The organism is Microbacterium sp. Leaf151 (assembly GCF_001424225.1).
GTDB lineage: Bacteria > Actinomycetota > Actinomycetes > Actinomycetales > Microbacteriaceae > Microbacterium.
In genome coordinates this window covers 1-230686 of sequence record NZ_LMOR01000001.1, presented here as the reverse complement: position 1 = coordinate 230686, position 230686 = coordinate 1, and the positions used below count along the sequence as shown (strand labels likewise).

191 protein-coding genes, 2 tRNA genes and 3 rRNA genes (1 of these 196 cut by a window edge) are annotated in these 230686 nt (G+C 69.0%); 109 read left to right on the top strand and 87 right to left on the bottom strand.

The window, feature by feature from the left end:
* On the top strand, nt 1-3650 hold the 3' portion of the coding sequence (locus ASF76_RS00925) for an aldehyde dehydrogenase family protein (protein ID WP_055951606.1). Its footprint begins 181 nt before the window's first position; 3650 of the gene's 3831 nt are visible here — the last part of the coding sequence; its start codon lies off the left edge, out of view; its stop codon occupies nt 3648-3650.
* A gap of 124 nt (nt 3651-3774) precedes the next feature.
* On the opposite strand, the gene ASF76_RS00920 is transcribed toward ASF76_RS00925, so the two are convergent.
* The 10 genes from ASF76_RS00920 to ASF76_RS00875 form a co-directional block, all read right to left on the bottom strand.
* A complete protein-coding gene (locus tag ASF76_RS00920; protein WP_055951602.1) occupies nt 3775-4695 on the bottom strand; it encodes a hypothetical protein in 921 nt (306 codons plus the stop codon).
* Between the two features lie 265 nt (nt 4696-4960).
* Nucleotides 4961-5542: a 1,2-dihydroxy-3-keto-5-methylthiopentene dioxygenase gene (locus tag ASF76_RS00915; protein ID WP_055951600.1), complete on the bottom strand. Its 582-nt coding sequence runs from the start codon at nt 5540-5542 to the stop codon at nt 4961-4963.
* Between the two features lie 44 nt (nt 5543-5586).
* On the bottom strand, nt 5587-6222 hold the full coding sequence (gene mtnB / locus ASF76_RS00910; protein ID WP_055951597.1) for a methylthioribulose 1-phosphate dehydratase: 636 nt from the start codon (nt 6220-6222) through the stop codon (nt 5587-5589).
* Nucleotides 6219-6923 carry an acireductone synthase gene (mtnC, locus tag ASF76_RS00905; protein WP_055951593.1) on the bottom strand — a complete coding sequence of 235 codons (705 nt, stop codon included), beginning with the start codon at nt 6921-6923 and terminating at the stop codon, nt 6219-6221. Before mtnC ends, mtnB begins: the two co-directional genes overlap by 4 nt.
* Nucleotides 6920-7888, bottom strand: coding sequence for an NAD(P)-dependent oxidoreductase (locus ASF76_RS00900; protein ID WP_055951591.1), 969 nt, complete (start codon nt 7886-7888; stop codon nt 6920-6922). The genes mtnC and ASF76_RS00900 overlap by 4 nt, the downstream gene beginning before the upstream one ends.
* Nucleotides 7885-9540, bottom strand: a complete 1656-nt coding sequence (locus ASF76_RS00895) for an FGGY-family carbohydrate kinase (RefSeq protein ID WP_055951588.1) — start codon at nt 9538-9540, stop codon at nt 7885-7887. The genes ASF76_RS00900 and ASF76_RS00895 overlap by 4 nt, the downstream gene beginning before the upstream one ends.
* Nucleotides 9537-10586: an ABC transporter permease gene (locus ASF76_RS00890; RefSeq protein ID WP_055951585.1), complete on the bottom strand. Its 1050-nt coding sequence runs from the start codon at nt 10584-10586 to the stop codon at nt 9537-9539. The genes ASF76_RS00895 and ASF76_RS00890 overlap by 4 nt, the downstream gene beginning before the upstream one ends.
* Nucleotides 10583-11584, bottom strand: a complete 1002-nt coding sequence (locus ASF76_RS00885; protein WP_055951582.1) for an ABC transporter permease — start codon at nt 11582-11584, stop codon at nt 10583-10585. Before ASF76_RS00885 ends, ASF76_RS00890 begins: the two co-directional genes overlap by 4 nt.
* On the bottom strand, nt 11581-13152 hold the full coding sequence (locus ASF76_RS00880; protein WP_200936062.1) for a sugar ABC transporter ATP-binding protein: 1572 nt from the start codon (nt 13150-13152) through the stop codon (nt 11581-11583). Before ASF76_RS00880 ends, ASF76_RS00885 begins: the two co-directional genes overlap by 4 nt.
* A complete protein-coding gene (locus ASF76_RS00875; protein WP_200936061.1) occupies nt 13149-14162 on the bottom strand; it encodes a sugar ABC transporter substrate-binding protein in 1014 nt (337 codons plus the stop codon). The genes ASF76_RS00880 and ASF76_RS00875 overlap by 4 nt, the downstream gene beginning before the upstream one ends.
* 269 nt (nt 14163-14431) lie before the next feature.
* Here ASF76_RS00875 and ASF76_RS00870 point away from each other — a divergent pair, with 269 nt between their 5' ends.
* From ASF76_RS00870 to rocD, 3 genes are all read left to right on the top strand, one after another.
* A complete protein-coding gene (locus ASF76_RS00870; RefSeq protein WP_055951579.1) occupies nt 14432-15391 on the top strand; it encodes a carbohydrate kinase family protein in 960 nt (319 codons plus the stop codon).
* Between the two features lie 324 nt (nt 15392-15715).
* Nucleotides 15716-16600, top strand: a complete 885-nt coding sequence (gene ddaH / locus ASF76_RS00865; protein ID WP_055951574.1) for a dimethylargininase — start codon at nt 15716-15718, stop codon at nt 16598-16600.
* Nucleotides 16597-17814: an ornithine--oxo-acid transaminase gene (gene rocD, locus ASF76_RS00860; protein WP_055951572.1), complete on the top strand. Its 1218-nt coding sequence runs from the start codon at nt 16597-16599 to the stop codon at nt 17812-17814. The genes ddaH and rocD overlap by 4 nt, the downstream gene beginning before the upstream one ends.
* A gap of 82 nt (nt 17815-17896) precedes the next feature.
* On the opposite strand, the gene ASF76_RS00855 is transcribed toward rocD, so the two are convergent.
* Nucleotides 17897-19438 (bottom strand): molybdopterin-dependent oxidoreductase, encoded by a 1542-nt coding sequence (locus ASF76_RS00855; protein WP_082484774.1) that lies wholly within the window; start codon nt 19436-19438, stop codon nt 17897-17899.
* A gap of 114 nt (nt 19439-19552) precedes the next feature.
* Between ASF76_RS00855 and ASF76_RS00850 the strand changes: the two genes are divergently transcribed.
* Nucleotides 19553-20836 (top strand): alpha/beta fold hydrolase, encoded by a 1284-nt coding sequence (locus ASF76_RS00850; RefSeq protein ID WP_082484773.1) that lies wholly within the window; start codon nt 19553-19555, stop codon nt 20834-20836.
* Nucleotides 20837-20901: 65 nt separating this feature from the next.
* On the opposite strand, the gene ASF76_RS00845 is transcribed toward ASF76_RS00850, so the two are convergent.
* Nucleotides 20902-21261 (bottom strand): hypothetical protein, encoded by a 360-nt coding sequence (locus tag ASF76_RS00845; RefSeq protein ID WP_156459074.1) that lies wholly within the window; start codon nt 21259-21261, stop codon nt 20902-20904.
* Nucleotides 21262-21511: 250 nt separating this feature from the next.
* Between ASF76_RS00845 and ASF76_RS00840 the strand changes: the two genes are divergently transcribed.
* The 4 genes from ASF76_RS00840 to ASF76_RS00825 all read left to right on the top strand — a co-directional run bounded on the left by ASF76_RS00840 (nt 21512) and on the right by ASF76_RS00825 (nt 25995).
* Nucleotides 21512-22558: an acyl-CoA dehydrogenase gene (locus ASF76_RS00840; RefSeq protein ID WP_156459073.1), complete on the top strand. Its 1047-nt coding sequence runs from the start codon at nt 21512-21514 to the stop codon at nt 22556-22558.
* Nucleotides 22552-24012, top strand: a complete 1461-nt coding sequence (locus tag ASF76_RS00835) for a bifunctional PIG-L family deacetylase/class I SAM-dependent methyltransferase (RefSeq protein ID WP_082484772.1) — start codon at nt 22552-22554, stop codon at nt 24010-24012. Before ASF76_RS00840 ends, ASF76_RS00835 begins: the two co-directional genes overlap by 7 nt.
* Nucleotides 24009-24728: a glycosyltransferase gene (locus ASF76_RS00830; protein WP_055951567.1), complete on the top strand. Its 720-nt coding sequence runs from the start codon at nt 24009-24011 to the stop codon at nt 24726-24728. Before ASF76_RS00835 ends, ASF76_RS00830 begins: the two co-directional genes overlap by 4 nt.
* Before the next feature lie 85 nt (nt 24729-24813).
* Nucleotides 24814-25995 carry a zinc-dependent alcohol dehydrogenase gene (locus ASF76_RS00825; protein ID WP_055951565.1) on the top strand — a complete coding sequence of 394 codons (1182 nt, stop codon included), beginning with the start codon at nt 24814-24816 and terminating at the stop codon, nt 25993-25995.
* 133 nt (nt 25996-26128) lie between these two features.
* Here the strand turns inward: ASF76_RS00825 and ASF76_RS00820 are convergent, their stop codons facing one another.
* Nucleotides 26129-27352 (bottom strand): carbamoyl phosphate synthase large subunit, encoded by a 1224-nt coding sequence (locus ASF76_RS00820; RefSeq protein WP_055951562.1) that lies wholly within the window; start codon nt 27350-27352, stop codon nt 26129-26131.
* A 117-nt stretch (nt 27353-27469) separates the two neighbouring features.
* Here ASF76_RS00820 and ASF76_RS00815 point away from each other — a divergent pair, with 117 nt between their 5' ends.
* From ASF76_RS00815 to ASF76_RS00805, 3 genes are read left to right on the top strand one after another with little or no spacing between them, the layout of a single operon-like run.
* On the top strand, nt 27470-29251 hold the full coding sequence (locus ASF76_RS00815) for a circularly permuted type 2 ATP-grasp protein (RefSeq protein ID WP_055951560.1): 1782 nt from the start codon (nt 27470-27472) through the stop codon (nt 29249-29251).
* Nucleotides 29245-30177 (top strand): alpha-E domain-containing protein, encoded by a 933-nt coding sequence (locus ASF76_RS00810; protein ID WP_055951557.1) that lies wholly within the window; start codon nt 29245-29247, stop codon nt 30175-30177. The genes ASF76_RS00815 and ASF76_RS00810 overlap by 7 nt, the downstream gene beginning before the upstream one ends.
* Nucleotides 30174-31019 (top strand): transglutaminase family protein, encoded by an 846-nt coding sequence (locus ASF76_RS00805; RefSeq protein WP_055951554.1) that lies wholly within the window; start codon nt 30174-30176, stop codon nt 31017-31019. The genes ASF76_RS00810 and ASF76_RS00805 overlap by 4 nt, the downstream gene beginning before the upstream one ends.
* 7 nt (nt 31020-31026) lie before the next feature.
* Here the strand turns inward: ASF76_RS00805 and ASF76_RS00800 are convergent, their stop codons facing one another.
* Nucleotides 31027-31647 carry a TetR/AcrR family transcriptional regulator gene (locus ASF76_RS00800; protein ID WP_055951550.1) on the bottom strand — a complete coding sequence of 207 codons (621 nt, stop codon included), beginning with the start codon at nt 31645-31647 and terminating at the stop codon, nt 31027-31029.
* An 83-nt stretch (nt 31648-31730) separates the two neighbouring features.
* On the opposite strand from ASF76_RS00800, the gene ASF76_RS00795 reads away from it, so the two are divergent.
* Entirely contained in the window at nt 31731-33203 is a 1473-nt protein-coding gene (locus tag ASF76_RS00795) for an MDR family MFS transporter (RefSeq protein ID WP_055951548.1), read from the top strand.
* Between the two features lie 70 nt (nt 33204-33273).
* Here the strand turns inward: ASF76_RS00795 and ASF76_RS00790 are convergent, their stop codons facing one another.
* Entirely contained in the window at nt 33274-34272 is a 999-nt protein-coding gene (locus ASF76_RS00790) for a LacI family DNA-binding transcriptional regulator (RefSeq protein ID WP_055951547.1), read from the bottom strand.
* An 83-nt stretch (nt 34273-34355) separates the two neighbouring features.
* Between ASF76_RS00790 and ASF76_RS00785 the strand changes: the two genes are divergently transcribed.
* The 5 genes from ASF76_RS00785 (at nt 34356) to ASF76_RS00765 (ending at nt 40777) form a co-directional block, all read left to right on the top strand.
* Nucleotides 34356-34802, top strand: a complete 447-nt coding sequence (locus ASF76_RS00785) for an L-rhamnose mutarotase (protein ID WP_055951545.1) — start codon at nt 34356-34358, stop codon at nt 34800-34802.
* Nucleotides 34799-35965 carry an L-rhamnose isomerase gene (gene rhaI, locus ASF76_RS00780; RefSeq protein ID WP_055951544.1) on the top strand — a complete coding sequence of 389 codons (1167 nt, stop codon included), beginning with the start codon at nt 34799-34801 and terminating at the stop codon, nt 35963-35965. The genes ASF76_RS00785 and rhaI overlap by 4 nt, the downstream gene beginning before the upstream one ends.
* 25 nt (nt 35966-35990) lie before the next feature.
* Complete coding sequence (locus ASF76_RS00775) at nt 35991-38027, top strand: bifunctional rhamnulose-1-phosphate aldolase/short-chain dehydrogenase (protein WP_055951541.1); 2037 nt, start codon at nt 35991-35993, stop codon at nt 38025-38027.
* Complete coding sequence (locus tag ASF76_RS00770) at nt 38024-39457, top strand: rhamnulokinase (protein WP_055951537.1); 1434 nt, start codon at nt 38024-38026, stop codon at nt 39455-39457. The genes ASF76_RS00775 and ASF76_RS00770 overlap by 4 nt, the downstream gene beginning before the upstream one ends.
* Before the next feature lie 66 nt (nt 39458-39523).
* Complete coding sequence (locus ASF76_RS00765) at nt 39524-40777, top strand: alpha-hydroxy acid oxidase (protein WP_055951534.1); 1254 nt, start codon at nt 39524-39526, stop codon at nt 40775-40777.
* 100 nt (nt 40778-40877) lie between these two features.
* On the opposite strand, the gene ASF76_RS00760 is transcribed toward ASF76_RS00765, so the two are convergent.
* The 3 genes from ASF76_RS00760 to ASF76_RS00750 form a co-directional block, all read right to left on the bottom strand.
* Nucleotides 40878-42488 carry a DHA2 family efflux MFS transporter permease subunit gene (locus ASF76_RS00760; RefSeq protein WP_055951531.1) on the bottom strand — a complete coding sequence of 537 codons (1611 nt, stop codon included), beginning with the start codon at nt 42486-42488 and terminating at the stop codon, nt 40878-40880.
* Nucleotides 42489-42722: 234 nt separating this feature from the next.
* Nucleotides 42723-44084 carry an MFS transporter gene (locus ASF76_RS00755; protein ID WP_055953256.1) on the bottom strand — a complete coding sequence of 454 codons (1362 nt, stop codon included), beginning with the start codon at nt 44082-44084 and terminating at the stop codon, nt 42723-42725.
* Nucleotides 44085-44092: 8 nt separating this feature from the next.
* Entirely contained in the window at nt 44093-44554 is a 462-nt protein-coding gene (locus tag ASF76_RS00750; protein WP_055951529.1) for a MarR family winged helix-turn-helix transcriptional regulator, read from the bottom strand.
* Between the two features lie 156 nt (nt 44555-44710).
* Between ASF76_RS00750 and ASF76_RS00745 the strand changes: the two genes are divergently transcribed.
* A complete protein-coding gene (locus ASF76_RS00745) occupies nt 44711-45586 on the top strand; it encodes an alpha/beta fold hydrolase (protein WP_055951526.1) in 876 nt (291 codons plus the stop codon).
* Nucleotides 45587-45760: 174 nt separating this feature from the next.
* Here the strand turns inward: ASF76_RS00745 and ASF76_RS00740 are convergent, their stop codons facing one another.
* Nucleotides 45761-49972 carry a hypothetical protein gene (locus tag ASF76_RS00740; protein ID WP_055951523.1) on the bottom strand — a complete coding sequence of 1404 codons (4212 nt, stop codon included), beginning with the start codon at nt 49970-49972 and terminating at the stop codon, nt 45761-45763.
* 380 nt (nt 49973-50352) lie between these two features.
* Here ASF76_RS00740 and ASF76_RS00735 point away from each other — a divergent pair, with 380 nt between their 5' ends.
* Genes ASF76_RS00735 through ASF76_RS00710 form a run of 6 tightly spaced genes read left to right on the top strand, consistent with a single transcriptional unit; the run spans nt 50353 to nt 57699 of the window.
* Nucleotides 50353-51552: an inositol-3-phosphate synthase gene (locus ASF76_RS00735; RefSeq protein WP_055951519.1), complete on the top strand. Its 1200-nt coding sequence runs from the start codon at nt 50353-50355 to the stop codon at nt 51550-51552.
* The gene (locus ASF76_RS00730) at nt 51549-52415 is read left to right on the top strand and encodes an SCO3242 family prenyltransferase (RefSeq protein WP_055953253.1); all 867 of its coding nucleotides are present in this window, start codon (nt 51549-51551) and stop codon (nt 52413-52415) included. Before ASF76_RS00735 ends, ASF76_RS00730 begins: the two co-directional genes overlap by 4 nt.
* A complete protein-coding gene (locus ASF76_RS17265) occupies nt 52412-54148 on the top strand; it encodes an EboA domain-containing protein (RefSeq protein ID WP_200936060.1) in 1737 nt (578 codons plus the stop codon). The genes ASF76_RS00730 and ASF76_RS17265 overlap by 4 nt, the downstream gene beginning before the upstream one ends.
* A 1-nt stretch (nt 54149) precedes the next feature.
* A complete protein-coding gene (locus tag ASF76_RS00720; protein WP_055951518.1) occupies nt 54150-55034 on the top strand; it encodes a TatD family hydrolase in 885 nt (294 codons plus the stop codon).
* A complete protein-coding gene (gene eboE, locus ASF76_RS00715) occupies nt 55034-56320 on the top strand; it encodes a metabolite traffic protein EboE (RefSeq protein WP_156459072.1) in 1287 nt (428 codons plus the stop codon). Before ASF76_RS00720 ends, eboE begins: the two co-directional genes overlap by 1 nt.
* On the top strand, nt 56317-57699 hold the full coding sequence (locus tag ASF76_RS00710) for a nucleotide pyrophosphatase/phosphodiesterase family protein (protein WP_055951515.1): 1383 nt from the start codon (nt 56317-56319) through the stop codon (nt 57697-57699). Before eboE ends, ASF76_RS00710 begins: the two co-directional genes overlap by 4 nt.
* A 232-nt stretch (nt 57700-57931) precedes the next feature.
* Here the strand turns inward: ASF76_RS00710 and ASF76_RS00705 are convergent, their stop codons facing one another.
* The 3 genes from ASF76_RS00705 to ASF76_RS00695 all read right to left on the bottom strand — a co-directional run bounded on the left by ASF76_RS00705 (nt 57932) and on the right by ASF76_RS00695 (nt 61305).
* Nucleotides 57932-58936 (bottom strand): sugar phosphate isomerase/epimerase family protein, encoded by a 1005-nt coding sequence (locus tag ASF76_RS00705; protein WP_055951512.1) that lies wholly within the window; start codon nt 58934-58936, stop codon nt 57932-57934.
* Nucleotides 58937-58975: 39 nt separating this feature from the next.
* On the bottom strand, nt 58976-60163 hold the full coding sequence (locus ASF76_RS00700) for a Gfo/Idh/MocA family protein (protein ID WP_055953249.1): 1188 nt from the start codon (nt 60161-60163) through the stop codon (nt 58976-58978).
* Nucleotides 60164-60255: 92 nt separating this feature from the next.
* Complete coding sequence (locus ASF76_RS00695; RefSeq protein ID WP_055951510.1) at nt 60256-61305, bottom strand: substrate-binding domain-containing protein; 1050 nt, start codon at nt 61303-61305, stop codon at nt 60256-60258.
* Between the two features lie 266 nt (nt 61306-61571).
* Between ASF76_RS00695 and ASF76_RS00690 the strand changes: the two genes are divergently transcribed.
* From ASF76_RS00690 to ASF76_RS00680, 3 genes are all read left to right on the top strand, one after another.
* Nucleotides 61572-63092, top strand: a complete 1521-nt coding sequence (locus ASF76_RS00690; RefSeq protein ID WP_055951507.1) for a sugar ABC transporter ATP-binding protein — start codon at nt 61572-61574, stop codon at nt 63090-63092.
* Nucleotides 63093-63142: 50 nt separating this feature from the next.
* Nucleotides 63143-64141: an ABC transporter permease gene (locus ASF76_RS00685; RefSeq protein WP_235561228.1), complete on the top strand. Its 999-nt coding sequence runs from the start codon at nt 63143-63145 to the stop codon at nt 64139-64141.
* A 100-nt stretch (nt 64142-64241) separates the two neighbouring features.
* Nucleotides 64242-65423, top strand: coding sequence for an ROK family transcriptional regulator (locus tag ASF76_RS00680; RefSeq protein ID WP_055951501.1), 1182 nt, complete (start codon nt 64242-64244; stop codon nt 65421-65423).
* A gap of 189 nt (nt 65424-65612) precedes the next feature.
* Here ASF76_RS00680 and ASF76_RS00675 read toward each other — a convergent pair whose 3' ends face one another.
* The 8 genes from ASF76_RS00675 to ASF76_RS00640 all read right to left on the bottom strand — a co-directional run bounded on the left by ASF76_RS00675 (nt 65613) and on the right by ASF76_RS00640 (nt 77737).
* Entirely contained in the window at nt 65613-66317 is a 705-nt protein-coding gene (locus ASF76_RS00675) for a FadR/GntR family transcriptional regulator (RefSeq protein WP_055951498.1), read from the bottom strand.
* A gap of 76 nt (nt 66318-66393) precedes the next feature.
* Nucleotides 66394-67827 (bottom strand): GntP family transporter, encoded by a 1434-nt coding sequence (locus tag ASF76_RS00670; RefSeq protein WP_055951494.1) that lies wholly within the window; start codon nt 67825-67827, stop codon nt 66394-66396.
* A 35-nt stretch (nt 67828-67862) separates the two neighbouring features.
* Nucleotides 67863-68762 (bottom strand): NAD(P)-dependent oxidoreductase, encoded by a 900-nt coding sequence (locus ASF76_RS00665; protein WP_055951491.1) that lies wholly within the window; start codon nt 68760-68762, stop codon nt 67863-67865.
* Between the two features lie 46 nt (nt 68763-68808).
* Nucleotides 68809-70242, bottom strand: coding sequence for a four-carbon acid sugar kinase family protein (locus ASF76_RS00660; protein WP_055951488.1), 1434 nt, complete (start codon nt 70240-70242; stop codon nt 68809-68811).
* 295 nt (nt 70243-70537) lie between these two features.
* A complete protein-coding gene (locus tag ASF76_RS00655) occupies nt 70538-71713 on the bottom strand; it encodes a hypothetical protein (protein ID WP_055951485.1) in 1176 nt (391 codons plus the stop codon).
* Between the two features lie 73 nt (nt 71714-71786).
* Nucleotides 71787-73058, bottom strand: a complete 1272-nt coding sequence (locus tag ASF76_RS00650) for a hypothetical protein (RefSeq protein ID WP_055951482.1) — start codon at nt 73056-73058, stop codon at nt 71787-71789.
* A 17-nt stretch (nt 73059-73075) separates the two neighbouring features.
* Nucleotides 73076-74104 carry a sugar phosphate isomerase/epimerase family protein gene (locus ASF76_RS00645; RefSeq protein WP_235561200.1) on the bottom strand — a complete coding sequence of 343 codons (1029 nt, stop codon included), beginning with the start codon at nt 74102-74104 and terminating at the stop codon, nt 73076-73078.
* An 87-nt stretch (nt 74105-74191) separates the two neighbouring features.
* Complete coding sequence (locus tag ASF76_RS00640) at nt 74192-77737, bottom strand: PQQ-dependent sugar dehydrogenase (protein ID WP_082484770.1); 3546 nt, start codon at nt 77735-77737, stop codon at nt 74192-74194.
* Between the two features lie 421 nt (nt 77738-78158).
* Between ASF76_RS00640 and tatA the strand changes: the two genes are divergently transcribed.
* The 3 genes from tatA to ASF76_RS00625 are packed head-to-tail and all read left to right on the top strand — an operon-like array spanning nt 78159 to nt 80622.
* Entirely contained in the window at nt 78159-78398 is a 240-nt protein-coding gene (gene tatA / locus ASF76_RS00635; protein WP_055951479.1) for a twin-arginine translocase TatA/TatE family subunit, read from the top strand.
* A 48-nt stretch (nt 78399-78446) separates the two neighbouring features.
* Entirely contained in the window at nt 78447-79007 is a 561-nt protein-coding gene (locus ASF76_RS00630; protein ID WP_082484769.1) for a twin-arginine translocase TatA/TatE family subunit, read from the top strand.
* Between the two features lie 58 nt (nt 79008-79065).
* Complete coding sequence (locus ASF76_RS00625) at nt 79066-80622, top strand: DUF2079 domain-containing protein (protein WP_055951476.1); 1557 nt, start codon at nt 79066-79068, stop codon at nt 80620-80622.
* A gap of 195 nt (nt 80623-80817) precedes the next feature.
* Here ASF76_RS00625 and ASF76_RS00620 read toward each other — a convergent pair whose 3' ends face one another.
* The gene (locus tag ASF76_RS00620; RefSeq protein ID WP_055951473.1) at nt 80818-81720 is read right to left on the bottom strand and encodes a LysR family transcriptional regulator; all 903 of its coding nucleotides are present in this window, start codon (nt 81718-81720) and stop codon (nt 80818-80820) included.
* A gap of 71 nt (nt 81721-81791) precedes the next feature.
* Between ASF76_RS00620 and ASF76_RS00615 the strand changes: the two genes are divergently transcribed.
* A complete protein-coding gene (locus tag ASF76_RS00615; RefSeq protein WP_235561199.1) occupies nt 81792-82754 on the top strand; it encodes a DMT family transporter in 963 nt (320 codons plus the stop codon).
* A 171-nt stretch (nt 82755-82925) separates the two neighbouring features.
* Here ASF76_RS00615 and ASF76_RS00610 read toward each other — a convergent pair whose 3' ends face one another.
* Nucleotides 82926-83546: a hypothetical protein gene (locus ASF76_RS00610; protein WP_055951470.1), complete on the bottom strand. Its 621-nt coding sequence runs from the start codon at nt 83544-83546 to the stop codon at nt 82926-82928.
* A 467-nt stretch (nt 83547-84013) separates the two neighbouring features.
* Here ASF76_RS00610 and ASF76_RS00605 point away from each other — a divergent pair, with 467 nt between their 5' ends.
* From ASF76_RS00605 to ASF76_RS00590, 4 genes are all read left to right on the top strand, one after another.
* On the top strand, nt 84014-87361 hold the full coding sequence (locus ASF76_RS00605) for a family 16 glycoside hydrolase (RefSeq protein ID WP_082484768.1): 3348 nt from the start codon (nt 84014-84016) through the stop codon (nt 87359-87361).
* A 55-nt stretch (nt 87362-87416) separates the two neighbouring features.
* Nucleotides 87417-89648, top strand: a complete 2232-nt coding sequence (locus tag ASF76_RS00600) for an MMPL family transporter (RefSeq protein WP_082484767.1) — start codon at nt 87417-87419, stop codon at nt 89646-89648.
* Nucleotides 89649-89765: 117 nt separating this feature from the next.
* Complete coding sequence (locus tag ASF76_RS00595) at nt 89766-90815, top strand: lipoate--protein ligase family protein (RefSeq protein ID WP_055951464.1); 1050 nt, start codon at nt 89766-89768, stop codon at nt 90813-90815.
* On the top strand, nt 90812-91792 hold the full coding sequence (locus tag ASF76_RS00590; protein ID WP_055953243.1) for a DNA-methyltransferase: 981 nt from the start codon (nt 90812-90814) through the stop codon (nt 91790-91792). Before ASF76_RS00595 ends, ASF76_RS00590 begins: the two co-directional genes overlap by 4 nt.
* 353 nt (nt 91793-92145) lie before the next feature.
* On the opposite strand, the gene ASF76_RS00585 is transcribed toward ASF76_RS00590, so the two are convergent.
* Nucleotides 92146-92454 (bottom strand): DUF2470 domain-containing protein, encoded by a 309-nt coding sequence (locus ASF76_RS00585; protein WP_055951461.1) that lies wholly within the window; start codon nt 92452-92454, stop codon nt 92146-92148.
* Between the two features lie 50 nt (nt 92455-92504).
* On the opposite strand from ASF76_RS00585, the gene ASF76_RS00580 reads away from it, so the two are divergent.
* The gene (locus tag ASF76_RS00580) at nt 92505-93158 is read left to right on the top strand and encodes a biliverdin-producing heme oxygenase (protein ID WP_055953240.1); all 654 of its coding nucleotides are present in this window, start codon (nt 92505-92507) and stop codon (nt 93156-93158) included.
* A 70-nt stretch (nt 93159-93228) separates the two neighbouring features.
* Here ASF76_RS00580 and ASF76_RS00575 read toward each other — a convergent pair whose 3' ends face one another.
* A complete protein-coding gene (locus tag ASF76_RS00575) occupies nt 93229-94206 on the bottom strand; it encodes a hypothetical protein (protein WP_055951458.1) in 978 nt (325 codons plus the stop codon).
* A gap of 64 nt (nt 94207-94270) precedes the next feature.
* Nucleotides 94271-96052, bottom strand: a complete 1782-nt coding sequence (locus ASF76_RS00570; protein ID WP_055951455.1) for a hypothetical protein — start codon at nt 96050-96052, stop codon at nt 94271-94273.
* Nucleotides 96053-96238: 186 nt separating this feature from the next.
* Between ASF76_RS00570 and ASF76_RS00565 the strand changes: the two genes are divergently transcribed.
* The 6 genes from ASF76_RS00565 (at nt 96239) to ASF76_RS00540 (ending at nt 103005) form a co-directional block, all read left to right on the top strand.
* Entirely contained in the window at nt 96239-97336 is a 1098-nt protein-coding gene (locus ASF76_RS00565; protein WP_055951452.1) for a heme/hemin ABC transporter substrate-binding protein, read from the top strand.
* Entirely contained in the window at nt 97333-98454 is a 1122-nt protein-coding gene (locus ASF76_RS00560; RefSeq protein WP_055951450.1) for a FecCD family ABC transporter permease, read from the top strand. The genes ASF76_RS00565 and ASF76_RS00560 overlap by 4 nt, the downstream gene beginning before the upstream one ends.
* Nucleotides 98451-99254, top strand: coding sequence for a heme ABC transporter ATP-binding protein (locus tag ASF76_RS00555; protein WP_055951447.1), 804 nt, complete (start codon nt 98451-98453; stop codon nt 99252-99254). The genes ASF76_RS00560 and ASF76_RS00555 overlap by 4 nt, the downstream gene beginning before the upstream one ends.
* Entirely contained in the window at nt 99251-100573 is a 1323-nt protein-coding gene (locus ASF76_RS00550; RefSeq protein ID WP_055951444.1) for a hypothetical protein, read from the top strand. Before ASF76_RS00555 ends, ASF76_RS00550 begins: the two co-directional genes overlap by 4 nt.
* A gap of 11 nt (nt 100574-100584) precedes the next feature.
* Nucleotides 100585-101784, top strand: a complete 1200-nt coding sequence (locus ASF76_RS00545; RefSeq protein ID WP_055951441.1) for a hypothetical protein — start codon at nt 100585-100587, stop codon at nt 101782-101784.
* 237 nt (nt 101785-102021) lie between these two features.
* Nucleotides 102022-103005 carry an LLM class F420-dependent oxidoreductase gene (locus ASF76_RS00540; protein ID WP_055951438.1) on the top strand — a complete coding sequence of 328 codons (984 nt, stop codon included), beginning with the start codon at nt 102022-102024 and terminating at the stop codon, nt 103003-103005.
* Nucleotides 103006-103051: 46 nt separating this feature from the next.
* Here ASF76_RS00540 and ASF76_RS00535 read toward each other — a convergent pair whose 3' ends face one another.
* The 3 genes from ASF76_RS00535 to galT form a co-directional block, all read right to left on the bottom strand.
* Nucleotides 103052-104008: a hypothetical protein gene (locus ASF76_RS00535; RefSeq protein ID WP_055951435.1), complete on the bottom strand. Its 957-nt coding sequence runs from the start codon at nt 104006-104008 to the stop codon at nt 103052-103054.
* A gap of 507 nt (nt 104009-104515) precedes the next feature.
* A complete protein-coding gene (gene galK, locus ASF76_RS00530; protein ID WP_055951432.1) occupies nt 104516-105679 on the bottom strand; it encodes a galactokinase in 1164 nt (387 codons plus the stop codon).
* Nucleotides 105676-106851: a galactose-1-phosphate uridylyltransferase gene (gene galT, locus ASF76_RS00525; protein WP_055951429.1), complete on the bottom strand. Its 1176-nt coding sequence runs from the start codon at nt 106849-106851 to the stop codon at nt 105676-105678. Before galT ends, galK begins: the two co-directional genes overlap by 4 nt.
* A gap of 41 nt (nt 106852-106892) precedes the next feature.
* On the opposite strand from galT, the gene ASF76_RS00520 reads away from it, so the two are divergent.
* Nucleotides 106893-107867: a LacI family DNA-binding transcriptional regulator gene (locus tag ASF76_RS00520; RefSeq protein ID WP_055951426.1), complete on the top strand. Its 975-nt coding sequence runs from the start codon at nt 106893-106895 to the stop codon at nt 107865-107867.
* A gap of 22 nt (nt 107868-107889) precedes the next feature.
* Here ASF76_RS00520 and ASF76_RS00515 read toward each other — a convergent pair whose 3' ends face one another.
* Nucleotides 107890-108306: a VOC family protein gene (locus tag ASF76_RS00515; RefSeq protein ID WP_055951422.1), complete on the bottom strand. Its 417-nt coding sequence runs from the start codon at nt 108304-108306 to the stop codon at nt 107890-107892.
* Between the two features lie 95 nt (nt 108307-108401).
* Here ASF76_RS00515 and ASF76_RS00510 point away from each other — a divergent pair, with 95 nt between their 5' ends.
* Nucleotides 108402-109367, top strand: a complete 966-nt coding sequence (locus ASF76_RS00510; RefSeq protein WP_082484838.1) for a helix-turn-helix transcriptional regulator — start codon at nt 108402-108404, stop codon at nt 109365-109367.
* Nucleotides 109368-109496: 129 nt separating this feature from the next.
* Here the strand turns inward: ASF76_RS00510 and ASF76_RS00505 are convergent, their stop codons facing one another.
* Nucleotides 109497-110081 (bottom strand): TetR/AcrR family transcriptional regulator, encoded by a 585-nt coding sequence (locus ASF76_RS00505; RefSeq protein ID WP_055951416.1) that lies wholly within the window; start codon nt 110079-110081, stop codon nt 109497-109499.
* A gap of 68 nt (nt 110082-110149) precedes the next feature.
* Between ASF76_RS00505 and ASF76_RS00500 the strand changes: the two genes are divergently transcribed.
* Complete coding sequence (locus tag ASF76_RS00500; protein ID WP_235561198.1) at nt 110150-111421, top strand: MFS transporter; 1272 nt, start codon at nt 110150-110152, stop codon at nt 111419-111421.
* A gap of 202 nt (nt 111422-111623) precedes the next feature.
* Here the strand turns inward: ASF76_RS00500 and ASF76_RS00495 are convergent, their stop codons facing one another.
* The 5 genes from ASF76_RS00495 to ASF76_RS00475 form a co-directional block, all read right to left on the bottom strand.
* Nucleotides 111624-113345, bottom strand: a complete 1722-nt coding sequence (locus ASF76_RS00495) for a glycoside hydrolase family 35 protein (protein WP_055951409.1) — start codon at nt 113343-113345, stop codon at nt 111624-111626.
* A gap of 15 nt (nt 113346-113360) precedes the next feature.
* Nucleotides 113361-114794, bottom strand: a complete 1434-nt coding sequence (locus ASF76_RS00490; RefSeq protein ID WP_082484766.1) for an alpha-N-arabinofuranosidase — start codon at nt 114792-114794, stop codon at nt 113361-113363.
* Between the two features lie 129 nt (nt 114795-114923).
* On the bottom strand, nt 114924-116276 hold the full coding sequence (locus tag ASF76_RS00485) for an ABC transporter substrate-binding protein (RefSeq protein ID WP_156459071.1): 1353 nt from the start codon (nt 116274-116276) through the stop codon (nt 114924-114926).
* 135 nt (nt 116277-116411) lie between these two features.
* A complete protein-coding gene (locus ASF76_RS00480) occupies nt 116412-117221 on the bottom strand; it encodes a carbohydrate ABC transporter permease (RefSeq protein ID WP_055953234.1) in 810 nt (269 codons plus the stop codon).
* A gap of 122 nt (nt 117222-117343) precedes the next feature.
* Nucleotides 117344-118267: a carbohydrate ABC transporter permease gene (locus ASF76_RS00475; protein ID WP_055951403.1), complete on the bottom strand. Its 924-nt coding sequence runs from the start codon at nt 118265-118267 to the stop codon at nt 117344-117346.
* A 110-nt stretch (nt 118268-118377) separates the two neighbouring features.
* On the opposite strand from ASF76_RS00475, the gene ASF76_RS00470 reads away from it, so the two are divergent.
* The 3 genes from ASF76_RS00470 (at nt 118378) to ASF76_RS00460 (ending at nt 124389) form a co-directional block, all read left to right on the top strand.
* Nucleotides 118378-119421, top strand: coding sequence for a LacI family DNA-binding transcriptional regulator (locus ASF76_RS00470; RefSeq protein ID WP_055951400.1), 1044 nt, complete (start codon nt 118378-118380; stop codon nt 119419-119421).
* A 212-nt stretch (nt 119422-119633) separates the two neighbouring features.
* Nucleotides 119634-123221 carry an RICIN domain-containing protein gene (locus ASF76_RS00465; RefSeq protein WP_082484837.1) on the top strand — a complete coding sequence of 1196 codons (3588 nt, stop codon included), beginning with the start codon at nt 119634-119636 and terminating at the stop codon, nt 123219-123221.
* A 121-nt stretch (nt 123222-123342) separates the two neighbouring features.
* Nucleotides 123343-124389 (top strand): NAD(P)-dependent alcohol dehydrogenase, encoded by a 1047-nt coding sequence (locus ASF76_RS00460; RefSeq protein ID WP_055951394.1) that lies wholly within the window; start codon nt 123343-123345, stop codon nt 124387-124389.
* A gap of 632 nt (nt 124390-125021) precedes the next feature.
* Here ASF76_RS00460 and pgm read toward each other — a convergent pair.
* Nucleotides 125022-126668 carry a phosphoglucomutase (alpha-D-glucose-1,6-bisphosphate-dependent) gene (gene pgm / locus ASF76_RS00455; RefSeq protein WP_055951391.1) on the bottom strand — a complete coding sequence of 549 codons (1647 nt, stop codon included), beginning with the start codon at nt 126666-126668 and terminating at the stop codon, nt 125022-125024.
* Between the two features lie 226 nt (nt 126669-126894).
* Here pgm and ASF76_RS16905 point away from each other — a divergent pair, with 226 nt between their 5' ends.
* The gene (locus ASF76_RS16905) at nt 126895-128304 is read left to right on the top strand and encodes a lipocalin-like domain-containing protein (RefSeq protein WP_162240794.1); all 1410 of its coding nucleotides are present in this window, start codon (nt 126895-126897) and stop codon (nt 128302-128304) included.
* A 63-nt stretch (nt 128305-128367) separates the two neighbouring features.
* Nucleotides 128368-129330, top strand: a complete 963-nt coding sequence (gene pheA, locus ASF76_RS00445; RefSeq protein ID WP_055951385.1) for a prephenate dehydratase — start codon at nt 128368-128370, stop codon at nt 129328-129330.
* A gap of 88 nt (nt 129331-129418) precedes the next feature.
* Here pheA and ASF76_RS00440 read toward each other — a convergent pair whose 3' ends face one another.
* Nucleotides 129419-130468: an LLM class flavin-dependent oxidoreductase gene (locus ASF76_RS00440; protein ID WP_055953231.1), complete on the bottom strand. Its 1050-nt coding sequence runs from the start codon at nt 130466-130468 to the stop codon at nt 129419-129421.
* A gap of 173 nt (nt 130469-130641) precedes the next feature.
* Here ASF76_RS00440 and ASF76_RS00435 point away from each other — a divergent pair, with 173 nt between their 5' ends.
* A complete protein-coding gene (locus ASF76_RS00435; RefSeq protein ID WP_055951382.1) occupies nt 130642-131070 on the top strand; it encodes an Asp23/Gls24 family envelope stress response protein in 429 nt (142 codons plus the stop codon).
* Between the two features lie 164 nt (nt 131071-131234).
* Here ASF76_RS00435 and ASF76_RS00430 read toward each other — a convergent pair whose 3' ends face one another.
* Nucleotides 131235-132605, bottom strand: coding sequence for a cryptochrome/photolyase family protein (locus tag ASF76_RS00430; RefSeq protein WP_055951379.1), 1371 nt, complete (start codon nt 132603-132605; stop codon nt 131235-131237).
* Nucleotides 132606-132823: 218 nt separating this feature from the next.
* A complete protein-coding gene (locus tag ASF76_RS00425) occupies nt 132824-134113 on the bottom strand; it encodes a diacylglycerol kinase family protein (protein WP_082484762.1) in 1290 nt (429 codons plus the stop codon).
* A gap of 175 nt (nt 134114-134288) precedes the next feature.
* Between ASF76_RS00425 and serS the strand changes: the two genes are divergently transcribed.
* Together serS and ASF76_RS00415 are read left to right on the top strand one after the other, a co-directional pair.
* The gene (gene serS / locus ASF76_RS00420; protein ID WP_055951377.1) at nt 134289-135557 is read left to right on the top strand and encodes a serine--tRNA ligase; all 1269 of its coding nucleotides are present in this window, start codon (nt 134289-134291) and stop codon (nt 135555-135557) included.
* Nucleotides 135554-136453, top strand: coding sequence for an HAD family hydrolase (locus ASF76_RS00415; RefSeq protein ID WP_200936059.1), 900 nt, complete (start codon nt 135554-135556; stop codon nt 136451-136453). The genes serS and ASF76_RS00415 overlap by 4 nt, the downstream gene beginning before the upstream one ends.
* A gap of 30 nt (nt 136454-136483) precedes the next feature.
* Here ASF76_RS00415 and ASF76_RS00410 read toward each other — a convergent pair whose 3' ends face one another.
* On the bottom strand, nt 136484-136870 hold the full coding sequence (locus ASF76_RS00410; RefSeq protein ID WP_055951373.1) for a DUF2254 family protein: 387 nt from the start codon (nt 136868-136870) through the stop codon (nt 136484-136486).
* A gap of 209 nt (nt 136871-137079) precedes the next feature.
* Here ASF76_RS00410 and ASF76_RS00405 point away from each other — a divergent pair, with 209 nt between their 5' ends.
* The 5 genes from ASF76_RS00405 (at nt 137080) to ASF76_RS00385 (ending at nt 142318) form a co-directional block, all read left to right on the top strand.
* Nucleotides 137080-137883 (top strand): cohesin domain-containing protein, encoded by an 804-nt coding sequence (locus tag ASF76_RS00405; protein WP_156459069.1) that lies wholly within the window; start codon nt 137080-137082, stop codon nt 137881-137883.
* 41 nt (nt 137884-137924) lie between these two features.
* Nucleotides 137925-139742, top strand: coding sequence for an amidase family protein (locus ASF76_RS00400; protein ID WP_055951368.1), 1818 nt, complete (start codon nt 137925-137927; stop codon nt 139740-139742).
* 115 nt (nt 139743-139857) lie between these two features.
* Nucleotides 139858-139942, top strand: a tRNA-Ser gene (locus ASF76_RS00395).
* A gap of 152 nt (nt 139943-140094) precedes the next feature.
* Nucleotides 140095-141600 (top strand): tyrosine-type recombinase/integrase, encoded by a 1506-nt coding sequence (locus tag ASF76_RS00390; protein ID WP_162240793.1) that lies wholly within the window; start codon nt 140095-140097, stop codon nt 141598-141600.
* A 52-nt stretch (nt 141601-141652) separates the two neighbouring features.
* Nucleotides 141653-142318, top strand: coding sequence for a hypothetical protein (locus ASF76_RS00385; protein ID WP_055951362.1), 666 nt, complete (start codon nt 141653-141655; stop codon nt 142316-142318).
* A 79-nt stretch (nt 142319-142397) separates the two neighbouring features.
* On the opposite strand, the gene ASF76_RS00380 is transcribed toward ASF76_RS00385, so the two are convergent.
* The 6 genes from ASF76_RS00380 to ASF76_RS16895 form a co-directional block, all read right to left on the bottom strand.
* Nucleotides 142398-142595: a hypothetical protein gene (locus ASF76_RS00380; protein WP_055951359.1), complete on the bottom strand. Its 198-nt coding sequence runs from the start codon at nt 142593-142595 to the stop codon at nt 142398-142400.
* Nucleotides 142596-142801: 206 nt separating this feature from the next.
* Nucleotides 142802-143143, bottom strand: coding sequence for a hypothetical protein (locus ASF76_RS16900; protein WP_156459068.1), 342 nt, complete (start codon nt 143141-143143; stop codon nt 142802-142804).
* Nucleotides 143144-143758: 615 nt separating this feature from the next.
* Nucleotides 143759-144256 carry a hypothetical protein gene (locus tag ASF76_RS00375; protein ID WP_055951356.1) on the bottom strand — a complete coding sequence of 166 codons (498 nt, stop codon included), beginning with the start codon at nt 144254-144256 and terminating at the stop codon, nt 143759-143761.
* Nucleotides 144249-145670, bottom strand: a complete 1422-nt coding sequence (locus ASF76_RS00370; RefSeq protein WP_156459067.1) for a hypothetical protein — start codon at nt 145668-145670, stop codon at nt 144249-144251. The genes ASF76_RS00375 and ASF76_RS00370 overlap by 8 nt, the downstream gene beginning before the upstream one ends.
* A 698-nt stretch (nt 145671-146368) precedes the next feature.
* A complete protein-coding gene (locus ASF76_RS00365) occupies nt 146369-146515 on the bottom strand; it encodes a hypothetical protein (RefSeq protein ID WP_235561197.1) in 147 nt (48 codons plus the stop codon).
* A gap of 96 nt (nt 146516-146611) precedes the next feature.
* Nucleotides 146612-146764, bottom strand: a complete 153-nt coding sequence (locus ASF76_RS16895) for a hypothetical protein (RefSeq protein ID WP_156459066.1) — start codon at nt 146762-146764, stop codon at nt 146612-146614.
* Between the two features lie 104 nt (nt 146765-146868).
* Between ASF76_RS16895 and ASF76_RS00360 the strand changes: the two genes are divergently transcribed.
* The 3 genes from ASF76_RS00360 to ASF76_RS16890 all read left to right on the top strand — a co-directional run bounded on the left by ASF76_RS00360 (nt 146869) and on the right by ASF76_RS16890 (nt 148717).
* Entirely contained in the window at nt 146869-147810 is a 942-nt protein-coding gene (locus ASF76_RS00360; RefSeq protein WP_156459065.1) for a hypothetical protein, read from the top strand.
* 49 nt (nt 147811-147859) lie between these two features.
* On the top strand, nt 147860-148126 hold the full coding sequence (locus tag ASF76_RS00355) for a hypothetical protein (RefSeq protein ID WP_156459064.1): 267 nt from the start codon (nt 147860-147862) through the stop codon (nt 148124-148126).
* Between the two features lie 180 nt (nt 148127-148306).
* Nucleotides 148307-148717, top strand: a complete 411-nt coding sequence (locus ASF76_RS16890) for a hypothetical protein (protein ID WP_156459063.1) — start codon at nt 148307-148309, stop codon at nt 148715-148717.
* An 85-nt stretch (nt 148718-148802) separates the two neighbouring features.
* Here ASF76_RS16890 and ASF76_RS00350 read toward each other — a convergent pair whose 3' ends face one another.
* The 3 genes from ASF76_RS00350 to ASF76_RS00340 form a co-directional block, all read right to left on the bottom strand.
* Complete coding sequence (locus ASF76_RS00350) at nt 148803-149150, bottom strand: hypothetical protein (RefSeq protein WP_055951339.1); 348 nt, start codon at nt 149148-149150, stop codon at nt 148803-148805.
* A gap of 254 nt (nt 149151-149404) precedes the next feature.
* Nucleotides 149405-149977 carry a hypothetical protein gene (locus tag ASF76_RS00345; protein WP_055951336.1) on the bottom strand — a complete coding sequence of 191 codons (573 nt, stop codon included), beginning with the start codon at nt 149975-149977 and terminating at the stop codon, nt 149405-149407.
* A 137-nt stretch (nt 149978-150114) separates the two neighbouring features.
* Nucleotides 150115-150342: an LPXTG cell wall anchor domain-containing protein gene (locus ASF76_RS00340; RefSeq protein WP_055951332.1), complete on the bottom strand. Its 228-nt coding sequence runs from the start codon at nt 150340-150342 to the stop codon at nt 150115-150117.
* Between the two features lie 104 nt (nt 150343-150446).
* Here ASF76_RS00340 and ASF76_RS00335 point away from each other — a divergent pair, with 104 nt between their 5' ends.
* From ASF76_RS00335 to ASF76_RS00320, 5 genes are all read left to right on the top strand, one after another.
* A complete protein-coding gene (locus tag ASF76_RS00335) occupies nt 150447-150746 on the top strand; it encodes a hypothetical protein (protein ID WP_156459061.1) in 300 nt (99 codons plus the stop codon).
* A gap of 25 nt (nt 150747-150771) precedes the next feature.
* On the top strand, nt 150772-150972 hold the full coding sequence (locus ASF76_RS16885) for a hypothetical protein (RefSeq protein WP_156459060.1): 201 nt from the start codon (nt 150772-150774) through the stop codon (nt 150970-150972).
* A gap of 896 nt (nt 150973-151868) precedes the next feature.
* Nucleotides 151869-154544, top strand: a complete 2676-nt coding sequence (locus ASF76_RS00330; RefSeq protein WP_055951323.1) for a bifunctional DNA primase/polymerase — start codon at nt 151869-151871, stop codon at nt 154542-154544.
* Between the two features lie 28 nt (nt 154545-154572).
* Entirely contained in the window at nt 154573-155052 is a 480-nt protein-coding gene (locus ASF76_RS00325; RefSeq protein ID WP_055951320.1) for a hypothetical protein, read from the top strand.
* A 38-nt stretch (nt 155053-155090) separates the two neighbouring features.
* A complete protein-coding gene (locus tag ASF76_RS00320) occupies nt 155091-155297 on the top strand; it encodes a hypothetical protein (protein ID WP_055951317.1) in 207 nt (68 codons plus the stop codon).
* A gap of 194 nt (nt 155298-155491) precedes the next feature.
* On the opposite strand, the gene ASF76_RS00315 is transcribed toward ASF76_RS00320, so the two are convergent.
* Nucleotides 155492-155989, bottom strand: a complete 498-nt coding sequence (locus tag ASF76_RS00315; protein WP_055951314.1) for a DUF1643 domain-containing protein — start codon at nt 155987-155989, stop codon at nt 155492-155494.
* 146 nt (nt 155990-156135) lie between these two features.
* Here ASF76_RS00315 and ASF76_RS00310 point away from each other — a divergent pair, with 146 nt between their 5' ends.
* Nucleotides 156136-156522, top strand: a complete 387-nt coding sequence (locus ASF76_RS00310; RefSeq protein ID WP_055951311.1) for a histone-like nucleoid-structuring protein Lsr2 — start codon at nt 156136-156138, stop codon at nt 156520-156522.
* Between the two features lie 154 nt (nt 156523-156676).
* Here ASF76_RS00310 and ASF76_RS16880 read toward each other — a convergent pair whose 3' ends face one another.
* On the bottom strand, nt 156677-156967 hold the full coding sequence (locus ASF76_RS16880; protein ID WP_156459059.1) for a hypothetical protein: 291 nt from the start codon (nt 156965-156967) through the stop codon (nt 156677-156679).
* A gap of 469 nt (nt 156968-157436) precedes the next feature.
* Here ASF76_RS16880 and ASF76_RS16875 point away from each other — a divergent pair, with 469 nt between their 5' ends.
* On the top strand, nt 157437-158378 hold the full coding sequence (locus tag ASF76_RS16875; RefSeq protein WP_156459058.1) for a hypothetical protein: 942 nt from the start codon (nt 157437-157439) through the stop codon (nt 158376-158378).
* On the opposite strand, the gene ASF76_RS00305 is transcribed toward ASF76_RS16875, so the two are convergent.
* The 3 genes from ASF76_RS00305 to ASF76_RS00300 all read right to left on the bottom strand — a co-directional run bounded on the left by ASF76_RS00305 (nt 158350) and on the right by ASF76_RS00300 (nt 162242).
* A complete protein-coding gene (locus ASF76_RS00305; protein ID WP_082484759.1) occupies nt 158350-159141 on the bottom strand; it encodes a J domain-containing protein in 792 nt (263 codons plus the stop codon). The genes ASF76_RS16875 and ASF76_RS00305 overlap by 29 nt on opposite strands.
* 222 nt (nt 159142-159363) lie before the next feature.
* Nucleotides 159364-160371: a restriction endonuclease subunit S gene (locus tag ASF76_RS16540; RefSeq protein ID WP_156459057.1), complete on the bottom strand. Its 1008-nt coding sequence runs from the start codon at nt 160369-160371 to the stop codon at nt 159364-159366.
* Nucleotides 160368-162242, bottom strand: a complete 1875-nt coding sequence (locus ASF76_RS00300) for an HsdM family class I SAM-dependent methyltransferase (RefSeq protein ID WP_055951305.1) — start codon at nt 162240-162242, stop codon at nt 160368-160370. The genes ASF76_RS16540 and ASF76_RS00300 overlap by 4 nt, the downstream gene beginning before the upstream one ends.
* Nucleotides 162243-162639: 397 nt before the next feature.
* On the opposite strand from ASF76_RS00300, the gene ASF76_RS00295 reads away from it, so the two are divergent.
* From ASF76_RS00295 to ASF76_RS17580, 6 genes are all read left to right on the top strand, one after another.
* On the top strand, nt 162640-163320 hold the full coding sequence (locus ASF76_RS00295; protein WP_055951302.1) for a recombinase family protein: 681 nt from the start codon (nt 162640-162642) through the stop codon (nt 163318-163320).
* A 151-nt stretch (nt 163321-163471) separates the two neighbouring features.
* Nucleotides 163472-163834, top strand: coding sequence for a hypothetical protein (locus tag ASF76_RS00290; protein ID WP_055951300.1), 363 nt, complete (start codon nt 163472-163474; stop codon nt 163832-163834).
* Nucleotides 163827-164009, top strand: a complete 183-nt coding sequence (locus ASF76_RS16870) for a hypothetical protein (RefSeq protein ID WP_156459056.1) — start codon at nt 163827-163829, stop codon at nt 164007-164009. Before ASF76_RS00290 ends, ASF76_RS16870 begins: the two co-directional genes overlap by 8 nt.
* Nucleotides 164010-164230: 221 nt before the next feature.
* A complete protein-coding gene (locus ASF76_RS16865; protein ID WP_156459055.1) occupies nt 164231-164827 on the top strand; it encodes a hypothetical protein in 597 nt (198 codons plus the stop codon).
* 199 nt (nt 164828-165026) lie between these two features.
* Nucleotides 165027-165338, top strand: a complete 312-nt coding sequence (locus tag ASF76_RS00285; protein ID WP_156459054.1) for a hypothetical protein — start codon at nt 165027-165029, stop codon at nt 165336-165338.
* Between the two features lie 55 nt (nt 165339-165393).
* Nucleotides 165394-165522 carry a hypothetical protein gene (locus ASF76_RS17580; RefSeq protein WP_268773965.1) on the top strand — a complete coding sequence of 43 codons (129 nt, stop codon included), beginning with the start codon at nt 165394-165396 and terminating at the stop codon, nt 165520-165522.
* 55 nt (nt 165523-165577) lie between these two features.
* Here ASF76_RS17580 and ASF76_RS17575 read toward each other — a convergent pair whose 3' ends face one another.
* Nucleotides 165578-165706, bottom strand: a complete 129-nt coding sequence (locus tag ASF76_RS17575) for a hypothetical protein (protein WP_268773963.1) — start codon at nt 165704-165706, stop codon at nt 165578-165580.
* Between the two features lie 116 nt (nt 165707-165822).
* Entirely contained in the window at nt 165823-166140 is a 318-nt protein-coding gene (locus tag ASF76_RS00275) for a histone-like nucleoid-structuring protein Lsr2 (protein ID WP_055951291.1), read from the bottom strand.
* A gap of 140 nt (nt 166141-166280) precedes the next feature.
* Between ASF76_RS00275 and ASF76_RS00270 the strand changes: the two genes are divergently transcribed.
* The 5 genes from ASF76_RS00270 (at nt 166281) to ASF76_RS00255 (ending at nt 168602) form a co-directional block, all read left to right on the top strand.
* Nucleotides 166281-166811, top strand: a complete 531-nt coding sequence (locus ASF76_RS00270) for a hypothetical protein (RefSeq protein WP_055951288.1) — start codon at nt 166281-166283, stop codon at nt 166809-166811.
* A gap of 220 nt (nt 166812-167031) precedes the next feature.
* On the top strand, nt 167032-167484 hold the full coding sequence (locus ASF76_RS16535; protein ID WP_082484758.1) for a type II secretion system protein: 453 nt from the start codon (nt 167032-167034) through the stop codon (nt 167482-167484).
* A gap of 159 nt (nt 167485-167643) precedes the next feature.
* Nucleotides 167644-167829 (top strand): helix-turn-helix domain-containing protein, encoded by a 186-nt coding sequence (locus tag ASF76_RS00265; RefSeq protein WP_055951285.1) that lies wholly within the window; start codon nt 167644-167646, stop codon nt 167827-167829.
* Nucleotides 167826-168080, top strand: a complete 255-nt coding sequence (locus tag ASF76_RS00260; protein ID WP_055951282.1) for a hypothetical protein — start codon at nt 167826-167828, stop codon at nt 168078-168080. Before ASF76_RS00265 ends, ASF76_RS00260 begins: the two co-directional genes overlap by 4 nt.
* Before the next feature lie 54 nt (nt 168081-168134).
* Nucleotides 168135-168602 (top strand): type II secretion system protein, encoded by a 468-nt coding sequence (locus ASF76_RS00255; RefSeq protein ID WP_055951280.1) that lies wholly within the window; start codon nt 168135-168137, stop codon nt 168600-168602.
* 216 nt (nt 168603-168818) lie between these two features.
* Here ASF76_RS00255 and ASF76_RS00250 read toward each other — a convergent pair whose 3' ends face one another.
* The 3 genes from ASF76_RS00250 to ASF76_RS00240 form a co-directional block, all read right to left on the bottom strand.
* On the bottom strand, nt 168819-169304 hold the full coding sequence (locus ASF76_RS00250; RefSeq protein ID WP_055951277.1) for a hypothetical protein: 486 nt from the start codon (nt 169302-169304) through the stop codon (nt 168819-168821).
* A 598-nt stretch (nt 169305-169902) separates the two neighbouring features.
* Nucleotides 169903-170352: a hypothetical protein gene (locus ASF76_RS00245; RefSeq protein WP_055951274.1), complete on the bottom strand. Its 450-nt coding sequence runs from the start codon at nt 170350-170352 to the stop codon at nt 169903-169905.
* A gap of 12 nt (nt 170353-170364) precedes the next feature.
* Nucleotides 170365-171729 carry a ParB N-terminal domain-containing protein gene (locus tag ASF76_RS00240; RefSeq protein WP_082484757.1) on the bottom strand — a complete coding sequence of 455 codons (1365 nt, stop codon included), beginning with the start codon at nt 171727-171729 and terminating at the stop codon, nt 170365-170367.
* Between the two features lie 92 nt (nt 171730-171821).
* Here ASF76_RS00240 and ASF76_RS00235 point away from each other — a divergent pair, with 92 nt between their 5' ends.
* The gene (locus ASF76_RS00235) at nt 171822-173006 is read left to right on the top strand and encodes a hypothetical protein (RefSeq protein WP_055951268.1); all 1185 of its coding nucleotides are present in this window, start codon (nt 171822-171824) and stop codon (nt 173004-173006) included.
* A 438-nt stretch (nt 173007-173444) separates the two neighbouring features.
* On the opposite strand, the gene ASF76_RS00230 is transcribed toward ASF76_RS00235, so the two are convergent.
* Nucleotides 173445-174557, bottom strand: a complete 1113-nt coding sequence (locus ASF76_RS00230) for a substrate-binding domain-containing protein (RefSeq protein ID WP_055951265.1) — start codon at nt 174555-174557, stop codon at nt 173445-173447.
* The gene (locus ASF76_RS00225) at nt 174554-176515 is read right to left on the bottom strand and encodes a heparinase II/III domain-containing protein (RefSeq protein WP_055951262.1); all 1962 of its coding nucleotides are present in this window, start codon (nt 176513-176515) and stop codon (nt 174554-174556) included. The genes ASF76_RS00230 and ASF76_RS00225 overlap by 4 nt, the downstream gene beginning before the upstream one ends.
* A 120-nt stretch (nt 176516-176635) precedes the next feature.
* On the opposite strand from ASF76_RS00225, the gene ASF76_RS00220 reads away from it, so the two are divergent.
* The 12 genes from ASF76_RS00220 (at nt 176636) to ASF76_RS00165 (ending at nt 189615) form a co-directional block, all read left to right on the top strand.
* Nucleotides 176636-178630 carry a DUF2264 domain-containing protein gene (locus ASF76_RS00220; RefSeq protein WP_055951260.1) on the top strand — a complete coding sequence of 665 codons (1995 nt, stop codon included), beginning with the start codon at nt 176636-176638 and terminating at the stop codon, nt 178628-178630.
* A 53-nt stretch (nt 178631-178683) separates the two neighbouring features.
* On the top strand, nt 178684-179985 hold the full coding sequence (locus tag ASF76_RS00215; protein ID WP_055951257.1) for an ABC transporter substrate-binding protein: 1302 nt from the start codon (nt 178684-178686) through the stop codon (nt 179983-179985).
* Between the two features lie 68 nt (nt 179986-180053).
* Nucleotides 180054-180998 (top strand): carbohydrate ABC transporter permease, encoded by a 945-nt coding sequence (locus ASF76_RS00210; RefSeq protein ID WP_055951256.1) that lies wholly within the window; start codon nt 180054-180056, stop codon nt 180996-180998.
* Nucleotides 180998-181951 (top strand): carbohydrate ABC transporter permease, encoded by a 954-nt coding sequence (locus tag ASF76_RS00205; protein WP_082484756.1) that lies wholly within the window; start codon nt 180998-181000, stop codon nt 181949-181951. The genes ASF76_RS00210 and ASF76_RS00205 overlap by 1 nt, the downstream gene beginning before the upstream one ends.
* A gap of 2 nt (nt 181952-181953) precedes the next feature.
* Nucleotides 181954-182628, top strand: coding sequence for a hypothetical protein (locus ASF76_RS00200; RefSeq protein WP_055951252.1), 675 nt, complete (start codon nt 181954-181956; stop codon nt 182626-182628).
* Nucleotides 182629-182653: 25 nt separating this feature from the next.
* Nucleotides 182654-183841, top strand: a complete 1188-nt coding sequence (locus tag ASF76_RS00195; protein WP_055951249.1) for a glycoside hydrolase family 88 protein — start codon at nt 182654-182656, stop codon at nt 183839-183841.
* The gene (locus ASF76_RS00190; protein WP_055951246.1) at nt 183838-184746 is read left to right on the top strand and encodes a fumarylacetoacetate hydrolase family protein; all 909 of its coding nucleotides are present in this window, start codon (nt 183838-183840) and stop codon (nt 184744-184746) included. The genes ASF76_RS00195 and ASF76_RS00190 overlap by 4 nt, the downstream gene beginning before the upstream one ends.
* Complete coding sequence (gene kduD, locus ASF76_RS00185; protein ID WP_055951243.1) at nt 184743-185507, top strand: 2-dehydro-3-deoxy-D-gluconate 5-dehydrogenase KduD; 765 nt, start codon at nt 184743-184745, stop codon at nt 185505-185507. Before ASF76_RS00190 ends, kduD begins: the two co-directional genes overlap by 4 nt.
* 30 nt (nt 185508-185537) lie before the next feature.
* Nucleotides 185538-186386 (top strand): 5-dehydro-4-deoxy-D-glucuronate isomerase, encoded by an 849-nt coding sequence (kduI, locus tag ASF76_RS00180; protein WP_082484755.1) that lies wholly within the window; start codon nt 185538-185540, stop codon nt 186384-186386.
* A complete protein-coding gene (locus ASF76_RS00175; RefSeq protein WP_055951240.1) occupies nt 186383-187282 on the top strand; it encodes a sugar kinase in 900 nt (299 codons plus the stop codon). Before kduI ends, ASF76_RS00175 begins: the two co-directional genes overlap by 4 nt.
* Nucleotides 187279-187908 (top strand): bifunctional 4-hydroxy-2-oxoglutarate aldolase/2-dehydro-3-deoxy-phosphogluconate aldolase, encoded by a 630-nt coding sequence (locus ASF76_RS00170; RefSeq protein ID WP_055951237.1) that lies wholly within the window; start codon nt 187279-187281, stop codon nt 187906-187908. The genes ASF76_RS00175 and ASF76_RS00170 overlap by 4 nt, the downstream gene beginning before the upstream one ends.
* A gap of 30 nt (nt 187909-187938) precedes the next feature.
* Nucleotides 187939-189615, top strand: a complete 1677-nt coding sequence (locus ASF76_RS00165; RefSeq protein WP_055951235.1) for an acyltransferase — start codon at nt 187939-187941, stop codon at nt 189613-189615.
* Nucleotides 189616-189622: 7 nt separating this feature from the next.
* Here ASF76_RS00165 and ASF76_RS00160 read toward each other — a convergent pair whose 3' ends face one another.
* Nucleotides 189623-190765 (bottom strand): substrate-binding domain-containing protein, encoded by a 1143-nt coding sequence (locus ASF76_RS00160; RefSeq protein WP_055951232.1) that lies wholly within the window; start codon nt 190763-190765, stop codon nt 189623-189625.
* A 152-nt stretch (nt 190766-190917) separates the two neighbouring features.
* Entirely contained in the window at nt 190918-195765 is a 4848-nt protein-coding gene (locus tag ASF76_RS00155) for a family 16 glycoside hydrolase (protein ID WP_055951230.1), read from the bottom strand.
* A gap of 296 nt (nt 195766-196061) precedes the next feature.
* Between ASF76_RS00155 and ASF76_RS00150 the strand changes: the two genes are divergently transcribed.
* The 3 genes from ASF76_RS00150 (at nt 196062) to ASF76_RS00140 (ending at nt 199031) form a co-directional block, all read left to right on the top strand.
* A complete protein-coding gene (locus ASF76_RS00150; RefSeq protein WP_055951228.1) occupies nt 196062-197351 on the top strand; it encodes an LCP family protein in 1290 nt (429 codons plus the stop codon).
* Nucleotides 197352-197452: 101 nt separating this feature from the next.
* A tRNA-Ser gene (locus ASF76_RS00145) sits at nt 197453-197541 on the top strand.
* Between the two features lie 107 nt (nt 197542-197648).
* Nucleotides 197649-199031 carry a hypothetical protein gene (locus tag ASF76_RS00140; protein ID WP_235561196.1) on the top strand — a complete coding sequence of 461 codons (1383 nt, stop codon included), beginning with the start codon at nt 197649-197651 and terminating at the stop codon, nt 199029-199031.
* A gap of 386 nt (nt 199032-199417) precedes the next feature.
* Here the strand turns inward: ASF76_RS00140 and ASF76_RS00135 are convergent, their stop codons facing one another.
* The 5 genes from ASF76_RS00135 to ASF76_RS00115 are packed head-to-tail and all read right to left on the bottom strand — an operon-like array spanning nt 199418 to nt 202330.
* Nucleotides 199418-199963 (bottom strand): hypothetical protein, encoded by a 546-nt coding sequence (locus tag ASF76_RS00135; RefSeq protein ID WP_055951225.1) that lies wholly within the window; start codon nt 199961-199963, stop codon nt 199418-199420.
* Nucleotides 199960-200718 carry a hypothetical protein gene (locus tag ASF76_RS17260; RefSeq protein WP_200936058.1) on the bottom strand — a complete coding sequence of 253 codons (759 nt, stop codon included), beginning with the start codon at nt 200716-200718 and terminating at the stop codon, nt 199960-199962. Before ASF76_RS17260 ends, ASF76_RS00135 begins: the two co-directional genes overlap by 4 nt.
* Before the next feature lie 33 nt (nt 200719-200751).
* A complete protein-coding gene (locus tag ASF76_RS00125; RefSeq protein WP_055951222.1) occupies nt 200752-201012 on the bottom strand; it encodes a DUF6510 family protein in 261 nt (86 codons plus the stop codon).
* On the bottom strand, nt 201012-201743 hold the full coding sequence (locus ASF76_RS00120; RefSeq protein WP_055951219.1) for an FAD-binding oxidoreductase: 732 nt from the start codon (nt 201741-201743) through the stop codon (nt 201012-201014). The genes ASF76_RS00125 and ASF76_RS00120 overlap by 1 nt, the downstream gene beginning before the upstream one ends.
* Entirely contained in the window at nt 201740-202330 is a 591-nt protein-coding gene (locus ASF76_RS00115) for a molybdopterin-dependent oxidoreductase (protein ID WP_055951216.1), read from the bottom strand. The genes ASF76_RS00120 and ASF76_RS00115 overlap by 4 nt, the downstream gene beginning before the upstream one ends.
* Before the next feature lie 241 nt (nt 202331-202571).
* Here ASF76_RS00115 and ASF76_RS00110 point away from each other — a divergent pair, with 241 nt between their 5' ends.
* Nucleotides 202572-203459: a DUF808 domain-containing protein gene (locus tag ASF76_RS00110; RefSeq protein WP_055951213.1), complete on the top strand. Its 888-nt coding sequence runs from the start codon at nt 202572-202574 to the stop codon at nt 203457-203459.
* 87 nt (nt 203460-203546) lie between these two features.
* Here the strand turns inward: ASF76_RS00110 and ASF76_RS00105 are convergent, their stop codons facing one another.
* The 3 genes from ASF76_RS00105 to ASF76_RS00095 form a co-directional block, all read right to left on the bottom strand.
* Nucleotides 203547-204107 (bottom strand): flavin reductase family protein, encoded by a 561-nt coding sequence (locus ASF76_RS00105; protein WP_055951210.1) that lies wholly within the window; start codon nt 204105-204107, stop codon nt 203547-203549.
* A gap of 121 nt (nt 204108-204228) precedes the next feature.
* Entirely contained in the window at nt 204229-205320 is a 1092-nt protein-coding gene (locus tag ASF76_RS00100; RefSeq protein ID WP_055951207.1) for an acyltransferase family protein, read from the bottom strand.
* A gap of 112 nt (nt 205321-205432) precedes the next feature.
* Entirely contained in the window at nt 205433-206959 is a 1527-nt protein-coding gene (locus tag ASF76_RS00095; RefSeq protein ID WP_055951204.1) for a CitMHS family transporter, read from the bottom strand.
* A 168-nt stretch (nt 206960-207127) separates the two neighbouring features.
* On the opposite strand from ASF76_RS00095, the gene ASF76_RS00090 reads away from it, so the two are divergent.
* Entirely contained in the window at nt 207128-208771 is a 1644-nt protein-coding gene (locus tag ASF76_RS00090; protein WP_200936057.1) for a sensor histidine kinase, read from the top strand.
* Nucleotides 208768-209418: a response regulator gene (locus ASF76_RS00085; RefSeq protein ID WP_055951201.1), complete on the top strand. Its 651-nt coding sequence runs from the start codon at nt 208768-208770 to the stop codon at nt 209416-209418. Before ASF76_RS00090 ends, ASF76_RS00085 begins: the two co-directional genes overlap by 4 nt.
* Nucleotides 209419-209458: 40 nt before the next feature.
* Here ASF76_RS00085 and ASF76_RS00080 read toward each other — a convergent pair whose 3' ends face one another.
* Entirely contained in the window at nt 209459-210742 is a 1284-nt protein-coding gene (locus ASF76_RS00080; RefSeq protein WP_055951199.1) for an alpha-amylase family glycosyl hydrolase, read from the bottom strand.
* A gap of 139 nt (nt 210743-210881) precedes the next feature.
* On the bottom strand, nt 210882-212108 hold the full coding sequence (locus ASF76_RS00075; RefSeq protein WP_055951196.1) for an ROK family protein: 1227 nt from the start codon (nt 212106-212108) through the stop codon (nt 210882-210884).
* A gap of 114 nt (nt 212109-212222) precedes the next feature.
* On the opposite strand from ASF76_RS00075, the gene ASF76_RS00070 reads away from it, so the two are divergent.
* The 4 genes from ASF76_RS00070 to ASF76_RS00055 all read left to right on the top strand — a co-directional run bounded on the left by ASF76_RS00070 (nt 212223) and on the right by ASF76_RS00055 (nt 217095).
* Entirely contained in the window at nt 212223-213536 is a 1314-nt protein-coding gene (locus ASF76_RS00070) for an ABC transporter substrate-binding protein (RefSeq protein WP_055951193.1), read from the top strand.
* A complete protein-coding gene (locus tag ASF76_RS00065; RefSeq protein ID WP_055951190.1) occupies nt 213533-214447 on the top strand; it encodes a carbohydrate ABC transporter permease in 915 nt (304 codons plus the stop codon). The genes ASF76_RS00070 and ASF76_RS00065 overlap by 4 nt, the downstream gene beginning before the upstream one ends.
* Nucleotides 214448-214563: 116 nt before the next feature.
* Nucleotides 214564-215385, top strand: coding sequence for a carbohydrate ABC transporter permease (locus tag ASF76_RS00060; protein ID WP_055953213.1), 822 nt, complete (start codon nt 214564-214566; stop codon nt 215383-215385).
* A gap of 27 nt (nt 215386-215412) precedes the next feature.
* Nucleotides 215413-217095, top strand: a complete 1683-nt coding sequence (locus ASF76_RS00055) for a glycoside hydrolase family 13 protein (protein WP_055951187.1) — start codon at nt 215413-215415, stop codon at nt 217093-217095.
* Nucleotides 217096-217256: 161 nt separating this feature from the next.
* Here the strand turns inward: ASF76_RS00055 and ASF76_RS00050 are convergent, their stop codons facing one another.
* From ASF76_RS00050 to ASF76_RS00035, 4 genes are read right to left on the bottom strand one after another with little or no spacing between them, the layout of a single operon-like run.
* A complete protein-coding gene (locus ASF76_RS00050) occupies nt 217257-218069 on the bottom strand; it encodes a glycosyltransferase family 2 protein (protein WP_055951184.1) in 813 nt (270 codons plus the stop codon).
* Nucleotides 218066-219070, bottom strand: coding sequence for a hypothetical protein (locus ASF76_RS00045; RefSeq protein ID WP_156459053.1), 1005 nt, complete (start codon nt 219068-219070; stop codon nt 218066-218068). Before ASF76_RS00045 ends, ASF76_RS00050 begins: the two co-directional genes overlap by 4 nt.
* The gene (locus tag ASF76_RS16860; protein WP_055951179.1) at nt 219067-220203 is read right to left on the bottom strand and encodes a glycosyltransferase; all 1137 of its coding nucleotides are present in this window, start codon (nt 220201-220203) and stop codon (nt 219067-219069) included. Before ASF76_RS16860 ends, ASF76_RS00045 begins: the two co-directional genes overlap by 4 nt.
* On the bottom strand, nt 220200-221360 hold the full coding sequence (locus ASF76_RS00035; protein ID WP_162240791.1) for a glycosyltransferase: 1161 nt from the start codon (nt 221358-221360) through the stop codon (nt 220200-220202). Before ASF76_RS00035 ends, ASF76_RS16860 begins: the two co-directional genes overlap by 4 nt.
* Between ASF76_RS00035 and ASF76_RS00030 the strand changes: the two genes are divergently transcribed.
* From ASF76_RS00030 to rrf, 6 genes are all read left to right on the top strand, one after another.
* Complete coding sequence (locus ASF76_RS00030) at nt 221360-222352, top strand: WcbI family polysaccharide biosynthesis putative acetyltransferase (protein WP_156459051.1); 993 nt, start codon at nt 221360-221362, stop codon at nt 222350-222352. The genes ASF76_RS00035 and ASF76_RS00030 overlap by 1 nt on opposite strands.
* Nucleotides 222352-223344 carry a hypothetical protein gene (locus tag ASF76_RS00025; protein WP_156459050.1) on the top strand — a complete coding sequence of 331 codons (993 nt, stop codon included), beginning with the start codon at nt 222352-222354 and terminating at the stop codon, nt 223342-223344. The genes ASF76_RS00030 and ASF76_RS00025 overlap by 1 nt, the downstream gene beginning before the upstream one ends.
* Nucleotides 223341-224678: a glycosyltransferase family 2 protein gene (locus tag ASF76_RS00020; RefSeq protein WP_235561195.1), complete on the top strand. Its 1338-nt coding sequence runs from the start codon at nt 223341-223343 to the stop codon at nt 224676-224678. Before ASF76_RS00025 ends, ASF76_RS00020 begins: the two co-directional genes overlap by 4 nt.
* A 688-nt stretch (nt 224679-225366) precedes the next feature.
* A 16S ribosomal RNA gene (locus tag ASF76_RS00015) occupies nt 225367-226888 on the top strand.
* A gap of 420 nt (nt 226889-227308) precedes the next feature.
* Nucleotides 227309-230418 (top strand): 23S ribosomal RNA (locus tag ASF76_RS00010).
* Between the two features lie 101 nt (nt 230419-230519).
* Nucleotides 230520-230636, top strand: a 5S ribosomal RNA gene (gene rrf, locus ASF76_RS00005).
* The 16S, 23S and 5S rRNA genes sit together here, the layout of an rRNA operon.
* Nucleotides 230637-230686 lie beyond the last annotated feature (50 nt).

Below are 230686 nucleotides of genomic sequence, written 5' to 3'. Positions count from 1 at the left end.
TGCGGCCGGAGAGCGTGACGGCTGCGGCGGCGGCCCTGCACCGCCTCGCGGCCGAGATCCCCTCGACCCTGCCCTGGTTCGTGCGCGGCGCGTTGCAGATCGGGGCGGCCGTCGCCCCGGTGCTTCCCACGCCGGCGGTGCCGATCGCCCGCCGCGCGCTGCGCGAGATGCTCGGGCAGCTCGCCCTCGATGCGCGTCCCGAGCGGTTCGGGGAAGAGCTCGCGGCGGCCGCCGAGAGCGGAAGCATATTCGACGTGCGCCTGGCCGGGCCGGCGGTACTCGGTGAGACGGGCGCGCGGCGTCGTCTCGACGGCATCCGTTCCCTCGTCTCGCGTGAGGACGTCGATCGCGTGTCGTTCGCCCTGTCCGACGTATCGGCGCGGCGGGCTCCCTGGGCGTTCGCCGCCGACGTGGAGCACCTCGCCGAGCGGGTGCTGCCGGTGTTCCTGGCCGCCGAGGCCGCCGGAACGCACATCACCCTCGTGGCCACCGGTCGCGATGACCTGGATGCCACGATGGCCGTGCTGACCCGCGTGCTCGAGGAGCCGCGGCTCGAGGGGCTCCGCGCCGGCATCGCGCTGCCGGTCGCCGTGGCCGAGACGCTCGACGCCGTTCGCGAGCTCGCCGCGTGGGCCCGGGTGCGCGTGGCGCAGGGCGGTGCGCGTGTGACGCTGCGCCTCGGCGACGAGGCCATCGACACCGCCGACGTCGTGAACGCCGCGCGCCACGGGTGGGCGCCCCCGGCGCCCTCCGGCCGCGACGATGTCGATGCAGGGCTCGTGCGGACCGTGCGCACGGCCGTCGCCCCACGAGGGATCGAGGGGCTGACGCTCGAGATCGCCACGGCCGACCCCGAGCGCGCGGCCCTCGCCCTCGCCGTCGCCGCGGAGGCGAATGCCGCGGTGCGCCTCGTGCTCCCGCGGGCGACGCCGTGGACCCCCGGCGACGAGCATGTGATCGTCGTCGCCGCCGTGCACCCCGATGACCTGGATGCCGTGGCCGGCCGCCTCGCCACGGACTACGCCGAGGCGGTCGCCGCGGCCCCCGCCCTGCCCCTCGCCGTCCCCCCGGGCACCGTCGCCGAGGGCGCCGACACCGAGGGCACCGATACCGAGGGCACCGACACCGAGGGCGCCGACACCAGGGGCGCCGACACCGAGGGCGCCGGCACCAGGGGCGCAGAAGCCGAGCGCAGAGACGCCTCGGGCGACGACGGCGACGCGGCCGACATCCCCGAGCCCGAGACCTCGGCCGTGTCCGCGCGGGCGCGTCGGGCCCTCGCCGCCGCTGACGAGCCGGCTCCGATCGCCCGCGGCCCGCAGCGCGGGGGCGAGGACGACCCCGCGATCCTCCGCGAGCGCGCGGCCGACGATGCAGCCGAGCCCGGGCTCACGCAGGCGGTGCTCGGCATCGCGCGCGAGGCGGCGGCATCCGGTGACACGTCGTCGCTCGGTCCCGACGTGCAGCAGATGCTCTTCGGCGGTCAGGCCTTCGTCGACACCGCGGTGTTCTCGGCGCGCGAGAGCGCCGAGCTCGCCGGCGGCGCGCCCGGTTTCCGGAGCGTCGCCGACACGGATCCGACGGTCGCGGACGATCGCGCGTGGGCGGCCGATGTGCTCGCGCGTGTCGCCGCATCGACCGCGGGGGATGCGACGGCCGCGGCCGGACGCATCGACGACGAAGAAGGGCTCGACGCCGCCGTGCGGCGCGTGCGCGCGGCCGCCGAGCCCTGGGGCGCGCTGGCGGCGGTCGAACGCGCGGCCGTGCTGCAGAGCGCGGCCCGGACCCTCGCCGCGCGCCGCGCCGAGCTCATGGAGGTGCTCGCCGCCGAGGGCGGGGCACTGCTGGCCGAGGCCGACGCCGAGGTGAGCCAGGCGGTGGATGCCGCCGCCTACTACGCCGCGACCGCGAAGGAGCTCGACCGGGTGCCGGGAGCGGTGTTCGTCCCCGACGGGGTGAGCGTCGTCGCCCCGCGGTGGAACGCCCCGGTGGGCCTGTGCGCCGCCGAGACCCTCGCCGCCCTCGCTGCGGGGTCGGGCGTGCTGCTCACGCCGTCGCCCCGCGCCCGGCGCGCCGGAGCGGTCGTCGCCGAGGCGCTGTGGGCGGCGGGGGTCCCGCGCGACCTGCTCGTCTACGTCGACCTGAACGAGGAGGCGTCGGGGCGCGCGCTGATCGTGCATCCCGGCGTCGACCGCGTGCTGCTCGCGGGGGCTCGGGCGACCGCCGAACGCTTCGCCGCCTGGCGCCCGGCCGCGAAGATGCAGGCGCTCACCGCCGGCCGGAACGCCGCCATCGTCGCGCCGTCCGCCGACCTCGACGCCGCCGTGTCCGACATCGTGGAGGGAGCCTTCGCGCGGGCGGGGCAGGCGGCGACCGCCGTGTCGCTGGTCATCCTGGTGGGAGCGGTCGGCCGGTCGACGCCGTTCCTCGAGCAACTCGCCGACACCGTCTCGTCACTGCGGGTCGGACCCGCCGATGATCCGCTGTCCGACATCGGTCCGCTCGGGGAGGAGCCCACCGGCGAGGTCCGCCGGGCGCTGACGGTGCTGGGAGAAGGCGAGCGCTGGCTCGTCGAACCGCGCGAGCTCGACCTCGGTGCCGAGACGGCCGGACGGTTCTGGTCACCGGGCGTGCGCACGGGGGTCACCGCCGGTTCGCACCTCACCCGGGCGGCCGTCGCCGCTCCCGTGCTCGGCATCCTGCACGCGCCCACCGTGACGCGGGCGATCGAGTTGCAGAACGCCATCGGCTCCGGTTTCGTGGCGGGACTGCATACGCGCGACATCGGCGACCTCGAGCTGTGGCTCGACACCGCCGAGGCCGCGGTGCTGCGCGTCAACCGTCCCTCGACGGGCGGGGTCGTGCAACGGGAGCCGCTCGGCGGCTGGGGCGAGGCCTCGGCGGGCACCGGCGCGATGTCGGGCGGGCCGAACCGCCTGGTCACCCTCGGCTCGTGGCGGCCGTCGTCGGGAGGCGCGGCGTCGTCGACGCTGCACCTGCGTGGGCTCGACAGTCGCATCACGGGGCTCATCGAGGCCGCGCAACCGACCCTGTCGTACGAGGCGTTCGAGTGGCTGCGCCGCGGCGCACTGTCGGACGCCGTGGCGTGGGACCGCGAGTTCGGCCGGGTCATCGACGTCTCGCACCTGCGGGTCGAGCGCAATCTGCGGCGGTACCGTCCGACCGGCGTCGCGGTGCGCGCCACCGGCGATGCGGCCTGGCAGGCGGTGCTGCGCGTGCTCGTCGCGGCGGTGCGCTCGGGCTCGACGTTCACGCTCAGCACGCCCGTGGGTCTCCCCGCGGCCGTGCGCCACCTGCTCGGCGAGGCGAGCGTCGCGGTCTCGGTGGAGACCGACGCGGAGTGGTTGCAGCGCCTGGCGGGCGGCATCCCGGATGCCGACGCGGCCGACGCCGTCATCACGCCGGGGCGGCCACAGCGGATCCGTCTGGTGGGCCCGGCCGACACGGTCGTCGCCCTCCGCACGGCGGTCGCCGAGACCGTGGGGGCCGACCTTTCGCTGACGGTGTACGCCGACGAGGTCACCACCGCCGGTCGCCTGGAGCTGCTGCCCTTCCTGCGCGAGCAGGCGGTGTCGATCGCCGCACACCGCCACGGCCGCCCCGACCCCTGGTCGGCCGCCGTCATCTGACGCGTCGCGTCGCCCGCCCTGCGTCGGAGCGCCCGCGCCGCTCCCCAGCTCCCGAACGCGCCGCGCCGGAGCGCTCGAACGCACCGCACCGGAGCGCCCGAACGCCCCGCAGCGCCTGCCCCGCTCAGCGCTCGACCGCGGTCTGCGTGAGGAGGGCGATCTCCTCCTCGGTCCACCCGTGGTCGATGCGCAGGGTGTCCTTGAGCGCCGTCGCCGCTCCGATCCGCGACAGCCCCGCACCGCCGAAGACCGCCACCGCACCGGAATCGATGGCTGCGGCGGCCTCGCGCACGTCTTCGACGAGCTCGCGGAAGCGCGGCAATCGGCCGGTGTCGCCGAGCCGTCGGCCGGGCACGATCACGAGGACGACCGACGACCCCGCGGCCGCCAGGAGATTCTCCCGACGATCGGCGAGCCAGAACGCCGAGATCGCACCGGTGACCAGCAGGATGACGACGACTCCCACCGCGATGGCGCCCGTGTCGGAGAAGACCCCGCCGGGGACGCTCTCGTCGTCCCGGACGACGGCCACGGCGATGGCGATCCCCCGGGTCGCGCAGTAGAGCGCGTAGGCGCACAGCGTTCCGGCGAGCACGCGGATCGACGTGCGGTGCGCTTCCCGGGAGCCGAGGGCCGCCGCCGCGCCGCACACGCCGACGATCGCGAAGGTGAACGCCTGCGCGACGACGGCCTCGCGCACCGGGAGCAGGAACGAGGTCGCTGCGACCACGACCACGCCGGCCGCGGCGACCAGGGTGGACCAGAGGGTCACCCTGGTAGGGCCGAGCGAGTGGAAGGCCAGGGGGATCATCACCGGTCCGAGGACCATCAGGGCGTTGGCGACGGCGAACGCCGTGGACCCGCCAACGTTGACCCAGACGAGGTAGATCGCCGATGCGCTGACCTCGGCGACGCCGGCGAGCGCGGCGTACTGCAGTGACGTGCCGGTCGAGCCGTCGCGGCCGACGAGCAGCAGCCCCACGAGCAGCAGGGTGCCGGTCGCGATGAGACACGTCACCGACAGCGCCATCACGGATGCCACCATGTGCCGACCCCCTCACCGCGTGTGCGGACGACACGACGGTATTGCGGCGTACGAAGCCGCCGCAAGCCTCGGAACGCACCGCGGCCGCGCTGCGGGATGCCCGGGGCTCCGATCGGACGGCACGCCCCTCGGCCGCGTGCGGCCCCCCTGCCTCGCGGGCTCTCCTGCCTCGGAACCGCCGGCGCACCCTCCGTCCACGCGGAACGCCCGCCCCCACGGCATCCGGAGGGATGCGACCGGGACGGGCGTTCGGGGAGAAGCGGGATCAGGCGAGCTGCGCGCGACGCTCCGCCAGCTGGTCGAACGAGGCGAAGGACTCCGCGATCGGGCTGCCGGTGAAGTGACCGACCCAGCCGTCGTCGTCGTGGAAGAATCGCACGCTGACATAGTGGGGCGAGGTGCCCATGTCGAACCAGTGCGTGGTGTTCGCCGGCACCGAGATGAGGTCGCCCGCCTCGCAGTACACCGCGTGCACCTTCTCGTTCGCGTGCAGGTAGAACACACCGGCACCCTTGGCGAAGTAGCGGTCCTCATCGTCGTCGTGAGCGTGCTCCGACAGGAACTTCTCGCGGAACGGCGTCTTCACCTCGTTGTAATCGGCCTGCGCGGGGTCGAGCGCGACGACGTCGACGAGGGTGTAGCCCTCGCGGTCCTTCACCTCGCCGATCTCCGCGGCGTACAGCGCGAGCACCTCGTCCTGCGAGGCGCCCGTGGCGACGTCCTTGACCTCCCAGCGCGAGAAGCGGGCGCCGAGTTCGGCGAGGGCCTCGCGGATCTCGCTCTCTTCGGTGGTCTCGAGCACGGGCGTGCCCGGGTCGGATTCTTTCCAGACGGTCAGCAGGGTCATGGCCGCTCCTTTCGTTGGGGGTGGGGAGGATGGATGCCGGCGTCTCAGCGCGTCGCGACGGCGAAGCGCAGCAGCCACTCGGTGATCTCGAGGTGACGACGGGCAGCGGCCACGTCGCTGCCCCAGGCGTACATGCCGTGGTTCGCCACGATCAGGGCGGGGACTTCGGGCACCTCGGAGGTGGCGGGACGGTAGACCTCGTCGAACCAGCCGGCTTCGACGGTCATGTCCTGGTGATTGCGGATGACGGGAACGGTCACCGTCTCATCGTCGGCGAGGTGGCCGATGCCCTTGAGCATCTCCATGTCGCGGATCTCGACGCCGTTCGGCCACCGGTGCCCCGCGACGACGGCGTCGAAGGCGTGCACGTGGAACACGGCGTTCGCGCCCGTGCGCGCGGCGATGTGGGCGTGCAGACCCGACTCCGCCGACGGGGGGCGCTGGTCGTCGGGGTCGATGGCCTCGCCGTTCGCGTCGATGAGCACGACGTCGGCTTCGGTGAGCAGCGACTTGTCGAGGCCCGACGCGGTGACGGCGAGCACGAGCGGGTCGCGCTCGACGACGACCGAGAGGTTGCCCGAGGTTCCCCGCATCCAGCCGTACCCCGAGAAGCGCGAGGCCTCGGCGGCGAGGGCGGCGCCGGCGGCCCGCACGCGGTCGCGGGAGGGGAGGACGGTCATCGGGTCACCTCGATCTCGTCGAAGGATGCCACGGCGGGGGCGGCGAAGTCCGCACCGGCCCACGGTTCGCCGGCGCGGTCGAGGGCGACCACCTGCCAGCCGGCCGCGAGGGCCGCCGTCACCTCGTCGGGGTGGTCGGTGAGGAACAGCGCGCGCCCGGGCGCGACGTCGAGGGCGGAGGCGATCGCGTCGAACGACGCGCGTTCCTTCTTCGGCCCCGCCTTGACCGTGTCGAAGAAGTCCTCGACGAGAGGGGTCAGGTCGCCCTGGGGCGCGTGACGGAACCACGGCACCTGCGAGGCGACCGAACCCGAGGAATAAACGGCGAGACGGATGCCGTCCTCGTGCCAGGCGTGCAGGCGCTGTGGCACGTCGTCGAAGAACTGCGAGTGGATCTCACCCGCGGCGAAGCCCTCGGCCCAGATGATCCCCTGCAGCGTCTTCAGCGGGGTGGACTTCACGTCGTTCGCCATCAGACCGCGCAGCGCCTCGGCGATCTCGGCATCGGAGGCGTCGGCATCCAGGCCCGTCTCGGCGATCGCGTCGACGCGGGCGGTGCGAACGGTGTCGTCGTCGCGCCCGAGTACCTCGTCGAGACGCGGGCGGGCGTAGTCGTACAGGTCGCCGAGGATGAACCCGGCGGCGGACGTGGTGCCCTCGATGTCGAGCACGACCACGTCGGCGGTGGCGGAGACGGTCATGATTTCTCTTTCGTGTCGATGAAGGATGCCACGGCGGCGGCCGCGAGGCGGGAATGCTCGACGACCACGTCGTCCGACGCCCCGGCGATGTGCGGGGTGAGTGTGACGTTCGGCAGCCGCAGCAGTTCGTCGCCCGGGGTGAGCGGCTCGTCGTGGAACACGTCGAAGCCGGCGCCGGCGATGCGCCCGTCGCGCAGCACCGGGATGAGCGCGTCGCGGTCGACGAGAGCGGCGCGGCCGGCGTTGATCAGATACGCGTCGGGGCGCAGCAGTGCGAGTTCGCGCGCACCGATCAGACCGGTGGTCTCGGGGGTGAGCGGCACGTGCAGGGTGACGATGTCGCTCCCGGCGAGCAGCTCGTCGAGGTCGAGGTGCGCGACGTCGTCGCCCAGGGCGCCGGGGGCGAGGAAGGGGTCGTAGACGGCGACGCGCATGCCGAACCCCTGGGCGCGGCGCACGACGCGTCGACCGACTGCGCCGCCACCGACGACGCCGAGCTGCCGGCCCGTGAGGCCGATGCCGCGGAAGCGCGCGTACGGCTCGAAGACGTCGTCGGTGCTCCACCTGCCCTCACGCAGCCACGCCGACGCCGCGGGCACGTGGCGCACGGTGGCGAGCAGGAGGGCGAGGGTGAAGTCGGCGGTCACGTCGGCGTTGCGGCCCGGTGTCGTGCGCACCTCGACGCCGCGCGCGGCGCACGCGGCGAGATCGACGTTCGCGGGGTTCGCGCGGCAGGCGACGACCAACGACAGGCGAGGCGCGGCCGCGAGCGCGTCGTCGTCGATGCGGTCGAGCTCTGCGATCACGACGTCGGCGCCGGCCAGAGCCTCGGCGAACACGGGGTCGGCGGCGGCGCGCGCACCGAGGGACTGGCCGGTCTCGACCTCGGATGCCGTGAAGACCTCGCCCGGGAGCGCGGCCGCGATGCGCGGGTCGAAGGGGGCGGTGACGACGATGCGGGTCACGCGGGGGTCCTCTCGGGGGTGGGGACGTCGGGAGCCGGCTCGTCGAGGTGGGCGGCAGGGGCGCCGGCGGCGGTGCGTTCCGCCTCGGCGCGTTCATCGCTCGGGGCCGCACCGCGGGACGCGGCGTCCGGGCGGGCGCCGGCGGCATCCGGTGTGAGCCGACCGAGCGCGCGCAGCGCCGGCCACTCCGGCCGCAGCGCCGCACGCACGCGCGCGAACACCTCTCGCGCCGACGACAGTGCGGGGGAGGGGCGCGGAGTGAACTCGACGGCGTCGGCGGGGAAGACCCGCACCGCGGCCTCCAGGTCGACGGCGAGCCCCGCGGCCACGAGGGCGACGGTCGCTGCGCCCCGCGCTCCGACCTCGGGGTCGGTCGTGCGCACGATCGTGCGACCCGACACGTCGGCCAGCAGCTGGCACAGCAGGTCGCTGCGCGCGCCACCGCCGCACACGGGTACGCGCTCGGCGGCATCCAGAAGATCGAGGCACTCGGCGACCGAGAACGCGAGGCCCTCGAAGACGCTGCGCAGCAGCTGCGCCGGAGCCGTCGTGACGTTCATTCCGACCCAGGAGGCCGAGGCGGCGGCGTCCACGAACGGGGCGCGCTCGCCGCTGGGGGAGCCGTAGGGCAGGTAGATCACGCCGCCGCTGCCGGCCGGCGCGGTGCGCGCGAGGCGTTCGAGCTCGCTCCAGCCGCGGTCGGCGAGACCCAGGGTGTCGCGCACCCAGTCGAGGTTGGGCGTGCCGACCATCGACGACAGGGCCTCGAGCACCTGGGTCCCGCGGCCCGTGGGGATGAGGATGCCGATCCCGCTGTCGGCGGCGGCGCGGTCGACGCGGTTGACGGCCACGGTGGCGGTCGTGCCGAGCACGACCCACCCGTCCTGATCGTCGAGGGCACCGAGCCCCACGGGGCAGGCCGCCGAGTCGACGAGCCCGACGGCGACGGGCACGCCGGCCCGGAGGCCCAGCTCGGCGGCGGCGGCATCGGTGAGGGTGCCGGCGCTCTCGTGCGGAGCGCGCACGGGGGCGAGGAGGTGTGCGAAGCGACGGTGTCCGAGCGCGTCGATCATCTCGTCGGAGTAGGCGAGGGTCGCCGGATCCAAATACGTGCGCGACGCCTCGGAAGGGTCGGTGGCGACCTCGCCGGTGAGGCGGTGACGCACCGCGTCCTTGCAGTTGAGGTGGTGGGCCGCGCGGGCGAGGGCCTCGGGTTCGGACTCGGCGAAGCCGTCGAGCAGCACGGGGAGCGTCCCCGGGAAGCTGGCCGAGCCGGTGGCGGCGATCACCGCGGCATCCCGCCCGTCGCGCTGCCACGCGGTCACGCGGTCGGCGCCGCGTCCGTCGAGCCACAGGGCTGCGGGGCGCACCGGGCGACCGTCGGCATCGACGAGCCACGCCCCGTCGCCCTGGCCGGTGACACCGATCGCGACGACGTCGGGCCCGGCGCTACGGGCCTGCGACAGGGCCTGACGGACGGCGCCGACGACGGCCTCCCACACCAGGTCGATGTCGCTCTCGGCCGCCCCGTCGGGCGTGCGGACGACCGTGACCGCGCGGTGACCGGCGGCGAGCGTCTCACCCTCGAGCGAGTAGAGCACGGCCTTGACCGCGGTGGTCCCCGCATCGATGCCCAGGACGGCGGGGGTCACGGGGTGCCGCCCGGGGTGGTGTCGGGGGTCTTCGCCGCGGGCTTGCGCTCCGCCGCCGCCCGCGCGCGCTGCGCGACGGTGTAGGCCAGCACGAGGGCGACCAGCAGCACGACCCCCTGCACCGCGGCCTTGACGTTGAAGTCGAGACCCAGCAGATCGAGGCCGTTCGCCAGCACGCCCAGGAAGAGCACTCCCACGACGGTGCCGGGCACGTTCGGCCGCGAGCGCGGGTGCATCGACGCGCCGATGAACACCGCGGCGATGGCGTCCAGCAGGTAGCTGAAGCCCGCGAGAGGCGTGTACAGCCGCAGCGAGGCGCTGAGCAGCACGCCGCCCGCCGCGCACAGCACGCCCGCGCCGATGTAGACGAGCACGCGGATGCGGCGGGTGCGAAGCCCCGCGACGACCGCCGCGCGATCCTGCAGGCCCATCGCCTGGATGCGGACGCCCGCGGGGGTGCGGTGCAGCAGGATGCCGACGCCCACGGCCGCGACCGCGGCGATGATCACCGGGATGCCGACGCCCAGCACGTCGCCTGAGCCGAGGAAGGTGAAGCCCTCGGGGGCGGCGCGGAAGCTGACGCTCGCCCCGCCGTTCGTGCCGATCTGCTGGGCGCTGCGGCCGATGAAGAAGGTGCCGAGGGTCGCGAGGAAGGGCGTCACGCCGAGCCCCACGATGAGGAAGGCGTTCAGCGCCCCGATGAGCGCGCCGCCGACGAGTCCGAGCAGGACGGCGACGGGCCACGGCATCCCGAACGACATCATCGACACGATCGCGAACCACGCGCCGAAGTCGACCGCGACCGCGGCCGACAGGTCGATGCCGCCGGACGACACCACCACGGTCAGGGCGAGGGCGACGAGCAGCAGGATCGCGACCCCGTCGAGCACGTTCAGCAGGTTGCTCGGGCGCAGGAACGCATCGCTGGCGAACGAGAAGAACACGACCAGCAGCGCGAAGGCGGCGACGAAGCCGTAGCGGGTGACGGTCGCGGCGGCGGAACCGGCGACCCCCGACCAGCGGGTGCGGGTGGCGGTGGTGCTCACGCGCGGGCCTCCTCGTTCTTGCGTGCCGCGGCCGCGGCGACGACGAGCAGGATCAGCACACCCTTGAACCCGTCGACCCACGCGTTGGCCACGCGCGAGAGGATCAGGCCGTTCGACAGCAGCGCCACGAACACCGCGCCCAGGACGGAGCCGAAGATCGTGACCGTGCCGCGGCGGGTGAAGGCCGCCCCCAGGAAGGTCGCCAGAACCATGTCGACCATGAGGCGCTCGTCGATCCCCGGGCTGCTGCCCGAGCCGCGCGCGACCAGCAGCAGCGCGCTGAGGCCCGCGACCACACCCGCGATGACGAACGTCGACATGATGTAGCGCCGGGTCGGGATGCCGGCGAAGGTCGCGGCATCCCGGTTGCCGCCGACGGCTTGCAGACGTCGGCCGTACGGGGTGCGCGCCATGACGAAGACGAGCACCGCCGCGACGACGAGCATGAGCACGGCGGCGAGCGGGATGCCGGCGATCCGCGTGTCGCGGACGGCGATGATGAGCGGATCCGTCACGTCGATGCGGCGATTGCCGCTGACCACGCGCGTGATGCCGACGACGGCGACGTACACGGCGAGTGTGGCGAGGATCGACGACAGCCCGACCCAGCCGACGAGGACCGCGTTGAGCAGACCGAACACGGTGGTGACCAGGATGCCGAGGGCGAACGCGACGGCGAACGGGGTGCCGTAGGTGGTGAGCTGATCGCTCACGATGGCGGTGGCGAGCGCCGCGGTCGCGGGGATCGACAGGTCGATGCCGCCGACGACCACGTCGTCGCCGCCGCCGATCACGACGATGGCGAGGCCCATCGCGACCAACGCGACGGGCGCCGCCTGGGTGAGGCTCGCGGTGACGTTGGCGACGCCGAGGAAGCCCCTCGCCGTGACGGCGAGGTACACGGTCATCGCGAGCACGACCAGTAGTGGCCCGCGTCGCGCCAGCAGGCTGCGCAGACGCGGGACGAGCGCCGCGCGCTCCACGGTCAGGGCGCTCATGCGGCATCCCCTTCGGTTCGTTCGGGGGCGGCGGCGTCGGCGGTGGACCCGCCGGCGCTCCCGGTCACCAACGCGCTCAGGTGCTCGAGGGTCAGACCGTCGGTCGTCACCTCGTGCGCGACGCGTCCGCGTTCGAGCACGACGACGCGGTCGCTGAGCCCGAGCACCTCGGCGGGGTCGGTCGAGACGATCACGACCGCGGTCCCGGATGCCGCGAGTTCCGCCAGCAGGCGGTAGATCTCCTGCTTCGCGCCGATGTCGACACCCACCGTGGGCTCATCCAGCACGATGACCCGGGCGCCGGCGGCCAGGCTCCGGCCGAGCACCACCTTCTGCTGGTTTCCTCCGCTGAGCAGGCGGGTCTGCACGCTCGTGTCGCGCGGACGGATGTCGAGGCGCTCGGCGAGGCCCTCGGCGCGCGTCCGCGACGCGGCGTCGTCGAGGAGGCCCGCGCGAGTGCCCTCGGCGAGGGTCGAGAGGGTGAGGTTGCGCTGGGTCGAGAAGTCGAGCACGACGCCGTCGTGGCGGCGGTCGCGGGGCACGAGCACGACGCCGGCCTCGAGGGCGGCGGCCGGGCTCGACGGCCGGAACCGGCGGCCCAGGAGCGACAGATCGCCCGCGTGGCGGTGGAGCCCCACCAGGGCCTCGGCGAGTTCGGACGCCCCGGAGCCGAGCAGGCCGGTGAGCCCCAGGATCTCGCCCGGGCGCACGTCGAGGTCGACGCCGTGCACGACAGCGCCGACGCGGAGGCCCCGGGCACGCAGCACCGGCTCGGTCGTGGCGACGGAACGACGCGGGGGGTAGAGGTCGTCGATCTCGCGCCCGATCATCAGGCGGACCATCTCCCGACCGCTGTCGGGCCCGACCCCCTCGATGCGGCCCACGTCGACACCGCCGCGCAGGATGGTCACGCGGTCGCAGATGCGCGTGACCTCGCCGAGGTAGTGCGAGATGTAGAGGCTGGAGATGCCGCGTTCGCGCAGGCGCCCGATGATGCCGAGCAGCTGCTCGGCCTCGGCGCTGGCGAGAGGGGCCGTGGGCTCGTCGAAGACGATCAGGCGCGTGTCGTCGTCGACCAGTGCGCGGGCCACCTGCACGAGCTTGCGCTCGGCGGGCCCGAGGTCGCGGACGAGCCGGGTGGGGGAGAGCCGGATGCCGAGCACGTCGTGCAGCACCTCGGTCACGCGGGCCTTCATGGCGCGGCCGCGGAGCACCCCGCCCGCGCTCTGCTCGTTGCCGAGCCAGACGTTCTCGGCCACGGTCATGTCGGGTACGAGCTGCAGTTCCTGATGCACGAACCGGATGCCGGCCGCATGGGCGTCCGCGGGAGTGAGTCGCCCGGCATCCGTCCCGCCGATGACGACCGTGCCGCCGTCGCGCTCGTAGATACCGGCGAGGATCTTGATGAGCGTGGACTTGCCCGCGCCGTTCTCGCCGACGAGGCCGTGCACCTCGCCCGGGCGCACGTCGATCGAGGCGCCCCGGAGAGCCGGGACGCCCGCGAACGCCTTCGTGACGCCGGTCATGCGAAGCACCGGCGTCACGAGGGGGGAAGAACCGATCGTCACTGGGTGTAGCCCAGCTCCTTCGCGACCGCGGTCGCCTCATCGGGACCGGCGACCGGGATCGTGTCGACGTAGCTGACCTTCTCGACCTCTTCGCCGAGGAAGTACTTGCCCACGTTGTCAGCCGAGATCGTGGCGATCTTGCGCGGCAGCTGGGCGATGTTGCCGACGAACGGGCTGTTCGGCTCGCTCATGATCTCGAGCGTGTCGGGGCCGGCGTCGAAGGCGGTGACCTTCACGTCGGTGCGACCGGAGTCTTCGATCGCCTGCACCACGCCGATGGCCGGCTGGTCCCAGCACGCCACGTGGATGCCCTGGATGGTGCCGGCGGGGTACTTCTCCAGCAGCGCGAGCGTCTGCTGACGCGCGTCGTCGGGGGCGTTGGCGAACTGCTCGGCCAGCTCGGGCTCGATGAGCTTGACGCCCGGGTAGTCCGTCGCGAGTTCGTTCTTCCACGCGTCGTAGCGCTCGCCGCAGAACGACAGGCTCGTCCCGAAGGCGTTGAAGACGGCCACGTTGCCCGTGCCGCCGAGGGCGTCGCCGGTGATCTTGCCGAGGGCCGTGCCGCCCACCTCGTTGTCGGACTGGGCGTTGTTGACCGCCCACTCCGAGGCGTGGTCGACGCCGAAGACGGGGATGCCGGCGTCGTGCAGCTGCTGCAGCTTCGGGTCGACCGACGCGTCGCCGAGGATCGTGATGACGGCATCGACGTTCTGGGCGAGGAAGATGTCGTGGTTCTGCGCGTGCAGGGTGTTGTCGCGGTTGCCGTCGGTGGTGAGCGGCGTGCCGCCGAGCCGGGTGACCTCGTCGACCGCGCCCTGGAAGGCCTCGCGGTCCCAGAAGTGCTGCGTGCCGACGACGGCGATGCCGATGGTCTTACCCGCGAGCGGCTGGGCGGCGTCGACGCCGTCGCCGTTCGGGGCGGCCGCGTCGGACGAGACGGTGCTGCAGCCGGCGAGGGCGAGGGACGCTGCGACGACGATCGCCGGGAGGGCGAAGAGGGACTTTCTCACGGTGGGCTCCTGGGGGGCCGATGGGCGCTCGCGTCGGTGCGCGCGTCGCCGCGGATGCTGTGTGGGATGACGCCGGAAAGCGGTCTCTCGAATCGTAGGGAGGGGGCGGACGACGTTCGACTCGAGCGTCACACGGTGAAATGAAGCCATCACGGGTGAGCCGCTCAGTATGCTTCGCCCGTCCCCGCAGCGGCCCGTCCGGTGCCGACCGGACACCGCCCCCTCGTGACGCCGGTTTCGCATCGGCCCTACCCCACCGCAGGAGATCCATGTCCTACCCCGCCCGTCGCGTCGTCACCGTCGGTCTCCACGTCGCCGACGTGCTCGGTCGCCACGTCGACGCCATTCCGCCCGGGCAGGGCCTCGCGCTGCTGGACGAGATCCGCCTGACCGTGGCCGGCACCGCTGCCGCGACCGCCGTCGACCTCGCGCGACTCGGCGTTCCCGTGGCGACGGTGGGCGCCGTGGGCGACGACGCGCTGGGTGTCTTCCTGCGCTCCACGATGGCCGACGAGGGGGTCGACGTCACCGGCCTCGCCGTGCGCCCCGAGCGGCCCACCTCCGCGACGATGCTGCCGATCCGCCGCGACGGGAGCCGGCCCGCGCTGCACGTCATCGGGTCGAACGCGGCGATCGCGCCCGAGGATCTGGCATCCATCGATCTGAGCGATGTCGCGGTGCTCCACCTCGGCGGCACGTGCCTGCTGCCGCGCGTCGACGGCGCGGCCAGCGTCGACCTGCTGCGCCGCGCCCGCGACGCCGGGGTCGTGACGACGATGGACTTCATCCCCACCGGGGGCGCCGGCGATCGCGATGCCGTGCTGCCGTGCCTGCCGTTCGTCGACTACCTCTTCCCGAGCGAGGAGGATGCACTGTCGTTCGCGGGCGCGTCGAGCCTCGACGAGGCCATCGCCTTCTACCTGGATGCCGGCGTCTCGACGCTCGTGATCACCCGCGGCGCGGCGGGGGTCAGCATCAGCACGCGAGCCTTACGCGACATGCGGCTGCCGGCATATGCCGTCGACGTCGTGGACACGACGGGCTGCGGCGACGCGTTCAGCGCCGGTTTCATCGGGGGTCTGATGGACGGCGCCGACGTCACCGAGGCCGCGGAGCGCGGCCTCGCGTGCGGCAGCCTCGTGGCCACGGGCCTCGGCTCCGACGCCGGCCTGCACTCCGCGGCCGACGTGGCGCGGCTGCGGGCGGAGGGCGTGCGCGGAGCCGTGTGACGCGGCATCCGGTGCCGGCGCGCAGGGTCGGTTTGCGCAACCTGCGCGCATCGCTGAGGTTGTGCGGCGCGGGTCCGCCCGCCTGCCGCCGTGCAGAAAATCAGTGATGCGCGCAACCTCCGTCGGCTCGGCGCGGATGCCGCTGAGTTTGTGCGCATCGCGGAGGGTGCGCGCCGCTGTTCGCGCCCGCGCGCACACGCGTGCGAGAATGGCCACGGCGTGCTCGGACCGACCTTTCCCCGCACGGCGCCACGGCGCCGCCGGGTTCGAAGGGCCACCGGGCCCCAGGACAGCGTCCGCCGCACCTTTCTCCGAGGAGCACAGATGTCCGCCACCCCTATCGCCAGCACCGCCGAGGCCACCTCCACCGAGCGTGTGCAGCAGCACCGTCGGTACCTGATGTGCCGACCCGCGCACTTCACGGTGAGCTACAGCATCAACCCGTGGATGGAGCCCTCGCGCCCCACCGACACGACTCTCGCCCTGCAGCAGTGGCAGTCGCTGTACGACACCTACACTTCGCTCGGGCATGAGATCGAGCTGATCGACCCGGTCGAGGGTCTGCCCGACATGGTCTACACCGCCAACGGCGGCTTCGTCATCGACGGTGTCGCGTACGCTCCGAAGTTCCGCTTCCGCGAGCGCGCGGCCGAGGCGCCGGCGTTCATCGACTGGTTCGCAGCGAACGGCTTCGAGGTCGCCGAACCGGTCGAGGTCAACGAGGGCGAGGGCGACTTCCTGCTCGTGGGCGACACCATCCTCGCCGGCACGGGCTTCCGCTCGACCGGAGACAGCCACCGCGAAGTGGGCGAGGTGTTCTCCCGCGAGGTCGTCTCGCTGACCCTCACCGACCCGCGGTTCTACCACCTCGACACCGCGATCGCCGTGCTCGACCCCGTCGAGGGGCCCGGCGGTGTCGAGAAGGCCAACATCGCCTACCTGCCCACCGCGTTCGACGAGCGCAGCCAGGCGATCCTGCGCGAGCGCTACCCGGATGCCATCCGGGTGTCCGACAGCGACGGAGCGGTCTTCGGACTCAACTCCGCCAGCGACGGCAAGAACGTCATCATCTCCCCGCGGGCCGTGGGCTTCGAGGCGCAGCTGCGCGAGCGCGGCTACACCCCGGTGATGGTCGACCTCTCAGAACTGCTGCTCGGCGGCGGCGGCATCAAGTGCTGCACGCTGGAGCTGCGCGGCGGTGCCCGATGAGCACCACGATCGACGCGCTCGGCGAGCGTCTCGTCACCGAGGAGGGCGCCCACCTCGCCCACAACTACCACCCGTTGCCGGTCGTCGTCTCGCGCGCCGAGGGCGTGTGGGTCACCGACGTCGAGGGCAAGCGCTACCTCGACCTGCTGTCGGCCTATTCGGCGTTGAACTTCGGCCACGGTCACCCCGCGATCCTCGCCGCCGCCCGCGAGCAGCTCGATCGCCTCACGCTGACCAGCCGGGCGTACCACAACGACCGCCTCGGCCCGTTCGCCACGGCGCTGTCGCAGCTGTGCGGCAAAGACCTCGTCCTGCCGATGAACACCGGTGCCGAGGCCGTCGAGACCGGCATCAAGGTCGCACGCGCGTGGGGCTACCGCACGAAGGGCATCGCCGCCGATGCGGCGACGATCATCGTCGCGAACGGCAACTTCCACGGCCGCACCACCACGATCGTCGGCTTCAGCGACGACCCGGTCGCCCACGACGACTTCGGTCCCTACGCGCCCGGCTTCGTGCACGTGCCCTACGGCGACGCGGATGCCATCGCAGCGGCCATCGACGAGAACACCGCCGCCGTACTGCTCGAGCCCATCCAGGGCGAGGCGGGCGTCGTCCTGCCGCCCGAGGGGTTCCTGCAGCGGGTGCGCGAGATCTGCACGCAGAACAACGTGCTCTTCATCGCCGACGAGATCCAGTCGGGCCTCGGCCGCGTGGGCGAGACGTTCGCGTGCGATCGCGAGGGTGTCGTACCCGACGTGTACCTCCTCGGGAAGGCGCTCGGCGGCGGCATCCTGCCCCTGTCCGCCGTCGTCGCCGACGAGGACGTTCTGGGCGTCATCCGTGCGGGCGAGCACGGTTCGACCTTCGGGGGCAACCCGTTGGCCGCGGCCGTAGGCCTGCGCGTGGTCGAGATGCTGGCATCGGGTGAGTTCCAGACCCGCGCGAAGGCGCTGGGAGCGCACCTCGAGCCCGCGCTGCGGGCGCTCATCGGCCACGGCGTGACCGCGGTGCGCATCGCGGGCCTGTGGGCCGGCGTCGACATCGACCCCGCCTACGGCACCGGCCGCGAGGTCGCCGAGAAGCTGCTGACGCGCGGGGTGCTCGTGAAGGACACGCACGGCCAGACGATCCGCATCGCCCCTCCGCTGACGATCCGGGCGACCGAACTGGACTGGGCGGTCGAACAGCTCCGGCACGTGTTGTCGGCCTGAGCCGCGTGAGGGGTCAGAATCTGTCGCCTTCGTCCACGCTCGGCGACAGAATCCGACCCCTCACGCCTCGGCACGGCGACGGTCAGGCCACCGTCACCGTGAGTTCGTCCCACCCCGTCGCGCCGTCGGGGGCGGGCGGCGCCGGCACGTCGGTCTGCGTCTGACCGTCGGCCGAGATCGCGCGGGCGCGTACGGTGTGCGAGCCGCTCGTCGCTTCCCACGCCACGCTCCACTGCACCCAGGTGTCGGCCGAGATCGCCGACGCGAGGGTCGCCGGTAGCCACGGCCCGTCGTCGATCTGCACCTCGACCCCGGACACGCCCACGTGGGTCTGCCAGGCGACGCCCGCGATGACGGCGGTGCCCGCCTCGACGCGGGCGCCGGCTCGCGGGACGTCGATGCGCGACTGGAGTTTCACAGGGCCGCGCTCCGACCAGCCGCGCGAGGTCCAGTACCCCTCGGCCCGGTCGTAGCGGGTGACCTCGAGCTCGGTGACCCACTTGGTGGCCGAGACGTAGCCGTACAGGCCCGGCACGACCATGCGCACCGGGAAGCCGTGCTCGATCGGCAGGGGCTCGCCGTTCATGCCGATGGCCAGGAGCGCGTCGCGGTCGTCGGTGAGTGCTTCGAGCGGACTGGATGCCGTGAACCCGTCGATCGAGCGCGACAGCACCATGTCGGCCTCGGCGGTCGGACGTGCGCGGGCCAGAACCTCCCGCAGCGGCACGCCGAGCCAGCGGGCGGTGCCGATGAGCGATCCGCCGACCTCGTTCGACACGCACACGAGGGTGGCGACCGTCTCCTTCGGCGACATCGCGATCAGGTCGTCCCAGCGCAGCACGACCTCCTGTTCGACGAGTCCGTGCACGCGCAGGGTCCAGTCGGCGGGGTCGACCTGGGGCACGACGAGGGCGGTGTCGATGCGGTAGAAGTCGGCCGAGGGGGTGATGACCGGCGAGAGGCCCTCGATGCCCAGCTCGGCGCCCGCGGGAACGGCCGTCGTCGTCGTCGGTGTCGGCAGGCGCAGGGCCGCGCGCACGGCGCTCACCGCGCGCGCGCCGGAGCTCAGCGCGAACGAGCCGGCGGCGGCGAGCGCCCCGGCCGCCACCGCGATGCCCGAGAGGGCGAGCACGCTCCGGCGGGTCAGGCCCTCGTCGGCCGCGAGCCCGGACCGCGGCCCTCGGCGCAGGCGCCCGATGAGCCACGCCGTCGCCGCCGAGGCCGCGCCGGCCGCGACGATCGAGGGGACGGGCGACAGCATGCCCGCGTCGGAGCGGGTCAGCGCCACGATCGCCCCCACGACACCCAGCGCGCCGATGACCACGCGGCCCCACGGGGGCCGGTGCCACTCGAGCACTCCGGCCGCACCCGCGACCCCGAGCAGCAGCACCGCGATGCCGACGAGCAGCGCCGCCTTGTCGCCGGTGCCGAAGAGGCTGATGGCGAGGTTCTTCGCCCACGCGGGGGCGATGTCGATCATGCCGCCGCCGATCACCGCGAAAGGGCTCGCGGTGGGGGCGACGATGGCTGCGACGAGTTCGCCGAGCCCGGCGCCGAGGGCGGTCGCGCCGATCGCGGCGACGGCGGCAGGCAGGTCGCGGGTTCGAACGGAGGCGGAGGGCACGAACGGAGCCTATGGATGCCGGGCCCCACCGGGGCCGTCCGCGTCCGAACTCACAGCCAACCGGAACCCCGTGCCTCGCGCCCTCGCCAGCCTGCACGCGAGTAGCGTGCTGGCATGCCCGAGAGCCTGCGGTCGATCCGCCGCCCCGCGGCCGGAGGGGCGCCGGCGTTCGACCTGGGGTACGTGCGCACAGGTCCGCGGGAGGCGACGCCCGTGCTGGTCATCCCGGGCGGCCCGGGGCTGGCGTCGGTGCTGCCGTACCGGGGGCTCCGGCGGTGGGCGGCGAGCGGCGGGCTCGATCTCGTGATGATCGAGCACCGCGGTGTCGGCCGCTCGCGTCACGACCTCGACGGCCGACCCCTGCCGCCTGAGGCGATGCGCATCACCGCGGTGCTCGACGACATCGTGGCCGTCCTCGACGCCGAGGGCATCGACCGCGCGGTGATCGTCGGCTCCTCGTACGGCAGCTACCTGGCCATGGCGTTCGGCGCGCGGCATCCGGAGCGGGTGGCGTCCATGCTGCTCGACTCCGCGCTGCAGTCCACCCGCGATGTCGGTGTCGAGCGGGCGCGCCTGCGGGAGTTGTTCTGGGATGCCGATGACGACATGGCCCGCGGTGTGAGGCGCCTCATCGCGGGGGGTGTCACTCCACGCGTCGTGCTCGACATCGTGCGCGCGGCGTACGAGCTGGGCGGGGCCGACCTGGTTCACCCGCTGCTGCGGCACCGTCCCGGCCTCACCTGGCGCGCGCTGGGCGCCTACGCCACGCGCGACGGCGGGCTCCCTCGGATCCCGGGCATCTACGAGTTCGACCTCGTCGGCACGATCGCGTTCCGCGAGCTGGGGTACGCCGGCACGCCCGATGGCCACCCGCTCGACCCGGCGCTGACGTATCTGCCGCTGGCACCCGGCTTCCCGGCGTTCGAGCGCGAGCCGTACGACCTCGTGGCAGCGGTGGGCGCCTTCACCTTCCCGCTCGTGGTGCTCTCGGGTGACCGGGATCTGCGCACCCCTCCGGCGATCGCCGAGCGGGTGGCGGCGTCGGCCCCGGATGCCACCCTGGTCCGCATCCGCAATGGCCACAGCGCCCTCGACACCCACCCGCTGGCGCTGCTGAACGCCATCCGGCGGCTCGTGCGGGGGCAGCAGACGCGTCTCCCCGCAGACGAGGCGGCGCTCGACCGGTTGCCGCGGAAGGGACTGTCGGCGTCGTTCCCCGGGCTGCTCCTGCACGTCGCGCATCTCGACGCCCTGCTGCGCCGCCGCGTGCTGCCGCGTCGAGCCCGCTCGGGCGACGGGGTCGCTGACGCGTCACCCGGGCGTCGAGGCGCGACCGGCGGTCAGGCTGAGGGGAAGGTCGTCGCACCTCGAAGCCGACCTCGCGGCGGCAGGACATGATGGCCGCGAGCGCGCAGGCTGAGCGGGTCCTCGGCATCGCGGCTGAAGATGCCTCCGCCGCCTGATCAGGGCGCGGCGTCCGCCTCGCGGAGCCTCACCAGGTGCTCCACCGACTTGGCCTGCAGGAACGCGCACAGGTCTGCGACGTTCCGGAGTTCGCGGCACAGGTCGTAGACCTCCTCCGGGGACAACTCCGTGACCTCGGGCTGAGCCTCGATCGTGACGCGCCAGTCCGGCTGCCCCACGGCGACGGCCTGCAGGTAGACGGATGTCGTCGCGTTGCGGAGCGGGTAGACCACGAGTCCGCTGTCGCGGCCGTCGACGGCCTCCTGGTCGGCGACATACGCCACCCCGCCGCCGTCGGCGCCACCGGCGGCGTGCTCATCGAGCCAGGCCTGCAACGTGTCTTTACTCCGGAACGGCACCGTCCGCACCCTCGGATCTTTCCGGCGGGTTCATTCCGCCGAATAGATCGTACGTCATCCCGGTCTCCGTCCAAGAGTGCCGCGATGACGGCGGGGATCGCCGCTGTCATCAGATGATCGGTTCGCAGCCCGGCTCTCCATCCCGACGTGGGAACCGGCGGGCATCGCCCCTGGAATGGCACTCCAGTCCGGGACGGACCGCGGTGTCAAGGATCTGCACGAAAGACGCACGCGCGCGGATGCTGACGAGGTGACTGACGGCGACCATCTCGCATTCCCCCTGCTCGTGCCCGACGACACCCCCGGCCTCGGGGGCGTCCGTGTCGCCCTGGAGGGGGCGGACGCCGTCGACGGGCTCGGTACGGATATCGCCGCCACCCTCGCATGGGCGGTGGACGTCGCCCGGCCGACCTCGGTCGCGGCGACCTGGGAGCTGCTCGCGTCGGTGGCGGCGCGCGATGTCGCCGCCGCCCGCGTGCTCGAGCCGCACCTCGACGCGCTCACCATCCTCGCTGAGGCCGCGGCGTCGGGCTTCGCGCTGGACCTCGACACGATCGGCACCTGGGGCGTCTTCGCCGCCGAGGGGCCGGGCACCCGACTCGAAGCGCGACACGACGCGGGCACCTGGACGCTGCATGGGACCAAGCCGTGGTGCTCGCTCGCCGCCGACCTCGACCGCGCACTCGTCACGGCCTGGGTCGACGACGAGCGGCGGCAGCTCTTCGCGCTCGACCTGCGCGATGCGGCCGTGACCGCGCACCAGGGCCCGTGGCACGCCCGCGGGCTCGACCGCGTCGTCAGCGCCCCGATCGACGTCGAGGGCGCCCCCGCCGTACCGGTGGGGGATGCCGGGTGGTATCTTTGCCGTCCCGGCTTCGCCCACGGCGGGGTGGGGGTCGCGGCCTGCTGGTGGGGCGGAGTGGCGCCCCTTCGCCTAGCGCTCGCCGACGCTGCCACCGGTGACAGCGCCGACCAGGTCTCTCGCGTGCACCTCGGCCGGGCCGACACGGCTCTGTGGGCCGCCCGCGCCGTGCTCGTCGAGACCGCGCGGGTGTTCGACGCCGGGGGCTCGGCATCCGAGGGGCTTCGTGCCGCCCGTGCGCGCACCGTCGTGGCCGACGCGGTCGAGACGACGATCTCCGAGGCCGCCCACGCCCTCGGCCCCCTGCCCCTCGTCGCCGACGAGGCGCACGCGCGACGGGTGGCCGACCTGCAGGTGTACGTGAGGCAGCATCACGGCGCGCGTGACCTGGCGAAGATCGGCGGCGACGTGGCACGGGGAGGGGGAGCATGGTGAGCTTCGACCACCGCGATCCGGGTACCGACGAAGGCGTCTGGACCGCCGCTCTCCGGCGTGACCTCCCGCCGCTCGACCTCGATGTCGACCGTCTGATCGTCGTCGCCGCGCATCCCGACGACGAGACCCTCGGGGCGGCGGGCATCCTGGCCACGGCCGCCGTCCGCGGCATCCCGGTCGACCTCGTCGTCGTGACCGACGGCGAGGGGTCGCACCCCGGCTCGCCCACGCACTCGCCGGCGACGCTCGCGCTGCTGCGCCGTCGCGAGCTGCGCACCGCCGTGGAGACGCTCGGGCTCGACGCCGAACCGCTGTTCCTCGGCCTCCCCGACGGCGGAACCGACGAGTATCGGGATGCCGTCTCCGCCGCCCTCGGTGAGGCTCTCGACCGGGCCGGTTCCGACCGCGTGCTGGTGCTGTCGCCCTGGCGCGGAGACGGACACCGCGACCACCGCGTCGTCGGCGAGATCGTCGAGGAGGTGTGTGGGGCCCGCGGCGTGCGCTCGCGCGCGTTCCCGATCTGGTTGTGGCACTGGGGCGCACCCGGTGACGTGCCATGGGACGCCGTCGAGCGTCTCGTTCTCGACACGGGTGCTCGCGATGCCAAGACCCGCGCCCTCGACGCGCACGCCAGTCAGCTTCAGCCGTTGTCGCCGGCGCCCGGCGACGAGCCGATGGTGCACCCGCGCATGCGCGCGCATTTCGAGAGGGATGCCGAGGTGTTCTTCGCGCCGGAGCCGCGCGACCGTGCGGCCGCTCGCGCAGCGACGGAGCGCGCCGCGTCGTCGGACGAGCCGGCTCCCGCCGCGGCCGAGCCGGCTGCCGGCCCCGCCGAGCCTGCCCCGGACGCCACCGTCGGCCAGGCCTACTTCGACGACATCTACGCTCGGCACGACGATCCGTGGGGCTTCGATTCACGCTGGTACGAGGAGCGCAAGCGCGCCGCGCTGCTCGCCGCCCTGCCCCGGCGCCGGTACCGGGCCACCTTCGAGGCGGGCTGCTCGACCGGTGCGCTCACCGTGGAGCTGGCCCGTCGGAGCGACCGGGTGCTCGCCGTCGACCTCGCCGCCGCCGCGCTCGAAAGGGCTCGCCGCCGGATGGCGACCAGCGCGAACGTCGAGCTGCGTCGCGGCACCCTCCCCGACGACTGGCCCGCGGGGGAGTTCGACCTCGTCGTGCTGTCGGAGGTGGCGTATTACTGGGCGGGCGCCGACCTGGATCGCGGGCTCGCCGCCGCCGTCGCGTCGCTCAGCGGCGACGGTCAGCTCGTGGCCTGCCACTGGCGGCATCCGGTCGCGGAGTACCCCCGCAGCGGCGACAGTGTCCACGACGCGCTCGCCGGTCGCCCCGACCTGGTGCGCCTCGTGCGCCACGAGGAGGAGGACTTCGTTCTCGAGGTGTTCGCGCGCCCGGGAGCGCGGTCGGTGGCGACCGAGGCCGGGCTCGCGTCGTGAGAGCGGTGGCGGTCGTCATCCCCGCGCATGACGAAGAAGCCCTGATCGAGCGGTGTTTGTCATCCGTGGCCGGAGCCGTGGCGCACGCGCGGGAGGGCGCTCCCGATCTCATCGCGGTCGTCGTCGTCGTGCTCGACGCGTGCACCGACGCCACCGAGCCGCAGGTGCGGCGGTGGCCGGTCGAGGTCGTCGAGATCAGCGCGCGCCGCGTCGGCGCCGCCCGCCGGACCGGCGTCGCGCACGCCCTGTCGACGCTGGACGCGAGCCCGCACGAGACCTGGATCGCGATGACGGATGCCGACACGGTCGTGCCCGTGGACTGGATCACCCATCAGCTCGACCTGGCGGATACCGGCGTCGTCGTGGTCCTCGGAACCGTACGCCCTGACTTCGCCGACCTCAGCGCGCGGCACGTCGCGTACTGGCGCGCCACCCACCATCGCGGACGCCCGCCCGGCAACGTGCACGGCGCCAATCTCGGCGTTCGGGCCAGCACATACGCCGAGGCCGGTGGCATCCCGGATCTCTCCGCGCACGAAGACGTCGCTCTCGTGCGCGCGGCCCGGGCGATCGGAGCCCGTGAACGCGCGAGCGACGTGCACGAGGTCGAGACCTCGGGACGCCTCGCCGGGCGCACCCCCGCCGGATACGCCGCGTTCCTTGCGCGCGTGCACGCCTGGATCGACGCTCCGCCGGTCGCAGCGCCGGGGGCATGACGCACTCACCGGGGGCTCGTCAACCACCTCGGCGGGCCGCCGTGTCGGGGCGCACACTGGGCGTCCCCGGAACGAGAGGCACGACATGAAGGCACTGACCTGGCAGGGCAAGCGCAACGTGAGCGTCGAGGAGGTCCCGGACCCCGAGATCCTGGAACCCACCGACGCGATCGTCAAGATCACCTCGACCGCGATCTGCGGTTCCGACCTGCACCTGTACGAACTCTTCGGGCCCTTCATCGACAAGGGCGATGTGCTCGGCCACGAGCCGATGGGCGTCGTCGTCGAGGTGGGCTCGGCCGTGACCAATCTCGCCGTCGGCGACCGCGTCGTCGTGCCGTTCAACATCTCGTGCGGACACTGCTTCATGTGTCGCCGCGGGCTGCAGTCGCAGTGCGAGACCACCCAGGTGCGCGAGTACGGCAGCGGTGCGGCGCTCTTCGGCTACACCAAGCTCTACGGCCAGGTGCCCGGAGGTCAGGCCGAATACCTGCGCGTGCCGCTGGCCGACTACAACCACATCCGCGTGGGCGACGACCTCCCCGACGACCGCTACCTCTTCCTCAGCGACATCGTCCCCACGGCCTGGCAGGGCGTGAAGTACGCGAACGTCCCCGAGGGCGGCACGCTCGCGGTGATGGGCCTGGGTCCGGTCGGCCAGTTCGCGGCCCGCATCGGCGTGCACCTCGGCTACCGCGTACTCGCGGTCGAGCCCGAGGCCGACCGCCGTGCGATGGCCGAGCGCCACGGCGTCCTCACCTACGACCTCACCGAGACGGTGGTCGACGAGCTCCTCGACCTCACCGAGGGGCGCGGCGTCGACTCCGTGGTGGATGCCGTCGGCATGGAGGCCCACGGCAACGGCGGCATCAAGCTGGCTCAGGACGCGATCGGGCTGCTCCCCGACGCCCTCGCCCAGAAGCTCATGGACAAGGCCGGCCTCGACCGCCTCGCCGCCGTCTACTCCTCGATCGACCTCGTCCGTCGCGGTGGCACCGTCTCCCTCAGCGGCGTATACGCCGGCGAGGCCGACGTGCTGCCGATGAAGACGATGTTCGACAAGCAGCTGAACTTCCGCATGGGCCAGTGCAACGTCAAGCGGTGGATCGACGATCTTCTGCCGCTCGTGGAGGACCCCGCCGACCCGCTCGGCGTCATGGACCTGGTCACCCACCACGCGCCGCTCGAAGACGCCCCCGGCCTGTACGAGACGTTCCAGAAGAAAGAAGACGGCTGCATCAAGGTCGTCCTGCGCCCCGGCGCCTGACGCTCGCCTCGCCGGCCCCGCGCGCGAGGCGGAGCCGGCCATTGCCGTCGAGTGTCCAGGACACGCCGCACGCTTCGAGCCGGTGCGGCGTGTTCTGGACGCTCGCCACAGAGATGCGGGGGATGCCGCGGTGTCAGACGCGGCCGGCGTGCACGGCCTCGAGGGCCGCGGCATCCGTCTCGCTCATGCCGTCGATCGGCTCGCCGTTCCACACGATGTCGTCGCCGAGGGCGGCGAGCACCTCTTTTCGGTCGCCGTGCGAGATCTTCGCGCCGTGCGCGATCGTGGCCGGGCTCCAGAGCATCGCGGCGCCGTCCCACCACCCGGCCCCGACGTCGCGCACGTGGAGCAGGTCGTGCAGGGTCCTCGGCAGGTGCGACAGCGGCTCGGTGAACGCATCGGCGATCACGGCGAGGGTGATCTGCCGCTCCGTACCGGGGACGGCGACCACCGGCTCGGCGAGCTCCCCCTGGATCGCCTTGACCACGACGTCGGCCTCGAGCAGGATGACGCCGTTCGTGGGACGCGGGTTGCACTCGATGATCTTGTAGTCGGGGGCGGCGTCGCTGCCGTGGTCGACGAAGTCGAACGAGATCTGACCGGTGAAGCCGGGGTCGAGTGCGTCCACGAGCTGCTGCGTGTACCGCAGGGTGTCGGTGCTGTCCACGGCCACGAAGGCGATCGCAGTGGAATGGGCCCACTGCTCGGCGGCCTTGTAGGTCGTGTGCGCCTGCACCTTGCCGTCGACGACGACGCTGTAGGTGCACACCATGGGCCCGTCGACGAAGGGCTGCACGAGCCACGGTTGGTCGACGGTCGGCACGCAGTCCTCCACCGGCACCTTCCCCGCGAGCGGGCCGGTGTTCGTCAGGAGCCCCACGCCGCCGCGCGAGAACGCCGCGCGGGCGAAGTACCGGGGGAACGACTCGATCGCGGCGCGCAGTTCGTCGGGGGAGGTCACCACGACCGTCTCAGGGATGGGCACGCCGGCATCCTGGGCGAGGCGCTGGAAGCTCGCCTTGTCGTGCAGGCGCGCGAGGTCGCCGAAGCTGCCGGCGTACAGGCGCACCCCCTCGGGGAGGTCGGCCGCACGGGCGGCGAGGTAGAAGACCTCCTCGAAGGTCGGGATGACGACCTCGATGTCGTGCTCCTCGACGTAGGCGTTGACCGTCGCGATGAACGCGTCGGTCTCGAAGCGCGGCGACGGGGTCGTCAGGTGGCCCGCGAGGAATCGCGAATGGCTGCCGACCGCTCCCTCGTACGTGTCGGCGGCGAAGACGGTGTGCCCCACGCTCCCGAGCTTGCGGATCAGATCCAGGGCGAAGGTGTTGCGGGAACTGGTGACGAGCACGCGCATGGAAGCACCCTTGATCGTGGCGGCGGACGTTGGCGTCACTCTATCCACACCCCCGACACCCCCGACATCGTGGTCCGGGAAACGTGTCGGCAACACGGTGCTGAGTAGAGTCTTCGCATGGGTGACCTGTTCGACGGTTACGGCTCCACGCTGGCGCCGCGCAAGACCGCATCCGGCATCCCGGCGTACGACGAGATGTTCGGTGCCCCGGCCACGGCCGGCGACGCCGCACCTTCTCGTGAGGCGTACCGGGAGCTGTACCAAGCGCTGGCGCAGATGACCCAGGAGGAGCTGCGCGGCCGCACCGAGTCTCTGGCGAGCTCCTACCTGGCGCAGGGCGTGACGTTCGACTTCGCGGGCGAGGAGCGACCGTTCCCCCTGGATGCCGTGCCCCGGGTCATCGCCTACGACGAGTGGTCGCGTATCGAGGCCGGCGTGAAGCAGCGCGTCCGGGCGCTCGAGGCTTTCCTCGACGACGCGTACGGCAATCAGCACTGCGTGCGCGACGGCATCCTGCCCGCCGGTCTGATCTCGTCGTCGCAGTACTTCTACCGTCAGGCCGCCGGCATCCGCAGCGCCAACGGCGTGCGCATCCAGGTGTCGGGAATCGACCTCATCCGCGACGAGCACGGCGAGATGCGCGTGCTCGAAGACAACGTGCGTGTGCCCTCCGGCGTCTCGTACGTGATCTCCAATCGCCGGGTGATGGCGCAGACGCTGCCCGAGCTGTTCGTGTCGATGCGCGTGCGTCCCGTGGGCGACTACCCGAACAAGCTGCTCGCGGCGCTGCGCGCCTCGGCCCCGCCCGGCATCGACGATCCGAACATCGTCGTGCTCACCCCGGGTGTCTACAACTCGGCCTACTTCGAGCACACGCTGCTCGCGCGCCTCATGGGCGTCGAGCTCGTCGAGGGCCGTGACCTGCTGAGCATCGGCGGCAAGGTGTTCATGCGCACCACCCGCGGCCCGCAGCGCGTCGACGTCATCTACCGCCGCGTCGACGACGACTTCCTCGACCCGCTGCAGTTCCGCGCCGACTCGATGCTCGGCGCTCCCGGTCTCATGCTGGCCGCGCGCCTCGGCAACGTCACGATCGCCAACGCCGTCGGCAACGGCGTGGCCGACGACAAGCTGCTCTACACCTACGTGCCCGAGCTGATCCGCTACTACCTCGCCGAGGAGCCGATCCTGAAGAACGTCGACACCTGGCGCCTCGAAGACCCGGGCGCGCTCGAGGAGGTGCTCGATCGCCTGCCGGAACTGGTCGTGAAGCCCGTCGACGGCTCCGGTGGCAAGGGACTCGTCGTGGGCCCCGATGCCTCGCCCGCCGAGCTCGACGCGCTGCGCAAGCGGCTGAAAGCCGATCCGCGCGGCTGGATCGCCCAGCCGGTCGTGATGCTCTCGACCATCCCGACGCTGGTGGAAGACGGGATGCGGCCGCGTCACGCCGACCTGCGTCCGTTCGCCGTCAACGACGGCGACGACATCTGGGTGCTGCCCGGGGGCCTCACCCGCGTGGCGCTCCCCGAGGGTCAGCTCGTGGTGAACTCGAGCCAGGGCGGCGGGTCGAAGGACACCTGGGTCGTGGGTGGTTCGGCCCCCTCGCACGTCGAGTACGGCCAGGGCAGTGGCGTCTCGGGTCTGGTCGCCGACCAGGCGGCGGTCACCGAGTCCATCCCGATCATCTACGACGGTCAGCCCGCACCCGCCACCTCGCCGCGCGATCACCGCCCGGGTCGAGACCAGCAGGAGCAGCAGCAACAGGCGGAGGCGGGCGTGCAGCACGGCCCGCAGGCGGAGCAGCAGCAGCAGGCGCGGGAGCACCGGGCCCCCGACTCTTCGACGGGCGCGGGGTCCTCTGCCGCGGCCGACACAGGAGCGGAGGCCGCACCATGCTGAGCCGCATCGCAGAGTCACTGTTCTGGATCGGGCGCTACATCGAGCGCAGCGACGGGACGGCGCGCATCCTCGACGTGCACCTCCAACTGCTGCTCGAAGATCCTTGGATCGACGAGGACACGGCGTGCCGTTCGCTGCTGAGCGTGATGGGCTCGCCCTGGCCGGAGAACATCGACACCGTGCGCCGCGACGACGTGCTCGCCCGTCTCGCCGTCGACCGGATGAACCCGTCGAGCATCGCGTACTCGCTCACCGCGGCGCGCGAGAACGCCCGCCGCGCACGCGAGATCGTCTCCACCGAGCTCTGGGAGACCCTCAACACCACGAATTCCCGGATGCCGCGACGGTTGCAGACCGAGAAGGTGCACGAGTTCTTCCAGTGGACGCGCGAGCGTGCCGCCCTTGCCATCGGCATCGTCGACTCGTCCACCAACCGCGACGAGGCGTGGCAGTTCTTCACCCTCGGCCGCAGCATCGAGCGCACCGACATGACGGCGCGATTGCTGGCCACGCGGTCGCTGACCGAGGTGTCGGGTCCGTCGTGGACCACGATCCTGCGTTCGTGCGGCGCCTATGAGGCGTACCTGCGCACGTACCGGGGGATGCCGAGCGCCCGTAACGCCGCGGAGTTCCTGCTGCTCGACCGCCTGTTCCCGCGCTCGATCATCTTCTCCATCCAGCGCGCGGAGGACTGCATGAGCGCGATCGATCCCCGCGCCGATCGCGTCGGCCACTCCAACACCGTGCTGCGCGCCCTCGGGCAGATCCGCAACGACCTCGAGTACCGGCCCATCAGCGAGATCCTGTCGGAGTTGCCCGAACACATGCAGCGCGTGCAGACGGTCACGCGAGAGGCGTCGGAGGCGATCCGCTCGCGGTTCTTCCCGACGCAGGCAGAGCCGAGCTGGATCGGGGAGATCTCGTGAAACGTCTTCGCATCGAGCACCAGACCGGGTTCATCTACCCGGGCGACGTCTCGGCGTCCTACAACGAGGCCCGGATGCTGCCGCACTCGACCGACAGTCAGTTCGTCCTGAGCTCGTCGCTCGACATCGAGCCGTCGACCTCGGTCAACCAGTACGTCGACTATTTCGGCACGCGAGTCGCGGCCTTCGACGTGCTGTCGCCGCACTCGGCGCTGACGATCACGGCGCGCTCGCTCATCGAGGTGCGTCCGCGTCCGATCGAGCACGCCGACATCACCTGGGAGCAGCTCGCCGCCGAGGCCGATCGATCCATCTCGACCGTCGAGCAACTCACGCAGACACGTCGCACGACCCCGCATCCCGAGGTCGCCGCGTTGGCGCGGTCCATCGCCGCGCAACACGAGCGTCCGGGTCCCGCGGCCCACGCCATCGCGGAAGCCGTCGGCGACGCCATCGACTACATGCAAGGCGTCACGGCCGTCACGTCGACGGCCATCGACGCGTGGGAGGCCCGCAAGGGCGTCTGCCAGGACATCGCGCACATCGCGATCGGGGCGCTCCGCGAGGTCGGTATCCCGGCCCGCTACGTCTCGGGCTACCTGCACCCGAAGCCCTCCGCCGCGGTCGGCGAGGCCGTGACGGGGGAGTCGCACGCGTGGGTGGAGTGGTTCGCCGGCGACTGGCAGGGCTTCGACCCCACGAACAACATCGAGATCGGCGACCGCCACGTGCTCGTGGGCCGCGGGCGCGACTACAACGACGTGCCGCCGCTCCGGGGCGTCTACGCGGGTCCCGGCCGCAGCAACCTCAAGGTGAAGGTGACGATCACGCGCGAGACCTGAGCCGAGTTCAGTCGGCCGCCGCCGCACCCAGCAGCGTCTGGATCTCGCGGTGGAGGGCGGGGAGGTTCGCCTCCTCGCCGCGGTCGGCGCGGCGCGCCCACTCGTCGAGGGCGGTGCGCATCTCGAGGGCCGCGAGACCGATCGCCGTGCGCACATCGAGCTCGCTGACGCCGATGCGGGCGGCGATCTCGGGGACGAACAGGTCGGACGAGGTCGTCTCGCGGCGGATGGCGGCGCCGAGCAGCGTCGGTTCGTGACCGATCAAGCGCCGGACGCGAAGAAATCGCGTGCGCGCGTGTGCGTCGGCGTGCAGGCGGTCGAGTTCGCGGGCGAAGACTTCACGCAGTGCCTGAGTGAGGGCGGCGATGTCGTCGCCGTCGGTGCCGATCTCGGCGAACGCGGCGGCGAAGCGTCCGTCGTCGATGAAGACGGCATCCTCTTTCGTGCCCGCCAAGCGGAAGAAGGTGCGGGCCGAGACGCCCGCGCGAGCGGCGATCTCGTCGACGGTGGTGCGCGCGACGCCCTTCTCCTCGAACAGGTCGAGGGCGGCCTCGCAGATCTCCAGCGTCGTCTCGCGCCGCCGACGGTCGCGGAGCGCCTCTCCGACGGGTGCCGCTGCGGTCTCCATATCGGCTACAGTAGTCCATGTCTTATTGGCAGTCACTGCCACAATGTCATTCACTGCTCACCACCCGTTCAGATTGGTCTTCCATGGTCGCCACCGGAACCGTCCCCACCGCCGCCCCGCCCGGGAAGACCGCCGTGCGCCCGGGCGCCGTCATCGCGCTGCTCGTCGTCGCCGCATTCGTGGTCATCCTCAACGAGACGATCATGGGCGTGGCGCTGCCCGAGCTCATGCGCGAGCTCGACATCACCGCCGCCACCGCGCAATGGCTCACCACGGCCTTCCTGCTGACGATGGCCGTCGTCATCCCCGCGACCGGTTTCCTCATCCAGCGTTTCCCGTTGCGGACGCTCTTCTTCACCGCGATGGGGCTGTTCACCCTCGGAACCGTGATCGCCGCGATCGCCCCCGGGTTCGGCGTGCTGCTGCTCGGTCGCATCGTGCAGGCCTCGGGCACCGCGATCATGATCCCGCTGCTGTTCACGACGGTGCTCAACGTCGTGCCCGCGAACCGCCGCGGCCGAATGATGGGGCTCATCTCGATCGTGATCTCGGTCGCCCCCGCGGTCGGTCCCACGGTGTCGGGCCTGATCCTGTCGGTGTTCCCGTGGCGCGCGATGTTCATCGTCATGGTGCCGATCGCGCTGATCGCGATCGCCCTCGGTGCGCGGTGGGTGCAGAACCTCACCGACACGCGCCGGGTCACCCTCGACGTCACCTCGGTGGTGCTCTCGGCCCTCGCCTTCGGCGGCATCATCTTCGGTCTGTCGAGCATCGGCGAGGCCGCCGGCGGTCACGAGATCGTCCCCGTGTGGATCCCGCTGGTCGTGGGGGCGGTCGCTCTCGCCGCGTTCGTCGTGCGTCAGCTGCGTCTGGGCTCCACCGACCGCGTGCTGCTGAATCTCGCGGTCTTCCGCCACTCGGCCTTCACCATCGCGGTGATCCTCGTCGTGGTGGCGATGACGACGCTGTTCGGCGTGCTCATCCTGCTGCCGCTCTACCTGCAGAACGTCCTCGGCCTCGGAACGCTGCCCACCGGCTTGATGCTGCTGCCCGGCGGCCTGCTCATGGGGCTCATGGCCCCGATCGTCGGCAACCTCTTCGATCGCTTCGGCGCACGACCGCTCGTGCTGCCCGGCGCGATCGTCGCCAGCATCGCGCTCTGGGGCTTCTCGACGCTTTCGGTCGCGACGCCCATCGGCTTCGTCATCGCGGTGCACTGCGTCCTGAGCCTCGGTCTGGCGTTCATGTTCACCCCGTTGATGACCTCGGCGCTCGGTTCGCTCCCGCGCGAGCTCTACCCGCACGGCTCGGCGATCGTCTCCACGGTGCAGCAGTTGGCAGGTGCGGCGGGGACCGCGGTGTTCATCACTCTGATGACGGTGGGATCGGCGGCGGCCGTCGCCGACCAGGGCGCGTCGGTGGTGGATGCCACGGCGAGCGGCATCCACTCCGCGTTCTTCGTGGCGGCCTGCCTGTCTCTCGCGGTCATCGTGCTCGCGGCATTCGTGCGGACGCCGACGCAGGTCGAGGGCGCGGAGCGCGTGGCGGCGCACTGACGCCCCGGTGCGGGGGTGTCGGGCGGGCTCGAGCGCGATCACGCACACCCGGCCGCGTGATGCCGGCGGGTCAGCCGCTGGATGCGCGCACCACGAGCTCCGGCCGGAACCGCACCTGGCGCTCCGACGGGTCGAGCGCGCCGTCGAGCTGGCGCAGCAGCAGGTCGACGGCGGTCGAGCCGAGCGCCTCGGCGGGCTGGCGCACCGAGGTGAGCGGCACGACGGTGGCGGCGGCGAAGTCGATGTCGTCGTAGCCGACGAGCGCGATGTCCTCGGGCACGCGGATGTCGCCGAGCATCGTCAACGCCTGCAGCACGCCCACGGCGAGCAGGTCGTTCGCCGCGAAGACCGCGTCGGGTCGGTCGTCCCGCCCGCGCAGGCGCTCGCCGGCGGCACGGCCGGCCAGCACGGTCATGGCATCCGTCTCGACGATCTGGAGTTCGGCCCCGTCGACCTCGGCGACCGCCCGGCGCGCGCCGGCGAGACGGTCGGCGACCTGTCGCGTGGTCAACGGGCCGGCGACGAACACGATGCGCCGGCGTCCCTGCGCCAGCAGGTGAGCCACGGCGAGATGACCGCCCTCGACGTCATCGACCGACACGGCGCAGACGTCGTCGCCCGGCGTCTGCTCGTCGACGAGGACGACCGGGATGCCGGCTGACGCCAGCCGCTCGATCACGTCGCCGCTCGCATCGGCGGGGGTGAGCAGCACCCCGGCGACCCGCTGCTCGCGGAACTGATCGAGGTAGAGGCGTTCCCGATCGCCGTCGGCCCCGCTGGAGCCGAGCAGCACGACGTAGCCGTCTTCTGCGGCGCGGGCCTCGGCACCGCGCGCCACCGCGGCGAAGAAGGGATTGCCCACGTCGAGCACGATGAGGGCGATCGACCGACTCCGACCGGCTCGCAGCTGACGCGCGGCGTCGTTGCGCACGTACCCGAGGGCGTCGATGGCGGCGCGTACTCGTTCGACGGCGGCCGGTGAGACGGTCTCGCGACCGTTCAGGACGTTCGAGACGGTCCCCACCGAGACGTCGGCGTGCGCCGCGACGTCCTTGATCTTGACCGCCATGATCTGCCGACGATATCGCACCCGCCGTCGCCCGGTGCTACTCTGCGGTGAAACGATTCATTCTCAGGGAAGTCAACCTCGCCATGACCGCACAGACCACACGCGTCTGCTTCGAGCTGCGCATCCGGCCCGAGCTGATCGACGAGTATGTCGCCCGGCACACGCCCGTCCGCGCCGACATGCTCGCCGAGATCGCCGCCGCCGGTCGCCGCAACTACTCGCTGTTCCTGGGAGAGGGGGGTCGTCTGGTCGGTTACTACGAGACCGACGACGACGCAGCCGCGCAGGCCTACCTCGCCGCCTCGCCCATCGCGGCCGCCTGGGAGGCCGAGATGGCGCCCTTCTTCCTCGACCTCGACGGGCGACCCGACCGGGCCGCCACCGCCCTCACCGAGATCTTCCACCTCGCCGACCAGCTCGCGAACGCGGGGTCGTCGGCATCCCCCCGCCCCGGTGCCGCATCCGCGGCATCCCCCGTTTCGGAGGCCGGTTCAGCGGCATCCGTCCCGACCGAAGGCACCCGCTCATGACCACTCTCCGCCCCGAGATCCTCGCGACCCTGGAGGGGCAGGCCATCGAGCTGCCCTCGTGGGCCTTCGGCAACTCCGGCACGCGCTTCCGCGTGTTCCCCACCGCCGGCACTCCGCGCGACCCGTTCGAGAAGATCGCGGACGCCGCCGAGGTGAACCGTCTGACCGCTCTGGCACCGAGCGTCGCGCTGCACATCCCGTGGGACCTCGTCGACGACTACGGCGCCCTGCGCCGCCACGCCGAAGACCTCGGCGTCAGCCTCGGCACGATCAACTCGAACACCTTCCAGGACGAGGACTACAAGTTCGGCGCCCTCACGCACCACGATGAGCGCATCCGCCGCAAGGCCATCGACCACCACCTCGCGTGCATCGACGTGATGGATGCCACGGGCTCCCGCGACCTGAAGATCTGGCTCGCCGAGGGGTCGAACTACCCCGGACAGAACGACATGCGCGGCCGACAGGATCGCCTTCAGGACTCACTGCGGCAGATCTATGCGCGGCTCGGAGACGACCAGCGTCTGGTGCTGGAGTACAAGTTCTTCGAGCCGTCGTTTTACCACACCGACGTTCCGGACTGGGGGACGTCGTACGCGCAGGTGGCCGCCCTCGGCGACAAGGCGATGGTGTGCCTCGACACCGGTCACCACGCGCCCGGCACGAACATCGAGTTCATCGTCATGCAGTTGCTGCGCCTCGGAAAACTCGGCTCGTTCGACTTCAACTCCCGCTTCTACGCCGACGACGACCTCATCGTGGGCTCGGCCGACCCGTTCCAGCTGTTCCGCATCCTCACCGAGGTCGTGCGCGGCGGCGGCCTGAATAACCCCGACGTGGCGTTCATGCTCGACCAGTGCCACAACATCGAAGACAAGATCCCCGGGCAGATCCGCTCGGTGCTCAACGTGCAGGAGATGACGGCTCGCGCCCTGCTCGTCGACCGTGACGCGCTCGACGCGGCGCAGCGGGCGAACGACGTGCTGGGGGCCAACGCCGTGCTCATGGACGCGTTCTACACCGACGTGCGCCCGGCCCTCGCCGAGTGGCGCGCCTCGCGCGGACTTCCCGCCGACCCGATGGCCGCGTTCGCGGCATCCGGATACCTGCCCCGCATCGCCGACGAGCGCGTCGGCGGCACCCAGGCCGGCTGGGGCGCCTGAGCGCGTTCCTCGAAAAGGAGACATCATGACGAACGACACCGCCGCAGCCCTCGTCGCGCGCAGCAACCGCCTCGGCTCCGACCCCGAGGTCACCAACTACGCCGGCGGCAACACCTCCGCCAAGGGCACCGACATCGACCCCGTCACCGGTGAGCCGGTCGAGCTGCTGTGGGTCAAGGGGTCCGGCGGCGACCTCGGCACGCTGACCGAGAAGGGGCTCGCAGTGCTGCGGCTCGACCGCATGCGCGCGCTCGTCGACGTCTATCCGGGCATCGACCGGGAGGACGAGATGGTCGCCGCCTTCGACTACTGCCTGCACGGAAAGGGGGGCGCCGCTCCGTCGATCGACACCGCGATGCACGGACTCGTGGATGCCGCGCACGTCGATCACCTGCACCCGGACGCGGGCATCGCGATCGCGACCGCGGCCGACGGCGAGGCTCTGACGGCCAACATCTTCGGTGACAAGGTCGTGTGGGTGCCGTGGCGGCGACCCGGGTTCCAGCTGGGCCTGGACATCGCGGAGATCAAGGCGGCGAACCCGCAGGCGATCGGCACGATCCTCGGCGGTCACGGGATCACGGCGTGGGGGGACACGTCGGAGGAGGCCGAGCGCAACAGCCGGTGGATCATCGATACGGCCCAGGGGTACATCGACGAGCACGGTGCGGCCGAGCCGTTCGGGGGCGGGCGCGACGGGTTCGCGGCGCTCCCCGCCGACGAGCGTCGGGTGAAGGCCGCGGCCCTCGCCCCGACGATCCGTGGTCTCGCCTCGACCGACAAGCCGATGGTCGGTCACTTCAGCGACTCCGACGTGGTGCTCGAGTACCTGGCATCCGTGAAGGCCCCCGCCCTGGCCGAGCTCGGTACGAGCTGCCCCGATCACTTCCTGCGCACCAAGGTGAAGCCGCTGCTGCTCGATCTGCCCGCCGACGCCTCTGTGGAGGAGTCGATCGCGCGCCTGCACGAGCGGCACGCCGCCTATCGTGCCGACTACCAGGCGTATTACGACGCGCACGCCGACGCCGACAGTCCCGCCATCCGCGGCGCCGACCCGCTCATCGTGCTCGTGCCGGGCGTCGGCATGTTCTCGTACGGTGCGAGCAAGCAGACCGCGCGGGTGGCGGGGGAGTTCTACGTCAACGCCATCAACGTCATGCGCGGCGCCGAGTCCCTCTCGACCTACGCCCCGATCTCGGATGCCGAGAAGTTCCGCATCGAGTACTGGGCGCTCGAAGAGGCCAAGCTGCAGCGGATGCCGAAACCCCAGACCCACCAGGGTCGCATCGCGTTCGTGACCGGTGCCGCCTCCGGCATCGGCAAGGCCATCGCCACCCGTCTCGCCGCCGAGGGGGCGTGCGTCGTCGTGGCCGACCTCGACCTCGAGAAGGCGCAGGCTGTGGCCGCCGAGCTCGGCTCGACCGACGTCGCGATCGGTGTGGCCGCGAACGTCGCGGAAGCCGCGGGCGTGCAGGCCGCGATCGATGCGACCGTGCTCGCCTTCGGCGGCATCGACCTCGTGGTCAACAACGCCGGCCTCTCGCTGTCGAAGCCGCTGCTGGAGACCACCGAGAAGGACTGGGACCTGCAGCACGACGTGATGGCCAAGGGCTCGTTCCTCGTCTCGAAGGCCGCGGCGAAGGCGCTGATCGCGCAGAAGATGGGGGGAGACGTCATCTACATCTCGTCGAAGAACTCCGTGTTCGCGGGCCCCAACAACATCGCCTACTCCGCCACCAAGGCCGACCAGGCGCACCAGGTGCGGCTTCTGGCGGTCGAGCTCGGCGAGTACGGCGTGCGGGTCAACGGCATCAACCCCGACGGCGTCGTGCGCGGCTCGGGGATCTTCGCCGCGGGCTGGGGCGCGAACCGCGCCGCCACCTACGGCGTCGACGAGAAGGACCTCGGGCAGTTCTACGCCGACCGCACGATCCTGAAGCGCGAGGTCGTGCCCGAGAACGTCGCCGACGCGGTGTACGTGCTCACCGGTCCCGAGCTCTCGCGCACGACGGGCTTGCACATCCCCGTCGACTCGGGCGTCGCCGCGGCGTTCCTGCGATGAGCGCGCCCGTCCCCGACAGGACGGAGCCCGGCGCCGTCCGGGCCGTCGCCGCCGTCGACCTCGGCGCCACGAGCGGGCGCGTGATGATCGGCCGCGTCGGCGACGGGGTGCTCGAGCTCGAACAGGTCGCCCGGTTCCCCAACGGCCCGGTCAAGCGCGAAGACGGGTGGCACTGGGACATCGACCAGCTCTGGGTCCATGTGCGCGCGGGCCTGGCCGAGGCGCTCCGCCGGGAGCCGTCGATCGAGAGCGTCGGCATCGACGCGTGGGCCGTCGACTACGGCCTCCTCGGCGAAGACGGCGATCTGCTCGCCGAGCCGTTCCACTACCGCGACGAGCGCACCGCGCGCGGGGTGGATGCCGTGCACGCGGTGGTGCCGTTCGAGGAGCTGTACCACCGCAACGGCCTGCAGTTCCTCCCGTTCAACACGGTGTACCAGTACGCGGTCGACGCGCAGCTGGCCGAGGCGCAGACGAGCCTGCTCATCCCCGACCTGCTCGCCGAGCGGCTCACCGGCCGCCGCGTCGCCGAGCGAACGAACGCCTCGACGACGGGTCTGCTCGACGTGCGTACGGGGGAGTGGGATCAGGCGCTCGCCGAGGCGCTCGGCATCCCCTCCCGCGTGCTGCCGCCGCTGATCGATCCCGGGCAGGCGATCGGCAACACCTCGGCCGAGTTCGCCGGCGTCCCCGTGATCGCCGTGGGTTCGCACGACACCGCCTCCGCGGTCGTCGCGGTGCCGATGTCGACCCCGAACGCCGCGTACATCTCGTGCGGGACGTGGGGTCTGGTGGGGCTGGAGCTTCGCGCGCCGATCACAACGGATGCCGCCCGCGCGGCCAACTTCACGAACGAGGGCGGCGTCGACGGGCGCGTGCGGTTCCTGCACAACGTCACCGGACTCTGGCTGCTGAGCGAGACGGTGCGCGCGTGGTCGGATCGTGACGGTGCGGACGTCGACCTGCCCGCGCTGCTCCGGGCCGCCTCCGCCGAGCCGTCGCCCAGGCGGGTCTTCGACGCCGATGACGCCTCGCTCGCCGCCCCCGGCGACATGCCGGCGCGCATCGCCGCCCTGCTCGGGACGCCGCAACCCGAGGTCGCCGGTCGCGCGGCGTTCGCGCGGATCATCGTCGAGAGCATCGCCGACGCGTTCGCGCGAGCGGTACGCACCGCCGGCGATCTCGCGGGACGCGAGGTGGACGTCATCCACCTGGTCGGTGGGGGTGCGTTGAACGTGCTGCTGTGCCAGGCCACCGCCGACCGGGCCGGGGTGCCCGTGCTCGCCGGCCCCGTCGAAGCGACCGCTGCGGGCAATGTGCTCGTGCAGGCGCGGGCCCTCGGCGCCTTCGGGGCCGACGCGTCGCTCGAAGACCTGCGTGCGCGTGTGGCGATCGCCTTCCCCCCTCGGCGGTTCGAGCCGCATTCCTGAAGACCCTTCCCGCCCCGCTCGGTGACGCGTACTATGTGGTCAGACCACACGAAAGAGAGCATCTCCATGGTTCAGCGTCAGCTCCCCAAAGTCGGCGAGCTCCTCGAGCTCATGCAGTTCAAGAAGCCCGAGCTCGACGCGCGCAAGCGCCGTCTCGATGCCGCCCTGACCATCGCCGACCTGCGCACGATCGCCAAGCGCCGCACCCCCAAGGCGGCGTTCGACTACACCGACGGTGCGGCCGAGGGAGAGCTGTCGCTCGACCGTGCCCGCCGCGCCTTCGAGGATGTCGAATTCCATCCCGACATCCTGCGCCCGGCGGCCGACGTCGACACCTCCTGCGAGATCCTCGGCGGACCGTCGGCCCTGCCGTTCGGGATCGCACCCACCGGATTCACGCGCCTGATGCAGACCGAGGGCGAGACGGCCGGGGCGTCCGCGGCGGCGTCCGCGGGCATCCCCTTCACCCTGTCGACGCTGGGAACGACCTCGATCGAGGGCGTGAAGGCCGCCAACCCCCGGGGGCGCAACTGGTTCCAGCTGTACGTCATGAACGACCGTGACATCTCGTACGGGCTCGTCGAGCGCGCCGCGCGCGCCGGGTTCGACACGCTGCAGTTCACCGTCGACACCCCCATCGCCGGAGCCCGCCTGCGCGACAAGCGCAACGGCTTCTCGATCCCGCCGCAGCTGACCGTCGGCACGATCGTCAACGCCATCCCGCGCCCGTGGTGGTGGATCGACTTCCTCACCACCCCCAAGCTCGAGTTCGCCTCGCTCAGCACCACCGGCGGCACCGTCGGTGAGCTGCTGAACGCGGCCATGGACCCCACCATCAGCTACGACGACCTCGACGTCATCCGCGGCATGTGGCCGGGCAAGATCGTCGTGAAGGGCGTGCAGAACGTCGCCGACGCGGCGCGTCTGGTCGACCTCGGCGTCGATGGCATCGTCCTGTCCAACCACGGCGGCCGCCAGCTCGATCGCGCGCCGATCCCTTTCCACCTCCTGCCGAAGGTCGTGCGCGAGGTCGGCAAGGACGCCACGGTCATGGTCGACACGGGCATCATGAACGGCGCCGACATCGTGGCATCCATCGCTCTGGGCGCGAAGTTCACGCTCATCGGCCGGGCGTACCTGTACGGCCTGATGGCCGGCGGGCGTCAGGGCGTCGATCGCACGATCGCGATTCTGCGCAGCGAGATAGAACGCACGATGACGCTGCTGGGCGTGTCGTCGCTGGCAGAGCTCGAGCCGCGGCACGTCACTCAGCTGACGCGGCTGGTGCCGGTGGGTGAGTCGGCCGCCGCGCGCGTCTGACACCCGCCGGGGGTCATAACCTCAGCGATTCGCGTAACCTCGGCCCGTTTCGGGCGTTCCCGGCTGAGGTTGTGCGCATCGCGGAGGGTGCGCGCGGCACTCAGACCGCCTCGCCGGCTCGTGCCTCTTCGGTCTCGCGCCGCGAGGCGCCCGCCCCGAGCGTCAGCGTCGAGGCGAGCCCGAGGGTGAGGAAGGCCGCCGCGGTGAAGGCCGCGGCGCGCGTGCCGTCGCTGAAGGCCGCGCGGGCGTTGATCGCCAGGTCCTGCGTCTCGGGCGACGCGGCGAGGCCGGCGATCGCGGCTCCGGCGCTGTCGACGACCTGCAAGACGACCTGATCGCGTTCGGCCGCGGGCACCCCGCGATCATCGAGAGCGGATGCCAACACCCCCGCGGTCGTCGAGAAGAGCACGGTGCCGAGGATCGCTACGCCGAGGGCCGCGCCCAACTGGCGCGACGTCGACTGGGTGCCCGACGCCTGGCCGCTCGCCGACGGCGGCACGTCGGCCAGCACGACGCCCGTGAGTTGAGCTGTCGCCAGACCCACGCCGAGTCCGTAGACGAAGAGGAAGGGGATGAGTGGTCCCCACGTGGCATCCGGCCTGATGGTGAAGGCGACGCCGCCCACGCCGATGATCTCGGCCAACAGGCCGCCGCGCACGATCCATACCGGCGCGACCTTTCCGCTCAGCGCCCCCGCGATGCCGCTGGCCACGAACGAGCCGATCGCGAGCGACAGCAACAGCAGGCCTGTCTGCAGGGCATCGAAACCGACCACGAACTGCAGCCACAGCGGGAGGGCCAGGATGATGCCGAACTCGCCCAGCGACACGACGGCGGCGGCGATGTTGCCGTTGCGGAACGACGTGATGCGGAACAGATCGAAGGCGAGGAGCGTGGACCGGCCGAGGCGTTGGCGCCGCAGGCCCCAGGCGATGAAGGCCACGAGGGCGAGCAGAGCGACCGCGAAGGCGAGGGGCACGGGGGAGAGGCCCAGCGGCCAGCTCCAGCCACCCAGGGTGGGGACCGTGTCGACCGTCCACCACCCGTACGTGCGGCCTTCGATCAGGCCGAACACGAGGGGCGCCATCGTCAGCACCGAGAGCAGGGCGCCGACGCCGTCGATGCGTTCGGCGCGTTCACTACGCGACTCGGCGACGGTCAGGACGACCCCGATCACGATGATCACGCCGAGGGGGATGTTGATGCCGAACGCCCATCGCCACGAGAAGGCCGTGGTCAGCCAGCCCCCGAGCAGGGGGCCGACGGCCGCCATTCCGCCGATCGTCGAGCCCCACACGGCGAACGCGATGCCGCGCTCGCGGCCGCGGAAGGTGGCGTTGATGATCGACAGCGTCGTGGGCAGGATCATCGCTCCGCCGACGCCCTGCACGAGTCGCGACAGGATGAGCAGCCCACCCGTCGGCGCGAGCGAGGCGGCGATCGAGGCGGCCGCGAAGATGGCGACGCCCAGCAGCAGGAGGCGTCGTCGACCGAAGCGGTCGGCGAGGCTGCCGAACACGAGCAGGAACGACGCGAAGACGAGGGTGTAGGCCTCCTGGACCCACTGCACCTCGGTCGAGGAGATCTTCAGCTCTTCGACGATCGAGGGCACGGCCACGTTGACGATCGTCGAGTCGACGATGATCAGCGAGACGGCGATGCTGATGAAGACGAGTCCCGCCCAGCGGCGCGAAGCCTTGTTCTCGTTCATGTAGCTAGCTTATCTAGCTATTTGCTCGCGCGCGAGGGCTTGCACGAGCGCTCGCGCCATCTGATCGCGCACGCGGTTCGGGGCGCGATCACGTGGTTCGGGCGTGATCGGCGCTTCGGGGCGTGATCGGCGCTTCGGGGTGTGCAATTCTCGCCCCGACCAGCGGAATGCGCCCCACACCTCGGAAAGGGAACCCCTCCGGCGGCAGGCACGCGGCGGACGGCCAGGAGTCGATCAGGTCCCGTGGCGGGGGCGGTGCACGGGGCGCGGAGCGCGCTCGCCGGGCGGCAGTGGGATCGGGGTCGTGCCGGCGATCTCGTCGCTGAAATCCTCGGGCTCGGGCGGGATCGTCCGGATGGGGCGCGTCTCATCGACGGTGAGGCGGAACCGCTTGGTCTCGTGGCGGTGCACGCGTCCCGACGCCAGCGTCCACGCGACGCCGACCCCGCACGCGAGGAGCGCGACGGCGGCGGCCAGTCCGATCGCCGTGCGTGGTCCGAACTCCGTGGCCACGGCACCCACGATCGGAGCGCCGACCGGGGTGCCGCCGAGCAGGATCGCCATGTAGAGCGCGATCACCCGGCCGCGCAACGACGGGTCGGTGGTGGTCTGCACGTAGCCGTTCGCGGTGGTGAGCGTTGTCACGACGCAGAAGCCGGTGAGCACGAGCGTGGCGGCGTACGTGGCGTAGCTGGGGGCGAGCACCGACAGGGCGGATGCCACGGCGAAGCCGCCGGTCCCCACCACCACGACGCGCATCCGAGCGCGATCACGGCGCGCGGCCAGGAGGGCGCCGGCGAGCGAGCCGATGGCGACGAACGAGCTGAGCAGCCCGAACCCGTCGGCGCCGCGGCCGAATTCGAGGGCCATCGTGGAGGCGAAGATCGGGAAGTTCATGCCGAAGGCGCCCAGCAGGAACACCATGACGAAGATGACGACGAGGTCGGGGCGCCGCGCGACGTAGCGGAAGCCGTCGGCGAGGCGAGCGGGACCGTTCCGCCGGGCGCGGGCGACGAGCTCGTGCGGCCGCATCATCAGCAGCGCGCCGAGCATCGCGAGGAACGTCACGGCGTTGACGAGGAACACCCACCCGGTGCCGACGAGCACGATCATCACTCCGGCGACGGCCGGGCCGATGAGTCGGGCGGTGTTGAACGACGCGGCGTTCAGCGCCACGGCGTTGGAGGCATTCTCTTGCGATACGAGGTCGGATACGAACGCCTGCCGTGCGGGGTTGTCGAACGCCGTCGCCATGCCGAGGGCCAGCGCGAAGCCGTACATGAGGGGGAGCGTCATCGCTCCGACGAGCAGCAGGATGCCGAGACTCACGGCGAGCGCGAGAAGGGCGCCCTGCGTGCACATGATGAGCTTGCGACGGTCGAAGCGGTCGGCGACCCATCCGGTGACGCCGACCAGCAGAAGCGGCGGGGCGAACTGCAGGGCCATCGTGACGCCCATCGCGGCGGCGTCGTTGTCGGTGAGCTGCGTGAGGACCACCCAGTTCTGGGCGGTGGCCTGCATCCAGGCGCCGACGTTGGAGACGAGTGCTCCGATGAACCAGACGCGGTAGTTGAAGATCGACAGCGACCGGAACATCGATGTGCTCACTTGTCGGCCACCTTCCTCATGATCAGGGCTGCGCGGGCCAGCGTTTCCCGTTCGTCGGGGGTCAGGTCGGCGAGCGACTCCTCGAGGAAGGCGTCGCGCCGGCGGACGGTCTCGTCGACGATCGTGCGGCCATAGGCGGTGAGATCGATGCTCACCCGACGGCGGTCGACGGCATCCGGGGTGCGGGTGATGTAGCCGGCTTCTTCGAGAAGAGAGACGGTGCGGTTCATCGATGGCGCGGTGACGCGCTCACGATCGGCCAGTTGACCGAGCGTGTGCGCGCCGTGCACCGTCAGCGCGGCGAGGACGGCGAACTGCCCGTCGCTCATGGTGTCGACGGCTCGTTGCGCCCGGAGGCGGCGAGCCAGTCGGAACGTGGCCATGCGCAACTCGGAAGCTGCGGCGCTGTGGTCAGGAATGTTGTCGGTGAGGGGGGATTCGTCGACGCTGTCATTCATATTCCTGATCGTTAGCATAACTCATTAGCCGTGCTAACGGAATGGATGCCGCGCCCCGACCGTCCCGCGGAGGGTCCGGGGGCTTCGACGGGCTCAGCCCCCTGCGTCGTGCGGTGCCCGAGGGTCGCCGGAGCGTCGCCGTCGTACACTCGCCCCATGCCCGAGTTCGTCGACGCCTACGGCATCCCGATCGTCTACGACGTGTACGAGGCCGCTGAGCCGCGCGCGGTGGTCCAGCTGCTGCACGGCGTCGGTGAGCACGCGGGTCGCTACGCGGCCCTCATCGAGGCGCTCGTCGCGAACGGCTACACCGTGTACGCCGACGATCACCGGGGACACGGACGCACCGGCCTTCGGCAGTGGGGCGGTGACCACGGCAAGCTCGGACGACTCGGCCCGGGCGGGATGGATGCCGCGCGCGACGCCGTCTGGACGCTGACGCAGCGCGTCCGCGACGAGCACCCCGACCTGCCCCTCGTACTGCTCGGCCACTCGTGGGGGTCGTTCCTGGCGCAGATGCTGCTGGATCGGCATCCCGAAGCCTTCGACGCCGTCATCTTGAGCGGGTCCGCCCTGCGGTGGCCGGGCTCGCTCAACGCCGGGGATCTGAACGCCCCGTGGGCGCACCTGCACGGCTCGGGGATGGAATGGCTCTCGAGCGACGAGCAGGTCGGTCGCGACTTCGTCGCCGACCCGCTCACCACGTCGACTCCGCTGCTGCGGCTCTTCGGGCCGATCGAGGCGGCGAAGCTGTTCGGTCGTCCGCGGCGGAACCTCGGTCGTGATGTGCCGGTGCTGCTGATGGTGGGGCGCGACGACACCGTCGGCGGCCCCCGCAGCGTGCACAAGCTGGCGGATGCCTACCGCGGTCGCGCCGGTCTGACCGACGTGACGACGAGGGTCTACCCGGGCGCCCGACACGAGATCTTCGCCGAGGTGCAGCAGGCCGAGGTGCGCGCGGATCTGCTCGCCTGGCTCGATGCGCGCGTGCCGGCGTGGGGATCCCTCCCGTCCGACGGTATCCGCGCCTGATCTGCGCCCGGACGAGCGGGTACCCCGGTCGCCGGATGCCGCTTCGCCCGCTGCCGCGCGCGGCGTCCGTGCCCACGCGAACCAGGGGCCGGATGCCCCCGATGCACCCGGCCCCTCTCGCCCCCCACGGTGGGTGACCGCCCCCGCGGCCCCCACCGTGGGCCTCGTCGCGCCCTACTCGCGAGGATGCTCTCCGGTCGGTGACGTCGGTGCGGTCCGCTGCAGTCGCGCTCGCCGCCGCAGGACGACGATCATCGCGCCGAGCACGAGCAGCCCGAGAGCCGCGACCGCGAGGCCGGCCACGGGTGGGGTCCCCGTCGTGGCGAGTCCGTCCGCCCGTCCAGCCTCGGCGGGAGCGGCTGCCGGTGCCGACGTGTCCGACGACGCGGAAACGGAGGGCGACGCCGAGGGCGACGGTTCCGCGGTCGGGACCGGGGAAGGGCCGGTCCCGGCGGGGACGACGTCGACCGTCACGATCTGAGCGTCGGAGTTGCCCGCGCCGGGTTCACCGACGATCTTCTGATACAGCTGGTGGCGTCCGAGCGACTTCGGCGTCCACATGAAGTGGGCGTGCCCCTCCCCGTCTGCTCCGATTCCCTGCAGCGTGGTCGAGACGAGGAGCTTTCCTCCCTCCTCGGGCAGGCCGTCATAGACCAGCACGGTCTGATGCGACGCCGAGGTGGCGTCCGCGTCCGCGGTCACGTAGCCCTTGACCGGCACACCCACCTGCAACTCGGGAACCGGCGAGGTCTCGGTGAGGGTGGCGTGCTCGGCGACGTCGTCGTCGAATCCGCCGCCCACGAGGTGCACGTTGGCATCCGGGATCGGGGTGGCCGTCGATGCGACGGAACGCGCGATCGAGGCGGCCGCCGGCGTCGAGTCCCCCGACGTCCCCACGACGGTGACCGTGTGGAAGCCCTGGTTGTTGCTTGCGCAAGCGGTGGTCTGACGCGTCCCGGTCATCGGGTCCACCATGTAGCCGTCGGAGTCGATGGCGGCACCGCCTCCGGGCATGAAGGTGGGGTTCACGGCGGCCTTGGGGCAGACGGTGTTCGCGCCCGATGCGTTGGCCCGCAGGGGGTGCACCTCGGCTTTCGGGTCGCCGTTGCGATTGAGCTGCACGAAGACGTTCCACGTCACGTGGTCCTTCGGCCCCGAGGTGCCGGTCGCGGTCCAGGGGTCGGAGTAGATCGTCTGGATCCCTCGCGCGTCGAGGCTGGCGAGTGTCTTGTCGCTTCCGATCTGCACGGGGGCCGCCAGTGGCATACCCGTCTTGGCGTCCACCCGGACGGCGAAGAAGCTCACCGTGGTGTTCTCCGCCGGGACGAGGCTGAAGTTGTGCACGGGCACGCCGAAGGTGACCTGATCGCCGGCCACCGGCGCCGAGGCGTAAGCGACGGCATCCTGTGGGCCGTTGGGGCTTGCCTGCAGCACCTCGAAGCCTCGGATCTCCTGCCGCGAGAAGCGTGTCGTCATCCGCGGGATCTGGCTGATGGAACCTTCGACCACGTCGATGTCGATGGTGTGGGGCAGGTTGAGGGCCGGGTCCGCGACGTCGCCGTAGTTATCGGTCCAGAAGCTGTTCTGAGCCGGGACGATGTTGACGGCGTTCGAGAGCTTCTGCACACCCGCCTTGTCGTAGTAGTAGTACGAGGTGAAGTCGTAGTCATCGGCAGAGGTGCCGTCGACCTGGATGCGCAGCGACTGACTCGACGACGCGTCCGTCGAGCCGATCGTGGCGCCCCCGAACCTCTGCTCCGCGTCGAACGACTGCCCGAGCTTCACCTTCGTCGACGAATTCACCCCGAATCCCACCTTCGCCTCGGCGGACTCCTTGGCCTCGACGCTCTGCGCGAACGTGAGATCCGACGACACCGTGGTCTTCTCCCCCGTCGCCTCGGAGACGGTGATCGTCTTCGACGAGACCACCCCGCCGGGCGTGAACGCCATCTTGTCGATGAGCGCCGCCTTCTTCGGGCCGGCTTTTCCCGCCGTGATCACCGAGTACGCCCCCGGTTCCTCGACTGCTTCGGGGTAGGAGAGCAGATTGCCGTTGAGCCAGGTGGGCTGGTACCAGTCGAGGGACTTCCCGGCCACGTCGGCCTGGACCTCGACCGTCGACGAGGGCACGGCCACGTCGAAGAATGCGTGGCAGGTTCCTCCGCAGTCGCTGTCCCCGGTCGCCGCGGAGACGTCTCCCGCGCCGATGACGGGATAGCGGAAGACCGTCGTGGACATCGCCTTGGTGACGAGGAGGTCGTCGTTGATGGTCTCGCTGGACGACTTCCGAGAGATCGTCGAGGATGACTCGTTGTCATTCACGGTCGCCTCCTCCGACTTCTTGGAGAAGCTCCCCTTCAGCTCGAAGCTCAGGTCCGTTGCACCGACGAAGGGCAGACCCGCCTCCCAGTTGGTCTTCACGGATGCCGACTCTCCGACGCCGATGGAGGTCGCGGTGTCCGTGGTCACGGTCGTGGTGCTCGTCTCGTCTTTCTCCGTCTCGAGGGACAGGAAGGTGTTCGACGACCAGCTGTAGGTATCGAGACCGGATTCGCCCGTCGTCTCGTCGTAGAGCCAGTCCATGTGAACGGGCGGTGCGGCGGCGATCACGACGGGCGCCGCGTTGCTGGGCACCTCGATGACCAGAGGTGCACCCACGCGCAGCGAGGAGTTGTCCTGGTCGTAGGCGGTCAGGGTGGCGCTCTTGGTCGGATCGAACCGCAGCGACGTCGGGGCGGCACCGAGGGTCTTCGTCGACGGAGCCCAGGTCAGCATGGTGAGTTGTCCGGTTTTGCCGTTGACCGTCGCCGCGCCCCACCGGGGAGGTGTCGCCGCGGTGGCGTCGCGGCCCGCGTAGCCGCCGGGAGCGAGCTGGACGGGCGGCCTGTGCGGGTGGGGGTACTGCCGGACGAAAGCGAGCCGGTCGGCTGCGGTGTCGTCCTCCGTCGGATCGACGAAGGATTCGTCCGCGTAGCTGAGGCAGGTCGCGCCCTGTCGGCCGCCGCCTACGAGCGTTTCGTCGCCGACGCTGGCCGTGTTCACGCCGTAGGCGTAGTAACAGGTGTAGGGGGAGACCCGCCACTGGTAGTAGCCGATCTCGGGGACGTCGCTCTGCACGACGGTGTCGACGATCATGGTCGCGTACGCGAACATCACCTGGCGTCGATCGGTGGCGGACGGGTCGCTGCCGGCCGCGAGGAACGCCGGCTCGAGGCGATGGGTTACCGAGCACCATCTTCCGGAACCGGTCTCCGCGCACCCGGTGTTCGTGGAGATGTCGTGCCCGCGCGGGTTGTCGTTGATCAGCTGAACCACCGACGATGCGACGGTGAAGTCCTCCTTCTTGAAGTCCGCGGTCTCCATCCAGACCGACACCTGGTTGACGTCCGTGTAGCTCACGGCCAACTGCGCCTTCCCGAGTCCGGCGAAGTCCCCGGCGGCGACGGCGTACACCGTCGAGACGGGGACGTTCTTGCCGACGGCGAACGTGGCGGTGGCGTCGGCTCGATCCACGGTGGTCTGATCCGGTGCGACGTAGGAGATGAAAGCCACCTTGAAGGCGCCCGCGGAGTTCTGGTAGACCACTGCGATCTCGTTCTCCGAGTCGCCGTTGAAGTCGGCGATCTCCACCCCGACCATGCCGGTGACCTGGTCATCGGTGAATCCCGTGACGTCGGTGGAGGCGAGGCCGCCCGGCTGGTTGTAATCGACGATGGCGACGTGGAGCTGGTGTGCGCCGTCGACGTGGGCCACGGCGGCTTCGTCGCCGTAGTTGCCCGCCTCGGTCACGGCGCGGTCCAGATCGCCCACGGCGAGGTCGGACGCCAGCGTCGCGTCTTTCGGCAGCGGGGTGGACCACGTCGGCAGCGTCGGGCTGTCCTGGCCGTCGTCGTCGACGGACGTCACGGGTTCGACCTCTGCGGTGGTGTCCTCGAGCGAGAGGGAAGCGAACTCATCCTGCGTCCGGAAGTGCAGGGCCAGGACGCGTTCGTCGTCGTCGTCGACGAACCGCCCCGAAGCCGTTGGGAAGTTCGCGTGCAGCTCGGAGTCGGGGTCGGTCGGTCCGGTGGCGACCTCCACGGGCTGCGCGCCCGACAAGCTGGCCGTGTAGGCGGTGGCGGTGTGCGTCGCATCCGCGGGCTGGACGAGCAGCTTGTCGCTGGAGATGAGGATGCTCGACGCCGGCGCGCCGAGCGGGTCGACGCGTGTGGCGGCCGAATCCGCAGGGAGTTGCTTCGGGGTGACGGCCGTGTCGCCGGGCGACGCCGCCCAGGCGGGGACGGTGACGGGTCCGACGACGAGCGCTGCGGTCAGGGCCGCGACGGTGGCGATCAGCGCACCGCGGCCTTTCGGGCGCGCGCGATCGCGGTGGGGGATGGTGGGCATGGCTGTGCGGTCCTCGCTCTGGCCGGGTTTCGGTGGGCGGGAGCACAGGGCTGCCACGCTGGCTCAGTATGCGCACCGGCTGATTCGGGCCGGAAGAGCCGCTTGCGGTCATGTCCGCAACAGGGCATCGACTCGATCGGCGGCGCGAAAGCCCCGTCCCGCCATCATGCGGATCTTGCGCCCATTGGCTTCACCTTTTGGTTGCTATCCCGCAAAAGCCTGGGTACTGTCGGAAGGGCCGGGGGACCTCGACGTCGAGGCCCCCCGCATCCCCGAACCGCCCGCCATCCCCCTGGAGCGCGCCCCTCATCCGGTCCCCGAGACCGGTCGATGGCGCGCGCCCGGATCGCCACGTCCCTCAACGAAGAACGGATCCCCGCGTGAACACTTCGGACCCCTCGACCACCCCCGACGTCGGAGCCTGGTTCATCGGCGCGCGAGGATCGCTCGCCACCACGGCGACGATCGGCATCCATGCCCTCGCCCTCGGCGTCGCCTCGCCGATCGGGCTCACCACCGAGACCGACGCCGTGCGCGTCGCAGAATTCCCGGAGATCACCGACATCGTCGTCGGCGGACATGACATCTCCACGACCCCTCTCGAAGAGCGCGCCGAGCACCTCGCGGCCGGCGGCATGTTCCCCGCGGCGCTCGTCGACGCCGTGCGCGAGCGGCTCCGCGCCACCGAGGCGAACCTTCGCGTCGTGCCCACCCTCACCGCCACGCAGCAGGAGGAGATCGACCTGCTCGCCGCCGACATCATGGACTTCCGCGACCGTCACGGTCTGCGGGAGGTCGTCGTGATCGACGTCTCCTCGACCGAACCGCTCCCGCCGTACCACCCCGGATTCGACGACGACGAGGCCCTGCAGACCGCCCTCACCACCCCGGGGGTGCGGGTGCTCCCGCCGAGTTCTCGCGCCGCCCTCGCCGCCATCGCGGCCGGTGCCGCCTACGCCGCGTTCACCCCCTCGGCATCCCTGAACCTCCCCGTGCTGCGCGCACGGGCGGAGCGTGCGGGCATCGCCTACGCCGGTCAGGACGGCAAGACGGGCGAGACGCTCCTTCGCACGGTGCTCGCACCGATGTTCGCCGCGCGCGGCTTCCGCGTGCAGTCGTGGGCGGGCACCAACCTGCTCGGCGGCGGCGACGGCGCCACGCTGGCCGACCCGGAGGCCGTGCGCTCCAAGCTCGTGTCGAAGAACCGCGGGCTGCACGCCCTCGTCGGCGACGACGTCGTCACCCCCCTGCACATCGACAACGTGCCCGACCTCGGCGACGTCAAGACCGCGTGGGATCACGTGAGCGCGACCGGGTTCCTCGGCAGCCGGGTGACGCTCCAGACCACGTGGAGTGCGTACGACTCCGCGCTCGCCGCGCCCCTGGTGATCGACCTCGTGCGATCGCTGTCGCTGGCCACCCGCGCCGGTCACGCCGGCGTCGTCCCCGCCCTCGGCTGCTTCTTCAAGGACCCGTGGGGCAGCGACGTGCACGGCTTCGGTGAGCAGACGGCGCAGTTCATCGCGTGGGTGCACGAGACCGCGGCCGCCGTCGCTGCGGCGCGGGTCGCCGCACCGTGACACGGGCCGCGGACTACCTCGACCTCGTCCGCGCCCCCGCGTCGCTGACCGTGCTCGGCGACGCCCTGGTCGGTGCGCTCAGCGCGCGCGGCCCGGGCGGTGACGGCGCGGTGCGCGCCGGTGCGCTCGCCGCGTCGTCGGTGTGCCTGTACAGCGCCGGGATGGCCCTGAACGACTGGGCGGATGCCGATCTCGACGCCGTCGAACGACCGGAGCGCCCTATCCCGTCGGGGCGCATCTCGCGGTCGCGCGCACTCGCCGTCGGCGCGGGTCTCACGCTCTTGGGCGTCGGCTCGGCGTTCGTCGCCGGGCGCCGCTCGGGCGCGGTGTCGCTCGCTCTCGCGGGCGCGCTGTGGGCGTACGACCTCGTGTTCAAGCCCACGGCGGCGGGTCCGGTCGTGATGGCCGCCTGCCGCGGACTCGACGTGATGATGGGCGCCGCGGGACCGGGGTGGCGCCGAGCGCTTCTTCCGGCCGGTGCCGTCGCCGCCCACACGGTCGCTGTGACCGCCGTCTCGCGCGGAGAGGTCGACGGCTCCACGCGCACCACCGGCCGCGCCGCCGTTGCCACGAGCGTCGCCGTCGCGGCATCCGGTCTCGCGGGTCCGGGCGACCGGGCGGCCGCCGCTCTCGGCGGCGCCCGCTACCTCGCCGCCGTGCTGCCGGGGCACCTCGCCCTCGCCCGCGACCCCCACGCGGCGCACGCGCGGACCGCCACCCGTGCGGGCATCCGCGCGGTCGTGCCGCTGCAGGCCGCACTGGCCGCTCGCGCCGGTTCGACGATCGCCACCGTCGCGCTGCTCGGCATCGAGGTCATCGGCCTCGCGCTCGGGCGCCGCCGCTCCCGAGGAGACATCACATGAACGACGTGCCCTGGAGTTGGGGATACGGCACCAACGGTTTCACCGATCACCCGCTGCCGGCGGCGCTCGACGTGTTGCAGGGCGAGGGGTACACCGCCGTGGCCCTCACTCTCGGCCACCCGCACCTCGACCCGTTCGCCCCGGATTGGCGTGCCCAGGCCGAGTCACAGGCCGCCGACCTCCGCGGCCGGGGCATGCGCGTCGTCGTCGAGACCGGCACCCGCTACCTGCTCGATCCCGTGCGCAAGCACCGTCCGACGCTCGTCGACCGCAACGCCGAGCCGCGCATGGTGTTCCTCCGTCGTGCCGTCGAGATCGCCGCGATCCTCGACGCGGAGTGCGTGTCGCTGTGGAGCGGTGTGCTGCCCGACGACGTCACGATCGACGCCGCGCGCGTGCTGCTCGACGAACGCCTGCTCGAGCTCTGCGGTTCCGCCGCGGAGGCGGGCGTCCCCCTCGCCCTCGAGCCCGAACCCGGCATGGTGGTCGAGACCGTCGCCGACGCCCTCGCCGTGCGCGCCCGCATCGGGCATCCTGCCATCCTCGGCGTCACCGTCGACCTCGGGCACTGCGTCGTCGTCGAACCCGACGGAGTGGTGGGGGCTCTGCGCGCCGCGGGCGCCCTGCTGCGCAACGTGCAGGCCGACGACATGCTCCCGCACGCGCACGAACACCTCCCCTTCGGTGAGGGAGTGCTCGACCTGGATGCCGCCCTCGCCACCCTCCGTGAGATCGACTACCGCGGCGTCGTCGCCGTCGAGCTGCCCCGTCACGCGCACGCGGCCCCGGCTCTCGCGCAGGAGAGCATGGCGGCGCTGACCGCCGCGGCGGAGCGCTCCGGCGCGGCCGTTGCGGCTTCGGCGGCTGCGGCGTCGGCGGGGGGAGGGGATTCGGTGACGGGAGGACCGGCCGGGGTCGTGGCATCCTCCGCTCCAGGTATCTCCTCCCGTGGCGCGCGTTCGGTGACGACGGGCGGGTCGGGGAGCAGCGGAGGGTCGACCGCTCCGGTCGAGTCCTCCCCTCCTCCCTCCCCCTCCGCTCATCACGCCCCGAGTGCGGCGAGCGGAGGACCGGGGAGCGGGGGAGGACCCGCCGCGCCCGCGGCATCCTCCGCCGCTTCCTCGCCCTCCGCCGGTCACGCTCCAACGGCCGGTGACTCGTACCCCTGGACGGTCCGCGCCGTCGATGAGGTGCGCACGGATGCCACCCGCGCCGCGCGGCTGTTCGCCTCGGCCGGTCGCGAGGTGGGCCGCGAACCGCTCTCCGCGGAACCCTTCGCGCCGACCGCCGACGACGCCGCCCGCGCCGCGATCGTCGCCGCCCTCGCCGGCAGCGGCGCCGACCCCGCCGTCGCCGCCGCCCTGTACCGACGCGGCGACGACGCCGAGCGGCGCGGGGTGCTGCGCGGGCTCGACGCGATCCCCGATCCCACCCCGGCCTGGCGTGCGGTGGGCCTGGACCTGGTCGTCGACGCTCTCCGCGCCAACGACACCCGCCTCGTCGCCGCCGCCCTCGGATCCTTCGCCGCGGCCCACCTCGACGACCACGCGTGGCGTCACGGCGTGCTGAAGTGCGTGTTCCTCGGCATCCCCCTCTCCGTCGTGGCCGACCTGGGCGCCCGTGCCGACGACGAGCTCGCCGCGATGGCCGCGCGCTTCGCCGAGGAGCGCCGCGCCGCCGGCCGCACCGTGCCCGATGACCTCACCCTCCTGCTCGCTCGTGAAAGGGCCTGACATGCGCATCTTCGATCCCCACATCCACATGACGGCGCGCACCACCGACGACTACGAGGCGATGTACGACGCCGGCGTCCGCGCCCTGGTCGAGCCGGCGTTCTGGCTCGGGCAGCCGCGCACGAGCGTCGGGTCGTTCCTGGACTACTTCGACACGCTGATCGGGTGGGAGAGGTTCCGCGCCGCGCAGTTCGGCATCCGTCATCACTGCACCATCGCCCTGAACCCCAAAGAGGCGAACGACCCGCGCTGCCGCGAGGTGATGTCGGAGCTGCCCCACTACCTGGCGAAGGACGGCGTCGTCGCGGTCGGCGAAACCGGCTACGACTCGATGACCCCCGAGGAGGACGAGATCCTGCATCAGCATCTCGCGCTCGGGATCGAGTTCGACCTCCCCGTTCTCGTGCACACCCCGCACCGCGACAAGGCCGTCGGCACGCAGCGCACGCTCGACGTGGTCGCCGAGTCCGGCATCCCGATGGAACACGTGCTCGTAGACCACCTCAACGAGACCTGCGTCGACACCGTCGCCGACAGCGGCGCGTGGATGGGTTTCTCGATCTACCCCGACACCAAGATGGACGAGCAGCGCGTGGTCGCGATCATGCAGCGCATCGGGCTCGACCGCGTGATCGTCAACTCGGCCGCCGACTGGGGACGCTCCGACCCGCTCAAGACCGCGAAGACGGGACTCGCGATGCTCGACGCCGGCTTCAGCGACGACGACGTCGATCGCATCCTGTGGCGCAACCCCCGTGATTTCTACGCCCAGAGCGGCCGCGTGAACACCGATCCGATCGAGGGCTTCGCCCCGGCGAGCCAGGGACCCGACCTGTTCGAGGGCAACTCGGTGCTGCGCGGCATGGCCTCCCGACAGGGAGCCTGATGCACCTCTCCTACTGCACCAACGTCCATCCCGCCGAAGACCTCGACGGCATCGTCCGTCAGCTCGACGAGCACGCGGGTCCGGTCCGCCGGGCGGCCGGCCCCGACAGGCTCGGCGTCGGACTGTGGATGCCGGTGGGGGTGGCATCCGTCCTGGCCCACGACGAGGGGGCGCGGGCGATCCTGGCCGAAGCTCTCGAGCGCAACGGCCTGGAGCTGCGTACGGTGAACGCCTTCCCGTACCGCGGGTTCCACGACGACGTCGTGAAGCTCGCGGTCTACCGCCCCGACTGGACCACGCCCGAGCGCCTCGACTACACCCTCGATTGCGCGCGCGCGCTGGCGGCGCTGCTGCCGCTCGGTGCCGCGGGCAGCATCTCGACGCTGCCGCTCGGCTGGCGGGAGGGGTGGGATGCCGCGGCCGACGACGCCGCGGAAGGGGCGCTGACCCGTCTGATCGGGGGTCTCGCCGCGATCGAGCGCGAGACCGGTCGCACCGTGCGGGTGGGTATCGAGCCCGAACCGGGCTGCATCCTCGACGACGTCGCCGACGTCGTGGCGTGGCTCGGTGCGCGACCCGCGCTCATCGCCGACGGCCTCCTGGGACTGTGTCTCGACACCTGCCACCTCGCCGTGTCGTTCGCGGACCCCGCCGGGGTGGTCGCCGCGGCGACGGCCGCGGGCGTGCGGATCGTCAAGGTCCAGGCCTCGGTCGCCCTTGAGGTCCCCGACCCCTCCGACCCTCGCAGCATCGCGGCTCTTCGTCCCTTCGCCGAGGAGCGCTACGTGCACCAGGTACGCACCGCTCGTGGGACGCACGCCGCCGACGACCTGCCCGAGGTGCTCGATGCGCGGGAGCCCTGGCCGACGGATCAGCCGTGGCGCGTGCACGTGCACATCCCTCTGCACGCCCGCCCGGAGGCGCCCCTTCGCGCCACGACCGAGGTGCTCCTCGCCGCCGTCGACGCAGTCCTGGAGGCGCCGGGCGGCGTCGACGCGCACCTCGACGTCGAGACGTACACCTGGTCGGTGCTGCCCGCCTCCCTGCAGCCCGCGACGCTCGTCGACGGCATCGCCGCGGAGCTGCGCTGGGTGCGGGAGCACCTGCCGCACGCGGTGACCGGTACGGACCGAAATGCCGCGCCGGCCGGTGCCGCGGCATCCGGGACCGCCACGCCCTCGCCGAGCGCGATCGCCATGGTCGGAGCCACGGTATCCGGCGCGCGATCGGCTCGCGAGGACTTCGCCGCGACGGCATCCGGAATCGACGGCGGGAGCCGCGCATGAGCAAGGTCCTTCTCCTCGACATCGTCGGGCTCACCCCCCGCGCGCTCGCCGCGATGCCCCGGCTCACCGCCCTCGGCCGCTCGGGCGGCCAGACGGGACTCGACACGATCCTGCCCGCCGTCACGTGCAGCGTGCAGTCGACCATGCTCACCGGCCTCGCGCCGCGCGAGCACGGCATCGTCGGCAACGGCTGGTACTTCCGCGGACTCGGCGACCCGCTGCTGTGGCGCCAGCACAACAAGCTCGTCGCCGGCGAGAAGGTGTGGGAGACCGCTCGACGCTCGCGTCCGGAGCTGCGCACCGCCAACCTCGGCTGGTGGTTCGCGATGGGCGCGACCACCGACGTCACCGTCACGCCGCGACCGATTTACCACGCCGACGGGCGTAAGAGCCCCGACGCGTACGTGAGGCCCGCGGCCCTGCACGACCAGCTCGTGGGCGCGCTGGGGGAGTTCCCGTTGTTCCAGTACTGGGGGCCGACCGCGACCATCCGCAGTAGCGCCTGGCTCGCCGAGGCGACACGCGGCTTGATCACCGAACGATGGGGGCCCGCGCCCGATCTCGCGATGGCCTACCTGCCGCACCTCGACTACGACCTTCAGCGTTTCGGGCCGAACAGCGCGCAGGCCGACCGCGCCGCCCGCGAGCTCGACGACACCGTCGGGCCGCTGCTCGATGACGCCGCCGACCGGGGATACACCGTCGTCGCGGTGTCGGAGTACGGCATCGAGCAGGCCACGCGTCCCGTCGACGTCAACCGGGCGCTCCGGCGCGAGGGTCTGCTCGAAGTCTACGTGCAGGACGGGCGCGAGCAGCTCGACCCGTGGACCTCGCGCGCCTTCGCCGTGGCCGACCATCAGGTGGCTCACGTCTACGTTCCGGATGCCGCGGACCTTCCACGCGTCCGTTCGCTTCTGGGGGGACTCGACGGCGTCGACGAAGTTCTCGACCGCGCGGCGCAGGCCCGGTACGGCCTCGACCACGAGCGCTCCGGCGACCTCGTGGTGGTGGCCGAGCCCGGAGCGTGGTTCACCTACTACTTCTGGCTCGACGACGATCGTGCACCCGAGTACGCACGCGGCGTCGACATCCACCGGAAGCCCGGTTACGACCCCGCCGAGCTGTTCTTCGACCCCGCCGACCGCCTGGCCAAGGCCAAGGCCGGAGTGAACCTGGTGAAGAAGAAGCTGGGTCTGCGCTACGCGATGAGCACGGTGCCGCTGGACCCCACCTGCGTCCAAGGGACCCACGGCCGTCTCCCCACCTCGCGGCGGGACGCGCCGATGGTGGTGACGAGCGACGCGGGTCTGCTCCCCGACGTCGAGGCGATGCCCGCGGCCGGTGTTCGCGATCTCGTGCTGCGCGGGCTCGGCGTCTGAGAGGAGCCTGGCGCGCCTGTTCTGGTGACGGAGTTCGTCTCCCGGTGGCTTCGACGAGCTCAGCCACCTCGCTGTGATGGTCCCTGAGCTTGTCGAAGGGACGCCCCGCCCGGCTCGGCCGCCTGCTTGCTCGTCTCTGAGCTTGTCGAGGGGACGCTCCGGCCAGGCGAACAGAAGGGCCGGATGCCCCACGCATCCGGCCCCTCCGTGGGTCGCTTCCGCAGCCCCCCGTTCAGCGCTGGCTGAACGCCGCGTCGAACGCCGCGCCCGAGGGCTCGTACGTCGACAGCTTCCGCACGAAGCCGAGCGCCTCGGGCGCTCCGACCAGGCGGTCCATTCCCGCATCCTCCCACTCGACCGACAGCGGACCGTCGTAGCCGATGGCGTTGAGCATGCGGAACGCGTCCTCCCACGGCACGTCTCCGTGACCGGTGGAGATGAAGTCCCAGCCGCGCCGCGGATCCGCCCACGGCAGGTGCGAGGACAGGCGGCCGTTGCGCCCGTTGGTCAGGCGCTTCTTGGTGTCTTTGCAGTGCACGTGGAAGATCTTGTCCTGGAAGTCCCAGAGGAACGCGACCGGATCGATGTCCTGCCACACCATGTGCGAGGGGTCCCAGTTCAGCCCGAACGCCTCGCGGTGGCCGATGGCCTCCAGCGCCCGCTTCGTCGTCCAGTAGTCGTAGGCGATCTCGGAGGGGTGCACCTCGTGCGCGAAGCGCACACCGACCTCGTCGAAGACGTCGAGGATCGGGTTCCAGCGGTCGGCGAAGTCCTGGTAGCCGGCGTCCACCATCTGCTCGGTGGCGGGCGGGAACATCGCGACGTACTTCCAGATGCTCGAACCGGTGAATCCCGTGACGGTCTTCACCCCCAGCTTGGATGCCAGCCGCGCAGTGTTCTTGAGCTCCTCGGCGGCGCGCTGACGCACGCCCTCGGGGTCGCCGTCGCCCCACACGCGGTCCGACACGATGTCGCGGTGGCGCTGGTCGATGGGGTCGTCGCACACGACCTGACCCTTGAGGTGGTTGGAGATGGTCCACACCGAAAGTCCGTTGCGCTCGAGAACGTCGAGCTTCGCCTGCACGTACTCCTCGTCGTCCCAACGCCAGGGGTCGAGGTGGTCGCCCCAGCAGGCGATCTCGAGGCCGTCGTAGCCCCACTCGCCGGCGAGGCGCGCGACCTCGTCGAAGGGCAGGTCGGCCCACTGGCCGGTGAACAGCGTGATCGGTCGCGTCATCGCGGAAGTCCTCTCATCGGTGCGGATCGGGGTTGCGACTCAGGATGCCGCGAGCGCGCGGTCGGCGGAAGCGAGAACCGGCGCCGCCTCGACGCCCGTCCAGACGCCGTCCGCCTCGGAGCTTCGCGCCACGGCATCCAGCACCTCCTGCACGTGCAGGCCGTCGGCGAACGAGGGCCGGGGGTCGTCGCCCGCGGCGACCGCCTCCACGAAGTCTTTCGCCTGGTGCGAGAAGCCGTGCTCGTAGCCGAGCATGTGACCCGCGGGCCACCAGGCGCCGACGTAGGGGTGTCCGGGCTCTGTGACGAGGATGCGGCGGAAGCCCTGTTCGGTGTCGGGGAGGGTCGCGTCGTAGTACTGCAGTTCGTTGGGGCTCTCCAGATCGAACGAGAGCGAGCCGAGGGAGCCGGCGATCTCGACGCGCAGGGCGTTCTTGCGGCCGAGGCGGAAGCGGGAGGCCTCGAACGAGGCGAGGGCGCCGGACTCCAGGCGACCGGTGAAGAGGGCGAGGTCATCGACGGTCACGGCGCCGCGCTCGGTGCCCGCCGAACCCGACAGGCCCGACGATGAAGCGAGCACGGGGCGCTCGGCGACGATCGTCTCGAGCACGCCCGCGACGCGGGTGAGGCGCTGGCCGGTCATGAACTCGGTGATGTCGACGGCGTGTGCGCCGATGTCGCCGAGGGCGCCGGAACCGGCGCGGTCCTTCTGCAGGCGCCACGTGAGGGGGGCTTCGGCGTCGCTCAGCCAGTCCTGCAGATACTCGGCGCGCACCTGGCGGATGTCGCCCAGGCGGCCGGCGGCGATCAGGTCGCGCGCGAAGGTGGTCGCGGGAAGGCGGCGGTAGGTGAAACCCACCATCGACCGGATGCCGTTGGCGGCGGCGCCCGCCGCGGCATCCGCCATCCGTCGGGCTTCGTCGACGGTGTTGGCGAGGGGCTTCTCGCAGAGCACGTGCTTGCCGGCCTCGAGGGCCGCGATGGCGATCTCGGCGTGCGTGTCGCCGGGGGTGACGATGTCGACGACGTCGATGTCATCTCGCTCGAGCACCTCACGCCAGTCGGTCGAGCTCTCGGCCCACCCCCAGGTCTCGGCGGCGGCCCGCGTGCGGGCGGCATCGCGACCGACGAGGACGCTCATCTCGGGGGTGAGGGGGAGATCGAAGAAACGGGGAGCGACGCGCCATCCCTGGGAGTGCGCGGCGCCCATGAATCCCGCGCCGATCATGGCGATGCGAAGGTGCTGGGTCACGATGAGGTCTTTCTGTGGGGGGAACGAGGACGGGGCGTCCGCGGCGAGCGCGGACGCCCCGTACCAGGTCAGGACTCGAACGACAGATCGATGAAGGACGCCACGTTGTCCTTCGTCACGACCGGTGCGTCCAGCACGATGCGGTTGGGCACGCTCGGGGTGATGAGGTCGCCCGCGGTCTTGCCCTGTGCGATGAGGCGCGCGAGCGCGATGCCGTCGGCGGCCTGCGTCGAGGGGTAGATGACCGTCGCCTGAAGCGGGGTGTCGCCCGCCTCGATGGCCTCCATGGCGTTGCGGCTGCCGGCGCCGCCGACCATGAAGAACTCGTCGCGACCCGACGCCGTGATGGCGGCGAGCACGCCGATGCCCTGGTCGTCGTCGTGGTTCCAGATGGCGTCGATCTTCGGGTTGGCCGAGAGCAGCTGCGAGGTGGACGATTCGCCACCCTGCACGGTGAAGTCGGCGGCGACGCGCGGGCCGACCTCGAGACCGCAGTCCGACAGGGCGTCGGCGAAGCCGGCCGAGCGATCCTGCGTCAGCGGCAGCGAGTCGATGCCGGCGATCTCGGCGACGATGGCGTCGCTGTTGCCCTCGAGCTGCGCGCAGATGTACGTGCCGGCGCTGACGCCCATGCCGTAGTTGTCACCGAGTACGGTCGAGCGAGCGGCGAAGGGGCTGGAGAACTCGCGGTCGACGTTGATGACCGGGATGCCGGCCTCCATCGCCTTGATCGCGACCTCGGTGAGGGCGGCACCGTCGCTGGGCAGCAGGACGATGGCGTCCACGCCGTTGTTGATGAAGGTCTCGACGGCGGCGATCTGCGCGTTGACGTCGTTGGTGCCCTCGGCGACCTGCAGGTCGACGTCGGGGAAGCTCTCGGCGGCGGCGAGCGCACCGGAGTTGATGGCACCGAGCCATCCGTGGTCGGCGGCGGGGCCGGAGAAGCCGATCGTGACGGTGTCGCCGGCGGCGGCGTTCTCCTCGGTGCTGGTGCCCTGGTCGACGACGTTCTCGGCGTCGTTGTTGGAGCTCGTGCAACCGGCGAGCAGGCCGACCGACGCGAGGACGGCGACTCCGGTGAGAACGAGACGGGAACGCGACTTCATCTGTGAGCGCATGTACTTCCTCCTTGAAATGTGATGCAGCGGGGGTCGTCGCGGACGCGGGTCGTCCCGAAGGAAGGGTCCACTCTGACGCCGCTCACGCTAGCAGAAGTATCGGTTCAGTAGTCAACTTTTGATATGAGGCCGATAAAAGTGGATTGCCACCTCGCTTGTCCCTGCCGTACTGGCCTTCTGTGCGTCGAGTGTCCGGGTGAGCCGCCGCACCGCGAGCGCATTTATGCGTGTCGCGCGTCGGAGATCCGCCGTGTTATGTTCGCTCCGTGATCAAAGTTGACCATGCGTCGTCATTACTCCTCGTCCGCGGCGTCACGAAGTCTTTCGCCGGGGTGCATGCCCTGCGCGGCGTCGACCTCGACGTGCGCGCCGGTGAGGTGCACTGCGTGCTCGGCCAGAACGGCGCGGGCAAGTCCACCCTCATCAAGACGCTCGCGGGGGTTCACCGGCCCGACGGCGGTGTGATCACGTGGCAGGGGGAGGGCGTCGAGATCGCCGACCCGCAGGCGGCGATCGACCTCGGCATCGCCACGATGTACCAGGAGCTCGATGTCGTCGACGGTCTCACGATCGCCGAGAACATCTTCCTCGGGCACGAGCTCGCCCGTGGCGGCTTCACGAAGCGCTCCGCCGCGGCGCGACAGACCACCGAGCTGCTGCGCCGCCTCGGGCACGCGAGCCTGTCGCCGCACACCGAGGTCGGCTCGCTCAGTGCCGCCAACAAGCAGATCGTGAGCATGGCGCGTGCGCTGTCCCACGACATCAAGCTCATCATCATGGACGAGCCGTCGGCCGTGCTCGACAGCGAAGAGGTGAAGAACCTCTTCGCCGTCGTTCGCGAGCTGACCTCCGAGGGCATCGCGGTCGTCTACATCACGCACCGCCTCGAAGAGATCCGCGAGATCGGCGACCGGATCACCGTGCTCAAGGACGGGCGCACGACCGCGGTGGGACTCCCCGCCGCGGAGACGCCGAAGTCCGAGCTCATCCGCCTCATGACCGGTCGCGAGATCACCAACGTCTTCCCCGAACGCGCGCCGATCGCCGCCGACGCCCCCGTCGTCCTCGACGTGAAGGACCTCGCCTTCCCGGGCGTCTTCTCCGACGTCTCCTTCACCGTCCGCGCGGGAGAAGTGGTGGGACTGGCCGGTCTCGTCGGGTCGGGTCGCTCCGAGATCCTCGAGACGGTGTACGGCGCCCGCCGTTCGTCGAGCGGCAGCGTCAGCGTCAAAGGACGCACCCTTCCGCGCGGATCCGTGTTCGCCGCGGTCCGCGCCGGGGTGGGCCTGTCCCCCGAGGAACGCAAGAGCCAGGGCCTCGTGCTCGACGAGCCGATCTACGTCAACGCCACGCTCGCCTCGATGTCGCGGTTCGCCAAGGGCGGGTTCCTCGACGACCGCTCCGCGCGACGGGTCGCCGCGGAGCAGATCGACGCCCTCGAGCTGCGCCCCGCCGACCCCGACCGCGCGGCACGCACGCTCTCCGGGGGCAACCAGCAGAAGATCCTCCTCGCCCGCTGGCTCATCCACGGCACGGACGTGCTGCTGCTCGACGAGCCCACCCGCGGCGTCGATGTCGGCGCACGCGCCGAGATCTACGCGCTCATCCGCGACCTCGCCGCCGCCGGCAACGCCGTCGTCGTGGTCTCGAGCGAGATCGAAGAAGTGCTGGGTCTTGCCGACATCGTGCTCGTCGTGGCCGACGGCCAGATCCTCCGCACGCTCCCCTCCCACCAGATCGACGAGCACGGCGTGCTCGACCTCGTCATGAAAGGATCCGCCGCGTGAGCGAGCCGACCACCCCGACCCGTGTACGCACGGTTCCCGCCGAGGCCGGCTTGACGCCGGCCTCCCCCTCATCGGCCTCGCCGGTGCGGAAGTTCTTCTCCGGTTCCGCCGGCCGCAACATCGGCCTCGTCGTCGCCCTCGTGGTGATGATGATCGTCGGAGCCATCTCCGCTCCGGGCACCTTCCTCACGGTCGACAACATCTTCGTGATCCTCCGTCAGGCCTCGATCACCGGCGTCGTGGCCATCGCCATGACCCTCGTCATCATCGCCGGCGGCATCGACCTGTCGGTCGGATCGGTCGTGGGCCTGGCATCCGTCGTCGGCACCCTCGCGGTCGTCCAGGATCTGGCCGATTCGATGCACTGGATCGTCTTCGTGATCTTCGCGCTCGCCGTGGGCGCTTTCGCAGGTCTGATCAACGGCATCGTCATCGCGTACGGCAACGTCGTGGCGTTCATGGCGACCCTGGCGATGCTCGTGGGGGCGCGAGGTCTCGCCGAGATCCTCGCCGAGCGCCGCACCCTCGTCGTCGAAGACCGCAGCTTCATCACCTTCATGAACTCCGACATCCTCGGCGTGAACATGCTCGTCTGGATCTTCGCGATCGTGGCGGTGCTCGGCTGGGTGCTGCTGAACCGCACCACCTTCGGCCGTCGCACCATCGCCATCGGCGGAAACCGCGAGGCCGCGCGCCTGGCGGGCATCAACGTCAAGCGTCACGTCATGTGGCTGTACGTGCTCGTGGGCCTCGCCTCCGGCATCGCCGGCGTGATGTTCCTCGGACGCACCACCGCGGGCAGCTCCACCAACGGCCAGCTCCTCGAGCTCGACGTCATCGCGGCCGTGGTCGTCGGTGGAACGCTCCTCGTGGGCGGACGAGGAACGATTACCGGCACCGTGTTCGGTGTGCTGATCTTCGCGACGCTCACGAACGTGTTCATCCAGAACAATCTGTCTTCTTCGGTCCAGGCGGTGGCGAAGGGTGTCATCATCGTGGTCGCGGTGCTGCTCCAGCAGCGCTTCTCCCGTCCTCCCGGACGGGGCTGACGAAAGCTTGTGCCGAGGGCGGCTGCGTAAAGTGCGTAGCCGCCTTCGGCATGTGGACTGAACACATGTCAACTAATGGTGTACTGAGGGCGTGAAGAGGATGACGACAGATTCCGTGCAGTCGGTCAACGGCGTGAGCCAGTTGTTCCAGCTGCTGCGAGACGGGGTCCCGCGCACCCGCGCGGAACTGGCCAAGTCCACCGGCTTGGCGCGGTCCACCGTCGCCGTGCGCGTCGACGAACTCATGCGGATGGGTCTGATCACGCCCGTCGCCGACGCCGTGTCCACCGGCGGGCGCCCGCCGTCGCAGTTCGCGATCAACCCCGCCGCGAAGGTCGTCGTCGCCGTCGATCTCGGTGCCTCGCACGGCACGGTCGCGATTGCCGATCTCACGGGGAAGGTGCTGTCGGAGAAGACCGGCGAGATCGACATCGCCCTCGGCCCGGAGCCGGTGCTCTCCTGGCTCGTCGAGACGGCATCCGTCCTGCTCACCGAATCGGGGCGTTCGGCCTCCGACGTCGCGGCCATGGGCATCGGCGTCCCCGGACCCGTCGAGCATTCGACCGGGCAGCCCGTGAACCCCCCGATCATGCCCGGGTGGGACCGCTTCGACATCCCCGGCTGGATCAACCGGCACATGCCGGTCCCCGTGCTCGTCGACAACGACGTCAACATCATGGCGCTCGGCGAACGCAGCGTCGCCTGGCCCGCGGTGGAGCACTTCATGTTCGTCAAGGTCGCCACCGGCATCGGCACCGGCATCATCTCCGACGGACGCCTGCAGCGCGGCGCCCAGGGCATCGCCGGCGACATCGGCCACGTGCAGGTCGCGCGCGGCGCCGACATCCCGTGCCAGTGCGGCAATCGCGGATGCCTCGAGGCCCTGGCATCCGGTCCCGCCATCGCCCGTGCCCTGCGGGCGCAGGGGATCGACGCGCACACCGGCTCCGACGTCGTCGACCTGGTCAAGCGCGGCAACATCGACGCCATCCAGGCCGTCCGCCAGGCGGGACGCGACATCGGCGAAGTGCTCACCACGTGCGTGAGCCTGATGAACCCGTCGGTCATCGCCATCGGTGGTTCGATGGCGCGGGTCGGCGAGCACCTGATCGCGGGCGTGCGCGAGGTCGTCTACACCCGCTCCACGCCGCTGGCCACCGAGTACCTCTCGATCGTGCAGTCCGTGGCGGCCGAGAACGCCGCGGTCATCGGCGCGAGCATGCTCGCCGTCGAGCACGCGCTCGCGCCTGAGTCGTTGAACGCCGCGTTCCTGCGGGCCTGACCCCGCTCCTCGGCGCGATGCGCCCGGCCGTGCACAACGGCGGGTCCTTTCGGCGGCACGCCGGTTCCGGATGCCGTGCGCGCGGCGTGTCGTGAAGGGGCACCGCGGTTGTGCACGCGTGGATCGCGGATGCCGTGCGCGCGGCGTGTCGTGAAGGGGTCCCGCCCGCGGGGGGAACCGCCTCGCGGGTCACTCGTCGTGGGGCAGAACGTACTCGCGCAGGTCGTCGAGGGTCTGCTGCATGTGCTGGTCCATCGCGCGACGCGCGGTCTCGGGGTCGCCGCCACGCAGCGCGTCGAGCACGTGGGCGTGCTCGATGAGGGCATTCTGCTGAATGACGCGCACGCGCGACGTCTGCGCCCGCCGCTCCGACAGCACCTCGGTGAGGGGGGCGAACATCACCGTCAGGAACGGGTTGCGCGAGGCCGCGAGGATGCGGTCGTGGAACGACAGGTCGGCCGCGACGAAGGAGACCAGGTCGACGGCGGCGTGGGCGGTGCGCATCGTCTCGAGATCCGCGGCGATCGCCTCGACCTCGTGGGGCTGCGCACGCTGGGCGGCGAGGGCCGCGGCGCCGGTCTCGAAGATGCGGCGGAGCTCGATCAGCTGCTCGGCGGCGGAGGAGTCGCCGTCGGCGGAGGTGGCGGCCAGCACGGCGCTGAGCGAGGTCCAGCGGGCGAGCGGCTGGACGAACGAACCGCGGCCGCTCTCGACCCGCACGATACCCCGCGTCTGAAGGACCTTCACGGCCTCCCGGACGGTCACGCGGCTGACGTCGAATCGCTCGCCGAGGTCGTTCTCGCTGGGCAGCGCCTGGTCGGCGACGAGGCGGCGCGCGACGATGTCGTCGAAGAGCCCGTCGACGACTTCGTCGACACGTGAACGTCGTGCCATGGCATCCCCCCTGCCGTCAAACCTAATCGCCGGGCCGGGAACATCCGTCCCCGACCCGGCGATGAGAGCGAGCGGGTCAGCCCGCGAGCGCGAACACCGCCCACGTGAGCAGGAAGCCGGCGACACCGAGGATGGTCGTGAGCACCGTCCAGGTGCGGAGGCCGTCGGCCACGGTGAGCCCGAGGTAACGCGTGACGATCCAGAAGCCGGCATCGGTCACCATCGACAGGCCCAGCGAGCCGAAGCCGACGGCCACGGCGACGGCGGCGATCTGCACCGGGCTGTAACCGGCCTCGGCGACGGCGGCCGACAGCAGGCTCGCCGTGGTCACGATGGCGACGGTCGCCGACCCCTGTGCGGCGCGGAGAGCGAGGGTGATGAGGAACGCGGCCCCGAGGAGCGGCACGCCGAGGTTCTCCAGAGTCACCGACAGCGCGGTGCCGATCCCCGAGGCCTGCAGCACGGCGCCGAACACGCCCCCGCCGGCGACGACAAGCAGGATCGACGCGATCGGGGGCATCGAGCTCTCGAAGACCTCGTTGGTACGCGCGAGGCCCCATCGGCGACGTACGGGCAGGACGAAGAACGCCACGATCACGGCCACGAGGAGAGCGAGCGCCGGCGTGCCGATGAAGGTCGCGATGCCGCGCCCGGCGGATCCGGCCGGGAGGCTCAGCGAGAGCGTGGTGCCGACGAGGATCTGCACGATGGGCAGCGCGATCAGACCGATGACGGTTCCGGTGCTCGGCGGCGCCATGACCGTCCCGTCGGCGCGGCGCGATTCGATGACCGTCGTCGTCTCGCCGAACTCGGCCATCTGGGTGGCGACGCGCGGAGCCAGGTCGTACTGCCGGCGGTTCATGATGCGGGCGACCGAGAAGCAGAGGAAGCCGAGCACGGCGCAGATCGGCAGGGCGATCGCGGTGACCAGGCCCAGGTCTGCTCCGAAGACGCCGGCGCCCGCGACGATGCCGGGGTGCGGCGGCACCGCCACATGGACGGCGAGCATGAGGCCGAACATGGGCAGGCCGAAGACGATGGGTTTCACGCCGGCGATCTTGCTGAACGCGTAGAGGATCGGTACGAGCACGATCACGCCGACCTCGAAGAACACGGGGATGGCGACGACGAATGCCACGATCGTCAGGGCGACGGCCACTCGTCGGGGTCCGAGGCGTTCGGTGAAGCTCTCCGCGAGCCGCTGCACACCGCCCGACACCTCGATGAGGCGACCGAGGATGGCGCCCAACGCGATGATGATGAGCACCTTGCCCATCGTGGAGCCGACGCCGTTCGCGACGAGGGTGAAGACGTCGCCGGCCGGGATCTGCGCCGAGATCGCGACCACGACGCTCGTGACGAGCAGCGCCACGAACGCGTGGACCTTGAACAGGATGATGAGCACCAGCAGCAGGGCGATGCCCGCGGCGGCGATGGCGAGGAGCGGGCCGGTGCCGAACTCCACCGCCGGAGCGATGGGAGGCGTGTCGGCCGTGAGGATGAGGGGCATGTCGGGATCTCCTTCGATTCCTGAGGGGTGCGGTGTCAGCCGTGGCGACGGACGGGGGCGACCGCGCGGATCACGGCGGAGTCGTCGTGCGACCCGAGGCCCTGAGAGCGACCGCTGAGGTAGAGCTGCTCGGCGGCGGCGGCGACCGGGGTGGGGAGCCCGACGCGCCGCGCGGCGTCACCGACGATGCCCATGTCCTTGACGAAGATGTCGAGTGCGCTGAGCACCTCGGCGCCCTCGTCGTCGTAGGCCTGCAGCATGCGGGGTCCACGGTTACCGAGCATGAACGACGCTGCCGCACCGCCCATGAGCGCCTCGAGGGTTTTCTCGGGATCGAGGCCCAGCGCGTCGGCGAGGGCCAGCGCCTCGGCGGCGGCGGCGATGTGCACGCCGCAGAGCAGCTGGTTCACGGTCTTCAGCGCCTGGCCGTCCCCGGCGTTGTCGCCGACGACGGTGAGGGTGGATGCCAGGAGTTCCAGCACGGGCGCCGCCTTGTCGCGCGCGCCGGGGGAGGCGCCCACGACGATGAGCAGGTCGCCGTGACCTGCCCGCACGGGTCCGCCCGACAGCGGCGCGTCGACGAGGTCGATGTCGGACGCGGCGAGGCGCTCGGCCACCGGGCGGATGCCGGCGGTGCCGACGGTGCTGGTGAGGATGACCACGGAGCCCGGTCGGAGCGCGGTCGCGATGCCGGACTCGCCGAAGAGCACGTCGTCGAGCTGGTACTGGTCGCGCACGGCGAGCAGCACCGCGTCGGCGTCGGCGACGGCATCCCGTGCGGACGGGAACGGCGTGACCCCCTGCTCCTCGGCGAGGGCGAGGCGGGTGGGGGCGATGTCGAAGCCGTGGACGGTGAGGCCCGTGGCCAGCCGGGTGGCCATGGGCAGCCCCATGGCGCCCAGGCCCAGAACGGTGACGGTGTAGTCGGTGGTCATGTGGAAAGCTCCTTCGCTTGCGGGGTTGAGGGGTCGAGGTCGGGGGTCAGCTGCTGGTCGCGGCCGCGCGGGTGAGGGTGGACACGACGTGGGCGAGGGCGTCGTCGTCGCCCACGTTGCCGGCGAAGACGACGTACGGGATGCCGGCGGCCGGGCCGTCTGTCGGCTCCCACAGCGAGATGATCCCGGGCAGCATGGGTCCGCGGACGGTCGCGCGGTGCATGGAGAGCCCGTGGGCGGCGACGTCGCTGGAGGTGATGCCGCCCTTCGCCACGACGAAGCGCGGACGGGTGCGGGCGGTGACCTCCTTCACCACGTCGACGACGGCGGCCGACACGGTGCGGGCGATGTGGAGGCTGTCGTCGGCGGTGGCGGCCGTGGTCACGGTGCGGGTCGTGCTCACGACGACGTCGCCCGCCTCGAGCTCACGGACGACCCTGTCGGCGATGCCGTGCAGATAGACGGGCGCGTCGGCGGGGTCGAGCACCCGCGCGACGTCGATCTCGATATCGGTCAGGTGGGGGGTGCGCTCGCGCAGCCGGGAAAGCTGCCGGGTGGTCACCGCGACGTGCGATCCGACGACGATCAGTCCGCCGCGGTCGGCACCGCCGTCGGGGAAGATCTCCGCGGCGGTGAGAGGGTCGCGGCGCTCGGCGCCGATGCGGGCGCGGACGAAGGGCGGGCCGACGCGCGAGAGCAGCGTCTTGCCGCGCCGACGCGCCTCGATCAGACCGAGCGAGATGAGCCGCAGATCGTCTTCGGTCACGACGTCGCACACGATGGGCGTGCGGTCCACGGCATCCTGGATCGCGTCGGCCACCGCGTCGGCGCCGGAGCGGATGACGGCGAGGTCGACCACGATGACCGAGTCGGCGGGATACCGGCCGCCGGACTTCTCGTCGACCCAGGCTGCGAGCTCGGAGCTGCGGTACCCGAAGGTCGCATCGCGGGCGAACTCGGTCTCACCGATCGGCTGCAGGTCATCGCCGTCGCGCATGTAGTGGACGCCGCCGATGGTGACCCGGCCCGCGTCGGGGAAGGCGGGCACGATCAGGACGCCGTCGACCGCGCGGCCCCCGGCCGCGACGATCGCGTCGGCGAGGCTGTCGGGCTCGAGGGGGAAGTGGCCGCGCAGGGTGGAGTCGCCGCGGCTGACGAACTCGACATCGATGCCCGCGTCGGCGGCGGCGGAGAGGGCGTTCAGCGCTACCTCGAGGTTGCGGGCCCGGGCATCGTCTTCGCCCAGGCTGCGGGCGTTCGTCAATACGTAGACGGCCGGGGCGTCGGTGGCGAAGACCGCGCCGAAGTCTTCGGTGGCCCAGCGCGTCAGCACGGGGAGATCGGCGACCGACTGCGTCCCTGTCGGGTCGTCGTCCAGCACCACGAGGCGGGAGCCGAGTGCCTGGGAGGCCGAGCGCACGTCGGCGGCGGCAACCGACCGGTCGGCGGGGAAGCCGCGGAGGGCCTGTGCTTCGTTCATCGTCTCACTCCTTCGTGGATTGACCGTCAGTGGTCAGGTGTCAGCCATCATATGGCTTGCGAGACAACGAGGCAACGTTCCCGGGAGAGACTGAGCCGGTTCGGGTGGCACGCCCGTGGCGGTCATGCCGACGCCGCGTGTCGGAGCCGGCCCCGCCGCCGCACGACACCGGGAGAGCCGGAGCGCGTCCGCCCATCGCCCACGGACACGACGACGCCCGCCGTGCCGGAAGCACGACGGGCGTCTTTGTCATCACCCGCGGCGCGAGGTGTCCCTCCGCGCGCCGCGGGTGGTCTCAGGGCGACGGGCGCGAGGCGCGGGTCGCGGTGCTGGGGGAGTCCGCGGGTGCGGCGGCCGCGCCGGCGGCGACGGGCACGCCGGCGTCGCCCGCGCCGGCAGTGGCGGGAGACGCATCGGCCCGAGCCGCGGCCACCGCGGCGGCGAGCTCGCGGGCGTGGGCGGCCTTGCGGCGGCGTGCGGCGACGATGCGCCAGACGACGAACAATGCCAGCACGAGGAGGATCGCCAACGCCGTCCATGGCACCGCGGCCGTGGCTGCCGATCCCTCCGACACGAGAGGGTCCAGGGCCGAGGGCTCGGCTCCGGCGAGCGTGCGCGAGACGACCTGCGAGGTCGCGGTCACGTCGGCGGCGAGGAGGACCAGCGGCACCACGCCCGCGACCTCGACGGTGCGCTGGAGAGAGCTCCCGGGCAGCAGTTCGGGGGCGTCATCGGCGGCGGTCACACCAGCGAGACCGAAGGGGCCGCCCAGGGCGACCTGGACGGCGGGGTCGAGGCGCGTGTTGCCCGTATTGGTGAGGGTGTAGGTGACGGTCGCCGAGCCCGACTCGATCGGGCTGGCCGTGCCGTGGTAGTCGACGGCGATGTCGCCCACGGTCAGCGCCGGCGCGAGGTCGCCCTGCACGCGCAGGTGCACGCGCGAGCCGAGGCGTCGCTCGGTGATCGTGCCGTTGTCGGCGGTGACGCGCATGGATGCCACGACGCCCGCGGCGTAGTCGCCCGGGGGAGCGTCGGCGGGCACGGTGACGGTGAAGGGGACCTCGGCGCTCGCGCCGCTGTCGAGGGTCAGCTCGGGGGTCTCGACCCGCACCCAGCTGCCCAGGTCGGTGGATGCCACGCCGCCGGCGAGGATGTCGAGCGAGCCGTCCTCGGTGAGGAAGCCGTCTGCCGCGTACACCGAGAGGGTGATCGGCTGCGGGCTGCGGTTCGCGACGTAGAGCGCGTCGCCCACGGTGCCGCCGGGCTGAAGGTCGTAGGCGTAGTTCGGCCGGTCGCGACCCTGTGCCGTGTCGGCGGGCTTGACGCTCCACGTCACCGTGGTGTCGGCGGAAGGAGCGGCGGGGTCCTCGGCGGCGGCCGCTGAGGCGGCGATCGGCGTGCCCAGCAGAAGGGCGAGAGCGGTGAGAAGGGAGAGGAGAAGACGGACGGGTGAGGTGATCGCCTGGGACATGGGCGTGGCTTTCGGTTCGAGGGAGGTCCGCCGGGGTCGCGCTCCGTGAGGAACGCGACCCCGGCGGGTGGGATCAGCTGAGGGCGGTCAGCGTCACGGTCGCGGTGTAGGTGCCGCGGGGGGTCTCGAGCGGGAGCTTGAGATCCAGGTCGGCGCCCACGAGCGAGCTACCGCGGGCGTGGCCCTCGTTCGCCGAGGCGAGCGTGCGGGCGACGGACAGGCCCTCACCCTCGTCGAAGCCCGAGGGGACGGGAGCGCCGGCGATGGCGTCGCCCGCGTTCTCGATCACTTCGGGCGTCCAGCCGAGGTACTTGCTCGACACCTGCTCGCCACCGGCGGTGAAGTCCGACACCTGGGCGGTCAGCGACCATCCGGGGTTGCCGGCGCGGGTGTCCTGGATGCGGATCGGGATGATCTCGCCCTCGGCGTGGAAGTGGTCGAGCTCCTGCTCGGCCACTCCGAGGTCGACGAGGCGCGACGTGCCCTCGATCGCCCACGTCAGCTCGCCCGAACCCTGCGCGGGCACGGTCACGGCGATCGACTGGTCGCCGGCGGGCGGCGCGGTCGGCGCCTCGCCGGTGTAGTCGCCCGTGGTCGAGCCGGCGCGGACGCTGGCACCGAACACGGCGGCGGGGGTGTTCGCATCGAGCGCCAGGGCACCGTACACGGTGGTGTTCGCCACGCGCAGGTTGGCCGAGTTGCCCGTCAGCGACAGGCCGCCGCCGATGGAGTTGGCGAACGCGTCGCTGCCTCCGTCGGCGGTGGCGCCGATGAGCACGTCGCGGGAGCTGCCGCTGACGGCGACATCGCCCTTGACGATCGCGCCGGTCATCGACACGCCCCAGCCGGAGCGGTCGATCGACACGTCGCCGCCGACCGAGCTGCGCACGACGTCGACGTAGTTCGCCTGCTGCGTGAGCAGCGAGCCCGTGATGGCGCTGTCGACGACCTCGACGTCGATGCCGCCGGCTTCCACGGATCCGCCGACGCGCAGGTCGTTGACGTAGAGGAAGCCCACCGTGGTGTCGACCGAGTAGGCGCTGATGTCGCCCTCGACGCTGGTGCCGTCGAGCGACACACCGTACGCGTCGGTGGCGATGACGTCTCCCGTGACGGTGACGGAGGTGGCATCCAGCCAGCCGCCCTCCTCCACGACGATGTCGCCTTCAACGGTCGCGCCGCCCAGGACGCAGTCCGCGCCGCTGGGGACCAGCAGGTTGCCCGAGACGGTCTGGCTGCCCAGGTCGTCGGTGCAGGTGAGGTCGGCCGCGTACGCGGGGACGGCGACGACGCTGCCCCCGATGACGAGGAGGCCGACGGTGGTGAGTTTGGTGATCTTGTTCATGTGATCTTCCTCGTCGCTCAGCCGCGCAGGGCTGCGATGTTGTCGTAGCTGCGGTCGGCGTTCGCCAGCGAGTTGCCCGGGTTGACCGGCACCGTCGAGGCGTTGTCCTGCTCGAACATGCCGAACCGCTGGCCGCGGTCGCGCAGCTGCGACAGGAACGCCGTGTAGTCGATGTTCCCGGCGCCGAACTCGACGATGTCGTAGCCGTTGGGGCTGTTCGGGTTCAGCTTCCCGTCCTTCAGGTGCAGGATCGGGAAGCGTCGCGGGTCGCGCTTGATGTAGTCGATCGGCTCGAAGCCCGGGTACAGGTGCTTTCCGACGTGCGCCCAGTAGACGTCCATCTCGAAGAAGACCGTCTCGGGGTTCAGATGCTGCCAGTACAGGTCGTAGACGCGCTCCTGGGTGTCGGTGGTGTAGCCCCACTCCTGGGCGTGGTTGTGGAGGTAGAGCTTGATGCCCGCGGCTCGTCCCTTGTCGCCCATCTGGTTCCACGTTCCGATGGCCTGCATCCAGGCGTCCTTGGCGATGGGGCCGCCGTAGCCGCCGGCGATGGGGCCGCCCTGGCCGAGGTGCGGCATGCCGAGCACGTTCGCGATCTCGAGCTGCTGATCGATGTTGTTCGGGTTCAGGTTGACGTGCGCACCGGTCGCGCGCAGGCCGTTGTCGTCGAGCAGCTGACGGATCTGCTGCGGGGTGATCGCGCCGACCTGGCCCTGGGTGTACCCGGCGAATTCGATCTCCGAGTAGCCGATGTTCGCGAGTTCCTCGAACACCGCGCGGAAGCCCAGCGAGCTGACCTTGTCGCGGACGGTGAAGAGCTGGATGCCGATGCGGTTGACCGGCACGAGGCGCTTGCCGGCGCTGACCGGGGGAGCGGCGGCCGCGGCGCGGGCGCCGAAGGCGGTGGACGCGGAGGCTGCGGTGGGCATTGCGGCGGCGCCGATGCCGACGGCGACGGACGACGCCGCCAGGGCCTTGAGCAGCGTGCGCCGGCTCATGGGCCGATCCGGCACCGTGGGGTGCGCGTGGTCGTGGTGGTGACTCATGACTCTCCTTCGAGGTGGGTCCGCCCCGATGCCGGGGACGGCCGAGGGTGTGGTGGGGGCCGCAGCTGCGCGACCCCCACCGGGGTGTTACTTCTGGACGGTCAGGCTGGTGCTGCCGCTGCTCTTCGCGATGCCGGTCGACCCGGTGTAGGACGCCTGGACCTGGTAGGCGCCCACCGTGCTGAGCTTGGGCAGGGTCACCTGGACGGTGCCGTCTGCGCCGAGCGTTCCGGTGAGGGTGGCGACGACCGCGTTGTTGCGACGGATCGTCACCGTGGCGTCGCCGGTCGGGACGATGCCCGTCGACGAGACCACCTGGACCGTGGCGACAGCCGCCACGGCGGGCTTGACCGGCGTGGGCGAGACGGCGACCGTGGTCGTCGAGCGCGCTTGCGACACGGTGAGGCGACCGATGCCGGCCGAGCCCTTGAAGGTCTCGTCGGCGCCGTAGGTGGCACGCAGGGTGTGCGTACCGACCGGCAGGTCGGCGGGCAGGGCGATGACGGCGTTGCCGTCGGCATCCAGCGTTCCGCGGGCGATCTCGTTCTCGCCGACCGTCAGCACGACCTCACCCGTGGGTGCGCCGCCCTCGCCGCGAACCGCCACCGTCACGTCGCCGGGGGCGCCGTAGGTGACCCGCGGGGAGGCGAGCGTGACCATCGTCCGCGTGTCGACCGTCGGCTCGTTGGGAGCGTCGAGGTCGATCGTGAACGACACCGAACCCAGCTCCGACACGTTGCCGCCGGTGTCGGTGGCGCGGTAGCGGAGGTCGTACGTGCCGTTCTGGTCGAACGTCACGCCGTACTGCTGGTTGGCGGCGAGGTTCGTCCAGGTCGCGCCGTTGTCGCGCGAGTACTGGACGCTGGCGAGCGTGCCGTTGTCGGCGGCCTGCACCGAGAAGCGGACGGGCTCGTTGAACACGCCGCCGACGCCCGTGGGGGCGGCGGGGGCGAGAGTGTGCGCCACCGTGGGAGCAGTGACGTCGCCCACGCCGTCGCCGACCATGGTCAGCGAGTCGACGGCGAGCTCGTCACGCGAGGTGACGTACAGCGCGCCGGTGCCCTCGGGGGCGTCGAACGCCACCTGAACGTCCTTCCAGCCGTTGCCGCCGGGGATCTTCGCCGTGGCGAAGGGCGCGGCGTCGGCTGCGCCCCAGCGCAGCTGGACCTCGCCCGCACCGGTTGCCCGGACGACCGCACCGTCGATACCGGCGAAGTTCACCGGGTCGAAGGCGAGGAAGTCACCCTGGCCGAGGCCGCGGATGGCGTTGCCGCCCGACGCGTCGGTGTCGGCGTAGGTGGCGACACCCTGGCGGCGGATCGCGTGCTCCGCCTGCTGCAGCTTCGGGTTCAGGCGAACGGTCGCCTCACCCGTGGCGGCGGGCAGGCCGTTGGCGCCCCGGTCGGAGTAGGTGACCACGACGGCGCCGTAGAGCAGGGCACCGGGTCCGTGCTCGGGCGAGTTCGGGTCGGTGCGGAAGACGCCGGTGCAGCCTGTGCCCGAGACCTCCGGGTGGGCGTGCTCGTCGTGGCCGAGACCGTACGTCCACGTCACGCGGGCGCAGTCGGTGGCGGTGCCGTCTTCGGCATCCGAGGTGGTCACCTTGAACGGGATGGCCTGGCCCCAGTCGAAGAACGCGCCGTTACCGGGGAACTCCACCTTCACCTCGGGGGCCTGGTTGCCCACCGAGATGGTGCGCGAGGTGAGGCCGAAGCGTCCGCCCGCGTCGGAGACCCGCAGGCGCGCGGTGTAGTTGCCGAGCTCCGTGTAGGTGTACGACGTGGTCGCACCGGTGGCGTCGAAGGTGCCGTTGCCGTCGAAGTCCCACTCATAGGTGAGGGCGTCGCCGTCGGGATCGGTGGATGCCGTGGCGTCGAACTGCACCGTCAGGGGAGCCTGCGACGACGAGGTGGGCGTGGCGGTGAAGCGCGCCTGCGGCGACTTGTTGCCGGCGACGTAGTCGATGCGGTACAACCCGGCATCCGGGTTGGCCCGGAAGAAGCCGTCACCGTAGTCGAGCACGTACATCGATCCGTCGGGACCGATCTCCATGTCCATGGGGTTGTCGTGGGTCGGCTGCGCCAGCGACGACAGAGCCGCGTTCGGCAGGAAGTCCTCGATGTCGGTGACCTCGAAGGCATCCCAGTCGAGAGTGAAGGAGGCGATGTAGTCCTGCGAGAACTCGCCCATGAACGCTTTACCGTCCCAGTGGCGGGGGAGCTTCGTGGTCGAGGGGTTCGACTCGTCGTAGTGGTAGACGGGGCCGCCCATCGGGCCCTGGCCGCTGCCGGCGCCGAAGTTCACCAGCTCGTCCCACGGCTGGTCGCCGGGGTTGTCGCCGTACCAGAGCGTCGCGGGCTGCGCGGGCGGCAGGTCGGTGAGACCGGTGTTCCAGCGCGACTCGTTCTTGAGGTTCTGCGGGTCGAAGAACGCACCGGGGGTGGCGGTGGCGAAGTCCCAGTCGTTGTACGCCTGGTTGTCGGCGTGCACGTAGGGCCAGCCGGCGTTCTGCGGCTCGTCGAGGCTGATGGCGTTCCACTCCACCAGGCCCATGGGGCCGCGGCCCGCGGTCTGTGCGACGGCCTTCGTCGCGTCGGGGCCGTAGTCGCCCCACGACAGCGAGTTGGTCTCGATGTCGACCTCGATGCGGAACGGGTTGCGCACGCCCATCACGAAGATCTCCGGGCGGGTGAGCTCGGTGCCGGGGGCGAAGAGGTTGCCCTCCGGGATCGTGTATGACCCGTCGTCCTCGACGTGGATGCGCAGGATCTTGCCGCGGAGGTCGTTCGTGTTGCCGGCGCCGCGTCGCGAGTCGAAGCCGGGGTTGAATCCCGGGGCGTCGTTGTTGGGCGCGAAGCCGTTGGCGCCCGGGGTGGATGCCGGGGTGTTGTCGCCCGTGCTCAGGTAGAGGTTGCCGTCGGCGTCGAAGCCGATGTCGGCGCCCACGTGGCAGCACTGCCCGCGCTGGACCTCGACGTCGAGGACGACCTGCTCGGTGGAGAGGTCGAGCTGGTCGCCGGTCCACTGGTAGCGGGAGAGGCGGTTCACGCCCACCCACTGGTCCCAGTAGGACTCGTCGGCGCCGGCGGGCAGCGTGTTGGGGGCGTTGCCGGTGGGGGTGTCGGTCACGCCGTCGCCGTTCGCGTCGCGCGGCGAGTAGACGAGGTAGACCCAGCCGTTGTTCTCGAAGTCGGGGTCGATGGCGACCGTCTGCAGGCCGTCCTCGGAGTTGGCGTAGACGTCGAGGGTGTTCGTGACGCGCGTGACGCCCGTGGCCGGGTCGGTCAGGCGAACGTCGCCGTTGCGGGCCGTGTGCAGGACGCGCTTGTCGGGGAGCACCGCGAGGTCGATCGGCTCGCCCACGTTCTTCGTGAGCAGGACGCGCTCGTAGTTGCTCCAGTCGAGGGCGCCGGCGCCGTCGCCGGTGTCGCCGGGGTCGGGGGTGCCGGGGTCGGTGGGGTCTCCGTGATCGCCGCCGGGGTCGGTGACGACGGGGTCGGTCCCGTGGTCGTGACCCTCATGGGCGAAGGCCGGTGCGGGGGCCGCGGCGATGGCGCCCAGGCCCAGTGCGGTGGCCGCGAGGACCGCCGTCAACCGGGCCCGGACGGCCGGATGCCGAGAAGTAGAGTTCATCGTGAATACAGCTCCTGTAAATGCGTGCGAGTTGTTTTCACCGGGTCGCCACACGGTCGGTCTCAACGACTGTTACGTGGCGGCCCGGGCTCATCGTGCGGTGGCTGTCGGCCACACGCGGGTACCTTCCTCCGCTCTTCATCGAGTTCGGATGGATCGCCGATCGCCGCCTCTACGGGGCGGTTCTCGGTCGAGCCTCAGGGGGATGAGTCGTTCGCATGGTCGGCGATGTCGCTCGTTGGTCATCTTGACCGATGTTTTTCCATAGGTCAATCAAAAGGTGCGTAATCGGTAACCAACAAAAGTACGCACGACGCGGAGCTTGTGGACTGCGTTCGACGCGGGCTAGCATCGCCGACGGTGCGTCCCCCGCGCCGACACTCACCGCCGGCAACGACGTCGGCACGGCCGAGGAGGCCCCATGCTCCATGGACTGACCGGATGGCATCTGTTGATCGTGCTGGCAGTGATCCTGCTGCTGTTCGGTGCGGCGAAACTCCCCGCCCTCGCGCAGAGCGTAGGGAAGTCGGCCCGCGTCTTCCGGGGCGAGATCAAGGCGATGAAGGAGGAGGATGCCGCCACCGACGCGCCGACGCCTCCCGCCGGCGTCGCGGACACCCGCATCGACGGCTTCGCGGCCGACCCGCCGCCGGCGCGCTGACGCGGCGATGCGTCCGCACGGCCCCGCGATGACGCGGAGGGGGGCCCCGTGACCTTCGGTCTGACGATCGAGAAGCTGCTGCTCATCGGCCTGATCGCCGTCATGATCATCGGCCCGGACCGCCTGCCGGCGGCGGCGGAGTCGCTGCGCCGCACGATTCAGCAGGTGCGGCGCATGGCCCGCACCGCGCAGGAGCGCGTGCGGGAGGAACTCGGCCCCGAGGTCGCCGACGTCGACTGGCAGCGCCTCGACCCCCGTCAGTACGACCCGCGCCGCATCATCCGGGAGGCCCTTCTCGCAGAGCCCGATGCGGCGCCCGCGACTCCTCGCGGGGTGGGTGAGCCGGACCCGCTCGCGCTCGCCAGCCCGCTCGCCGCGAAGACCGGGTCCTCGGCGACACCTCTGCCGAGCGCTGATCCGGCACCCTCCCTCGAGCTCCTGCCGCGGGCGGCATCCGCGCCGAGCGCTCCTCCGCCGTTCGCCAAGACGGATCCGGAGGCGCCATCCGCGCCGGGCGCGCCCTCGGGAACACCCGCCAAGACGGATCCGGGAGCGTCGTCCGCCGCGGCGCCCGCGCGCGCCGCAACGGTTCCTCCCCACGGGAGATAGCCGGTCGGCGACCGACACGTCCTCGTCCGGGGGGTGCGCGGTGCGCGAAGATGGGCGCATGACCCAGACGTCCGTCCCCGCCGCCCCCGGTGACCCCGCCGGCGCGCCGACGGTGTCGGCCGCGCCCGAGGCACCCCGACGGTCCCCGGCCCCGGGCCGCGCGCCGGAGTTCGCCGCGCGCGTCTGGGAGCGTCGCCGTCTGTGGGCGGCCCCCACCTCGGTCTTCGCCGTCGTCTTCGCCGGCTACGTGCTCTTCGCCGCCCAGCAGTGGGCGCAGTTCACCGCCCGCTCTTGGGATCTCGGCATCTTCACCCAGCTGCTGTCGCGGTACGCGGCCCTCCAGCCGCCCATCGTCACCATCAAGGGCGACGGCTACAACCTGCTCGGCGATCACTTCCATCCGCTTCTCGCGGTCCTTGCGCCGGTCTATGCGGTCTTCCCGTCGGCGTTCACCCTTCTCGTCATCCAGGCCGCCTGCTTCGCGCTGGCCGCCGCCGTCTTCACGCGCGCGGCCCGTGCCCGTCTGGGAACGGCGACGTCGGTGGCGCTCGGCTTGGCGTTCGGTTTCGCGTGGGGCCTGCAGTACGCCGCCGACGCGCAGTTCCACGAGATCGCGTTGGCTGTTCCGCTGTTGACCCTCAGCCTCGTCGCCGTCCTGGATCGTCGGTGGCTCGCGGCATGCCTCTGGGGCGCTCCGCTGGTGTTCGTGAAAGAAGACCTCGGCCTCACCGTGGTCGTGCTGGGGCTGGTCGTCATCCTCCTTGCCTGGCGGGAGGGCGGCGTCCCCTCGGCCCCTGCGACCGAAGCGCGCTCGGGCGCCGCGCCCGGCCGGTTCCTCCTGTCCGGTGTAGGGCTGGGTGCAAGCCTGGCGGTGTGGGGCGTGGTCTGGTTCGTCGTCGCGACGATGATCGTTCTGCCGGCGCTGAACCCGGGAGGCGAGTGGGCCTACGCCGACAAAGCCGATCCGATCAGCGTCTTCGCCGACGCCGCTACCCTGTTCGACCCGGCCAAGGGCGAGACCGTGGCCCTCATCCTCGCCTGCTCCGCCGGGCTCGTGCTGCGCTCGCCGGTGGCTCTGCTGCTGCTACCGACCCTGGCGTGGCGCTTCCTCTCCACCAACAGCGGCTACTGGGCGCCCACGTGGCACTACAGTGCCGTGCTGATCCCGATCGTGCTCGTCGCGTTGCTGGATGCCATCGAGCGCGGGCGCTCCTCACGGTGGGGGTGGATGCGCGCCTACGTCCGTCAGGCTCCGGCTATCGCGGTGACGGCGGCGGTCGTCCTGCTGCCTGGGCTGCCGCTGTTCTCCCTCGTCGAGGCGGCGAGCTGGGAGCCGTCGCCGCGCGCGGCGAGTGCCCAGGCGGCGATCGCCGCCGTGCCGGAGGGGGCGAGCGTCGTCAGCGACATCGGGTTGATGAACTACCTGGTGAGCGACCACGACGTGTTCTGGATCGGCAACGTCAATCCCGCCCCCGACTGCCTCGTCATCGACACCGTCGCCGGAGGCACTCCCGGCGAATGGGGCGACGTCATCGCCGTCGGGCAGCGGTTATTCCCGGGGATCGGGTACACGGGGGTCTTCGACAGTGACGGGTACCAGGTCGCCTGCCGCTGAAGACGGCGGGCGCTGGGCCGTGCACGCACGGGTGCGGCGCGACGCCGGGCCGTTCCGGCTGACGATGCGCGCTGCGCCGAGCCGGTGGCCGCTGCCGGTCTGCGCGAGGCCGGGCGGTGCGGCTGGTCGAACCGGTGGCCGCTGCCGGTCTGCGCGACACCGGGCGGTACGCTGCCGATCCCGCCGTGCCGGAAGCTACCCCGCCGCCGCCCGCGCTGCCACCGTGCGTAGGGCCTGCAGTACGCGCCGCACCGCGGAGTAGGCGAGCGTGTCGGGGCGGGCGAGAGCGTCGACGTGACGAACGAGTTCGAGGTCGGCGAGCGGGCGCAGGACCACGCCGTCGACCGCGAGAGGGATCGTCGTGGTCCTCGGCATGACGGCGATCGCGGCTCCGGCGCGCACGACCTCGGCCGTCACCGAGAACTCGTTGATCCGATGCGCGATGCGCAGGGGTCGTCCGACGTGCGCGGCGACATGATCGAGCACGCCCGCGAGGGGGAACCCCTCGTGCACCGACACCCACCGCTCATCGGCCAGGTCGGCGGCGTTCACCGTGTCGCGGTGCGCGAGGGGATGACCGGCCGGGAGGGCGATGTCGAGGGGTTCCTCGAGGAGCGCGGTCGCCACGACGCGATCGCGCGGCCAGGGCGCGTCGTGCGCCAGGCGGTGCGCGACGACCAGGTCGTGGTCGGCGGTGAGCCCCGGGAAGTCACGGTGGGCGACATCGGCGTCGGTGAGATGCAGCGGGGGGATGCCGTCCAGCTCGCGCAAGAGAGGACCGAAGAGCGTCAGCCCCGCGCTGTGGAACGCCGATACGCGCACGGGCCGATGGTCGCTCTCCAGGAACGCCCCCACCGCCTCCCGCGCGGCGGTGAGCGCCTCGTCGACACGAGTGCCCGCCGCGGCCAGTGCTTCGCCCGCCGGGGTCAGGGCCAGGACGCGTCCTCGCCGCATCGTGAGCGGCACGGGCACGCGAGCCTGTAGGGTCGCGAGCTGCTGGGAGACGGCGGATCCCGAGATGTGCAGGGCCGCGGCGACGGCGGCGACGCTTCCCCGGTCGCCGAGCTCGCGCAGCAGGCGGAGGTGAGCGGCATCCATAAGTCCGAACTTACGTGATGCGGAAGAACATGGCCGTTGCTCTTCAGGGTGGATCGAGCGACGGTGGAGTCATGACCCGCCGCCCACCCGAGATCGTCGTCGACGTGCTGCTCATCGCCGTGGCGGCGGTGTGGGGCGCCAGCTTCCTCTCCGCCAAAGAACTGACGGACGAGGTCGGAGTCGCCCCCGCCGTGGCTCTGCGGTTCATCGTCGCCGCGGTCGCGCTCGCGGTGATCTGCCTGGTCGGACGGGAACGGATGCCGCGCGGCCGGGGCCTCGCGATCGCGGCCCTCCTCGGGTGCTCCCAGGCGGCGGTGATCGGGCTCGAGACCGCCGGGGTGCATCTGACTTCGGCGACCAACGCCGGTCTGCTCATCAGCCTCGCTCTCGTCTTCACCCCGGTGCTCGAGAGCATCGCCTCCCGCTCGTGGCTCCCGCGGTCGTATTTCGTCGCCGCCGTCACCGCGGTCGTCGGGGTCGCACTGCTGATATCGGGCGGCGGGTTGCGTGCACCCGCCGTCGGCGACGCGCTCGTCATCGCCGCGGCGGTGGTGCGCGCGTTCCACGTCACGGCCAGTGCGCGTCTCACCCGCGGTCGTCACGACAGCACGCTCGCCGTCGTGCTGGTGCAGCTCGTCGTCTGCGCCGTGACGTCGTCGGCCGTGGCGGGTGCCGACCTCCCCGTGGCGGTCGGTCGCCTCACGGCATCCGGGTGGGCGAACGTGCTGTTCCTGGGGTTGCTGTGCTCGGTCTTCGCCTTCGTGGTACAGCTGTGGGCGGTGCGGCGCACGTCGGCGACGCGCGCGAGCATCCTCATGGGCACTGAGCCGGTCTGGGCTCTGGCTGTCGGCGTGGCGATCGGCGGCGAGGCCGTGGGGCTCCCCGGACTCGCCGGGGCCGCGCTCATCATCGCCGCCTCCTACGCGGGTCAGGCGATCGAGCGCCGCCATCGCCGCGGGCTCGCCGCGTCGACCGACGGCGGGATCGGCCATGCGTCGTCCGAGACGCGCGGGGACGCCGTTCCCGCCGCTTAGCGCTGTCAGGGTCGAGTGGGCGCGCCGCGGCCTCCGCGCCGATGTCGGCAGGCCGCCGCACCGGCGGTCGCGCCGATCGACCCGCTGCGCACCTCGAGGGTCTCGCCGGAAGAAGGGTCCCTCTGCCACAGGTGACCCCGTCGCGCCGCCCTCGACGCGACGGGGTGGAGCTCACCCCTGCAGCAGGGTCAGCGTGATCGTGGCCGAGTACGCACCGGGGGTCACGGACGCGGGCGTCTCCAGCAGCAGGCCGGCGGTGGCCGCATAGGCGCCCCCGGCGGCATCCACGGCGCTGTCGACGCTGGCGAGCAGCTCGGCATCGCGGAATCCGCCGGTTCCGGGGTCGACATCGTCGCCGGGGGCGACGACCTGATCGCCACCCGACGGGTTTCCCGCGAGGATCGACGGGTACCAGCCGAACGCGTCGGCTGAGACGATGTCCGGCTGGCCGGCGTTCCCGACGAAGTCGGTGATCGAACCCATGACGTACCAGAACGAGGCGGGGTCGACGTCCTCGGGCAGGCGGGTGTCGGTGACCGTCACCGTCGGCAACGTGCCAGAGAAGGTGCGGTTCGTGCCCGCCGCATCATCCTCGGTGAGGACAGCCGATTCGGCGGCGACGGTGAGCGCGAGGACGCCGGGTTCGGCGGCCGGGTCGATCTCGACGCTCACGTCGACGGTGTCCTCGTCCGCTGCGAACGCGCTGCCGCCGCCGACGGCGGCCAGGATGCCGACGCCGAGGGCGGCGACGCCGAGGCGGGCCGAGAGGCCGCGCCGAGAGGTGGGGGTCATGGATGCTCCGTTCTTGCACCGTCGCGGACGGTGAGGGTGCCGGCGGGTCTCGGCGGCGGGTGGGTCGAAACGGCCGGCGTCGGGCCGGTCGGCGAACGAGTGTCGCCCTCGCTGCGGGCGCGCGCGTCGGGCTCGAGGGAGCCTCGTGGCGGCGCTGTCACGAGTGGTTCGGCGGGTTCGTTGCGACAGTAGCCGTCGTTTCGGAGGCGGTCAAGCAAAAGATGACGTTCATCCGGCGTATGCATGCCGAAGAAAAAACGCCGTGTCCCTGCGGTTTAGCGCGATCTCCGAAAAACATCTTGCCGGCTGACCGGGCTGAACCGCGTTGCGCCAGGTTTTTCTTAACAGAAACTATTCAAGTTTTGTAGACGTATTGGCAAAAGCCTCCTACAGTGACGACGGTCGAGGGCGACCTGAGCGATCCCATCGGTCGACGCCGGCCCCGACGATCACTCAAAGGAGCAACGATGCCCGTACCCGCTGTCTTGTCCGGCCCCCGCCGGCGCAGCACCCGCGTCGCGAGGACCCTCGCGGCCGGACTTCTCGGTGGAGCGCTGGTGGCGACGGGAGCGATCCTGCCCGCCGGCGCGGCCGTCACCCCGTTCGTCAACACCCCCGCGGACCTTCCGAAGCAAGAGCCAGGCGTGACACTTCGCACCTACTCCACGCCGCCGCTGACCGAGCTCTGCACGCTCAAGTCGGGCCAGACGCCCAACGTCGACAAGCTCATGTCGACGATCGACTGGCGCACCGACGAGCAGTTCGGCGCGGGTGACAACTTCGTCACGCACGCCCTGGCGAACCTGACCGTCAGCCAGCCCGGCCAGTACGCGTTCCGCCTCACCAGTGACGACGGCTCGCGCCTGACTCTCGACGGCACCCAGATCATCGATAACGACGGCCTCCACGGGGCCGAGTCGGTGGAGGGCACGGCGACGCTCGACGTGGGTGTGCACGACCTCTTCGTGGAGATGTTCGAGGCCACCAACGGCCAGCAGCTCACCGTCGAGTGGAAGACCCCCGGATCGTCGAGCTTCACGGTGATCCCCAACAGCGTGCTCAGCACCGAAGCCGGCGTCGTGCGGGTGACCGCCCCCGGCACGAAGTACTGCGAGGGAAGCAGCGACTCCGCGGGCGACGGACTCCGACTGGACGCCGTGAATCCGAACTACACACTGGTGAACCTGCGCCCCGAGGGCTTCAACCCGAAGGTGTCGGGTCTGGCCTTCCTCGGCAACGGCGACCTCGCCGTGCTCACCACAGGCTCGGTCAACTCCGGCGGCTGGGACACCTCGGTGCCGGGCAAGGTCTTCGTGCTGAAGGGCGCGCAGGCCGCCGACGGCCCGGAGGACGTCACCGTGGTCGAGGCCGCCAGTGGTCTGCAGAACCCCATGGGCATCGACGTCATCGACGACAAGATCTACGTGTCGGAGCGCTACCAGCTCACCGAGCTCAGCGACACGAACGTCGACGGGTCGTACGAGACGAAGCGCAAGGTCGCCGAGTACCCCTCGGGCAACAACTTCCACGAGTTCGCGTTCGGCCTCATCCACGACGACGAGAACTTCTACGTCAACCTGTCGGTCGCCATCGACAACGGCGGCGCGACCACCACCCCCCAGCCGGCCAAGAACCGCGGGACGTCGGTCAAGATCAACCGCTCGACGGGTGCGATCAGCTACGTCGCGGGCGGTCTGCGCACGCCCAATGGCGTCGCCTTCGGCCCTGAGAACGAACTGTTCGCGATGGACAACCAGGGCGCGTGGCTTCCCTCCAACAAGCTCGTCCACATCGAACAGGACCGCTTCTTCAATCACTACACCACCCCCGCGGGGCCGTTCGATCAGAACCCCGTGACCCCGCCGGCCGTGTGGATCCCGCAGAACGAGATCGGCAATTCCCCCAGCACGCCGATCCTCATCGAGAACGGCCCCTTCGCCGGTCAGATGATGTTCGGCGACGTCACCTACGGCGGCCTGCAGCGCGCCTTCCTCGAGAAGGTCGACGGCGAGTTCCAGGGTGCGGTCTTCCGCCACTCGGCCGGCTTCGAGGTGGGCGTGAACCGCGTCATCGAGGGTCCCGACAAGTCGCTGTACATCGGCGGCACCGGTGAGGGCGGCAACTGGGGTGAGGCTGGCAAGCTCACCTACGGTCTGCAGAAGCTCGTTCCGAAGGCGACGCAGAACACCTTCGACATGACCTCCATGAAGGTCGTCGAGGGCGGCTTCGAGATCGCCTACACGCAGCCCCTGTCGGACGAGACGGTGGCGAACCTCGGCTCGGCGTACCGCGCCGAGCAGTGGCGGTACCTGCCCACCTCCACCTACGGCGGACCCAAGATCGACGAGGAGATCCTCTCGGTCACCGGCGCCACGGCATCCGCCGATCGAAAGACCGTCACGGTCACCTTCGACGGTCTGAAGCAGGGACGCGTCGTGCACCTGCGTTCGCCGCAGCCGTTCGCCGCGGCGAACGGGGAGAAGCTGTGGAGCACGGAGGCCTGGTACACCCTCAACTTGCTGCCCGGCTATGTCTCGCCCGCCGACCAGGGCTGGTACGAGGCGGAGGAAGCGCGCCTGAGCGGCGGGGCCAAGTTCGACTCCGAGCACAGCGGCTACTCCGGTGCCGGTTTCGCGGGCGGCATGTGGCAGGCGGGTTCCGCATTCGAGTTCACCGTGAACGCCGAGACCGCGGGCACCGTCCCGGTCACCGTGCGCTACTCCAACGGCCCGAACCCCGCACCCGGCTCCAAGGACGTGAACCTGTACGTCAACGGCCAGAACCTCGGCAAATGGGACTTCCCCTCGACGGGGGACTGGAAGACCTGGGCGACGCTCACGCGGGACATGCCGCTGGTCGCCGGGTCCAACACCGTCGCGCTGAAGTACGAATCGGGCAACAAGGGCAACATCAACGTCGACGTCCTGTCGATCGGCACCGCCGACATCTGCGCCCCGGCGCAGGTCGAAGACGGGTATCGGTCGATCTTCGACGGCACGCTCGAGAGCCTCAATGCCGGCTGGCGCATGGCGGGTCCCGGTGGGTTCGGTCGCCAGAACGACTGCAGCATCCGTGGCGAGGGCGGCCTGGGCCTGCTCTGGTACAAGGCCGAGGAGCTGTCCGAGTACAGCCTCAAGCTCGATTGGAAGCTCATCGCCGATCACAACGGCGGCGTCTTCGTCGGCTTCCCCGACCCGAAGGGCGACCCGTGGGTCGCGGTCAACCAGGGCTACGAGATTCAGATCGATGCCACCGACGCCGCCGACCGCACCACCGGCGCGATCTACACCTTCCAGGGTGCGGACCCCGCGGCGGTCGCGTCTTCGCTCAAGCCCGTCGGTTCGTGGAACGCGTACGAGATCGTCGTGAAGGGGCAGAACATCAAGATCTTCCTCAACGGCACGCTGGTGAACGACTTCACCAGCACCGATCCCGCCCGTGACCTCTCGCAGGGCTTCATCGGCCTGCAGAACCACGGAGGCGGAGAGGCCGTGTCGTACCGCAACGTCCGCATCAAGGACATCGACGAGCCGGCTCCCCTCGCGGTGACGGCCTCCGCGGAGGTGCGGTGCATGGCGAAGAAGGCGTCGCTGACGGTACGTGCGACCAACACCGATACGGTGCCGGTCGACGTGACGCTGAAGACCACGTGGGGCGAGAAGCTCATCCCCGCCGTCCAGCCCGGGGCGACCGTGTTCCACACCTTCACCACCCGCGCCGCCTCGGTCCCCGCCGGCGACGCGTCGGTGAGCGCGACCGGCGACGGTCGCACCGGTGCCGCCACGGCGGCGTACGCGGCCAAGAGCTGCGGCTGATCCCCCAGGCGCCTCCGGCGGTGGACCCCGTGTCCATCGCCGGAGGCGCTCCCTCATGTCCCAGAGGTCCCCCATGCTCTCCTCCCTCGGCCGTGGCGTCAGCCGACACCGACTGCTCGTCGTCCTCGCCTGGGCACTGCTCGTCGTCGCGGGCGCAGCCCTGGCCGGTGACGCCTTCGACCGCACGGTCTCCGTCGCCGACGCCCCCGCCGGCAGCGAGTCGCTCCGCGCGAGCGACCGCCTCGACGCCCTCGACCCGGAGGGTGAGATCGTCACCGCCGTCATCCGTGGCGAGGACTTCTTCGCGCCGGGGCTCCGCGACAGCGCGACCGCCGTCATGGCATCGCTGCGCGCTCTCCCGGGTGTCGTCGACGTCACCGACGCCTACACCGCGGGCGGCGCCATCGGCGACGACGGCCGCTCCTCACTGGTGGTCGTCGAGCTCTCGCGCGACCTGCCCGAAGACGACGCCGTCGTCGTGGCATCCGAGGTCTCCGACCTGCTCCACTCCATCGCCGCGCCGGAGGTGCTCGTGGGCGGCCCGCTGCTGGCGGAACAGGCCTTCGTCGACCGCGCCGCCACCGACGCGGCCATCGGGGAGGGGGTCGCGATCCTCGCCCTCGTCGTGCTGCTCACCGTCGTGCTCGGGTCACTGCGCATCGCCCTCGTCCCCGTGATCGCCGCCCTCGCCGCGATCGCGCCGACACTGGCACTTCTGGGTCTGTTGGCCCTGGTGGTCGACGTCAACGAGTTCGCGGTCAACGTCGTCACGATCCTGGGTCTCGGACTCGCTGTGGACTACAGCCTGCTCGTCGTCTTCCGCGTGCGCGAGGAGAGCGCCGCCGACCCCGCCGCCGCGGTCGACGACATCGTCGCGCGCGCGGTCGCCGGCGCCGGTCGGGCCGTGCTCGTCTCCGGGCTGGCGGTGGCCGTGGCGCTTCTCGGCATCCTGGTCCTCGGCGATCCCCTCCTCTCGGGGATGGCCCTCGGCGGCGTGGTCGTGGTGGGGGTCGCGACCCTCGCGGGGCTCACCCTCGTTCCCGCCGCGCTGTCCTTCCTGCATCGCACGCTGCCCGCTGCCGGAGAGCGCACGTGGGCGCGTCCCTGGGCCGGGCGGTCACGACGCGACGGCCTGCTCGTCTCCTCCACGCGCCTCGCCCAGCGCCGCCCGGGGGTCGTCGCCGTCGCGGCGGCCGCGCTCATGCTGCTTCTCGCCGCCCCCGTGGCATCCCTCGCCCTGGACGATTCCGACATCCGCTCCCTGCCCGCGGCCGCCGAGGAACGACGAGCGTACGAGGCGACGACCACCGGCTTCACCGGGATCGGGATCGAGCCCGTCACCGTCGTGCTGGACGGATCGATCCAGGATGCCGCGGTCACCGGCGTGCTCGACCGGATCAGCGCGCTCCCCGAGGTCACCGACGCCGACGTGGTGCAGGGGTTGCCGCCCGAGATCACCGCGGTGGAGTTCACCCCCTCGGGCTCCACCGCGACGGGTCCTTCGGCGCAACGGCTGGTCGAGGCCGCGCGGACCCTCGATTCGTCGGTCCCGCTCGCCGTCACGGGACCCGCCGCCTGGCTGATCGACACCCGTGACCAGCTGCTCGCGCGACTGCCCTGGGCTGTCCTCGTCGTCGCCGCGGCGAGCTTCGCGCTGCTGTTCGCCCTCACCCGCTCGGTGGTGGTCCCGGTGAAGGCGCTCGCCCTCGCGACGCTCACCGTGGCCTCGACGCTGGGCGTTCTGACCGCGGTCTTCGGGTGGGGGTGGGGTGCGTCCCTGCTGGGCTTCGAGTCCACGGGCACGCTCGACGTCACCACTCCGCTGTTGATCGGTCTGCTCGCCTTCGGGCTGACGATGGACTACGAGGTATTCCTGCTCGCCCGCATCAGCGAGCGATGGCGTGCCCGCGACGTCGCGCTCGACCCTCGCGCCGTCAACGCCGAGGCGGTGCGTCACGGGATCGCCCGCACCGCCCCCGTCGTGACGCTGGCCGCCGCCGCCATCAGCATCGTGTTCCTCGGCTTCGCCTTCGGCGAGCTGGTGGCGATGAAGGAGATCGGCGTCGGCATGGTGGTGGCGGTGGTGCTCGACGTCACCGTCGTCCGCGGACTCCTCCTGCCGTCGCTCATGACCCTGCTGGGCCGCGCCAACTGGTGGCCGGGCACACGGTCCGACCGGCGGCGATCGGCGGATGCCGCGGCATCCGCCGAGCCGACGTCGTCGCGGCTTGCCCGAGAAGTCGAGGCGGATCGCGCCCCCGCGCGCCGCGAGTCGGCATCTCGCTGACATTTCGGTTCAGCCCGCAACCGTCTCGTCGGCGAGACGCCGTCTCGCGGCGCGAGCCACCCCCGGGTCCCCCGCCCCGGCACCCGGCAGGAGGCTGCGCCGCCGTAGGCTGGACCCATGCACGGCGAGTACAAGGTCCCCGGCGGCAAGTTGGTCGTCGTCGACCTCGAAGAGCGCGAGGGGCGCATCCACGGGTTCCACCTCGCGGGCGACTTCTTCCTCGAGCCCGACGACGCGCTCGACGACATCGATCAGGCCGTCAACGGTCTTCCGGTGGAGTCCGACGTCCCCACGATCGCCGCGGCGATCCGCGCGGCACTCCCCGAGGGGGCGCAGTTGCTCGGCTTCACGCCCGAGTCGGTGGCCACGGCCATACGCCGAGCGCTCGTCACGGCTCCCGGCTGGGCCGATTTCGAGTGGGAGGTCGTGCACGACCGGCCCGTCTCGCCGCGCATGAACCTGGCCCTCGACGAGGTGCTGACCACCCGCGTGGGCGCAGGTCTCCGCAAACCCACGCTGCGCCTGTGGGAGTGGAACGAGAACGCGGTCGTGATCGGCTCGTTCCAGTCGTTGCGGAACGAGGTCGACCCCGCCGGTGCCGGCAAGCACGGCTTCGACGTGGTGCGTCGCATCTCGGGCGGCGGTGCGATGCTGATGGCGGCGAACTCGATCGTGACGTACTCGCTGTACGTTCCGGCATCCCTCGTCGCCGGCATGACGTTCGCCGATTCGTACGCCTTCCTCGACGACTGGGTGCTGCAGGCTCTCCGCTCGCTCGGCATCGACGCGGTGTACCAGCCGCTCAACGACATCGCCGGCCCCCACGGCAAGATCGGCGGCGCCGCCCAGAAGCGTCTCGCCAACGGCGGCGTGCTGCACCACGCGACCCTCAGCTACGACATGGACGGCCAGGTGCTCACAGAGGTGCTGCGCATCGGCCGCGAGAAGCTCAGCGACAAGGGCACCGTCTCGGCCGCCAAGCGCGTCGACCCGCTGCGCAGCCAGACCGGTCTGCCGCGTGACCAGGTGATCGATCGCTTCATCCAGACCTTCACCACGCTGTACGGCGCGACCGAGGGGCACATCACCGACGACGAGTACGCCGAGGCCGAGGCGCTCGTGGAGTCGAAGTTCGCCACCGACGCGTGGCTGCAGCGCGTCCCGTGAGCGCCGTCGTCACCGGCGACGCCCTCGAACCGGGTGCCGTCGAGATCCACCACGCCGACAATCTCGCCGTCACCCCGGCGTACGCCGACAACTCGTTCGCGCTCGTCTACCTCGACCCGCCCTTCAACACCGGCCGCACGCGCTCGAAGGCCGTCGAGTCGGCGACGTGGACGCCGCCCGTCGAAGAGCCCCAGGATGCCGCGACCTCGGATGCCGCCGAGCCCTCGGCCGCGGCATCCGAGGTTGCGGCATCCGACGACCCGAACATGCTGACGTTCCCCGAAGAGGAGCCGCCGCCGCCTCCCGTGGTGCAACGCGGCTTCCACGGGCGCGAGTACGCGCGCCTGCGCGGCGACCTCCGCACCTACGACGACCGCTTCGACGATTACTGGGGGTTCCTCGAGCCGCGGCTGATCGAGGCGTGGCGTCTGCTCGCCGACGACGGCACGCTCTACCTGCACCTCGACTACCGCGAGGTGCACTACGCCAAGGTGATGTGCGACGCGCTGTTCGGTCGCGACAAGTTCCTCAACGAACTCATCTGGGCGTACGACTACGGCGCGAAGACGAAGCGCCGCTGGCCCACGAAGCACGAGACGATCCTCGTGTACGTGAAGAACCCGGCGACGTACTTCTTCGATTCGGATGCCGTCGACCGCGAGCCGTACATGGCCCCGAGCCTCGTCACGGCCGAGAAGGCCGCGCGCGGCAAGCTCCCCACCGACGTGTGGTGGCACACCATCGTGCCGACCACCGGGCGCGAGAAGACGGGTTACCCGACGCAGAAGCCGGAGGGGGTGCTGCGCCGCATGGTGCAGGCGTCGAGTCGCCCCGGCGACAGCGTGCTCGACATGTTCGCCGGCAGCGGCACGCTCGGGGCCGTCGCCGCGCCCCTCGGTCGCGACAGCGTGCTGATCGACGACAACGCCGATGCCGTCGCCGTGATGCGCAAACGCCTCGAACCGTTCGTGCGCTGACGCGGTCGCTCCGTGTCGCGCCGCCGCTGGCTGGCGTGGGCGCAATGTCAGTGGCTCGCGCAGGGTCAGTGATTCGCGCAACGTCAGTGATTCGCGCAGGGTCAGTGATTCGCGCAACGTCAGTGCGGGTCGCCGTAAGCGGCGTGAGTGTGCGCGCATCGCTGGGTTTGTTGCCGTTCGTGGACCGGCGTGCCGCGTCGCCCGCCGCGACGAGCGGTTCGGGGCGTGCAATGTGCACCGGGGCGTCCGGCGTCCGCCCCGTTGCACATCGGGCGCCCCGAACAACCGCGGCCGCCGAGCCGCGCGCCCCGAACAGCCCGCCCGGCGGGGCGCGGCCCCCGGGCGACGGCGACTCAATGCGGGCGCGGTGTCACCCCGAGGCGCGCGCACGCGGCGTCGTAGAGGGCGACGACCTCACGGCGCACCTCCTGGCGCTCGGCGATGCCACCTCCGGGCCACGCGATGCGCACGGGAGAGGCGACCCCCTCCGTCGACGCGGACGACCAGTCGCCCCCGTCGCCGTCGAATCCCGTCATGACCGCCGACGCGGCATCCGGGTCGGGACCGAACGCCCGCACGATGAGCAGATTGTCGTCGAGGTGGTCGGCGTTCATGTGGGCCAGCACAGCCCGCTGGATCTCGGGATCGAACACATGCGTCATGAAGACAGCTTAGGTTAGGGTGACCTAACTCGATGCGTATGATGGGCTCCATGAGCGACGTCATCTCCTTCTCCGAAGCCCTGCGCGAACGGTCTCGCACGGCGCATTCGACCAGCGAGCACTCGGGATTCATGACCGACCTCATGAACGGCACCGGCACGCGCGACGACTACATCGCCCTCGTCGTGCAGCACTGGTTCATCTACGTCGCCCTCGAAGAGGCCACCGAGCGCATGCGCGTCGACCCGGTGGCATCCGTGTTCCTCAGCGACAAGCTCACACGGATGCCCGCCCTCGAATCCGATCTCGATTTCCTGCTCGGGGAGGGCTGGCGCGACACCGTCGCACCGCTGCCGACCACCGAGCGGTACGTTGCGCGGATCCGCCGCGTCGCTGCCACGTGGCCGGGCGGGTTCGTCGCCCACCACTACACGCGCTACCTCGGCGACCTCTCGGGCGGGCAGTTCATCGGCCGGCTCATGCAGCGGCGGTTCGGGTTCGACACCAACGGCATCGGTTTCTACCTGTTCGGCGACATCGCCGACCCCGAAGCCTTCAAGAACGTCTACCGCGAACAATTGGATGCCGCCCCGTGGAGCGATGACGAGAAGGAGCGGGTGATCGCCGAGGTTCTCGTCGCCTACCGCTTCAACACCGAGCTCTTCCACGACCTGGCCCGGGCCAAGGCGGCGCGGACCGCCTGAGCCGCCTTCGCGGCGATCGTGGATGCCGCGAACGTCGACCGCCGGTGCGGCGAGGGCGTCGGCCGCGATCTCAGGCGACCGGGACCTCGGCGCGACGACGGCGCAGGCGCCGCGCGATCAGCATGGCGGTGAGCGCGACACCCAGGACCACGATCAGGAGCACGTAGAGGCTCCACGGAACGGCCGCGGTCGAGAACTCCGTGGCGACCGGCTCGAGGAGCGCCGCGCCCAGACCCACGCTTTCGGGAGTGACGGACACCGCGCCCGTGACCCAGCCCAGCGAGAACACGGGCACCTCGCGCTCGACCTCGACGATCGACCCGGGCAGGATCTCGCTCATCTGCTCGGGCGCGGTGCGCGCTGCGGAGAGGCCCGTCGTCGCGATCGTCTCGCTGGCGGTCAGGCGGGTGTTGCCGGTGTTCTCGAGTGAGTAGTGCACGAGGAGGCGACCCGAGTCGAACGGATTCCACGAGGGGACGTACCGTGTCGACACGTCCACGACGGAGGCAGCCGGGCTCAGCTCTCCCGCGACCCGGAGGTTGATCCGGGTGCCGAGGCGTCGATCGACCGACAGCGTCGCTGCGGCATCCTGGCTCGTGAGCGAGGTCACGATGCCCGCGGCATGGTCGCCGGGACGCGCGTCGGCGGGAACGGCGATGGTGAAGGGCACCTCCGCCGAGTCGCCCGGGTCGAGGGTGAGCGGTGTCGGAGCCACTGCGACCCACGTGCCCGCCCCCTGCGAGGGCTGGCCGCCGACGAGAACGTCGATCTCGCCGGTGGACGCCGTGAACGCATCGGCGGCGTACACGGAGAGCGGCAGGGGCTCGGTGCCGGTGTTCACCACGATCATCGCGTCGGAAATCACGGCTCCGGGCGCCACGTCGTACGTGAAGTTCGCTCGTCCGGTGCCCTGGGGGTTGTCAGCGGTCTGTACGGTCCACGCGACGCCCCCGTCGGTGGTGGCCGCGGAGGTGGCGGTCGGTGCGGCGAAGGCGGCGATGACGACGCCGACGAGGACGAGGGCGCCGAGGCGGAGTCGTGTGATCACGGGAGTGCTTTCGTGAGGGGTGGGGAAGGGGGCCCCGACGACCGTCGGGCCCCCTTCGCGGTGCTTACTGCAGTGCGGTGATCGTGAGCTTCGCGGTGTAGTCGCCCGCCGGCGTCGTGCCGGGGATCACCAGCGACAGGTCGGCGCCGACGGTGGCGCTGGCTGCCGCGGTCGACGACGCGAGCACCCGCGAGGATCCGAGCCCGACGCCGCCCAGGCGGGTGGATGCGACCTCGGTGCCGGCGGTCACCGTCTGCCCGGCGGTGACGACCTTGGGCTTCCACCCCAGCAGGCCGCTCGAGAACGAGCCGCCCCCCGTCGAGGCGAAGTCGCCGACCTGGCCCGAGATGCTCCACGTGTACGGCGCGGTTCCGCCGGCTCGGGTGTCGGTCACGACGATGTTCGTGAGCGATCCGGATGCCGTGAAGTTGGCGCCATCCTGCACCGCGGTGCCGAGGCTCGCGGGGGAGGTGCCCTCGAACGCCCAGCCGAACGAGCCGGTGGGGTTGTCGACCCACTCCGGCACCTCGACGACCACGTCGGACGACGAGGCGAAGGCGATCGGGGTGAAGGTCTCGAACGGGGCGTAGACGGTGCCGCTGCCGGCATAGGTGTAGATGCCGAAGCGACCCGCGGCGAGGTTCTGCGCCTCGGTCGCGCTGAGGACGAGGTCGGCGGAGAACGTCCCATCGGCCTTCAGCTCGATCGCGCCGTTGCCGGCGCCGCCGATGGCGGCCATGCTGGCGGCGGGTACGGCCCACTTCTGCGCGATCACCGAACGCGCCGACGACGGGGCCCCCGCCGAGGGCTTCCAGGTGTCGGCGAACTTGCCGAAGACGACGTAGGTTCCGCTGAACTGGCCGGCCAGTGGCGGGCGGACCCCGTTCGTGGCGCTGCCCGACGGCAGGAACCCGCTGCCGGTCACGGTGACGGTCTCGCCCTGGGCGATCCCGCTGGTCTTCGACACCGTGACGGTGGGGGTCGCGGCGACCGGGGCGGCGGTGTACGCGACCGAGAGGGGGCTGGCGGGCTTGCGCGCGTCGGCCGAACCGCCCGAGGAGTACCAGTACGAGCCCTGGCCCGTTTTGACCTGGAAGTCGACGAACGACTGCGGGAAGGCCCCGGAGTTGGCGCCGGTGGTGACCTGCGCGACCGATCCCTCGGGGACGGTGACCGTGCGGCCGAGGTAGTCGGGGGTGACGGTGAAGCCCGTCGCCGTCACGTCGACGCCGGTGAGGGTGGCGACGACCACGTTCGTCGCGGGCGTGAGGGTCTCGAACTTGTCGGGGTCGTCCATCGACGTGCCGTAGCCGCCGAGGGTCGCGGTGACGGTGCCGGTGCCGTCGGAGGCGACGGTGAGCTTCGGGTCGGTGATCCAGGAGCGGGTCATGCCCGAGTAGTACGCCGAGGTGAAGGTCCCGGTCCACTGGATGCTGGCCGTGTTGGCATCCACGTCGACCGTTCCGGTCCCGCCGGCGATCTCGGCGATGTGTCCCGAGTTCAGTCCGTTGCCCGTCGTGACGGTGGTGCCGTTCGCGTCGGTGCGCAGCCCCGCGAAGGTCGCGGTGGCGTAGCTGCCGTCGGCCTGGCGCTTCAGGATCTGCGTGTTGCCGTCGCTCTGCTTCCAGTTCGACGCGGTGACCCGGTCAGCCGACGAGGTGGCCGTGACGACGCCCGCCGAGAGCAGATTGACCGTTCCCGGGGCGAAAGCGGCCGCGTTCGATTCGGCGTTGACGCCCCAGCGGAACACGGCGCCATCGATACTCGTCCCGGCGGCGTGGGCGGGGGCGGCGACGAGAGCCCCGCCGAGGGCGAGCGCCGCGGCGGTCAGGCTCGCGATGGTCACGCGAGCGAACCGGTGTCTGTGCGCGGAGGATTCCACGTTCGTTCCCTTCTCAGCCTTTCACGGGTCTCGCGGCGTGCGCGAGTGCGCCCCGGATGGGGCGCTGAAAGGCAGGTTAGCCTTACCTAACCACGAAGGCGGTCAGCGAGCAATGTTAAGGGTAGGCTCACCTTACTTGGAGGTGCGTTCATGACCCGTCGAACCACTCGCGGCCTCGCCGCGCTCGCGCTCGCCCTGACCGTCGCCGTGGGGATCACCGCCTGCAGCGGCGCCGATCCGATGCACGGCGGCGGGGCCGCTGCGACGCCGCCGCTGGCGGAGGTGACGCCCCTCGCGGATCCACTCGCGTGGGAAGGCCCCTCGACCGCCGTCGCCGCGTCTTCGGCGATCGTTCCCGTCGCCGAGGGGGCTCAGTCGCTCCCCGTGACGATCACCGATTCCCAGGGCACCGCCGTGACGGTGACCGACACCTCTCGCATCCTCACGCTCGACATCTACGGCTCGCTCTCGCGCATCGTCTTCGAGCTGGGGCTCGGCGATCAGGTCGTCGCCCGCGACATCTCCACCGGCTTCCCCGAGGCGGCGCACCTCCCCGTGGTAACCGAGAACGGGCACGACCTCAACGCCGAGGCGATCCTCGACGCCGCCCCCAGCGTCATCCTCACCGACACGAGTCTCGGTCCCTGGGACACCATCCTGCAGATGCGGGATGCCGGTATCCCGGTCGTCGTGGTCGACTCGCGCCGTTCTCTCGAAACGGTCGGATCGCTCATCGATCAGGTGGGCTCGGCGCTGGGCGTGCCCGAGCGCGCGGCCGCGCTCGCCGCGCGCAGCACCGCGGCCATCGACGCGAAGATCGCGCAGATCGCCGCCGTCGCACCGGCCGACCCCGCGCAGAGGCTGCGCATGATGTTCCTCTACGTGCGCGGTCAGTCGGGGGTCTACTACCTCTTCGGCGACGAATCGGGGGCGGACAGCCTGATCGATGCACTGGGGGGAATCGACGTCGCCGGCGAGATCGGATGGAAGGGCATGCGCCCGATCACCGACGAGGCCCTCGTCGACGCCGATCCCGACCTGCTCATCATGATGACGAAGGGCCTCGAGTCGGTCGACGGTGTCGACGGACTCGTCGAGCACCTCCCGGCGGTCGCCCAGACCGATGCCGGTCGCCACCGCCGCGTCGTCGACATGTCCGACACCACCGTGCTGAGCTTCGGCCCCGCCTCCGCCGACGTGCTCGATGCGCTGGCCGTCGCGGTGTACGCGCCCGAGGCGGCGGGATGACGACGGTCGCGGCGGCGCCCGTGGCGGTCTCGGCTGCCGGCGCCCGCGCAGGTCTTCGCGTACCGGCGGTGTTCGTGTCCCTCACCCTCGCGTTGATCGCCCTGGCCATCGTGTCGGCGGGCAGTGGGCAGCTCTCGATCCCGGCCGACCAGGTGGTCGGCGCCTTCTCTCGCGCCTGGAACGACGGGGTGCGCGCGGTCGGGCTCGGCTTCCTGTCGGTCTCGCCGGGGGCGGCGATGCAGCACGTCAACGGCGAGGCCACGCTCTGGCTCATCCGCGTGCCCCGGCTGCTGATGGCAGCTCTCGTGGGTGCGACGCTCGCCACCGCCGGCGTCGTCATGCAGGGCGTCTTCCGCAACCCGTTGGCCGAGCCCGGGGTCATCGGCATCTCGTCGGGAGCCGCGGTGGGGGCCTCGGCATCCATCGTCTTCGGGCTCACCTTCTTCGGGCCCCTCACTCTTCCCGCGCTGGCCTTCGCCGGCGGGCTGGCCGCGACCGTCGTCGTCTACGTCTCGGCACGCGCCGACGGCCGCACCGAGGTCGTCACCCTGGTGCTGACCGGCATCGCGGTGAACGCCGTCGGGGGTGCCGCCATCGCGCTGTTCACCTATCTGGGTTCGACCCAGCAGCGCGAACAGATCGTCTTCTGGCAGCTCGGGTCGCTCAACGGGACCCGCTGGGACGACCTCGCCGTCGTCGCCCCGCTCGCGGTCGTGGGAATCGTGGCGTGCCTGTTCTTCTCGGGCAGCCTCGACCTGCTCGCCCTCGGTGAGCGGCAGGCCGAGCACCTCGGCGTCCGGGTGGAGCGGTTGCGCGTGATCGCGATCGTCGTGATCGCCCTGCTGACCTGCGCGGCCGTGGCGTTCTGCGGGATCATCGGCTTCGTGGGGCTCGTGGTTCCGCACCTCATGCGGATGCTCCTCGGGCCCGGCCATCGTCTGCTGATGCCCGCGAGCGCGCTCGGCGGCGCGGTGCTGCTGCTGGCCGCCGACCTGGTAGCGCGAACGGCCGTGCCCGGCTCGGAGCTGCCCATCGGCATGCTCACCGCCCTCATCGGCGGGCCGTTCTTCTTCTGGCTCCTGCGCCGCACACGCCGTCGGTCGGGGGGATGGGGATGAGCCCGGTGCTGCGCGCCCGCGGAATCTCGGTCGACGTGGGGGGTCGACGCGTGCTCGACGCGGTCGATCTCGACCTCGCGGCGGGCGAGATGGTCGTGCTGGTCGGTCCGAACGGCGCGGGCAAGTCGACCCTGCTGTCGGTGCTCGCGGGCGACCGGGTTCCCGCGGCGGGATCCGTCGAGCTCGAAGGCGCGCCCCTGACATCCTGGCCCGTCGCCGATCGCGCGCGCCGTCGGTCGGTGCTGACGCAGAACAACGAGGTGTCGTTCCCGTTCATCGTGCGCGACGTCGTGCGCATGGGCCGCGCGCCGTGGCGCCGTCACGCCGCCGCTTCCCGAGACGACGCAGCGGTGGCAGAGGCGCTCGTCGCCGGTGAGGTGCAGGCGTTCGCCGATCGGCCGGTCACGGGGCTGTCGGGCGGGGAACGGGCGCGGGCCGCCTTCGCTCGGTCGTACGCGCAGGAGTGCGGGATCGCCCTGCTGGACGAGCCCACCGCGAGTCTCGACATCCGCCATCAGCACCGGGTGCTCGCCCGCACCCGCGACCGGGTGGATGCCGGGGGGTCGGCCGTCGTCGTGCTGCACGACCTGGGGCTCGCCGCAGCCTACGCCGACCGGATCGCGCTCTTGGAGCACGGTCGCCTGGTTGCCGACGGGCCCCCACGCGACGTGCTCGACCCCGATCTGCTCACGCGGGTGTACCGGCATCCGATCGATGTCGTCGTCGGGCCCCGCGGGGCGCTCCTGGTCGTCGCCGACTCCGCGCCCCTCCCCTTCCCCTTCCCCGGAGAGCTCCCATGAACCATCTGTCTCGTCGTCTCATCGCGCTCGCCGCCGCGCTGACCCTCACCGCTACCGCCACGGTCGGCGCCGGCGCCCCGGCGTGGGCCGCCGGATCGGTGACGGTGTCAGGCCCCGGGGGCACGGCATCCGCGGATGCCGACTTCGCCACCGACGTGACCGTGTCGGGGTCGGGTTTCCAGTCGATCCCCAACGGCTTCGGCGGAATCTACGTGCTGTTCGGCTGGGTCGACGACGCCGCGGGCGGCTCGTGGCGGCCCAGCGCCGGGGGAGTCGTGGGGACGGACTATCGATACGTGCCCGACGCGGAGTCGGCCGACAACAACGGCTTCCAGCGCTTCCTCGCCTTCCCGGGGAGTCAGACCGAGAGCTCCGCGAACGGCATTCTGGGCACCGACGGATCGTGGTCGGTGTCGATGGTGATCCCCGGCGCGGTCTTCGAGAGCCAGGACCGTGACGGGCGCGTCTCCGAGGTCGACTGCCGGCGGGTCACCTGCGGCATCATCACCATCGGCGCGCACGGGGTGAAGAACGTCAACAATGAGACGTTCACGCCGGTGTCGTTCACGTCCGCGGCGGCCCCTGCGGCCCCAGCGGCCCCCGGGGGAGAGGGCCCGGCCGCGGCGGCGGGCGCCGTGCGGGTCGGCGTCGAGTCGGCCTCGGTCACGGCCGGCACGTCGATCGTCTTCACGGGCCAGGGCTTCACCCCCGGCGAGCAGATCGTCGCCTCGCTCGACGGCGGGCTCACCGCCGTCGGTCCCCTGACCGCCGGATCGCAGGGCGAGGTCGCGGCGGCGCTGCCGGTGCCGCGCGAAGTCCGTGACGGCACGCACCTGCTGACCCTGCGCGGGGCGGGATCGGGCGCCGTCGCCGAGGCCGAGGTCACCGTCAGCGGGGGGACCGTCGCGGTACCCGTCGCCGGGACCCCGACCGCACCCACCTGGGTGCTCGTGCTGTTGCTCGCCTGCATCGCGCTGTCGGTGACGCTGATCATGGCGAGCATCATCACGGCCGTCGTCCGGGCTCGCTCGCGGCGCCGGGTGAAGCGGGAGCGTGCGGGCGTGGCGGGTGCACGAGCGTCGGGCTCGACGGGTGCGGCTGTGGCGGCGGGCGCGCCGGATGCGGCTGTGGCGACGGGCGCGCCGGATGCCGTTGCCGCGGCGAGCCCGAGGGGCGCGTCGGATGCCGTTGCAGCGGCGCCGCGCTCATCGCAGGGCGAAGCCCCGGCGGACGCGGGGGACGACCCCGTACCGCCCGCGCCCGGATCCACCGGCCCCGATGCTCCGACCGAGCTGCTGTCGACGGGGACGCCGCGGTGAGGGCGGGTGTGATGCTGCGGGCCGGTCTCGCGCTCGCGATGCTGCTGGGCGTGAGCGCTGCTCCCGCGGTCGCTGCCGGCCCCGGCGACATCGTCGTGACGGTTCCCGACCCCGGCGGCACGGCGGGCGGCGACGGGGGCATCGTCGACGCGCAGCTGCGGTGGGGGCTCAACGCCGAGTCCGGTGGTGGAGCGTTCGCGGGTGGATGCAACTTCTTGAGCGCGGGCCGGGCGGGCGACGCCGGCGGTGCGCGAGTGTGGGGTGAGGGCGACGGTCTGTACCGTGCCCAGGACGGCCGGGTACGGATCGAGAAGCCCACCGCGACCGGAGCCTGGACGGCGGCGACCTGGACGACGAAGTGCCTGGATGCGCGCGGCGCCGCCGTCTCGGTGTCCTCGACCGCGAGCACGTCGGGCAATCAGGTCGTCATCGACGGGGGCACCGGCACGCGCCGGGACGGCGCTGTCGAGATCTCCTGGTCGGGGTCGTTCACCGTGGTCTTCTACGGCGGCATGACGTATTGGAGCGTGACCGATCCGCGGCTCGTGCTCGACGCCGCGGGCAACGGACAGCTCACGGCCAGCGCGAGTGGTTTCGGCACCTCGATGGACGACATGACCATATGGAGTCCGATCGCCGCGCAGACCGTCGTGCTGGCCGACCTCCGTGCCGCCGACGTCTCACGCGCCGGGGGCTTCACGGTCACCCCGCAGTACCTCGGGGTCGCGAGCGGGGGAGCCGGCCAGGTCGCGCGGTCGGCGGCCAACGAGGCGTACTGGGGGTCGTTCCCGCAGTCGTTCGTCGACTTCCACCGCCTCACGGGGCAGCAGGGATACTGGCTGACGACAGGCGGGGTCCGGGATGCCGCGAAGCCGGCGTCGCCGCTCACGGTGAGCTACTCGTCGTCGGCGCCGATCGCCGCTCCCGCACCGGCTGCGGCATCGTCGTCGGCTGCACCGGTGCCCGGCAATGCTCTCCGTCGGGCTCCGGCCGCGATCGACCCCACGATGTCGGCGCAGCAGTTCCTCGCCGCGAGCTCGCCGCTCACGACGCAGCCCCAGGCGGTCGGCCTCGTGCCCGAGGCGCGTCAGGATCTGGGGGCGCTGACGCTGCCGCTGCTCGGTTCCGCCGCTGCGCTGGGCTTGGGCGTCATCGCCGTGATGAGCATGACGCGGGCGCTCCCGTGGCAACGCGAGCCGGCACCCGCTTAGCCGACGGGGTCGCTGCCTCGCTCGGCGATGCGCGCATCCTCTGTCGCTGTCGCTGTCGCTGTCCCTGTCGCTGTCGCTGTCGTGGACGTGGACGTGGACGCGGACGCGGGCGCGGGCGCGGGTGGCGGGCGGAGGCTGTGCACCCCGATGGCGTCGTGCGCGCCGTCGCCCCCGACCGGGGCGGCGAGTTCCCGATCGACGGGCCGCGGTGTCGGTGACCGCGCCTAGGGTGAGCCCATGGAATTCGGCATCTTCGTCCCGCAGGGCTGGCGCTTCGATCTCGTGGGGATCGACCCCGCCGACCACTGGCGGGTGATGAACGCGCTCGCGCAGAGCGCCGACGACGGTCCCTGGGCGTCGCTGTGGGTCTACGACCACTTCCACACCACACCCGTGCCCAGCGCCGAGGCGACGCACGAGGCATGGACGCTGATGGCCGCCTTCGCCGCGGCCACCGACCGCGTTCGTCTCGGGCAGATGTGCACGTGCATGGGCTACCGCAATCCGGCGTACCTGGCGAAGGTCGCCGCCACCGTCGACCTGATCTCGGGTGGTCGCGCCGAGATGGGCATCGGCGGCGGGTGGTACGAGCACGAATGGCGCGCATACGGCTACGGCTTCCCGCCCATCGCCGAGCGTCTCGGGCGTCTGCGTGAGGGGGTCGAGATCATGCACCAGGCCTGGACCACGGGAGAGGCGACCCTCTCGGGGAAGTACTACGAGGTCGACGGCGCCATCGTGCGGCCGAAGCCGCTGCAGCCCGGCGGCATACCGCTGTGGATCGCCGGCGGGGGCGAGAAGGTCACGCTCAAGATCGCGGCGAAGTACGCCGCGTACACGAACTTCGGCGGCTCACTCGAGGAGTTCGACCACAAGTCCGAGGTGCTCCGCGGGCACTGCGAGACGCTCGGTCGCGACGAGAGCGAGATCACCCGCTCGACGAACTTCAACACGATCGTCGCCGAGACCGAGGCCGAGGCATCCGATCGCCTGGCTGCGGTCGTCGCACGCCTGCGCCCGCATGTGGGCGACGAACGGGCCGATGCCATCGAGGCCGACTACCGCTCCTCCGACGGGTTCGGCACTCCCGAGCAGATCGTCGAGCGTCTGCGCACCCGCGCGCAGCACGGCCTCGGCTATGCCATCCACTACTTCCCCGAGGCGGCGTACGACACATCCGGCACCTCGTTGTTCGAGCGCGAGGTCATTCCGCACCTCTGAGCCGCCGCTGTCGTTCGTCGCCCGGGCGAGAGCGCCGCACGTCTCGTCAGGCCGCGTCATCGTGCCACCAGCGCAGCACCCGCAGCGCGAAGAATGTCAGCCAGCGCGACGGTTCTCCGGCGGGCACGTCGACGGCGAACCACTCGCGTCCCTCCGGCGGGTAGGCCTGGTGCCAGGTGCCGTCGGCGGCGCGGGACGCCCGTACGAGCTCGACCGCTTCGGCGAGGCGCGGATCGGGCTCGGTGCCGTCATGTTGCGCTGCGGCGCGGAAGTGGTCCAGGGCGCGCAGCGCGCTGTACCGGAAGCGGAACGGATACCCTAGGTGATGCGCCCAGACGTGCCGCTCACCCGTCGACAGCCGGTACAGCAGGCGCCGCTCGAGCAGGTACTCCTCGGCGCCCTTGCGGGCCGCGTGCAGTTCGGGCGTCCCGCCGGTGCGCTGCTCATCGTCGAGGATCCCGATCACCGAGTTGATCGTCGAGTGGAACGACGACTTCGTCGACCCTTCGACCCACTCGCAGTTCCACCCGCCGTCGGGGAGGCGATGCTTCACGAACCAGTTCCGGATGCCACTGACATCAGCCCCCAGCCACGCGCCGCTGGCGAGCGTGAAGGCGTTGATGCACGCGTCGACCTCGCCGTCCCATAAGGGCAGATCCTCGTACTCCCACCGCGCGTTGCGCCGCAGCAGGCCGGCGGTGTCGGGCCGGAGGGCGTCGGCATCCACTCCCCATTCACGCAGGCTCATCAGCGACCACGACGTCGCCGTCCAGGGTTGGCCGGCTTCTCCGCCGCGGTAGTCGGCCGGAAAGTGGGCGCCGCCCGCCCACAGGCCGTCCTCCCCTTGCGCGGCGAGCAACTGCGCCCCGAACCCCTCGCGCGCGACGCGGGCGCGGGTGGCCTGCGACTGTCGTTCGGGGGCGTCGAGCAGGTCGCGCTCCACCTTCCACCGCAGGCTCGGGTCGCTCTCGGCCAGCCACGCCAGCACGTCGTCGTCGCTCATGCGCGCAGGCTACGCCCGCATCACGCGCTTTGCCAGGCAACGGGTACGTCGCCGCGGGTGGGCTTCGAGCGCGCGCGTTTCGGTGCCGGGCGCGGTCTGCGGACCTCGTCGCTCCGCCTGTGGGGTGCGCCGATCGGCCTGCGGGGCGCTCCGCATGCCCCCCCCCGTGGTGCACCGGGCGACGCCAGTCGTTCCCCGAGCTGCGTCGGACGTCCCCGGGCAACGCATAAACGCTCTCCGTGCCGGTAAACACGTTCTGAGCGTGTTTATGCGCACGAATCGTGTTTACGGGGTGGTGGGCAGGGGTCCGTCGCCGTGGCGCGGTGCTTTTCGGTGCGTGTGGGTGAGGTGCGGGTCGCGCGCCGTGACGTGGGATTCCGGGTGTCGCGCATAAACGCTCTCCGTGCCGGTAAACACGTTCAGAGCGTGTTTATGCACACGAATCGTGTTTACGCGTGACCGGGCCGGAGCGCGGAACACCGCCGCGCACTCGCGGGTGAAGGCCGGTCAGGCGTCGCGGCGTGCGCCCTCCGACGGCGTGACCGTGAAGATGTTCGGTGCACGGAACCCGGATGCCGCGAACGCGGCGCGCACCGCCTCGGTCGCCGCCGGGATGAGCCCGGTCGGAATCAGCGCGATGGCCGCCCCGCCGAAGCCGCCGCCGGTCATGCGCGCACCGAGGGCGCCGGCGCCGAGGGTCGTCTCGACGGCGAGGTCGAGCTCGGGCACCGAGATCTCGAAGTCGTCGCGCATCGAGGCGTGCGAGGCCACGAGCAGATCGCCGATGGCCGACGGGCCGTCGGCGTCGAGTGCGGCCACGGTGTCGAGGACGCGCTGGTTCTCGGTCACGATGTGACGCACGCGGCGGAACGTGACGTCGTCGAGCATCTCGGCCGCCCGCGGCAGATCATCGACCGTGACGTCTCGCAGCGCGGGAACGTCGAATGCCGCGGCGCCCCGCTCGCACGCCTCGCGACGCTCGCGGTAACCGCCGGTGGAGTGCGCGTGCTCGACGAGAGTGTCGATCACCAGGATCGACAGCCCCGCCTCGGCGAAGCCGAGCGCGACGGGGCGCGTCTCGAGCGTGCGGCAGTCGAGGAAGGTGGCGGCGTCGGCGACGCCGAGCATCGAGGCCATCTGGTCCATGATCCCCGTCGGCGCGCCGACGGCGTCGTTCTCGGCGATGCGGCCGACCCGGGCGAGCGCGACCTTGTCGAGCCCGGCGTTCCAGACGTCATTGAGGGCGGATGCCACGGCTCCCTCGATCGCGGCGGACGACGACAGCCCGGCACCCACCGGTACCTCCGACGCCAGCGCGAGGTCGACGCCGCGCGGAGCGGCATCCGGAGCCTCCCGAAGAAGCGCCCACGCCACGCCCAGTGGGTACCCGGCCCAGTCGAGGCCGCCGGCGGCGATGCGGGCGTCGAGGTCGGCGAGCGATACCTCGACCGTGTCGTCGGCGAAGGTCGAGCGCACGCGGATGACGTCGTCGGAGCGGACGGCGACGGCGGCGGCGGTGCGCTGCGCGATCGCGAACGGGAAGACGAAGCCCTCGTTGTAGTCCGTGTGCTCGCCGATGAGGTTGGCGCGACCGGGAGCCGACCACACACCCGCGAGGGGGGCGTCGGTCATGCGGGTGAGCAGGGTACGGGCGTCGTCGACGGCGGTCATGCCGTCACCTCCGGAACGGTGTCGAGGGCGGCGCGCAGGCGCTCGGCCTGCGACTCGGGGGTCACATCGCCGATCCAGGCGCCCATGGCCGCTTCGGATCCGGCGAGGTACTTCAGCTTGTCGGCGGAGCGACGGGGCGAGGTGATCTGCAGATTGAGGCGGACTTCGTCGCGACCCCGCCCGACGGGCGCCTGGTGCCACGCGGCGATGTAGGGGGTGGGGGTGTCGTAGAGGGCGTCGATGCCGCGCAGCAGCCGCAGGTAGAACGGGGCGAGCTCGTCGCGCTCGGCATCGGTCGTCTCGGCCAGGTCGGCGACGTGGCGGTGGGGGAGCACGTGCACCTCTACGGGCCAGCGCGCGGCGAACGGGACGAACGCCGTCCAGTGCTCGCCGCGCAGCACGACGCGCTCGCCGGCGGATTCGAAGTCGAGGATGCGTTGGAACAGGTTCTCGGAACTGCGCGAGATCGTGTCGAGCAGCCGGTGTGTGCGCGGGGTGACGTAGGGATAGGCGTAGATCTGCCCGTGGGGGTGGGGGAGGGTGACGCCGATCTCCTGCCCGCGGTTCTCGAAGGGGAACACCTGACGGATGCCGGGTAGAGCCGACAGCGCCGCGGTGCGGTCGGCCCACGCCTCGATCACCGTGCGGGCTCGGGTGCGCGACAGGGAGCCGAACGACCCCTCGTGCGCGGGGCTGAAGCAGACGACCTCGCACCGGCCGACCGAGGTGCGCGTGCGGCCGAGGCCGAGGTGCTCGAGGTCGTCGTCGCCGAGCGGCGGGTCGATGGCGGCGGGTGCGTCTTCGGTCGCGACGTCGAGCGCGGGCCCGAACGACGGCGACTTGTTCTCGAAGACCGCGACGTCGTACAGCGACGGGATCTCCGAAGGGTTGGTCGGGGTCTGCGGCGACAGGGGGTCGAGGTGTGCGGGAGGCAGGAACGCCCGGTTCTGGCGATTGGATGCCACGGTGATCCAGTCGCCGGTGAGCACGTCCTGTCGCATGGTGGCGGTGGCGGGTCGGGGGTCGAGCGTGCGGGCGTCGACGGCGCGCTCGGCGCCGAGCGTCGTGCCGGGGTCATCGAAATAGATCAGTTCGCGGCCGTCGGCGAGGCGGGTCGGGCGCTTGACCACACCGGCGCGGAGGGGCACCGCGGAGAGGCTGTGCGTGTTCACGATAACACGTTACAGGCCGCGCGTGATATCGTCAACATGCAATGAGTGCGATGCGCGTATCCATGGCCCACGTGGCCGAACGAGCCGGAGTGTCGGCGCAGACGGTGTCGCGCGTGGCCAACGGCAGCCCGCGCGTCGACCCTGTCACCCGCGCCCGCGTCGAGAAGGCGATGGCCGACCTCGGCTATCGCATGCATCGCGCTGCACGGGCCCTGCGCACCGGGCAGACCTCCACCATCGGTCTCGTCGTGTCGACCCTCGCCTCGGTCGGCAACTCGCGCATGCTGCAGGCGATCTCCGAGGCCGCCGCCGCGCGCGAATACGCCCTCGCGGTGGTGACGGTGGGGGATCGCGGGATCCGTGACGCCTTCGCGCGACTCCGCTCACAGGGCGTCGACGGCGCCGTCGTGCTGAACGAGGCGACCGAACTCGCCCGCGACGTCGACCCGCCGGCCGATCTGCATGTGGTGGTCGTCGATTCCCCGCCCGACGATCGCTTCTCGATCGTGCAGACCGATCACACCGGGGGCGCCCGCGCGGCGACCGCGCACCTCCTCTCGCTGAGGCGCGGCACGGTGCATCACCTCGCCGGACCCTCCGGATCGTTCGCCGCGGCCGAGCGCGAACGCGGGTGGCGCGAGGCGCTGGCCGACGCCGGGATGACCGCGCCCGAACCGGTCCGCGGCGACTGGACCTCGGCATCCGGTCACCTCGCCGCCGACGCCCTGCGCGCAGCGACCGCCGTCTTCGTCGCCAACGACCAGATGGCGCTGGGCGCCCTGCGGGCCTTCGCCGACGCGGGCCGCGAGGTTCCGCGCGACGTCGCCGTGGTGGGGTTCGACGACATCGTCGATGCCGCCGAGTACCGTCCCCCGCTGACCACCGTGCGCCAGGATTTCGACGCCCTCGGCCGTCAGGCGGTCGCCGCCCTGGTCGCCGCGATCGAAGGGGCCGCGCCGGTGGCCGAGACCGTGCCCGCGGCGCTGGTGGTACGCGCGAGCAGCACGCGGGTCTGACGCGCGACCCCGGAGCCCCGCCTCAGCCGTTCCAGGACGCGATTTCGTCGATGATCCACACCACGCCGAAGCGGTCGACGAGCTTGCCGTAGAGCGGCGAGAACGCCGACGGGCCGAAGGGCGCGAGGATCTCGGCATCCTGACTCAGTCCCTCCCATGCGGAACGCACCTCGTCGGCGTCGTGGCCACGCAGAGCGAGGTAGAAGGGGTTCGTGCCGCGGTCGTACGCGAGCGACCGCTGGATGTCGTAGGCCATGACGTGCACACCGCTCGGGGCGACCATCTCGCCCCACACGATCTGCTCGCGCTGCTCGGGAACCTCGGCCGTGTCCCCGTAGGGCACCGCCGTGACGGTGCCACCGAACACCTCGGCGTAGAACGCGAGCGCGGCGGCGGCCTGTCCGTCGAAGTTGACGTGGAGCGTGGTGGTGAGGGTCATGTCTGTCCTGTCGTGAGCCGGGAGGTTCCGGATGCCATGACTCTCTCGTCAGATGCGGACAGAGATCGTCCGCAATACGGAGCAGAATGGATGCCGTGCCGGAAAGCTCCTCCCCGTCGACGTCGCGCCGTCTGCTGTCGCTGCTGACGGTTCTGCAGTCCCGACGCGACTGGCCGGCCCCCGTGCTCGCCGGCCGCCTCGACGTGAGCGAGCGCACGATCCGCCGCGACGTCGACCGGCTGCGCGAACTCGGTTACGAGATCGACGCGACGCGCGGACCCGCCGGCGGCTACCGCCTGCGTGCGGGCGCGCTGTTACCGCCCGTGGCGTTCGGCGACGAGCAGGCGGTGGCGGTTGCTGTTGCGCTGAGGCTCGCCGCCTCGTCGGGCGGCCCACTGGCCGATGCTGCCGAGGAAGCCCTGAGCGTGATCTCACGCCTTCTCCCCGCGCCGCTCGGCCGTCGGGCGCAGAGGTTCGCGGTCGAGGCGGTCGCACCCGTCGGTGCGGTCGGGGTCGACCCGGGTTCACTCGGCGCGATCGAGGCGGCGATCAACGCCTGCGAGGAGCTGCGGTTCGACTACGCCGGGTCCGAGGGGCCTGTGCGCGTGACCGAGCCGCACCATCTGCTGTGGCACAGTGGCCGCTGGTATCTGCTCGCCTTCACCCCCGAACGGGATGCATGGCGCGTGTACCGCGTCGACCGCATGCGCCTCAAGACCCATCGCGGACGCTCGTTCCCGCGTCGGGACGTGCCCGGCGGTGACCCCGCGCGCTATCTGGAGGGGCGGTTCCGCGGTGGCGACGAGTCGGGCGGCTGGCCGTGCCAGGGTGAGATCGTAGTCGAGGCGTCGCGGGAGGAACTCGAGCCATACGTCGTAGACGGGACGCTGCTCGACGCCGGGGAGGGACGCGCGCGGGTCAGTCTCGGGTCGTGGTCGTGGGGCGCGCTTGCGGCGGAGTGCCTGCGTTTCGACCGCCCGATCGCCGACGCTCGCCCCGCCGCCCTCCGCGACGCCCTCGTCGAAGTCGCCCGTCGGGCTGTGGCGGCCGCGCGCGACTGAGCTCCGGCCGGGGGCGCGGAAGGGGAGGGGATGCGGCGAGCGGAGGACGTGGCAGCGGTGTCATCGCCTCCGTCCGTCGCACGCCCTCCCGGCTTCACGGGCCGTACTTTCCCGCCCGCCCCCACGGCGTCAGTGGGCTTCGCGCCACCCCCGGTCGAGGATGCGGAAACCCGCCTCGATCGTCGCCGCGGCGTCGTCGTGCTCGAACGCGAGGATCTGCAGCTGCAGCACCATGCGCGCGTAGACGCGGGTCTCCGCATCCGGTTCGCTCCGCCCGGTCGTCTCGGCGATCGCGTCGGCGAGGGCGTCCTCATGGCGCAGCCACATGCGCGACGCGTAGTCCTGGAGCGCGGGGGTTCCTGTGATCAGCTGCATGAACTTCCGGCGATTCTCACCCGTGGGGTCGAATGCGAGGCCGATGAGCTCGCGCCGGTAGAGGTCGTGAAGGGCTTCCGACACCGAAGTGCCGACGGCGCGGTCGCGCACGGCGCCGACGAGCATGTCGCGCTGCGCGTCATCCTCGTCGAAGACGAGGGCCTCCTTCTGCGGGAAATGCGCGAACACGGTCGTGGGGGAGACGTCGGCGGCCTCGGCGACCTCGCGGATGCTGACCTCGTCGAACCCGCGCTCGACGAAGAGGAGCGTCGCGGCGTCGGAGATCGCCTTGCGGGTGGCGGCTTTCTTGCGCTCGCGGCGCCCGATCGTCTCGCTCATGCCCCCACCTTAACGGATCGACTCTGAAGTCGTATTGACACCGAAACTGGTACGAGTACAGTTACGGCGTGACTTCACCTTCTCCCTCTCTCGACCAGAGCCGCCGCGCCTGGATCATGCTCGTCGTCATCACGACCCTGACGACCGCGGGCATGACCGTCGTGCTGCCCGTCCTGCCGTTCGTCGTGCTCCGCTTCGTCTCGAACCCCTCCGATCTCGCCGTGTGGGTCGGGATCCTCGAAACCGTCAACGCGCTGTGCGCGTTCCTCGTCGCACCGTTCCTCGGCCGCATCTCCGACCGATACGGCCGCCGGCCGGTGATCATCTTCGCCGGCTTCGGCGCGGCACTGGGCTTCCTGCTCTTCGGCATCGGAGGTGCGCTCTGGGTGCTCCTGCTCGGTCGCATCGTGCAGGGCGTCACCGCGGGCGACCTGCCCGCCCTCTTCGCCTATCTCGCCGACATCACGCCGGCCGAGAAGCGCGCCCGACGCTTCGGCGTTCTGGGGGCGACGGCCGGCATCGGCACAATGGTCGGACCCGCCCTCGGCGGGTCCCTCGCGGCCATCGACGTCGACCTGCCCGTCTTCGTCACCGCCGGCCTCGCGCTGACGGTCGCGATCGTCAGCATCTTCCTCCTGCCGGAGAGCCTTTCGCCGAACAAGCGCATCGCCTCGCTCGATCTGCGGGCCGTGCACCCGTTCGCGGTGTTCCGCGGCGTCTTCCGCCGCCCCGAACTGCGCGGACTCATGCTGGGGCTGGTGCTGGTGGGTCTACCCTTCGGCTTCTTCGTCAACAACTTCAGCGTGCTCGCCCTCGACGCCATCGACTGGAACCCCACCGCGATCGGGCTTCTCACCGCGTGCGTCGGTGTCATCGACATCGCCATCCAGGGCGTGTTGCTCGGCTTCCTGCTGCCGCGCATCGGCGAGCGGGGCGTGGTCGTCAGCGGCATCGTCACGCAGATGGTCGGGCTGGTCGCGCTCGCCGGAGTCGCCTCGCTGCTCGCGCAACCGTGGCTGTTCATCGTGGGTGCGCTGACCCTGGCCGCGGGGCAAGGCGCGGCCCAGGCCACGATGGACGGCCTGCTCTCCAACGCCGTGGGCGACGACGAGCAGGGCTGGATCGCCGGTGCTGCGCAGTCGCTCAACGCCGCCGTCGGCACCGTCGCACCCCTCATGGCGGGGTTGCTGTACGCGCACGTCGCACACGCGGCGCCGTACGTGCTGGGCGCGGTGCTCATGGCCGCCGCCGCGGTGGTCATCGTCCGGGCCCGCTTCATCAGCCCGTCCCTCCGGGTGAAGACCCCGGATGGCGCGGAGCCGGTGCCCGTCGGCGAGTGACGCCCGAGAACGCTCCGGACCACGCGGCGAGGTCGTGGCATCCGGATGCTCTCCGGCCGGGCCCCTGGATCGACGTATCCCGGCACGCGACGTGACGGGGGAGGCCGCACCCGCCTCATGAGAACAGGCCGATCCGCGAAGATCGGCCTGTTCTCGGTGCGTCGCCTGGTGCGACGACTCGCTCTCACACCCGGCGACGGGCTTACTCCTCCAGCTGCCCCAGCGACGGCGCGGCGACGAAGCGCGCGACCGGCTCGACCGCGTGCTCGAGCTCGAGCACGACGATCTCGTTCGCGCCGGCTCGCGTGGCGGGACCGGGCACGTAGAGCGTGTTCTGCGGCACGTTGTTCCAGTACCGGCCGAGGAAGAAGCCGTTCACGAATGCATAGCCCTTGCCGAAGCCGGCCGTGTCGAGGAACAGGTCGGCGGCCGCGTCGAGGGTGAAGGTGCCGCGCAGGAGCGCGCGCCCGACGGCGCCTTCGCCCGTGCCGGCGGCGGACGTCAGATCGACGGGCGTCGCCGTCCACCCGGTGAGCGGCGAACCGTTCAGGGTCACCGCACCGATCAAGCCCTTCGCCTCGCCGAGACGGTCGGCGTAGTTGACGCGACCCTGGTCCTCGACGAGCACGGTGAGGCGCGAGCCCGCGGGGATCGTGAGGGCACGCTCGTGCAGCGACCGTGACAGGCGCCCGACGGGGGTGCCGTCGACGTGGATCCACGCCAGGTCGCGCACCTCTTCGAAGACGAGGGCAGACGGCCCCGAGAACGCCGGGAGATCGACGTCGTACCGCACGAGCGGCCCGAGGTGGGTGAGGTCCTCGAACGTCGACGGATCGGCGGTGCGGTCGACGGCGGTGGCCTCCGGCATCCAGTCGCCCTCGCCCGACAGTGTCACCTCGAAGGAGGGGGCTTCCGGCCGGGGGGCCGCGTCGAGGGGCGGCACGGTCGCATACTTCGCGATGACCTCGCGGAACGCGTGGAACTTCGCCGTGGGGTGGCCCGACTCGTCGATGGGGGCGTCGTAGTCGTAGGAGGTCACGATGGGGTCGAACCGGCCCTTGTCGTTCGCGCCGTTGGTGGTGCCGAAGTTCGTGCCGCCGTGCACCATGTAGATGTTCACGGAGGCGCCCGCGGCGAGCAGCACGTCGAGGTCGTGGGCGGATGCCGCCGGGTCGGTGGTGTGGTGGATGCTGCCCCACCAGTCGAACCAGCCGTCCCAGAATTCGCTGCACATCAGCGGCCCTGTGGCCTGGTGCTCACGCAGAGTCGCCAGGCGCTCCTCCGACCGCGAGCCGAACGACCCGGTGAGGTGCAGCTCGGGCAGGCTCCCGGCCTCGAGCATCCACGGCATCGGCTGGTCGACGGTTGTCAGCGGCACCGTGATGTCGGCGTCCTTCGTCACTCGCACCAGTTCGTGCAGGTAGTCCTTGTCGGAGCCGTACGCGCCGTACTCGTTCTCGATCTGCACCAGCACGACGTTGCCGCCGCGGTCGATCTGGCGGGGTGCGACGATCTCGTACACGCGGCGCAGATACTCCGACACCGCCTCGACGAACTGCGGTTCCGAGCGACGGATGCCGATCCCCTGCGTCGAGGTGAGCCAGACCGGCAGGCCGCCGTTGTGCCACTCCGCGCAGATGTAGGGGCCGGGGCGCACGATGGCGTGCAGGCCTTCCGCGGCGATGAGGTCGAGGAAGCGGCCCAGGTCGTTCCAGCCGGTCGCGTCCCATTCGCCGCGGACCGGCTCGTGGGCGTTCCACGCCACGTAGGTCTCGATGGTGTTGAGGCCCATCGCCTTGGCCGTGCGGATGCGGTCGGCCCAGTGCTCGGGGTGGATGCGGAAGTAGTGCAGCGTGCCGGAAATGACCTGGTGCGGTCGCCCGTCGAGCAGGAAGTCGGTCTCGCCGATGGTGAAGGTCGTCACGGTGTCTTTCGGGGATCAGGCGGTGAGGCGCGCGGTCAGGCGCACCCAGGCGAGGGCGGGGAGGGTGAAGCGCAGGATGCCGTCGGCGCCGGCCTCCACGGCCAGCGGCGCGGGTGCGACGGGCTCGCCGTCGGCGGAGTTCGTGGTGTGGCGGTCGCCGCCCTCGGGGATCGTTACGATGACGGCGTCGACCTGCTCGACCGCGCCGAGGTCGAGCTCGACCTCGGTGGCCGCGTCCAGGTCGCGGTGCGCGAGGAAGACCGACACGTCACTGCCGTCGACGGTGGCGACGGCGTCCACCGCGTCGACCGACCCGTGGCGCGCCGTGTCGATGACGGCACCGTCGACCCGCGGAAGCACCACCCGGCCGGATGCCGCCTTGGCGGTGAGGGCGAAGGGGTGGAACGTGCTCTGCCGCCAGGCCGCTCCGCCGCCGGGCTCGGTGCGGATGGGCGCGATGACGTTCACGAGTTGCGCGAGGTTGGCCATCGAGACGCGGTCCGAGCGACGCAGCAGCGTGATGAGCAGGGAACCGACGACGACGGCGTCGGTCACGGTGTAATCGTCTTCGATCAGGCGCGGGGCGATCGGCCAGTCACCGGTGAACACGCGGGGCTTGTCGACCTCGTTCCAGCGGGTCTGGTTCCATACGTTCCACTCGTCGACGCTGATGCCGATCGTGCCCCCGTCGGGGGTCTTCGCGCCGGTCTCGTCGATGATGTCGATGACGTCGGCGATGTAGCGGTCGAGGGCGGCACCGCTGGCGAGGAAGCTCGCCGGGTCCTCCGGGTCCTCCTCGTAGTACGCGTGCACCGAGATGTGGTCGATGAGACCGGCGGTGTGCCCGAGCACCGCGCGCTCCCACTCCCCGAAGGTCGGCATCTCGTGGTTGGAGCTACCGGCGGCCACGAGCTCGACCGTGGGATCCAGGAAGCGCATCATGCGCGCTGTCTCGGCGGCGAGACGGCCGTACTCATCGGCGGTCTTGTGGCCGATCTGCCACGGGCCGTCCATCTCGTTGCCGAGACACCACAGCCGGATGCCGAAGGGCTCGTCGCGACCGTTCGCCCGGCGGCGGTCGCTGAGCGCGGTGCCGGAGGGGTGGTTGGCGTACTCGAGCAGGTCGGCGGCCTCGGCGACGCCGCGCGTGCCGAGGTTGACCGCCTCCATGACCTCGAAGCCCGCGGCATCCGCCCAGTCGGCGAACTCGTGCAGCCCGACCTGGTTGCTCTCGGTGCTGTGCCACGCGGCATCCACTCGCACCGGGCGCTCCGCGCGCGGGCCCACCCCGTCTTCCCAGCGGTATCCCGAGACGAAGTTGCCTCCGGGGTAGCGCACGACGGTCGCGCCGAGCTCCCGTACGAGATCGAGCACGTCGGCGCGGAATCCCGCAGCGTCGGCGCTCGGATGCCCCGGCGAGTGTATGCCGTCGTAGACGCAACGGCCCATGTGTTCGACGAATGAGCCGAACAGGCGACGCGGTACCTCGGCGCCGAGAGCGGCGCGGTCGACGGTGATGCGGGTGGGGGGGATGGGCGGGCCGCAGACGTACGCTGCGGCCCGCCCCGATGGTGCGGGTTACTTGTTGACCGAGAAGCCCTGGTCGTTGCCGTACTGCACGAGCTGGTCCTGCCACGCGGTCAGGCCCGCGTTGAGGTCGCTCTTGTTGGCGTAGGCCTGACCCACGGTGTCGCCGTAGATGCTGTTGGCGTAGACCTGGAACGGCAGGTAGCTGAAGCCCTCGACGACGTCACTCGACGCCTCGGTCAGCACCTGGTTGATCTGCTGGCCGCCGAAGTACTCCGACTCCTTGTCGACGAAGGCGGGGTCGCTCAGCTGCGCGGTCGTGGAGGGGAAGCCACCCGACTCGGCGAAGATCTGCAGGCTCTCCTCGTCGTTGTTCAGCCACTTGAGGAAGCCGGCCGCGAGGGCGGGGTTCTTGCTCTGCTTGGTCACGGCCTGGCCGCCGCCGCCGTTCTCAGAGGTCGCGGGCTGTCCGTCGTAGGTCGGGATGGGCGCCACGGCCCACTTGCCCGCACCGTCTTCGACCGAGCTCTCGAGCACACCGGGCATCCAGGCGCCGATCACGAGCGAGGCGATGGAGCCGTCGCCGAGGCCCTTGAACCACTCGTCGCTCCAGCTGGGGGTCGTCGAGAGCAGATCGCCCTCGATGAGACGGTTCCAGTTCTCGGCGAACTTCTTCGAGCCGTCGTCCTGCAGGTCGATGGTGACATCGGTGCCCTCGGCCGAGAACGGGGTGCCGCCGGCCTGCCAGATCATGCTGGTGGTGAATCCGGAGTCGCCGGTGTCGGCGGTGATGTACTTGGTCGGGTCGGCGGCGTGCAGCTTCTGCGCGGCGTCGTAGTACTCGTCCCAGGTGGTGGGCACGGCGATGCCGTACTGGTCGAAGACGCTCTTGTTGTAGAACAGGGCCATGGGGCCGGAGTCCTGCGGCAGGCCGTAGATCTTGCCGTCGAAGTCGACCGAACCCCACGGGCCGCTCGCGTAGGCGCTCTCGAGGTCGCCGAAGCCGTACGGGGCGAGGTCGAGGAGCGACTCCGACAGCGCGAACTGCGGGAACGCGTAGTACTCGATCTGCACGACGTCGGGGGCACCCGAGCCGGCCTTGATCGCGTTCTGGAGCTTGGTGTACTCCTCGGTGTTGGTGCCGGCGTTGACCAGGTTCACCTTGACGTTCGGGTACTTCGCCTGGAACGCGGCGACCTGGGCCTCGGCCGAGGGGGTCCACGACCAGTACGTGATCTCGCCGCCGGCTTCGAGGGCCGCCTCGATGTCGTCGGCCGAGCCGCCGCCCGTGGTGCCGTCGGTGTTGCCACCGGAGCAGGCGGTGAGCGCGCCGACCGACAGAGCGGCGGCGGCGACGGCGAAGACGGTCCGCCGGAAGGCGGTGCCCTTGCGCATGATTGTCATCGGGTTCCTCTACTTCGTTGTTGTGGATGCCGGGGCGGAACGCTCCGGTGAGGGTGGGTTGTGAAACCGGGGCAGGACGCTCCGGGTATTTCGGGTGGTGGGGCTGACGCCCCGATCAGGGGGAAGTTCGGGTGATCACTGCTTGACGCTGCCGGCGCTGAGGCCCGATTGCCAGAAGCGCTGCAGCACGAGGAACGCGGCGACGATCGGGATGATCGACAGCAGCGAACCGGTGATGACGAGGTTGTAGATGGGCTGGGCACCGACGCCGACGGCCTGGGCGTTCCACTGGTTGAGGCCGACGGTGAGCGGGTACCACTCGGGGTTGCTCAGCATGATGAGGGGCAGGAAGTAGTTGTTCCACGTTGCCACCACGGCGAACAGCAGCACGGTCACGATGCCCGGCGTGAGCAGACGGATCGAGATCGTGAAGAACGTGCGGAACTCGCCCGCACCGTCCATGCGTGCGGCCTCGAGCAGCTCGGTGGGGATGGCGTCGGTCGCGTACACCCAGACCAGGTAGAGCCCGAAAGGGCTGATGAGCGAGGGGATGATGATCGCCCACGGGGTGTTGGTCAGGCCCAGTTGGCTGAATAACAGGAAGGTCGGCACCGCGAGCGCGGTGCCCGGCACGGCGATGGCACCGAGGACGATGGCGAAGACCGCCTTGCGTCCGCGGAAGTTGTACTTCGCCAGGCCGTAGCCGGCCAGGGTCGCGAGGAAGGTCGCGCCGCCGGCGCCCACCACGACGTAGAGCAAGGTGTTGCCGAGCCAGCGAAGGAAGATGCCGTCTCGGTACGTGAATGTCTGCACGATGTTGTCGCCGAGGGCGAAGCTGTCGCCGAACCACAGGCCGAACGACGAGAACAGATCGGGCTGCGTCTTGGTGGCATTGATGAGCAGCCAGGCCAGCGGCAGGAGCGTGTACACGAGGTAGAGGCTCATGACGATGGTCAGCACGACCGAGCGGCGGGTGTGCGTCGGCGACGTGTGCGCGAAGGACCGGCGCCCGCGCGAGCGGTCGGTGGTCACCGCGACGGTGTCGGTGCGGGGTGCGGTCGCGGTGGTCATCGCGCCTCCTGACGTGAGCCGCGCAGCTGCACGACGTAAGCGATGATCGCGGTGATCAGACCCATGATGATGGCGATCGTCGCGGCGTAGTTGTACTGCTGGCCCGCGAACGAGAGGTTGTAGGCGTACATGTTCGGCGTGAAGAACGTCGAGATCGTGTTCGGGGCCAGGGGCTTGAGGATGTTCGGCTCATTGAAGAGCTGGAAGCTGCCGATGATCGAGAAGATCGTGGCGATCACCACGGCTCCGCGGACGGCGGGGATTTTGATCGAGAAGATGGTGCGCCAGGCGCCCGCTCCGTCGATGGATGCCGCTTCGTACAGCTCGCCGGGGATCGTCTTCAGCGACGAGTAGAAGATGAGCATGTTGTAGCCGACGAACTGCCACGTGACGATGTTGCCGATCGACAGGAGCATCCACTGGGGGATGAACGGCTGTAGAACCTCGGAGCCGAGCAGCTGGTTGACGTTGCCGGCCAGACCGAACTGATCGCCGTAGATGTAGCCCCACATGAGCACCGCCACGACCGCGGGCACGGCGTAGGGCAGGAAGATCACGATGCGGTAGAAGTTCGACGCGTGGAGGCGTGCACTGTCGATGGCGAGCGCGGCGCCGAGGGCGAGGATCAGCATGATCGGCACCTGCACCACGAGGAAGATCGAGACGCGGATGAGGCCGTCCCAGAACTTCTCGTCTTGGAAGGCCGCGACGTAGTTCTCGAGTCCGACGAAGGCGTTGCCGCCGATCAGCTGCTCACGGAAGAGGCTGAGGTAGATCGAGTACACGAGCGGCGCGAGAAAGACGAGCGCGAAAACGATGGCGAACGGGGCGACGAACAGCCAGCCGCGATCGTCGATGCGTGTGCGCCGCTTGCGCCGCGGGGTGCGCAGGGCGGGCGGGGGTGCCGCTGTGGTCGTCATCGTCCAGTGCCTCTTCGTTGGTGCGCATTCGGTCCGGGTGGCCGAGATGTTGACGTAAACATAACCCCACTCAGCTAAGGTGTCAACGTCAACATCCCGAGGGGGCAGACATGAGCGAGACGACGACGGCGTCGACCGTGATCCCGACGCGTGAACGCCGGCGCGAGGTGTCGATGGCCGACGTCGCGGCGGCCGCGGGGGTGTCGGGGCAGACGGTTTCGCGCGTGGCGAACGGGCGCTCGAACGTCGATCCTGCCACGCGCCAGCGCGTGCTCGATGCGATGACGCACCTGGGCTACCGTCCCAACAGTGCCGCCCGTGCTCTCCGCTCGGGGCGCTTCCGCAGCATCGGCGTCATCATGTTCTCGTTGGGCTCCTACGGCAACACCCGCACACTCGACGCGTTGGCGTCGATGGCGGCGGCATCCGGGTACTCCATCACGCTCATCACGGTGCAGTCCGCCTCGCAGTCTGACGTGTCGGGCGCGTTCCTGCGCCTGCGCGAGCACGCTGTCGACGGCATCGTCATCCTGATCGAGACGCACCGCCTCGGCGAGAACGAGCTCGCGATCCCGTCCGGCCTTCCGGTCGTCGTCGTCGATTCCAGCGCCGACTACCCCTACGCCGTCGTCGACAACGACCAGGCGCAGGGGGCACGGCTCGCGACCGAGCACCTGCTCGACCTCGGCCACGAGACGGTGTGGCACGTGTCGGGTCCGCTGGAGTCCTTCGCCGCGGAGCGTCGCCGCGACGCCTGGCGGGCGGCCCTCGAGGACCGCGGATGCCGGGCGCCCGAGGTGCAGATCGGCGACTGGACGGCCGACTCCGGCCACCGCATCGGTGCGGCGCTGGCGGTGCGACCCGAGGTGACCGCGGTGTTCGCGGCGAACGACCAGATGGCGCTCGGCGTCATCCGAGCCCTTCATGAGGCGGGGCGCCGCGTGCCCGGCGAGGTCAGCGTCGTCGGCTTCGACGACATGCCTGAGGCGGCCAACTTCTGGCCCCCGCTCACCACGGTGCGTCAGCGGTTCGAACGCGTGGGTGAGGAGGCGATGAAGGCCCTGATCGCCGACATCGAGAGCACGGGCGGCGACCACGCCCGCACACTCGTGCCGACGTCGCTCGTCGTCCGCGAGAGCTCCGGTCCTCGCTGAGTTTCCGTCCGCATAGCGGGGGCGGCTTCGTGACGGCTTCGTCATGTCGGGGCGTCCGCCGTACGCCACGCCGCGGTCGATCACGGTCGAGGGACGCACCGCTGGACCTTGTGTGCGCTCACGAGCCTCGGCTAAGCTCGCGCTAGACGTCCTATGTTGACGTCAACACTCCCCCACGAGGCCGCATCGAAGCGGCCGGATCGGAAATGACGATGAAGTCACCTCGACTGTTGTCGATGACGTGCGCCGTGGCCTTGACCGCTGGCGCCCTCACGGCGGGTGCCGTCGTGTCGGCGCCCGACGAGAGCCACGCCGCCACCGCCCCCGTGCGCATCGCACCTAACCCCGCGACGGCATCCGAGCCGTTCGAGGGGTGGGGGACGAGCCTGGTGTGGTTCGCCAACGCCACCGGCAACTACCCTGCCGACGTGCGGCAGAAGCTCTTCGACGCCGTCTTCGGCGAGGACGGCCTGAACCTGAACATCGCCCGGTACAACATCGGCGGCGGCAACGCGACCGACGTGCCGTCGTACCTCCGCCCCGGCGGCGCGGTGCCTGGTTTCTGGAACCCCCAGCTGCCCGCCACCGACGGCCAAGGCGCGATCACCTCGACCTTCGCCGACCGCGAGCGCTACAAGGCCGCGTGGAACCCCGACGACCCGACCCACTACGACTTCTCGGCCGACTCCGCCCAGCGCTGGTGGATCGATGCACTGAAGGGCAAGATCACCCACTGGGAGGCCTTCAGCAACTCGCCGCCCTACTTCCTCACCCAGAGCGGCTACGTCTCGGGCGGCATCAACAACGCCACCAGTGAGCAGCTCGCCACCGCCGACATGGACAAGTTCGCCGGGTATCTGACCACCGTCGTCGACGAGCTCGAGAAAGAGCACGGCATCCAGTTCGACACGATCGACCCGTTCAACGAGCCGAACACCAACTACTGGTCGACGAACATCCCCGCAGGGCAGACCTGGCCCACCAGTGCCAGCCGCCAGGAGGGCGCGCACATCGGACCGCAGCGCCAGGACGAGATGATCAAGGTTCTCGCCGCGCGGCTGGCCGATCCCGACACGACGACCGATGCCGTCATCTCGGCCATGGACGAGACGAACCCGGGCATCTTCGCCACCAACTGGAACGCCTGGACGCCTGCGGCGAAGTCCGCCGTCGAGCAGCTCAACGTGCACACCTACGGCACCGGTGGACGCCAGGTCGTCCGTGACATCGCCAAAGCCGCCGACAAACCGCTGTGGATGAGCGAGGTCGAGGGCAACTGGACCCCCGGTCAGGGATTCAATCCCGTGGACATCGGCAACGGTCTCGGCATGGCGGAGCACATCGTCGGAGACCTGCGCGAGCTGGAGCCCGACGCCTGGGTGTTCTGGCAGCCGGTCGAAGACCTCTACAACATGGAGAAGGTCGAGAAGCTCAACTGGGGCAGTGTCTTCATCGACTTCGACTGCAACGCCGAAGGCAACTCCGAGCGCCGTCTGAAGGACGGCGACGCCGACCCGAGCTGCAAGGTGCTGACGAACGAGAAGTTCAACACCGTCCGCAACTTCACGCACTTCATCGAGCCCGGCGACCGACTGGTCGCCAGCTCCAACTCGCAGTCGACCGCGGCGATCGACGCCGACGGCACGGGCGCGACCGTGGTGCACGTGAACACGGAGAACGCCGAGCGTACCGTCGAGATCGACCTGAACGACTTCGGCACCGTGCCGGCGAATGCCACCGTGACGCCCATCGTCACGACGCAGTCCACGCTCGAGAACCCCACGGTCAACGCCCTCAAGCAGGGTGCGCCCGTGACCGTGAACCCCGCGACGAAGACGGCGCTGCTCACCGTTCCGGCGCGGTCGGTCACCACATTCGTGATCGACGGCGTTTCGGGAACCGCCGACACCGCTGCGAGCTTCCGCAACGGGCAGTCCGTGCAGCTGACGGGCGTGCAGAGCGGCCTCGCTCTCGACGGAGGCGCCTCGCTGGCCATCCGCCCGCTCGCCACCACCGCGGCCGCGGCGAAGACGCAGGCCTGGACGGTGCGTTCGCTCAGCGGCGAGGGGACCAACCGCCACCGCTTCACGCTCGAGAACGCGGCCGGGCAATACCTCGCGGTCTCGAACGGCGGAACCACCCTGGTGGATTCCGACCCGACCGCCGCGGCCTCCGACCCGAACCTGCAGTGGATGGCGTCGACCACCGATGGAGCGACCTACTCGTTGCTGAGCGTCGGGGGCGAGCGCGTGCTCGACGTCAACGGCGCCAGCTCCCAGCCCGAGACCCGCGTGGGCCTGTGGACGTCGAACGGCGGTAGCAACCAGCTGTGGCGCCTGTCGGGCACCGCGGTGCTCGGTGTCGAGCCGGTCACGGTGAGCACCCCGGTCGGCACCGCACCCACCCTGCCCACCACGGTCGCCGCCAGCTACGCCGGCAAGACCGTCCGCGCGGTCCCCGTCACCTGGCAGCTCGAGGGTAAGGACTGGTCCAGGGCCGGCACCGTGACCGTCCGTGGCACCGGCACCGACATCTTCGGGGCTGCCGTCGAGGCCACCGCCACCGTGGAGGTCGGCGCCTACACGGCAGCACGACCCATCTCGCTGACGGTCGCCGCGGGCAGCGCGCTCTCGAGCGTGAAGGCGCTGGCGCCGAAGGACGTGCAAGGCGAGGTGCGCGCCGACGGCGCGGGCTTCTGGACACCCGTCACCTGGGCCTGGGGCGACCTGACCGACGCGGCGTTCGCGACGGCGGGCACCGTGGTCGTGAGCGGCACCGCGACCGGCCCGGGTGGCGAGAATCTGCCCGCGCGGTTGACGGTGATCGTGACGGATGCCGTCGAGCGCAACGTCGCACCGCAGAGCCGGCCGTCGGCGACCTTCACCGAGAGCGGCTACCCGATCGACCGCACCATCAACGGTCAGAGCGCGGACAAGGGCTGGTCGAACTGGCGCTCGGGCACGAAGAACACCCAGGACACCCTGACGTACGGTCTCTCCAGCACCGAGACGGTCAAGCGCGTGGCCGTGCAGTTCTACCGCGACGGTGGGACGAGCTGGGCTGACACCCTGCGCGTGGACTACCGCACCGCGGGCGGAGCCTGGACGCAGGGCACACTGCAGACCGTCCCGGCACCTGCGACGGGTGCGCCGAAGGTGGAGGTGTCGCTGGGAGGCGTCGCCGCCGACGAGGTGCGGGTCGTGATGAACGCGCGGTCGCAGACTCACATGGTCGTCTCCGAGGTCGAGATCTTCGCCGCGGCGCCGTCGTCGGCGGGCATCGCCGATCTTGCGCGATTGACCCTGGGGGTCAACGCCGTCGACGGGTTCGACCCGGCGCGCGCCGACTACACGACCACGGTCGTGGGAGACGCGTGGCCCACGCTGAACGCACAGGCGGTGGACAAGGATGCCGTGGTGCGGATCACCCAGCCCGCCGACGCCAACGGTGTCGGAACCGTGCGAGTGACCGCTCCGAACGGTGCGGAGCGCACCTACACCGTGACCGTGACACGCGTCCCGGCCGCGACCGTCGCCGCGACCGCGTCGTCGCGGTGCGTAGCAGGGAAGGTCGTCGTCGCGGTGACGGTGCAGAACAACGGCGCCACCCGCGCCGACGTGCGGATCGACACCCCCTACGGGGCGAAGAACGTCGGCGCCGTCGAGCCCGGGAAGCGCGCGTCGGCGACGTTCAGCACGCGCCAGACGTCGATCACCGCCGGGACCGCGACGGTCACCTCGACCGTGAACGGCACACCCGCGACCGCCACGACGGTCATCCCGGCCGCCACCTGCAAGTAATTCGATGACGGAAGGGGCGGCGACGGGTTCGCCGCCCCTTTCGGCATCCGTCAAGGGTCCCCATCCGAGACGAGCTGTGACAGAGGATGGATTCCTCTGAATCGATCCCCACAGGAGAACCATGCACGTCAACGCCTACGCGGCGTCGTCCGCGACCTCACCCCTCGAACCCACGACGATCGAGCGTCGTGACGTCGGCCCGAAGGATGTCCTCATCGACATCGCCTACGCCGGCATCTGCCACTCCGACATCCACACCATCCGCGGCGAGTGGGGCGACGTGCCCTACCCCCTCACCGTCGGCCACGAGATCGTCGGTACGGTCGCCGAGGTCGGCTCCGACGTCACCAGCCACAAGGTCGGCGATCGTGTCGGCGTCGGCTGCATGGTCAACTCCTGCCGCGAGTGCGACAACTGCCTCGCCGGCGAGGAGCAGTACTGCGAGAAGGGCAACATCGGCACCTACGCCGGTAAAGACGTCGACGGCTCGATCACCCAGGGCGGCTACTCCGAGAAGATCGTCGTCGATGAGAACTTCGTGTTGAGAGTACCCGAGTCGATCCCCTACGAGAAGGCGGCCCCGCTGCTGTGCGCCGGGATCACGACCTACTCGCCGCTGAACCACTGGAACGCCGGCCCCGGCAAGAAGGTCGCCGTGGTCGGTCTCGGTGGGCTCGGACACATGGCCGTCAAGATCGCCCACGCCATGGGCGCCGAGGTCACCGTGCTCTCGCAGACGCTGGGCAAGAAGGACGACGGCCTGAAGATGGGCGCCGACCACTACTACGCGACGAAGGACGAAGAGACCTTCACCACGCTGAAGAACACCTTCGACCTCATCGTCAACACCGTGAGTGCGCCGCTCGAGCTCAAGCAGTACCTCGGGCTGCTCACGCTCAACGGCACGATGGTCAACGTCGGCGCCCCGCCGGAGCCCCTGCCCATCCAGGTCTTCACCCTCTTCACGAACCGTCGTTCCTTCGCCGGGTCGTCGATCGGTGGCATCCGCGAGACCCAGGAGATGCTCGACTTCTGCGCCGAGCACGGCATCGCCCCCGAAACCGAGCTCATCTCGGCCGACCAGATCAACGAGGCCTACGAGCGCGTTCTCAACAGCGACGTGCGCTACCGCTTCGTCATCGACGCGAAGACCTTCGCCCCCGCGTGATCCCGGCCTTCTGAGCCGGCGTTACCCTGACGCCACGGCCCCGACGCTCCCCGAGCGCCGGGGCCGCGGCATCCGTCTCCCCGTCGAACTGCCTCCCGCCGTCCCCGAGCGTTCCGCCCCCCTCCGGGCCGCTCCCTCCGGGACGCTCCCTCCGGGCCGCCTCCTCCGGGCCGCCGCATGCTGCCGGGCGCTCGCCGTCCCTCGCCGATCACGCGTAAACGCTGTTCCTGCGCATAAACGCGGCGTCACCGTGTTTATGCGCACGGATGGCGTTTATGGATGCCGGGACCCCGCCGCCCCCGCCCCGCGGGTTCCGCCGCTCGCGAGGCCCCGCCCTCCGCCGGGCCCCGCCCCTCTCCGGGCCGCCGCATGCTGCCGGGCGCTCGCCGTCCCTCGCCGATCGCGCGTAAACGCGATTCCTGCGCATAAACGCGGCGTCACCGTGTTTATGCGCACGGATGGCGTTTATGGATGCCGGGACCCCGCCGCAGACGCCGAATCGACGTTTATGCGCACGGATGGCGTTTATGGATGCGGGGACCCCGCCGCAGACGCCGCACCGACGCACCGCTCAGGCACCCGCACGCGAAAGCGGCGCCGCCCCGGAGGGCGACGCCGCGTCGGACGAAACGTCAGGCTTGGCCGAGGGCGGCCGATACGACCGCGCGCGCCTCTTCCTGTACCTCGCGCAGGTGCTCCTCGCCGCGCAGCGACTCGGCGTACAGCTTGTACACGTCTTCGGTGCCCGAGGGACGGGCGGCGAACCAGGCCGACTCGGTCTGCACCTTCAGGCCGCCGATCGCGGCGCCGTTGCCGGGCGCGTGCGACAGCTTCGCGGTGATCGTCTCGCCCGCGAGCTCGGTGGCCGAGACGGCATCCGGAGACAGCTTCGACAGAGCCGACTTCTGCGCGGGCGTCGCCGCTGCGTCGACGCGCTGGTAGGCCGAGGCGCCGAACTCCGCCTCGAGTTCGGCGTAGCGCTGCGAGGGAGTCTTGCCGGTGACGGCGAGGATCTCGGCCGCGAGGAGACAGAGCAGGATGCCGTCTTTGTCGGTGGTCCAGACGGAACCGTCCTTGCGCAGGAACGACGCACCGGCGGATTCCTCGCCGCCGAACGCGACTGAGCCGTCGAGGAGCCCCGGCACGAACCACTTGAAGCCGACCGGAACCTCCAGCAGCGTCTTGCCGAGCGAAGCGGCGACGCGATCGATGATCATCGACGACACGAGGGTTTTGCCGATCGCGGCATCCGTCGGCCATCCCTCGCGGTGAGAGAACAGGTAGTCGATCGCGACGGCGAGGTAGTGGTTGGGGTTCATCAGCCCCGCGTCGGGGGTGACGATGCCGTGGCGGTCGGCGTCGGCGTCGTTGCCCGTGAGGATGTCGTACTCGTCGCGCGCGGCGACCAGCGAGGCCATGGCCGACGGCGAGGAGGGATCCATCCGGATCTTCTCATCCCAGTCGAGCGTCATGAACTTCCACGTCGGGTCGACCTCGGGGTTCACGACCGTCAGATCGAGGCCGTACACCTCGGCGATGAGCGCCCAGTACTCCACCGATGCTCCGCCCAGCGGGTCGGCGCCGATGCGCACCCCGGCGTCCTTGATGGCATCCACGTCGATGATGGATGCCAGGTCGCGCACATACGCGTCGCGGAAGTCGTACTGCCCGAGGCTCTCGAGGTCGATCTCGGTCTGCGGTGTGCGGTTCACTCCCGCGAGGCCGGCGGCGATGAGCTCGTTCGCACGGTCGGCGATCCAGCCGGTCGCGTCGGTGTCGGCGGGTCCGCCGTGCGGCGGGTTGTACTTGAAGCCGCCGTCGCGCGGCGGATTGTGCGACGGGGTGACGACGATGCCGTCGGCGCGACCGGCGTCGTCGAGCGAGCGCCCCTTGTTGTAGGTCAGGATGGCGTGACTGAGCGCCGGTGTCGGCACCCAGGCGTCGCGGGAGTCGACGCGCACGTCGACGCCGTTCGCGACCAGCACCTCGACGGCGCTGCGCTCTGCGGGCAGTGACAGACCGTGGGTGTCGCGACCGAGGAAGAGCGGCCCCGTGATCCCCTGCGCGGCGCGGTAGTCGACGATGGCCTGCGTCGTGGCGAGGATGTGGTCCTCGTTGAAGCTGGTGCTCAGCGACGACCCTCGGTGACCGCTGGTACCGAACGCGACGCGCTGCTCGGGCACCGCGGCATCCGGTTTGCGGTCGTAGTACGCCGAGATCAGTTCGTCGATGTCGATGAGATCGGATGCCTCTGCGGGCTGCCCTGCGCGACTGCTCATGCGCCCAGTCTGCCCGCTGCATACGACATGCGCATACGCCGCGTCGCATTCTGCGCGAATCCGTCGCTCGGTGCGGGGCTGGCGCCCGCGGAAGCGGAGGAGATTCCGTGGGCGGAGGATGGGTTCGGCCGCGGGGTCCTCCGCTCGCCGAATTCCCTCCGCCGGCCGGGGCGAGCCGCGGCGAACCGGCACCCCGCTCGACACCCGCCGTCACTACACTCCGACCATGGGACGTGTGTCGTGGAGGACCCGCTTGGTCGGGATCGGACTTGTCGTGGCGGCGATCGCGGCGATCGTGAAGAAGAAGCCCAGCGCTGTGACCGCGCCGTCGGTCCCCGTTCCCGACAATCCGCTCTGGCGGGGGACGACCAAGCCGGCCCCGGTGCCCGAGCAGAACGTCGTGCTGAGCCTGCCGAAGGACATGTACCGGCACGCCGGTGCGCCCACCGAATGGTGGTGGCACATCGGGACCCTCCGGGCCGGCGACCGCGTGTTCGGCTTCGACATCAACGCCGCGTCCTTCAACGGCCAGCATTTCGGGATGTCGCAGATCTCGCTCAGCGACGTACAGGGAGGCCGCCACTACGAGCGCACGCAGGTATACGGACCCAAGCCGTTCGGGGTGTTCGACGTCGACACCTGGGCCGAGGGCGACCCGTCGAAGCAGTGGTACGCGCGACTGGGCGATCCTGAGTGGCTCGTCGGCGGGTTCAGCGTCACCGACACGGGCTCCGGCTACACCGAGGCACCGTCCGTCCACTTCGAGGGCGATGGCACCGGGGCCTCCGCCATCGCCATCCTCGACGACAAGGGCGGAGTGACCCAGATCATCCTGCTCAGACCGGGTTCGGGATACACGACGACACCGACCGTGACCCTCGTCGGCGGCGGGGGCTCGGGAGCTACCGCCGTGGCTGTGCGCCATTCCGTCGTCATGACGGCGCCCCAGGCGGATCCGACGCGCGACATCTCGGTGACGGCGGTCCTGCAGGATGCCAAGACACTCGACGAGGTCGAGTTCGACCTGACGCTGTCGCAGCAGGGCCGTCCGATGTTCATCTTCGGCACGGGCGTGGAACCGAGCGCGAAGACGCAGAGCCTGCAGAAGGACAACTACTACTTCTCGTTCACCCGGCTGAAGGCATCCGGCACCGTCCGTTTCGGGGGCGAGACGCACGCCGTCACCGGCACGACCTGGATGGACCACGAGTACGGATACTTCGGCGGCAACTCGGCGGACACCCGCGTGCGGTGGCTGCTGCAGGACATCCAGCTCGACAACGGGTACACCATGTCGACGGCCGGCATGATCGGGGAGGGCTACAAGCCCGAGATCGACGTCTCGGTCGACGCGTTCGCGACGATCCAGGACCCGGACGGCGAGACCTTCTACGTCGCCAGTACCATCACCCCGGTCGGCGAGTTGTGGACGAGCCCCTCGACGGGCAACAGCTACGCGCAACGATTCCGCGTGGAGATCCCGTCGTTCGACGCCGACATCCTCGTGTCGACGCGGCTTCAGGACCAGGAGTTCTCCGCCAGCGGCGCCCCGATCTACGAGGGCACCGCCGAACCGACGGGCACCTTCCTCGGCGAGCGCGTCTCGGGAGACGCGTGGATCGAGCAAGCCTTCTGAGTGCTCCGTCGACATCGCCGGGAGGGCGGCGGCGTCCGGGCCCCGGCGCACTAGGCTGAGCCGGTGCTGCCCGACACGGAACACCCGCCCGCCCGCCGTACCTACAGCTACCTGGGACCGGCGGGAACCTTCACCGAGGCGGCGCTCGCCCAGGTTCCCGAGGCCCGCGATCAGATCTGGCGGCCCGTGCGGAACGTCGGCGAGGCGCTCGCTGACGTCGTCGAAGGGCGATCGGATGCCGCGATGATCGCGATCGAGAACTCCGTCGACGGCGGCGTCTCGACCGCGCAGGACGCGCTGGCCACCGTGCCGGGGCTCCGCATCGTCGGCGAGTACCTCGTGCCGGTGAACTTCGTGCTGGTGGGCCGCCCCGGTGCGACGCTCGACGGCGTCTCCCTCGTCGCCGCGCACCCCGTCGCCTACGGGCAGTGCCTCGGCTGGCTGAGCGAGAACGTCCCCGCCCACGCTCATCTGCCCGCCGAGAGCAACGTCGCAAGCGCCCTGGGCGTGCTCGACGGCACGAGCGCCGCGGATGCCGCGATCGCCGCCCCCGGCATCGTCGCCCACCACGACCTCACCGTGCTGGCCGAGAACATCGGCGACAACCCCAACGCGGTGACGCGCTTCGTTCTCGTCAGTCGCACCGTCGCCCCGGCGCCTCCCACGGGCGCCGACAAGACCTCCCTCATCGTCGAGCTGCCCGAGGACCACCCGGGCGCCCTTCTGGAGCTGCTCGAGCAGTTCGCCACCCGTGGCATCAACCTCAGCCTGTTGGCATCCCGCCCCATCGGCGATGCCCTCGGCCGCTACCGCTTCGTCATCGACGCCGACGGTCACGTGCTCGACGAGCGCATGGCGGACGCGCTGCTGGGTCTTCGCCGATTCAGCCCCAAGGTCATCTTCCTGGGCTCGTACGCCCGCGCCGACCGCGCGATCGTGCGCTACCCCCAGCGCTACAGCGACGACGTGTTCGTCGAGGCGCGCGACTGGCTGCGCGGCCTCCTGAGCGGCGAGCCCGAGGCCTGACTCGGCTTCGTCCCGCGCAAGGGTCCCCGAACCTGTCGACGCGAGGTCCCTCAGCCTGTCGAAGAGACCGGGGTCCCATCCGTGAGCGTCAGGCCGCGACGGCCGCCTTCGCCGCGAGGAGCTCCAACGTCTGGACGCGACCCTCGGAGCCCTCGCCGTCGTACGCCCCGGCAACCGGCGACACCATGATCTCGTCGACGCCGTGCTGCGCGGCGAAGGCGGCGAGCTGACCCTGCACGTCGTCGCCCGTGCCGACGAACCACTTGCTGCGCGTCGAGGCCATCAGCGAGTCGGCCATGGCGTCGAACGGCTCGGCCTGAGCCTGCTCGATCGTCTCCAACGGCACCATCGGGCGGTTGGTGCGCAGGCGCGCCATCATGCGCAGCTGCGGTAGAGCCCGCTCTTCGGCTTCTTCTGCGGTCGGGGCGGCGACGACGTTCGCGGTCACGAACGTGCGCGGGCCCTCGCCCGACTCGTTGGGAACGAACTGGTCGCGGTACAGCCGCAGGGCGTGGTCGAGGCCCTCGCCCGAGAAGTGGTTCGCGAAGACGTAGGGGAGGCCGAAGCTCGCTGCCAGCTGCGCGGAGTAGTCGCTCGATCCGAGCAGCCACACCTGAGGTGTCCCGGATGCCGCGGGCGTCGCCTTCACCTGGTACTCGGTGCCGGAGGTGAAACGCACGGTCGCGCCCTCGGGAGAGGTGAGCGCCATGATGTCGGTCACGTGGTCGGGGAAACGCGAGACGTCGCTGGTCGTGCCCGAGCGGTTGAGCAGCTGCGTGATGACCGGATCGCTCCCGGGCGCGCGCCCGATGCCGAGGTCGATGCGGCCCGGGGCGAGCGCCTCGAGGGCGGCGAACTGCTCGGCGACGATGAGAGGCGAGTGGTTCGGCAGCATGACCCCGCCCGAGCCGACGCGGATGCGCGAGGTTCGCGCGGCCGCGGCGGCGATCAGAACGGGGGGAGTGGTGGATGCCACCGAGGGCATGTTGTGGTGCTCGGCGAACCAGTAGCGGCGGTAGCCGAGGTGCTCGGCCCGCTCGACGAGGTCGAGGGCGTCGCTCACCGCCTGCGCACTGGTCTGCCCGTGTCGCACGGGCACGAGGTCGAGAACGGAGAGGGAGGGGATCGCATCGTTCACCTTCACGGGAACGTGACGAGCCGTCTCGATATTCCGCGGATCCCCGGCCGGGACGGCGGGGCATCCATCTTCAGGCTTCTCCCAGGAAAAAGCCGTGACGAACCGCGCTCCGCGCGCGTCTCACTTATGACATCGCGGGACACACGGTCCCGGTACGACGGAAGGAAGCGAACATGGCCGAGAACACCACCACCGCCACCCCCACCACCTCCACGAAGGACGGCGGCTCGACCGTCATCGTCGACGCCGTCGTCGCCAAGGTCGCCGGCATCGCCGCGGCTGAGGTTCCCGGCGTCCACGCCCTCGGTGGCGGCGCCGCCCGCGTCATCGGCAACATCCGCCAGGCCGTCGGTGCGAAGGACCACGCGCAGGGCGTGAGCGTCGAGGTGGGCGAGACCGAGGTCGCCGCCGACATCTCGATCCAGGTCGACTACCCCGAGCAGCTGCAGCGGGTGGCGTCGAACGTCCGCGCGGCCGTGCACCAGGCCATCACCGAGCTCGTGGGCATGAAGGTCGCCGAGATCAACGTGACCGTGGTCGACGTCTTCATCCCCGGCGACGACGCGGACGAGGACACGGTCGAAGACAACCGCGTCAACTGACATCCGTTCCGAGAGGGGCGTCGCCGAGAGGTGGCGCCCTTTTCGCGTGTTCGGGTGTCGCCACCCGCGGCGGACCTCGCGGTGACGATCAGCCCGGCCCGCCCACTGCAGCGCTCGACTCCGCGCGCACCGACGGCCCCGCCGCCGCGTGCGCGAGACGGCGTTCAGCCGCCGTGACGCACCTGTGCGTAGGCGTCGAGCGCGCGCTTGCGCGTCTCGCCGAGATCGACCATCGGCTCCGGCGGGTTCTCGTCGAGGTACTCGGGCGCCCACTCGCGCACGTACCGATCGTGCGAGTCGAACTTCTTGCGCTGCGTCTCCGGGTTGAACACGCGGAAGTACGGGGCGGCATCCGCACCGGACCCCGCGACCCACTGCCAGTTGAACGGGTTGCTCGCGGCATCCGCGTCCACCAGGCAATCCCAGAACCACTGCTCGCCATGGCGCCAGTCGATGAGCAGGTTCTTGATGAGGAAGGATGCCGTGACCATGCGCACCCGGTTGTGCATGACGCCGGTGTGCCAGAGCTGACGCATACCGGCATCCACCACGGCGACGCCGGTCTTGCCCTGCTGCCACGTCTCCAGGTGTGCGCGGTTCAGCTCCGGCCAGGGGAAGGCGTCGAAGTTCCGTCGCCAGTTCGCGGTCGCGATGTCGGGGGAGTGGTAGGTCACGTGCCACGCGAACTCCCGCCAGACGAGCTCGGAGAGGAACCCGCCCGCGCTCTTCGCGTGCTCTCCCGATCCCCTGTGCTCGAGGGTGTCGTGCCAGACCTGGTACGGGCTCAGTTCTCCCCATCGCAGCCGTGGGGAGAGGTTCGAGGTCGCGCCGCCGGCGAACTCGTCACGATAGGTCGAATAGTCGCCGAGGTCGTCGTCGAGGAACTCCTTGAGGCGCGCCTTGGCCGCGGGCTCGCCCGGTTCCCACGTCTCCCGCAGGCCTCCGGCCCAGTCGGGCTTCGTCGGCAGCAGGTCCCACGCGCCGAGGTCGTCGCCGTCGACGCGGCCGTCGAAGCCGGGGATCTTCCGCGCCTCCGGCAGGGGCGGTCGCGGCGCGGGAAGCTTCTGCACGGCGCGCGCGAAGGGGCTGTAGACGCCGTACGGGTTGCCGGTCTGCGTCCGCACGGTCCACGGCTCGTAGAGCAGGTTGGCGGCGAACGACGCGACCGTCACGCCGTCGTTCCGCAGCTTCTCCTTGAGTCCGGCGTCGATCTCGCGCTCGACCCCGCCGTAACGCCGGTTCCAGAACACGGCGCCGGCGTCCAGCTCCTCGACCACGGCGGGCACCACCTCGGACGCCCTGCCTCGGCGCAGCACGAGCGTGGAGCCCCGTTCATCGAGGCGTGCGGCGAGGGATGCCAGAGACCCGTGCAGCCACCACCGCGCCGCCCCGCCGATCAGGCGCACCCCGTCTGATTCCTCGTCGAGGATGTACAACGCCACGATCGGCTCGTCGCGGTCGAGCGCCGCGCGCAGGGCCGGATTGTCGGTGAGACGGAGATCGTCACGGAACCACACGATCGAGGGCGAAGGCATCCTCCGACGCTATCGACCACGGCATCCGCCGCTTCGGGCTTGACACCCGCCCGCCCCGCCCCGCCCCGCGGCGCCCCGCCCCGCGGCGCCCCGCCGCGATGGGCGTCGAAACCGCACCCGGTTGCCGAACACGTGGGCGATCGACGCGCAGGGCATACGGGCTCGGCGAACGCAGGCACTCTCGCGCGCGGGCACGTGCGCCCCGGAGGGCGACTGCGTCAGAGCGAGGAGACGTCGTGCCCCTTCGGCAGCGCGACCGAGAGACCACCGGGGACGATGCGGGTGTAGACGCGCGTCGCTTCGCCGAACTCATCGCCGTCCAGCTCGATCGGCTGCGCGGGGGATGTCGCCAACTCGATGCCCGTGCCGCGCAGGTAGCGCACAGAGGTGTCCTTACGGCGTTCGAGCACGCGGCGGCCCGCGCGGAACTTGCGCAGCACGGAGTTGTCCCACACGATGCTCCGCCACACACCCAACCAGCCCAGCACGCCGCTCGGCTGGAGGATGGCCACGTCGAGTCGGCCGTCGGCGACGGAGGCGTCGGGGATCAGCGCCACGCCGCCCTGCAGGGCGCCGCAGTTCGCGAACAGCACGCTCTGCACCTTCGCCGAGTGCAGGCGGTGTCCGTTGAGCTGGTACATGACGCGGAAGGGCTTCGCCGAGACGAGCGACCGCGCCGCTCCGTCGACGTATGCGACCCAGCCGACCTGCTTCTTCAGGTCGTCACGCGTGTTCTGGATCATCGCGGCGTCGAGACCGATGCCGGCCATGACCGAGAACCCGTGCTCCTCGATCTCGCCGTCGGCCCGACGGATGCGGGCGAGTCCGGTGTCGATGGGGAGGATGTCGCCGTCGAAGGTGGCGCGGATCATCGCGTCCGTGTCGCTCAGCGGAAGGTTCAGGTTGCGGGCGAGCAGGTTCCCGGTGCCGCTCGGCACGATCGTGAGGGGGACGCCCGAGGAGGTCAGCGCCTCGGCCACCGCGCGAACCGTGCCGTCGCCGCCGGCCACGACAACGGCATCCACCTTCTCCTCGAGGGCGGCGCGCGTCGAGTCGTCGCCGAGATCGTCGACGGTCGTCTCGTAGAACAGAGGCTCGGCCCAGCCCGCCGCGGCGGCCATCTCGGCCATGCGTGCACGCAGCTGCTCAGGCTCGACCTTGGTGGGGTTGTAGATCAGCGCGGCGCGCTTCTTCGTGGTGGGCTCGGCGTCGATGGGGGCCTCGTCGCCGTCCGCCGAGACGCGCTGGGCCTCGCCGGAGCTCTCGTCCGAGGTGTCCGGCGGCACATCCTCGGGCTGGTGGATGACGTCGTCGGGCTCGGCCGCGTCCTTCGGACGCGGCGCGTCTTTGCGGGGATGGTCGGCGACGTCGTCGCCGAGGCGCGCCGCGTCGAAGTGCTCACTCGATCCCTCGGCCGCGGCGGCATCCGCCTTCACCCCGTCGGGGGCATCGGCGGGGAGGTTCTCGGGGGATTCCGCGTCGTCACGCGACGCGTCAGGGGCGGCCATGGCATCCACCCTAGGACCGCGCTCCTCGCGCGACCGGCCGAGCGGTCGGGCTTGACGGGCGGATGCCGGAGACGCATGCGTCCCGCGGACCGGGGCGATCGTTCCGCGGCCGCGCCGCGCGTTCATGGCCCGGCGCGCAGGGGGCGATGCCGGATGCCGACCCTAGGATGGACGCGTGATCGACCTGACTCTGCTGCGTGAAGATCCCGAGCTCGTGAAGCGCTCCCAGATCGCCCGTGGGGAATCGCCCGCGTCGGTCGACGACGCGCTCGACGCCGACCGCCGTCGCCGCAAGGCCATCACGGACTTCGAAGAGCTCCGTGCCGCGCAGAACGCGCACGGCAAGCGCGTCGCGCAAGCGCCGAAAGACGAGAAGGCGGCCCTCGTGGCCGAGGCCAAACAGCTCAGCGAGCAGGTCAAGGCGGCGCAGCACGCCGTCGGTGAGGCCGAAGCGGCCGCCGAGGCGGCGCTCGCGAAGATCGAGAACATCGTGATCGACGGCGTGCCCGCGGGCGGCGAAGAGAACTTCGTCACCCTCCGCACCTACGGCGAGATCCCCGAGTATGACTTCGAGCCGCGCGATCACCTCGAGATCGGCGAGAAGCTGGGCGCCATCGACATGGAGCGCGGCACGAAGGTGTCGGGAAGCCGGTTCTACTTCCTCACCGGCATCGGCGCCCGCCTCGAGCTCGCGCTGATGACCCTGGCGCTCGACCGGGCACTGCAGGCCGGGTTCACCCCGATGATCCCGCCGACCCTGGTGCGGCCGGAGGTCATGCGCGGCACCGGCTTCCTCGGCCAGCACGCCGACGAGGTGTACCACCTGCCGAAGGAAGACCTTTATCTGGTGGGCACGAGCGAGGTCCCGCTCGCCGGCTACCACATGGACGAGATCCTCGACTTCGAGCGGGGGCCGAAGCGCTACGCCGGCTGGTCCACCTGCTACCGCAGCGAGGCGGGCTCGTACGGAAAGGACACCCGCGGCATCATCCGCGTGCACCAGTTCAACAAGCTCGAGATGTTCGTCTACACCGACCCGGCCGAGGCCGAGGCCGAGCACGACCGCCTGGTCGCGATGCAAGAGGCCATGCTGCAAGACCTCGGCCTCGCGTACCGCGTGATCGACGTCGCCGCCGGCGATCTGGGCTCCAGCGCCGCGCGCAAGTTCGACATCGAGGCGTGGGTGCCCACACAAGACGCCTACCGCGAACTCACCAGCACGTCGAACTGCACGACCTATCAGGCGCGTCGTCTCGAGACCCGGTTCCGGCCCGAGGGTGGGGGCAAGACCCAGCCCGTCGCGACCTTGAACGGCACGCTCGCGACGACCCGCTGGATCGTCGCCCTGCTCGAGACGCACCAGCGCGAAGACGGGTCGGTCATGGTCCCCGAGGTGTTGCGGCCGTACCTGGGCGGACTCGAGGTCATGGAGCCGGTCGCGTGAGCGACGAGGCGGCTCTCCCCGACAGCGGCGCCGTCGAGAGCGCGCCGCGGCAGGAGGCGGCCGATGTCGTCGCCGCGTTGGCCGACGACGCCCCCGTCGGACGGATGCTGATCGCTCTCGACATCGACGGCACCGTCCTGCTCGAAGACGACACGCTGAGTCCCGGCGTGGTGGACGCCGTGGCGGATGCCGGCGAGGCGGGGCACGAGGTCATGCTCGCCACCGGCCGCAGTTGGGACAGCACCCACACGATCATGGCGCGCCTCGGCATCCGTCCCGAGTACGCGGTGTGTTCGAACGGGGCCATCATCATGCGCCGGGTCGGAGACCCGGATGCCGGGGAGTACGAGCGAGCGCACGTCGAAACCTTCGATCCGACCGAGGTGCTGACGCTTCTCGGCGAGCACCTCGCCGGGGCGCACTTCCTCGTCGAACTGCCCGATGGTTCGCGTCTGTTCACCGACTACCTCGATGACTGGAACCTCCAGGGTGCCAACAAGGTGACCTTCGACGAGCTGTCGGGTCAGCCGGTCTGCCGCGTCGTGGTCGTCGCCCCCGAACAGACCGATCAGGACTTCCTCGAGCTCGTCGAGCGCATCGGCCTGAGCCAGGTGTCCTACGCCATCGGGTGGACCGCCTGGCTCGACATCGCCCCGCAGGGCGTCGACAAGTCGACCGCGCTCGAACGCGTGCGCACCTGGCTCGACATCGCACCCCACCAGGTGCTGGTGATGGGCGACGGCCGCAACGACATCGAGATGATGCAGTGGGCCGTGCGCAACGGCGGGCGCGCAATCGCCATGCACCAGGGTCCGCCCGAGGTCCACGCCGCGGCAGGCGAGGTGGGCCTGTCGGTGACCGAGGGCGGCGTGGCCGCCGCTCTCCGCACTCTCTGACGCTCGGCCCCGGCCCGGGGTCGTCTTCCCCTACGCGTGCACGAGTCGAGCCGCGCGATGCTCGACCACTCGCGACGCTTCCCATGCGACCAGCCCGACCGGCGGCAGCAGCAGGAGCGCGGTGACCCACGCGGCTTTCAGCCCGAGCGTCGAGTGCGGGTCGCGCACGGCGACGACGGTGGCGAGAACCGAGAAGGTGCTGACGGTGAGCATCGCGGTGGCGATGATCTGGAGCAGGGACCCGACGGAATTCTGGGCGAGGTCGATCCCGAACTCGAACGGCAGCAGGGGACCGAGGTAATCGGCCGCCAGGGCGACGACGACCGCGACCACCGTGAAGATCGCCGCGCGCACCCACACCTGTCTTCCCAGACGAAGGAAGAAGGCTGCCAGGGAGCTGCGCGTCGGTGTGGCCATTCCGCCGACGTTATCCCGTCGGATGCCGAGCGGGTCGGGGCTGGACGGCCCGGATGCGGGGCATCCTCCCGCCCGACACGTCGGCGAAATGTCGCGCAACTTGTCGGACATGTTGAACTGTCAAGGTCTGAACACCCCCGTCGATCGGATGCCCAGACCCCCGCGGCTGACGATCGTCTCCGTCTCTGCCCGAGGAGCCCTGCACGCGCATGCCCACGACCACATCTGCCCGCCGATCGAGGATGCGCCGTTTCGGCGCCTCCCTCGTGGCGAGCCTCGCCCTCATCGGGCCGCTCGCCGTCGCATCCGCGGCACACGCCGCCCCACCGACCGCCGTCCTCACCGTAGAGGTTGCTCCGGCGACCGCCGCGGTGGGGGACACCGTCGTCGTGACCGTTCGCGGGTCGGGTGTCACCGACCTGTACGCCTATGACCTCGTGCTGTCCGCCGACGATCTCCTCCTCGAGCCGACGGGCGACGCCCCGACAGGACCGGAGGGGGGCTACACCTCCGCCGTGGCCGCGCCAGGTGAGGTGACGATCAGCCACTCGCGTCTCGGCACATCGCCCGGTCTGTCGAGCACCGGCCAGATCGTCCTCGCGAGCGTGCCCGTGCGCGTGCTCGCTGTCGGTACGGCGCGTATCGAGCTCTCGGCCGCGCGCCTGGTCTCGTCGACGGGAGAGGTGACGACGAACGCCGCCGGGGCGTCGACCTCGCTCTCCATCACCGCGACCCCCTCGCCGTCGCCGACCGCGACACCCGCGCCGACCGCCAGCGCGACGCCGGCACCCACATCGACCGCGACGCCCACATCGACCCCGACCACGACGTCCACCCCGACGGCATCCGCGTCGCCGTCGCCGACCGGTTCGGCCGCCGCTCCCGGAGGATCGGACCTCGCGACCACCGGTGTCGACGCGGCCGCCTGGCTGACATCCGGCGTCGTCGGTGTCGTGCTCCTCGCCGCCGGGGCTCTTCTCGTCGCCCGTCGTCGTCAGGGGGTGCGCGAATGAACGCCCGCACCTCGTCCGTTCCGTCCCGCGAAGGATCCGTCATGACCCCCCTCTCCCGACGTGCTCTCGCCGTCGCGGCCGCGCTCGGCGTCGTCGCGGCCGGGTCGCTGGTCGTTCCCGCGGCCGCCGTGGCGGCCCCGGCGCCCGCCGCGGCACCGTTCCTCGCGCCGTATTACACGGAACTCGACCTCACCGGTGACGAGCAGGTGACCGAGGCCGACCTCGACGTGCTCGCCGCGCGGATCGGGCTCGCGTCCGACGATGCCGGATGGTCGGATGCCGCGGCAGCCGACCTCGACGACGACGGCGCCATCACGGCATCCGATCTCGCCCTGCTGTCGCAGCGAGTGATCTACGACGATGGTCCGTTCCAGCTCGTCGAGGCCGACACGGTCGCGATGCAGGCCGCCATGAACGCCGGCGTCATCACCTCGGTGTCGCTCACCCAGCAGTACCTCGACCGCATCGCGGCGTACGACAAGGTGGTGCGGCAAGACGGAGGGCGCCCGCTGAACTCCCTCATCACCACGAGCACGGTGGCGCTGCAGGCTGCGGCCGAGGCCGACGCCGTGCGCGCCGAGAAGGGCATGACGAGCATGCTCCTCGGCATCCCGGTCGCCCTGAAAGACAACTACAACACCGTCGACATGCCGACCACGGCCGGCTGCGGATGCTGGAACGCGAACCAGACCACCACGGATGCCACCATGGTCGAGGGTCTGCGCGCCGACGGCGCCGTCATCGTGGCGAAGGCCTCGATGGACGAATTCGCCATCAACCTCTCGTCGCAATGGTCGGCCCTTCAGCCGGCGGGCACAGCCCTCACCGTCTCGAGCCCGTACGACACGACCAAGACATCGGGCGGCTCCAGCGGTGGCACCGGCGCAGCGATCGCCGCGAACCTCGCGGGGCTCGGCTTCGGCACCGACACGGGCGGATCGATCCGCATCCCGTCGACGTACAACCAGCTCGTGGGCGTGCGTCCCACGGTCGGACTCGCGAGCCGCGCCGGCATCGTGCCCCTCGCGCTTTCGCAGGACACCGGGGGTCCCATGGCCCGCTCGGTGCTCGATGCGACGGTCGCGCTCGACGCCGTCGTCGGCCAGGACGCTGGCGACCCCATCACGGCCCGGCAGGAGGGCAAGGTCCCCGAAACCTACACGTCCTACCTCGACGCGGACTCGCTCGCAGGCACGAAGATCGGCTACATCGCGTCGATGCTCGGCACCGACCCGATCACGCAGCGCCTGTTCACCGAGGCGCGGGCCTCGCTCGAAGCGCGGGGGGCCGCGGTGGTCGAGGTGGCCGAGCCCGAGGGCTTCGCCGCGATCGTGGGTGAGGGCAGCGGCAGCGGTCCGGAGTTCAACCACGACCTGAACGACTACATCGCCGCGTACCTCAACCCCGCGGTGACGACGCGGAGCCTGCTGGAGATCTCGCAGTCGCCGAACATCGTGCCCGGTCGCGCCGAGAGCCCCTACGGCGCGCGCGCCGCCATCACCGAGGAGACCTACCAGGCGTGGGCGGGCCCCGAGGGGACGCACACCCTGCAACTGGCGCGCGGCAAAGAGATCATGACCGCCCTGATGGAGGACCAGAACCTGGATGCCGTGATCTACCCGAGCGGCAACCCCTACTCGACGATCGGCACCAACATGCGTCTGAGCCCCAACACGGGGCTCCCCGCGGTGACCGTACCGATGGGCCAGGGGGTGGCGGGGGAGGCCTCGACCGGAGGAGTGAACCTCGAGTTCCTCGGGCGCGACTTCGCCGAGGGCCCGTTGCTCGGCCTCGCGTATTCCTTCGAGCAAGCGACGCACGCCCGCACAAGCCCGGCGGCGTACGGTCCACTCGGCTGAGCCGCGCGCGGCGGCGGGTCCGGACCCACCGGTTCGGGGTCGCCGCCGCGCGTCGCGTCTCGCGTGCCGCCGCGTGCGACCCGCGGCTCGGGCCTCGGTAGACTCGGGGCGTCCGGGAGGGTTGTCCGAGCGGCCGATGGACCTGGTCTTGAAAACCAGTGGGCAGCAATGTCCCGTGGGTTCGAATCCCACACCCTCCGCAAAATAGGTGCAGGATCAGGCATTCTTGTAAAATCCCGCGGAAAATCAACATAAAGCGTGACGTGCGGCGGGCACATTTATGTTCCCGTCTATGTTCCCGTCCGGTGAGGACGTTTGACGAGCGCGCGAAATCGTGCGATAGATGGGGACGATGAGCGATCCCACACCGTCGAAGCATGCCGCCACCAACCGACGGCCACGCACCGCGCCCAATGGCGCGGGCTCGCTTTTTCAGACGGAACGGCGCTTGCAGAGCGGTGAGGTGAAGCGCACGTGGAAGCGCGTGCAGGACGTGCTGCTCAATAACGGCGAGACGGTTCGCGTCACGGGTGAGGGGGCGACGGCGGCCGAAGCAACCACCCGCTGGAACAACAACCTTATTCGTAAGCAGGTGGCGGCCGGTCAAGCAGACCCAGCCGCCATGCCGCTCAAACGCGCCGAACGCGCCATGAAGATGCGCGTTCTGATGGATCTGTGGCTCGATGCCAAAACTCCGCAGAAGTTGCAAGAAGGCTCTCGCGCGGGTTACGAGTCGAAGATTCGCCACTACATCAATCCGTACTTCGGTGAGACGCCCATTCGTCATCTTCGAGCGCAGGAGCTTGAACGACACTTCACCCATACCCTGCCTGCCGTGCGCAAGAAGGACGGTTCGCGAAAGCTTGGCGACACCTTCATCCGGTCGGTGTACTGGATCATGAGCGCTGCCTTCACATGGGCTGTCGACAAGCAGCACCTCGACCGCAATCCGCTAGCAGGAGTGCAAGCGCCGCAGCGCACGCAGAAAAGCCCTGAAAAGATTGAAGACCTTGTGAGCGCCATCGCAGATGATGTGCCGCAGCGTGTGTTCGCCGGAATCCACAATGCACCGGACGAGGCTCGTTGGGCGCTCGCGCTGTTCGGAATGAGACAGGGTGAGGTGCTGGGCCTTACCGATAGCTGCATTCGGTTTGGTCGTGGGGCTCGACCAAAAAACGCCGAACTCGTGTGGGAGGACGGACGCAGGGATGAGGCTTTCATCATCGTCCACCAACAGCTTTCGAGGCACTGGCAGCGCCATGGGTGCGGAGAGTACGACGCCAAGATGCGGCGTTGGCCCTGCAAGAAGCGATCGGCGGACGAGTGCACCATGCCTCAAGGTGAGGCAGGGCAGTACATCAAGCCGATCACCAAGACCAAGGCTGGCAAGCGAGAGATTCCACTGATCGAGCCCCTGTACTCGATCCTGAAACGTCACCACGAGGAGCAGGTGGTGCGCCGCGCCTCACCGGCGTTCAAGCCGTTGATCGGCATGGAGACACTTCTTTTCACTAGTCGAAGTGGTCGGCCGAAGAAGGAAGTGATCGACCGCAACCAGTGGCGACGGCTTCTCAAAGACCTCGGCGTGACGCAGGATCTGCGGTTGCACGATGCTCGCCATCTCGCCGTCACGCTGCTCGATGGCATGGGAGTTCCGCCGATCCTCATTCAACGCATCGTTGGATGGAGCGAGGAAACGTTGGACCAGATGCTGGCCAACTACAGTCACCAGACCGGTGAGGTGGTGCGCGATCCGCTGGAGAAGTTTGCGAAGACGCTGTCCAGTGGCTTGTCGAATGAGGCGAAGTTGAAGCTGCTGCAAGACCAGGACAGGCAGCGCAGTCTGTTCTCTCAGTGACTCCCGCTTCTTCGGTATGGTGAACGCTCACCATTGTCAATTGGGGGAAGACATGACCGACGAGACCTTGTACACCGTCATCGAGCAAGTCAGAGACGGTAAGCAGACGAAGAACTCATCCACCGGTGAGTACGAGTGGCAGACCAAGCAGTACTTCACATCAGACTTGCGAGCGCTCTTCGAGAGCAAGCGACAGTTCCTCCCGCGCACGCAGTTCGATCAGTTCATTGCGGAACTGCTCAAGGATGGCCTGCTCGCGGACGTACTGGGCGTCACCGTGAGAGAGGCATCTGCCGATGACCGTTCGAAGTATGCGCACATCATTGAGCTTCGAGCTGCTGTGGATCAGTGGCGGAACGCGGATGCTGAGGCGCAGCGCAAGAAGCGGGAGGCACAGGAAACTGCTGTCCGGTGGTTCAACGAGCGCGTCACCACGCAGGAGGAGGCGGCGAAGTTCTTCACGAACGCGGACCTTCTCACCCGCGACTTCCACCTGTGGCTCAAGGCCGCCTACAACGACCCTGAGAAGACCATCGAGTTGACCGATAAGGCTCTCATCGCATTCGAGGAGTACCGCACCTCGCAGCCGACCTACGCAAAGGGTCGACTCAAGGGTGCGGCTGCACTCAAGTCCGTGAAGGAGAGCTTCGCGAAGGAGCGTGCGCCGCGCGGAACCAAGACTGCTAAGAAGCAGACTGCCGAGGCTACTGCGCAGTAATACGCAGAACCTAGCTGTCAACTGGGGTGGGGAGCCAAAAGCTAGATGCTTCTCGCTCCCCACCCGTTCTATGTCGCGGTCAGAAGGAGGCCACGAAGTCGGCGTAGGCCATCTCCGCTGCGTGCACCGCGGCGTGCGCCTCTATGCGTGAAGCTGCGTACAGCGGCACCTCACGGCGCGCATCCTCGCGGCGCTTCTCCAGTTCGTTGGCTGCCCAGTCGCGCAAGGCGTGCCAGTCTTCGAGCGTGGGGGCTGCGGGAGCGTCGGTGTGTGCCATGAGCGGCCACTATGAAAGGCATTCAGCGGCTCCACAACTCACCGCTATGACTGCCCTGAGATGCGTCTAAGTAGCCGTGGCGGCTCGGGCGTGGCTAGGTGGTTCTCCGCAGCTTCGAGCAACATTCTCCAGTGCACGCGGCTACCGCGCACGCCATCAGGAGCCTGCCGCGAGCGAGCGAGAAACAGCCGTGAGCGTCGGTGTGGTCATGCTGGTACGCCGCGGGCCAGACCGTTCGCCTCCAACGCCGCGTGCGCTGCTTCGTGGTTGAGCGGGTGATTGGTCTTGATCTCCACGCGAGTACAGGCGGGGTTGGCGAATGTGCCCCCCACATGGGCCACGGCGGTCGCTAGCGGTCCACGGCGCTTCGTTCCCCGCGGGTAGAGGATGAATGCGGTCGCGACGAAGAAGCCGCGCTCGTGGGCTCGCGGCGACGGATGCAAAGGCGAGAACTGCTCGACGGGCACCACTCGTCCCCGTTTCAATGCACGGCGGAAGCGAGATCGCTGCTGTCGCGCCTTGCGTTCACGCATCCCGAAGTACCCCACGCTTCGAGCATAGGGACACGTATCGGCAGCGGTGAGCGACGGTCTCACAGTGTGCCGGTGCACAGTGCACACGCACACACGGCGACCGCCCTCGTGCCGTGAGGCTGTCAGTGACTGTGGACCGGTGCACAGCCGTGTGCGCGGTGGGCTGTGTGCCGGTGCACAGCCGCCGCCGCGTTGCACAGTGAACCGGCGCACAGTGGTCGCCCGCGGTGCAGTGCGCCGGTGCACATCGACGGTACGGCTCGCAAGCGTGCCGCACTGTGGTGCGCGCACCCGTGAGCGGCATCACGGCAAGCTAGCGCCTGATGGCAACCACAGCCGTTAGCGCCAGAGGAGTTCCGCAGCCGTGAGACGTCCGTCACCAGCCGCGCTCCGAGCGATGCAGACTAGCGACGTTTTGACGATTGAGAGCACTATTTCTAGCCGTGTTCCTAGCTGTGTAGAACCGCAGCTATGCAGCATTCGCGCAGTCAGGCTCGCAGTCCTGAGCAACGGCGTGGACGGCGAGAACCATCACATTCCTACCCATCTCGCGCGCGCTGGCGATGAATGCTCTCGCCGCTCCAGCGCCGCTCGACAGAACGAAGAGCGGCGCTGGAAGTCGCTGGAGCGTCAGCGGAAGTACAACTGAGTGGTGCTCCAGCCCTTCTCGAAGACCACGAACCGGCGACGAAGCGGTGCGGGTGCGTACAAGAACCACGTCACGGCTCGCGCCGTCCATAGAGGCTCCAGCAGGCGAGCGCGCACGCTCAGACTGATCGAGCCTTCGTCCTCATGCTCATTGAGATACGCCACCACGTCCCAATCTTGTTCGAGAGAGGCAAGCACTCGGCGATGCTCGACAGTGGAGGAGTGCGGATCGGCGGCGGGGACAGGACAGATGGAGGCGTCGGAGCGCACGCGAACTTGATGCACGTCGTAGGTGATTCGCGGGGCCGTATGCAGTTGCTTCATGCGCGAGCGGGCGGCGCGCTGCGTTCCAATATGCACCCTCGCGTCGTCCCGCTGTGCCTGCTCCAGCCATCTGGTGCGCTTCGTCGCATGGTGCCACAAGGACTCCCGCACGAACTCACGGATACCCTCCACCACTTCGGACCGTGCCTCAGCCATTGCTCACACCGCTGGAAGCCGACCGATCCGCAGCGGAGCGGAAGGGGCTGGCGAAATCACCGGTCACCTTGGACTTGGGTAGCGCGCGCTTAGTGCGGCGCTCAGCGCGGTGCTGGTCGCGCTTGTCCACGCCCATCAGGATCGGTACGTCGTCGAGATTCAACGGCAGAATGACGTGCTGCGCTGCGGCCTTTCCAAGCTTTTCCAACGCTTTCAGCATCACCCGTTCGATGCTTTCGTCAGCCACCAGCCACACAACGCGGTGATACATGCCGCCTCTCTTGCTGTAGGCGTAGAAGATCCGCGCATAGTCGGAGCCCTTCTTATAGGTGAGTTCCACCTCCACCGCCGTGTTCACTTGCAACCGATCCTGAATGGCTAGGCGGCTCACCACGAGGTCAGGCAGGTGCGAACCGCCGTTGTCGAAGGAGGATTCGGGACCGGATTCGCCGCGATAGTTGCGCTCGACGGGCGGGTGAGCAGGCACCCACAGCATGGGAGCACTGATGAAAGCCTCTTCCCACGTGCCGCGCCCTTCAGTCACTCGCTGTCGATAGGCAGCGGCCACCTTACTGGCCTCGATGAGCCGGTCTTCGTGTCTTGACCCGTCTCGCAGCGGGCCAGTCAGCGCTTCCCACGACGTCTTCATGGTCCATTCGCTGATGAGTTGCGCGGGAGCGACTGGGGAAGAGCCCTCTTCACCAAACCGCAGGTCGTAGTAGCCGCCGCGGAGCAACTGGGCGCGGACGTGAGCGAGCGCGAGAGTGTGTGCCACATTTTGGAGTGAGATGTCACCGGGGCCGACGTAGGGGAAGGCGTCGGCCTCACTGGTTCGGCCTTTAGCCCAGCGGGCCTCGAAGCCATTTGCGCGCAGCGTGCGCAGCCCGAGCTTTGTCACCGTCCACACCTGACCTACGCCAACCACCCGCTGAGCGCGGATTAGGCCGCCGTTCTCTAACCGCCGGAGCCGTTTGTAGGCGGCCTCTACACGCTTCCATCCACGTGCAACCTGCACGCTTTCGGCCTTGATGAGCCGTGCACTGGCCACGGTCCAGATCACCTCTAGATCGATGCTGGTCAACCATCCGAAGCTGTAGGCGTCCTTCTTCTTACGACCGGGAAGCAACTCTCCGTTGGCCGCACGCGTATCGAGTGCAGCCTGCTCCTCGGACGTGCGATCACGCTTCCACGGCTGATCCGGCGTGATAGTAGCTGCAACCTCTTGACGCTCGTGAGTTACCGGTGCGACTGGAGCAGGGGTCGATGCGGGTAGGAATGTGGGTTCGTCGGTGTCATCCAACATCGGGTTGTGATGCTCTACTCCCGTGTCATTGCCGCCGATGAGGTCGTCGAGTTGCGCATCAAAGGCCGGTTTCGACGCCGGTTCGGGCAGTTTGACCTTGCTGAAATCCATGTTCTTCTCCTTGTCGGGCTAGTAGCTGTCAGCTACCAGCGGTTACGGCAAGGAATATCGAAACCAGGAATGTGGGTGGAATGTAGATGGGGTTACAACGCGGAACAGGATGGTGAATGAGCGTGGAATGAGGTGGGGGATACCCGCATTCCGTGGCGGCCTCGAACAGCCGAAGCGACCCGGCCCACTACGTGGGACTCGCCAACGTGAGGCGACAGCGCACCCTGTCACCGCAGTTGCCGGAAGCTTTAGCCAGTACTGGAGTGAACTAACCACCCGCATATCCTGGGGAGCCGTCCCCATGTCTACAACTGACCACCCCTCCCGCTGCCTCGAACCGGAGTGCTGCGTCACTGTGTGCCGGTGCACTGTGGACTGAGTAACCAGCCCCAGAGATCACCGGCACACAGCTCCTTGACTCCTGAACGAGTACAGCTCGGGGCACCATGGGGACGCTTCGGTCAACTGCGGGAAGCTTTATGAAGACCACGGGGCTGCTTCAACACGCTCTCTTGCTCCAGCGCAAGTATGTAACCGGGCTGTTCTCCTGATGCTCGGCGAAGCCGAGCCGAGAGGAAGCCAAGCGGAGGGGAGAGAGGCGGACGCCGAGCGCCCGCACCCTCACCCAGCGGCCACGGGACTGGCCCTTTTTCTTTTTTCCACAGCGTTCTCCACAGGACAGCACCGGCTAGCGGAGGTCAGTCCGAGGCGAGACGCTCGATGCGAAGCGCCATCTCAGCGATTACCTTGGCCTGCTGCTCGATGATGACCAGTAGAGTGACGGCCAAATCCTCGACAGCGTCGCAGGCGACGCCGCCCTCCGCTCGCCCTACCCACTCGCTCACTGCGTCAGCGCCGATTAACGCCCACGAGCGAGCGAAAGGCGGCAGATTCGGGTCGTCTAGTTCCATGGCTGTAAACCGTCGCCGCGAGCGCGTTATTTACGGCTTACCGCGGTCCACCCAGTTTGTGTGCGCCTTCATCGCTCCGAGGATGGCGGTGCGCAGGACCACGAATGCGAGCAAACAGACAATGAGCGTCGTCAGGAGCACGGCTGCGAGGTAGGTGATTAGAAGCATCGGATCGAAGAACACGGACGTAGCATATACGCAACCTGCTCACCATCGATTAGGTCAGGGCGCTGTGGTGCTGCAAGCTAGGGAATGACTGTCGGGGGACGGCCTATTGGGGGGTTGGCATGAGTGATATCCGGTTCGAGTACCCGTCTTCGGGATCGCACAACGGGAAGCACGAGCATTCGTCTGCCGTTGCTTGCGCTGACATTGTGGAGGAAGCGGCGCTTGATCCCGCGAAAGCGGTGCTCGTCGTCACTGGAGACTTCGACGCCTCTGTCCGCGATCGCCTTCCTCACGAAGTCCGCGCCCATTGGACAAGCACGCGCGGCGACGGCGACGTCGGTGCGAAGGTCATGGCGGTAGGCGACGAAATGCATGTGCTGATGCACGAGTACTACTTCGAGCCGCAGCCTGACCCCTCTTTCGACTACGAGCAGCGGAACAAGATGATCCAGCGGCTGGCGCGCCACGAAAGCAGGCACGTCACGATGGAGCAGGCGGGTGAGGCCGGTGGACCGACCATCGATCGGGACGGTGAGGCGCGCCGCCGATTTCTGCACATAGCTGACGCGGTCATTAGCGAATACCGAGCCGAACTTGACGTGCCGCTCCAGTACGACGTGCCCTTCTCTCGCTTCGATCCGAAGGACGTTGCCACCTGGCTGCGGGATGCAATCACTCAGGTGGTGACGGTCGAATACCAGCGCCACCTCGACGTAGAGCGACTTGCGTACAGCATTGCGCAAATGCTCGAAATAGCCGTGAAGCAGCTTGCGCCTATCGCAGCGAAGCGAGCGCTCAGCGGGGAGGCTGTGGGGGCACCGTTTGATGCGAGCACTTCCGCGTCCAAGGACTGGATGGAGATGGTCGCGCCCAGTTGGTCGGACTTCGAGAACGCACTGCGAGCTGTCCCTCCCTCTCGTGACCGTGTTGCGGCTGAACAGCTAGCTCGGCTGACGCAGCAGCTCGCTGACGTCCTCAATGAATGGCTGCGACGCCTCGGGTTCGAGTGGAATGACACCGACCACACGTTTCTCATCAAAGCGTGGGATCTCTATACCTGACCACAGTGCACCGGACCACAGTGTCGTAGGTGGCGCATAGCCTCCGTGCATGCAACTGCCCGAAGGTGTCGAGGTCCGCGAGCTACCACCGCCCGATCGCCGGCGGCGTGTGCACTTCCCCGTCTATGAGGTGCGCAGGCACGGAAAGGTGCTCGGTCGGGTCGAGACGAAGCACATCGGCGGCGCACGCCACATCTTCTACTTCGCCTTCGGTATCCACCCGTCGACGGGACGGGAGGTGCGCCTCGAGGGGAACACCGACCTCGAGGAGCGCATCGTCACTGTGTGCCGGTTCACTGACGCACCGGAGGACTAATCACAGCACATGGGCGGGTACAGCGGGGATCGGGCGTAGGCGACGTCATGTCGCAGCGTCGCAGTACGGGATCGGTACAACGGGCACGAACACGGCACCGGCTGTCGAGGGCTGGTGCTGTCAATGAGCGCGCCTGCGCAACAGTGCACCGGCAGACAGCCGGGGGGATATGGGGGATAGATGACTACGGCACAGAAGGCCGGACCAGTTGTTTTCGAGCAGGAGTCCTACGAGATGCTGCTCGAAATGAAGAGCAGCAACCCGGATCGCTATGCAAGCACGATTGTCTTGGCGTGTCTTACACAGGAGATTGGTTCGCACGCCGCTTCTGTCGAATGGGCAGGTCGGCATTTGCACGAGCTAGAACCCATTCAGGATGCGGTCAAAGCGAGCATGCATCTTCCCGGCGACACGAACGGGCCTCAGGAGGCTGCGCTGATAGCAGGCCTCATGGTCAAGGAGATGTTCAAGGCACGCAGCGCGCCCGCACCCGCACCGCGCCGCCGTGCTCCGACACCTCCGCCCGCACCCGCCAAGCCCCGCAAGAAGAAGGCTGGCAAAAGCTTCGGGAAGAACAAGAAGCGTAAGTAGGCCGTGCCAGGCGGCAGTCTCACAGCATGCCCCGCTGTGAACGGGTTCGCATGCGGTCTGGTAGCACAGGGACTGGTGCTGTCAGCTATAGCGCAGGCAACCCCAATGCGGAGCCGACCAGGCCGACGAGCCCGAGGAGCGCCGACGACAACGCGATGCGCAGGTGACCGCCCGTGACGAGGCGACGGCGAACATAGGGCACGAAGAACAGAGCAAAGACGAGGGGCGCGAAAAACCACAACCACGGCGGTTGCAGGTTGAACAGTAGGACTGGTGACGCGAGCAACAGCAGTACGTATAGCCAAGCGACCAGTTCGTGAAGCCGGTATGCGTGGCGGTAGCGGGGATCGGTGCGCATGCGTTGCTTGCGCCACTTCTCTCTCCGGTACGACAAAGAGAGGCCGTTCTCGTCCTCCTCGTCGGGATCAAACATGCCCCGAGCGTATTGCAAACGAGAGGTATGTCTAGGCGACGCTACGCCGCAGTCTCGCAGCTAGCCTCAATGCGTGCAGGTGCACACACGCTCAGAGCGCCCGAAGACTGGTGTTGTCAGCTACGGCGCAGGTCTCACCCAGCCGCGATTGCAAGCTGCGTGAAGATCCCGCCGAAGGAGATGAGTGCGTTGACGGCACCGTTGGGCAGAATGTCGTACCTCAACTTGTCCCACACGGATGACTGGTCTGTTCCCTACGAGGCCGCCGCCTGGAACGCTGTGCGCAGACCAGCTACAGCTTCGGCGTAATCAAAGTTGAGGCCGACGGTCTCGTCGTCGAGAGCGTTCTGAATCTTCTGGATGAGCAGGTGGATGTATTGACGCAAGGGATCAGACAAAGCTGTGTCGGCGATGAGCGCCCGACGTGCCTCCGCGACGATCTCGATCAGTGCTCTGCTGGCTTCAGGTTGAAGTTCATAGACCTTGCCGTCGAGGAAGGCGGCGAATGTCTCGATCTCGTCGAGGTGCGCAGGAGAGATGAAGGTGTCGGCGTCGATAACGGTTTGCCAACCCGAGTTATAACAGACAAGGGGCTTCCACCATTCGGGGTACTGCCGCTGGAAGACTGCGACCTTGTACTTCGCGCCGAACGCAGGCGAGTGCAAGATGGCGTATATGCGGTTCAGAGCTTCGGCTGCCACCGCGATTTGCCTGGCTCCGTCAATTGTGTCAAGGCTCACCATCGCGGCGAGGCTGCTGCGTTGATCCGTCAGTTCCTCGCGCCACTCAGAATAGATGTCGTGCAGTACGAGGGCCGGGTTACTCATGAGCGAAAGCCTATTGCAGGGGGTACGACACCGCCCCGCAGAGTGGGCGGCACAACGTGCTACGCCGCAGTTTCCCGGCATGCCTGAATCAGCGTGGGCGCACACCTGCCCGAGCGCATCGGGGCTGGTGCTCTCGGCTACGGCGCGCGCTCAGGATCCGAACCAGCGTCGCCGGACTGAGCTAACTGCTCCTCCTCGAACGCCTTGGCTCTGGCCACCGCGTCGTCCAACTCCCGATTCCTGCGCTTGCGGCTGAAGTACAACCCGGCCACACCCGCAGCAACCGCACCACCGAGAGCGAGCGGCCATGACTGCACGAAGAAGCCGATTGCCACCATGAAGCTGAACAGGCTGGGCATGACCATGCCGAGAACTTCGTCATTCCTCATACCCACGCTGTGATGCTCCCACAGGACCGCATACCACCGCACACAGTGCACCGGCACACAGCTTCGGGAAGCCTGTCACCATGCCAACCATGAGCAACCCACAGGTGACCGGACCACTGTCGGACGACGCACCCACTGAGTGGGCGTTGCTATGGAGTGAGCACCCCACCTCCTACTGCATGCTCCTGCTGCAAGGGGCGCTCACGGAGCAAGTCGGTGCGGATGAGGCGGCCCGCCTCGTCGCCCAAGACCCCTCGCTCATACCCACCATCGCCTCGAAGATGCTCGGCAAGCTTCTCGAAGAGGATGATCGCGCCTTCCTGCGCCATTGCAGCTTCGCCATGCTTCTCATTCGAACGCTCTTCTCGGACGAGCGCTGATATGCCTCCCAACCAAGGAGGACACATGTTCAGCCCAGAAGTCCAGTACCACATGGAACGCGACCGCAAGGAGCCATCCAGTTGCGGATGGCAGCGGTGCTGGAAGCCAAAGGAACATCACTTCGACACCCGCGAAGAGGCGCGCGAGGCCTACGAGCGGTATCGCGACGATCTCAAAACCCTCGCACGCTACTTCGAACATGTCTCGCATTTGCGCCCAAGTTGATATTGGTTACCGTGTCAAACCGGAACCCTCACGCGATGCTGTGAGGGCCTACGGGATGACTTGATCATTTGAGGCAAGATTGGCTGCTGAGGCCGGGACTCCAACTTTGTGTGCCCGCGCTGTCCAGCGCTGATGACGGCCGACAGGTTTCTTAGATTCCTGTCTCCTTCTGCTCTACCCCCGTGAAGTTGGATAGCGGGGGTAGAGCGGTGAGAGCGGGAGTGAGTGGGGGGATGGTGTGCGCATACCTTGATATTGCTCTTGCTCGCGTACCTGTTTTGCCTCCTTGTCTGCATAGCGCTAGCGCCGAAAGCCCCGTGTCTCACCGGCACGGGGCTTTCCCCTCATGTGGCGGCCGTGGCGAGAGAGCTCCCACGGCTGGATGCAGCCAGATCGCGGTTAGAGGCCGTCTCAAGGTGTAGCTAGTGTCATCAGTGTCATAGAGGACGGCAAATGCCCGGAATAGCAACGGAGTCCCAGTGACACTGGTGACACTGACTACTTCGGATCTCCTTAGAAGTTTGAAGAGTTTGCTATTCGACGGTTTTGTATTTTCACGGGACTGTAACTTCGCAAACTTCTACGGTGCCCCCGTCTTCGGCAGTGTCACCAGTGTCACATCGTGTTGGGCGACGTGCCCACGACTTAGAGCTGGACCGGAGTTGATATGACTACCTGAACGCGCGGGACGCTTTCGGCGGTTAGTGTCCTTGGGGGCGTCACATGAAGGTTCGAGTAGGTCTTGGTCCACCATTCTCCTCACCTCATGTGACGCCCTTTCGCTTTGTGTAGCGGCGCCTGCGATCACAGAATCCCGGTAGCGATATTGAACTGTGACCCCGCATCGGTGTCCATCCGCTCGCAACGGATGAAGTTTGAGCACAAGGACCAAAACAATGACTCAGTCGTCAGCACCTGTCGCCGTTCAGCGGCCCGACGGTTTCACCCTCGATATTCCCGAAGTTCTCCAAGACCTCTTCCTGCTTCCGATCAAGCCCCTCGGCACGTGGAGCGAGAAGAGGGGGACGTGGGACGACAAGGCGACCTTCGTTACGGACTGGCAGCGCCGCGGCCGCGGCTTCGCTATCGAGCACGGCGCAACCGCCTACGGCATCCCCGCGGGAAAGAACCACCTCCTGTTCGTGGACATCGACACGCACAAGGAAGATGAAAACGGCTTCGAGAACCTGCAGGCGCTCGTCGAGGAGTTCGGCGGTGGCGAGCCGTTCGACACCTACACCTTCAAGACTGGTAGCGGGGCGCGCCAGATGGCCTTCTACTGCGCACCGGAGCTTCAGGCGCAACTAAAGCCGTCCAAGGGCTCGACCCTTCCCGGCGTGACCCTCGGCGTGGACATTCGCGTGGGTAGCTCCTACAGCATCGGACCGGGCTCAATCGCTACGCAACCGGACAACAGCATCGGCTACTACACGGAGGAGACTCCCGGTAAGGGCTTCACGAACATCGAGGATTACCCGTGGTTCGTCGAACTGCTGAAATCGCGTGCCGCTGGAACGAGCAAGAACCCCACCCTGCTCGCACGTAAGGCGGCATCCGCTCCGCAGGACACCGCCCGCACGGTAACCAGCACCGGTCCAAAGCTCACCAACCAGAAGGGCGAGAAGGCGATTGCACCCGTGGTCACGAAGCTGATGGCGGACGTTGCGGGCGGTGCAGGTCGGCATCAGGCGACCTTCACGGCGGCTCTCACGGCGGGGCGGCGCGGCGCATCGCAAGATGCTTTCAAGGCTGCGGCACTGGCGGCCATCGAGGCAGACCTCGCAACCGCGGGTGCGGCATCACCGTGGGACGGGAAGCCGCAGGACGCCATCACAGCGCAGTTCGACAACGGATGGAAGAAGGGCCGCGCGGAGGCCGCTGAGAAGGCGGCCACCGCCGACGAGTTCACCGCCTACGTGCTTTCGCGCACGTTCGTACAGCTTCACCCCGAATACCGCTGGGTAACTCCCCGTGAGAACCCCGACACCGGCATCGGCTGGTTCAAGTTCGACAGCGACCCCGCCTCGCGTGAGTGCGGTATTTACAAGGCGATGGATCAGCTTGTAGTCCGCAACGAGATTCTAGATTGGCTCACTGCCGTTGTGGATGCCGCTAACGATGAGGGCGACACCACACGGGCTGAAGCGGCTCGTCGTGCTCGTGACAGCTTCACGGTGGATGAGGTCATTCGCCAGATCAAGGGGAACTACGATGCGCGGGCCTACATTGAGGACTTCGACGTAGACACTCACCGCATCGTGGACATGGCGGGCATCCGCGACCTCAACACGATGGAGGTCGCACCGCACGATCCAGCCTTCTTGGCGACACGCAAGATCTACTTCCGTGGGGATGCCGACATATTCGCCGAGCACAAAGACAAGGTGGAGAAGGTTATGGCTTCGTGTCACCCTGAGGACCGCGCCTTCCTTGAGGCCATGTTGGGCACGGTGCTTCGGCAGGAGCAGCCCCTGTCGAAGAAGGGCGTCATCATTTACGGGCCGTCGAAGGACAATGGCAAGTCCAGCCTTGTCCTCCTTCTCCTCAAGGTGCTTGGCGAAAAGACGAGCAGCCCGTTCGGCATCAACGCAGAGCACAGCATCATCCACCGCAACGCGGAGAACAAGTACGCACGGGCTGACCTCGACGGTAAGACCCTCACCGTCCTTGACGACCTGAGCGCAAGCAAGGACATCGACTTCGAGATGCTGAAGCGACTGATCGGGTCCGGTTCAAGCCTCCAGACCCGTCAGATTGGTGAGCGTACACGATCGATAAATCTGTTCCACCTGTTCCTGCTGACGTGCAATCGGCTACCGAACTTCGGCCGGGGCGAGGACGTCATCGACCGCTTCGAGGTAGTGCTGTTCTGCTACAAGTACGCCGCCGCCGATAAGTTCGACGCCAACAACCCATGGCACAAGCCGCGCGACCCATTCTTCGTAGGCGAGGTGACCCGCAACGCGGCCATCCACGAGGCCTTCTACTACTACCTCCTCCTACTTCATAAGGCTTGGGCGGAGTCGGGCTCGCGCATCGAGGTGGACACCATCACCGACCACATCCGCGCCAACAAAGAGGATTGGATGGGCAAGACCAACACCTTGCACTCCATCATCAGCGAGTACGGGGTGCGGGACGAGAACTACTTCGTCACCGAGAAGGACCTCCACGCTTTCATCACCCACATGCTCAAGGAGCAGGGGCAGGGCGTGTTCGGCCAGCAGACACTACGCACCGATCTTGAGGTGCTGACCGTGTTCCGCGAGTGGGGCGTGTGGTCGTCAAGCAAGCGCCGCCGGTCAACCACGACGGCGCTCAAGAACCTCCTGCAATCGAAGTGGCACGAGCCCATGACCCCGCCCGCGAAGCCTGCTCCGGATGCGGCCAACATCTTCGTCGGCCTCCGCCTCAAGACCGACGAGCGCGGCGACCTAATGACGGAAGACGAGTGGGAGATAGTCGTGGCCGGTGGTGAGCGTATCCGCCAGGCGTTCGAGTCTGACCCTGCGAAGGACCTTGACCCGCTAGGCATTCTCGTACGAGACGATGCAGCCGACATCGACTTCTGACCATCAACCCCCAACAAGGAGAAAGGACATGAGCCAGCTAACCCTGTTCGAAGCAACCGGAACCACCCACCTGCCCGCGCCTGTGAAGCCGCGGGAAGCGCCGGTCGCTCGGATCACCACACCGCAATACCGCCTCATCCGTGCGCTGCTTGAGCGTCGCCCTGAGCGCAAGGAGGTGCTAGACCTGCTCACCGGCCTCAAGCCCGAAAGCGCTCCCTACACCAACGACTACGCGCGCCGCTGGTGCCTGCGCCGCTTCGGCTTCATGGATGGGCTCGCTGCTAGTGATCCCGCGGCCCTGCGCGAGCGACAGCGGGATGCGTGGCGGAGCGATGTGCCCGAAGCCTTCGTGAAGTTCCAGCAGGGGAGCGGCCACCGGCTCACCTACGCAGAGGCGAGCAAATTGATCGGGTGGTTGGCCATCAAGCCAAACCAACGTGCCACCGCCGACCTCGACGACAACCGCGAGTGCTTCTTCCTCAGCTACGCAAGCCCACTAGACAACTGACTCGCACACCACCGCACCCCCACACAAGGAGAAAGGACATGACCGCTTCCGCCACCATCACCCCCGCCCGCCGTGACTTCGAGCTTGCAGCGATGCGCCACCTGCTTGAGATGAGCCGCTGCGTATTCAACAACCCGCAATGGGAGGGACTGTCACCTCTCGCCATCGCCACCTCCTACGCCGATGAGATGGAGATGCTGAAAGCTCGTGCGAAGGCTGCCCGAAACGCGCCCCACGTCGCGTAGAGGCTCGCGCTCCTGAGTCGCGCCCGATTAGCTGCGCTCCCATCGCGGCTAATCGGGCGTAGTGTTGTCGCCTACGGCACTTTTCCTGTGGTGCGCAGTATCCGATGGGTGCCGCAGCCCGCCGCGCACTCCTACTGGTGCGCTGCCTTGAGCGCCCGCGTGGTGGCGAACGTTTTGCACGAACGGAGGCGCTGTCAGGACCGCGCCGTCTCGTTGCCCCTGCCCGGGGGCGGTGCTGGCCAATCGCGCAACGGGGAGATCGCGGGAACGTACAGAGGATGCTGCGGGTGGCCTGCTTTCGTGACACTGAGGGCTCGAAGCGGCGGGAGCAGGGTCAATGCTCGAGCGACGCGCGCCGGCTCCGCATTGGTCCCCCAACCCGCTATGACCGGACCGATGGTCTCGGCGAGGGCACGGTCGTTGCGAGGACCGACCGGATCGGGGGTGGCCCGCATGACGGCAGGGCTCGGTGAGCGGAAGGCGTAGAGGTTTTTGATCACCATGCCGCCGAACCCCTCGCGTTGCGCGAACCCGACGCAGCGGCGCAAAGTCGGGTCCAGCTGCACCGCGTCGGCCGTGCTCGGGTTCAGCAGAACGAAGGTCACCGCGGGAAGAGCGCTGTCCCATACGCGGGTCAGCGAGTAGCGGTAGTCGCCCTCGATGTCGGCCTCAGCGACCACGAACTTCGACATCTTTCCTCCTCCTACCTCACTCTAAGGGGGCGATCGAAACGCCCCTTCGCAGCGAGAGCACACCGCTGCCCGAAGCCATTTGACAAGCTCTAGAAGCCCGTCATGGTTGTGCCATCCAACCCGCAAGCACCGCGAAAGGCACTCCGATGAAGGACACCATCACCGTCGTCAAGGACTCCCTCACCAAGAAGGAGGTCAGCGAATACTCCGAGCACTACCTCGCCATCGACGGCATCGGCTACAGCCTCCAGCTTTCGCCCGACAGCCTCCGCAAGCTGACCACGGCGCTCGAACCCTTCGTGAACGGTGAGGACACCAGCGTCGAGCCGTCCCGCTACTACTCCCCGATGCGCCGGGCGCGCGCAGCCAAGGGCGAAGGCGAGGGTGCCAACAGCCTGCCGCCCGAGTACCGCGCCGCCGTCGCCGCATTCGTGGAGGAGAAGGGTCTGGGAAAGGTCGCGAAGGGAGGCAGCGTGCGTAAGGCGTTCATCGACGCCTTCGAGGCCGCAGGCCGCCCGGGGCTCGCGTCCTAACTCAAGCCCCACCCGAACCGCCCCGCAGCACCACCGCGGGGCGGTTCGCCTTTGTATAGGCGGTGCTACGCCGCAGTCTCGCAGCGAAAAGCCGCCCGATGTGGTTCGCCTACCTCGGGCGGCTTTTCGTCGTGAGCGACGGCCTGAGCGCAAATCAAGCCATGGCGGTATTCCCACGGTAGATATCACCCTCGACGTGGGTCAGCACTTCACCCGTCTTCGAGGTGGCTACCCAGACATACGTGCCTTCGCGATAGTCCACGCTCCAACCTGCTGCATGCATGGCCTCTGCAAGCGTTTCGTCAGCACCGCCCGGGAAGAATGCGATGCCGCTGCTCGGCGGCTCGAACGCATCCAGTATTGCTTTGATCCCGTCTATTGATTGCGGCTTCTCCTCCGCAATGCGCTTGAGGGTGCGGTCATAAAGGTCCCAATAGGCTTTCATGGTGGCATGTTGACGGGCCGAGGGTGCGAGTGCAACGAGGAACCGCCACCGGCGACCTTCTGCCGCTAGGCTCAGGTTGCGGCCGCCGGGTTCGCCGCTGTGCTTTCTGGCTGCCAAGCAACCCGTTTGGGGGAAGACGTTGAACGAACTGGAAGGTCTAGAGCGGCCGACGCGGACTCCATCTGCTGCGCTTATCGCTCTACAGAAGCACATCGAGGCCGCGGGGTTGGAGGTGAAACCTGTTGGGGCCTCTACTCAGTGGCGACGTCTCCAGGTCATGTTCCCAAATGGGCGTTCGCATAGACGCTCGTTCATCTGGGAGCAAGATGCTGACGCCGTCGCCGACTTGGACTTCAGCGCGATCGCTTTCCTTGGGTCTTACGATGCTTTTGTCAACCGAACGACTGGAGTCATCGAGGCAGCTTTGGACTTTCCGAGCGGACGGCCCTTCAGTGCTGGACCTCGTCGAATGCAGGAGATCTTGACGGCAGCTGACCTGGAAAGCGGTACCGGTGGCCCAAGCCTGAACCGTGATGGAGCATTCGTGGTGTCGCGCGGTGCTCGCAGTCTCGAGATTTCGTCTCCCTCCGAAACGGCGAAAGCTATATTGGGGCCGCGACTTCGCTCCCTCTCCCTCAAGCTAAAAGGGTTTGAGGCGCACCAGCATGACGAAGCTATGGCCGTTCTTGATAGGCACGGACAGAGCTTCTTGTTCGATCTTGATGTGCGATACAACCTTGGCTTCACATTAGGCCGCAAGCGGTCTTCGGTGCAATTACGTCCGGCAGATCCCGTGAAACGCGCTCCTGCCTTTCCTCGCAACGGATACGCACTCGAAGCTCTCGCGCTGTATCAATACGGTAGGCAAGCGGCGGGGTTGCCGCTACTCGAGTTTCTTGCCTACTATCAGGCGGTCGAGTTCTTCTTTCCATCTTTTGCGCACGCTGAAACAGCTTCTCGTATCCGTGCACACATCTTGCATCCTCGTTTCGAGGCTGATGATGACAAGCAGGTTGCCGCCCTCATTGAACTCGCGCGACCAGCCGTACAGAGCGGCGCATCTGAGCGAGATCAGTTGAGAGCTACGGTACGCGCAAGCACGACGAATGAAGCGCTGCGGGAAGTCATCGCCGGCATCGAAGCCCAAGTGGGAGAACACTTCACGGCCAAAAAGCCCCCTCTGGCAGGGACGAACCGACTAAATGTTGACGGCGACCTGCGTGATCAGGTGGCAGATCGCATATACGCAACACGCTGTCGCGTGGTGCACACGAAGGCTGACGGTGGTGGTAACCAGACCGAACTTCTTCTGCCCACCAGCCGGGAAGCAGAGTCCCTGGTCGCGGAAAACATGTTGCTGCGCTACCTCGCGCAGCAGGTGCTCATCGCGAAGGCGACGGCTTTGCCTTGAACCGTGACGCGGTTGCGAGGTATTCCTCCTGTAATTCCCAGCCGGTCATCGCGCGGCGAGGCATCACTACGGCTCGGACGATGGCGAGCGCAATGCCGCCGAAGACGCGCAACGGTACATAGAGAAGGAGCGCGCCGAACAGTGCCGTGGGCAGGTACAGCAACATGTAGAAGGGGTTGGCGTCAGCCACGTTGAGGTCGCTGCTCACCGCTCCGAGCACTCCAAAGCTGAGGCAAGCCGCAAGCACGATGCGCCACAGCCATCGCCGCATGCGCCGCCATCGCAGAACGAAGGTGAGTGGCACTCCCTTGTCGAGATGGGCGCGCTGATCCCGCTGGCGCAGTGAACGCACGGCGATGACGTATGGGCGGGTTCGAGCCTCATCAGTGATCGCCTGTGCTTGTCGCATCGCCTCATGCTGCTCCCGCGCGACCCATTGGCGCTGCGCCGCTTCCTGCCGCGCCCGCTCTTGCGCTGCCGCCTGCGCATAGGCCTGGGCGAAGGTCTCCTGCGGCGAGGGGTCGCTGTGTGCTTTCGGCTTCGGTTCCCCTTCGCGTAGGTGGCGGTCGTAGGCGGCGCGGCTGCCGGTGTCGCGAAGCACCGCCCAAGCTTCACCCACCATGCGGAACAGTGCTGCGTTGCCGCCCGCGTCGGGGTGCACCTGTCGCAGCATGCGCCGGTAGGCCGTCTTGATCTCATCGGCGGTAGCTGTCGGCTGCACGCCGAGCACTTCGTAGTGGGTGAGGGGTGTGGTTGCGGCCATGGAGGCATGGTGATGGGCGCTATGAGCCAGCGCAATCTGGGCCAGGAACAGGCTCGAACCGGTCTGCTCAGTGCCCTGATAGCGCGGGGATCACGTCGCCCGCGAGGGGGTCCGCGCCTAGTCCGTGACGCCAGTAGCCGCCCCTGGGTCTAAAGGCCCGTTGCGAGCACGCTCGGAAACCTGCTGCGCGTTTGACCTCGGTCAGTGCTAAGCGCCGGCCCCCTAGATCGGAGGGCTAACGTCTGACAGTCGAGCATCGTCCGTACGCACCTGCACAGCCGCCGAGAAGGGCAGCCCACGCATCACCGCATCCATGTAATCCCAATCGGGTGCCCCGCGTTGGGTGGCTGGCAGACGTACCTCGGTTTTCTTCATGCGCTCCAGGTTCCACTTATACCCGTAGCTGAAGCGGCGGCGCTCAAACCGAATGACGGCCGCGATGAAGTGTAGGGACCATTGGCTAATGTGCGCTCGGGGTATGAGCACTTGAACGTCATCAGACGCAAAGAACTGCTTATCTTGATAGAAGGCCACCCCGACTGAGTTGCCGTTATAGGGCACAGTTAGACAATGCGCTCCGAATGTGGGGTCGAGGTCGCACATGTCCGTGATGCCGTTGTGCTTCTCGCTCGCGCCAATAAAACGCGTCGTTCCTGGCGCCCGGTCAGCCTTGGTGACTCGTCGGCCCTTCTTTAGTTCAAATATGCTTTCGAGTGCGAACGGCTTCCAGGCGGAGATGTCGGATAAGGCCACGGGCGGGCCAACAGTGCGGACTAGTCGACTATGGGTCGGTATGTCTACCTCCTCGACCCAATCGGGGACCGTATCAGGGATGCTCAGTGTCGCCAACGTTCGATTAGCCTCGCGACCGAAAGCGCTATACCGGAAAGCATTTGCGCGGATGCACATAGAATAGTAGAGCCGCGTGTTGAGCGACATCCGGGCATCAATCGGCGTCAGAACAGCAACATTCTGCGCCGTATAAAACGGCAGTTGCTGTACGTAGCTCGATAGCAGCCGCGATCCACCTAGCGCAACAGTCAGCAAGCCTGCCCTATAGGGTGCAACTCCAGACACCGGCTTGACAAAACCAGCCACTCCGGACCTCCCCGTTAGGCCGCCGATCCGGCCTACGAAGGCTATGCCTGTTTCGCGCGTCGCCTTTTCCATCTTATTCATGTCGTACTTGTTGCCGTACTCGATGTCGAACAGATCGGCAAGAGTGGTCACTCTTCCAGCTCCGTCTCAACGTCGTCGCCATCGTCGATGGTGCTACTTAGGGAGAACATGGCGTAATCGAGCAGCACTCGTTCGAAGTCAGCAAGATCGAGCGCGGAGTAGTCAGTTTCCATGTATGCCTCAGCGACCCATTCGTCTTCGGCGGTCACCTTCCGCATAACAGATTCACCGGGTACCACTTCACGGTTGCGGAAAGCCTCAACCCAGCGGTCGCGCACCTGAGTCCACGTGTGGTGCTTGTCGACGCGGCCTAGATTTTTGACCTTGACGAACGAGTCCTCGCGCCAGTATCCAAACCAGGACTTACGGTCGGTTGCGGCGTGCGGAACGCCGGCGGAGAAGACCATGATGCATGTGATTACGCCCACAGGGTGAAAAACCTCAGGGGGCATCGACATCACGGCCTCGAGGGTGTGCTTCTTGAGCAGGTTTCGCTTATGAGTGCTTGGGGCGGTGGCACACGAAATCGGCACGATGGCAATGCCTGTACCGCCTTTCTCGAGGCTGTCGAGCATCTGCTCGACGAACCGCAGCTCGTGCAGGTCCTCTTTCGTCTTAGCGTAGGGAGGATTCACCATGCCAACATTTGCCCTGTGTGCCTTTATGCCGCGGGCAATGGCGGTGTCGAAGCATGACCCCTGGTAAAGGTTTGCTTTGCCATCACCTCGGAGGATCATGTTCGACGCTCCGAGGGCATACATGCTCGGGTTCTGCTCAACGCCGATGAGGCGATTCTTCTTGATGTCTGCGACTTCGGCTTCTGTTGTGGCAGTCCTGATCATCTGCACCATCGACGAGATGAGGAAGCCCCCTGTCCCGGCGCAGATATCGAGCACTTTATCGTCCTTGCCCACGTTAGCAATTAGTCCGAAAAGTTCGGTTACGTGTCGCGGCGTAAGAACAATACCAAGGCCCTTGCCGTCGCCACCGGTGTACTTTAAAAACTCGCCGTAGAAGGCGCCCACTACATCGAAATCGTGGTACACGGTGATGAAAGGCATCACTTTCTCGGCGAGCATCGTCACAATCTCGTTCAGCAAGCCCTTCGGGTACCCCTTCGTAGGCTTTCGTAGCTCGGGGTGTACCTGAATGCCGGTAAATGGCTGGGTCATGTTGTCAAGCTTGTCTACAGGTAGGCGCGCCGCTCGGATGACTTTCTTGATGGATTGGATCCAATACTCTGGCAAGTCGACTGCTGGGTATTCATCGTAGGTTCTCGCGAAGACCTGGTCCTTAAGCGCTATGAGGCTACCTGCGACTGCAAGCGGCTTTTCCTTCTCCTCAAGCTCGGCCTCGTCGCGCATGAAGACATGCATCTCCATCGCAAAGGACAGCAGGTCGCGTTCTCGCTGACGCTGAACCCGCGGATCGAATGACGCCGCGGCTATGAGGTCGCCGAGACCAATCATCGTGGTGACAGGCGCGCCTGTCGGTGAAACGAGATCGTGCTCGAGGTTGGAGCCCTTCGGCGTGACGAAGAAAGACCACGCGTTTGTCTGCGGCGTACCAGAGACGGCGATAGAGATCACCGTGTAGTTCGGGGAGAGGTGCCGCGCGTAGTGCAGAACCCCGTCCACCGCGTAGTCCTTCGGTAGGTCGCGAGCATCGGACTGGTGATGCCTGACATCGGCCTTGCACTCTACAAGAACCACCATGTCGGGCGTGCTGGGGCTGGTGATGATGAACTCGGGATACCCGGCGGCGCGGCCCTTGCCTGACTTGGACGCCCGAGACAGCGCTTTCCGGATCGCTTCTACTGCGGACTGCTGCTTCTCCACGACGATGCTGTCCTCGTCGTCGTAGTAACCGAGGCTTCGTAAGCGAGCCTCGACGAGATCCTCAGTTATTCGTTCGTTAGCCATCACAGTCCCTATCGGCGGGTCGGGTGCCCGCCCGGAGTCCAAAGCTCCATTGTGCCGCACCGACTGCCCAGTTCTGGCGAGCCGCGTGCATGGAGCGGGTGCCTCCCCAGCGGCGGTCGGACTGACAGGTCTGGAGGTTCGGGCAGCTGGCAGGCGGTTGCACGGGGCAGAAGCATTTTCTCTCGGCGTTCCGCGGCTGGCGGCCCAGACCATCGGCCAGGCGGGGGCGGGACGCATCCCATGATGGCTAGAAACCGTTCCGATCCGGGCGATTTGTCGCGTTCGCGAGCAACATCGCTTTTGCTGTCACGAGCCACCGCCAACACACCGTTTCGCTGCCTTTTGACCCTACCGATATTGGCCTATGTAAACCCGTATCGAACAGAGGAGCCCCACGATGATCTACGGCTACGCCCGAGTGTCCACGGAGAACCAATCGCTCGAACAGCAGGAGGCTGAGCTTCGAGCAATGGGAGCGGAGGTGCTACTAAGCGAGCGCCGCTCCGGGGCGAAAAAGCGCCCCGAGTTAGAGAAGCTGCTCGAAGAACTCCAAGAAGGAGATGCGCTGTACGTGGTGCGTCTCGACCGCCTCGCCCGCTCAATACTCGACCTTGACCGCATCGCCACCATTACGCGAGATAAGGGAGTGACCCTGCGTATGGGAGGCATGACCTACAACCCGAGCGACCCCACGAGCAGGCTGCTCTTCAATCAGCTCGCCCTCATCGCTGAGTTCGAACGAGACCTCATCATCGCCCGCACCAACGAGCGTCTGGAATACATGCGCGCCGAGGGGATGCAAGTGGGGCGCAAGCGGCTTACCGACGCGAAGCAGGACGCGGCAATCTTCCGCCTGTACAGCGACGGCTACAGCTACAGCGAACTACAGAAAGCCACCGGCCTTTCCCGCTCCGTAGTGCACCGGATCGTGCGCGAGGGCACGGCGGCCGACAAGGAGGCTCAAGACCCAACGATCCGACGTGCTCGGCGCACGATCGAAGCGACGCAGCAGCGTGTCCGCTCCAAGCCCCTGCAAGAGCTCCGGAAGATGTTCGCGCCGAGCGAGGAGGCAGCATGACCGCGCCCCGTCGGACTTCATTCGCTCCGATCGGGGTGGGACTAGGAGCGCTCGCGCTGGCTGTCGGCAGCTACGCGCTGATGCTCGCACCGCTGGCCTACGCATCAATGCTGCTGTCGGTCGTCGCGGTAGCTATGGCGGTGCGGAAGAGATGATCCCGCGCAACCTACCGCCCACCTCGACCTACAGCGACTTCCCCTACGCGGAGGCCCGCTTCGTAGAGCACTACCAACATGATCCCGCCCGCCTCGTGGTGGGACGCGGCAACCTCATTAGCTGCAAGGCGCGCCTGGTGCAGGGGAGAAGCGAGGTGGAGGCCCGCATCGCTACGGTTCGCGGCGTCATGTCCTTCCGCGTCGACGAGCCCGAGAAGTGGGCATGGGTGCTGCTCCACCCAGAACAACGTGCCGACCGCCTCGAACTCCAGTGGCTGGACGAAGAACGCCGTCGCAATCAAACCACCCGCGCTGAATGGCAGACGCGGACGATCCGAGGAGTACAGACCCATGACTAGTCGCAAGGAACAGGGCGAGCGTGCGATTCGCGCACTGGACAAGATGAGAAGCGGCGGAGCGCGCACCTTCAAGCTCCCCGACGACCCTGAGAGCGATGAGGATCTCTCCGACCTCCTGCGCAACCGCGCCGCTCCAAACCCCGACGAGAAGGTGCGCCAGATTGTCCTCCCGTGACCTGTCACGGCGTCACGCGCGCATCGGGGTCCGGCCGGATAAGGTGACGACGTGAGCTATAAGACTGCTTCCCGAACTCGCAGCCGCCCCTCCGTGGCGGTGGATTCGTGACTTCTATAGGCCCGCTGCCGGCGACAGCCTCGGGGCACGCGCCCTCGGTGAGAGCGGCGGAGCGTTTATTGTCCCGTGCCCACACGTCGGTGGAGGGTTTGTTTCGAGCTGTGGACGTACTCGATAAGGAACGTCGCGCCGCCAATGCGTCGCCGAAGGGGAGGTCCGCGCTCGCTGAGATGGACGTGCTGAGATCGGCCGTCATCTTCACTGGCGCTGGCCTGGACGCGACAATGAAGCGTCTGGTGAATGACGTAGGGCGAGCGCTTATCGCGGGAGGAGCGACCGGCGCGCGCGCGAACTTCGAGTCTTTCCTCAAGGCGGAGCTAGCGCAACCGAAAGTTCCGGATGGCCTGCGCGACGCCATCCTGCACGTTCACCCCGATCAGTCGCTCCTTGCTTACTTCCTGGCTGCAAGAACGAAGGCTAGTTTCCAGGGGAGTTCAGACCTCAGCAGTCGTGTTCGCCAGACCCTCGGCATCCCTAAATCGGCTGTACCCGACACGCGGTTGGAGTCGCTGGATGGCTTTTTCGTCGCGCGCAACAACATCGTGCATCAGATGGATATCGAAGACCCGTCGAGCGGTTCCGTTGCTCGTATCAAGAGATCGCCGGTACAGGTGGCGACTGATTGCGGCGAAGTGTTTGCAGTTGCCGGGTTGCTCATACGCGCTGCGGCCGCAGTCTGCAGGAAAGCAGGCGTCTGAAGCCCGGTCCGCTCGCCCGGCCCCGGCGCTAGGTCCGCTCACGACTCGAATCAAACGGACGGGGGATTCAAGGCAGCCAGTCGCACCTAACCTGCCGAACCCGCCAGGGCTGGCTTCGCAGACCTCTGATGACGCTTGCGACGACGCGAACGGCCCGGTGGTGGTCCTGATATTTGTCACACTGACAAAGGAGGACGCCGTGACCGGTGAACCAAAACGGACCATCGAGGAAGCGACCACAAGTTATCTCCGGTGGCGACTGCTTGAAGACCTCGTGCTCAGAGACAGACTTGACAATGAGGTGCGGTGGCTGAACGCGGATGGTGTGAGCGTGAGCCCATTGGAAGCGGATCACGAGCGAACCATCAATGCGCACTACGACTACCCGCGTATCCTTCGGGATGTAATCGTACTCATGAGCAATGCGGCAACCGACGTGCGCATCGCGCTCTTTCATATGCCCACCATTGACCTCGCTATCTCGCTGTACTGGCTGGGCGATGATGAGTGACCTCGCCGCCTCGTGGGCGTAGCTCAGGCAATCGTGCGAAGCCCGACAGGCACCCGTGCCGCTGGGCGACTGGTACTCACGCCGTCTGGCCAACGCCGCAGACAACGGTGACCTCGAGGCGGATGCCACCCCCGACACCTCTTTCGGCCCCGGAGTATGGATGCCTGACTACACACAGCACTGACACCACGAAGCCCCCGCCTCATCCGTAAGAGGCGAGGGCGTTGCTATGCGAGCAGTCAGAACGTGGATGGTTCCTCGTCACCGCTGTTTTCGTCCGCAGTGACCGGGTCGGGGATGCCACGGATCGTGTCACGTATCCACAGAAAGCCCATCACCGCTGCACCTGCGGCTCCGATGGCGGCCACGAGCATGATGCTGTTCCCTGCGCTGGCCTTCCCCGCCGACGAGTATGCCTGCCTCATCGCCTGCGGCCCACCGTGACGATGAGCTTCTTTCACAAGCTCGATCCACTCATTCGCCATTAGCGCGCCGCCAGATACGCATCCACGATGGCCTGCGGCACGCGCCCGCGGTCACTGACCTTGTGCCCGTTCTCTTTCGCCCATGCTTTCAGCTCCTCGCGGTTCCAGGTGGGGGAGCCCTTCGGTGTGCGCTTGCCGCTCGTGCCGTCGCGTGTGCCGTGCTCGATGAAAAGAGCCAGCGCATCCTCAAGCTTCTTCCGATTGCGAGCAGAAAGGTCGATGGAGTAGCTGGTGCCATCGAAGGCGAAGGTGACGGGGGAGGCGTCCTCACTGCCGTCAATGTCATCGGTAATGCTTGTGTATGTACGGGTAGCCATAAGACGGATCGTACACCCGCGACAGCGAAGTGCCGCGGCTCACGCGCATGCTGGTTTCCTTTGTTTCCCGTATTTCCCGTAGCGATATTAGTTGTGCCACCACCTAGGCGCCCAACATCACCACTAAAGGAGCAAGAAACATGAGCAAGTCATCCGCAAAGAGCAACGCATCCATCGTCAACCTCATGGTCACCATGGTCATCATGGGCTTCGTGTTCGTGCTCGCCGCCCCGTCTGTCCAATCGACTGTGGCAAAGGCTGCCACCACTGCGGAAGTCGTCGAGAATCAGGGGAGCATGCGCAACGAGGTTTCGCGCATCACCGCAACCGGTGACCTCTCCGCGCTCGATAACCTCGAAGAGGAGTTCACAAGCGGCCTCGCGAACATCAAGAAGTCCATCGGTGACGAGAAGGTGGCCGAGGCTGAGGCTGAAGCCGCTCCCACGCTGCGCTTCGCGAAGGAGAAGACCGCCGCGGTTGAAGCCGCCAACCCCGTGCTGAACAAGACCGTGATCGACGTGCAGGACATGGCACCTGCGGCCGCCACCGGCTCTACCGCCCCCTCCGTGAGCATCGCCCCTGCCGCTATCGCACCCACGCTGTTCGCTGGCCTCGTCGTCTTCATCGTGCTGTGGACAGCCTTCAACCTCCGCAAGAAGGACAACGCATGAGCCGCCGCAGAAAGGTGGGGACTGCATTCGCGCTTGCCGCCGCGGCCATCCACCTTGGCTGCTGGGCGGTGCTGCTATGGCTCATGTCAGGGGCCCAACCCACACCCGTTCTGCCGGTCTAGGGGAACTCGCGGAACTAGGGGAAACCCAAGTTGATATTACTCCCGAGGCAAAACGCCTCGATTAATCGCCCCTTAGGGCTAACAAGGAGTAAAACCCCATGATTTCTTTCATCAACAACGCGCTTAAGCACCGCAACGGCGAGAAGGGCTTCTCCCTCGTCGAGCTCATCGTCGTGGTTGCCATCCTCGGCATCCTCGTGGTGATTGCTATTCCCGTATTCGGTGCTATCCAGGAGACTGCTCGTCACAACACCGTCAAGACTGCGGCCGCCAACGCTGCGACATCGCTTGCGGCACAGGTGACCGCTAGTGGCCCGAGCGCTGTCCAGCCCGCTATCGAGAAGCTAAACAGCCAGAACCCGAGCGAGCTTCGGTACTCTGCTGGGGGCGGTACGCAAATTGAATCCGTCACTGGCGGGACAATCAACGTGCCCGCTGTGCAGGCCTCAATGGACTCTACTGACACCATCTACGTGTATGCGGTGAACAACCGCGGCGAATGGGCAGGAGCCGGTTCTGCTGGAGCGGCAAGTCAGTCCTGGCCTCGCTAAGTTTCTGGCCTTCGAATGCGAAGGAGCCCCCACCGGAGTTGCTGATCCGGTGGGGGCCTTTTTACGCCCGCCCACAGCTACGAGCAATAGCGGAAACAAGATGATATTGGCCACAAGGTTGGGAACTACCCCGCCCTTACCGCCTGGGAGGCTTTCGTCATGACCGCTGAGTTCATCAAGGTGCCCGAAATGGCGCTACTACTTCGAGTGTCGCGCCCCACTGTCCGCAAGCTCATCCGCGCGGGTGCGTTCCCCACCCACCTCGTGGGCAACCACAACCGCGCGCGCCGGTCCGACTTCATGGGGTTTCAGCAGGAGTTCCTGAAAGGTCAGGCGGGAGGGTGACCGTTCGTCAGCCGACGGTACCTGCGTCGCTCGACGACCTGTTTGAGGACCGTTGGGAGCGCGACGCGCAGGTGGAAGAGGATGCCCGCAGCTTCGTGCAGCAGATGGGTGACCTGGTCGGTTCGTTTGTCGAATGGACCGCTACTCGTGAGTGGTGGGAACTCTGCCTCATGGGGGCCATCGGCGTCGCTGCGGTGGTGGCCGTCACTGCCGTGGTCAAGCTGCGACCGCGCCGCTACCGGCTCCGCTGATAACTACATCGCACGTTGCCCAGGCCGTGCAGGGAACTGACAAGGAGGCTTCCCATGACATTTGCAATACTTCGACAAGCCCGCACCCGCGGGGAGCGAGGCTTTGGCCTCGTGGAACTCATCGTGGCGGTGGCCATCCTCGGCATATTGCTCCTGGTTGGCTTGCCCATCTTCGGTGCAATCCAGGAGAAGGCGCGCCAGAACGTACTGCTCTCGATGGCCGAGCAGGTTGCCATTGATGTGCGTGTTGCGGAGGAGTCTGGCGCGGACCCGTTCGCCGTCGTGCAGTACTACAACGACCAGCACCGTGGGGAGTTCGCCTTCACCGCCGCACCCTACGACTACATCGGCGCAGGCTTCGGAAACATTCGCATCACCCGCACCGTGGGTGGCATCCACAACTTCTGGCACAGCGGCCGGGAGCAATCGACACCCGGGAATCTCTACATCTACGTGATGAACGACCACGATGAATGGGCGGGCGCGGGTGCAAATCGCAAAGACCTAAACGGCTGGACTTGACGAACCCGGGAGGGGCGGTGGCTGAGGCTACCGCCCCTTTCTTGTGGGAGCAGGCGGCGCTACGCCGCGGCACCAGCGACGAAGCTTGCCGCAATGGGTGCGAACATGCTTCGAGCGCACACACGCTTAGGTTGTCAGCCACGGGCGGACTCGCGCAAGTAGCTCATGGTGGCTCCGTGCTGCCCCTGTCTTACGGGGCAGCACGGAGCTTTCCTGTTACGGCAGGGCCGGAGCTGAACTACGGCAGGCGAACGTCGAGCCGCCCTTCACGTCGTACCACCACAGCTGCTGGCCCTCGGGGCACAGACCTCGTTCGGTCAGGTACGCCACTGCTCCAGCGATGAGAATGGTCGACACGGGGCATACTCCGGGGATCGCGCAGAGGGCGAGGCCGAGCGCTGCGCCGCCTCCGCCCACCAGCAAGGCTTGATCGGCGCGGTTCAGGCCGACGGCCATGTACTGCCCTTTCGTGACTACTTCGATCATGGGCGATACAACGCCAGGGTCAGCGATTGCTTCACCCGTCGCCGCAGACGCGAGGAACGTTGCCTCCGAGGGGAAGGTCAGGTCCCCCTCGGGGAAGTGGTACTCGTAGAGGGTTGCTTCCCCTGCCCGAATGGCAGTACGCGGTGTGTCGCTCGCCTCCAGCCCTTGCAGCGCAGTCTGGAACTGCTCCGGTGTGATGGTCTCGGTCTGGGCCACAGATGCGGATGTTGCGATTACTTCCGTGCTTTGCGCGGAAGCTGCTTGCGTTCCTGTCAAACTCGCGGCAGCTACCACGCCAACGGCGAGAATGACGCTTGCGGTCTTGCGGAGGTTTCTCAAAGTGAGTCCTTTCGTTCGAACGGCGAGCATCAACCGTGTCACGAACGCAGGACGTTGCAGGTTAGAAGGTTCTCATCTCCACAGGTTGCAGTGCGAGGGGCGAAAGGTAGTGTCGAGTGCAACCGGATGGAGGTCCTACCTTGAAAAGCTGGCTTATTCTCCTGGCCGTAACGGTCGCTCTCCTTGCGTCGCTGTGGGTGTCTGCTTCCGTGCTTCCGGCGAACTCGCCGATACCCCCGCTGATCGGCGGAATGACGGTGGCCGCGGTAGGTGCCGGGTCCATGATCATCCGTGGCCGTCGACGCAGGCTTGACGAACGTTCGCAGGAATCGCGCTGACTGTACTGACCCCGACCAACTCAATAGCGGTCGGGGTCAGCACGTCTCCGCCGCAGCACCAGCGACGAAGCTTGCCGCCGCGGGTGCGACTACGATGCGTACACGCACGTCCTCAGACTGTCAGTGCGCACGGCGGGCTATGCGAACAGCTTCGGCGCACTTCGCGCAAGCAGGTTGTCGTACACGTCAGCCTGGCGGAGTGGGAAGCCTTCTCCTGACGCCAAGAACGGGTCGGTGTACCAGTACAAGCGGCGCATGCCCCGGTCACTATGTTGCTGCGCGAGGCCTTGAGCTTCGTTCATTGTGAACAGCCATACCTCATCCTCCGACAGCACGACGGTGGCGAGCACCTGTGCGCGAAGGTCGTGGGGGAAGTTCCACCCCACCGCGAGCTTGCCTCGACCACCCGCGGGCGTGGGCTCCCGCACCGTCTTCACCTGCACGGTGATTGCTTGAGCGGTGGTGGGGGAGTACACCACGAGGTCCACACCCGAATCGGTGGTGAGGCGCGCGCTGTCGAGGCCCATCTTGAGCAGGCGGTACTGCACGAGCAGTTCGCCCGCTGCGCCGATGTGCTGTGTAGTCATGGTGTTGTCGCCTCAGAAGCCGGGATCAAAGGTCTTGACTCGCGGCAGATCATCGAGGATGCCCTTCGCTGCATCTTGCTCTACGCGCATCCTGTCGCGCATATCGTCATGCGCGATGGTCAGGTCGCCAAGTTCTTCGTCCAACTCATCGACAAAACGTTGCATGACGCCTTCGGCGTCGACCAGCGGTTGTAGATCACTCTCGCTCCAACGCAGATCGAATACGCTCTCGTAGGCGGAGCGGGGCGCGGTCTTCATTGGCGAGACTGCGTCAGAGGCTCTGTCGGCCGCGACGCGCTTCTGCTGGATCACCGCCCACTCGGCCAGTGTCATGGTCGAGGGCGTGTACGTCGGCAGCGGCGCACGTTGCCCCATGTGCAGCGCGGTCCTGTCCCACGCTGTCGGCGGCAGGACAGTCGCGCCGTACAGCCCAAACGGCTCGAAGATCGGACGAAGCTGCGGGTGCGCGTCAGCGAACTCGTACAACTCGTGCCAGTCCCACGCCTGAAACTCGCTGGTGCGATTGAGCACCATCCGCAGATACGCCGCTTGCAGGTCGCTCCGCTTGACTACGAGCGCGGGAACGGTGCCCGACGGCCACCATCCTTCGGCGTGTAGCTCGTTGACAACTTCGAGTCGTGTCGTGCCGTCGATGGTGTGCAGATTCTGGTCCAGGATCAACGGGGCGACGAACCCCGTCAAACCGATTGCTCGTTTGGCGGCAGCCTTCTTCTCCCACTGCCGCATTTTGAAGCCGCCTCGTGCGGTGATGGCCTGCAGAGGGACGGCTGGTTCCAGCTTGTAGCTGGCGAGCCTTTGACGCGGTTGGAGTGCCTTTTCCCGCTCGCGTCGCGCGCCCTTCTCCTGTCGCCGCACAGCCCACCGCTCGTAAACCTCCTTCTGGTCGTACTTGTCTTGACCAGCGCTGCCATCGAGCTTGTACCTCCGCATCGACTCCGTCAGAAAGCTCTCGGGGATAATGTGCTCCCCGAACAGACCGAGTGGCTCAAGTGTCGCGAGGTAGGTGAAACTGTTGTGGGGGACAGCGAGGAAGGCGTCTACCTCCGCATAGTTCCATCGCTGAAACTCCGCGCTTTTGTTGACGATGAAGCGCAACAGACGTGCTTGAGCTTCGGTAGTTTCCAGCCGCATCACCGGCACCGTGCCCCACCCCGCCTTGAGAGCGGTACGCAGGCGCGTGTGACCGTCGATCACATTGCCGTGTTGGTCTGCCACGATGGGAGCCACGACACCCGAAGAGTGAACCGCGCGCGCCATGCGTTGCTCGTGTCGCGGCGGTACTTTAAAAGGCTGCGTCATCTTCAGCGACTCTGGCTGTTCATTGCCAAGACTGATTGTCTGAATCTCGTCACTCATTCGCGCTACCCCCAAGCGTTGCGAAGACTCCGGTTAGCCTACAGTGGGGCGCGCGTGGTCATGCGCGAGGGTAATCGAGGAAGAACGGGCGAATGGGGCAGTACGTGGGGACATCTTCGAGCACTGTCGATTACAACCTCCGGCAGGCTTACGCGGGCTATTTCTTCCACGGGATGGCTGCACCGTTCAGTGTCGAAGCAGCCGAGATGAAGACGGAGGAGGAGCGGGACCGCAACGCCGCGGCTATGGCGGACATTGAAGCTGCGGGCTTCGTGCGATACCCCCTTTTCGCCACCACTATCCACGGCGAGCCAGTGGAGAAGCAGGCCTGGCTGCACCCGACGTTTGAGCCTTCGTCCGCGGAAGGTTTCGTCGACCGTCACGGCATGCGCTACAACATCTACGTGCCTTCTTACCAAAGGGCAGGCACAGCAGGAACGATGCAGATGCTAGAGGACTTCGGTGTCAGCAACTACTACATCTGCATCGACCCGTCGCAGTTCCAAGATTACTCAAAGGTATATCCAGTGGAGCGTCTTGTCATCCGTGACATCTCGTTCCGCGACGAAGACATGATGGACCGGGTCTCATCAATGAAGCTTCCCATCACCATGGCCGGACATGCTCCCCTGTGCAACTTCGTGTTGGCGTTGTCGCGAAGCTTGGGGGAGAGCCACTTCTGGTTCGCCGACGACGACTTCAAAGGGTTGGCAGTGAAGAGCCAGCGCAACGACTGCACCTTCGAAAAGGACGAGGCATACGACCGCACCAAATACCACCGTGTCTCGAAGCTGACCGCTGATTTAGGGTTCGACTACCAGCGGTTCATGCGGCGCATGGAAGAAGTGATGCTAGCGGTACGTAACCCAGGTTTCGTCGGACTTGAGAAGTTCGGGGCTGTGTACACGGTGCCGGTCATGTGGCGTACCGGCACCCGCGTGTACTCCTACTACCTCACTAACAACGAGACGCAGATCGCCCACTACTCTCGCCAGAACAATGATGTTGTGACGAGCATGGAGTTGACGAAGAACGGCCTTGTCAATCTTCTGTTTCAAGGCGTTCGCTACGACTCCGAACCGACGCAGGGTGGCGGGGGACAGTCGGAGCTGTATGCGGTGCTGGGAACGGCCGACAAGGCGAACTGCCTCATCCGTGCGCAACCGGCGTACTCCGCCATGGCCTACAAGCACCACCGCATCCATCATCACGTCACCTTCACGAACGGTACGCCGCAACGCGTGGTTGGTGTCGTCGCGACGGACCACAGGCTGTAGGCGCACTGTATGTTCCCGTGTATGTTCCCGTCTTGACGCTGCCTCTTGTCAGCCCGTCTCAGCCCGCGCTATAGCGCGTTTGCAGAAGGCGGGCCCCGTAGGGGTCCGCCTTCTGCGTTATGACCGGTTGAGCGGGAGTCGAACGGAGTTGGGCCCACGCCGCCGGAGGCTCCGCGCGTCGCGCAGCGGCGCGTGGAGGGGCGGTGGGGAGAATCCCACACCCTCCGCAACGCAGAAGGCGGGCCCCGTAGGGGTCCGCCTTCTGCGTTATGACCGGTTGAGCGGGAGTCGAACGGAGTTGGGCCCACGCCGCCGGAGGCTCCGCGGAGGGGCGGTGGGGAGAATCCCACACCCTCCGCAGACGTGCTCCAGCCGGATCCCGCCCAGACGATGATCCGGGCGGGTCCGGCTGCACCCGACCCCGCGAAGGGCAGCGGCTCAGCGCTGCAGCGGCGGAGCGGTCGAGCCCCGCACGTTCAGGCGCGGGCTGAGGATCACGCGATGGGTGGGCCGGTCCGGGTCCTGCATCCGACGGGCGACGAGGTCGATGGCCGCCTCGCCGACGGCGCGCCGCGGCGGGGCCACGGCGGTCAGCGCGGGCGTGAAGAGCTCGGCGATCTCGTCGTCGTACGCGACGATCGACAGGTCGCCCGGCACCGAGATGCCGCGGTTCAGGGCGAGGTCGACGAAGGCCATGGCCTCGGGGTCGGAGTGCACCACCAAGGCGGTCACGCCGTTGGTGAGTGCCGCGTCCAGGGTCGCGTCGACGACCGCGGAGAACTCGGGGCTGGTGCGGGGCGGCAGCATGGATTCGAAGTGGTCGCTCGGGGTGAGCCCCAGCTCGATGCAGGCGGCATGCCACCCTGCCGTGATCTTGCGCGAGGTGGGGGAGTCACGCGAGATGATGAGGCCCACACGCCGGTGGCCCAGCGCGGCGAGGTGTCGCGCAGCCAAGACGGCCCCGAGGGCGTGGTCGGTGGTGACGGATTCCACGGGTGCGCCGCCCGGCGACGCCGTCGCCTCCCGTTCGACGAGCACGCTGGGCACGCCGGTGTCGATCAACCACTGCACGACGTCCTGGGCATGTGCGGTGTCGGTGTTCGGGGCCACGATGAGGCCACGCACTCCATCTGTGTGAACGAGGCGCTCGAGAACGGGCCGTTCGTCCTGCAGCTCGTAGGAGGCCCCGCGCAAGACGACGCCGAGGCCGAGACGGGCGGCCGCGGCCTCCGCACCGCGAACGACTCCTGGCCAGTAGTAGTTCAGCGACGGCACCAGCATGGCGACGGACGCGGGCGGTGAGACGGAGACGGGCGGGGCTGCGTCCGACGCCGGAGCCGAGAGACCGGCCGCCGGTGCGACGGCACCCCCGTGCACGCGCTCCAGCAGTCCCTCGGATTCCATCTGAGCCAGGTCGCGCCGCAATGTGACGGGTGCGACCCCCAGCTCGTCGACGAGCTGCGACACGCGCACGGCTCCTTCGCGCCGCAGGATGGCGAGAACGTGGGCGCGACGTTCCGCGGCGAGAGGGGCCGTAGCCTGGTTCGTCATCGGATTTCCTCGGTGGTTGCAGGGTGTGTTTCGAAGGTTACGACCACGTCAGGGTGGTCGGAGACGTCGAGTTCGAGACGGGTGAGGCTCGTCCCCCACACATCGGTGAGCAGCGGGTCCTCCAGGATGCGTCGGGTCACGGTGCTCCTCACGCCCGCGGGCCAGCGGATGACGACGGGTGTCGCACCGGAGAGCGGACGGACGGACGCCGTGGCGCCGCCGGCGTCGACGTCCACTTTGCCAGCGAGCACGAGGTGCCACCGGTGAGCCGCTCCGACGGCGCTGCGCCATTCGTCGCGAACCCGGACGCGGCCTTCGCCGAACGAGACATGGCGTTGCCAGGACGCGGCTGCTCCGTCGGGGTACGCCCCGGCCAGGTCGGCGGACCATTCGACGGTCGCCTCGTCGAGGGTGACGGTGACATCGCGGGCTCGGTACTCGGGACCGGGACTCTGCTGCTGCCCGTCGATCACGGGTGTGTTGTGCCAGGCGCTCTGCATCGTCCAGATGTCGTATCGGTCCGGTCCGAAGGTCTGCTTCGTGTACGTCGGCCTCCCGACGTCGACGACGACGGGAACGCCGTCCGAGGCGAGGACGAAGCTGCCGACGTCGTTGTGATTGTGATGCTCGCCGTTGTGGCCTCCCTTCACCGCCACGGTGAGACCGGCCGTAGAGCCGCTCCGGCCGCGCGCGAGAAGCACTTCGGTGGACGGCAGCCACACGCGATCGATCAGCGGCGGCGGCACTGCCGGGGCCTCGATCCAGTCCGTATCCGTCATGCCGCGCACGAGCCTGCCCAACCCGAAGGTCTCCGTCGCGGCGGGGACTCCGGGCCGGCGGTGGCTCGCGGCGTGAGCGACGGCGTCGTCATCCCCGACGGCGCGCGCGCTGCGATGCAACGCGTGCCAGGGCTGGTCGCTCGGTGGCTTCGCCTGTCCGTCCGCGAGATTGAGGTACCAATCGCCGCCGAGGTGCGAGCGGTGCGGGAAGGCGACGGTCGCCGACAGCGCCGGTACCTCCGCGGCGTCGAGGTGCCCCTCCGTGGCGAAGGACACCACGTCGAGCGCTTCCAGTGCCCGGCATGCGCCGTTCCACCAGTATCCGTAGCCCTCGTCGATGGCACCGTCGAGGGGGAGGGCCGTGACGTACCGGTCCATGCCCTCGAGAGCGAGGGCGATGATCTCGCCGCGTTCTTCCCGCTCGCCCGGTCCGTCGAGCAAGCGAAGCGCGGCCGTGATCACATTGCCGTGGATCCAGGGGTTCCAGTTGTGCACGTCGCCGTCGAGACCGATCCAGTGCCAATCCCTGCGCGTCGTGAACGGATCGAAGACGCGTCGACGAACCTCACGACGGACTCGGGCTCGTACTCCGGGATACGCCGTCTCCAAAGCCTCACCCACGAGGTGGTCGACCCACGCGAGCTGCGCCGCCACCTCTCCCGCTCCGAGGTCGAGGAACGGCCTGTCCGGGATGGCGAGAACCGAGCCGACGGCGTGGGCGTCGTCGTGTGCCGGCCAGCACCACGAGGTCTGCTCGCACAGCAGCCAGACACCGTCCAACACCTCGTCGAGCCAGCGTCCTTCCTCCGTGACCGCGGCGGCGACGACCGCGCGGCTCAGCCGACGCTGACGTTCGAAGACCACCGACTCCCAGCTCTCTCGATCCCCGTCGCCGTGCACGCGTGCGGCTGCGCTCGCGAGCGCAACCGGCCAGCTCGTGCCGAGGTCGTCCGAGGCTCTTGAGAGGACCGCCGCAACGGTGGACTGATCGGCGGTTCCGTGCGCACCCCACACGGCGCGATCGTGCGCGGGCGCGACGGGGAGGGCATCCTCGGGCGGCCGCAGAGTTCGTCGAAGGGCATCGGCGAGGTTGTCGCCGGCACCGACGGCATCCTGGGCGCGCCAGAACTCCGCGAGGACGCCGGAGTACGCGGCGTGTGAAGAAGGGGTGAGCGTCATTGGTCCCATCCTGTAAACGATCAGAAGTGATCATAACAAACGCAAATCGACGTTGCAATGAACGAAACGCGTTGATACGCTCCTGAAACGGTCGCTTGAGGCGAGTTCAAAGGAGATCCCGTGTCCGTTGCATCGCACCCTTCATCCAGCAGCACGAGGTCCTCGTCGTTCGCTCCTGGGTGGACGCGCGGTGACTGGACGGACTTCGCCGATCGCCTCCTCTCGGCCGCTCGCGAATACGCATCCGAGAACAACGCCCGCATCACCTTCCCGGGCGCTGAGGGCGGGTACGGCCGAGCCGTCGACGGACTCGAGGGGTTCGCCCGCACCTTCCTGCTGGCCGCGTTCCGGCTCACCGGCGACGACGGTCACGGCTTGGAAGATCTTGCGGCGTTCTATCGCCGCGGCGTCGCGGCCGGGGTCGACCCCGTAGCCGCCGACCGGTGGGTGCGAATGGACGAGCACCCCCAGGCCAAGGTCGAGGCCGCATCGCTCGCCGTCGCGCTCGACATGACCCGGCCGTGGATCTGGGACCAGCTGGACGCCGAGACCCGGCAGCGCGTCATCGACTACCTGGCTCCCGTCGTCGGCGACGACACCTACCCGAAGACGAACTGGCTGTGGTTCCGTGTCGTCGTCCAGACCTTCCTCCGTTCCGTCGGGGGACCGTGGTCTCAGGACGACATCACCGCAGACCTCGCGCTTCACGACCAACTGACGCGGGCGGACGGCTGGATTTCCGACGGGTTCGAGCGCTCCTACGACCACTACGTCGGATGGGCGCTGCACGTCTACCCCGTCCTCTGGCCCCGCATGCGGGGGGCTGCGGACCTCGCGGCCGGGCGCATCGCCGATGTCGCCGCGCTCGACCGCTATCTCGAGGACGCCGTGCGGCTGGTCGGTGCCGACGGCTCGCCCCTGATGCAGGGGCGCAGCCTCGTCTACCGCTTCGCCGCCGCCGCTCCGTTCTGGGCGGGGGTCCTCGCCGGTGTCCGCTCGACGTCCCTCGGGTCCCTCCGCCACGCGGCCGAGAAGGTCGTCCGCCACTTCGTCGACGTCGGCGCACCGGACGAGCGGGACATCCTCACGCTGGGGTGGCATGGCGAATGGCGCGACCTCGCGCAGTCCTATTCCGGACCCGGGTCACCGTACTGGGCCGTCAAGGGGCTGCTCGGCGTGATGCTGCCGGCCGACCACCCGGTGTGGGCCGCCGAAGCGGAGCAGCTCCCCGTCGAACGTGGTGACTACCTCTGCGCCGTCGCGGCGCCCGGGTGGGTCGTCTCGGGAACGGATGCCGATGGCATCGTCCGCATCGCCAACCACGGCACCGACGACGCCCTCGAGGGGGCGCTCGTCGGGGATTCCCCGCTGTACGCCCGGATCGGGTACTCCACGGCCACGGCGCCGCTGGCGAACGAGCGAGCGTGGGAGGAGCCTCTCGAGCAGAGCGTCAGCATCGTCGACGGACGAGGCCGTGCCACCCACCGGGCCGCCATGCGCCTCATCGACACACGCGTTCAGAACGACGCCGGTGGGCACGTCGCGATCGCGGCGTCCGTATCCGCCGCGCACTGGATCAGCGCGGCCCCGGCCGTGCACCGACACGGCTCCGGCCTGGTCGGCGAGGTGGAAGTGGCCGGCGTCGTCGAAGTGCACTCCCTCCTCCGCGGGCCCTGGGAGATGCGACTGACCCGTGTCGTCTCCCTCGAACCGCATCTGAATGCTCGGGAGCTCCGCGTGCGAGTCGGCGGCTGGGCTGTCTCGGGGGATGACACGGACTCCGACGTCGACGGCGCTCAGGCGCTCGCCCGCTCCGGTGCCGTGCGCAGCTCTCTCGTCGCCCTCCACGCCGAGGCCCGGGCGCGAATCGAACACCGCGTGGATGCCAGCCCCCTGGGTCCCCGGTCCGCCGTCCCCGTCGCCGAGCACCCCCTGCTCGTCGGGGAGTGGCTGCACGCCCTCATCGGGCTCGCCGCCGACGACGACGCGCCCAGCGCGCTGTCCGCGTCGGTGGAACACGACGGGACACATCTCGTCACCATCACTTGGCCGGATGGCACGGTCACCACAAGTCGTCTCACACAGACCGGCATCACCGCTGTCGCGAGTCGATAATCCCGAGGGTCCCCGAAGGTGGGGTGCCCGACCTTACGAAGGAGTAACCAACAATGAAGCGCACGTACGCTGCCGCAGCCGGCGTCATCACTGTCGCAACGCTCTCGCTCGCCGCTTGCAGCGGCGGGTCCAACGGCGACGCCGCAGAGCCCGGTGGTCCGGTCACCCTCACCCTGTCGGGGTGGGCGCTGGACACCACCCCCGAATTCCAGTTGCTCGCCGACGCGTTCTCGGAGAAGAACCCCGACGTCACCGTCGAGGTGACGGGCTACGACGCCGCCGACTACAACACCCTTCTCACCACGGATCTCGCCGCCGGGTCCGGACCCGACATCATCACTCAGAAAGAGGTGAAGTACCTCCCGACCCTGGTCGAGGGTGGACAGCTCCTCGACGTGTCCGACGTCGCACTGTCGGACGAGATCGGTGGTGCGTCGTCGTACCAGGTCGACGGCACCCAGTACGCCGTGCCCTACCGACAGGACTCCTGGGTCCTGTTCTACAACAAGGCCCTCTTCGCCCAGGCCGGCGTCGCCGAGCCCGACGGGAGCTGGACGTGGGCTGACTACGACGCGGCCGCCGCCCAGCTGACCGACGGTCTCGCAGCGGCGGGCAGTGCCGCGAAGGGCACCTACCAGCACCGCTGGCAGTCCACCGTCCAGGGGTTCGCCAACGCGCAGAAGGACGGCGACATCCTCAGCGGCGAGTACGACTACATGGCCCCGTACTACGAGCGGGTCCTCGCTCTCCAAGACGACGGTGACCAGGTCAACTTCAACACCAGCACGGCCAACCAGCTGACCTATCAGGGCGAGTTCGGCACCCAGAACGCCGCGATGCTCCCCATGGGCACCTGGTACGTCGCAACCCTCATCGCCCAGCAGGCGTCGGGTGACGCCAACGAGTTCGAGTGGGGCATCGCGCCGATCCCGCAGGCTGACGCCTCCACCACCGGTACGGACAACACCCCCGTCACCTTCGGAGACCCGACCGGCTTCGGCATCAACGCGGGGATCGCCGACAACAAGGTGCAGGCGGCCAAGGACTTCCTCGCGTTCGCCTCGAGCGAGGAGGCAGCCCAGTTGCTCGCCGGCATCGGTATCACTCCCGCCCTGTTGACGGACGGGGTCGTCGAGACCTACTTCAGCAACGAGGGCGCGCCGCAGGACGAGCTGTCCCGCTTCGCCTTCGCCGAGCACGACACGCTCCCCGAGAACCCCACGTCGAACAAGGCTGCTGCCATTCAGAACATCCTCCTCGACATGCACTCGGCGATCCTCTCCGGATCGACCCCCGTGGATGCTGCCATCACCGACGCGCAGAACCGCGTCGCCAACGAGGTCGGCCTGGGCTGATCTTCCCGTGGCCGGCTCACCGACGTGTCGGTGAGCCGGCCGCCCCACCTACCTGCCTGGAGGCACTCATGGCGAGCATCGCCGCCACCGACCACGGAACCGCCCCGCAGCCGCCGGTCGCGCCCGACCGTCGCCGACGGTCGCGGCTGAAGATGCGCAACACCCTCGTCGGGTGGAGCTTCATCCTTCCGAACTTCCTCGGCTTCGGCCTGCTGACGTTGGTCCCCATCGTCGTGCTGTTCTACATGTCGTTCACGAACTGGAACGTGTTCGGCAAGGCCGACTGGATCGGTTTCACCAACTACCAGCGGCTGATCGGCGACGGAAGCTTCCAGATCTCCGTCATCAACACCCTTTACTACTCCGCGCTGCACATCCCCCTGACCATCATCGTGTCGCTGGGGCTGGCCCTGCTGCTGAACAACAAGCTGCGCGGGGTCGCCTTCTTCCGCACCGCCGCGTTCTTCCCCTACATCACGTCCATCGTCGCGATCGCCGTGGTCTGGAACCTGCTGTTCAGCCCGGAGTACGGCCCCATCAACGAGGGCCTGCGCTTCCTCGGCATCCAGAACCCCCCGGGCTGGCTCACCTCGCCCGAATGGGCCATGCCCGCCGTCGTCATCGTCAGCACCTGGCGCGACATGGGCTACTACATGATCCTCTTCCTGGCGGGACTGCAGACCGTGCCCCGCGAGCTGCACGAAGCGGCCCGCATGGACGGCGCGAACGTGTGGCAGCGGTTCGTGAACGTCACCATCCCCTGCCTCCGCCCCACGATGTTCTTCGTCACCGTGATGCTGACCATCAACTCGTTCAAGATCTTCGATCTCATCCTCGTGATGACAGAGGGCGGCCCCGGGCAATCGACGCTCGTGCTGTCGCAGTTCATCTTCCGTAAGGGATTCGAGGAGAGCCAGTACGGCTACGCCTCCGCGGCGTCGGTCGCGCTGTTCTTCCTCTGCATCATCGTCACTGTCGTGCAGTTCGTGTGGAACAAGAAGCGGAGCACCTGATGGTCGGCACAGTCACCCCCACGCAGGACCTGAAGACGGTCAGCATCGTCGCGCCGCCCCCTCCGCGTCGCGGCCTGTTCAAGCTCGCCGGCGGCGGTCAGCGTCCCGTCGACGCCCCGCCCCTGACGCCGGCGCGTCGAGCGGCTCGGATCGCGGGCTACGCCGCCCTCATCGTCTTCGCCGCGGCGCTGCTCATGCCGTTCTTCTGGATGGTCATGAGCTCGCTGAAGTCCGCGAACGAGGTCTTCTCCATCCCGCTGCGATGGGTCCCGGAGACCTTCATCTGGCAGAACTACGTCGACATCTGGTCGCAGTCGAACATCCTCACCTGGATCCGCAACACGCTCTTCCTGTCGGTCGTCGTGACGGCGTTGCAGGTGCTGACCGGCTCGTTCGCCGCGTACGGGTTCGCGCGCATCCGATTCCCCGGCCGCGACGTTCTCTTCCTGCTGTACATCGGCACCATCGCCGTGCCGTGGCAGTCGTACATGATCCCCCAGTTCATCCTGCTGACGAACTTCAACGTCACCAACACACTGTGGGCCGTCGTGCTCTTGCAGGCCTTCGGCGCCTTCGGAGTGTTCCTCATGAAGCAGTACTACGAGACGATCCCCGAGGAGCTCTCCGAGGCGGCACGGATCGACGGACTCAGCGAGTACGCGATCTGGCGCAAGATCATGCTGCCGCTGTCCGTCCCGGCGCTGGCGAGCCTGACCCTGCTCACCTTCGTGAACACCTGGAACGACTATCTCGGGCCGCTGATCTACCTGCGGAACCCCGACCTGTGGACCATCCAGTTGGGTCTGCGCAGCTTCGTCAGCAACCTCTACGACACCAATTACGCGCTGCTGTTCGCCGGTCTCACCATCTCGGTGATCCCCATCGCGATCATCTTCCTGCTCGGCCAGAAGTACTTCGTCGAGGGCATCGCCACCAGCGGGCTCAAGGGCTGATCATGAAGAACCTCGTATCCCACGACACCTGGTCCGGCATCATCGGGATGCTGTACCTCGGCCTGATCTCCAACGTGCTGCTCGCCGTCGGAAGCGCGCCGTTCCTCATCCTCCTGATGACGACGGATCCCGCGCTCTCCTGGCCGATGCTCGCGCTGACGATGCCCCTGACAGCCCCGGTCATCGCGGCCGTGTTCCGCGCGTTCCGCGAGCACTCGGGGGTGGGACTCGGGCCGATCCGTGCCTTCCTGGCGGGCCTGCAGGCCACCTGGCGCCGCGCCCTGGCCATCGGTGCGCTCGCCTCGATCGTGCTCGTCATCGTCCTCGTCGACGTCCGCTTCCTGTCGGACTCGACCGTGGCGGTGTACACCGTGCCGCTGCTGGCGGTGGTCGCGATCCTCACCGTGAACACCGCCGTGGTCTCGCTCGTCGCGCTGGCCGAGGTGCCCGAGGCGCGGCTGCGCGACCTCTTCAAGGCCGCGCTCTATTTGGGACTCCGACGCTGGTACCTCAGCGCGATCTCGCTGGTGGCGCTGATCGTGCAGGGCGGTGTGTTCGCCTCCGCGCCGGCGATCGGCATCGGCGTCACGGCATCCGCGGCGTTCTACCTCGCCTGGACCAACGCCCGCTACACCCTCCGCCCGGTCCTGGACCCCGCACCCGTTCCCGCACGCTGATCCCCCCACTTCGAGAAAGACGCTGATGACCTTCACCTCACCCACGACCCGGACCTCTCCGGCCGTGTCGACCGAGACGGCCATCGCCGCCGCTGTGGCAACCGTCGAACGCAACACCGCCACTCTCGGGGCCGCCTACCCGGACGACACCACCACCGACAATCGATACCACCCGAGGCCCGCCCACGGATCCGTCCCCGAAGGAGGCAACCGCGGCTGGACGACGAGCTTCCGGACCGGGCAGCTGTGGCTGGCGTGGGAACTCACGGGCAATGACGTCTATCGGCAGGCCGCCGAGGCCGACGTCGCGGACTTCGGCCGCCGCGTCCGCGACGAGATCGACCTGGACACCCACGACCTCGGTTTCCTCTACACCCTCTCCGCGGTCGCCGCCCACCGCCTCACGGGCGACGAAGTCGCACGCGCGGATGCCCTCCTCGCCGCGGACCACCTCATGCGGCGTTTCCTCGAACCGGCAGGTGTCATCCAGGCCTGGGGAGACCTCTCCGACCCCCTCCAGCGGGGCCGAACCATCATCGACAGCCTCATGAACATGCCGCTGCTCACCTGGGCGGCGGAAGAGACGGGTGACGAGCGCTACTCCGACGCGGTCCGGCGTCACACCGCTCAACTCGAGCAGAACATCCTCCGACCCGATGACTCCACCTTCCACACGTTCTACTGGGATGCCGAGACGGGTGCGCCGCTTCGCGGTGCCACCGAACAGGGCGCGTTCGACGAATCGTGCTGGGCGCGAGGTCAGGCGTGGGGCGTCTACGGGTTCGCGATGAACTACGCCGTCACCGGCGACGAGCGGCTCCTCGCCGCCGCCCGACGGTGCGCCGAGTACTTCCTGCGCCACCTGCCGGCCGACGGTGTGCCGTTCTGGGACCTCGTCTACACCGACGGCAGCGACGCCCCCCGAGACAGCTCATCCGCCGCCATCGTCGTCTGCGGGCTGCTCGAACTCGCCCAGGTCGAAACCGATGCCGCGCGGGCAGCCGAGTGGGCGGCCCGCGCGCACACCATCCTCGCCTCGCTCATCGCGAAGTACACGCCGGCGACCCCCGAAGACGCGGACGGGCTCATCCTGCACAGCGTCTACGACCTGCCGAAGAACGTCGGTGTCGACGAAGCAACCCTGTGGGGCGACTACTTCTACCTCGAGGCGCTCATGCGCGTCGCCCGTCCGGAATGGAAGAAGTACTGGTGAGGCTCGTCACCCACAGAACGCCATCGGGAACGCGGCCGGGGGCGGTCCTGAGCACCGCGCACGGAGATCGTCTGGTCGATCTGGGCGACGTCGCCGCCGGCGTCTTCGCTCTGATCACCGATGACGAACGGATGCGCGCGGCACGAGCGCGCTGTGCGAGCGCGGTCGTCGAGGACCTGCCCGCTCTCGTCCCCGGTGACCTGGAAGCCCCCATCGTCCCGGGCAAGATGCTGTGCCTCGGCTACAACTACCGCGGCCACACGCCCGACGGTGTCGATCCGACCGCGGACGACCCGGAGTATCCCGACGTGTTCGTGAAGACCCCCAACACCTTCGCGGGGCCGAACGACGCCGTCGTCATCCCCGAGGGGGCGCGCGACGTCGACTACGAGGGCGAGCTCGCCGTCGTCATCCGCACCCGTGCGCGCAACGTCTCGATCGAGGACGCCATGTCCCACGTCGCCGGGTTCACCATCCTCAACGACGTGTCCGACCGCGCATGGCAGCGCCGGCAGAGCCAGTGGGCACTCGGGAAGTGCTCCGACGGGTTCGCGCCCATCGGACCGTGGATCGTCACGACCGATGACGCCCCCGACCCGCAGGACGTCCTGGTCGAGGTCGTCCGGGACGGCGAGGTCACCGTCTCCCAGTCCACCTCGACCACCATCTTCAGCGTCGCCTTCGTCATCTCGCACATCAGTCAGGTCCTGACCCTCGAGCCCGGCGACATCATCTCCACGGGGACGCCGCAGAAGCTCGCCGAGGCTCAGGCGGGTCATCGCCCGCTCGCGCCGGGCGACGCGGTCACCGTACGCATCTCCGGCATCGGCGAACTGACCACCACCTTCATCGCGGCGCCGTCGGAGAGCCCAGCCGCCCCATCGCTCCCGGAGGGCACCGCATGATCCTCGACACGTTCCGCCTCGATGGCAAGGTCGCACTGGTGACGGGGTCGACCCGGGGCCTGGGACAGGGCGCCGCCGTCGCGCTCGCGGAAGCCGGCGCCGATGTCGCGCTCCTCGACCGCGGGGACGCGAGCGACACCGCCCGACTCGTCCGCGCCACCGGTCGACGAGCCCACCTCATCCGTCGAGACCTCGTCAGCGCCACCCCCGGAGAGCTCGCCGGCGCCGTCGACGAGACCCTCGCGGAACTGGGCGGTCTCGACATCCTCGTCAACAACGCCGGCACGATCCGCCGCGCGCCCGCCGCGGAGCACTCGGCGATCGACTGGGACGAGGTCCTGGCCATCAACCTCGATTCCGTGTTCCACCTGTCGCAGGCCGCGGGGCGGCACATGATCGCGACCGGGCGCGGCCGCATCATCAACGTCGCCTCGATGCTGTCGTTCCAGGGCGGCATCCTCGTGCCCGGGTACACCGCGTCCAAGCACGCCGTCGCGGGCCTGACCAAGGCACTCGCGAACGAATGGGCCGCCGCGGGTGTCACCGTCAACGCCATCGCCCCCGGCTACATGGCCACGGACAACACCGCGCCCCTGCGTGCCGATGAGGACCGAGCGGCATCGATCCTCGCTCGGATCCCGGCCGGCCGCTGGGGCGATGCATCCGACCTCCAGGGTGCGTTCGTGTTCCTCGCCTCAGACGCAGCTTCCTACCTGACGGGCGCCGTCATCCCCGTCGACGGCGGCTGGCTCGTCCGATAACCGCCCCCACCGACCACACAGGAGACTCTCGTGACAGAGACGCACATCCCCCAGCGTTACGCGACCAATCCCGCCCAGATCCCGGGCCTGACCACTCAGCAGCTTCGCGACACCTACCTCATCCCGGAGGTCTTCGTGCCGGGTGAGATCCGGCTGACCTACACGCACCACGACCGGGTGGTCCTCGGCGGGGCCGTACCCGCAGGCGCAGAACTGCGGCTGACCGGATACCCCGAGATCCGGAGCGAAACCTTCCTCGAGCATCGCGAACTCGGCGTCGTCAACGTCGGCGGCGAGGGTATCGTCGTCGCGGACGGCGAGGAGCACACCCTCGTCAAGGGCGCCTGCCTCTACCTGGGACGCGGCGTCGAGGACGTGCGGTTCCGCGACGGCGACGGCGGTGCCGACGGCGCGCAGTTCTACCTCTTCTCCGCGCCCGCCCACACGACGTACCCCACGGCGCTGGTGTCGCCCGGCGAGGGAACGGTGCGGGAACTCGGCGATCAGCTGACATCGAACCGTCGGACGCTGAACCAGTACATCCACGAGAACGGCATCAAGAGCTGTCAGATCGTCATGGGCGTGACCGAGCTGCATCCGGGGTCCATGTGGAACACCATGCCCGCGCACACCCACGACCGCCGGACCGAGTGCTACCTCTACTTCGACGTGCCCGAGGACGCGCGCGTGGTGCACCTGATGGGCGAGCGCGAAGAGACCCGGCACCTGCTCGTCGCCGATCGTCAGGCGGTCATCTCTCCCAGCTGGTCGTTGCACTCCGGCGTCGGCTCGGCCGCCTATTCCTTCGTGTGGGCGATGGCGGGCGAGAACCAGGCGTTCGACGACATGGATGCCGCGCCCATCACCGACCTGCGATGAACGCTCCGAGACCCCGCACGCTCCTCGCCGTCGGAGAGACCATGGCGATGATCGTGCCGAGCGTGTTCACCTCGGTCGTGGACGCGGCGTCTTTTCTGGTCGAGGCCGGGGGAGCGGAATCCAACGTCGCGACGCACGTGGCGAGCGCGGGGCACCGGGCGGTCTGGTTCAGCCGCCTCGGCAGTGACCCTTTGGGGCACCGGGTCGCGCAGCAGCTGAGGTCTCGCGGAGTGGACGTGAGCACGGTCGGGTGGGACGACACTCGGCCCACGGGCGTCTACGTCAAGAACCCCGGCGCCGGAGTCACCTACTACCGGCGGGGCTCGGCTGCGTCCGCACTCTCGCGCTCGGACGCGGATGACATCGACCTCGCCGGCGTCGACGTGCTCCACGTGTCCGGAATCACCGCGGCGATCTCCGACACGGCGCGAGAGTTCCTCGAGCAGCTGATGAGACGCGCGCGCGAGGCGGGCGTTCGCATCTCCTTCGACGTCAATCACCGCCTCCCCTTGTGGGACGCAGCAGCCGCAGCGCCCGTGTTGCTGGCGCTCGCCCAGCGGGCGGACACCGTCTTCACCGGCCGCGACGAAGCAGAGACCCTCTGGGCGACGGCGACCGCCGACGATGTCCGTGCCCTGCTGCCCGACGTCGACGAACTCGTCGTGAAAGACGGCGATGTCGGCGCCACGGCGTTCACCGGGGAGGGTCGAGTGTTCGTCCCCGCGCTCGTCGTCGACGTGGTCGAGCCGGTCGGGGCGGGCGACGCCTTCGCCGGGGGCTACGTGGCTGCGCTCCTGTCGGACGCGTCGACGCGGGACCGGCTCACGGCCGGGCACGCCTTCGCCGCGCGAACCCTGATGTCCCTCACCGACACCGTGGAAGGAAGCTACGCATGAGTGCCGCGGAAGCTGCTCGACTCGAAGAACTCTTCGCGGGATCCCCGCTGATGGCCATCCTGCGAGGGATGGGGATGGAGCGGTCTCTGCGCCTGGCCGAGACGGCCTGGGAGCTGGGAGTGGAAGCCGTCGAGGTTCCCCTGCAGACCGAAGAAGATGAGCGGGTGCTGCGCGAGCTGGCGACCCGGGCCGCGGCGAACGGCCGGAGCGTCGGAGCGGGGACGATCCTCCACCCGGATCAGGTCGACGTCGCCCGCGCCGCGGGTGCGGCCTACCTCGTCTCGCCGGGACTCGATCCGCGCGTCCTGGACGCAGCGCGAGCGGCGAACCTGCCGATCCTCCCGGGGGTGGCGACACCCAGCGAGGTGCAGCTCGCCGTGTCGCTGGGCGTGGTGTGGATGAAGGCGTTTCCCGCGACGTGGCTCGGGTCCGGATGGTTCCGGCATATCCGCGGTCCTTTCCCCGACGTCCAGTTCGTCGCGACCGGAGGTCTCGACGCAGCGAACGTGACGGAGTTCCTCGACGCCGGCGTCCGCGTCGCCGCCGTCGGATCGGCTCTCGAGGACGCCGCGCAGCTGGAACGACTCGCGGACGTCCTCCGCTCCCGGGCGTCGCTGACGCATTGACCGGGACACGCGATTCGGGAGGGTGGGGGCATGGGTGGACAGGACGGCGTCGAGACGCTCGGCTTCTCTCCGTGGTCTTTTTGGGAGTCGGCCTCCGATGAGGCGAAGCAGTCTCAGAGGGAGCGATTGCTCGCCCTCGCCGAGCGGGGCGACCGCACCTTCGCGGAGGACGCGTTCGTTGCGGACACTGCGGCGGTGGACAACGACGTCCTCCACCTCGGTGAGCGCTCGTACATCGCCGCGGGCGCGTACCTGACGGGCGAACTCATCGCCGGCAGCGACTGCAGCATCAACCCCTACACCGTGATCCGCGGACGCGTTCGCCTGGGCGCGGGCGTCCGCATCGGGGCGCACACCTCCCTCCTCGGGTTCAACCACTCGATGGAACCGGGCACCCCGGTCTTCCGACAACCGCTGACCTCGAAGGGGATCGTCGTCGATGATGACGTGTGGATCGGGTCTCACGTGGTCATCCTCGACGGCGTCATGGTCGGTGCCCACTCTGTTCTCGCCGCCGGCGCCGTGGTGACGAAGGACGTCCCCTCCGGGGCCATCGTCGGGGGGAACCCGGCGAAGTTCATCCGATGGAGAGTGGCGCCGGCCGAGGCGGCGACCCATCGGTCCCGGGATCTGGCGATCCGGTTGCGTGAGTTCGCCGAACACGCCCGCGCCGACGCGGAGACGATCCTCGCTCGTGCCTGGGATGCGGAGTCGGGCGTCTACTCCGATCGTCCCGGGGTGGATCCGTCGTTGCGCGCTCACTGCGACGCGGTCGAGGTGGCGCGACTGCTTCTTCCGGGCGCCCCGCCGCAGCTGACCTCCCACCAGCATCGAGCCCGGCTGGCGGCGACGCAGCGCCCCGATGGGCGGATACCTTCCCCCGGCGTGCATTCCGCTCCCGGGAAGCCGTTCGACGACGCCGATGCGGCCTATCACGTGCTGAGTGTCGGCTACGCGATCGACCTGCTCCGGGGTCAACTGCCGCACGCGGTCAGCGAGGCGACGAGGATGACCCCGGCGGACATCTCGGGCTTCTGCGAGTCGCTCCCCTGGCGCACGGACCCCTGGGACGCGGGCCACCGGGTTGACGCTTTGGGAACGGCATTGCACTGGGCGCTTCGCTCGGGACACTCCGTCCTCCCCGGCGCCGTCGAGAGTCTCCTCGGATGGCTGACCACCCGCGCGGACTCCCGAACCGGGATGTGGGGCGATGCGGCATCCGGGGGGGACCTCCTGCTCCTCGTGAACGGCGCCTACCGGACGACTCGCGGAACCTACGCCCAGTTCGGCATTCCGCTGCCGCATCCGACCGCCACCATCGACACCGTCCTCGAACACTCCGCGAACGAGGCCTACTTCACCGCGGAGACCTATGACGCCTGCAACGTGCTGGACGTCGTCCACCCGTTGTGGCTCACCCGGGAAACGGGCCATCGATCAGATGAGACGCAGGCTGTGGCGAGGCGGATGCTGGAGCACACCCTCACGATGTGGGCACCGACGCGAGGGTTCGCCTTCCGTCTTCAGGACTCCGCGGAGCAAGGACGATGCGGGCTGCAGGGGACGGAGATGTGGCTCGCCATCATCTGGTACCTTGCCGACATCCTCGGTGAGTCTCAGCCTCTGGGCTACCGTCCGAGAGGCGTGCACCGGCCCGAGCCGGCCGTACGGATCACCCGCTCGGGCGTGCACATCATGGGGTGGTGACCCCCCGTCACACCGGTGCGGCAGAACCGGCGGGGTCGTGGGGGCCACGCGTCGCACTGGAGCCGCGCGGCCTCAGCTCCGGCAGAAGGAACGTTCGCTGGCGTGGTCGTGTCGGACCGCCGGTCAGTCGCCCGAGCATCAGTTCGACGGCCACGCGCCCGACATCCTGCTTGGGCGGCCGCAGCGCCGTGATCGGCGGTTCCGCGCTCTCCGCCACCTCATCGTCGTACGCCATGATGGCAAGTCGATCCGGCACCTGCCATCCGTTGTCCCGTGCGTACTGCTGCACCAGGACCGCCTGGCGGTCCGAATGGATCAACAACGCCGTCGTCTCGGTCGACAGGCACCGGGAGAGCACCTGCTGGATGACGTCGTCTCGATCGTGGCCGTCCATCGCTTCGAGCGCGAGGTCCTGGTCCACCAGGCTGGTCAGACCGAGGTCCTTCACGGCGCGCTCCCACCCGCGACGCAGCGGCGCGGACGTGGGGGAGTCGACCGAGGTCACGATCCCCACGCGCGTGTGTCCGAGGGAGGCCAGATACTCGCCCGCCAGGATGCCGCCGTGCGTGTGGTCCGTCGTCGCCCACTCCAGCGACGTCAACGCCAGGGATGACGGCGCTCGCCGCTCGGCGAGGACCACCGGTATCGGGAGCGAGGCCAGCCAGTGCAGCAACGCGATGCCGTCGGGCCCGGTGGTGTCCGGTGCGACGATGAGGCCGTGCAGATACCCCGACTCGATCAGTGACGTGATCTGGCGGCGCTGGTCGGCCGGAGAGTAACTCGCCGCACGGAGGATCAGCTGGGATCCGGTCGTGGTCGCCGCCGCACGCGCCCCGATGATGATCTGGGGCCAGTAGTAGGTCAACGACGGCACCACCATCCCGATTCGGAACAGCGGCGTTTCGGCGACGGCGCCCGCGCGTGGCACCGTCGCATCCAATCGGCTGCGCAGCGTCGCGCCGCCGTGGACGCGGGTGAGCAGCCCGCGGTCGGCCAGGGAGGAGATGTCGCGGCGGACGGTCAACTCGGCGACGCCGAGCACCTTGCTCAGTTCGGACACGCGAACCGAACCGGACCGTCGCAGCTCATCCAGGATGCGCTCCTGTCGAGAGAGTCCGAACGCAGGCGAGGCGGGCTTCTGCGCGTCCATCGGACCTCCTCGTCCACCCACGTCGTCTCGATTCTATGCATCGACGTTCGAGCGCGATCGGTGCGAACACCCTGCTCGCCGGATCGGGTGCATCGAGGCCCTGCCGACGATGCCGGCAGGGCCTCGATGCTCTTCTCGGGTGGGACTCGTCCTCAGCGGCAGGTCGTCGCCGCTACATCGATCTCCTTCGCGAGCTGCACTTTCTGGCCGTCGATCTCCGCGCTGGCGGTCATCGTCACCGCCTGCGCGGGGATGGACGCGACGCGCGTGCTGAACGCGGCCGATGCCTTCTTGCCGGGGTCGAGGGAACCGAAGTCCTTCTTGCCCCAGGGAGTGGCCACCGTCACGGCTGCCGGGACGGACTCGTCGTTGGCGGCCGTGGCCGTGACGAGGACCTTCCCCGCGACGCACCGGGTGCTCATGGTCACGGCGACGTCCAGCTCGGGCTCGGGCGGGGTCACGTCGGCGACCGCGAGCCACGAGATGACGGGCTTCTCGCCCCCGGCACCTTCGTTGGTCACGACGTACTCCACCGTCGCGGCCTCGTCGAGGGTGAAAGTGAGCGTCGAGGACAACGGCGTGCTCGTCGCCGACAGGGGGACGTTCCCCTTCGCCAGCTCGACGCCCTGCGCGGACACGGTGTGGTTCATCGTGCGGTTCAGGCCCCACCACTCGGTGAAACCTCCGGTCAGTGCGTAGGTGCCCGCCTCGAGGGGCAGTCGGTACGTCAGTTTCGTCGTGTCCTGGTAGAGCCCCGTCGAGAACTTGTCATTGACGTCCGTGCTGCCTTTCACCTTCATCCCGTCGGCGACGTAGCCCCACTGGGTGGGTGCGGTCGAGACCTGGTCGACCTTGTCGTTGATCACGCCGGGCACCGACTTCTTCACCGCCGTGTACTGCGGGGAGTCAGCTCCGCCGGTACCCGAGTCGATGTAGTAGACCAGGCCGGTCGGGACGATCTCGTAGGAGGCGACGACGCTCTGGCCGCCGTCGGAGAGGCGTCCGGACAGGACGAGCTTCGAGTACTCGCTCCGCGGCTGCTCGGCGGACACGGCATCCCATTGCACCGCCTTCTGCGATCCGGCGATCTCGACCGACGTGGGCAGGGCGTCGTTCACCCCGAGCGCACCCTGCATACCCACATCGCGCGGCACGTTCTGCACGAAGAGCAGGGCAAGACGAGCGTTGTAGCCGGAGGTGCCTGTCGTGCCGAACTCCACTGCGACGACGGTGTCGGTGTCGACGGTGATGGAGTGCGAGATGGTCGTCGCCGCGCCCTGCGAGACGGCGGATTTCGTGGTCGAGGACGACCCGGCGGTGACCTTGGCGTAGATGTTGGTCGTCAGTCCGGCCCGTGGTGCCTGGACCGCACCGATGTTGTAGGAGCCGGCGGGAAGCGTCAGGTAGTAGGTGACGGGCTTGTTGAAGTCCGCCCCCACCCACGACGATGCCCAATCCTGGGGAGTCCCGGCGCCGAGTGCGGTTGCTGCCGTGGCGTACCCCCACGTCTTGCCGGCGGTCTTGCCATCCCACTTCTGATCGGCGCTGTCGTTGCGCAGATCATCACGACCCGCGACCGCGGCGTATGCCGAGCCCGCGGCGGCACCGCTCGAGCCGGAGTCGATGAAGTACTCCAGGTCGGCCGGAACGACCAGAACGCGTGCGGTGATCCGCTGATAGACACCGGAGTCGACCTTCTGCGTGGAACGCCCGGTGGCGACGAAGCTCCCCAGCTCAGCCGTTCCCGCGGCGCTGGCCAGCGATCCCTGCGTCCACGTGACCGGCACATCGGCGCCGTTCATCTTCACCGTCTTCGGGAGGGCCCGGTCTTTCGAGGTGATGCTCAGGGCGCCGAGATCGAGGACGTCGGGGCTCACGTCTTTCGGCGTGAGCTGGTCGCCGGCGGCGATCAGGCGCGCCGCGATGGCCGAAGCCCCCTCCGCGTCGAGGCCGAAGGCGACGGGGTCGGCGACAGCGGCGCGGGCGTCGGTCAGAGCCGCCGAGAAGAGCGCCCACGACTCGGGCGTGTACTCGGCCTCCACCGCGTCGTCGACGGAGTCGACGGCTTTCGCCAGCGCGGCGGTGTCGACCTTCCCCGAGGCGGCTGTCGCCTGGATCACGCCGACGGCATCGACGTTGAGGGAGTTGTCGTTCGCCGTGGAGAGCGCGACGGTGTGCGCGCCGTTGCGGAGCCCGCGGAGCTGGAAGGTCGTGCGCTCGCTTCCCGCCGACCACGTGGGTGCGGCGGCGGCGACGGGGACGCCGTCGACGGTCACGTTCAGCGTTGCGGAGCCGGGGTTGGTGCCGATGATGTCCAGTCCCGTGCCGCTGAAGGCGTACGACATCGTGGCGCCCTTGGCGGTGCTCTTGGATGCGGTGCGCTGCCACTCGAACATGCCTTGCCCGTTCACGTGGCTCCAGTTCGCGTCGAAATCGAGCACGGGGACCGAGGTGTCGTCCCAGCTGGTCTGGTGCATGCCGTCGATGATCGAGCTGTAGTAAGGCGTGTAGCCGGGGACGGTCTCCACTTTGAGGTTGTCGAACTGGACGAAGGTGAAGCTCGAACCCAACTGGATCCGACCGGCCGACTGCGGCGCGGTATCGGTGAAGGTGGAGACCTCGACCCCGTTCACGGATGCCGTGTACACCGATCCCGCCACCTTCACGGAGATGTTGTTCCACGAGCCGGTGCCCGTCTTGAAGGCGACGGCGGCGTTGTTGGCAACCGTGCCGCTGGCGAGGGTCGTGCCGAACCGCATGAACGTCCACGCTCCCGTCGAGTCCACTCGCAACTCAGCAGCCGAGACGTTCTGACCGTTGGCGGTGCCACCCTGCTGACGTGCGCCCACCGTGGCGTACGGGGTGCCGCCGGCCTCGAACAGGACATCCGTCGAGACGGTGTAGTTGGCCCATCGCGCGTCGCCGATGGTCGTTTTCGGGTCGCCGCCGTTCCACGCGCCGCCGTTCATGCCGGGACCGACCTGCTGACGAAGGACTCGGCGGTGCGCGGGATCGGTCGTCACGACGGACTCGAACGCACCGTTCGTGTCATTCGTGTAGCGCGGGGTCACCCCCAGGTCCTCCGGCTGGGTGGCGGGTGTGCCCTCCGGCTGGGGGCGTGCTCCTCGGCTCTCCAGGAAGCTCTCGCCTGTGTCGACGAGCCGCCCGGTCGCGGGGTCGTAGCTCTGGATGTCGCCCTGCTCGGCATACTCGAAATCGTCGGCGTACAGGACGGCGTCGTTCGTGACTCCGTTGGCGGCACCGCTGGCGTCCGTGTCGAGCACGTCCCGACCGCCATCGGGGTCGGTGAACTCGGGGCTGGACGGGAGCGAGCTGCCGTATCCGTCCTTCGCCACGATGGATCCGCTGCTCGTGGTCGTGGCGTGGTCCAGGGTGGTGAGCGTTGCGGCGGAGAAGGGCTTCACCTCCACCGTGTAGGTCGACGTTCCGTCGGGCTGCAGCTCGGCGACCGGGATCAGGTAGTTGGCGTCGTACGCGTCGCCGGCGTCGGCTGCGCGTGTCTCCCACACCTCGGCGGTCTTGTCCGCACCGAGGTCGAGGTCCTTCGCGGTGATCCGGTACGTCTTGGTGAATTTGCTGTCGTTGATGATGACGGTCGAGAAGTCCGACGCGTCCGGAGAGGCGAGGGTGGTGTACGACGCCCCTCCCGCTCGTGCGCCGCTCGGCGGGTTGCCGGTTCCCAGCTCACTGCCGGAGGCCTTCGGGATGGCACGCCAGACACCCGCGGTGTTGTCGTCGTTCTCCCATCCGAGCGTGGCGAACTGGGTGAAGTGCTCGATGACCGACAGGCCGCCGTCGTAGTACATCCACCCCGACCACGGCTCACGGGCGTTGACCAACTCCTTGGAGGAGTACTGGAAGCCGTCGTAGAACGACCCGATCACGGGCTGGAAGATGTTCAGTGTGCGGCGAGATGCGGTGAACCCGGTGGTCACCCAGTTGCCCATCTCGAGGGCACTGTTCGTCCCGCCGAACTGCGTGCCGACTCCGCCCTGCTCGTCGCTGTTGCTGTTGTTCGGGCGGTCCGCCGAGTTGGAGAACGTCGACTGCCCCTCCGAGTTCCAGACCTCCTTGTCCAGCTGCTCGGCCACCTTCTTCATGTTGCCCGCGCTGTCATCGGCGCTGGAGTAGTGGAAGCCGACCACGTCCACGGCGTCACGGAGCGACGAATCCGCCGGGGCGGTCATCGCGTTGCCGAACGAGACGGGAGGGGTGCCGACGGTATCGGCGGCGACGGTCTCGATGGCCGTGTACAGCTCGCGCTCCTCCTCCGAGGCGAAACCGTTGTTCGGGTCGGTCGAGCCCGCCCCCTGGAACCCGGTGGTGTCGTTGCGCAGCCATCCCGAGAAGTCCTTGTACAGCTGGATCTCCGGGTTGGTGGTCTCGTTGGTGTCCGGATTGATGGAATCGATCATGAAGCCGAACTCGCGGTAGGCGGCGAGGACGGTGTTCTTGAACCAGACGTATTGCTCTTGATGGTTCGTCACCCACGTCGGGCGCTGCCAACGGAGGATGCTGACGTGCACGTCGCCGTGGGCGACCAGCTTCGCGTCTGCCGCGAGCTGGAACCCGGGCTCGCGCAGGACGTTGGGGTATTCGTCCCTGGAGCGCATCGTCGCGGGGTTCGGGCCCGTGGAGGTGTTCCTGTCGTTGCCCATCTCGATCTTGACTGTGTTCATAATGGGGTGGTCACCACCGAACAGCGTCTCGATCATCTCCCAGTACTTCTCGGGGTGCTGCGCCTTGTAGTCCAGCAGCAGGGCGCTGGTCGAGTTCGCGGTCAGGACACCGAAGCCTTTGAACGTGAGGCCGTTGCGGTTCTGTGCCGCCGCGGCGACGTCGGCACCGTCGATGGTCACGGAAACCGGGTCGGCGCCCGCGGCGACGGCGCTGGTGGGGGGTGCGATGAGCGATCCCATCACCACCGCTGCGGCGGCGGTGAGGGCGCAAGCGAACCGGGCGGATGACGCTTTCGTCATTGGAGGTCCTCGTCGTTGAAGGAAGCCCATTCGGGGGTCGTCGGTAGCAGACCACAGGTGAGCGCTATCCGGTAGACAAACGAACACGGTCGAGCAGTATCGAACTCATACGAACAGTCGATCGGTGCTCATCGCGACCGTCGGCGACCGCCGAGACCCGCTCGACCCGGACCGCGGATCGGCCCGCCGGCCTTCACGCCATTCACAGCCGTGCGTCCCTAGTATTGCTGCGACCTGCGGCCCCGCCGAGGTCGACGTGCTGCCGGGCCGGTGGCATCCGTCTCGGAAGGACACGAGTGAGCAAGACGACCACACCGCGCGGTCAACGCACCGCGGCCCGCCACGGGCGACTGTCGTCGCCGGGCCCCTTCGCCCAACTCTTCCGCGGACTCGCCATCGTGCTCGCCGTGCTCCTCGTCTCGGGCGGCGCCGTCTTCGCGTATGCGGCGGTCGACCTCACCCGAAGCTTCACCGCCGACGCCGTCGACCTCAAGGGTCAGCCCGCCGTGCCGCCCGACCTCGGCGAGCTGAAGGGCGGGGTCAACCTGCTGCTCGTCGGCACCGACGAGTGCGAACCCGACTTCGCCCAGCTGTTCGGCGACCGCTGCACGGGTGATGACGCCGAGGGCACCCTCAACGACGTCAACATGCTCGTGCACATCTCCGACGCCCCGCGCCGCGTCACGGTGATCTCGTTCCCGCGCGACCTCATGGTCCCGATCCCGTCCTGCACCGACCAGGACGGCAACGTCAACTCGGCGATGAGCAAGCAGCAGATCAACAGCGCCTACCTCTACGGCGGTCTGTCGTGCGTCGCCGCGACCGTCTCGGAGCTCAGCGGCCTCGAGATCCCCTTCGCCGCGAAGGTGAGCTTCGGCGGCGTCATCAACATCACGGATGCCATCGGCGGCGTCGACGTCTGCATCGCCAACGGCATCCAAGACCCCTACACCGGCATCGACTGGCCCGCCGGCATGCGCCAGGTGAAGGGCCTCGACGCCCTGCAGTTCCTCCGCACCCGCCACGGCGTCGGCGACGGCGGCGACCTGGGGCGCATCTCGAACCAGCAGCAGTACATGTCGCGTCTGGCGAACAAGCTGAAGAGCCAGGAGGTGCTGTCGAACCCCGCGACCCTCTACAAGCTCGCCTCGACGGCGCTGCGCAACGTCGACCCGTCGACGTCGTTGACGAACCCGCTGACGCTGGTGCAGATCGCCTCGGCGGTGAAGGACGTGCCGTTCAGCGACATCGTCTTCATCCAGTACCCGACCTACACCGACCCGTACGACGCCAACCGCGTGGTCCCCGACTACGACGACGCCGACACGCTGTGGGCGGCGCTCGCCGCGAACCAGCCGCTCGAGTTGTCGGGCAACCTCAGCGACGGCGACGGCGTCGTGGTCGACGAGAACGCCGCTCCGGGGCCCGCCGAGACGCCCGCACCGGCCGACACTGCGAGCCCCGAGCCCGCCGACAGCCCCTCGCCCACCCCGGTTCCGAGTTCCGAGGCGATCGTGCTGCCCGACGGCATCGCCGGTCAGACCGCGGCGCAGGCGACCTGCTCCAACGGCAACGTCCGCGAGTGATCCGCGCCCGCGCCACCCGGCATCCGGATCATGGTTCGGATGCCGGGCGGCGACCGGTTAGTATGGACGGGTGTGTTCGAGCCGCGAGGCGTCGATCACCTGGAGACGTCGCATAGTTCGGCCTAGTGCACCACCCTGCTAAGGTGGAGTCCCCTCACGGGGACCGAGGGTTCAAATCCCTCCGTCTCCGCATATAAGTACTGGCTCGAGACCCGCGGATTTCCGCGGGTTTTCTGCTTTCCGGATGACGGCCTTCCCGCCGTGGACGCTTCGCTGACGCGCCGCTACGGTGAGGGGGTGCGTGCGGTGATCTCGATGACGGGGCGGCTGATCGTCGCGCACTGGCCCGCGCTTCTCGCCTGGTATCTCGCCGGCACGCTCGGCCGGTACGTCGGCCTCGAGGTCGCAGGATTCGTCGGCGGATACACGGCGATCGGTGGCATCCTTCTGCTGCCGCTCGCGATCCTCGCGAAGATCGTCAGCGTCGTGGCGATGTTCCTCGTGCTCCGAGACGGGATGCCGCGCCTCGGCGTGCTCGCTCCACCGCCGGTGGACCGCGTCAGCCGTCGCGGGGCGTTCCGCGACGCGCTGCTGTCGGCGATCCTGCCGTTCATGGCGGTCTACGCCGCGCTCGGGTTCCTGCGCGAAGACGTCGCGGCCTACCTCGACGCCGCGCTCAGCGTGAAGATCGGCCGTGACGTCATGGCGATCGTCACCGGAGCGACCGTCGACACATCGGGGGCTGTCGACCAGTTGTCGTGGGAACCCTGGACCATCGCGGTGGTGATCCTCGCGCTGGCAGGGCGGGGAGCGTGGAAGCGGTGGCAGGCGTCGCTCCCGTCGTGGACCTCGGTTCCCGCGACCTACCTCGAGGCGCTGTGGGTGTTCCTCGCGGCGTACTTCATCGGCGAGGCGCTCGGACAGGTGACCGGCTGGATCGACAGCCGTCAGGCGATCGCCTGGCTCGCCGACGCCCGGGAGTGGGTCGGCGGCTGGTTCGTACCGCTGGGCTGGGTGTGGGACGCCGTGCTCTGGCTCGGGGGGCAGGCCGGAACGATCCTGCTCGTGCCCTTGGCGTGGCTCACCGTCGCCGGCGTGATCTACGGGCAGGCGGTGTCGCCGCAGGGTGTGCAATGGCGCGGTGAACTGGCGACCCGCGCCCGCACCCGTTACGGAGTCGTACCCCAGCGCCTGCGGCGACGGCTGAACGACATCGGAGCGGGCCTGGGCAGCCGTTTCCGGCCGATCTGGCGGGCGATCGTCCTGATGTGGCGGAGCGGGCCGATCCTGATCGGGGGGTACGTGCTCTTGTACGCTCTCCTCCTCCTCGGAGAAGGGTGGTTGCGTATCGCGATCACGCGGACTGTGGGTCCGAACGATTTCGACACGTTCTGGCTCGTTCTCGGCCCGCTTCCCCTGATGCTCGTGCCGCTCGTCATCGAGCCCCTCCGGACCGTGCTCGTGGCCGGCGCCTACGACGCCACGATCGGAGCGTTGATCGGAGCGCCCGTCGTGTCATCCGGTCAGCCGTCGGGCGGCACTCCGGGACCGTCAGGGAAGGCGGAGGACGAGGTAGCCCGGAAGCTGGTCGGTGAGCGCGAGCTCGAGATCGAACGGTCCGGTGGCGTCGTCGGGGACGAGGTAGGGGACTTCGATCGTGAAGGGCACGGCCTCGTCTGACGGGCATGAGCTCTGGGCGTCGTAGCTCCAGTCGACGTCGGCCAGGGCGTTGATCCATCGTCGGTTCTCGCCGCCGGTCTCGCGCAGCATCGGAGACCCGCACGACAAGATCTTCCCCCGGGGATCGACGGGCACCTCGATCACGACCGCGCGGGCACCCGCGGGGGCGTCGGACGCGGTATCCGCCGCAACGGTGCCCCAGCGCGCGGGACCCCAGGTCGCGCCGCCGAACTCGACGGTCGTATCGGGGCCGACCGTCGTGGGAAAGACCGGGTCGGCCTGATTCGCGTTCCACCATTCGTTGCCACCGACGACGACCGCGGTGGTCGGCAGAAGCACGGCGACCGCCGCCAGCGCGATGGCGTTGCGCCGCCACCACCGCGCGGTCACGGCGTCGTCCATCCGGTGGGGCTCAGTTCGACGTCGGTTTCTCGTGTCAGCGCGCCGAGGTCGATCGGAACCTCCACGAGCGAGTCAAGTCTCGTCTCATCGCTGAGGCCCAGCGTGAGCGACCCCGTGCGGTCGGCGACGGCGGCGGGCAGTTCAAACGCGAGGCTGCCCGAACGGGGGATGCCGACGGCCAACTGTTGCCTGTAGATCGACGCGGGCCGCTCGCTCGCTCGGTAGGCGACACCGTCCACGATCAGCTCCGCATGGTGCAGGAGTGCCCCCCTCTCGTCGTCCCGAGCGGTGACGGTGACGTCGACGACCAGCCACGTGCCACCGGCAGACCACGAGCCCGCTACGGCGCGACTACCCATTCTCGGATCGGTCACCGAGACCTCGAACGCCCGTGCCACCGCGCTTTCGCCCACCGCGGTCCGCACCACGAACGGCTCCGTCGCCGCATCCTCGCCGGGGGTGATCTGCACGACTCCCCACGCGAGGGCCACGAGCCCCGCGCCGACCGCCCAGACCGCCCACGGCCTCATCCGGGCGCCTCCTCGCCCGAGCCCGAGCCCGAGCCCGAGCCCGAGCCGGAGTGGGATCCCGAGCCGGAGTCGGCGTCAGAATCGGAGGCCGAGTCCGCTCCGGCCCCCACGTCACTGATCTCGACCGTCGTGCGGGCGCCGATCACCGGGTCGATCCAGGACTCGCCGTACGTGATGAGCTGGCCCGTGTACAGGGTGAAGTCGAGGAGGCCCACGTGCAGCACGTCGCCCGCGGCGAAGGTCGCGGGACCGACCGCCCACGTGAGCACGAGTTCCGCCGGGACGCCCGGCTGCAGATACGGCGTGAGGGTGGCATCGTCGAGCCGGGCGACCGAGTTCGCCCGCACACCGCCGAGCTCGTCCACGCTCACCGCGGCGTCCACGCCGGCACCGCCCGAGGCCGGGAGTGCGCGGTCCCACACGTTTTCAACGCTCACTACGAGCGCCAGCACCCGCTCCCCGTCCGACACCGACGTCCCCGAACCGGGCAGTTCGTCGATGAGCACGGCCCGTTCCACGGTGAGGGCGATCTGGTCGTTTCGGTGCTCCGTGCCCGCCGCGATGTCAGGAACGGGTGGGACGGCCACCGCCGACAGGCCGCCGAATGCGGCCGTGACGATGAGGAACAGCGCCGTGAGGATGCCGGCGAACCACCCCGTCGGTACGCGGTCGGCGACCGCCAGCACGCGGGTGCGCGCCGCGCGCGTCGACCGATCGCGACGGCGGGCGGCGTCATCCGGGGGAGGGGCGCTCACGGCCACAGTGTAGAGGGGGCGCCGGGCTTCGCGTCAGCGCCGCCGCATCTCCAGCGCAGTGAGCCCCGGCATCCCGAGCCACGAGCGTCCGTCGGGGGCGTCGACGACGGTGAGCAGGACCGCGTCGCAGGTGCGGCAGCGCACCACCGTCCCCATCGCGGAGGCGTAGACCGAGGCCGTCGCGAGCAGGTCCCGCAGGCCGCAGTGCGTGCAGCGGACCTCGGATGCCGTGGCATCCCACCCGAGGAGGTCGTCGAGTCGTCCGGCCAGGGCGTTTCCGTCGAGCAGGGTCATCAGGAACCTCCGAACCTCTCCGTGCGAATGCGCGCCGCGGTGTGACCGGCGGCGAGCAACCACTGCGAGACCGCCTCGACGAACGGGGTCGGACCGCACACGAACACCCGGGGCTCGCGGTCGGCGGGGAGGACAGCGGCGCGCAGGCTCTCGGCTGTCAGTCGTCCGGGGGCGGTGGTCGAACCCGGCGGGGCGGCGCGGGTGTAGACGACGTCGAGGTGCAGGCGATCGCCGTCGAGCGCCCGCAACTCGTCGCCGAAGAACACGTCGCCGGGGGAGCGCACCGAGTACAGCAGCCGGAACGGTGCCGGATCGTTGCTCTCGGCGTGCGCGGCCGCCATCGCGAACAACGGCACGACCCCGGAACCGCCGGCGATGAGCTGCACGGGAGCGGGGTCGTCCGACGGCGTCCAGACGAAGAACGCCCCCAGGGGCCCGTGCACCTCGAGACGATCACCCTCGCGCAGGTCGTGGACGAGGAACGGCGAGACCTCGCCGTCGGGCACTTCGTCGACCGCGAGCACGACACGGGTGCCCTCACCCGACGAGGCCACCGAGTAGGAGCGGCTCGCCTGGTAGCCGTCGGGTGCGGTGAGGCGGACGTCGAGGTGGGACCCCGCATCGTTGCCCGGCCAGGTGGGCACGTCGAGCTCGATGCGCCGGGCCGTGGACGTCTCGGCACGTACGCGCACGACCGACGCGACGTGCCAGGATGCCGGGCGGCGGCTCACCCGTACCGTTCCTCACGCCACGGGTCGCCGCGCGGGTGGTAGCCGTTCTGCTCCCAGAACCCGGGCTTGTCGGTGGGCATCGTGATGAGCCCCTGCACCCACTTGGCGCTCTTCCAGAAGTAGAGGTGCGGCACGAGCAGGCGGGCGGGGCCGCCGTGCTCGGCGCTGAGCGGTTCGCCGTCGGCCTCGAAGGCGATCCAGCTCTTGCCGCCGAGCAGGTCGTCGAGGGCCAGGTTGGTGGTGTAGCCGCCGAAGGAGTGCACCATCGCGAAGCGGTGGGCCGTCTCGACCTCCGCGAAGATGCGGTCCAGCGACACCCCGCGCCAGGGCATGTCGAGCTTCGTCCAGTGCGTGACGCAGTGGATGTCGACGGTGACGTCCTCCACCCCGAGAGCCTCCAGCTGCGCACGATCCCACCGGTGCACGCCGTTCTCGGTGCCGACGGCGAACTCCCACGTGTCGGGTGCGACGGTGGGGGTGGGGCCGGCGGACAGCACGGGCCAGTCGGTCACCAGGCTCTGCCCGGGAGGAAGTCGCGGATCGCGCTCGCGGCGGCGGCCTCCGAAGCCGCGGGTGATGAACGACATGGCATCCCTTCGCCGGGGTCGATGCGTGGATTCACCTTAGCCATCCGTCCGGGGGCGGAACAGGGGCCGACGAGCGGAGGAGATCCGTGCGGCGGAGGACGAATGGGTCGGGATCCTCCCTCCGCCGGCCGGATCTCCTCCCCTCGCCGCGGCTCCCACCCGCCGCGGCCCGGCCGAGGACCCACTAGCGTTGTCCCGCGGCGTGCACGCGCCGCATCCCTCACCCCCGGGAGAAGCGCATATGTCGGTCGGTCTGCTCGCCGTCGTCGATGACATCCTCAGCGCGGCCCTCAAGGCCAGCGCCAAGACCGCGGGTGTGGTCATCGACGATGCCGCTGTCACCCCTCAATACGTGCAGGGGCTCACGCCTGCTCGCGAGCTGCCGGTGGTGTGGAAGATCGCCCTCGGCAGCATCGTCAACAAGTTCGTCATCATCATCCCGATCGCGCTGCTGCTGACGGCCTTCGCGCCGTGGGTGCTGCCGTATCTGTTGATCATCGGTGGCGGCTTCCTCTGCTTCGAGGGAGCCGAGAAGGTGCTCGAGTGGTTCGGTGTGCACCACGGCACGCACGACGACGGCTCGCGCGATGAGAAGAAGCTCGTGCTGGGCGCGGTCCGCACCGACCTCATCCTCAGCACCGAGATCATGCTGATCGCGTTGTCCAGCCTCGATCCCGACTTCGGGATCTGGATGACGCTGGGCGCGCTACTCGTCATCGGCCTCGCGATGACGGTCGTGGTCTACGGCGCGGTGGCGCTGCTGGTCAAGCTCGACGACATGGGTCTGCGCCTGATGAAGAGCCCGTCGCGCAAGGTCCGCCGTTTCGGCGTGCGCATCGTGGCATCCATGCCCGCGGTGTTCCGCGTGATCAGCATCGTCGGGACGGTCGCCATGCTGTGGGTCGGCGGGCACCTCGTGCTGCAGAACCTCGCCGAGACGTTCTGGTCGGGCCCGTACGACCTCGTGCACGTGGTCACTCACGCCATCGAAGCGGCGGGACCGGTCGTGGTCTGGATCGTCGAGACGGCTATCTCCGCCGTGTTCGGCCTGGCGCTGGGGCTCATCATCGTGGGCGTGGTGACGGGTATCTCGCGCCTGACCCGCCGGGGCGCTCCCGCCGCCCACTGACTGCGGTGCCGGCGCCTCGCGCACGCTCGAGTCAGTCGAGCAGCGAGTGCTCGCCGAGGCGGTGCCGGCGCCTCGCGCACGCTCGAGTCAGTCGAGCAGCGAGTGCTCGCCGAGGCGGTGCCAGCTGCGGTTGTAGTACACCAGGGCAGCGCCGGCCTCGCCGGGCTCGAGGTCGCGTTCGACGTCGACCTGCAGGGCTTGAGCGGCGATGACGGTGGAACCCCCGGCATCCATGCGGCTGACGACCTTGCACCGCAACCACGCGCGCACACCGTGGTAGACCGGCTCGCCGGTGGCCAGGCGCGACCACGCGGAGGTGTCGGCGAAGCGGTCGAGGCCGCTGGTCGCCCCCGCACGGGCGAGCGAGATGTCCTCGGCGTCGAGCAGGTGCACGACGATCGTGTCGGCCGCGATGATCGTCGGTGTCGCCGACGACAGCGCCGACACCGAGAAGATGAGCAGCGGCGGATCGGCGCTCACCGACGACACCGACGAGGCGGTGAGGGCCACGGGGCCGTTCTCGCCGTACGCGGTGATGACCGCGATCCCGCCCGGGTGACCCCGGAACGCGCGCTTGAAGTCGTCGGCCGACACCGACGTGCCGATGGCGGGAGTGCTGTCGGGGGTCCCGTGTGCAAGCGAGCTCATACCTACGACGGTAGGCGCTCCCGCACGAAACAGCGCGGTATGGCGCAACACGATGAAACGCGGCTCCTGCTGCGGGGCCTCGGGGCGAGGGTTGAGCCGCGGGGCGGGGCGACGGCCCTGGTCAGGCCGACTCGACCTTCGCGACCTTCGGCCGGGGTGTCTTGGGCGACCCGAACCGACGGGCAACCCGTCGCGCGAGGTGGTGGCTGGGCCGTTCGACGAGGCGGAAGAAGACCTCCGCCAACCCGAGCGCGACGACGATCACGATCGGCGAGAGGAACAGGGGGTTGATGGACTCGGGCAGCAGTCGACCGAACGCCACGATCATCGGCTCGTGCACGAGGTAGAGGCTGAACGACCGCGTGCCCAACCAGCGCAGCGGGCGCACGCTGAGGGCGGCGCCCAGGCCCGGCGAGAGGATGACGAGGATGACGAGGAGTGCGGCCCCGAGCACCTGCAGCACGCGGGTCGCCGGTGCGACGAGGTCGAGGACGCCCTCGCTGAGCGGGAGCGCGAACACCATCCAGTAGCTGGTGATCAACAGAACGGTCAGCACGCCCAGCCAAGCGAAGACCGGCGTGGGGTTCCGCAGCCGGTCGCGGAGCGCCGTCAGCCGGTCCCATTCGAAGGCGATGAGGCAGCCGAGCGCGAAGATGGGCAGCTGGAAGAGGACGCCGAGCGCGTAGGGGCGCTCGATCGGTCCCTCGTACGCACCGACGACCAGCAGCGCCAGAACGAACGCGACCTTCAGAGCAATGCCGCGGCGCCACTTGGCGGCGAACAGGATGAACAGCGGCAGCAGGAGCGAGAAGATGATCTCCCACTTCAGCGACCACAGCACGGTGTTCGTCATCCCGGGCTGCGCCGGGACGATGAGGATCAGATCACGCAGGATGCCGAGCGGCACCGGATCCATGTGGATCTGGAGGAACCGGCTTCCCTCGACGAGGTCGGGGAGCGCGTAGATCCAGATCAACGCCACGCCCACCGAGGCCCAGACGGGGATGTAGAGCCGCACGAGGCGACTCGGGTAGTAGGCGCGCCAGTTCATCCGCGTGTGGCGGGCGGGAAGGCAGAGCACGAAGCCGCTCAGCACGAAGAACACGAAGACCGCGACCGACCCTTCCCACGGCAGGTGGAGAGGCGTGTGGGTCAGCCACCACATCGCCTCGCCGGGCGAGGTCGTGGGGCGCGGGTCGGCGAAGGATAGCATAGGGACTCGGCGTCACGGACGTGTAACGCGCAGGTGGCCGCGCGGGTCTTCCTGCTCACATCGAACGAGAAGGACCCGGATGCCATGGCATCCGGGCCCATCTGCGACGGGCTCAGCCGAGCAGTGGCACAGCCCCCACCAGCACGCCGACGGCGAGCATGACGAGCGAGACGACCGTGGCGCGCCACAGCACCTTCTTGTGGTGGTCGCCGAGGTTGACGCCGGCGAGCGAGACGAGCAGCAGGATCGCCGGGACCAGCGGGCTCTGCAGATGGACGGGCTGGCCGGTGATCGAGGCGCGGGCCATCTCGACCGGAGCGATGCCGTAGTTCGCGGCGCTCTCGGCGAGCACCGGCAGGATGCCGAAGTAGAACGCGTCGTTCGACATGAAGAACGTGAACGGGATCGACAGCACGCCGGTGATGACGGCGAGGAACGGGCCCATCGACGACGGGATGACGTCGGTGATCCACGCGGCCATCGCGGTGACCATGCCGGTGCCGTTGAGCACGCCGACGAGGACTCCGGCGGCGAGCACCATCGACACGACGCCGACGATGCTGGGGGCGTGGGCGACGATCTCGTCGGCCTGGCCGCGCAGCTTCGGGAAGTTCACGATGAGGGCGAGGGCCGCACCGACCATGAAGACGAACGCCAGCGGGAAGATGTCCATCACCAGCAGCACCATGACCGCGACGGTGAGTGCCAGGTTGAACCAGATGAGCTTCGGGCGCAGCGTCGCGCGGTTGGGGTCGAGCATCGTGTCGGCCATCGCGGTGTCGGCGACGTCCACGAGCTGCGGGGCGGCGACGGCGTCGCGACCGCCACGGACCGTCACGACGTTGCCGGTGCGCAGCGACGCCACGGCGCCGGGCTTGGGCTCCGCGCCACGCACGAGGGCCGGGCCGCCGAGGCGACCGAAGACACCGGGGGTGCCGAACTTCGAGGTGTCGACGGACCCTGCCAGGCGCTTTCGCTCGGAGAGCCCCAGGAACCAGGCGAAGGTGAGCGCGACGATCAGGCCGGCGAGAAGCGAGGGGATCATCGGCACGAACACATCGGTGGGCTGCAGTCCCAGCGCTGTCGCGGCGCGGATGGTCGGGCCGCCCCACGGCACGATGTTGAGCGTGCCGTTCATCAGGCCCGCGACGCAGGTGAGCACGACAGGGCTCATGCCCAGGCGCAGGTACAGCGGCAGCATGGCCGAGGTGGTGATGATGAAGGTGGTTGAGCCGTCGCCGTCGAGCGACACGGCGCCGGCGAGGATCGCGGTACCTAGCACGATCTTCGCGGGGTCGTCGCCGAGGAAGCGCGTGATCACGCGGATGAGCGGGTCGAACAGGCCGACGTCGATCATGATGCCGAAGTACATGATCGCGAAGAGCAGCAGCGCGGCGGTCGGCGCCATCTTGCCGATCGCGTCGATCACCATGTCGCCGAGGCCGAAGCCCGCGCCGGCGATGAGGCCGAAGACCGTCGGGACGACGATGAGGGCGACCATCGGGGTCATGCGCCGCGTCATGATCAGGGCCATGAACGACAGGACCATGAGGAAGCCGAGGGCCACGAGCACCCCGTCGGCGGGCGTGTAGGCCACCGGGTACTCGGCCGTTTCAGCCGCAAGGATCAGGGGGGTCATCGCGACTCCTTCGTCGGGACGGGCGCGGCTCTCGCGCTCTCGATGCGGTGACACTACGGACGCGGACCCTCCCGGCGCGCGCTTGCTCGCATTGCGCGGGGTTTTGCGCGTACCGTGAGTTCTGCGCATTTCGCGCACGGGTCATCCCGTTCGAAGGAGAGGTGCGCCATGCGGTTCGCCACGCGGATGCTGGTCGTGCAGGTCGCCACCCAGGTCGCCGTCGTCGCCGTGTGCACCGCCGTCTTCGCCGGGCTCGGGGTGCAGCAGCTCAAGGCCGAGGCCGACTCGTCGGCCCTGAACATCGCGAGATCCGTCGCGGAGTCGCCCCAGGTGCGCGACCTCGTCTCCGAGTTCTCCGCCGACCCCGGGACCCCGGATGCCACGACCCTGCGTGACGGCGTGCTCCAGCGATACGCCGCCGACGTCACCGACCGCACGGAGGGCCTGTTCGTGGTCATCACCGACGATCACGGCATCCGTCTCGCCCATCCGGATCCCGATCGCCTCGGCCAGGTCGTCAGTACGAGCTTCGCCGACGCGCTCGCGGGCCGGGAGGTCGTGACGTGGGAGGTCGGGACGCTGGGGGAGTCGGCCCGGGCGAAGGTTCCCGTCTACCCGCCCGACGGCGGTGCTCCGGTGGGCGAGGTGAGCGTCGGCTTCGAGCGGGCGAGCGTCTTCGACGACCTGCCCGCCCTGGTCGCCGGTATCGCCGTCGCGGTGCTGCTCGCCGTCGCCATCGGTGCGCTCGTCGCGTTGCTGATGCGTCGCCGTCTCGAGCGGCTCACGCTCGGCGTGCAGCCCGAGGAGCTCGCCGCCCTCGTGCAGACCCAGACCGCCGTGCTCGAGAGCGCCGACGAGGGGGTCCTCGCTGTCGACGACGCGGGGGTCGTGCGCGTATGCACCGCCGCCGCCGAGCGTCTGCTCGGAATCACGGACGCCGTCGGCCGACCCCTCGCCGACCTCGCTCTCGCGCCGGTCGTCGCCGCGGCGCTGGCCGGAGCGGGGGCGAGTACGGGGCTGCCCGTGGGCGACCGCGTGGTCTTCATCGACGTCCGCCCGGTGCGCCGGGGTTCTCGCACGCTCGGCCGCGTGGCGGTGCTGCGCGACCGCACGGACGTGGCCGCGCTGTCGGGCAGGCTCGACAGCGTGCGGGCGATGGGCGACGCGCTGCGGGTGCAGCGACACGAGAACGCCAATCGCCTCCACGCCGCGGTCGGACTCCTCGACGCCGCCCGGGCAGACGAGGCCCGCGCCTTCCTCGCCGACCTCGTCGATCGCGGCTCGGTCGACTGGGCGGTGCCCGGCATCGAGCTCGTCGGCGACGCGATGCTCCAGTCGTTCGTGGGAGCCAAGGCGCTCGCCGCCCGTGAGCGCGGAGTGGCTCTGCGCATCTCCGACGACACGTTCCTCCGCGGCACCGTCGACGACGTCGAAGACGTGGTGGCCGTTCTCGGCAACCTCGTCGACAACGCCGTCGCCGCCACGGCATCCGCTCCCGAGCCGCGCGAGGTCGAAGTGGCGGTACTCGGCGACGGTGACGCCGTCGTGCTGACCGTGGCCGACACCGGTGGGGGGATCGCCGACGTCGATGCCGTCTTCGCCGCTCGCGACCGCTCCGACGATCCCGCCGCGGTGCACGGCCTCGGTATCGGCCTGCCCCTCTCGCGCGAGTTCGCGCGACGCCGCGGCGGAGACGTGTGGATCGTCGACCCCGGCGGCGACGGACGTGGGGCCGTCGTGGCCGCGCGCCTTCCGGGGGTCCTGCGCGGCACCGATCACGGCCCCGCATCGAGAGAGGAAGACGACGAATGACCGACATCCGTGTGCTCGTCGTCGATGATGACTTCCGCGTCGCCGGGCTCCACCGCGATGCCGTGGCGAGCCGCCCGGGTTTCGTCGCGATCGAGCCCGCGCGCACGATCGGCGAGGCCCGCACAGCCCTCTCCACGCACAGCCCCGACCTTCTGCTCGCCGACGTGTACCTGCCCGACGGTGACGGGGTGGAACTCGTGCGCTCGGCGGGCGTCGACGCCTTCGTGCTGTCGGCGGCGACGGATGCCGCGACCGTCCGCCGCGCCTTCACCGCCGGCGCCCTCGCCTACCTCGTGAAGCCCTTCGACACCCGCGTGCTCGCGGAGCGGCTCGACCGCTACGCCCGCTATCGCAACCTCCTCGCCAGTACTCGGCCCCTGACGCAGGACGACATCGACCGGGCGGCGTCCGTCATGCGCGGGGAGCGCGAAGGGCCCTCGCTGGCCCGCTCGGCGACCGAGCAGACGGTGCTGGCGGCGCTCGGCGCCGAAGAGGCTTCGGCGTCAGAGGTGGCCGAGCGCACCGGCGTCTCGCGTGCGACCGCGCAGCGTCACCTGACGACGCTGGCGGAGCGGGGCCTGGTGCAGGTGAGTCTGCGGTACGGCGCGACCGGGCGCCCCGAGCACCGCTTCCGCGCCGGCGCCTGAGCCATCCTGTCCCCGCGCCGTCGTCTCTGTCCGCCGGAGTTCAGGCTTCCAGCACCGCCCACCCGCGCGGGCCCAGCTCGATCCGCCCGTCGACCGGTGCGCCCTCCCCGGCCACCAGCCCCCGCCCGTCGGCGACAGGCAGCGACACGGGCTCCTCGCCGATGTTCAACGCCACCACCACCGCGTCGTCGCCCACCGCCGTGCGCAGCGAGACCGCGGTGTTCGACACCTCGATGACGTCGGTGTGTGCGCGCCAGAGCCAGGGCTTCCGCCGCCGCAGAGCGATCAGCGCCTGGTGGGCCTGCAGGATGCGTTGATCGGGCTCGATCTCGCCGGGGTGGGCGGGGAAGGCCGGTCGCACGGCGTCATCACCGCCCAGTCGCTCCTCCTTGACACCCGTCCAGCCGAACTCGTCGCCGGCGTACACCGAGGGTGTACCGGCCACGGCGAACAGCACCGCGAGAGCGTGCGGCACGAGGTCGACGCCCACTGCCGAGGCGATGCGGGTGACGTCGTGGTTGCCGACGAAGGTCTGCGGCACGAATGTCGCGAGCAGCGTGTCGTGTCGCTCGATGGCGTGGCTCAATTCGAAGAGGTTGCGGTCGCTCACGCCATGCCAGATGCCCTGCCACAGCTCGTACTGCGTGAGGGAGTCCATGCTCGACGTGCGGACGATCTCGACCGCGTCCCCATGGATCACCTCGCCGAGGAACCACGCGTCGGGGAAGCGCTCGCGCACCCTCGGCAGCACCTCGGCCCAGAACGACGACGGCACCGCGTACGCGGCATCCAACCGCCATCCGTCGATCCCGCGGTCGAGCCAGTGGCACATCACGTCGACGACGAGGTCGACCGCGGCGGGGGAGGAGTGATCGAGCGCGACGAGGGCGTCGTGACCCTCGAACACGTCGGCCTCGAACCGCCCGTCGGTCCATCGTCCCCGGAACAGGTGCGGCCCGTCCTCTGTGAGCGCATCGAACGCCGGATGCCCCCGCCCCACGTGGTTGAAGACGCCGTCGAGCAGGATCCGGATGCCGCGCTCCCGCGCCGCGGCGATCAGCCGCGCGAAGTCCCCGTCGTCGCCCAGACGCGGGTCGATGCGGAAGTGGTCGACGGTGTCGTAGCCGTGGGTCTCGGAGGCGAAGACGGGCCCGAGCAGCAGACCGTTGAGCCCGAGCGAGATGACGTGGTCGAGCCACGGCTCGAGGCGTTCGAGACGGTGCACGGGCTCGGCATCCGGATCGACGCCGTCGCGGATGGGCGCTCCGACGAAGCCCAGCGGGTAGACGTGCCACCAGATGACGTGTTCGGGCCAGTCGGTCATGCGTGCTCCTTCGGGCGGCGGTAGGGGTGCCGGATCGGTTCGACGCTATCGGCGTCGTCTCTTCGCCCCGCCGGGGTTGCGTCCCCGTCACCGCGGCCCGAAGCGCGGCGTCATCCCGACACGTCGCACGGCGGGACCCTCACGCCCGCGCCCGGTCCTCCGGCAGAGCGAAAGCGGCGAGATCCAGCGCGCGGGTGCGCGCGGCTTCGACCGCGGCGGCCACCGCCCCGATCGAGACGATGTCGGCCCCGAGCGTCGAGGCGACGATCGTCGGCGGCGGGAGGTGCAACGAGTCGGGGATCGCGTCGATCGCGGCCGCGACGATCGGTCCTGCACCGGCGGCGATCGCGCCCGACACCACGACGCGCTCCACGTCGAACAGGCTGCCGAACACCGCCGCGACCCCCGCGAGCGCCCCACCGACCTCGCGTGCGACCGCGAGGGCTCCGGCGTCGCCCGCGGCTGCCAGATCCAGCACGGTCTTGGCTTCGATGGACTCCGGGTCGACGTCGCGAAGCGCACTGTCTGACGGCAGCGAACCGGATGCCAGGGCGGCGCGCGCCGCGTCGACGCACCGCGGTGCGAGTCCCCAGGCGCTGCCGACACCCTCCACGCGGTCGAAGGCGACCGTCTCGCCGGCTCCGCCGTGCGTGCCGCGGAGCAGACGACCGTCGACGCTGATTCCGGCGCCGAATCGTTCCCCGGCCAGCAGCGCGACGAAGTCGTCGCAGCCCACGGCGGCACCGTGCGAACGCTCGGCGACGGCGGCGAGGGTGGCGTCGTTCTCGACGCGCACCAACGGCGCCCAGGCGGCGAAGGTGTCGACGAAGTCCGGGTTCATTCGGGCCCAGAACCCGTCGTGGTGCACCGGCGACCGGCCCGCCCTGTTCACGGGGGCGGGCACCCCGACGCACAGGGCGACGATTTCGCCGCGCGTGCGTCGTGCGCGGGTGAGGGCGGCGTCCACCGTTGCTTCCGCTGCCCGCCGGCGCCTGTCGGGGGCGTCGAGCTCGGGGTCGACGGTCAGTCGCGAGGTGCCGAGGGTGCGGCCACGCAGGTCGGCCACCGACGCGGAGAGGTGTCCGCGACCGGCGTCGACGCCGACCACGACCCCGGCTTCCGGGCGGAAGGCGAAGCGGCGAGCCGGGCGGCCCTTGGAGTACTCGCCGACCGCGCGGGCGTTCGGCATCTCGGCGAGGAGTCCGCGGGCGGATAGCTCGTCGAGCACATCGATCGCCGTCGACCGGGTCAGGCCTACGGCGGCGATCACGTCGCTGGCGGTGAACGCCTCGGCGTCCCAGGCGTGGCCGAGCACCGTGTCGAGGTTGTGGCGGCGCAGCGACGGCGTCGTCGTGGTGGCATCCATCGTCACTCTTGACCCCTTTCGCTTCCGATGCAATACTGCCTGCACGACATTGATTTGGCGAGTAGATTTACTGGCTGATACAACATATTCGCAGTGCGGCGGAGGAGGCAGAAGGTGTCGACGAAGATCAGGGCGAGGCGACGATGGGTCGCGGCGACCACCGTGGGGGTGCTCGGGGCGGCGATGCTCGCCGGGTGCTCGACCGATGGACGCGAGACCATCCGTTTCACCTTCAGCAAGCGTGAGGCGCTGTCGTTCATGAACGACGTGGTCGCCGAGTACAACGCGTCGCAGGACCGCGTGCGCGTCGAGATGGACAGCTCGGGTGTCGACGTGGTCTCGGCGAGCTTCGTGCGCGGCAATCCGCCCGACATCATGCTGGCGAACTACAACTACGAAGTCGCCCGCTTCGTGCAGCGCTGCGCACTGAGCGACCTCAGCGGCACCGAGGCGGCGGGCACCGTCCGCGAGGACCTGCAGCCGCTGCTCGATCAGTACGGTTCGTGCGAGGGGCGCACGAGCGCGCTGCCGTACTCGGTGATGGCCGCGTCGGTGATCTACAACAAGCAGATCTTCGAGCAGCTGGGCCTCTCCGTTCCGACGACCTACGACGAGCTGCTCCAGGTCTCCGACACGCTCAAGGCCAACGGTGTCACGCCGTTCTACGGCACGTTCAAAGACGACTGGACCGTGGCCCAGGGCTGGTACGACTACTCCGTCGGGGGCTCTCTCGACGTGCTCGACTTCTTCGACGGCCTCGCCGCAGAGGGCGCCGAGGTGGGGCCCGAGTCGCAGGTCTCGTTCGCCAAGGATTTCACCGAGCCGATGGACCGCATGCTCGAGCTCGCACGGGACTACACGAACCCGGATGCCGAGAGCCGGGCCTACGGCGACGGCAACCTCGCCTTCGCGCAGGGTGAGGCGGCGATGTACTTGCAGGGCCCCTGGGCGCTCGGCGAGATCGCGAAGACCGCGCCCGACCTCCCCGTCGGCACCTTCCCACTGCCCATGACGGACGACCCCGACGACCTCGCCGTGCGCGTCAACATGGACCTCGCGGCGATCATCCCCGAGGCGTCCCGACACAAGGAAGCCGCCCGCGACTTCCTCGAGTACCTGTACCAGCCCGAGATCATCGAGGCCTACAACGAGTCCCAGCTCGGCTTCGCGCCGACGAAGGACGCGCCCTCGCCGAGCGACCCCCGCGTCGCCGGGATGATCCCCTACTACGACGAGGGGCGCATCTACCAGGGCGCCTCGGTGCTCGTCCCCAAGACCATCCCCACCTTCAACTACGCGCAGGCGATGATCTTCGGCGCCTCGCCCGAGAGCACGCTGCGCACCATGGACGAGGACTGGTCGCGGCTCGCCTTCCGCCAGCCGCCGGCCTCGACCACCGACGCAGCCGTCGAGGAGGACGCGCGATGAGCACCACCACCACGATCGTCACGGGCGGGAAGGCGGCCGCGCGTCGCAGCACCCGCCGCGTGGAGCCGATCTACTACCTGTTCCTGCTGCCGACGCTCGTGTTGTTCACCCTGGCGATCACGGTGCCGGGGATCATCGGCATCTTCTTCAGCTTCACCGACTCCATCGGTCTCGGCGAGTGGAACTTCACCGGCCTGACGAACTACATCGCGATCTTCAGCGACCCGGCGATCCTGCAGGCCTATCTGTTCACATTCGGCTTCTCGGTGGCGACGGTCCTCGTCGTCAACGTCGCCGCGTTCCTGCTGGCGGTGGGCCTGACCTCCCAGATCCGGTTCAAGAAGGCGCTGCGCACGGTCTTCGTCATCCCGATGGTGATCTCGGGCATCATCATCGCCTACGTCTTCAACTTCCTCTTCAGCAACTCGGTGCCCGAGGCCGGAGCGTCGCTCGGCATCCCGTGGCTTGAGACGAGCCTTCTGGCCAACCCCGATCTCGCGTGGGTCGCGATCGTCATCGTCACCGCGTGGCAGGCGATTCCCGGCACGCTGCTCATCTACATCGCGGGGCTGCTGTCGGTCCCGGGCGACGTGTACGAGGCCGCCGGCCTCGACGGGGCCAGCAAGACCCAGCAGCTGCTGCGCATCACCCTGCCCCTCGTGGCCGGGTACGTCGTCATCAACATCATCCTGGGCTTCAAGGGCTTCTTGAACGCCTACGACATCATCGTGGGCCTCACCGGCGGTGGCCCCGGCACCGCGACCCGCAGCGTCGCGATGTCGATCATCCTCGGCTTCAACGGCGGCGATTACGCCTACCAGATGGCGAACGCGGCGCTGTTCTTCATCGTCGCCATCGTGATCTCGCTCCTCCAGCTCTCCCTCACCCGGGGAAGGAACACCCTGTCATGACCGCTCTCAACCAGCCCGCGCTCGCGTTCGAGCAGGCAGAACTCGCCGTCCCCGGCCGCCAGGGCACGAACGGCCGGGGCGACGGCCCCTCGCGGCGACGCGTGCGTCGCGTCGGCATGGAACGCATCAACTGGTCGACGACGACCATCCTGGTGCTCTGCTCCCTCACGGTGCTCCTGCCGCTGTACGTCACCGTCTCGATGGCGCTCAAGAGCGGCACGCAGGTCGTCGACGGCAATGCCTTCTCGTTCCCCTCTCCGATCAGCTTCGACGGGTTCGTCCAGGCGTGGACGCTGACGAGGTTCCCGGTGGGTCTCGCGATTTCCCTTCTGGTCACGGCCGGAACGGTCGTGGCGACGATCATCCTGGCGGCCTTCGCCTCGTATGCCATCGCCCGCAACTGGGATCGCAAGCTCTTTCGCTACTCGTTCTTCTACCTGCTCGCGGCCATGTTCATCCCGTTCCCCGTGGTGGCCCTGCCGCAGATCCAGCTGACCGGGCGGGTGGGGCTCGACAACCCCGTGGGCGTGATCATCCTCGCCACCATGTTCCAGTTGAGCTTCAGCGTGCTGCTGTTCACGGCGTTCCTGCGCTCGATCCCGCTCGAACTCGAAGAGAGCGCGCGCATCGACGGCGCGACCACCTGGCAGACCTTCTGGCAGCTGATCTTCCCGCTGCTGGCTCCGATGAGCGCGACGGTCGGCATCTTCGCGTTCCTCTATGCCTGGAACGACTTCATGATGCCCTCGCTCATCATCAGCGACCCGGCTCTGCAGACCCTTCCGGTGCGACAGAACCTCTTCCAGACGCAGTTCAGCAACAACTACAACGTCGCCTTCGCCTCCTACCTCATGGCCATGGCCCCCGCGATCGTCGCCTACCTGTTCACCCAGCGATGGGTGATGGCCGGCGTCACGCAGGGCGCCATCAAGGGCTGAGCAACCATCCCCTCGAAAGGAACAACCGTGACCACCGCCGCACCCTCCGTGCAGACCCGCGAACTCAGTGCCGCCCCCGACTGGTGGCGCCAGGCCGTGGTGTACCAGGTGTATCCCCGCAGCTTCGCCGACACCGACGGCGACGGCCTGGGCGACATCCGCGGGATCACCTCGCGCGTGCCGTACCTGGCGGAGCTGGGGGTGGATGCCATCTGGCTCAGCCCCTTCTACCCCTCCGACCTCGCCGACGGCGGGTACGACGTCGCCGACTACCGCGACGTCGACCCGCGGCTGGGGACGCTGGCCGACATGGACGAGCTCATCGCGCAGCTGCACGCCCACGGCATCCGTGTCGTCGTCGACATCGTGCCCAACCACACCTCCGACAAGCACGCCTGGTTCCAGGAGGCGCTGGCCGCCGGTCGCGGCTCCGCGGCCCGCGGGCGCTACATCTTCCGTGAGGGCACCGGACCGGACGGTGCCGAGCCGCCCACCGACTGGGTCTCCGTGTTCGGCGGAGCGGGCTGGGAGCGCGTCGAGGACGGGCAGTGGTACTTCCACAACTTCGACGTGTCGCAGCCCGATCTCGACTGGACCAACCCGGAGGTGCGCGCGGACTTCGTCAAGACCCTGCGCTTCTGGAGCGACCGGGGCGTCGACGGGTTCCGCATCGACGTCGCCCACATGCTCACGAAAGACCTGACGGAGCCGTTGCCCTCGCAGGCGGAGCTCGACGCGATGCCGCAGGACGGCAACCACCCCCTCATCGATCGTGACGACGTGCACGAGGTCTACGCCGAGTGGCGCGCGGTGTTCAACTCCTACGACCCGCCGCGCACGGCTGTCGCCGAGGCGTGGGTGCACCCCTCCCGCGTGCCGCTGTACGCGAGCATCGAGAGCCTGGGACAGGCGTTCAACTTCGACCTCCTCGAGGCCGACTTCGACGCGGGCCAGTTCCGTCGCATCGTCGCCGACAACCTCGAACTCGCCGCGCAGTCCGGCTCGTCGACCACGTGGGTGCTCTCCAACCACGACGTCGTGCGTCACGCCACGCGCTACGGGCTCCCGGATGCCGAGCGCGGCGACGACGGGCGTCCCACGCGCAAACACGGCAATGAGTGGTTGCTCTCCGGGGGGCGGACGCCGGTGCTCGACACGGCGCGCGGTGAGCGCCGGGCACGGGCGGCGGCGCTGTTCGTGCTGGGCCTGCCCGGCTCGGCGTACCTGTACCAGGGCGAAGAGCTGGGTCTTCACGAGGTCGCCGAAATCCCCGACGAGCAGCGTCAGGACCCGACGTTCTTCCGCAGCCCCGGCGTCGACCTCGGTCGTGACGGATGCCGCGTACCCCTGCCGTGGAGCGACGAGGGCCCCGCGTTCGGTTTCGGATCGGCCGGCGCCCACCTCCCGCAGCCGGAGTGGTTCGGTGCGTACGCCGTCGACCGCCAGGACGGCGAGCCGGCGTCGACGCTGTCGCTCTACCGAAGCGCTCTCGACCTGCGGCACGCGCTGCAGACCGACGAGCAGCTGCAGTGGGTCGAGGTCGACCGTGACGATGTGGTGGCCTTCGCGCGTCCGAACGGGTGGACCGTCGTGACGAACTTCGGCACCGAGCCGGTCGCGCTCCCCGCGGGCGAGGTGCTGCTGTCGAGCACCGAGCTCGAGGGCGACGTCCTCGCCGGCGAGACGACGGTCTGGCTGCGTCGCGCCTGACCCGCCGCCCGCCCCGCCGCGGAAGCCCCGGTGCCGCGTGCGCCGGGGCTTTCGCGCGCCCGCGACCGCCGCGAAAGCGGGGTCGAGTGTCCACGACACGCCGGTCGGTTCGCGGAGGTCCGGCGTGTCTTGGACGCTCGACCGGTGTCGCCCGACGCGCCTCAGCGCACCCGCACCCACTCCTCGCCGCGGTGCTCGATCGCCCCGGCCGCGGCGAACGCGTCGAGCCACCCGCCCATGGGCCACACGCCCCACCGCTCGTGGAACGCGGCGCCGTTGCGCAGGATGTCGTCGAGGTGCTGCCACGGGGGAGAAGACACCGGATGCCACTGGTGGTAGGCGTCCGCACCGCCCACCCACCGCAGCTCGACGTCCCGCGCGCGAGCGGTCCAGGCCAGGTCCGTGTCCTCGGCGCCGTACCCCTCGTACCCGGGGTGGAAGCCCCCGATGCGGTGCCAGGTGGCAGGCGTCACGGCGAACGACAGCGACCAGAACAGGTCGTACTCCGTTTCGGACGCCGCCCGAGTCTCCCCGGCGGGCAAAGACGGTCGCGCCCGATGCGGGCGGGTGAGAAAGGGCAGGTCGACGGCGTAGTAGGGGCGCTGCACGCTCGCGAGGTAGGTCACCGCGCCGGCCAGCAGCCCCTCCGGGTGTGCGGCGGCCGCGGCGCGATAGGCGGAGAGCAGCTCAGGCCCGGGCAGGCAGTCCACGTCGAGGAACACCAGCAGTTCCGCGCCCGCCGCCATCGCGACCTCCGCCGCGCGGTTGCGTCCTTCGCCCACCCGCAGTCCGGACGGCCCGGGAGGCACGTGCAGCGTCAGGGTGCCGGCATCCCGGATGCCGTCGGGCGGTGTCTCGTCGAGCCACGCCTCCACACGCACCATGTCGCCCGCCACCTCGGCGAGCACGCGCCGTTGACGGTCGAGGTGCTCGCGGCGTGCGGCCGAGGCGACGGTGATGACGGCGGTCTTCACGGCAGTCTCTCCTCGATGACGGCGGCCATCCGCGCGGCGGCGCCGGCGACTCGCCAGCGGGCCCAGTCGGGGGCATCCCCGGCCGCTCGCTCCACGAGGTCGACCAGCTCTTCGGCCGACACGTCGCCGTCGGCCCGCCGAGCCAGCCCCCACGCCTCGAGGCCCTCGGCGGTCGCTCGTTGCTCGTCGAAGGGGCGGTCCTGTCCGATCACGACGGCTCGGGCACCGGATGCCGCGAGGTCGGCGACGCTGTTCTGCCCGGCGGCGCTGACGACCACCGTGCTCCCCGTCAGCAGGGGCCAGGGATCGTCGACGCGCGAGGCGTCGTCATGCCCGACGGACGTGACGTTCCATCCCCGCTCGCTCAGGCGGCGGGTGAGCTCGCCTCGAACGTCTGCAGACAGCACTTGGCCGAGGAGCAGCACCCGACGCTCATCGACGGGGTCGGGCGCCTCCCGCTCGTCGAAGCGCGAGATCCCGCCTGTCCACGCGACGCGATCTTCGTGGGCGGCCAGCCCCGGCGTCGGAACGGCGCCCTCCGGCCACGGAGCGACGATCCGGTCGGCCAGGCCGTACGCGAGGGCGTGCGGGGCGTCCGTGCGCGTGCCCGGCTGGGTGACCGCGACCGTCCGCGCACCCAGCAGCCGCGCGAGCGCCACGACCTCGGCGCTGACGTCGACGACGAACGTCTGCAGATCGCGGGACGCGGCGGTCGCGGCGATCGTCGCGAGCCGCTCCCGGTGGCCCGGGTGACCGTGCGGCGCCCAGTGCAGGTGACCGCGGGCCGTCGGTTCGGCCTCGCGAGGGTCCACCCGCGTGCCGTCGGGGGCGTCGAACGGTTCGGCATCCGGGGGCAGCAGCACCCACTCGACGTCGGCCGCGAGCTCGGCGGGTCGGGGCATCGACGAGAACGCGATGACCGGTGCGCGCAAGTGCGGCTGCACGGCGAGGAATCTCGAGACGTGACCGAAGCCGTGATGGTGGACGTACCAGCCGATCACCACGACACCGCCGGCACGCGCCGTGCGGCGACGGGCTGAGCGGTGTGGGTGAGCACGCGTTCCACCTCGCGGTAGCGCTGGGCGAGGGAGTGCTGCTGCACGGCCGCCCGACGTGTCCACACACGCGTGAGGGGCTCGCGGACACCCTCCGCGGCGAGACGGGCCGCGGCCTGTCCGAGGGCGACCACGTCGCCGGGCATGACCGTCGCCGATCCCGGCATCCCCGCGAGCACTTCCGACACCCCTCCGATGTCGAAGGCCGCGACCGGTGTGCCGGTGGCGAGAGCCTCAGCAATGACGAGACCGAAGGGCTCCTCCCACATGGGCGTGACCAACGCGACGGCCGATGACCCCACCAGGCGGCAGAGGTCCGGTTGGTGAAGGGGCCCCACGTAGCGCGCGTGGGAGCCGAGACGGGGCACGATCTCCTGCTGGAAGTAGTCCGCGTCGCCGATCCGCCCCGCGAGCACGATGTGCGCGCCGGCCGAGCGTGCGGCTTCGATGGCCAGGTGAGGCGCCTTTTCGGGCACCACGCGACCCGACCACACCCACGAGGTCCCGCCCTCGCCGCGCGTCCACTGCTCGGTGTCGATGCCGTTGGGGAAGACGAACGCGTCGACACCCTCGATCGACCACGCCCGGGCCGTGGCCTGGCTCACCGCCACGAAGCGGTGCGGGCTGTCGACCACCTCCGCCGCCGCCTCCAGCATCGGCTCGAGCGGCGGGGTGTGCAGGGTCGTGACGACCGGGATGTCGGCCGTGCGGCTCCATCGGATGGGAGCGGGGTTCAGGCTGTGGTTGTCGACGACGTCGTACAGATGGCGGTCGGCGATGAGACGGTCGAGGGCGGCGTCGTAGGCGGCGTCGACGTCGGCGGCGTAGCCCTCCGGGTATTCAGTGTCCGATGAGTGCTCGGGGCGCGTCCATTCGGGGACGGGCAGCCGGAATTCGACCACGTCACCGAGGAAATCAGACCCGTCGGCGGCGCAGAGGGAGACCTCGTGGCCCCGGGCGCGCAACCATCGCACGCGGTCCCAGACGCACGCCTCGAGACCGCCGGCGTGCGGCTGGCGCAGGGGGTAGCGCGAGGGCGCGACGACGAGCACCCTCAGCGGTCGCGTCCCGCGGATCACGCGGCGACCTCCGCCGTGAGGGCGCGGCGGTACACGGCGACGTGCGCGGCGCGCACTTCGTCGAGTTCCGCGCGGCGCCCCGCTCGTCGCCGCTCCACCTCGGCGGAGCGCGCCGCCGATCCCGGAGCCGACGATGCCTGGCGCGTGGCATCCATGATCGCCCGGGCGAGCGAGACGGGGTCGCCCACGTCGAACGGGTGGAAGTCGGCGGGGTGCTGTGCGGCGATGTGTCCGACGGGGGTGCTGACGATGGGCACGGCGAGGTCGTAGCAGAGCTCCGCCCACCCCGACTGCGTGCCGTGGCGGTAGGGGAGTACGCACGCGTCGAGGTCGGCGAGCCACGCGGCCAGGGCGTCGTCGTCGAGGCGGGTTCCGCGCTCGACGGTGACGCCGTCGGCCCCCTCGGCGAGAAGGGCGATGGATGCCGCGGCCTCCGCGTCGCGGACCCGTTCGTTCATCCGCACCACGGCCTCGACGCGCGCGCCCTGCGCCCGCAGGTCGGCGACGGCGCGGACGAGGGTGGCGGTCGTTCCGACGCCGTCGATGTTGGGTCGGAGGTCCCTCATGTGCACGCCCACGCGCAGGGCGTCGTGGCCATTCCCGGTGGGACGTCGTGCGTCGCCGAGCAGTGTGGGGTGGGGGACGACGGTGACGGGGCGACGGACGATGTCCCGCACCGAGGCTCCGGCGGTGTCGGTGAGGGCGATCAGCGCATCGGCCCCGGCGGCCAGCACGGCCAGGGACGCGCGGTGGGTCTCCTGTGCGGTCAGCTGGGGGTTCTCGAGATCGTGCACGGTGTAGACGAGGGGCCGTCCCAGCCGGTGAAGGGTCGCGACCGTCGCGTGCAGTTCGTCGGGAGAGTAGGACTCGATCCCGAAATGCACATGGACCAGGTCGAATTCGTCGGCGTGAGCCTCGAGCCACTCCGGCAGCAGGACCTGCGGCGGCCACCACTGGCCGGCCGGGGCGCCCGGAGGCGGCGGGTCGGCGAGCAGCCTGACGCGATCAGCGTCCGTGATGGCGGAGACGTAGGGGTGGGACGACGGGACGGCGGCGACGCGAACCGGGGAAACGGTGGTGGCGACGATCTCTCTCCTCCTCGTGCAGTGATGTGGCGTGGCGTGCGTACGCGTACCGCATCGCCAGGCACATCGCAATGCAACGGGGCGGTTGGGACGACGATGACACCGACGGATACCTTCACATCATGGGTGGTGAGACGGCGCGGCTGCAGAGCCTTGCGGACCACGGCGACGCGGTGATAGCGCGGCGGCGGCACTACGGAGAATTCTTCGGCGAGATGCCACTGCCGGAGAATTTCGGCCTGGTCGTGGGCAATTGCCAGGCGGAATCACTTCGGTTGGTCATTGCCTCCGACGCTCTTCCCGCCATCCGCGTGCCGGCGGTGCACGAGCTCACCGCGACCGACGCGCAGCGCCTTCACACCCTCCTCGCCGGGGCCGCATTCCTCGTCGCCCAGCCCATCCGCGACGACTACCGCGACCTCCCGCTCGGCACGATGCAGTTGCGCGCCTCGCTTCCTCCGGCGGCCCGGCTGGTGACTGTTCCCGCCATCCGATTCGGAGGACTGCACCCGTTCCAAGCGGTGCTGCGTCTGCCCGCGTTCCCGGAGGATCCGCCCCTGGTCGCCTACCACGACGTGCGCGTCGTCGCCGAGGCCGCGGGAACTCCCGTTCCCGCCGAACTGCCACCGGCGGCGGTGCACGAGATCGCCGATGCGTCCGTCGCCGAGCTGCGTCGCCGCGAGGCTCTCGGTCTCGACGTCGTGGCATCCGACCTCTTCGCCCCGGTCGTCGACGACCTCGCCCGCACCGTCAACCATCCCGGAAACGCCCTCTTCCTCCCGCTCGGGGAGCGTCTCGTCGCCGCCCTCGGCGCGCCCGGTCGCGTCGTCGATCCCGGTCGCCCCATCCTCGCGGGCGTCCGCGCGCCATTGGAGCGGTGGGTCGTCGACGCCTGGAACCTGGATGCCGCGCCCCGCCCCGACTGGACGGTCGCGGGCGAGACGCTCCCGGCAGAGAGCGTTCGCGAAGCGCATCTCGCGTACTACGCCGAACGTCCCGAGCTGCTCGCCGCCGTCGTCGCGCGGATGGCCCCCCTCCTCCGCACGTGGGCGGCCGCTGCGTGATGGCGTCCTCGATCCCGGATGCCACCCCGCCCGTGCTCCTCGTGCACCCGGGGCCGCACGGCGTCGCCGCCTACGCCCGCGAGATCGCGACCGAGGTGCTCGAGCAGCAGCCGTCGGCGCGGCTGAGCACTGCTGACGCGCTCGCGGCCGTTGCCCCGGGCACGCCCGTGCACGCTCACGTGACCGACCGGTTGTGGGGGTCTTCGCCCGAACAAGCGGCGCGTGTCGTCGTCGATCTGGCCGGCCGCCATCCGCTGTCGGTGACCTTCCACGACGTTCCCCAGGCGTCGGACGGCGAACGCAATCGCCCCCGCCGCCGCGCGTTCTACCGGTCGGTGGCGGAGGCCGCGCGCGGGGTGGCCGTGAACAGCGCGCACGAGCGGGAGCTCCTCCGCGAGGAGGGTGTCTGGAACGGCCCTGTCGCGATCGTTCCCCTGCCCGTCGAGACGGTCGAGCCGTCGACAGTCTTCGCCGGCGACGATGCGGTCGGCGTCCTCGGGTACTTCTACCCCGGCAAGGGGCACGACGAGACGCTGGCCGCGACGGTCGCGGCGGGGATGACCCGACTGACCGTGCTGGGACGCGCCTCCGACGGGCACGCCGAAGACCTCGACGCGTTCGTCCGTCGTGCGTCCGCCGCGGGCGTCGACGTCGAGGTGACGGGATGGCTCGACGATGCCGAGATGATCGCGCGGGCGCGTCGCGTCTCCGTACCCGTGATCGCCCACCGGCACGTGTCGGCGTCCGGCTCGCTGACGTCGTGGATCGGCTGGGGTCGCCGGCCCCTCGCCGTGCGCAATCGCTACATCGACGAGATGGTCGAGTTGCGCCCGGGCGCACTGCGCGTGGTCGATCCCGAAGACCTCGCCGCCGAGGTGGCGATCGCCCGCCACGAGGCGGTGCGCACCTGGCACGGTCTCGACCCCGTGCCGTTCGGTCGGGCCGACGCGGCACGCGCCTACCGGCGTTGGTGGGCGGAGGTCTTCCCGTGAGCGCGGCCGCCGCCGAGGCAGGTGACCGGATGCCGTGGGTCCCGGGCAACCGGTGGGATCTCGTCGCCGACCGGCAGCCGGATCCTCCGCGGGTCAGCGTCATCGTGACGCACTTCGACCAGTCCGAGCAGCTGGCGCGGACGCTCGCCGCCCTGCAGCACCAAGACCATCCGGCCGAGCTCCTCGAGATCATCGTCGCCGACGACGGCTCGCCGACGGAGCCGGTCGTCCCCTCCGGTGTGCGGCTCGTCCGTCAGGACGACCGCGGGTTCCGGGCAGCCGCCGCACGGAATCTCGGTGCCGCCGCGGCTACGGGCGATGTCCTGTGCTTCCTCGACGCCGACACCACGCCCGAGCCGGAGTACGTGCGCCGGCTGACCCGCCTGCCCGCTCTCCTTCCCGAGGCGGTCACCGTCGGGCGCCGCCGCCACGCCGACCTGAGCGGGTTGGATGCCGAGACGCCGGTCGCCGAGGTCGGCCCCGCCCGCGAGTTGCCCGAGCCCGCGTGGCTCCGCGACGAGTACGCCCGCAGCGACAACCTCCTGCATGCCGACGACCGCTCATACCGGTTCATCATCAGCGCCGTCGCCGCCTGCTCCCGGGCCTTCTTCGATGAGATCGGCGGATTCGACGAATCGTTCTCCTCCTACGGCGGCGAGGACTGGGAGTGGGCGCATCGCGCTTGGCAGGCCGGGGCCGTACTGGCTCACGTTCCGGATGCCGTCGCCTGGCACGACGGTCCCGACTGGGCGGGACGTTCCGGTGAGGACCGCGTCCGCGAGGGCAATCGGCAGTCGTTGCTCCTCGCGCAGAAGATCTCCGTCCCCGGGTCGAGCGGACGCGGCCTGCTGCCGGCCACGCCCGATCTCGTGGTGCACGTCTCCGAGGGGCTCACGCCGTCCGCCGAGTTCGTGTGCGTCGATTCCGTGCTCGCGGCATTCCCTCTCGCGACGGTGGTGGTGCAGGCGCCGACGCAGGAGTCGCTCGTGCGGGCCGACCCTCGCGTCCGCGTGGGAGCTGAGGGGTCCGGACTCGACGCGCGGGTGACACTCCGCCTCGACCGCGCTCTGCTGATTCAGGATGCCACCCCCCTTGCGTTGGCGCTGGCTTCCCTGGGGCAGGGGTCTATCGGATCGATGACCCTTCTCGGCGACGACGGCGTCGTCCTGGGGCGTGCGGATGCGCGGCGCGCTCGCCGACGCGAGCGCCGGTGGGCGACGTCCGCCGGTTTCGACGAGGTGGCGCTGACGGTCGACGGGGTGCACGCCCTCCGCGATGAGCCGCACGTCGACGCGTGGGTGGGCGGCTGGGGAGGGGCCGAGCGCTTCGTGTGACGTCCGAGACGCGCGGCCGTCCGGCGCCGACGCGATCCGCTGGTTCTGCGACCGCCACGTCGCGACACGCCCGGGATGTGCGCGGATTCGCCGAGGTGGTCGGGCGCACGTAAGTTATTACTTGTTCGCCCCACAGGGGAGAGCGGAGCGGCCGAAAGGCCCCGCGTCCTCTCAAGCAGCGAACCGCCCCCAACACCAGTACTTGAGAGTCTCGGCTCGCTCGGCTACAGTTGGGATCTGCCGCTCGGCGCACACCTTCAGCTCGTCCACTCCTTCTTGGAGTGAGATTCTGCTGGTCTGTGAGCCGAACATGGCATTCATATCGTGAACTGCCTCATGGGTTGGTCGGAAGACTGTTTCTGTGGGTGCGTCCGTTCCTTGAGAACTCAACAGCGTGCACTTGTCAAATGCCAATTTTATTCCTCGTCGGTCTTCAAGTGAACTGCCTCATGGGTTGGTCGGAAGACTGTTTCTGTGGGTGCGTCCGTTCCTTGAGAACTCAACAGCGTGCACTTGTCAAATGCCAATTTTATTCCTCGTCGGTCTTCGGACTGGTGGGAAATTCCTTTGGATCAAAGACCARCCCTTCCGGGGGTTGGCATTATGGATTCGTCAGTAATGATGTTTTCTCTTTGGTCAGTTTCGAACTCGCTGCGGCATCGTTTTCCCGGTGTTGTGGTTTTTTTCTTTTACGGAGAGTTTGATCCTGGCTCAGGATGAACGCTGGCGGCGTGCTTAACACATGCAAGTCGAACGGTGAAGCCAAGCTTGCTTGGTGGATCAGTGGCGAACGGGTGAGTAACACGTGAGCAACCTGCCCTGGACTCTGGGATAAGCGCTGGAAACGGTGTCTAATACTGGATATGAGCCTCTATCGCATGGTGGGGGTTGGAAAGATTTTTTGGTCTGGGATGGGCTCGCGGCCTATCAGCTTGTTGGTGAGGTAATGGCTCACCAAGGCGTCGACGGGTAGCCGGCCTGAGAGGGTGACCGGCCACACTGGGACTGAGACACGGCCCAGACTCCTACGGGAGGCAGCAGTGGGGAATATTGCACAATGGGCGGAAGCCTGATGCAGCAACGCCGCGTGAGGGATGACGGCCTTCGGGTTGTAAACCTCTTTTAGCAGGGAAGAAGCGAAAGTGACGGTACCTGCAGAAAAAGCGCCGGCTAACTACGTGCCAGCAGCCGCGGTAATACGTAGGGCGCAAGCGTTATCCGGAATTATTGGGCGTAAAGAGCTCGTAGGCGGTTTGTCGCGTCTGCTGTGAAATCCCGAGGCTCAACCTCGGGTCTGCAGTGGGTACGGGCAGACTAGAGTGCGGTAGGGGAGATTGGAATTCCTGGTGTAGCGGTGGAATGCGCAGATATCAGGAGGAACACCGATGGCGAAGGCAGATCTCTGGGCCGTAACTGACGCTGAGGAGCGAAAGGGTGGGGAGCAAACAGGCTTAGATACCCTGGTAGTCCACCCCGTAAACGTTGGGAACTAGTTGTGGGGACCATTCCACGGTTTCCGTGACGCAGCTAACGCATTAAGTTCCCCGCCTGGGGAGTACGGCCGCAAGGCTAAAACTCAAAGGAATTGACGGGGACCCGCACAAGCGGCGGAGCATGCGGATTAATTCGATGCAACGCGAAGAACCTTACCAAGGCTTGACATACACCAGAACACCGTAGAAATACGGGACTCTTTGGACACTGGTGAACAGGTGGTGCATGGTTGTCGTCAGCTCGTGTCGTGAGATGTTGGGTTAAGTCCCGCAACGAGCGCAACCCTCGTTCTATGTTGCCAGCACGTAATGGTGGGAACTCATGGGATACTGCCGGGGTCAACTCGGAGGAAGGTGGGGATGACGTCAAATCATCATGCCCCTTATGTCTTGGGCTTCACGCATGCTACAATGGCCGGTACAAAGGGCTGCAATACCGTGAGGTGGAGCGAATCCCAAAAAGCCGGTCCCAGTTCGGATTGAGGTCTGCAACTCGACCTCATGAAGTCGGAGTCGCTAGTAATCGCAGATCAGCAACGCTGCGGTGAATACGTTCCCGGGTCTTGTACACACCGCCCGTCAAGTCATGAAAGTCGGTAACACCTGAAGCCGGTGGCCCAACCCTTGTGGAGGGAGCCGTCGAAGGTGGGATCGGTAATTAGGACTAAGTCGTAACAAGGTAGCCGTACCGGAAGGTGCGGCTGGATCACCTCCTTTCTAAGGAGCATCTGGCATCAGCGGGCTTCGGCTTGGTGGTGTCCAGGCGCCGGATCAGACCGTTCGTGTCTGCCGGTAGCTCATGGGTGGAACATTTGACTTGGTGCTCATTTTGATGGTTTTGGATMTAGTACGCAGCTTGCTGTGGGAACGGTTCGGGGTCGGAGGGGTGGGTACATGCACGCTGTTGGGTCCTGAGGGGCCGGGCGCTGATCGCGTCAGTCTTTGGGCTGGGTGGTTGGTGGCTGTTCCTCTGGGCCTTCTTTGGCTTCACCGGTTGGTGGGGTGGGAGGGGGTTCCGCCCGTACTTTGAGAACTACACAGTGGACGCGAGCATCTTCGACATGATCCTTCGGGATGGTGTCGTGAAGATGATCTTAAAGATCATTAGTCAATTTTTTGACGATTCAACTCATGTGATTTCAAGTCTTTAAGAGCAAACGGTGGATGCCTTGGCATCTGGAGCCGAAGAAGGACGTAGCAATCTGCGATAAGCCTCGGGGAACTGATAAGCGAGTTTTGATCCGAGGGTGTCCGAATGGGGAAACCCCGCCAGGGCGCGTGCGTGCCTGGTGACTCCCGCCTGAATATATAGGGCGGGTAGAGGGAACGTGGGGAAGTGAAACATCTCAGTACCCACAGGAAGAGAAAGCAAAAGCGATTCCGTGAGTAGTGGCGAGCGAAACCGGAAGAGGCTAAACCTAGCGTGTGTGATAGCCGGCAGGTGTTGCACGTTGGGGGTTGTGGGACTTTTCTGATTGTTCTGCCGAGCAGTCGACGTGACAAGAGGGTATAGACGAACGGTTTTGAACGGCCGGTCATAGAGGGTGCGAACCCCGTAGTCGAAATGCCTGTTCTTGGCGTGAAAAGTATCCCAAGTAGCACGGGGCCCGAGAAATCCCGTGTGAATCTGTCAGGACCACCTGATAAGCCTAAATACTCCCAGATGACCGATAGCGGACAAGTACCGTGAGGGAAAGGTGAAAAGTACCCCGGGAGGGGAGTGAAATAGTACCTGAAACCGTTTGCTTACAAACCGTTGGAGCCTCCTTAGTAGGGGTGACAGCGTGCCTTTTGAAGAATGAGCCTGCGAGTTAGCGATACGTGGCGAGGTTAACCCGAGTGGGGTAGCCGTAGCGAAAGCGAGTCTGAATAGGGCGATTCAGTCGCGTGTCCTAGACCCGAAGCGAAGTGATCTATCCATGGCCAGGTTGAAGCGACGGTAAGACGTCGTGGAGGACCGAACCCACTTAGGTTGAAAACTGAGGGGATGAGCTGTGGATAGGGGTGAAAGGCCAATCAAACTTCGTGATAGCTGGTTCTCTCCGAAATGCATTTAGGTGCAGCGTTGCGTGTTTCTTGCCGGAGGTAGAGCTACTGGATGGCCGATGGGCCCTACAAGGTTACTGACGTCAGCCAAACTCCGAATGCCGGTAAGTGAGAGCGCAGCAGTGAGACTGTGGGGGATAAGCTTCATAGTCGAGAGGGAAACAACCCAGACCACCAACTAAGGTCCCTAAGCGCGTGCTAAGTGGGAAAGGATGTGGAGTTGCTTTGACAACCAGGAGGTTGGCTTAGAAGCAGCCACCCTTGAAAGAGTGCGTAATAGCTCACTGGTCAAGTGATTCCGCGCCGACAATGTAACGGGGCTCAAGCACGCCACCGAAGTTGTGGCATTGACATTTTTGGTAGGCCTTCGTGGTCCAGCCGTGTTGATGGGTAGGAGAGCGTCGTGTGGCGAGTGAAGCGGCGGGGTGACCCAGCCGTGGACGCTACACGAGTGAGAATGCAGGCATGAGTAGCGAAAGACGTGTGAGAAACACGTCCTCCGAAAGACCAAGGGTTCCAGGGTCAAGCTAATCTTCCCTGGGTAAGTCGGGACCTAAGGCGAGGCCGACAGGCGTAGTCGATGGACAACGGGTTGATATTCCCGTACCGGCGAAGAACCGCCCAAGCTAATCCAGTGGTGCTAAGAGTCCTAACCAGGAATGGATGGATCCCTTCGGGGTGAAGCCGTCTTGGCGAACGCTCGACCCCATGCTGGTGCGGTTAGCGTATTAACAGGTGTGACGCAGGAAGGTAGCCCAAGCCAGGCGATGGTAGTCCTGGTGCAAGTGCGTAGGCCGACTCTTAGGCAAATCCGGGAGTCATACAGGCTGAGACACGATGCGGATAAAAAGTGGGTGATCCTATGCTGCCGAGAAAAGCATCGACGCGAGGTTCAAGCCGCCCGTACCCCAAACCGACTCAGGTGGTCAGGTAGAGAATACCAAGGAGATCGAGAGAATCGTGGTTAAGGAACTCGGCAAAATGCCCCCGTAACTTCGGGAGAAGGGGGGCCATCCACTTATTAGGACTTGCTCCGAAAGGGTGTGGTGGCCGCAGAGACTAGTGGGTAGCGACTGTTTACTAAAAACACAGGTCCGTGCCAAGTCGCAAGACGATGTATACGGACTGACGCCTGCCCGGTGCTGGAAGGTTAAGAGGACCGGTTAGCCGCAAGGCGAAGCTGAGAATTTAAGCCCCAGTAAACGGCGGTGGTAACTATAACCATCCTAAGGTAGCGAAATTCCTTGTCGGGTAAGTTCCGACCTGCACGAATGGCGTAACGACTTCCCAACTGTCTCAACCGCGAACTCGGCGAAATTGCATTACGAGTAAAGATGCTCGTTACGCGCAGCAGGACGGAAAGACCCCGTGACCTTTACTACAGCTTGGTATTGGTGTTCGGTGTGGCTTGTGTAGGATAGGTGGGAGACGGTGAAGCATTCACGCCAGTGAGTGTGGAGTCATTGTTGAAATACCACTCTGGTCACTCTGGATATCTAACTTAGGACCGTGATCCGGTTCAGGGACAGTGCCTGGTGGGTAGTTTAACTGGGGCGGTTGCCTCCCAAAATGTAACGGAGGCGCCCAAAGGTTCCCTCAACCTGGTTGGCAATCAGGTGGCGAGTGTAAGTGCACAAGGGAGCTTGACTGTGAGACTGACAGGTCGAGCAGGGACGAAAGTCGGGACTAGTGATCCGGCAGTGGCTTGTGGAAGCGCTGTCGCTCAACGGATAAAAGGTACCTCGGGGATAACAGGCTGATCTTGCCCAAGAGTCCATATCGACGGCATGGTTTGGCACCTCGATGTCGGCTCGTCGCATCCTGGGGCTGGAGTAGGTCCCAAGGGTTGGGCTGTTCGCCCATTAAAGCGGTACGCGAGCTGGGTTTAGAACGTCGTGAGACAGTTCGGTCCCTATCCGCTGCGCGCGTAGGAAGTTTGAGAGGATCTGACCCTAGTACGAGAGGACCGGGTTGGACGAACCTCTGGTGTGTCAGTTGTTCCGCCAGGAGCACCGCTGATTAGCTACGTTCGGGATGGATAACCGCTGAAAGCATCTAAGCGGGAAGCCGGCCTCAAGATGAGACTTCCATACCCTTCGGGGTGAGAGGCTCCCAGCCAGACTACTGGGTTGATAGGCCGGATGTGGAAGCGTAGTAATACGTGAAGCTGACCGGTACTAATAAGCCGATGACTTGATAACACACCGTTTTTGGTGCTTGCGTCCACTGAGTGGTTCTCGATGTACGGTCGAGAACAACAACAATGAAATATCGTTGTTGGTTTACGGAACATCAATAGYGTTTCGGCGGCCATAGCGAGAGGGAAACGCCCGGTCACATTCCGAACCCGGAAGCTAAGCCTCTCAGCGCCGATGGTACTGCAGGGGGGACCCTGTGGGAGAGTAGGACACCGCCGGACTTCCTTTAAGCCGAAATGGCCACCCAACGCTGGGTGGCCATTTCGCATTT

What these genes read in the sequence shown, in the direction of transcription:
- ASF76_RS00920 (WP_055951602.1), bottom strand. Translation starts at nt 4,695, where the DNA reads ATGGTGGCATCCGTGATGGCGCTGTCGGTGACGTGTCTCATCGCGACC.
- ASF76_RS00915 (WP_055951600.1), bottom strand. Translation starts at nt 5,542, where the DNA reads ATGACCCTGCTGACCGTCTGGAAAGAATCCGACCCGGGCACGCCCGTG.
- mtnB (WP_055951597.1), bottom strand. Translation starts at nt 6,222, where the DNA reads ATGACCGTCCTCCCCTCCCGCGACCGCGTGCGGGCCGCCGGCGCCGCC.
- mtnC (WP_055951593.1), bottom strand. Translation starts at nt 6,923, where the DNA reads ATGACCGTCTCCGCCACCGCCGACGTGGTCGTGCTCGACATCGAGGGC.
- ASF76_RS00885 (WP_055951582.1), bottom strand. Translation starts at nt 11,584, where the DNA reads ATGAGCGCCCTGACCGTGGAGCGCGCGGCGCTCGTCCCGCGTCTGCGC.
- ASF76_RS00870 (WP_055951579.1), top strand. Translation starts at nt 14,432, where the DNA reads ATGTCCTACCCCGCCCGTCGCGTCGTCACCGTCGGTCTCCACGTCGCC.
- ddaH (WP_055951574.1), top strand. Translation starts at nt 15,716, where the DNA reads ATGTCCGCCACCCCTATCGCCAGCACCGCCGAGGCCACCTCCACCGAG.
- rocD (WP_055951572.1), top strand. Translation starts at nt 16,597, where the DNA reads ATGAGCACCACGATCGACGCGCTCGGCGAGCGTCTCGTCACCGAGGAG.
- ASF76_RS00850 (WP_082484773.1), top strand. Translation starts at nt 19,553, where the DNA reads ATGCCCGAGAGCCTGCGGTCGATCCGCCGCCCCGCGGCCGGAGGGGCG.
- ASF76_RS00835 (WP_082484772.1), top strand. Translation starts at nt 22,552, where the DNA reads ATGGTGAGCTTCGACCACCGCGATCCGGGTACCGACGAAGGCGTCTGG.
- ASF76_RS00825 (WP_055951565.1), top strand. Translation starts at nt 24,814, where the DNA reads ATGAAGGCACTGACCTGGCAGGGCAAGCGCAACGTGAGCGTCGAGGAG.
- ASF76_RS00820 (WP_055951562.1), bottom strand. Translation starts at nt 27,352, where the DNA reads ATGCGCGTGCTCGTCACCAGTTCCCGCAACACCTTCGCCCTGGATCTG.
- ASF76_RS00815 (WP_055951560.1), top strand. Translation starts at nt 27,470, where the DNA reads ATGGGTGACCTGTTCGACGGTTACGGCTCCACGCTGGCGCCGCGCAAG.
- ASF76_RS00810 (WP_055951557.1), top strand. Translation starts at nt 29,245, where the DNA reads ATGCTGAGCCGCATCGCAGAGTCACTGTTCTGGATCGGGCGCTACATC.
- ASF76_RS00800 (WP_055951550.1), bottom strand. Translation starts at nt 31,647, where the DNA reads ATGGAGACCGCAGCGGCACCCGTCGGAGAGGCGCTCCGCGACCGTCGG.
- ASF76_RS00795 (WP_055951548.1), top strand. Translation starts at nt 31,731, where the DNA reads ATGGTCGCCACCGGAACCGTCCCCACCGCCGCCCCGCCCGGGAAGACC.
- ASF76_RS00790 (WP_055951547.1), bottom strand. Translation starts at nt 34,272, where the DNA reads ATGGCGGTCAAGATCAAGGACGTCGCGGCGCACGCCGACGTCTCGGTG.
- ASF76_RS00785 (WP_055951545.1), top strand. Translation starts at nt 34,356, where the DNA reads ATGACCGCACAGACCACACGCGTCTGCTTCGAGCTGCGCATCCGGCCC.
- rhaI (WP_055951544.1), top strand. Translation starts at nt 34,799, where the DNA reads ATGACCACTCTCCGCCCCGAGATCCTCGCGACCCTGGAGGGGCAGGCC.
- ASF76_RS00775 (WP_055951541.1), top strand. Translation starts at nt 35,991, where the DNA reads ATGACGAACGACACCGCCGCAGCCCTCGTCGCGCGCAGCAACCGCCTC.
- ASF76_RS00770 (WP_055951537.1), top strand. Translation starts at nt 38,024, where the DNA reads ATGAGCGCGCCCGTCCCCGACAGGACGGAGCCCGGCGCCGTCCGGGCC.
- ASF76_RS00765 (WP_055951534.1), top strand. Translation starts at nt 39,524, where the DNA reads ATGGTTCAGCGTCAGCTCCCCAAAGTCGGCGAGCTCCTCGAGCTCATG.
- ASF76_RS00760 (WP_055951531.1), bottom strand. Translation starts at nt 42,488, where the DNA reads ATGAACGAGAACAAGGCTTCGCGCCGCTGGGCGGGACTCGTCTTCATC.
- ASF76_RS00755 (WP_055953256.1), bottom strand. Translation starts at nt 44,084, where the DNA reads ATGTTCCGGTCGCTGTCGATCTTCAACTACCGCGTCTGGTTCATCGGA.
- ASF76_RS00750 (WP_055951529.1), bottom strand. Translation starts at nt 44,554, where the DNA reads ATGAATGACAGCGTCGACGAATCCCCCCTCACCGACAACATTCCTGAC.
- ASF76_RS00745 (WP_055951526.1), top strand. Translation starts at nt 44,711, where the DNA reads ATGCCCGAGTTCGTCGACGCCTACGGCATCCCGATCGTCTACGACGTG.
- ASF76_RS00740 (WP_055951523.1), bottom strand. Translation starts at nt 49,972, where the DNA reads ATGCCCACCATCCCCCACCGCGATCGCGCGCGCCCGAAAGGCCGCGGT.
- ASF76_RS17265 (WP_200936060.1), top strand. Translation starts at nt 52,412, where the DNA reads ATGAACGACGTGCCCTGGAGTTGGGGATACGGCACCAACGGTTTCACC.
- ASF76_RS00720 (WP_055951518.1), top strand. Translation starts at nt 54,150, where the DNA reads ATGCGCATCTTCGATCCCCACATCCACATGACGGCGCGCACCACCGAC.
- eboE (WP_156459072.1), top strand. Translation starts at nt 55,034, where the DNA reads ATGCACCTCTCCTACTGCACCAACGTCCATCCCGCCGAAGACCTCGAC.
- ASF76_RS00710 (WP_055951515.1), top strand. Translation starts at nt 56,317, where the DNA reads ATGAGCAAGGTCCTTCTCCTCGACATCGTCGGGCTCACCCCCCGCGCG.
- ASF76_RS00705 (WP_055951512.1), bottom strand. Translation starts at nt 58,936, where the DNA reads ATGACGCGACCGATCACGCTGTTCACCGGCCAGTGGGCCGACCTGCCC.
- ASF76_RS00700 (WP_055953249.1), bottom strand. Translation starts at nt 60,163, where the DNA reads ATGATCGGCGCGGGATTCATGGGCGCCGCGCACTCCCAGGGATGGCGC.
- ASF76_RS00695 (WP_055951510.1), bottom strand. Translation starts at nt 61,305, where the DNA reads ATGCGCTCACAGATGAAGTCGCGTTCCCGTCTCGTTCTCACCGGAGTC.
- ASF76_RS00680 (WP_055951501.1), top strand. Translation starts at nt 64,242, where the DNA reads ATGACGACAGATTCCGTGCAGTCGGTCAACGGCGTGAGCCAGTTGTTC.
- ASF76_RS00675 (WP_055951498.1), bottom strand. Translation starts at nt 66,317, where the DNA reads ATGGCACGACGTTCACGTGTCGACGAAGTCGTCGACGGGCTCTTCGAC.
- ASF76_RS00670 (WP_055951494.1), bottom strand. Translation starts at nt 67,827, where the DNA reads ATGCCCCTCATCCTCACGGCCGACACGCCTCCCATCGCTCCGGCGGTG.
- ASF76_RS00665 (WP_055951491.1), bottom strand. Translation starts at nt 68,762, where the DNA reads ATGACCACCGACTACACCGTCACCGTTCTGGGCCTGGGCGCCATGGGG.
- ASF76_RS00660 (WP_055951488.1), bottom strand. Translation starts at nt 70,242, where the DNA reads ATGAACGAAGCACAGGCCCTCCGCGGCTTCCCCGCCGACCGGTCGGTT.
- ASF76_RS00655 (WP_055951485.1), bottom strand. Translation starts at nt 71,713, where the DNA reads ATGTCCCAGGCGATCACCTCACCCGTCCGTCTTCTCCTCTCCCTTCTC.
- ASF76_RS00650 (WP_055951482.1), bottom strand. Translation starts at nt 73,058, where the DNA reads ATGAACAAGATCACCAAACTCACCACCGTCGGCCTCCTCGTCATCGGG.
- ASF76_RS00645 (WP_235561200.1), bottom strand. Translation starts at nt 74,104, where the DNA reads ATGAGTCACCACCACGACCACGCGCACCCCACGGTGCCGGATCGGCCC.
- ASF76_RS00640 (WP_082484770.1), bottom strand. Translation starts at nt 77,737, where the DNA reads ATGAACTCTACTTCTCGGCATCCGGCCGTCCGGGCCCGGTTGACGGCG.
- tatA (WP_055951479.1), top strand. Translation starts at nt 78,159, where the DNA reads ATGCTCCATGGACTGACCGGATGGCATCTGTTGATCGTGCTGGCAGTG.
- ASF76_RS00625 (WP_055951476.1), top strand. Translation starts at nt 79,066, where the DNA reads ATGACCCAGACGTCCGTCCCCGCCGCCCCCGGTGACCCCGCCGGCGCG.
- ASF76_RS00620 (WP_055951473.1), bottom strand. Translation starts at nt 81,720, where the DNA reads ATGGATGCCGCTCACCTCCGCCTGCTGCGCGAGCTCGGCGACCGGGGA.
- ASF76_RS00615 (WP_235561199.1), top strand. Translation starts at nt 81,792, where the DNA reads ATGACCCGCCGCCCACCCGAGATCGTCGTCGACGTGCTGCTCATCGCC.
- ASF76_RS00610 (WP_055951470.1), bottom strand. Translation starts at nt 83,546, where the DNA reads ATGACCCCCACCTCTCGGCGCGGCCTCTCGGCCCGCCTCGGCGTCGCC.
- ASF76_RS00605 (WP_082484768.1), top strand. Translation starts at nt 84,014, where the DNA reads ATGCCCGTACCCGCTGTCTTGTCCGGCCCCCGCCGGCGCAGCACCCGC.
- ASF76_RS00600 (WP_082484767.1), top strand. Translation starts at nt 87,417, where the DNA reads ATGTCCCAGAGGTCCCCCATGCTCTCCTCCCTCGGCCGTGGCGTCAGC.
- ASF76_RS00595 (WP_055951464.1), top strand. Translation starts at nt 89,766, where the DNA reads ATGCACGGCGAGTACAAGGTCCCCGGCGGCAAGTTGGTCGTCGTCGAC.
- ASF76_RS00585 (WP_055951461.1), bottom strand. Translation starts at nt 92,454, where the DNA reads ATGACGCATGTGTTCGATCCCGAGATCCAGCGGGCTGTGCTGGCCCAC.
- ASF76_RS00580 (WP_055953240.1), top strand. Translation starts at nt 92,505, where the DNA reads ATGAGCGACGTCATCTCCTTCTCCGAAGCCCTGCGCGAACGGTCTCGC.
- ASF76_RS00565 (WP_055951452.1), top strand. Translation starts at nt 96,239, where the DNA reads ATGACCCGTCGAACCACTCGCGGCCTCGCCGCGCTCGCGCTCGCCCTG.
- ASF76_RS00560 (WP_055951450.1), top strand. Translation starts at nt 97,333, where the DNA reads ATGACGACGGTCGCGGCGGCGCCCGTGGCGGTCTCGGCTGCCGGCGCC.
- ASF76_RS00555 (WP_055951447.1), top strand. Translation starts at nt 98,451, where the DNA reads ATGAGCCCGGTGCTGCGCGCCCGCGGAATCTCGGTCGACGTGGGGGGT.
- ASF76_RS00550 (WP_055951444.1), top strand. Translation starts at nt 99,251, where the DNA reads ATGAACCATCTGTCTCGTCGTCTCATCGCGCTCGCCGCCGCGCTGACC.
- ASF76_RS00545 (WP_055951441.1), top strand. Translation starts at nt 100,585, where the DNA reads ATGCTGCGGGCCGGTCTCGCGCTCGCGATGCTGCTGGGCGTGAGCGCT.
- ASF76_RS00540 (WP_055951438.1), top strand. Translation starts at nt 102,022, where the DNA reads ATGGAATTCGGCATCTTCGTCCCGCAGGGCTGGCGCTTCGATCTCGTG.
- ASF76_RS00535 (WP_055951435.1), bottom strand. Translation starts at nt 104,008, where the DNA reads ATGAGCGACGACGACGTGCTGGCGTGGCTGGCCGAGAGCGACCCGAGC.
- galK (WP_055951432.1), bottom strand. Translation starts at nt 105,679, where the DNA reads ATGACCGCCGTCGACGACGCCCGTACCCTGCTCACCCGCATGACCGAC.
- ASF76_RS00520 (WP_055951426.1), top strand. Translation starts at nt 106,893, where the DNA reads ATGAGTGCGATGCGCGTATCCATGGCCCACGTGGCCGAACGAGCCGGA.
- ASF76_RS00515 (WP_055951422.1), bottom strand. Translation starts at nt 108,306, where the DNA reads ATGACCCTCACCACCACGCTCCACGTCAACTTCGACGGACAGGCCGCC.
- ASF76_RS00505 (WP_055951416.1), bottom strand. Translation starts at nt 110,081, where the DNA reads ATGAGCGAGACGATCGGGCGCCGCGAGCGCAAGAAAGCCGCCACCCGC.
- ASF76_RS00490 (WP_082484766.1), bottom strand. Translation starts at nt 114,794, where the DNA reads ATGGGCCGTTGCGTCTACGACGGCATACACTCGCCGGGGCATCCGAGC.
- ASF76_RS00485 (WP_156459071.1), bottom strand. Translation starts at nt 116,276, where the DNA reads ATGACAATCATGCGCAAGGGCACCGCCTTCCGGCGGACCGTCTTCGCC.
- ASF76_RS00480 (WP_055953234.1), bottom strand. Translation starts at nt 117,221, where the DNA reads ATGAGCCTCTACCTCGTGTACACGCTCCTGCCGCTGGCCTGGCTGCTC.
- ASF76_RS00475 (WP_055951403.1), bottom strand. Translation starts at nt 118,267, where the DNA reads ATGACGACCACAGCGGCACCCCCGCCCGCCCTGCGCACCCCGCGGCGC.
- ASF76_RS00470 (WP_055951400.1), top strand. Translation starts at nt 118,378, where the DNA reads ATGAGCGAGACGACGACGGCGTCGACCGTGATCCCGACGCGTGAACGC.
- ASF76_RS00465 (WP_082484837.1), top strand. Translation starts at nt 119,634, where the DNA reads ATGAAGTCACCTCGACTGTTGTCGATGACGTGCGCCGTGGCCTTGACC.
- ASF76_RS00460 (WP_055951394.1), top strand. Translation starts at nt 123,343, where the DNA reads ATGCACGTCAACGCCTACGCGGCGTCGTCCGCGACCTCACCCCTCGAA.
- pgm (WP_055951391.1), bottom strand. Translation starts at nt 126,668, where the DNA reads ATGAGCAGTCGCGCAGGGCAGCCCGCAGAGGCATCCGATCTCATCGAC.
- ASF76_RS16905 (WP_162240794.1), top strand. Translation starts at nt 126,895, where the DNA reads ATGGGACGTGTGTCGTGGAGGACCCGCTTGGTCGGGATCGGACTTGTC.
- ASF76_RS00435 (WP_055951382.1), top strand. Translation starts at nt 130,642, where the DNA reads ATGGCCGAGAACACCACCACCGCCACCCCCACCACCTCCACGAAGGAC.
- ASF76_RS00430 (WP_055951379.1), bottom strand. Translation starts at nt 132,605, where the DNA reads ATGCCTTCGCCCTCGATCGTGTGGTTCCGTGACGATCTCCGTCTCACC.
- ASF76_RS00425 (WP_082484762.1), bottom strand. Translation starts at nt 134,113, where the DNA reads ATGGCCGCCCCTGACGCGTCGCGTGACGACGCGGAATCCCCCGAGAAC.
- ASF76_RS00410 (WP_055951373.1), bottom strand. Translation starts at nt 136,870, where the DNA reads ATGGCCACACCGACGCGCAGCTCCCTGGCAGCCTTCTTCCTTCGTCTG.
- ASF76_RS00405 (WP_156459069.1), top strand. Translation starts at nt 137,080, where the DNA reads ATGCCCACGACCACATCTGCCCGCCGATCGAGGATGCGCCGTTTCGGC.
- ASF76_RS00400 (WP_055951368.1), top strand. Translation starts at nt 137,925, where the DNA reads ATGACCCCCCTCTCCCGACGTGCTCTCGCCGTCGCGGCCGCGCTCGGC.
- ASF76_RS00390 (WP_162240793.1), top strand. Translation starts at nt 140,095, where the DNA reads ATGAGCGATCCCACACCGTCGAAGCATGCCGCCACCAACCGACGGCCA.
- ASF76_RS00385 (WP_055951362.1), top strand. Translation starts at nt 141,653, where the DNA reads ATGACCGACGAGACCTTGTACACCGTCATCGAGCAAGTCAGAGACGGT.
- ASF76_RS00380 (WP_055951359.1), bottom strand. Translation starts at nt 142,595, where the DNA reads ATGGCACACACCGACGCTCCCGCAGCCCCCACGCTCGAAGACTGGCAC.
- ASF76_RS00375 (WP_055951356.1), bottom strand. Translation starts at nt 144,256, where the DNA reads ATGGCTGAGGCACGGTCCGAAGTGGTGGAGGGTATCCGTGAGTTCGTG.
- ASF76_RS00370 (WP_156459067.1), bottom strand. Translation starts at nt 145,670, where the DNA reads ATGGATTTCAGCAAGGTCAAACTGCCCGAACCGGCGTCGAAACCGGCC.
- ASF76_RS00360 (WP_156459065.1), top strand. Translation starts at nt 146,869, where the DNA reads ATGAGTGATATCCGGTTCGAGTACCCGTCTTCGGGATCGCACAACGGG.
- ASF76_RS00355 (WP_156459064.1), top strand. Translation starts at nt 147,860, where the DNA reads ATGCAACTGCCCGAAGGTGTCGAGGTCCGCGAGCTACCACCGCCCGAT.
- ASF76_RS16890 (WP_156459063.1), top strand. Translation starts at nt 148,307, where the DNA reads ATGACTACGGCACAGAAGGCCGGACCAGTTGTTTTCGAGCAGGAGTCC.
- ASF76_RS00350 (WP_055951339.1), bottom strand. Translation starts at nt 149,150, where the DNA reads ATGTTTGATCCCGACGAGGAGGACGAGAACGGCCTCTCTTTGTCGTAC.
- ASF76_RS00345 (WP_055951336.1), bottom strand. Translation starts at nt 149,977, where the DNA reads ATGAGTAACCCGGCCCTCGTACTGCACGACATCTATTCTGAGTGGCGC.
- ASF76_RS00340 (WP_055951332.1), bottom strand. Translation starts at nt 150,342, where the DNA reads ATGGTCATGCCCAGCCTGTTCAGCTTCATGGTGGCAATCGGCTTCTTC.
- ASF76_RS00335 (WP_156459061.1), top strand. Translation starts at nt 150,447, where the DNA reads ATGCCAACCATGAGCAACCCACAGGTGACCGGACCACTGTCGGACGAC.
- ASF76_RS16885 (WP_156459060.1), top strand. Translation starts at nt 150,772, where the DNA reads ATGTTCAGCCCAGAAGTCCAGTACCACATGGAACGCGACCGCAAGGAG.
- ASF76_RS00330 (WP_055951323.1), top strand. Translation starts at nt 151,869, where the DNA reads ATGACTCAGTCGTCAGCACCTGTCGCCGTTCAGCGGCCCGACGGTTTC.
- ASF76_RS00325 (WP_055951320.1), top strand. Translation starts at nt 154,573, where the DNA reads ATGAGCCAGCTAACCCTGTTCGAAGCAACCGGAACCACCCACCTGCCC.
- ASF76_RS00320 (WP_055951317.1), top strand. Translation starts at nt 155,091, where the DNA reads ATGACCGCTTCCGCCACCATCACCCCCGCCCGCCGTGACTTCGAGCTT.
- ASF76_RS00315 (WP_055951314.1), bottom strand. Translation starts at nt 155,989, where the DNA reads ATGTCGAAGTTCGTGGTCGCTGAGGCCGACATCGAGGGCGACTACCGC.
- ASF76_RS00310 (WP_055951311.1), top strand. Translation starts at nt 156,136, where the DNA reads ATGAAGGACACCATCACCGTCGTCAAGGACTCCCTCACCAAGAAGGAG.
- ASF76_RS16880 (WP_156459059.1), bottom strand. Translation starts at nt 156,967, where the DNA reads ATGAAAGCCTATTGGGACCTTTATGACCGCACCCTCAAGCGCATTGCG.
- ASF76_RS16875 (WP_156459058.1), top strand. Translation starts at nt 157,437, where the DNA reads ATGCAGGAGATCTTGACGGCAGCTGACCTGGAAAGCGGTACCGGTGGC.
- ASF76_RS00305 (WP_082484759.1), bottom strand. Translation starts at nt 159,141, where the DNA reads ATGGCCGCAACCACACCCCTCACCCACTACGAAGTGCTCGGCGTGCAG.
- ASF76_RS00300 (WP_055951305.1), bottom strand. Translation starts at nt 162,242, where the DNA reads ATGGCTAACGAACGAATAACTGAGGATCTCGTCGAGGCTCGCTTACGA.
- ASF76_RS00295 (WP_055951302.1), top strand. Translation starts at nt 162,640, where the DNA reads ATGATCTACGGCTACGCCCGAGTGTCCACGGAGAACCAATCGCTCGAA.
- ASF76_RS00290 (WP_055951300.1), top strand. Translation starts at nt 163,472, where the DNA reads ATGATCCCGCGCAACCTACCGCCCACCTCGACCTACAGCGACTTCCCC.
- ASF76_RS16870 (WP_156459056.1), top strand. Translation starts at nt 163,827, where the DNA reads ATGACTAGTCGCAAGGAACAGGGCGAGCGTGCGATTCGCGCACTGGAC.
- ASF76_RS00275 (WP_055951291.1), bottom strand. Translation starts at nt 166,140, where the DNA reads ATGGCTACCCGTACATACACAAGCATTACCGATGACATTGACGGCAGT.
- ASF76_RS00270 (WP_055951288.1), top strand. Translation starts at nt 166,281, where the DNA reads ATGAGCAAGTCATCCGCAAAGAGCAACGCATCCATCGTCAACCTCATG.
- ASF76_RS16535 (WP_082484758.1), top strand. Translation starts at nt 167,032, where the DNA reads ATGATTTCTTTCATCAACAACGCGCTTAAGCACCGCAACGGCGAGAAG.
- ASF76_RS00265 (WP_055951285.1), top strand. Translation starts at nt 167,644, where the DNA reads ATGACCGCTGAGTTCATCAAGGTGCCCGAAATGGCGCTACTACTTCGA.
- ASF76_RS00255 (WP_055951280.1), top strand. Translation starts at nt 168,135, where the DNA reads ATGACATTTGCAATACTTCGACAAGCCCGCACCCGCGGGGAGCGAGGC.
- ASF76_RS00245 (WP_055951274.1), bottom strand. Translation starts at nt 170,352, where the DNA reads ATGACTACACAGCACATCGGCGCAGCGGGCGAACTGCTCGTGCAGTAC.
- ASF76_RS00240 (WP_082484757.1), bottom strand. Translation starts at nt 171,729, where the DNA reads ATGAGTGACGAGATTCAGACAATCAGTCTTGGCAATGAACAGCCAGAG.
- ASF76_RS00235 (WP_055951268.1), top strand. Translation starts at nt 171,822, where the DNA reads ATGGGGCAGTACGTGGGGACATCTTCGAGCACTGTCGATTACAACCTC.
- ASF76_RS00230 (WP_055951265.1), bottom strand. Translation starts at nt 174,557, where the DNA reads ATGACGAACCAGGCTACGGCCCCTCTCGCCGCGGAACGTCGCGCCCAC.
- ASF76_RS00225 (WP_055951262.1), bottom strand. Translation starts at nt 176,515, where the DNA reads ATGACGCTCACCCCTTCTTCACACGCCGCGTACTCCGGCGTCCTCGCG.
- ASF76_RS00215 (WP_055951257.1), top strand. Translation starts at nt 178,684, where the DNA reads ATGAAGCGCACGTACGCTGCCGCAGCCGGCGTCATCACTGTCGCAACG.
- ASF76_RS00210 (WP_055951256.1), top strand. Translation starts at nt 180,054, where the DNA reads ATGGCGAGCATCGCCGCCACCGACCACGGAACCGCCCCGCAGCCGCCG.
- ASF76_RS00205 (WP_082484756.1), top strand. Translation starts at nt 180,998, where the DNA reads ATGGTCGGCACAGTCACCCCCACGCAGGACCTGAAGACGGTCAGCATC.
- ASF76_RS00200 (WP_055951252.1), top strand. Translation starts at nt 181,954, where the DNA reads ATGAAGAACCTCGTATCCCACGACACCTGGTCCGGCATCATCGGGATG.
- ASF76_RS00195 (WP_055951249.1), top strand. Translation starts at nt 182,654, where the DNA reads ATGACCTTCACCTCACCCACGACCCGGACCTCTCCGGCCGTGTCGACC.
- kduD (WP_055951243.1), top strand. Translation starts at nt 184,743, where the DNA reads ATGATCCTCGACACGTTCCGCCTCGATGGCAAGGTCGCACTGGTGACG.
- ASF76_RS00175 (WP_055951240.1), top strand. Translation starts at nt 186,383, where the DNA reads ATGAACGCTCCGAGACCCCGCACGCTCCTCGCCGTCGGAGAGACCATG.
- ASF76_RS00170 (WP_055951237.1), top strand. Translation starts at nt 187,279, where the DNA reads ATGAGTGCCGCGGAAGCTGCTCGACTCGAAGAACTCTTCGCGGGATCC.
- ASF76_RS00165 (WP_055951235.1), top strand. Translation starts at nt 187,939, where the DNA reads ATGGGTGGACAGGACGGCGTCGAGACGCTCGGCTTCTCTCCGTGGTCT.
- ASF76_RS00160 (WP_055951232.1), bottom strand. Translation starts at nt 190,765, where the DNA reads ATGGACGCGCAGAAGCCCGCCTCGCCTGCGTTCGGACTCTCTCGACAG.
- ASF76_RS00155 (WP_055951230.1), bottom strand. Translation starts at nt 195,765, where the DNA reads ATGACGAAAGCGTCATCCGCCCGGTTCGCTTGCGCCCTCACCGCCGCC.
- ASF76_RS00135 (WP_055951225.1), bottom strand. Translation starts at nt 199,963, where the DNA reads ATGAGGCCGTGGGCGGTCTGGGCGGTCGGCGCGGGGCTCGTGGCCCTC.
- ASF76_RS00125 (WP_055951222.1), bottom strand. Translation starts at nt 201,012, where the DNA reads ATGACCCTGCTCGACGGAAACGCCCTGGCCGGACGACTCGACGACCTC.
- ASF76_RS00115 (WP_055951216.1), bottom strand. Translation starts at nt 202,330, where the DNA reads ATGTCGTTCATCACCCGCGGCTTCGGAGGCCGCCGCCGCGAGCGCGAT.
- ASF76_RS00110 (WP_055951213.1), top strand. Translation starts at nt 202,572, where the DNA reads ATGTCGGTCGGTCTGCTCGCCGTCGTCGATGACATCCTCAGCGCGGCC.
- ASF76_RS00105 (WP_055951210.1), bottom strand. Translation starts at nt 204,107, where the DNA reads ATGAGCTCGCTTGCACACGGGACCCCCGACAGCACTCCCGCCATCGGC.
- ASF76_RS00100 (WP_055951207.1), bottom strand. Translation starts at nt 205,320, where the DNA reads ATGCTATCCTTCGCCGACCCGCGCCCCACGACCTCGCCCGGCGAGGCG.
- ASF76_RS00095 (WP_055951204.1), bottom strand. Translation starts at nt 206,959, where the DNA reads ATGACCCCCCTGATCCTTGCGGCTGAAACGGCCGAGTACCCGGTGGCC.
- ASF76_RS00090 (WP_200936057.1), top strand. Translation starts at nt 207,128, where the DNA reads ATGCGGTTCGCCACGCGGATGCTGGTCGTGCAGGTCGCCACCCAGGTC.
- ASF76_RS00085 (WP_055951201.1), top strand. Translation starts at nt 208,768, where the DNA reads ATGACCGACATCCGTGTGCTCGTCGTCGATGATGACTTCCGCGTCGCC.
- ASF76_RS00080 (WP_055951199.1), bottom strand. Translation starts at nt 210,742, where the DNA reads ATGACCGACTGGCCCGAACACGTCATCTGGTGGCACGTCTACCCGCTG.
- ASF76_RS00075 (WP_055951196.1), bottom strand. Translation starts at nt 212,108, where the DNA reads ATGGATGCCACCACGACGACGCCGTCGCTGCGCCGCCACAACCTCGAC.
- ASF76_RS00065 (WP_055951190.1), top strand. Translation starts at nt 213,533, where the DNA reads ATGAGCACCACCACCACGATCGTCACGGGCGGGAAGGCGGCCGCGCGT.
- ASF76_RS00060 (WP_055953213.1), top strand. Translation starts at nt 214,564, where the DNA reads ATGGAACGCATCAACTGGTCGACGACGACCATCCTGGTGCTCTGCTCC.
- ASF76_RS00030 (WP_156459051.1), top strand. Translation starts at nt 221,360, where the DNA reads ATGCAACGGGGCGGTTGGGACGACGATGACACCGACGGATACCTTCAC.
- ASF76_RS00025 (WP_156459050.1), top strand. Translation starts at nt 222,352, where the DNA reads ATGGCGTCCTCGATCCCGGATGCCACCCCGCCCGTGCTCCTCGTGCAC.